192 protein-coding genes, 1 tRNA gene, 1 other RNA gene and 3 other annotated features (1 of these 197 running past the window's edge) are annotated in these 197,990 nt (G+C 35.8%); of the genes, 23 read left to right on the plus strand and 171 right to left on the minus strand.

The window, feature by feature from the left end; genetic code table 11:
• Positions 1-300 carry the 3' end of a 4-hydroxy-3-methylbut-2-enyl diphosphate reductase gene (locus MT489_RS05170; protein WP_244680410.1) on the plus strand. 657 nt of this gene lie to the left of the window's left edge, so only the last 300 of its 957 coding nucleotides appear in the window; its start codon lies off the left edge, out of view; its stop codon occupies positions 298-300.
• 55 nt (positions 301-355) lie between these two features.
• Here MT489_RS05170 and MT489_RS05175 read toward each other — a convergent pair whose 3' ends face one another.
• The 27 genes from MT489_RS05175 to rpsU all read right to left on the minus strand — a co-directional run bounded on the left by MT489_RS05175 (position 356) and on the right by rpsU (position 25,831).
• Positions 356-1,474, minus strand: coding sequence for a Nif3-like dinuclear metal center hexameric protein (locus MT489_RS05175; RefSeq protein ID WP_244680411.1), 1,119 nt, complete (start codon positions 1,472-1,474; stop codon positions 356-358).
• Positions 1,471-2,175: a tRNA (adenine(22)-N(1))-methyltransferase gene (locus MT489_RS05180; RefSeq protein WP_244680412.1), complete on the minus strand. Its 705-nt coding sequence runs from the start codon at positions 2,173-2,175 to the stop codon at positions 1,471-1,473. Before MT489_RS05180 ends, MT489_RS05175 begins: the two co-directional genes overlap by 4 nt.
• A 139-nt stretch (positions 2,176-2,314) precedes the next feature.
• A complete protein-coding gene (gene cccA, locus MT489_RS05185; RefSeq protein WP_244680413.1) occupies positions 2,315-2,668 on the minus strand; it encodes a cytochrome c550 in 354 nt (117 codons plus the stop codon).
• Positions 2,669-2,806: 138 nt separating this feature from the next.
• Positions 2,807-3,949 carry an acyl-CoA dehydrogenase gene (locus MT489_RS05190; RefSeq protein ID WP_244680414.1) on the minus strand — a complete coding sequence of 381 codons (1,143 nt, stop codon included), beginning with the start codon at positions 3,947-3,949 and terminating at the stop codon, positions 2,807-2,809.
• A 285-nt stretch (positions 3,950-4,234) separates the two neighbouring features.
• Positions 4,235-4,774 (minus strand): hypothetical protein, encoded by a 540-nt coding sequence (locus MT489_RS05195; protein ID WP_244680415.1) that lies wholly within the window; start codon positions 4,772-4,774, stop codon positions 4,235-4,237.
• A gap of 115 nt (positions 4,775-4,889) precedes the next feature.
• Positions 4,890-6,020, minus strand: coding sequence for an RNA polymerase sigma factor RpoD (gene rpoD / locus MT489_RS05200; protein WP_244680416.1), 1,131 nt, complete (start codon positions 6,018-6,020; stop codon positions 4,890-4,892).
• Between the two features lie 61 nt (positions 6,021-6,081).
• Positions 6,082-7,902, minus strand: a complete 1,821-nt coding sequence (gene dnaG, locus MT489_RS05205; protein WP_244680417.1) for a DNA primase — start codon at positions 7,900-7,902, stop codon at positions 6,082-6,084.
• A gap of 52 nt (positions 7,903-7,954) precedes the next feature.
• Complete coding sequence (locus MT489_RS05210) at positions 7,955-8,392, minus strand: YaiI/YqxD family protein (protein ID WP_244680418.1); 438 nt, start codon at positions 8,390-8,392, stop codon at positions 7,955-7,957.
• A gap of 295 nt (positions 8,393-8,687) precedes the next feature.
• On the minus strand, positions 8,688-9,497 hold the full coding sequence (locus MT489_RS05215) for a pyruvate, water dikinase regulatory protein (protein ID WP_244680419.1): 810 nt from the start codon (positions 9,495-9,497) through the stop codon (positions 8,688-8,690).
• A gap of 21 nt (positions 9,498-9,518) precedes the next feature.
• Positions 9,519-10,163: a transcriptional regulator CcpN gene (ccpN, locus tag MT489_RS05220; RefSeq protein ID WP_307415247.1), complete on the minus strand. Its 645-nt coding sequence runs from the start codon at positions 10,161-10,163 to the stop codon at positions 9,519-9,521.
• A 186-nt stretch (positions 10,164-10,349) separates the two neighbouring features.
• Positions 10,350-12,407, minus strand: a complete 2,058-nt coding sequence (gene glyS / locus MT489_RS05225; protein ID WP_244680421.1) for a glycine--tRNA ligase subunit beta — start codon at positions 12,405-12,407, stop codon at positions 10,350-10,352.
• Positions 12,400-13,299 (minus strand): glycine--tRNA ligase subunit alpha, encoded by a 900-nt coding sequence (gene glyQ / locus MT489_RS05230; protein WP_244680422.1) that lies wholly within the window; start codon positions 13,297-13,299, stop codon positions 12,400-12,402. The genes glyS and glyQ overlap by 8 nt, the downstream gene beginning before the upstream one ends.
• Before the next feature lie 293 nt (positions 13,300-13,592).
• A complete protein-coding gene (gene recO / locus MT489_RS05235) occupies positions 13,593-14,345 on the minus strand; it encodes a DNA repair protein RecO (RefSeq protein ID WP_244680423.1) in 753 nt (250 codons plus the stop codon).
• A 43-nt stretch (positions 14,346-14,388) separates the two neighbouring features.
• Positions 14,389-14,532, minus strand: coding sequence for a YqzL family protein (locus MT489_RS05240; protein WP_244680424.1), 144 nt, complete (start codon positions 14,530-14,532; stop codon positions 14,389-14,391).
• A 115-nt stretch (positions 14,533-14,647) separates the two neighbouring features.
• Positions 14,648-15,571 carry a GTPase Era gene (gene era / locus MT489_RS05245; protein ID WP_244680425.1) on the minus strand — a complete coding sequence of 308 codons (924 nt, stop codon included), beginning with the start codon at positions 15,569-15,571 and terminating at the stop codon, positions 14,648-14,650.
• Positions 15,564-15,962 (minus strand): cytidine deaminase, encoded by a 399-nt coding sequence (locus MT489_RS05250; RefSeq protein ID WP_244680426.1) that lies wholly within the window; start codon positions 15,960-15,962, stop codon positions 15,564-15,566. The genes era and MT489_RS05250 overlap by 8 nt, the downstream gene beginning before the upstream one ends.
• A 496-nt stretch (positions 15,963-16,458) precedes the next feature.
• Complete coding sequence (locus MT489_RS05255) at positions 16,459-16,845, minus strand: diacylglycerol kinase (RefSeq protein ID WP_244680427.1); 387 nt, start codon at positions 16,843-16,845, stop codon at positions 16,459-16,461.
• Positions 16,835-17,305 carry an rRNA maturation RNase YbeY gene (gene ybeY / locus MT489_RS05260; protein ID WP_244680428.1) on the minus strand — a complete coding sequence of 157 codons (471 nt, stop codon included), beginning with the start codon at positions 17,303-17,305 and terminating at the stop codon, positions 16,835-16,837. The genes MT489_RS05255 and ybeY overlap by 11 nt, the downstream gene beginning before the upstream one ends.
• Positions 17,289-19,475, minus strand: coding sequence for an HD family phosphohydrolase (locus tag MT489_RS05265; protein ID WP_244680429.1), 2,187 nt, complete (start codon positions 19,473-19,475; stop codon positions 17,289-17,291). Before MT489_RS05265 ends, ybeY begins: the two co-directional genes overlap by 17 nt.
• A 200-nt stretch (positions 19,476-19,675) precedes the next feature.
• Positions 19,676-20,647 (minus strand): PhoH family protein, encoded by a 972-nt coding sequence (locus MT489_RS05270; RefSeq protein ID WP_244680430.1) that lies wholly within the window; start codon positions 20,645-20,647, stop codon positions 19,676-19,678.
• Between the two features lie 3 nt (positions 20,648-20,650).
• Positions 20,651-21,847 (minus strand): sporulation protein YqfD, encoded by a 1,197-nt coding sequence (gene yqfD / locus MT489_RS05275; protein WP_244680431.1) that lies wholly within the window; start codon positions 21,845-21,847, stop codon positions 20,651-20,653.
• 2 nt (positions 21,848-21,849) lie between these two features.
• On the minus strand, positions 21,850-22,134 hold the full coding sequence (gene yqfC / locus MT489_RS05280; RefSeq protein WP_244680432.1) for a sporulation protein YqfC: 285 nt from the start codon (positions 22,132-22,134) through the stop codon (positions 21,850-21,852).
• Positions 22,135-22,194: 60 nt separating this feature from the next.
• Positions 22,195-22,671 carry a hypothetical protein gene (locus MT489_RS05285; RefSeq protein ID WP_244680433.1) on the minus strand — a complete coding sequence of 159 codons (477 nt, stop codon included), beginning with the start codon at positions 22,669-22,671 and terminating at the stop codon, positions 22,195-22,197.
• A 32-nt stretch (positions 22,672-22,703) separates the two neighbouring features.
• Complete coding sequence (gene floA / locus MT489_RS05290; RefSeq protein ID WP_244680647.1) at positions 22,704-23,702, minus strand: flotillin-like protein FloA; 999 nt, start codon at positions 23,700-23,702, stop codon at positions 22,704-22,706.
• Between the two features lie 43 nt (positions 23,703-23,745).
• Positions 23,746-25,047, minus strand: a complete 1,302-nt coding sequence (locus MT489_RS05295; RefSeq protein WP_244680434.1) for an NfeD family protein — start codon at positions 25,045-25,047, stop codon at positions 23,746-23,748.
• 150 nt (positions 25,048-25,197) lie between these two features.
• Complete coding sequence (locus tag MT489_RS05300; RefSeq protein WP_244680435.1) at positions 25,198-25,644, minus strand: GatB/YqeY domain-containing protein; 447 nt, start codon at positions 25,642-25,644, stop codon at positions 25,198-25,200.
• 13 nt (positions 25,645-25,657) lie between these two features.
• Positions 25,658-25,831: a 30S ribosomal protein S21 gene (rpsU, locus tag MT489_RS05305; RefSeq protein WP_057983047.1), complete on the minus strand. Its 174-nt coding sequence runs from the start codon at positions 25,829-25,831 to the stop codon at positions 25,658-25,660.
• 290 nt (positions 25,832-26,121) lie between these two features.
• Here rpsU and MT489_RS05310 point away from each other — a divergent pair, with 290 nt between their 5' ends.
• Entirely contained in the window at positions 26,122-27,048 is a 927-nt protein-coding gene (locus MT489_RS05310) for a Na/Pi symporter (RefSeq protein ID WP_244680436.1), read from the plus strand.
• A 2-nt stretch (positions 27,049-27,050) separates the two neighbouring features.
• Here the strand turns inward: MT489_RS05310 and deoC are convergent, their stop codons facing one another.
• The 12 genes from deoC to gpr all read right to left on the minus strand — a co-directional run bounded on the left by deoC (position 27,051) and on the right by gpr (position 40,834).
• Complete coding sequence (gene deoC, locus MT489_RS05315) at positions 27,051-27,722, minus strand: deoxyribose-phosphate aldolase (protein WP_244680437.1); 672 nt, start codon at positions 27,720-27,722, stop codon at positions 27,051-27,053.
• Positions 27,723-27,998: 276 nt separating this feature from the next.
• Positions 27,999-29,351 carry a tRNA (N(6)-L-threonylcarbamoyladenosine(37)-C(2))-methylthiotransferase MtaB gene (mtaB, locus tag MT489_RS05320; RefSeq protein WP_244680438.1) on the minus strand — a complete coding sequence of 451 codons (1,353 nt, stop codon included), beginning with the start codon at positions 29,349-29,351 and terminating at the stop codon, positions 27,999-28,001.
• 4 nt (positions 29,352-29,355) lie between these two features.
• The gene (locus MT489_RS05325) at positions 29,356-30,108 is read right to left on the minus strand and encodes a 16S rRNA (uracil(1498)-N(3))-methyltransferase (RefSeq protein ID WP_244680439.1); all 753 of its coding nucleotides are present in this window, start codon (positions 30,106-30,108) and stop codon (positions 29,356-29,358) included.
• Positions 30,109-30,120: 12 nt separating this feature from the next.
• Positions 30,121-31,059, minus strand: coding sequence for a 50S ribosomal protein L11 methyltransferase (prmA, locus tag MT489_RS05330; protein WP_244680440.1), 939 nt, complete (start codon positions 31,057-31,059; stop codon positions 30,121-30,123).
• Positions 31,060-31,089: 30 nt separating this feature from the next.
• Entirely contained in the window at positions 31,090-32,208 is a 1,119-nt protein-coding gene (dnaJ, locus tag MT489_RS05335; protein ID WP_244680441.1) for a molecular chaperone DnaJ, read from the minus strand.
• 146 nt (positions 32,209-32,354) lie between these two features.
• A complete protein-coding gene (dnaK, locus tag MT489_RS05340) occupies positions 32,355-34,193 on the minus strand; it encodes a molecular chaperone DnaK (RefSeq protein WP_244680442.1) in 1,839 nt (612 codons plus the stop codon).
• A 28-nt stretch (positions 34,194-34,221) separates the two neighbouring features.
• A complete protein-coding gene (gene grpE / locus MT489_RS05345) occupies positions 34,222-34,860 on the minus strand; it encodes a nucleotide exchange factor GrpE (RefSeq protein WP_280518487.1) in 639 nt (212 codons plus the stop codon).
• A 29-nt stretch (positions 34,861-34,889) separates the two neighbouring features.
• Positions 34,890-35,918, minus strand: coding sequence for a heat-inducible transcriptional repressor HrcA (gene hrcA / locus MT489_RS05350; RefSeq protein WP_244680443.1), 1,029 nt, complete (start codon positions 35,916-35,918; stop codon positions 34,890-34,892).
• 113 nt (positions 35,919-36,031) lie between these two features.
• Entirely contained in the window at positions 36,032-37,159 is a 1,128-nt protein-coding gene (gene hemW / locus MT489_RS05355) for a radical SAM family heme chaperone HemW (protein WP_244680444.1), read from the minus strand.
• Positions 37,160-37,245: 86 nt separating this feature from the next.
• A complete protein-coding gene (gene lepA / locus MT489_RS05360; protein ID WP_244680445.1) occupies positions 37,246-39,081 on the minus strand; it encodes a translation elongation factor 4 in 1,836 nt (611 codons plus the stop codon).
• 224 nt (positions 39,082-39,305) lie between these two features.
• Positions 39,306-39,641 (minus strand): DUF3679 domain-containing protein, encoded by a 336-nt coding sequence (locus MT489_RS05365; RefSeq protein WP_244680446.1) that lies wholly within the window; start codon positions 39,639-39,641, stop codon positions 39,306-39,308.
• 65 nt (positions 39,642-39,706) lie between these two features.
• Positions 39,707-40,834, minus strand: coding sequence for a GPR endopeptidase (gene gpr / locus MT489_RS05370; RefSeq protein WP_244680447.1), 1,128 nt, complete (start codon positions 40,832-40,834; stop codon positions 39,707-39,709).
• A 187-nt stretch (positions 40,835-41,021) separates the two neighbouring features.
• Here gpr and rpsT point away from each other — a divergent pair, with 187 nt between their 5' ends.
• Positions 41,022-41,282, plus strand: a complete 261-nt coding sequence (rpsT, locus tag MT489_RS05375; protein ID WP_244680448.1) for a 30S ribosomal protein S20 — start codon at positions 41,022-41,024, stop codon at positions 41,280-41,282.
• 56 nt (positions 41,283-41,338) lie between these two features.
• Here rpsT and holA read toward each other — a convergent pair whose 3' ends face one another.
• Positions 41,339-42,361, minus strand: a complete 1,023-nt coding sequence (gene holA, locus MT489_RS05380) for a DNA polymerase III subunit delta (RefSeq protein WP_244680449.1) — start codon at positions 42,359-42,361, stop codon at positions 41,339-41,341.
• A 358-nt stretch (positions 42,362-42,719) separates the two neighbouring features.
• On the opposite strand from holA, the gene MT489_RS05385 reads away from it, so the two are divergent.
• Positions 42,720-42,854 (plus strand): YqzM family protein, encoded by a 135-nt coding sequence (locus MT489_RS05385; RefSeq protein ID WP_244680450.1) that lies wholly within the window; start codon positions 42,720-42,722, stop codon positions 42,852-42,854.
• Between the two features lie 82 nt (positions 42,855-42,936).
• On the opposite strand, the gene MT489_RS05390 is transcribed toward MT489_RS05385, so the two are convergent.
• From MT489_RS05390 to MT489_RS05400, 3 genes are read right to left on the minus strand one after another with little or no spacing between them, the layout of a single operon-like run.
• Positions 42,937-45,237, minus strand: coding sequence for a DNA internalization-related competence protein ComEC/Rec2 (locus MT489_RS05390; protein WP_244680451.1), 2,301 nt, complete (start codon positions 45,235-45,237; stop codon positions 42,937-42,939).
• 58 nt (positions 45,238-45,295) lie between these two features.
• Positions 45,296-45,757 (minus strand): ComE operon protein 2, encoded by a 462-nt coding sequence (locus MT489_RS05395; protein WP_244680452.1) that lies wholly within the window; start codon positions 45,755-45,757, stop codon positions 45,296-45,298.
• Positions 45,758-45,813: 56 nt separating this feature from the next.
• Positions 45,814-46,422 (minus strand): helix-hairpin-helix domain-containing protein, encoded by a 609-nt coding sequence (locus MT489_RS05400; RefSeq protein WP_244680453.1) that lies wholly within the window; start codon positions 46,420-46,422, stop codon positions 45,814-45,816.
• A gap of 84 nt (positions 46,423-46,506) precedes the next feature.
• On the opposite strand from MT489_RS05400, the gene comER reads away from it, so the two are divergent.
• On the plus strand, positions 46,507-47,328 hold the full coding sequence (gene comER, locus MT489_RS05405) for a late competence protein ComER (RefSeq protein ID WP_244680454.1): 822 nt from the start codon (positions 46,507-46,509) through the stop codon (positions 47,326-47,328).
• 113 nt (positions 47,329-47,441) lie between these two features.
• On the opposite strand, the gene MT489_RS05410 is transcribed toward comER, so the two are convergent.
• The 8 genes from MT489_RS05410 to MT489_RS05445 form a co-directional block, all read right to left on the minus strand.
• Positions 47,442-48,185 carry a class I SAM-dependent DNA methyltransferase gene (locus MT489_RS05410; RefSeq protein WP_244680455.1) on the minus strand — a complete coding sequence of 248 codons (744 nt, stop codon included), beginning with the start codon at positions 48,183-48,185 and terminating at the stop codon, positions 47,442-47,444.
• Positions 48,175-48,537, minus strand: coding sequence for a ribosome silencing factor (gene rsfS, locus MT489_RS05415; protein ID WP_280518489.1), 363 nt, complete (start codon positions 48,535-48,537; stop codon positions 48,175-48,177). The genes MT489_RS05410 and rsfS overlap by 11 nt, the downstream gene beginning before the upstream one ends.
• Before the next feature lie 320 nt (positions 48,538-48,857).
• Positions 48,858-49,439, minus strand: a complete 582-nt coding sequence (yqeK, locus tag MT489_RS05420; protein ID WP_244680456.1) for a bis(5'-nucleosyl)-tetraphosphatase (symmetrical) YqeK — start codon at positions 49,437-49,439, stop codon at positions 48,858-48,860.
• Positions 49,429-50,001, minus strand: coding sequence for a nicotinate-nucleotide adenylyltransferase (locus MT489_RS05425; protein ID WP_244680457.1), 573 nt, complete (start codon positions 49,999-50,001; stop codon positions 49,429-49,431). The genes yqeK and MT489_RS05425 overlap by 11 nt, the downstream gene beginning before the upstream one ends.
• Positions 50,002-50,012: 11 nt before the next feature.
• Positions 50,013-50,306 carry a ribosome assembly RNA-binding protein YhbY gene (gene yhbY / locus MT489_RS05430; RefSeq protein WP_244680458.1) on the minus strand — a complete coding sequence of 98 codons (294 nt, stop codon included), beginning with the start codon at positions 50,304-50,306 and terminating at the stop codon, positions 50,013-50,015.
• Positions 50,300-51,142 (minus strand): shikimate dehydrogenase, encoded by an 843-nt coding sequence (gene aroE, locus MT489_RS05435; RefSeq protein WP_244680459.1) that lies wholly within the window; start codon positions 51,140-51,142, stop codon positions 50,300-50,302. The genes yhbY and aroE overlap by 7 nt, the downstream gene beginning before the upstream one ends.
• Before the next feature lie 25 nt (positions 51,143-51,167).
• Positions 51,168-52,274 (minus strand): ribosome biogenesis GTPase YqeH, encoded by a 1,107-nt coding sequence (gene yqeH, locus MT489_RS05440; protein WP_244680460.1) that lies wholly within the window; start codon positions 52,272-52,274, stop codon positions 51,168-51,170.
• Positions 52,271-52,792, minus strand: a complete 522-nt coding sequence (locus MT489_RS05445; protein ID WP_244680461.1) for a YqeG family HAD IIIA-type phosphatase — start codon at positions 52,790-52,792, stop codon at positions 52,271-52,273. Before MT489_RS05445 ends, yqeH begins: the two co-directional genes overlap by 4 nt.
• 375 nt (positions 52,793-53,167) lie before the next feature.
• Between MT489_RS05445 and sda the strand changes: the two genes are divergently transcribed.
• Positions 53,168-53,299 carry a sporulation histidine kinase inhibitor Sda gene (gene sda / locus MT489_RS05450; RefSeq protein ID WP_244680462.1) on the plus strand — a complete coding sequence of 44 codons (132 nt, stop codon included), beginning with the start codon at positions 53,168-53,170 and terminating at the stop codon, positions 53,297-53,299.
• A gap of 315 nt (positions 53,300-53,614) precedes the next feature.
• On the opposite strand, the gene MT489_RS05455 is transcribed toward sda, so the two are convergent.
• Entirely contained in the window at positions 53,615-54,394 is a 780-nt protein-coding gene (locus tag MT489_RS05455) for a phosphatidylserine decarboxylase (RefSeq protein ID WP_244680463.1), read from the minus strand.
• Positions 54,395-54,490: 96 nt separating this feature from the next.
• Between MT489_RS05455 and pssA the strand changes: the two genes are divergently transcribed.
• Positions 54,491-55,030 (plus strand): CDP-diacylglycerol--serine O-phosphatidyltransferase, encoded by a 540-nt coding sequence (gene pssA, locus MT489_RS05460; RefSeq protein ID WP_244680464.1) that lies wholly within the window; start codon positions 54,491-54,493, stop codon positions 55,028-55,030.
• 185 nt (positions 55,031-55,215) lie between these two features.
• On the opposite strand, the gene sigK is transcribed toward pssA, so the two are convergent.
• Positions 55,216-55,941 (minus strand): RNA polymerase sporulation sigma factor SigK, encoded by a 726-nt coding sequence (gene sigK, locus MT489_RS05465; protein WP_244680465.1) that lies wholly within the window; start codon positions 55,939-55,941, stop codon positions 55,216-55,218.
• 193 nt (positions 55,942-56,134) lie between these two features.
• Here sigK and MT489_RS05470 point away from each other — a divergent pair, with 193 nt between their 5' ends.
• Positions 56,135-57,931, plus strand: a complete 1,797-nt coding sequence (locus MT489_RS05470; RefSeq protein ID WP_244680466.1) for a M3 family oligoendopeptidase — start codon at positions 56,135-56,137, stop codon at positions 57,929-57,931.
• 76 nt (positions 57,932-58,007) lie between these two features.
• Here the strand turns inward: MT489_RS05470 and mtnN are convergent, their stop codons facing one another.
• The 20 genes from mtnN to MT489_RS05570 form a co-directional block, all read right to left on the minus strand.
• Positions 58,008-58,700: a 5'-methylthioadenosine/S-adenosylhomocysteine nucleosidase gene (gene mtnN, locus MT489_RS05475; protein WP_244680467.1), complete on the minus strand. Its 693-nt coding sequence runs from the start codon at positions 58,698-58,700 to the stop codon at positions 58,008-58,010.
• Between the two features lie 29 nt (positions 58,701-58,729).
• Positions 58,730-59,470 carry a YrrS family protein gene (locus tag MT489_RS05480; protein ID WP_244680468.1) on the minus strand — a complete coding sequence of 247 codons (741 nt, stop codon included), beginning with the start codon at positions 59,468-59,470 and terminating at the stop codon, positions 58,730-58,732.
• Between the two features lie 175 nt (positions 59,471-59,645).
• On the minus strand, positions 59,646-61,412 hold the full coding sequence (locus MT489_RS05485; RefSeq protein WP_244680469.1) for a peptidoglycan D,D-transpeptidase FtsI family protein: 1,767 nt from the start codon (positions 61,410-61,412) through the stop codon (positions 59,646-59,648).
• A 255-nt stretch (positions 61,413-61,667) separates the two neighbouring features.
• Positions 61,668-62,144, minus strand: coding sequence for a transcription elongation factor GreA (greA, locus tag MT489_RS05490; protein WP_244680470.1), 477 nt, complete (start codon positions 62,142-62,144; stop codon positions 61,668-61,670).
• A 114-nt stretch (positions 62,145-62,258) separates the two neighbouring features.
• Positions 62,259-62,894, minus strand: a complete 636-nt coding sequence (gene udk / locus MT489_RS05495) for a uridine kinase (protein WP_244680471.1) — start codon at positions 62,892-62,894, stop codon at positions 62,259-62,261.
• A 1-nt stretch (position 62,895) separates the two neighbouring features.
• The gene (locus MT489_RS05500; protein WP_244680472.1) at positions 62,896-63,549 is read right to left on the minus strand and encodes an O-methyltransferase; all 654 of its coding nucleotides are present in this window, start codon (positions 63,547-63,549) and stop codon (positions 62,896-62,898) included.
• Between the two features lie 19 nt (positions 63,550-63,568).
• Positions 63,569-64,726 (minus strand): endolytic transglycosylase MltG, encoded by a 1,158-nt coding sequence (gene mltG / locus MT489_RS05505; protein WP_244680473.1) that lies wholly within the window; start codon positions 64,724-64,726, stop codon positions 63,569-63,571.
• A 161-nt stretch (positions 64,727-64,887) separates the two neighbouring features.
• The gene (locus MT489_RS05510; RefSeq protein ID WP_244680474.1) at positions 64,888-65,175 is read right to left on the minus strand and encodes a DUF1292 domain-containing protein; all 288 of its coding nucleotides are present in this window, start codon (positions 65,173-65,175) and stop codon (positions 64,888-64,890) included.
• Positions 65,176-65,180: 5 nt separating this feature from the next.
• Positions 65,181-65,603, minus strand: a complete 423-nt coding sequence (gene ruvX / locus MT489_RS05515) for a Holliday junction resolvase RuvX (RefSeq protein WP_244680475.1) — start codon at positions 65,601-65,603, stop codon at positions 65,181-65,183.
• 3 nt (positions 65,604-65,606) lie between these two features.
• Complete coding sequence (locus MT489_RS05520) at positions 65,607-65,873, minus strand: IreB family regulatory phosphoprotein (protein WP_213110406.1); 267 nt, start codon at positions 65,871-65,873, stop codon at positions 65,607-65,609.
• An 87-nt stretch (positions 65,874-65,960) separates the two neighbouring features.
• Positions 65,961-68,594, minus strand: a complete 2,634-nt coding sequence (gene alaS, locus MT489_RS05525; RefSeq protein WP_244680476.1) for an alanine--tRNA ligase — start codon at positions 68,592-68,594, stop codon at positions 65,961-65,963.
• A 346-nt stretch (positions 68,595-68,940) separates the two neighbouring features.
• Positions 68,941-70,017, minus strand: coding sequence for an AI-2E family transporter (locus MT489_RS05530; protein ID WP_244680477.1), 1,077 nt, complete (start codon positions 70,015-70,017; stop codon positions 68,941-68,943).
• Positions 70,018-70,286: 269 nt separating this feature from the next.
• A complete protein-coding gene (locus tag MT489_RS05535; RefSeq protein ID WP_244680478.1) occupies positions 70,287-70,475 on the minus strand; it encodes a hypothetical protein in 189 nt (62 codons plus the stop codon).
• Positions 70,447-70,989, minus strand: coding sequence for a PRC-barrel domain-containing protein (locus MT489_RS05540; protein WP_244680479.1), 543 nt, complete (start codon positions 70,987-70,989; stop codon positions 70,447-70,449). Before MT489_RS05540 ends, MT489_RS05535 begins: the two co-directional genes overlap by 29 nt.
• 14 nt (positions 70,990-71,003) lie before the next feature.
• Positions 71,004-73,388, minus strand: coding sequence for an SF1B family DNA helicase RecD2 (recD2, locus tag MT489_RS05545; protein WP_244680480.1), 2,385 nt, complete (start codon positions 73,386-73,388; stop codon positions 71,004-71,006).
• 24 nt (positions 73,389-73,412) lie between these two features.
• Complete coding sequence (locus MT489_RS05550; protein WP_244680481.1) at positions 73,413-74,084, minus strand: tetratricopeptide repeat protein; 672 nt, start codon at positions 74,082-74,084, stop codon at positions 73,413-73,415.
• Positions 74,085-74,364: 280 nt separating this feature from the next.
• Positions 74,365-75,480: a tRNA 2-thiouridine(34) synthase MnmA gene (gene mnmA, locus MT489_RS05555; protein WP_244680482.1), complete on the minus strand. Its 1,116-nt coding sequence runs from the start codon at positions 75,478-75,480 to the stop codon at positions 74,365-74,367.
• 14 nt (positions 75,481-75,494) lie between these two features.
• A complete protein-coding gene (locus MT489_RS05560) occupies positions 75,495-76,637 on the minus strand; it encodes a cysteine desulfurase family protein (protein WP_244680483.1) in 1,143 nt (380 codons plus the stop codon).
• A gap of 21 nt (positions 76,638-76,658) precedes the next feature.
• On the minus strand, positions 76,659-77,078 hold the full coding sequence (cymR, locus tag MT489_RS05565; RefSeq protein ID WP_244680484.1) for a cysteine metabolism transcriptional regulator CymR: 420 nt from the start codon (positions 77,076-77,078) through the stop codon (positions 76,659-76,661).
• Between the two features lies 1 nt (position 77,079).
• Complete coding sequence (locus MT489_RS05570) at positions 77,080-77,745, minus strand: YczE/YyaS/YitT family protein (protein WP_244680485.1); 666 nt, start codon at positions 77,743-77,745, stop codon at positions 77,080-77,082.
• Between the two features lie 117 nt (positions 77,746-77,862).
• On the opposite strand from MT489_RS05570, the gene MT489_RS05575 reads away from it, so the two are divergent.
• A complete protein-coding gene (locus MT489_RS05575) occupies positions 77,863-79,131 on the plus strand; it encodes a replication-associated recombination protein A (RefSeq protein ID WP_244680486.1) in 1,269 nt (422 codons plus the stop codon).
• Positions 79,132-79,172: 41 nt separating this feature from the next.
• Here the strand turns inward: MT489_RS05575 and MT489_RS05580 are convergent, their stop codons facing one another.
• From MT489_RS05580 to MT489_RS05600, 5 genes are all read right to left on the minus strand, one after another.
• The gene (locus tag MT489_RS05580; RefSeq protein ID WP_244680487.1) at positions 79,173-79,937 is read right to left on the minus strand and encodes a tRNA threonylcarbamoyladenosine dehydratase; all 765 of its coding nucleotides are present in this window, start codon (positions 79,935-79,937) and stop codon (positions 79,173-79,175) included.
• A 149-nt stretch (positions 79,938-80,086) separates the two neighbouring features.
• Positions 80,087-80,275: non-coding RNA, 6S RNA (gene ssrS, locus MT489_RS05585), on the minus strand.
• Between the two features lie 89 nt (positions 80,276-80,364).
• Positions 80,365-82,146, minus strand: a complete 1,782-nt coding sequence (aspS, locus tag MT489_RS05590) for an aspartate--tRNA ligase (protein WP_244680488.1) — start codon at positions 82,144-82,146, stop codon at positions 80,365-80,367.
• Positions 82,147-82,158: 12 nt separating this feature from the next.
• A complete protein-coding gene (gene hisS / locus MT489_RS05595) occupies positions 82,159-83,430 on the minus strand; it encodes a histidine--tRNA ligase (RefSeq protein WP_244680489.1) in 1,272 nt (423 codons plus the stop codon).
• Between the two features lie 201 nt (positions 83,431-83,631).
• Positions 83,632-83,861, minus strand: a binding site (T-box leader).
• A gap of 101 nt (positions 83,862-83,962) precedes the next feature.
• Entirely contained in the window at positions 83,963-84,139 is a 177-nt protein-coding gene (locus tag MT489_RS05600) for a hypothetical protein (RefSeq protein ID WP_244680490.1), read from the minus strand.
• A gap of 235 nt (positions 84,140-84,374) precedes the next feature.
• On the opposite strand from MT489_RS05600, the gene MT489_RS05605 reads away from it, so the two are divergent.
• Entirely contained in the window at positions 84,375-85,628 is a 1,254-nt protein-coding gene (locus MT489_RS05605; protein WP_244680491.1) for an N-acetylmuramoyl-L-alanine amidase family protein, read from the plus strand.
• Between the two features lie 175 nt (positions 85,629-85,803).
• On the opposite strand, the gene dtd is transcribed toward MT489_RS05605, so the two are convergent.
• The 7 genes from dtd to MT489_RS05640 all read right to left on the minus strand — a co-directional run bounded on the left by dtd (position 85,804) and on the right by MT489_RS05640 (position 95,389).
• Positions 85,804-86,241: a D-aminoacyl-tRNA deacylase gene (dtd, locus tag MT489_RS05610; RefSeq protein WP_244680492.1), complete on the minus strand. Its 438-nt coding sequence runs from the start codon at positions 86,239-86,241 to the stop codon at positions 85,804-85,806.
• Between the two features lie 12 nt (positions 86,242-86,253).
• The gene (locus MT489_RS05615) at positions 86,254-88,443 is read right to left on the minus strand and encodes a RelA/SpoT family protein (protein ID WP_244680493.1); all 2,190 of its coding nucleotides are present in this window, start codon (positions 88,441-88,443) and stop codon (positions 86,254-86,256) included.
• A 298-nt stretch (positions 88,444-88,741) separates the two neighbouring features.
• On the minus strand, positions 88,742-89,254 hold the full coding sequence (locus tag MT489_RS05620) for an adenine phosphoribosyltransferase (protein ID WP_244680494.1): 513 nt from the start codon (positions 89,252-89,254) through the stop codon (positions 88,742-88,744).
• Positions 89,245-91,590 (minus strand): single-stranded-DNA-specific exonuclease RecJ, encoded by a 2,346-nt coding sequence (gene recJ / locus MT489_RS05625; protein WP_244680495.1) that lies wholly within the window; start codon positions 91,588-91,590, stop codon positions 89,245-89,247. Before recJ ends, MT489_RS05620 begins: the two co-directional genes overlap by 10 nt.
• Positions 91,591-91,635: 45 nt before the next feature.
• Entirely contained in the window at positions 91,636-92,538 is a 903-nt protein-coding gene (locus tag MT489_RS05630) for a cation diffusion facilitator family transporter (protein ID WP_244680496.1), read from the minus strand.
• Positions 92,539-92,682: 144 nt separating this feature from the next.
• Positions 92,683-94,950 carry a protein translocase subunit SecDF gene (secDF, locus tag MT489_RS05635; protein WP_244680497.1) on the minus strand — a complete coding sequence of 756 codons (2,268 nt, stop codon included), beginning with the start codon at positions 94,948-94,950 and terminating at the stop codon, positions 92,683-92,685.
• A 124-nt stretch (positions 94,951-95,074) separates the two neighbouring features.
• A complete protein-coding gene (locus MT489_RS05640) occupies positions 95,075-95,389 on the minus strand; it encodes a post-transcriptional regulator (RefSeq protein ID WP_244680498.1) in 315 nt (104 codons plus the stop codon).
• Positions 95,390-95,510: 121 nt separating this feature from the next.
• Here MT489_RS05640 and spoVB point away from each other — a divergent pair, with 121 nt between their 5' ends.
• Positions 95,511-97,058 (plus strand): stage V sporulation protein B, encoded by a 1,548-nt coding sequence (gene spoVB / locus MT489_RS05645; RefSeq protein WP_244680499.1) that lies wholly within the window; start codon positions 95,511-95,513, stop codon positions 97,056-97,058.
• Between the two features lie 8 nt (positions 97,059-97,066).
• Here the strand turns inward: spoVB and MT489_RS05650 are convergent, their stop codons facing one another.
• Positions 97,067-97,717: a DUF421 domain-containing protein gene (locus MT489_RS05650; RefSeq protein ID WP_244680500.1), complete on the minus strand. Its 651-nt coding sequence runs from the start codon at positions 97,715-97,717 to the stop codon at positions 97,067-97,069.
• Between the two features lie 173 nt (positions 97,718-97,890).
• Between MT489_RS05650 and MT489_RS05655 the strand changes: the two genes are divergently transcribed.
• The gene (locus MT489_RS05655; protein ID WP_307415248.1) at positions 97,891-98,250 is read left to right on the plus strand and encodes a TIGR04086 family membrane protein; all 360 of its coding nucleotides are present in this window, start codon (positions 97,891-97,893) and stop codon (positions 98,248-98,250) included.
• A gap of 419 nt (positions 98,251-98,669) precedes the next feature.
• On the opposite strand, the gene yajC is transcribed toward MT489_RS05655, so the two are convergent.
• The 6 genes from yajC to ruvA are packed head-to-tail and all read right to left on the minus strand — an operon-like array spanning position 98,670 to position 103,005.
• Positions 98,670-98,942: a preprotein translocase subunit YajC gene (gene yajC / locus MT489_RS05660; protein ID WP_244680501.1), complete on the minus strand. Its 273-nt coding sequence runs from the start codon at positions 98,940-98,942 to the stop codon at positions 98,670-98,672.
• Positions 98,943-98,975: 33 nt separating this feature from the next.
• The gene (gene tgt / locus MT489_RS05665) at positions 98,976-100,115 is read right to left on the minus strand and encodes a tRNA guanosine(34) transglycosylase Tgt (protein ID WP_244680502.1); all 1,140 of its coding nucleotides are present in this window, start codon (positions 100,113-100,115) and stop codon (positions 98,976-98,978) included.
• A gap of 25 nt (positions 100,116-100,140) precedes the next feature.
• A complete protein-coding gene (gene queA / locus MT489_RS05670; RefSeq protein ID WP_244680503.1) occupies positions 100,141-101,166 on the minus strand; it encodes a tRNA preQ1(34) S-adenosylmethionine ribosyltransferase-isomerase QueA in 1,026 nt (341 codons plus the stop codon).
• Positions 101,163-101,372: a DUF2905 domain-containing protein gene (locus MT489_RS05675; protein WP_244680504.1), complete on the minus strand. Its 210-nt coding sequence runs from the start codon at positions 101,370-101,372 to the stop codon at positions 101,163-101,165. The genes queA and MT489_RS05675 overlap by 4 nt, the downstream gene beginning before the upstream one ends.
• Entirely contained in the window at positions 101,369-102,370 is a 1,002-nt protein-coding gene (gene ruvB, locus MT489_RS05680) for a Holliday junction branch migration DNA helicase RuvB (RefSeq protein WP_244680505.1), read from the minus strand. Before ruvB ends, MT489_RS05675 begins: the two co-directional genes overlap by 4 nt.
• A 20-nt stretch (positions 102,371-102,390) precedes the next feature.
• Complete coding sequence (ruvA, locus tag MT489_RS05685; protein WP_244680506.1) at positions 102,391-103,005, minus strand: Holliday junction branch migration protein RuvA; 615 nt, start codon at positions 103,003-103,005, stop codon at positions 102,391-102,393.
• 196 nt (positions 103,006-103,201) lie between these two features.
• Here ruvA and MT489_RS05690 point away from each other — a divergent pair, with 196 nt between their 5' ends.
• Positions 103,202-103,789 (plus strand): YflT domain-containing protein, encoded by a 588-nt coding sequence (locus tag MT489_RS05690; RefSeq protein WP_244680507.1) that lies wholly within the window; start codon positions 103,202-103,204, stop codon positions 103,787-103,789.
• A 322-nt stretch (positions 103,790-104,111) separates the two neighbouring features.
• On the opposite strand, the gene MT489_RS05695 is transcribed toward MT489_RS05690, so the two are convergent.
• The 3 genes from MT489_RS05695 to safA all read right to left on the minus strand — a co-directional run bounded on the left by MT489_RS05695 (position 104,112) and on the right by safA (position 106,865).
• Positions 104,112-104,684: an intercompartmental signaling factor BofC gene (locus MT489_RS05695; RefSeq protein WP_244680508.1), complete on the minus strand. Its 573-nt coding sequence runs from the start codon at positions 104,682-104,684 to the stop codon at positions 104,112-104,114.
• A 155-nt stretch (positions 104,685-104,839) separates the two neighbouring features.
• Complete coding sequence (locus MT489_RS05700) at positions 104,840-105,832, minus strand: phosphotransferase (RefSeq protein ID WP_244680509.1); 993 nt, start codon at positions 105,830-105,832, stop codon at positions 104,840-104,842.
• Positions 105,825-106,865 (minus strand): SafA/ExsA family spore coat assembly protein, encoded by a 1,041-nt coding sequence (gene safA / locus MT489_RS05705; RefSeq protein WP_244680510.1) that lies wholly within the window; start codon positions 106,863-106,865, stop codon positions 105,825-105,827. The genes MT489_RS05700 and safA overlap by 8 nt, the downstream gene beginning before the upstream one ends.
• A gap of 196 nt (positions 106,866-107,061) precedes the next feature.
• On the opposite strand from safA, the gene MT489_RS05710 reads away from it, so the two are divergent.
• Entirely contained in the window at positions 107,062-107,598 is a 537-nt protein-coding gene (locus tag MT489_RS05710) for a transcription repressor NadR (RefSeq protein WP_244680511.1), read from the plus strand.
• A gap of 222 nt (positions 107,599-107,820) precedes the next feature.
• Here the strand turns inward: MT489_RS05710 and MT489_RS05715 are convergent, their stop codons facing one another.
• The 10 genes from MT489_RS05715 to MT489_RS05760 all read right to left on the minus strand — a co-directional run bounded on the left by MT489_RS05715 (position 107,821) and on the right by MT489_RS05760 (position 116,098).
• Positions 107,821-108,276, minus strand: a complete 456-nt coding sequence (locus tag MT489_RS05715; RefSeq protein ID WP_307415206.1) for an ACT domain-containing protein — start codon at positions 108,274-108,276, stop codon at positions 107,821-107,823.
• A gap of 198 nt (positions 108,277-108,474) precedes the next feature.
• Positions 108,475-109,767 (minus strand): GTPase ObgE, encoded by a 1,293-nt coding sequence (obgE, locus tag MT489_RS05720; protein ID WP_244680512.1) that lies wholly within the window; start codon positions 109,765-109,767, stop codon positions 108,475-108,477.
• A 29-nt stretch (positions 109,768-109,796) separates the two neighbouring features.
• Positions 109,797-110,318 carry a Spo0B C-terminal domain-containing protein gene (locus MT489_RS05725; protein WP_244680513.1) on the minus strand — a complete coding sequence of 174 codons (522 nt, stop codon included), beginning with the start codon at positions 110,316-110,318 and terminating at the stop codon, positions 109,797-109,799.
• 296 nt (positions 110,319-110,614) lie between these two features.
• Positions 110,615-110,899, minus strand: coding sequence for a 50S ribosomal protein L27 (gene rpmA, locus MT489_RS05730; RefSeq protein WP_213123969.1), 285 nt, complete (start codon positions 110,897-110,899; stop codon positions 110,615-110,617).
• A 16-nt stretch (positions 110,900-110,915) separates the two neighbouring features.
• Positions 110,916-111,245 carry a ribosomal-processing cysteine protease Prp gene (locus MT489_RS05735; protein ID WP_244680514.1) on the minus strand — a complete coding sequence of 110 codons (330 nt, stop codon included), beginning with the start codon at positions 111,243-111,245 and terminating at the stop codon, positions 110,916-110,918.
• 12 nt (positions 111,246-111,257) lie between these two features.
• Positions 111,258-111,566: a 50S ribosomal protein L21 gene (rplU, locus tag MT489_RS05740; protein WP_213110446.1), complete on the minus strand. Its 309-nt coding sequence runs from the start codon at positions 111,564-111,566 to the stop codon at positions 111,258-111,260.
• 14 nt (positions 111,567-111,580) lie between these two features.
• Positions 111,581-111,691, minus strand: a sequence feature (ribosomal protein L21 leader region).
• 226 nt (positions 111,692-111,917) lie between these two features.
• The gene (locus MT489_RS05745) at positions 111,918-112,901 is read right to left on the minus strand and encodes a hydroxyacid dehydrogenase (RefSeq protein ID WP_244680515.1); all 984 of its coding nucleotides are present in this window, start codon (positions 112,899-112,901) and stop codon (positions 111,918-111,920) included.
• A gap of 65 nt (positions 112,902-112,966) precedes the next feature.
• Complete coding sequence (locus MT489_RS05750) at positions 112,967-113,788, minus strand: sugar phosphate isomerase/epimerase family protein (protein WP_244680516.1); 822 nt, start codon at positions 113,786-113,788, stop codon at positions 112,967-112,969.
• Between the two features lie 12 nt (positions 113,789-113,800).
• Entirely contained in the window at positions 113,801-114,961 is a 1,161-nt protein-coding gene (locus tag MT489_RS05755) for a dihydrodipicolinate synthase family protein (RefSeq protein WP_244680517.1), read from the minus strand.
• Positions 114,962-114,973: 12 nt separating this feature from the next.
• Positions 114,974-116,098 (minus strand): Gfo/Idh/MocA family protein, encoded by a 1,125-nt coding sequence (locus MT489_RS05760; RefSeq protein WP_244680652.1) that lies wholly within the window; start codon positions 116,096-116,098, stop codon positions 114,974-114,976.
• A 179-nt stretch (positions 116,099-116,277) separates the two neighbouring features.
• Between MT489_RS05760 and MT489_RS05765 the strand changes: the two genes are divergently transcribed.
• Positions 116,278-117,114, plus strand: a complete 837-nt coding sequence (locus tag MT489_RS05765; protein ID WP_244680518.1) for an AraC family transcriptional regulator — start codon at positions 116,278-116,280, stop codon at positions 117,112-117,114.
• Between the two features lie 28 nt (positions 117,115-117,142).
• Here the strand turns inward: MT489_RS05765 and MT489_RS05770 are convergent, their stop codons facing one another.
• From MT489_RS05770 to MT489_RS05900, 27 genes are all read right to left on the minus strand, one after another.
• Complete coding sequence (locus MT489_RS05770) at positions 117,143-118,822, minus strand: alpha-L-fucosidase (RefSeq protein WP_244680519.1); 1,680 nt, start codon at positions 118,820-118,822, stop codon at positions 117,143-117,145.
• Positions 118,823-118,878: 56 nt separating this feature from the next.
• Complete coding sequence (locus MT489_RS05775) at positions 118,879-119,760, minus strand: carbohydrate ABC transporter permease (protein ID WP_244680520.1); 882 nt, start codon at positions 119,758-119,760, stop codon at positions 118,879-118,881.
• Positions 119,761-119,771: 11 nt separating this feature from the next.
• Entirely contained in the window at positions 119,772-120,716 is a 945-nt protein-coding gene (locus MT489_RS05780) for an ABC transporter permease (RefSeq protein WP_244680653.1), read from the minus strand.
• A gap of 137 nt (positions 120,717-120,853) precedes the next feature.
• Positions 120,854-122,455: an extracellular solute-binding protein gene (locus MT489_RS05785; protein WP_244680521.1), complete on the minus strand. Its 1,602-nt coding sequence runs from the start codon at positions 122,453-122,455 to the stop codon at positions 120,854-120,856.
• A gap of 235 nt (positions 122,456-122,690) precedes the next feature.
• Positions 122,691-125,018 (minus strand): helix-turn-helix domain-containing protein, encoded by a 2,328-nt coding sequence (locus MT489_RS05790; RefSeq protein ID WP_244680522.1) that lies wholly within the window; start codon positions 125,016-125,018, stop codon positions 122,691-122,693.
• Positions 125,019-125,309: 291 nt separating this feature from the next.
• On the minus strand, positions 125,310-126,785 hold the full coding sequence (locus tag MT489_RS05795; RefSeq protein ID WP_244680523.1) for an Rne/Rng family ribonuclease: 1,476 nt from the start codon (positions 126,783-126,785) through the stop codon (positions 125,310-125,312).
• Between the two features lie 89 nt (positions 126,786-126,874).
• Entirely contained in the window at positions 126,875-127,741 is an 867-nt protein-coding gene (locus MT489_RS05800) for a site-2 protease family protein (RefSeq protein WP_244680524.1), read from the minus strand.
• Entirely contained in the window at positions 127,734-128,492 is a 759-nt protein-coding gene (locus MT489_RS05805; protein ID WP_244680525.1) for a M23 family metallopeptidase, read from the minus strand. Before MT489_RS05805 ends, MT489_RS05800 begins: the two co-directional genes overlap by 8 nt.
• A gap of 270 nt (positions 128,493-128,762) precedes the next feature.
• Positions 128,763-129,572 carry a septum site-determining protein MinD gene (minD, locus tag MT489_RS05810; RefSeq protein WP_244680526.1) on the minus strand — a complete coding sequence of 270 codons (810 nt, stop codon included), beginning with the start codon at positions 129,570-129,572 and terminating at the stop codon, positions 128,763-128,765.
• On the minus strand, positions 129,565-130,254 hold the full coding sequence (minC, locus tag MT489_RS05815; RefSeq protein WP_244680527.1) for a septum site-determining protein MinC: 690 nt from the start codon (positions 130,252-130,254) through the stop codon (positions 129,565-129,567). The genes minD and minC overlap by 8 nt, the downstream gene beginning before the upstream one ends.
• Before the next feature lie 156 nt (positions 130,255-130,410).
• Positions 130,411-130,929: a rod shape-determining protein MreD gene (gene mreD, locus MT489_RS05820; RefSeq protein ID WP_244680528.1), complete on the minus strand. Its 519-nt coding sequence runs from the start codon at positions 130,927-130,929 to the stop codon at positions 130,411-130,413.
• Positions 130,929-131,816 carry a rod shape-determining protein MreC gene (mreC, locus tag MT489_RS05825; protein ID WP_244680529.1) on the minus strand — a complete coding sequence of 296 codons (888 nt, stop codon included), beginning with the start codon at positions 131,814-131,816 and terminating at the stop codon, positions 130,929-130,931. Before mreC ends, mreD begins: the two co-directional genes overlap by 1 nt.
• A gap of 133 nt (positions 131,817-131,949) precedes the next feature.
• Positions 131,950-132,972: a rod shape-determining protein gene (locus MT489_RS05830; protein ID WP_244680530.1), complete on the minus strand. Its 1,023-nt coding sequence runs from the start codon at positions 132,970-132,972 to the stop codon at positions 131,950-131,952.
• A 232-nt stretch (positions 132,973-133,204) separates the two neighbouring features.
• A complete protein-coding gene (gene radC / locus MT489_RS05835; RefSeq protein WP_280518492.1) occupies positions 133,205-133,894 on the minus strand; it encodes a RadC family protein in 690 nt (229 codons plus the stop codon).
• A gap of 21 nt (positions 133,895-133,915) precedes the next feature.
• The gene (locus tag MT489_RS05840) at positions 133,916-134,491 is read right to left on the minus strand and encodes a Maf family protein (RefSeq protein WP_244680531.1); all 576 of its coding nucleotides are present in this window, start codon (positions 134,489-134,491) and stop codon (positions 133,916-133,918) included.
• Between the two features lie 138 nt (positions 134,492-134,629).
• Entirely contained in the window at positions 134,630-135,637 is a 1,008-nt protein-coding gene (locus MT489_RS05845; protein ID WP_244680532.1) for a hypothetical protein, read from the minus strand.
• Between the two features lie 101 nt (positions 135,638-135,738).
• Complete coding sequence (locus MT489_RS05850) at positions 135,739-136,470, minus strand: hypothetical protein (protein WP_244680533.1); 732 nt, start codon at positions 136,468-136,470, stop codon at positions 135,739-135,741.
• Complete coding sequence (locus MT489_RS05855; protein WP_244680534.1) at positions 136,470-137,069, minus strand: PilN domain-containing protein; 600 nt, start codon at positions 137,067-137,069, stop codon at positions 136,470-136,472. Before MT489_RS05855 ends, MT489_RS05850 begins: the two co-directional genes overlap by 1 nt.
• Positions 137,066-138,028 carry a type IV pilus biogenesis protein PilM gene (gene pilM, locus MT489_RS05860; protein ID WP_244680535.1) on the minus strand — a complete coding sequence of 321 codons (963 nt, stop codon included), beginning with the start codon at positions 138,026-138,028 and terminating at the stop codon, positions 137,066-137,068. Before pilM ends, MT489_RS05855 begins: the two co-directional genes overlap by 4 nt.
• Before the next feature lie 21 nt (positions 138,029-138,049).
• On the minus strand, positions 138,050-138,790 hold the full coding sequence (locus MT489_RS05865) for a prepilin peptidase (RefSeq protein WP_244680536.1): 741 nt from the start codon (positions 138,788-138,790) through the stop codon (positions 138,050-138,052).
• Between the two features lie 9 nt (positions 138,791-138,799).
• Positions 138,800-139,282, minus strand: a complete 483-nt coding sequence (locus MT489_RS05870; protein ID WP_244680537.1) for a type II secretion system protein — start codon at positions 139,280-139,282, stop codon at positions 138,800-138,802.
• Between the two features lie 90 nt (positions 139,283-139,372).
• Positions 139,373-140,584 (minus strand): type II secretion system F family protein, encoded by a 1,212-nt coding sequence (locus tag MT489_RS05875; protein WP_244680538.1) that lies wholly within the window; start codon positions 140,582-140,584, stop codon positions 139,373-139,375.
• Positions 140,584-141,624, minus strand: coding sequence for a type IV pilus twitching motility protein PilT (locus MT489_RS05880; protein WP_244680539.1), 1,041 nt, complete (start codon positions 141,622-141,624; stop codon positions 140,584-140,586). Before MT489_RS05880 ends, MT489_RS05875 begins: the two co-directional genes overlap by 1 nt.
• Positions 141,625-141,632: 8 nt before the next feature.
• Positions 141,633-143,297, minus strand: coding sequence for a GspE/PulE family protein (locus MT489_RS05885; RefSeq protein WP_244680540.1), 1,665 nt, complete (start codon positions 143,295-143,297; stop codon positions 141,633-141,635).
• 66 nt (positions 143,298-143,363) lie between these two features.
• Complete coding sequence (locus MT489_RS05890; protein ID WP_244680541.1) at positions 143,364-144,458, minus strand: VanW family protein; 1,095 nt, start codon at positions 144,456-144,458, stop codon at positions 143,364-143,366.
• A 120-nt stretch (positions 144,459-144,578) separates the two neighbouring features.
• Entirely contained in the window at positions 144,579-145,055 is a 477-nt protein-coding gene (locus MT489_RS05895) for a hypothetical protein (protein ID WP_244680542.1), read from the minus strand.
• Entirely contained in the window at positions 145,048-145,479 is a 432-nt protein-coding gene (locus MT489_RS05900) for a type IV pilus modification PilV family protein (protein ID WP_244680543.1), read from the minus strand. The genes MT489_RS05895 and MT489_RS05900 overlap by 8 nt, the downstream gene beginning before the upstream one ends.
• A 52-nt stretch (positions 145,480-145,531) precedes the next feature.
• Here MT489_RS05900 and MT489_RS05905 point away from each other — a divergent pair, with 52 nt between their 5' ends.
• Positions 145,532-146,872, plus strand: a complete 1,341-nt coding sequence (locus MT489_RS05905; RefSeq protein ID WP_244680544.1) for a prepilin-type N-terminal cleavage/methylation domain-containing protein — start codon at positions 145,532-145,534, stop codon at positions 146,870-146,872.
• A 151-nt stretch (positions 146,873-147,023) separates the two neighbouring features.
• On the opposite strand, the gene MT489_RS05910 is transcribed toward MT489_RS05905, so the two are convergent.
• Positions 147,024-148,334 carry a bifunctional folylpolyglutamate synthase/dihydrofolate synthase gene (locus MT489_RS05910; RefSeq protein WP_244680545.1) on the minus strand — a complete coding sequence of 437 codons (1,311 nt, stop codon included), beginning with the start codon at positions 148,332-148,334 and terminating at the stop codon, positions 147,024-147,026.
• A gap of 67 nt (positions 148,335-148,401) precedes the next feature.
• The gene (locus MT489_RS05915) at positions 148,402-151,047 is read right to left on the minus strand and encodes a valine--tRNA ligase (protein WP_244680546.1); all 2,646 of its coding nucleotides are present in this window, start codon (positions 151,045-151,047) and stop codon (positions 148,402-148,404) included.
• A 182-nt stretch (positions 151,048-151,229) separates the two neighbouring features.
• Positions 151,230-151,460: a binding site (T-box leader), on the minus strand.
• Between the two features lie 158 nt (positions 151,461-151,618).
• Between MT489_RS05915 and MT489_RS05920 the strand changes: the two genes are divergently transcribed.
• Entirely contained in the window at positions 151,619-151,810 is a 192-nt protein-coding gene (locus MT489_RS05920) for a hypothetical protein (protein WP_244680547.1), read from the plus strand.
• Positions 151,811-151,827: 17 nt separating this feature from the next.
• On the opposite strand, the gene ysxE is transcribed toward MT489_RS05920, so the two are convergent.
• From ysxE to hemA, 8 genes are all read right to left on the minus strand, one after another.
• Entirely contained in the window at positions 151,828-152,856 is a 1,029-nt protein-coding gene (gene ysxE / locus MT489_RS05925; RefSeq protein ID WP_244680548.1) for a spore coat protein YsxE, read from the minus strand.
• A 66-nt stretch (positions 152,857-152,922) separates the two neighbouring features.
• Positions 152,923-154,065 carry a stage VI sporulation protein D gene (gene spoVID / locus MT489_RS05930; RefSeq protein WP_244680549.1) on the minus strand — a complete coding sequence of 381 codons (1,143 nt, stop codon included), beginning with the start codon at positions 154,063-154,065 and terminating at the stop codon, positions 152,923-152,925.
• A gap of 499 nt (positions 154,066-154,564) precedes the next feature.
• Positions 154,565-155,854: a glutamate-1-semialdehyde 2,1-aminomutase gene (gene hemL / locus MT489_RS05935; RefSeq protein ID WP_244680550.1), complete on the minus strand. Its 1,290-nt coding sequence runs from the start codon at positions 155,852-155,854 to the stop codon at positions 154,565-154,567.
• A 211-nt stretch (positions 155,855-156,065) separates the two neighbouring features.
• Complete coding sequence (gene hemB / locus MT489_RS05940; protein ID WP_244680551.1) at positions 156,066-157,052, minus strand: porphobilinogen synthase; 987 nt, start codon at positions 157,050-157,052, stop codon at positions 156,066-156,068.
• 1 nt (position 157,053) lies between these two features.
• The gene (locus tag MT489_RS05945) at positions 157,054-157,863 is read right to left on the minus strand and encodes a uroporphyrinogen-III synthase (protein ID WP_244680552.1); all 810 of its coding nucleotides are present in this window, start codon (positions 157,861-157,863) and stop codon (positions 157,054-157,056) included.
• Positions 157,860-158,792 carry a hydroxymethylbilane synthase gene (gene hemC, locus MT489_RS05950; protein WP_244680553.1) on the minus strand — a complete coding sequence of 311 codons (933 nt, stop codon included), beginning with the start codon at positions 158,790-158,792 and terminating at the stop codon, positions 157,860-157,862. The genes MT489_RS05945 and hemC overlap by 4 nt, the downstream gene beginning before the upstream one ends.
• Positions 158,793-158,817: 25 nt before the next feature.
• Complete coding sequence (locus MT489_RS05955) at positions 158,818-159,645, minus strand: cytochrome c biogenesis protein (protein WP_244680554.1); 828 nt, start codon at positions 159,643-159,645, stop codon at positions 158,818-158,820.
• Between the two features lie 13 nt (positions 159,646-159,658).
• The gene (gene hemA / locus MT489_RS05960; protein WP_244680555.1) at positions 159,659-161,008 is read right to left on the minus strand and encodes a glutamyl-tRNA reductase; all 1,350 of its coding nucleotides are present in this window, start codon (positions 161,006-161,008) and stop codon (positions 159,659-159,661) included.
• 352 nt (positions 161,009-161,360) lie between these two features.
• Here hemA and MT489_RS05965 point away from each other — a divergent pair, with 352 nt between their 5' ends.
• Entirely contained in the window at positions 161,361-161,849 is a 489-nt protein-coding gene (locus MT489_RS05965) for a hypothetical protein (RefSeq protein ID WP_244680556.1), read from the plus strand.
• 215 nt (positions 161,850-162,064) lie between these two features.
• Here the strand turns inward: MT489_RS05965 and yihA are convergent, their stop codons facing one another.
• The 9 genes from yihA to MT489_RS06010 all read right to left on the minus strand — a co-directional run bounded on the left by yihA (position 162,065) and on the right by MT489_RS06010 (position 173,637).
• The gene (yihA, locus tag MT489_RS05970; RefSeq protein WP_244680557.1) at positions 162,065-162,652 is read right to left on the minus strand and encodes a ribosome biogenesis GTP-binding protein YihA/YsxC; all 588 of its coding nucleotides are present in this window, start codon (positions 162,650-162,652) and stop codon (positions 162,065-162,067) included.
• The gene (gene lon, locus MT489_RS05975) at positions 162,649-164,925 is read right to left on the minus strand and encodes an endopeptidase La (protein WP_370876371.1); all 2,277 of its coding nucleotides are present in this window, start codon (positions 164,923-164,925) and stop codon (positions 162,649-162,651) included. Before lon ends, yihA begins: the two co-directional genes overlap by 4 nt.
• Before the next feature lie 263 nt (positions 164,926-165,188).
• Positions 165,189-166,853 (minus strand): ATP-dependent protease LonB, encoded by a 1,665-nt coding sequence (gene lonB / locus MT489_RS05980; RefSeq protein ID WP_244680559.1) that lies wholly within the window; start codon positions 166,851-166,853, stop codon positions 165,189-165,191.
• Between the two features lie 425 nt (positions 166,854-167,278).
• Positions 167,279-168,544: an ATP-dependent protease ATP-binding subunit ClpX gene (gene clpX / locus MT489_RS05985; protein WP_244680560.1), complete on the minus strand. Its 1,266-nt coding sequence runs from the start codon at positions 168,542-168,544 to the stop codon at positions 167,279-167,281.
• Between the two features lie 222 nt (positions 168,545-168,766).
• Positions 168,767-170,056, minus strand: a complete 1,290-nt coding sequence (gene tig / locus MT489_RS05990) for a trigger factor (RefSeq protein ID WP_244680561.1) — start codon at positions 170,054-170,056, stop codon at positions 168,767-168,769.
• A gap of 140 nt (positions 170,057-170,196) precedes the next feature.
• Positions 170,197-171,207 carry a tetratricopeptide repeat protein gene (locus tag MT489_RS05995; protein WP_244680562.1) on the minus strand — a complete coding sequence of 337 codons (1,011 nt, stop codon included), beginning with the start codon at positions 171,205-171,207 and terminating at the stop codon, positions 170,197-170,199.
• 189 nt (positions 171,208-171,396) lie between these two features.
• Positions 171,397-171,470, minus strand: a tRNA-Arg gene (locus MT489_RS06000).
• 157 nt (positions 171,471-171,627) lie between these two features.
• On the minus strand, positions 171,628-171,987 hold the full coding sequence (locus tag MT489_RS06005) for a hypothetical protein (RefSeq protein ID WP_244680563.1): 360 nt from the start codon (positions 171,985-171,987) through the stop codon (positions 171,628-171,630).
• Positions 171,988-172,194: 207 nt separating this feature from the next.
• Positions 172,195-173,637 carry an arylsulfatase gene (locus MT489_RS06010; protein WP_244680564.1) on the minus strand — a complete coding sequence of 481 codons (1,443 nt, stop codon included), beginning with the start codon at positions 173,635-173,637 and terminating at the stop codon, positions 172,195-172,197.
• A 105-nt stretch (positions 173,638-173,742) separates the two neighbouring features.
• Between MT489_RS06010 and MT489_RS06015 the strand changes: the two genes are divergently transcribed.
• From MT489_RS06015 to MT489_RS06030, 4 genes are read left to right on the plus strand one after another with little or no spacing between them, the layout of a single operon-like run.
• Positions 173,743-174,372, plus strand: coding sequence for a chromate transporter (locus tag MT489_RS06015; RefSeq protein WP_244680565.1), 630 nt, complete (start codon positions 173,743-173,745; stop codon positions 174,370-174,372).
• Positions 174,369-174,920, plus strand: coding sequence for a chromate transporter (locus MT489_RS06020; RefSeq protein WP_307415221.1), 552 nt, complete (start codon positions 174,369-174,371; stop codon positions 174,918-174,920). The genes MT489_RS06015 and MT489_RS06020 overlap by 4 nt, the downstream gene beginning before the upstream one ends.
• Before the next feature lie 22 nt (positions 174,921-174,942).
• Entirely contained in the window at positions 174,943-176,142 is a 1,200-nt protein-coding gene (locus MT489_RS06025; RefSeq protein ID WP_244680567.1) for an ROK family transcriptional regulator, read from the plus strand.
• 21 nt (positions 176,143-176,163) lie between these two features.
• Positions 176,164-177,105, plus strand: coding sequence for a formylglycine-generating enzyme family protein (locus MT489_RS06030; protein ID WP_244680568.1), 942 nt, complete (start codon positions 176,164-176,166; stop codon positions 177,103-177,105).
• A gap of 171 nt (positions 177,106-177,276) precedes the next feature.
• Here the strand turns inward: MT489_RS06030 and MT489_RS06035 are convergent, their stop codons facing one another.
• From MT489_RS06035 to MT489_RS06125, 19 genes are all read right to left on the minus strand, one after another.
• Positions 177,277-177,783, minus strand: a complete 507-nt coding sequence (locus tag MT489_RS06035) for a metallophosphoesterase (RefSeq protein ID WP_244680569.1) — start codon at positions 177,781-177,783, stop codon at positions 177,277-177,279.
• A 16-nt stretch (positions 177,784-177,799) separates the two neighbouring features.
• On the minus strand, positions 177,800-178,393 hold the full coding sequence (locus tag MT489_RS06040) for an XTP/dITP diphosphatase (RefSeq protein WP_244680570.1): 594 nt from the start codon (positions 178,391-178,393) through the stop codon (positions 177,800-177,802).
• Positions 178,390-179,151: a ribonuclease PH gene (gene rph / locus MT489_RS06045; protein WP_244680571.1), complete on the minus strand. Its 762-nt coding sequence runs from the start codon at positions 179,149-179,151 to the stop codon at positions 178,390-178,392. Before rph ends, MT489_RS06040 begins: the two co-directional genes overlap by 4 nt.
• Before the next feature lie 112 nt (positions 179,152-179,263).
• Positions 179,264-180,328, minus strand: a complete 1,065-nt coding sequence (locus MT489_RS06050; RefSeq protein ID WP_244680572.1) for a GerMN domain-containing protein — start codon at positions 180,326-180,328, stop codon at positions 179,264-179,266.
• Between the two features lie 404 nt (positions 180,329-180,732).
• The gene (locus MT489_RS22305) at positions 180,733-182,046 is read right to left on the minus strand and encodes a C40 family peptidase (RefSeq protein WP_307415225.1); all 1,314 of its coding nucleotides are present in this window, start codon (positions 182,044-182,046) and stop codon (positions 180,733-180,735) included.
• Between the two features lie 516 nt (positions 182,047-182,562).
• Positions 182,563-183,375 (minus strand): S1C family serine protease, encoded by an 813-nt coding sequence (locus tag MT489_RS06060; RefSeq protein WP_244680573.1) that lies wholly within the window; start codon positions 183,373-183,375, stop codon positions 182,563-182,565.
• A gap of 269 nt (positions 183,376-183,644) precedes the next feature.
• Positions 183,645-184,463: a glutamate racemase gene (racE, locus tag MT489_RS06065; protein ID WP_244680574.1), complete on the minus strand. Its 819-nt coding sequence runs from the start codon at positions 184,461-184,463 to the stop codon at positions 183,645-183,647.
• A gap of 142 nt (positions 184,464-184,605) precedes the next feature.
• The gene (locus MT489_RS06070) at positions 184,606-185,064 is read right to left on the minus strand and encodes a MarR family winged helix-turn-helix transcriptional regulator (protein WP_244680575.1); all 459 of its coding nucleotides are present in this window, start codon (positions 185,062-185,064) and stop codon (positions 184,606-184,608) included.
• Between the two features lie 233 nt (positions 185,065-185,297).
• Entirely contained in the window at positions 185,298-186,146 is an 849-nt protein-coding gene (locus MT489_RS06075; RefSeq protein WP_244680576.1) for a sugar phosphate isomerase/epimerase family protein, read from the minus strand.
• Between the two features lie 119 nt (positions 186,147-186,265).
• Positions 186,266-187,252: a Gfo/Idh/MocA family protein gene (locus tag MT489_RS06080; RefSeq protein WP_244680577.1), complete on the minus strand. Its 987-nt coding sequence runs from the start codon at positions 187,250-187,252 to the stop codon at positions 186,266-186,268.
• A gap of 57 nt (positions 187,253-187,309) precedes the next feature.
• Positions 187,310-188,374 (minus strand): lactonase family protein, encoded by a 1,065-nt coding sequence (locus tag MT489_RS06085; protein WP_244680578.1) that lies wholly within the window; start codon positions 188,372-188,374, stop codon positions 187,310-187,312.
• Positions 188,374-189,180 carry an SDR family NAD(P)-dependent oxidoreductase gene (locus tag MT489_RS06090; RefSeq protein ID WP_244680579.1) on the minus strand — a complete coding sequence of 269 codons (807 nt, stop codon included), beginning with the start codon at positions 189,178-189,180 and terminating at the stop codon, positions 188,374-188,376. The genes MT489_RS06085 and MT489_RS06090 overlap by 1 nt, the downstream gene beginning before the upstream one ends.
• A gap of 53 nt (positions 189,181-189,233) precedes the next feature.
• Complete coding sequence (locus MT489_RS06095) at positions 189,234-190,016, minus strand: aldo/keto reductase (RefSeq protein ID WP_370876372.1); 783 nt, start codon at positions 190,014-190,016, stop codon at positions 189,234-189,236.
• 128 nt (positions 190,017-190,144) lie between these two features.
• Positions 190,145-191,101: a sugar kinase gene (locus MT489_RS06100; protein ID WP_244680581.1), complete on the minus strand. Its 957-nt coding sequence runs from the start codon at positions 191,099-191,101 to the stop codon at positions 190,145-190,147.
• A gap of 4 nt (positions 191,102-191,105) precedes the next feature.
• Positions 191,106-191,912 (minus strand): sugar phosphate isomerase/epimerase family protein, encoded by an 807-nt coding sequence (locus tag MT489_RS06105; protein WP_244680582.1) that lies wholly within the window; start codon positions 191,910-191,912, stop codon positions 191,106-191,108.
• A 1-nt stretch (position 191,913) separates the two neighbouring features.
• Positions 191,914-192,756: a sugar phosphate isomerase/epimerase family protein gene (locus MT489_RS06110; RefSeq protein WP_244680583.1), complete on the minus strand. Its 843-nt coding sequence runs from the start codon at positions 192,754-192,756 to the stop codon at positions 191,914-191,916.
• A gap of 135 nt (positions 192,757-192,891) precedes the next feature.
• Entirely contained in the window at positions 192,892-193,650 is a 759-nt protein-coding gene (locus MT489_RS06115; protein ID WP_244680584.1) for a phytanoyl-CoA dioxygenase family protein, read from the minus strand.
• Positions 193,651-193,767: 117 nt separating this feature from the next.
• Positions 193,768-194,964 (minus strand): Gfo/Idh/MocA family protein, encoded by a 1,197-nt coding sequence (locus MT489_RS06120; protein WP_244680585.1) that lies wholly within the window; start codon positions 194,962-194,964, stop codon positions 193,768-193,770.
• A gap of 7 nt (positions 194,965-194,971) precedes the next feature.
• A complete protein-coding gene (locus MT489_RS06125) occupies positions 194,972-196,051 on the minus strand; it encodes an undecaprenyldiphospho-muramoylpentapeptide beta-N-acetylglucosaminyltransferase (protein ID WP_244680586.1) in 1,080 nt (359 codons plus the stop codon).
• Between the two features lie 146 nt (positions 196,052-196,197).
• Here MT489_RS06125 and MT489_RS06130 point away from each other — a divergent pair, with 146 nt between their 5' ends.
• On the plus strand, positions 196,198-197,025 hold the full coding sequence (locus MT489_RS06130; protein WP_244680587.1) for a sugar phosphate isomerase/epimerase family protein: 828 nt from the start codon (positions 196,198-196,200) through the stop codon (positions 197,023-197,025).
• A gap of 74 nt (positions 197,026-197,099) precedes the next feature.
• On the opposite strand, the gene MT489_RS06135 is transcribed toward MT489_RS06130, so the two are convergent.
• On the minus strand, positions 197,100-197,990 hold an 891-nt coding region (locus tag MT489_RS06135; RefSeq protein WP_244680588.1), incomplete at its 5' end, for an extracellular solute-binding protein.

Raw genomic sequence — 197,990 nt, forward strand, 5'->3', positions numbered from 1 at the left:
GTTGTTGGCGATCCTATGAGTAATAATTCAAATCGCCTAGCTCAAGTTTCTCAAGAAATAGCTGGTACGAAAGCGTACAGAATTGGGGATGTCACAGAAATTGAAATTGATTGGATAAAAGATGCAGAAACAGTAGCAGTTACTGCAGGCGCCTCAACTCCAACGCCAATAGTTAGGGAAGTTATTAATTTCATAGAACAATTTAATCCGTTTGACAAATCAACTTGGGTAAAAGAAAATAACGTTCCGTTAAACAAAATTCTGCCTAAAGTAAGGAATCCAAAATTAACAGCAAAATAATGGAATATAACGAAAGGAGCCGAATGAAGAACAATTCAGCTCCTTGTTGTTTTTATCACAAAAATGTAAATGGATTCGTATCGATTTCAGAAGGAAAAATCGATACTTCAAAATTTCTATTCTCACTCATCTTCTTAAGCACTTCCACTGTTCCTTTTTTCATGATTTTTTCAACGTTATGCCCTGGATCGATTATATTAAGATCTATATTCATTGCATCGTGAGCAGTATGATAATAAAAGTCACCCGTCACATAGACATCTGCCCCACTAAATTTCGCAGCGGAATAGTATTTATTTCCGTCTCCTCCAAGGACTGCAACCTTTTTTATCTTATCATACAAATTTCCAACTACTCGTACCCCTGGTGAGTCTAGCGCTTCTTTTACAATAGCTGCAAACTCCTGCAAATCCAGTGGATTTTCTAATTCACCTATTCTTCCTAATCCCAACACTTTCCCTTTTTGTGATAATTCGTATATATCATATGCAGGTTCTTCATATGGATGTGCTTTTAACATTGCTGAAACAATCTTTTTCTCCTTGTTTACCGGAAAAACTGTTTCTATTTTAACTTCGTGTACAGTTTCCAACTTTCCCTTTTCACCAATGTATGGATTCGTATTTTCTCCTGGCAAAAACCTTCCCATCCCTTCTGACGAGAAAGAACAATGACTATATGCACCGATCGCTCCGGCGCCAGCGTTTCCTAATGCAGAAAGAAGATTCTCTTCATTTTCCTTTGGTACATATACTGCAAGCTTTTTTAACGTTTCATAATATGTAGGTACTAATACAGATGTATTTTTTAACCCCAATGCATTGGCCAGCATATCGTTAACACCACCTGGGGCAACATCCAGATTTGTATGGGCAGCATATACAGTAATATCATGCTTGATGAGTAACTCTATGATTTTTCCACTAGAATTACTTGTATTTATGTTCTTCAAAGGACGATAGATAAGCGGATGATGGGCTATGATCAAATCTACCTTTTTTTCAATAGCTTCTAGAACAACATCTTCCAAAACATCTAACGCAATCATGACATTTTGTATAGGTTTGTTCAACGTACCGATTTGTAGGCCAACCGGATCACCTTCAAGCGCATATTCCTTTGGTGCGAATTCTTCAAATAATTGGATGAATTCAAAACCATTTATTTTTTTCATTTCAACTCCTCCATGACAATATCTATTTTATTCATAATTTCTTCTTTTTTAGAAGTAATTTTATTGCTGTCTTCAGCCTTATCTAGTTCTTTTAATATGTTTTTCCATTGTTTTAGCTCTAACTGCCACTTTTTAATAAATGCTTCATTTTTATTTTTTAATAAAAAGGGGCCAAGTAGTAATTCTTTTTTGAAATCTTTGTATGGAATGGAAGGACTACCTATATCGGCTACAAGGATTTCATAAAACTTTCCGTCCTCTTCCACTATTTTTTCATCAACAAGCTGCCAACCATGGTCATATAGCCATTTACGAATACTTTCAGCTCCAATATTAGGTTGGAGTATCAATCTTTTTACACCATCCAACTTTTCCTTGCCTCTTTCTAAAATATCGGTTATTAAGGCACCACCCATTCCCGCAATAATTATACAGTCTACTTCAGACGGACTAATAACCGCAAGGCCATCTCCTTTTCTAACATCAATTTTCTTTGTTAATTCAGACTTTCTCACTTGTTGTAAAGCAGACTGATAAGGGCCCTCTACAACTTCACCTGCAATAGCAGATTTAGCTATACCATTTTTCACAGCATAACAAGGCAAATATGCATGATCTGATCCAATGTCGGCTATTCTCATTCCAGATTGTATAAAAGACGTTACGGTTTCTAGCCTTTTTGATAGTTTTTCTATGTTCATAAGAAATCCACCTCTTATATTACGATAAAAGAGTTCTTCGCAAAATGCAAAGAACTCTTTTAAAGAAATTTTCATTGTCTAGCTGCAGGCGCCAGCCTCTCGAGGTCGGACTGATTGGGCGCCTTCCGCTTTTCTAATATTATTTTAAATTCGATACCCATTCTGCCATTTCATCAACATTTTCAGCTGGAATTAAGCCTTTTGGCATCATTCCTTTACCATTTGTCAAAATGTCGGCAATTTCTTCTTTAGAAAGACCTGTACCGTGAAGTGAAGGTGCGCCTCCAGCGCCTTCTAAGTTTTCACCATGACATCCGATACATGTTTTACTTGCGGCTTCAGGATTAAATTCTGCAGCCACTTCTTCTCCGCCACCTTCAGCTTCTTTCGCAATTTCTTTTGCGTCACCGATTCCTTTTATTCCAAGGAAAAATACGAGAACAAGTCCCATAACCATAATTAAAATATATGGAACAATTGGATTACGTTTCATGACTTACCCTCCTTATGTATGAACTACGTATAATATCAATTATGCAACAAACATCTATATTTTACTCGAAATAAGTCAGAAGGGAAAGCCTTAGCACTCAAATTTCATTCTTTTTTCGAATTTTGGACAAACATTTCCTTACGAACATCCTATTTCTCTTGCAATAACCATTCTTTGAATTTCAGATGTACCTTCACCTATTTCTAAAAGTTTTGCATCTCTCATCATTCGTTCAACTTCATATTCTCTCATATATCCATATCCGCCAAGGATTTGAACAGCTTGGCTAGTGATTTCCATACAAATTTCCGATGCATATAATTTGCACATGGATGCTTCTTTAGAAAAAGTTCTCCCTTGATCTTTAAGCCATGCAGCTTTATAAACCATATTTCTTGCTAATTCAATCTTCATAGCCATATCAGCAAGTTTAAATTGTGTAATTTGAAATTTATTTAATGTTTTACCAAATTGCTTTCTTTCTTTCGAATACGCTATTGCCTTATCAAAGGCTGCCTGAGCAATTCCAACGGCCATAGCACCAATACCGATTCTTCCGCCATCCAAAGTTTGCAAGAACTGTTTAAAGCCCTCACCTTCTCTTCCAAGAAGATTGTCTTCTGGTACTATTACATCTTCCAACACCAATTCGGTTGTATTAGAAGCATTCAGACCCATTTTTTCATATTGATCAATAATTGTAAAACCTTTTGTATCCGAAGGAACAATGATGGCACTAATGTCCTTTTTTCCATTGTTCTTTCCAGTTATAGCAGTCAATGCGAGAAATTTTGCAAAACTGGCATTTGTGATAAAACATTTATTACCATTAATAATATATGAATTACCCTTCTTTATAGCCGTAGTATTAGTACCCCCAGCATCTGATCCTGCATTTGGCTCTGTTAAACCAAATGCACCTATTGATTTTCCGGTACAGAGTGGTATTAAATATTTTTTTTTCTGATCTTCTGTTCCAAATAAATAAATTGGTGCTGCGCCAAGAGAAATATGTGCAGAATATGTAATACCTGTAGAACCACATGCTCTGCTTAATTCTTCCGTAACAATCGCAAAGCTTATTGTATCTGCACCAGATCCCCCATATTTTTCAGGAAACGGCAAGCCCATAATTCCTAAATTAGAAAGCTTAGTAATAATGTCGCTAGGAAACTTTTTATTTCGATCCCTTTCGACTGAGCCTGGGGCAACTTCCTCTTCAGCAAATTCACGAATCGTTTTTTTGATCATCATTTGTTCAAGTGATAAATCAAAATTCATTTGCCAAGCCTCCTCTAAAAGCGCAAATGCCTTGCCTCTCCGTATGGGCATACATATTGCAACACTGTCTACCAAGATATAAGGAATGGCAATTATTGGCCGACGATCTTCTTTTACCTTCGACTAAGATAAAGGTAAAATAATTAGCTTTTACCGCCTCGCTCATAAGCAAAGGACAAAAGAAGTTAGCTCGTCTATGGCTACTTGCGCTATACGAATTTATCAATTGAAGTAAGGTGAGATCTTATCTTCAACATATTCTTGACAAAAAGAAATAAGAACTTTTCACCAGATGAACATAAAAATAATCAAAGTGCCAACCGCTATTGTACCAGCTATAATAAAAAAAAGTTGCCTCCGCCATAAACCACCTAACAGCCAAGTGACGCAATTTACCAGTATTAAAATATATAGACTTTTTTTATTTGAGGAAAAGTATGTATCATTTATTTGAACGGAATACAAAAGGAATAAAAATGCTCCTGTAATAAAAATAAGTAAAAGGTTTTTTTTATTTTTTCTAAAAATAAAAAATGAAATGATTAGTAAAAAAAAGAAAAACGACAAAAAAAGCGTTTGCATTCCGAAAGAAACATCTGTAATATATGTAATTACAATCGATATTCCAATCATCGATAAAAATAAGAAACTAAAAAAGATTTCCATGTTTAAATGTTTTTTTCTCTTGATCATTTTTTCTTGTAATTGCTCTTCACCTTCAGTATATAAAGCAATTAAGTAATTACAATAATGTTCGGGAAGCATTTTGTTCTGTTTCCAGAAAGTAATTTCTTTTAAAATTATCTTTTTTCTTTTGTCATCCATAGGCAACACATCCTAAGCAGGAACTGTTTTTTTAAAAATGTCCTATTACAAAGCTTTACCAAGTTAAATAAGAAAAAAGTTTACTTCTGAAGCCAGAAGTAAACTGAAATCAATTTTATTCTAAAAAGTCTTTAAGTCTTTTACTTCTACTTGGATGGCGAAGTTTTCTTAGTGCTTTTGCTTCTATCTGTCTAATTCTTTCTCTTGTAACGCCAAACACTTTTCCTACTTCTTCTAGAGTGCGTGTTCGCCCATCGTCAAGTCCAAAACGGAGGCGAAGTACATTTTCCTCTCTGTCAGTCAAAGTATCCAGAACGTCCTCTAGTTGTTCTTTAAGTAGCTCATATGCAGCGTGTTCAGATGGTGAAGTAGCTTCCTGGTCTTCGATGAAATCGCCTAAATGGGAATCATCCTCTTCCCCAATTGGCGTTTCCAATGAAACAGGCTCTTGAGCGATTTTTAAAATTTCACGAACTTTTTCAGGAGTTAGATCCATTTCTTCAGCAATTTCTTCAGGAGATGGTTCACGACCTAAGTCTTGGAGTAATTGACGTTGAACACGAATCAATTTATTGATTGTTTCGACCATATGAACAGGAATACGAATTGTACGAGCCTGATCCGCAATAGCGCGAGTTATAGCCTGACGAATCCACCATGTGGCATACGTACTGAATTTAAACCCTTTATCATAGTCAAATTTCTCAACTGCTTTAATGAGCCCCATATTTCCTTCTTGAATTAAGTCTAGGAACAACATTCCACGCCCCACATAGCGTTTCGCGATGCTGACTACAAGCCTTAAATTTGCTTCTGCAAGCCTTTTTTTAGCTTCTTCGTCACCTTTTTCAATCCTCTTAGCCAATTCAATTTCTTCTTGGGCCGATAATAGATCTACTCGTCCGATTTCTTTTAAATACATTCGAACTGGGTCATTAATTTTCACCCCTGGAGGCACGCTTAAATCATTTAAATCAAATTCTTCTTCATCTTTCTGAGATGGAGCTGGAATTGATTCATCACCATCTTCATCTGCTTCTTCAAGCAACTCTATACCCTGATCAGTTAAGTGCTCATAAAATTCATCCATTTGGTGAGAATCCAAATCAAAATGGGATAACTTTTCTGCAATTCTTTCATATGTTAAGGTACCGCGTTTTTTTCCTTGTTCCGCTAATTGTTCTTTTGCCTGATCGAGGGTTAACTCAAGATCTGTATCATTGGAACGTGCTGATTTTTCAGCCATGCGTCCTCCTCCTTCCAACATTTGCACAATTACAAAGTATTACATAATAAAAATATTTTTATTACAATGATCTGCGAAGTTCAATAATTTCTTTAGCTATTTCTACTGCTTTTGCGAAATCATTTTTTCGTTCTGCAGCCTTTTGTTCAGCTTGCTTTTCCTTTATCATTAACAACTTAGGGTGTTTCAACACATGACTAACGTAATCATTTAATTCTTTTTCACTATATTCATGATTTATTGCCAACATTTCGATTTCAGATACAATAGCCCGAAGTTTTTTATCTGGTAAATAATTTAAGAAAAGACTTGGATCAGGACTATTACCTTCTTCATAATATCCAAATAAGTATGTTAATATTGCCTGATGTTCATCTATATGAAAGGTGGCTTCACCTAACATCTCGATTATTCGGTATGCCAGATCCTCGTCACGGAGCATTCTGGCAATTAATTGACGCTCTGCTACCAAATGAGCCTTCAAAGGCGTATGTGCCTTCTTTGGTTGAGGAATATTTTTCTGATTTATATGGCTCTGAATATGGTTTCTCTGTTGAGTGTTTTCGCTCGAAATATTCATCTGTGATAGCTGTTCAACGAGAGCTTCGAGTGATAAAGAAAATTCTTCCGATAACTGCCGTAAATATAAATCACGTTCTACCGCGTTTTCAAGCTTACTGATTTCTATTAATGCTCTTTCGATATAACTAAGCTTTTCTCCTTCATTTTGGAGATTTTTCCCTTTGCGAAAATAATGAAGCTTATATGCCATCCATGTTTGAGCATTCCCTATTACATGTTCACGAAATTTATCTGGCCCATATTTGCGAATGTAGTCATCAGGATCTAGTTTGTCTGGCAATATAACAACATTAGTATCAATACCATACTTTATAAGCATTTGTCCGGAACGAAATGCAGCTTCCGCACCTGCGGAATCTGAATCAAAACAAAGTGTAACTGCGTTAGTCAACCTATTTAATAGGTGTATGTGTTTGTCTGTTAAAGCAGTTCCCATCACGGCAACACCATTTTTAACATCAGCAGAATCTGCAGATATTACATCTGCAAAGCCTTCAAATAATACCACATTTCCTTGCCGCCGAATATGGCTTCTCGCTTCGTGGTAGTTATACAATAATGAGCTTTTATTAAAAAGGATAGTTTCAGGAGTATTTAAGTATTTAGGTTGGTTTTCTTCTGTTAGTGCACGAGCAGAAAAAGCTACAATCCTACCTTTTGAGTCGTGAAGGGGAAACATTATCCTATCTCGGAAACGATCAAAATAAGAACCATCTTTTTCACGTACACTTAGCAGCCCAGCTTTTTCCATTAAGTCATGAGAATAGCCACGATTTTCTAAGAATTTTACTGCAAAATCCCAGTCAGGCAAAGAATATCCAACTTTAAATTTTTGGATGCTTTCCTTAGTAAAACCCCTTTTTAATAAATAGTCTAGAGCTCCGGACCCTTCATTCGTGTTCATAAGTAAATGATGATAAAATTTAGCAAGTAATTCATGTGCTTCTATCATTAAGGAATGTTCTTTTGGAAGTTGTTGGTGTATATGGTCTTTAGTTATTTCGATATCAAGTTCAATATTACCTCTTTTTGCGATTCTTTCAGCTGCTTCCTGAAAAGAAATTCCTTCAACTTCCGATAGAAAAGTGAAGACATTCCCTCCCGCACCACAGCCAAAACAGTGAAAAATCTGTTTTTCCGTGGATACAGAAAACGATGGCGTGTTCTCTCCGTGAAAAGGACATAAACCAAAGTAATTTCGTCCTTGTTTCTTTAACTGGACGTAGTCACTCACTACATCAACAATATCAACTGACTGCTTGATTTCATTGATTTTCTCTTCAGGAATTCTAATTGCCAAAAAAAACATCCCCATTTTTAAAAATCTAACTTATCTTATTCGACACTTTTATTTAAACTCCTTCAAATTTCGACAAAAAACTTCGCAAAGATTGTTCAAAATTACGGCGGTCCTGTAATGTAAATGGTTTAGGCCCCTTGCCGTAATGTCCGCGCTCTCTTTCCTTAGCAGCCAAATAGCGAAAATTTAGTGCTGTCTGTATCGATTCTTCCTTATATTCCGTTCCCCTAGGCGAAAGTGCATAAACTCCTTTTGCTAAGGCGAGACTAGCAAGACCAATATCTTGTGAAATGAGTAGATCATTGCGTTTAATATGATTCATTATATAAATATCCACAGAATCTTTTCCGGGATCTACATAAATCCACTCACCACTTGCTCCCTTCCGATTCGATAAATGATCATAAGAAGCGATGAAACGAACATGCACCATATACTCTTTGGCAATTAAAGCAATTTCGAATTTAACAGGACATGCATCCGCATCCACGTAAATTGTGCTTGTTATGCGGTTATTAATTATAATTCTACATCACTCCTGTGATTCCTTCTTTCTTTGAAAAGTCTTTAAGGAATTATGTCGTTTTTTCTTTTATAACATTTATATGTTTAAACAATAATTAGTTTATTCCCGAAATACCAAGTCTAAACCTTTTTTTGTATTTTCAAACACAATTTTTTATTATATCTTATCTTTTCTTTTTTTTCCATTAAAAAATAGTAAAAACACAACAAAAGTTGTGTCTTTACCTTTCTCTCATTATCCACCGCTATTAGACATTCGCTTATGCTCTAGTCCTTTGCATGAAATTTATTATGAGATTGGCGGTTTCCTCAACTGCTTTATTTGTTACATCAATTACTTTGCAATTCAATTTATTGGCAATCGTATCAAAATATTCAATTTCTCTTTTTATTCTTTCAATATTTGCATAGCTTGCTGTATCGTCAAGTCCAAGAGAAATGAGCCTTTCTCTTCGTATATGATTTAATTTTTCTGGACTGATTTTAAGACCAATGCACCTTTTTGGATCTACTGTAAATAACTCTTTTGGTGGATCGATTTCAGGAACTACCGGAACATTGGCAACCTTGTAACTTTTTAATGCGAGATATTGTGATAACGGCGTTTTCGATGTACGTGAAACACCAATTAATATAATATCAGCTCTTAATAATCCTCTAGGATCACGACCGTCATCGTATTTTACCGCAAATTCTATTGCCTCAACTCGTTTAAAATAATCTTCATCTAACTTTCTTACTAATCCTGGTTTATTCAACGGTGCGTTTTCAAACGTTTTTTCAAACGTATCCATAAGTGGACCCATGATATCAATGGCATTGACATCATGCAATTCAGTCATTGTTTTCATGTATCCTCTTATTTCGGGTTTCACTAGAGTATATACAATCATTCCATGATCTTTCTTAGCTGACGAAATTATTTCATCAATATGACTCAGTTCTTCCACATATGGAATACGTTTTATAAGTGCGTTAGATCCATTAAATTGACTCATGGCTGCTTTAGTAACGAGCTCAGCGGTCTCCCCAACAGAGTCCGAAACGACATAAATAATAGGTTCTGCCATTTTTTTATCCTTTCTAAAAAGTTATCCATCCGTCTCAGCTAATTTAACCAGAACTCTTGTAATATTTGTTTTTGTTATTCTTCCAACCACTTCAAATCCATTTGTAGTTTTATTTACTACAGGTATAGCATCAATTTGTGCATTAATTAATTTCTTTGCAACTTCAATTAATAAATCATCCTTTTGGCACATCGTTATATTTGGCATTCTTGTCATAATTATATTTACAGGGAGTGCAGTTAGCTTTTGTTGACCTATACTGGCCCTTAATAAGTCTTTTCTTGACAAAACTCCTACTAGATGAGAATTTGCATCAATAACGAAAAGCGTCCCAACATCTTCTGAAAATACTTTTATAATCGCATCATAAACTGACACATTTTCATTTATGACAACGGGTGTAGATTCATGACCGTCAACAAGCATTATTTTAAGCTTTTCTGCTAAGAATTGATTGCTCGTTTTCCCTGTATAAAAGTATCCGACTCTTGGTCTGGCATCAAGAAATCCAGTCATTGTTAAAATTGCTAAATCTGGCCTTAACGTAGCACGGGTCAAGTCAAGCTTTTCCGCTATACATTCCCCTGTGATTGGTCCAAAATCTTTGACAATTTCTAATATTTTTTCCTGTCTAATGGTTAATTCGATTGTACTCACCACCAATATAGAACCGGACCTGTGCTCTCGTGCACAAGTCCTTTTCACAATAGCTAGCTAAAGCAGCCGACTAGCAAAAACTCTATCCTTTGCACCTCTCTATAATTTATCGCCTTTTGGGCTTGCAGTGATTCCTGTATCTCAGTCAAAGGATAAGAAGTTTTTACATTAACGAGTTAGGCGCTTTTGCTGTTTTTACTTAACTACAATAACATTCATGGATGCATATGCCCCAATAAGCTTTGCCAATTCTCTCATTTGAGTAAGGCGATTTCTTTTTATCTCTTCTTGTTCTGCCATTACCATTGTGTGATCGAAATAAGTTGAAATTGCTGTTTCTAATGATGATATTGCGTCAAATCGTTCTCTACTTGATGCTGTTGTTTCGAAATAATTAAGTAACTGTTTCCACTGTTCATATAGATTTGCTTCATAATCATTTTCAAACAAATCTGGATTGATTTCGCCATATAATTCTGCTTTTCCAGCAATATTTAATACTCGTGAAAGAGACTCAATCGTACCTTTAAATGACGCTTGATCTTTTCTTGACTGCAATGTTTCCGCACGATCAACGATATTCTTCACACTATTAAATTCTCCACCTAATACCGCTTCGATAAGATCATAGCGAATTTCTTTTTCTTCTAGTACATGTTGAATTCTTAATTTAAAGAAGGTTTCCAGTTGCTGATACAGCTCATCATCAAGATCACCTTTTTCAATGACTATAACTTTTTTCAATAACTCATTGAGGGAAATATTCCATTCCTTTTCAAGTAAAATTTGAATGATGCCTGATGCTTGTCTTCTTAATGCATATGGGTCTTGTGAACCTGTTGGAATTAAACCAATTGCAAAAGATGAGACTATGGAATCTAACTTATCTGCCATGCTTACAATTGATCCAATAGTAGTTTGAGGAACACTGTCTTCTGCGTGTCTTGGTTTGTAATGCTCCTGAATTGCTTTCGCAACTCCTGGAAGTTCACCTTGTTGTAGTGCATATTTTTCACCCATGACACCTTGCAATTCAGGAAATTCATTGACCATGTTTGTTACAAGATCAAATTTGCAAATTTCCGCTGCACGATCTGCTATTTTTAATTCTTGATCTGTTAAAGAAACCAAATGCCCAATTTCTTCTGTTATCTTTCTAATTCTTTTTACCTTTTCAGCCAATGTTCCAATTTTTTCATGGTAAACAATTGATTCTAACTTTTGCAAATTATGATCGATAGGTATCTTTTGATCTTCTTGGTAGAAGAAATCAGCATCAGACAGCCTAGCTCTTAAAACTTTTTCATTTCCTTTTGCTACTGTGTCAATATGACGATGATCTCCATTTCTTACTGCAACAAAGTATGGAAGTAATTTTCCACTCTTGTTTTTCACAGGAAAGTATCGCTGATGTGATTTCATGGAAGTAATAAGTACTTCTTCAGGAAGATTTAAAAAATCTTTATTGAACGTTCCAAAAAAAACTGTAGGGTATTCAACTAAATTTGTTACTTCCTCCAAAAGCTCCTCATCTACTGGTATGATCCAATTTTGTTCATCTTCAAGTCTGTTGATCTGTTCTTGGATCGCTTCTTTTCTTTCTTCATATTTCGCAAGCACAAATTGGCCAAGCAAAACTTTTTCATAATCGTTTGGTGCAATCAATGGTATTGTTTCACCTAAAAATCGATGACCATGTGTGATATTACTTGCTTTAACTCCGGCAATTTCAATTGAAACTGTTTCATTTCCAAATAAGGCTACTAACCATCTTATCGGTCGTAAGAAACGTAAATTTTCACTTCCCCAACGCATACTATTGGGAAAATGAAGTGACGATATTACGTTAGCAAGCTGTGGTAATAACTGGATCGTTTCTTCACCTTTTACAAATTTAGTAGCGTGTGCATATTCCACACCTTTAATTTCTTTAAAATAAATATCTTCTACTGTTATTCCATTGGACTTCGTGAATCCTAAAGCTGCTTTTGACCAGTTACCCTCTGAGTCAATGAGGATCTTTTTAGCCGGACCTTTAACCTCTTCTTCAGTATCGCTTTGGGCAGTTGCAACATCTTTTACAACGACTGCCAATCTTCTTGGAGTTGAAAATAACTTCATTTCTGTAAACTTAAGCTTATTTTCTTCAAACCAACTTTCAAGTTTTTCACTCAGTTCACGAATTGCATTATTAATAAATCGCGCTGGCATCTCTTCTATGCCGATCTCTAATAATAAATCTCTATTACTCATTTTCGGAGGTCTCCTCCTTTTGGGAATTATTTAATATTGGGAATCCAAGCTTTTCCCTTTCCTCGTAAAACGTTTTGGCCACTTGTCGAGCCATACTTCTCATTCGTCCAATATAAGCTGTTCGCTCTGTAACAGAAATCGCACCTTTAGCATCTAAAAGATTAAACACATGCGAGCACTTCAAAATATAATCGTATGCCGGATGAACAAGACCTAATTCCATTTGTTTTTTTGCCTCAGCCTCATAAGTATGAAAAAGATTAAAAAGCATTTCTTGATTGGAGGTCTCAAATGCATATTTTGAATGTTCATATTCTGGTTGATAAAAAATATCCCTTACTGTAAATCCGTTTGTCCATTCCAGATCAAATACATTTTCTTTTTCTTGTATATACGATGCCAGTCTCTCAATTCCATAAGTAAGTTCAACAGATACAGGTTTACATTCAAGACCACCAACTTGTTGAAAATAAGTAAATTGAGTTACTTCCATACCGTCCAACCAAACTTCCCAGCCAAGTCCAGCACAACCTAGAGACGGATTTTCCCAGTTATCTTCTACAAAACGGATATCGTGCTCTAAAGGATCAATTCCAAGTGCTTTTAATGAATCTAAATACATCTCTTGAATATTGTCTGGCGAAGGTTTCATAATAACTTGAAATTGGTGATGTTGATACAAACGATTAGGATTTTCGCCGTAACGTCCATCTGCTGGTCTTCTAGATGGCTCTACATAGGCTACATTCCAAGGCTCCGGCCCAATTGCTCGTAAAAAAGTATATGGGCTCATTGTACCTGCACCTTTTTCAACATCATATGCCTGCATTAATATACAACCATAATCAGACCAGTGCTTTTGTAAAGCTAAAATCATTTCTTGTATATTCATATAAATCTTCCTTTCTTATCAATATAAAAAACTCTCGTCCCTATGCTATACAAAAGCATAGGGACGAGAGTTAACCCGCGGTTCCACCCTATTTGCCGCAATTTAACGGCCATCTTTCAATAAAGTTGCTCCAGAATGCCTTCACTAATGTCCATAAACCGGCTCGCACCATCCCGGATTCGCTTAAATAAGGAGTGTCATTAATTACTTCTTTCTTTCTCAGCAACACATTATAAATTTAGTCTTATACAAAAAAATAGCTGATATTAGTCGAAATGTCAAATACCTTTTCACTATATTTGATCTTTTAATTTATCAAGTTGGTCCAGAAAACGTTTTGATTTCAAATTCAATCCAGAATACTCATCATAATATAGCGAAATGACATTCTTTAATTCTTTTTTTGTTTCGGGCTTAACAGAAATGGAGCCGAGTCGATGGATATCAAAAAAATAAAATAAACGCAGCAACTTTACGGAAGTTTGTGATAATGGAAAGAAATGTGGATCCTTTTCGAAACACTCATGACAAATTAATCCATTTTCTTTTATGGAGAAACCAAACTGAGCCTCAGTATTTCCACATACAGCACATCTATTCATTTCCGGATATAAACCTAAAACGTTGAGCATTTTCATCTCAAAAATATTGGTGACAATATCGGGATCATATTCCTCATTAATGTATTGCATAGTTTGATGCAATAATTCAAATAAAAAAGGATTTCGCTCTTTCTCACCAGTTGCTTTATCAATTAATTCAACGATATAAGTGGCATAAGCTGTCTTAAAAATATCCTCCCTAATTGCTCGTAGTGAAGATATTAATTCTGCTTGCTGCAATGCTCCCATCCCACGATTGCCATAAATCATGAAATATCCATATGAAAAAAGCTGGGTGGGACCAGCAAGGCGGCTATTGGTTTTCTTTGCGCCCCTTGCCATTCCCGCAATTTTCCCAGCTTCTCGTGTAAAAATTGTAACTATTTTATTGGATTCACCATAATCAATAGTCTTTATGACTATTCCTTCGTATTTTTCTACCATCTATTCATGTCCCCTTTCGAATTCGGGGCTGAAAAATATGACCTTACGTAATTGGGTAATCTATTTCATCCGAATTTTCCATATGCGGCAGAATATTCATATGCTCTTCTTTTTCAAGTTCCTTTAGAATCAAGTACGTATCAACATTACCTGTCTCTTTAAAAACTTTCCACGTGAATTCATACATGTTAATCCCGCCTTTCAAAGTAGTTAAATATTTTCTAATAATATTTTCTCACTTAAAACAAAGGTAATACTAAATAAAATTTGTTAAAATACCCAATATATTTTTGGAAAGAGTATTAATATTCATCCTCTTTAAATCCATAATCTCTTAGGTGAAAAGCTTTATTTCTCCAATCTTTTTGAACTTTCACCCATAATTCCAGAAATACTTTTGTTCCAAGTAAATTTTCAATATCCACTCGTGCCCGTTGCCCTATTTCCTTAAGCATTTTACCTTGCTTACCGATAACAATCCCTTTTTGGGAATCACGTTCAACAATGATGGTTGCCATTACATGAATAACATCTTGGTTTTGTTTATGCTCCATTTTATCAATCAGTACTGCGATTGAATGGGGTACTTCCTCTCTCGTTAAATGAAGCGCTTTCTCTCTAATTAACTCGGAAACGATAAATCGTTCGGGATGATCGGTAATTTGATCTTCCGGGTAATATTGAGGACCTTCTGGTAAATATTGTTTAATTTGAAGTAAAAGTCTATCAATATTATTTCCTTCAAGAGCAGAAATTGGAATAATTTCTTTGAAATTATACATTTCCTTATATTGATCGATAATCGAAAGAAGAGTATCAGGTTGAATAAGATCGATTTTATTAATAACCAAAAATACCGGAGTACGGACATCCTTTAATTTTTCAATTATAAATTCATCCCCACGGCCAAAGCCTTCATCCGCATTAATCATACATAAAATCAGATCGACTTCCTTTAATGTATTGATGGCTATTTTCATCATAAAATCGCCTAACTTATGCTTTGGCTTATGGATTCCTGGTGTATCAATAAAAATCATTTGAGAATCATTAGTCGTTAAAACGCCTTGAACTTTATTTCTTGTAGTTTGCGGTTTATCACTCATAATGGCAATTTTTTGTCCAATCACTTGATTTAGAAATGTGGACTTCCCAACATTTGGCCTACCTATTATGGAAATAAAACCTGATTTGTACTGATTATTCTTTTGCAATTGATTATTCATGTAAATCCTCCGGTGAAAATGCAAAGGGCAATAATTCTTCTACGGTTAATTCTTTAATATCCCCTTTTCTGTTAGCCAAAACCACTTTCATGTTTTTTGGGCATAATTCTGCAATTACTTGACGACATGCACCGCATGGAGGGACTGGTCTTTCAGTATCTGCTATTACAGCTAACATTGTAAAATCCTTATCACCTTCTGAGACTGCTTTAAATATCGCCGTCCTTTCGGCACAGTTTACAACACTGTAAGCAGCATTCTCAATATTGCAACCATGATAAACCTTACCATCCTTTGTAAGTAATGCCGCTCCAACAGGAAAGTGAGAATATGGGACATACGCTTTATCTTTCGCTTTAATTGCTTCATGCACAAGTTGTTCTTGATTCATTTTGTTCTCCCCGACTTTCATACATATATTTTACTACAAATTCCTAAAAAAAAGTGAAATCTTAGCATGAATTTTTTCAAAATTTAATATTTAATCGTTTTGTAACATTAACCGTGCAATCATTTTAACTTACTACTCGGTCAAGTTCAAATTGCTGAAACTCAAAAAGCTACCTCATAAAAAGGCAGCTTTATGTTAGGCTTATTAAATATGAATGTTAATTTCCTATTTAGGCACTCACTTTTCTTGGTCCTGTATTGCGGAAGTCGCTTGAACAGTGGCGAAAAAAAATGTTCTCCACCCGGTAGTTTTTTAATATTACAGGGGTAATCTTTTTTGCCACGAGTCTTTATTGCAAGTAGTTAACAAGTGCGTTAACCTGCTTAGCGTTTGATGTTGCCGAGCGCCACGTATTTCGTTTTTTACGCAGGAGTCTTGCTCCTATCTCTCCAATCAACGTTGAAAAAAATTTAATTAAACTTATAACAAGATAGAACTAGTCAAAAAATAAACTTAGCATTTTCGGTCCCAATATAACAATGCCTATTATTACGGACATAATGGCATAAACAAGAACTGCAGCTGCAGCTAGATCTTTTGCTTGCTTTGCCAATGGTTTAATATCTTGAGTTGCTATATCAACGGCCCTCTCAAGTGCTGAGTTAATAAGTTCTAGTGATAATACTCCAAATATGGAAATGATAATAAATAACCATTCTATTTTATCGATTTTTAAAATAATTGATAGTACACTTACAACGAAAGCAAAGATGATATGAATCTGAAAGTTTTTTTCAACTTTAGATGCATAGATAATCCCTTGTATTGCATATTTGAAGGCACAGAAAATCCTTACAATTGAAAATCTCCCTTTATCTTTCAAGGCCGTAACCTTCTAGTAGTTCATTTTGTCTCTTAAACATCTTCTTTTCATCTTCTTCTTCAATATGATCATATCCAAGTAAATGAAGAAACCCGTGAATTGTTAAAAACCCTAGTTCTCTCGAGAAGGAATGACCGTATTCTTTTGCTTGTTCTTCTGCTTTTTCAAGTGAAATAATAATATCACCAAGCATTCGCGGCATATCGGCTCCAATAATTTCCGGTTCATCTTCACCTAGTTCTTCCATCGCAAACGATATCACATCTGTGGCATAATCTTTCCCACGATATTCCTTATTAATTTTTTGAATCTCTTTATTAGACACAATCATTATAGATAACTCTGTTCCATCCTCGACATTCTCTTCTTTTGCTGCATAGTTTAATAAGTTCTCAAGTAATTCCTTATCCGAATCCAACAATTTGTTATTTTCATCAATTAAATCAATTTGCAGTGTCACTGCCGATCACCTTCTGTTGTTTTAAATCTGGGTATTCAATGCGAGAGTGAAATATTCCATTTAATGTTTCACAAAATCGTTTCTTCACAAGCTCAATTTCTTTTAAGGTAAGATTACATTCATTAAATTGGCCATCCAAGATTTTATCTTGTGCAATATTATGAACTAGTAATCGAATCTCGCTTGGTGTTGGGTTAGCCATAGACCTAACAGCGGCCTCTACACTATCCGCAAGACTTATAACTGCCGCTTCTTTAGTCTGTGGCTTTGGCCCAGGGTAGCGATATTCACTTTCCGGAGTATTTTCATCCAATTTTTTCGCTTTGTAATAAAAAAACTTTAACAAACTTGTTCCATGATGCTGTTCTGCAATATCAACAATTTCTCTAGGCAATTTATGCTTTCTTAATTCCTTTGCTCCATCTGTAGCATGAGAGATAATGATATCCTTACTTGTTTCAGGTGGAAGACGGTCATGCGGATTTTCTATATTCATTTGATTTTCAATAAAAAATGGAGGTCTTTTTGTTTTACCAACATCGTGATAATAACATCCCACTCTAGCTAATAAGCCATTTGCTCCTATTGCTTCACAAGCTGCTTCCGCTAAATTCGCTACCATTACACTATGATGATAAGTTCCAGGCGTTTCGGTCAAAAGCTTTTTCAATAAAGGATGGTTTGGATTTGATAACTCGATTAATCTCATTGTCGACAGAATCCCAAAACCTGCTTCAAAGAAAGGAAGAAGACCGATTGTAAAAACAGATGAAAGAATTCCAGATACAACTGAAAATAATCCAAAATAAAGATATTCCGTAATTGTAAACTGTCCGCCTCCAATTAATAATAAGAAAAAGATAAGCAAAAGATTAATACATGAAACTAATAAACCTGCTCGTAGTATATGACTTCTTTCATTTCGGGAAGAAACAAATAATACCCCAGCTAAACCACTAAATAAAATATAAACTGCAACTTCGATATCGATCGTATTCGATATCCCATCATGGAAAACAATGCTGCCACATGATGCTATTAGTATGGTCATAATAAGAGCCAATCTCTCATTGATCATTGTTTTAATTAACATTGGTGCCATAGCAGCCGGAAAAATATAGGCTATTTTATTTAAATTAGCGTTTTCCATTAACCCGATAATTTTCATAATGATAATGGAACAGATAAAAATTAAGCTTGCTAACAATAAGTAATTTTGCTTTTTATCCTCTGTTGTAGCCAATCTAGAAAAATACATATATATTGAACCAATTGCTAATATAACAAAAATCCCTAAACCTATGAGAGGTTTTATTGTCGGATTGCTTTTTAACAAACCTAGCATTTCAAGCTGACGATATGTCTCTCTATCAATTAAATGCCCTTCTTGAACGATGATTTGTCCTTGTAAAATTTTTACTGGTTCGACATCTTCCTTAGCTTGTTTTTTTCTATCATCGGTAAGAACAGGATCGTATAAATCATTTGGAATGATTGCATACTTACCTAAATCGATCGCGACATTTTTCAATTCATCTGACAGTCCTGACATTTTAATGTAATCTGCAACTAACTTCCTAGCTGCTTCGACACCATCTTCACGTATCTTATCATTCATGACAGATTCCACATTCTGAACAACAATATCTTTTGTGTTTTGTAACTCTGCTCCTTCTGTTTGCAATAATGTCATAAAAATTTGGTCTGATATTGAATTTGTAATGTCTTCTGAGACATTTTCAGTAAGCCTCGTTTTAAGTTGTTTTAACCTAGTTTGTAGAGTTATGGCCGCTTCTTCATTCTTAATTTCTGATGAATTTTCATCCACCACTTTATGAGATTCATAATTCGTATCCTTTACAAAATCAAATATAGAAGTAATTAATGATACTCTATTTTGAGCCATTTCTTTTTTAAATACATATACTTTATCAATTTGATCAGCAGCATTTTCCCTAGCTTCTGACGTCTTGATTTCATCCTCTACTGTCTTGGGGGATCGGATTGTTTTATCAGCAACTGAAAATAGTTCAATATCATATGTTTCAGGCTTAACATTATGAAATAAAATAACGAAGAGCAATAACCCAAGTATACAATAAATAAGAGTTGTAAATACCTTATAGCTTAGGAACGTTCGGATTTTGCTAATATATGCTTGAAAGTCCATAAAATCCTCCATACCCTGTTATCGCCGATTAAATTCAGCATTATACTAAAATAATAACAGTTTTATTAAGCGAAAACACTCGAATTTTGTAATTGCTACTAAAATGAGTATTCCAGTATATATAATAAGACGAAAGTAATAATAAAAAGTTCCTTAAAAGTTAAAAACCCCGTTTTTTTCTGACGGGGTTAGCAAATATATCAATCATGTAAGGTATCATGTCCTTCGAAAGCCTCAATAATGCGGCCGACAAGTGGATGTCTAACAACATCGGTTTGATTAAGATGAATAAACGAGATTCCCGGGACTCCATGTAATATAAGTTCCGCAGCCATTAATCCCGATTTCACACCTTTTGGTAGATCTACTTGTGTGGAATCTCCAGTTATGACCATTTTTGATCCAATGCCCAGCCGTGTTAAAAACATTTTCATTTGAGCTTGAGTTGTGTTTTGGGCTTCATCCAAAATAACGAAGGCGTCATCCAAGGTTCTCCCCCTCATATAAGCAAGGGGTGCGATTTCAATTGTTTCACGATCAATCAGTCTCTGGGTATGTTCTGCACCTAAAACATCATGTAATGAATCATAAAGCGGTCGTAAATATGGATCTACTTTTTCTTTTAAGTCACCAGGTAAAAAGCCGAGGCTTTCTCCAGCTTCAATAGCTGGACGTGTGAGTATGATTTTATTTACTTTATTGTTTTTTAAAGCATTCACAGCCATTACAACTGCAAGATACGTTTTCCCTGTTCCAGCTGGACCAATCCCAAATACAAGATCTTGCTTTCGAATAGCATCGATATAGTGACGTTGTCCTAACGTTTTAACTCGTATTGCCTTCCCTTTCGTATTTCGGGCAATTTCTTCCTCAAATAGTTCTGAAAAATATTCAATTCGATTTTGTTTAGCCATTTTTGCAGCATAGGCAACATCTCTCTCACTAATATGAATTCCTCTGCGGATTACAATTAAGAGTTGCTTAATCGTTTCTGTTGCCCGTTCAATAGCTGATGCTTCCCCAGATAAATTTACAGTTTCTCCTCTTGTCACAATTGTTACTTTAAATTGTTCTTCAAGTAATTTTAAATTGACGTCTGCATTTCCAAACAAGACAAATGCCTCGTCCTGATTTTCGATTTCAATTTTTGCTGTAGTTAATTCTGCTGACATTCGCTAGTCTCCTTGAATGATTGGTCTTTCCTCCGCAATATTTTCAACCACTTGAAAATTTATGGATAGTTTAACTTTACCATTGTCAACTTCTTGTTGCAAAATATATTCACCATCTACTCGAGCCTCAGGAGGAATATTATTCTCCAAATCACTTCTTGCTAATTCTTTCGCCTCTTCAATCGCTTCTTCCTTTGTCAAAGAACGGGGCATTTGTTCATTTTCTCTAATTGTTCTTTCAGAATAAACGATTGGAAGTTTCCATCCTAAAAAAAACAAATCATGGTCGATTGTTTCAGTTTCATATTGTTTAAAGTCTACGCTTTTAAATCCCCATAAACGTAAAGATAATTTGCCAAAAACGAGATAATGTCTTCTAATTTCCTGTCCAGTATATACTTTAAAATTTGAATTTAAAGGGAATTCCACTTTTGTATTGTACCAAGTAATCCCCCAAACTTCCCCGGTAGCTGAAACTAATTTTGGTTTTTCCTCACTGCCAATCATGCCAGATACTAGAAGTTGTCCTTTTTCGACATATTGATTGACCTTCACCATTGATTTCCCTTTCTCAACGAACATACTTGATATAACAGCTTTTTTCTTCGCAACTAAATGACTAGGATTTTTCAACTCCGGTTTTTTAGGATCATTTTTTTGAACAACACTAAAATGAAAGGTTGTCCCCTTTAATTCAACGCCAATCCATGTAATATTATCAATTTTTTCGGTTAACTTTTGCTGTATCATATCTGGTTTATCACTAAAAAGATGGAAAGAACCTACTTTAATACCAAGCTGTGTCAATTCTTTTCTCATTTTATGTTCAGTTTCAGGATCAGCTCCTTTAATCTCGATTCCCCACGTAACATTAGAGAGAATAAAGGCAATGAGGAAAAATAAGACAATCCCTACAAGGAAACCACTATGTTTAAAAGCTCTCTTCCAAATAAATGGTAAGCCCACACCTCGAATTAATGTTATTGTGCAGTCAGCTTTCCGAGCAGCATTTCGAAATTTATGTAAATCTGGAAGAGCAATAAAAAATAGAACGTCTCCACTTTTCCTTTTTTTTACCTTCCACATGATAAGCCCTGATTGAGCGAGTCGATTTATCAACCGCTCAATCCCTTTACCTTCTGCTTTAACTAATACTCTTCCAGTAATGAACGTCAGCCATTGATTCTTCAACAATGCCACTCCTATTCATCTAGATAATGAACTTCTTCTATTTTCCCTTCAAGTAATAGTTCATCTGGCAAAATCGTTTTTATGACAAAAGAATTTCCCTTTATTAGTAGTTGTCCTTGTTTTAATAACAGTCTTAATTCCTTATCTGTGAAAACGAGAAGGCCTTTATGATTTTCGATATAAATATGCAACTGACCTACTATCGTTACTCTTGGCAGATCCATAACAACGTCTGCGGGAAGTTCCGTTTTGAATGCCATCCATCTTCGTAATTTGTTGGTCCATTTTTTGGCCATAAAAAAGAACCCCCTTTCCTCTCATATGTATGAGTGGAAAGAAGGTTTCATCACTTTTAATTATGAACGTTTTATCTTTTCGTAAGGTCTTAGCGCACGTGGAGGGCCAAGTACCTCCGACATAACAATTCCTTTAAGGATATCATTAGCTTGAAAATGAAACTCCGGGACTTGTTCGTTTTTTATATGTTGATTAACCTGTTTTATTTTTATTGCTTGTAAACGACGCTTTTCTTCTTCGGCCTTCAGTTCTTCCAATTTTCTCTGTAGCTCTTCCTGTTTTTCATTTACGGTTGGTGGAGCTCTTGTAACTAGAATTTCTGCTGCTTCTTTTAAGTTCCGCGCTTTAGCAAGTTCAGGAAATACTTGCTGGATAGGTTTTACTGTTTCTTCAACTTCGTCGTGATAGGTTTGAATTGGTTTTGCAACAGGAGGTGGCATTCGATGCTCCCTTTGTTCCTGTTGATTAGCACCTCTTTTGCGATTAAAAATAAAACTGATGGCAGCAATTAAAAGGAAAAATAATATTGATTCCAAAGGAGTTACCCCCTTTCATTTAGCGATACGTATTATTCTGGTTTATTTCTATCAACTGGTTTTGACATTTTCCCTATGGAGTCGCGCATATCTGTATCAGCACCGATATTTTTCAATGAGAAGTAATCCATAACACCTAAGTTTCCTGATTTCAACGCTTCTGCCATTGCTTGAGGAACTTCTGCTTCAGCCTCAACAACCTTCGCTCTCATCTCTTCAACGCGAGCCTTCATCTCTTGCTCATTAGCAACAGCCATAGCTCTTCTTTCTTCTGCTTTTGCTTGAGCTATTTTTTTATCAGCTTCTGCTTGATCAGTCTGTAGTTGCGCTCCAATATTTTTACCGATATCAACATCAGCAATATCAATCGATAGAATTTCAAAAGCTGTACCAGAATCCAAGCCTTTAGATAAAACTGTACGAGAAATCATATCAGGGTTTTCAAGGACCTTCTTATGGTTATCACTTGAACCAATAGTGGAAACAACACCTTCACCAACACGGGCGATAACTGTATCTTCCCCCGCACCCCCTACAAGACGTTCAATGTTAGCTCTTACTGTAATACGTGCTTTTGCCTTCACTTCAATACCATCCATTGCAACACCCGCGATAAATGGCGTTTCGATAACTTTAGGGTTAACACTCATTTGTACCGCTTCTAATACGTTACGACCAGCAAGATCAATCGCTGCCGCACGCTCGAAAGTTAATTCAATATTTGCACGTTGAGCCGCGATTAATGCATTAACGACTCTATCCACATTACCCCCTGCAAGATAATGACTTTCAAGCTGGTTTGTACTAACATTAATTCCCGCTTTATGAGCTTTTATTAATGGATTAACAACTCGACCAGGAATAACCCTTCTTAATCTCATCCCAATCAATGTAAAAATTCCAATTTTTACTCCTGCCGCAAGGGCTGAAATCCACAGCCCGATTGGTACAAAAGTAAATAATACTGATAGGACAATAATCCCGATAACGATAGCTACAATTGCAAAAATAAGTTCTGGACCTAATACCATACCTAATGACATTCTTTTACCTCCTGTATTAAATAAAAGTCGTTCAAATCTCCCTTACTACTATTCGTGAGCCTTCCACTTTCACGACTTTAACCTTTGTATTATTTTCAATAAAACTACCTTCAGCGACTACATCTAAACGTTCATCATCCACTTTAACTGTGCCTGAAGGTCTTAATGGTGTAATTGTAACTCCTTCACGCCCAATCAATTCTAGACGATTTACGTTTGATACGTAGCCACTTTCCGTGTTTGTCGAATCTGTTAAAATCAGCTTCTTAAATATATTCATCCGTTTACCAAACACCTTTAACATTATGATAATAGCCAAAATAGATAAAAATAAAGCGATTACGATGGAAATAGCCATGTGTAATAGATTACCACCAGCCATAATGATACTGCCGATTACAGCCACTGTTCCAAGCAGCCCGGCAATCCCACCTGCCAGGAAAAACTCCGCTGCTATCAAGATAATACCAAGGACAAATAGAATGATGGATTCATAACCAGCAAGTCCTGCAACATAATGTCCAAAGAAAAATAGCAGCAATGCACTTAAGCCCATCCCTCCGGGCAATCCAAAGCCTGGAGAATATAATTCAAGAACGAGTCCCAAACTAGCTATTGATAGAAGAATGGGAACAACTACAGGGTGCGTAATAAATCTAGCAATTTTTTCAGCAAAAGTAGGTTCAACCTTATGAACATTGGCACCTTTATAGCCAAGCTTTGCAATAAGCTCATCTAAATCCTTTACAGTTCCTTCTGAATAACCAACTTTTTCAGCTTGAGCAGCAGTAAGCGTTAATAGTTTCCCGTTTTCTTTTAAGTCCGGAAAATCAATACTTGATGTAACCATTGCTTTAGCAATTTCAGGGTCACGGTCATGTTCTTGGGCTACACCTGACATTGCGGCAATCCACATGCTCTCTGCTTTTTCTCCAGCCGTATTTCCGGTTTGGTCAATAATTGCTGAAGCCCCCATTGTTGCATTAGGTGTCATATAAATTTCCTCAGTATGAAGAGCTATATAAGAGCCTGCAGAAATCGCCCACGAATTGACAAAAGTAACAGTTTTTATTTTCGTACTTGAAATAAGGTTTCCTATATCTCGTGCGGCAACAACTTCGCCTCCAGGTGTATTCATATCGAAAATAATTAATTCAGCATTATCTTTCTCTGCGGTATTAATTGCCCTTTTTAAATACGCATATAGGCCTTTCTCCACTTCGTCATTAATAGGTATTACATAAACGTTCGCTCCTTTGCCATCTGCTTGTGCAGGCAACACAGATAAAACAAGCGCTGCAAGCATACAGATAGCAATCAACACTCTTCTCATCCAATCCCCCCTTCCGAAGCGTTCATAACAGTAATACGAATAAAATCAGATAAAGATTCAAAAATTTTTTTGAGTTCTCTAACTATTATACCTGAAATATGTAAAAAAGCCGACAAGCATTATTGCTCATCGACTTTTCTTTAATGTTTATTACGATAAATGCCGCCCAACAAGCTTGCTAACGAGAGATCCGTCTGCTTTTCCTTTTACTTTCGGCATAAGAATACCCATTACTTTACCCATGTCAGATTTTGAAGTTGCGCCTGACTCTGAGATTGCCTCTTGCACAAGAGCTTCCACTTCTTCTTCTGAAAGTTGAGGTGGCATATATTTTTCCACAAAAGCTAGTTCCTGTTGAACTTTTTCCGCGAGATCATGACGATCCGCTTTATTAAATTCATGGAGGGAGTCTTTGCGTTGCTTTACTTCGCGAGAAAGGACTGTCAATTCTTCTTCTTCCGATAATTGTTGTTTGCCAAGCTTAATGGATTCATTTTGCAAGGCTGCTTTCAGCATTCGGATGACGGAGAGTTTTTCTTTTTCTTTATTCTTCATCGCTTGTTTCATATCGTCGTTTAAACGCTCAAGAAGACTCATTATTTCACCCTCTTTAGAACTTGCGCTTTCTGGCAGCTTCTGATTTTTTCTTACGTCTTACGCTTGGCTTTTCATAAAATTCGCGCTTTCTGTATTCTTGTAAAGTCCCTGTTTTAGAAACTGTACGTTTGAAGCGGCGAAGAGCATCTTCAAGCGATTCGTTTTTACGAACTACTGTTTTTGACATCTCTCTTTCCCTCCCTCCGAACATAGCAATAACATGTTCATACATGGAAATCCATGTACTTTGCAATTATAATATAAGGCTTTTGACAGGTCAACAATCTAATTATAAGAAAAGCACAAGTATCGCATTATTAAATGGACATGTATATGTTTTTAGACGCCTTAAAGTTAGCTTTTTAACGAATATATCTACTTAAATACTGAAAATAAAAAATCATTTCTATCATGAGATATACGACGATAAGCATGTCTAACAAATCACATCATATATTTTAATTAGAGGTGAAAGACATGCTCTATATTCTTTTATTTATTATACTTGCTGGATGCTTTTTACTTGGAATGACGATGATGAGGATCGGCTTATTTAATTTATCCGGCAGTACGATGGAAATTTGGCTTCAGAAAATGACTAGAACTCCTTTTTTAGGGTTTCTCGCAGGAATCGCAATGACAGTCGTTCTCCAAAGCAGCTCAGCTGTCACAGTCATTGCCGTCGGACTCGTTTCAGCTCGCATACTATCTTTCCCGCAGACGATTGGAATTATTTTGGGAACGAATATTGGTACAACTGTCACATTGGAGTTTTTTACATTTGATTTATCAACAATTATTTTACCGCTCCTTTTGATCGGAACGGTTCTCCAATTTTCTAAAAATTTAAAAGTAAAAAGCAGTAGCTTTATTGTACTTGGCATTGGTATTATTTTCGCATCAATGAATGGCTTTGAATGGCTATCTGGACCTCTAGCTAACATCAAACATATAGATAACTTAATATATGTAATGAAGGATCATTCTGTTATCTCTTTTCTCATTGGAACTTTTCTGACTGCAATAATTCAATCAAGCACCGTCATGACAGGTATAGCAATGAGTTTTTTAACCGTAGGTACATTTCCACTGGAAACAGGAATTGCAATAATGATCGGTGCAAATATCGGGACTTGTGCAACGGCTTTATTTGCATCGATTGGTGCTGGAAAGGAAGCAAGGCAGACGGCATTTGCTCATATTTGGCTGAATGTCGGGGGAGCAATATTATTTTTCCCATTGATTTCAATTATAGCGAATTTCAGTCGTCTGCTTGCTGTAGATCCGAATACCCAGCTTGCTCATGCTAGTGTCATATATAATGTTGTTTGCTCGCTTATTGTATTACCTTTTGCAAAGGAATTTGGGCAATTTATTATGAAACTACATGGTAGAAAAAAATAGACCTAATAGTTCCCTTCACCTGAAAGTCCTTTCATAATGGCAACTCCTGAGCTTGCACCAATACGTGTTGCACCTGCTTCAATCATTTTTTGAACATCATCTATTGTACGGACACCACCGGAAGCTTTTACTCCAAGTTCTGGGCCAACTGTTTTTCTCATGAGTTCAACATCTTTTACCGTGGCGCCACCTGTAGAAAAGCCTGTTGATGTTTTTACGAAATCTGCTCCTGCCTGTTTAGCAATTTTACATACGTTTTCCTTTTCTTGATCTGTTAAAAGTGAGGTTTCAATAATAACTTTTACTAATGCTTTTCCTTTTGCAGCTGCACAAACTGCCGCAATATCACGCTCAACCAGCCCGAAATTCTCGTCTTTAAGAGCACCTACATTAATAACCATATCGATTTCGTCGGCACCATTTTCAATTGCATCTTTCGTTTCAAATGCCTTTGTCTCAGGAGTTGTTGCTCCTAAAGGAAAGCCTATTACGGTACATACTTTCACATCTGATCCCTTAAGTAAGCTAGAAACGTACTGAACCCAAGTAGGATTTACACATACAGATGCAAAATGGTATTGTTTTGCTTCTTCACATAAAACAGTAATATTTTCTTTTGTTGCGTCAGCTTTTAATAACGTATGATCAATATATCTTGCAATATTGTCTACCATAATAAAAATGCTCCTTTACTTAGAAGTTAGATATTTTTATTTATATTATCATGAAAAATGGCTATCCCCAAATGATAAAGGGATAGCCAAGTTTTAACATGTTGATTTCCGTCCTAAGCGCTCATTTTTTTCCAAACCGGTAAGCATGTTACGACTTTAAAATGTACTAGTTTAGCCATAAGACATGATGTTGTATCTGGTAGGGAGGGTTGCCCCCTCCACTTCAAACAACCTAGCGTATATTCCAGAATAAGATTAAAAAAATAATATTATTTGTTAAATCGCCATTGAATTTTCTTCTGATACCTCGTCCATTACTCGTACGAATTGACCTTCGTTATATGGATAGCCCGCTTTTGTAATTTTAACTTTTACTAGCTTGCCAACCATATCTTCAGAAGCAGGGAAAACCACTTTTAAATAGTTGTCTGTATATCCTTCATATAGGCCACTTTCAGGATTTTCTTTAAATGGTTCTTCTGGAATCACTTCCAGCACTTCATTTTCAAATTGTGAGGAGTATTCTTTTGCCAGTTGGTCAGATAATGTAATTAATCTATGAACACGATCATTTTTAATATTTTCATCTATTTGATCAGGCATTCTAGCAGCAGGAGTACCTGTACGCTTTGAATATGGAAAAACATGTAATTCTGAGAATTTATGTTCCTTAATAAAATTATATGTTTCCATAAATTCCTCTTCTGTTTCTCCAGGGAAGCCAACGATAACATCGGAAGTGATAGCTAGTCCTGGAAGTGCCTTTTTAAGCAATTCTAATCGTTCAGCGAAAAATTCCATTGTGTATTTTCTGCGCATTCTTTTTAAAACAGTATTTGAACCAGACTGAATAGGTATATGCAGATGTCTTACAACTAAATTTGATTTATTAATTACATCAATGACTTCATCAGTAAGTTGACTCGCTTCGATGGAAGAGATTCGAATTCGTTTTAATCCTTTAACTTGGGATTCCAAATCACGCAATAATGCAGCAAGATTATAATCTTTCAGATCTTCTCCGTAACCACCTGTATGGATTCCTGTCAGAACGATTTCTTTATATCCTGCATCGACAAGCTGTTGAGCTTGGCGAATAACTTCCTTCGGATCACGAGAGCGCATTAAGCCTCGAGCCCAAGGAATAATACAGAAAGTACAAAAATTATTACAGCCTTCTTGTATTTTTAAAGAAGCACGAGTACGATCTGTAAAGGCAGGAACGTCTAGTTCTTCATATACACGATTTTTCATAATATTGCCGACACCATTAATTGGCTGACGCTCTTCTTTGTACTGATCAATATAATCTAGCATTTTTGTACGGTCCTGAGTACCGACTACGACGTCAACTCCTGGTATCGCCATGATTTCTGCAGGAGAAGTTTGAGCATAACATCCAGTCACACATATAACGGCATCAGGATTTTGTCTAATAGCACGTCGTATAACTTGGCGACTCTTTTTATCTCCAGTATTTGTAACTGTACATGTATTGATTACATATACATCGGCATTACTTTCAAAATCAACACGTTCGTAGCCTTGGTTTTTAAACAATTGCCAAATTGCTTCGGTTTCATAATGGTTTACTTTACAGCCCAGTGTATGAAATGCTACAAGAGACATATTATCACCTCATTAATTCAAATTGATAGGAAATAGCGGCTAATGCATAAAGTGGCGCTGTTTCTGTTCGTAATATTCTAGGTCCAAGTCCGCATATTTCAAAACCATGTGATGTAAGTTCATTTTTCTCTGGAACTGTGATACCACCTTCTGGACCAAAGACAATCAAAATTTTATCCTTAGGTTTGGCAGACTGGATGATTCTTACAAAATTGCTTTGCTCGTCTTCCTTAGCTGCTTCTTCATATGCTAGAATCTTCCAATCAAATTTATCACTATATTGAATAAGCTCGTTTATTGTATAAGGACTATGAACGAATGGTAAAAACTGGCGATGGGACTGTTCTGCAGCTTCTTTTGCAATCTTATTCCATCTCTCAAGCTTTTTCGATTCTTTTCTACTCTCCCATTTTACTACTGAGCGGGTTGCAATAAAAGGGATAAATTCTGATGCTCCTAGCTCAGTCCCTTTTTGGATAATCCATTCAAATTTATCCCCTTTGGGCAGACCGCTCGCAATAGCTATATATATAGGGAGCTCTTTATCCGCTTTTTCAAATTCAATCATATCCGCTTCGATATATGAATCCGATATTTGGCTGATTTTTACAGACGCAGCTTTTCCATCTTTAAAAACAACCCAAAACATATCATCTTCTTTCATTCGCATCACTCTAGTTATGTGATGAAAATCTTCCCCCGATATTCGGACAGATTTCTGATTGTTAAAGGCCTCATCTATAAAATAGCGTTGCACCTTGCCACCTCTTTATGAACGCTTAGCAATGAAAGCAACCCAGTCTTCCATCACTAATGTTTCTTCAATATCAAAACCAGCGGCAATAATTGCCTCTTTGACTTCTAATTTTTTTGGTTGAATAATTCCGGATGTTATGAAATAACCACCTTGCTTGACAATAGTTGCTGCGTCGTCTGTAAATCGAATAATTATGTCAGCTAAAATATTCGCTACAACAATATCAGCCTTATCCTCTATCCCTTCGAGCAAATTACCTTTTCGAACTTCAATTTGCTCAGATACGTTATTTATTTCAATATTTTGCTTTGCAGATTTCACTGCTACTTCGTCTAAATCTAAAGCTAATACATTCTTTGCACCTAATAACGCAGCGGCAATACTAAGAACGCCTGAACCTGTTCCCACATCAATGATATGTTGACCTTTTTGGACAGTTTTTTCTAATGCTTGAATACACATGACTGTAGTAGGATGGGTCCCTGTACCAAACGCCATTCCGGGATCAAGCTCAATTATAAGTTCGTCACTATTTACACGTTCATAGTCTTCCCATGTCGGAACTATTGTAAAAGTTTCGGATATTTTCACAGGATGGTAATATTTTTTCCATGCCGAAGCCCAATCCTCTTCTTTTACTTCTGTAGTTGTAACTCGATTCGTCCCAATATCAATATCGTACTTAATAAGATCGGTGATTTCCTGTTTGATTGAATCTACGGTTTCGCTAATAAAACTATTTACTGGTAAATAGGCTTTAATGATGACACCTTCCTCAGGATAATCCCCAGGATTCAAATCGTATATTTCACCAAACCAATCTTCTCTTTCCTTCGTTAGCTCTGAAGGGTCTTCAATCACAACACCACTTGCTCCCGCTTCATGAAGAATGTTCGAAATAGGTTCGATAGCCTCGTTAGTAGTATGAATACTAATTTCAGTCCACTTCATATAAAAACCGCTCCAATCTCATACAAATCATCAACTTTTAAAAGCACGTTTTACTTTATCAAAGAAACTCTCATGTTGCTCATCTGGTGTGTCTCCACTTATATCAGCAAAATCTCGAAGTAGTTGTTTTTGTTCTTCTGTTAGTTTCGTAGGGGTGATAACCTTCACCAGAATATGTTGGTCACCTGTGCCATATCCTCTGACATTTTGAACACCTTTTCCACGAAGTCGGAAACGCGTACCTGTTTGTGTACCTGCAGGAATTTTCAATTTCACTTTGCCGTGTAAAGTAGGTACCTCTATTTCATCACCAAGAGCCGCTTGCGCGAAAGTAATTGGCATTTCACAATAAATATCATCGCCATCACGTTCAAAAAATTCATGCGGCCTAACATGGAATACGACGTATAGATCCCCTGGAGGCCCTCCATTAATACCTGGTTCCCCTTCACCTGATACACGCATTTGCTGCCCATCATCAACACCATGTGGGATTTTAACATTAATTTTTCTGCGTTTTTTTACTTTACCGTCGCCGCCGCATGTTCGGCATTTTTCCTTTATTAATTTGCCTGTTCCATTACAATAGTTACAAACTCTTCTATTAACAATCCGACCAAATGGCGTATTTTGTTCTACATTAAGTTGGCCGCTTCCGTGACAGTGCGAACATGTTTCTGGTGTCGTTCCTGGTTTTGCCCCACTACCATTACAAGTATCGCATGTTTCTTCTCTAGGAATTTCTATTATTGTCTCTTTTCCAAATACAGCCTCTTCAAAGGATAAGTCAAGCGTATACTGAAGGTCCGAGCCTTGCCTTGGCGCATTAGGATCTCTTCTTCCGCCGCCACCAAAGAACGTATTAAAGATATCTTCAAACCCACCAAAACCGCCGAAGTCTGCTCCTCCAAATCCTCCACCAAACCCTTGAGGTCCTTCATGGCCAAATTGGTCATATTGAGCACGTTTTTGGTCATCGTTTAATACTTCATACGCTTCTGTTATTTCTTTGAATTTCTCATCCGCTCCAGCTTCTTTATTAATGTCTGGATGATATTGTTTCGACAAACGTCGATATGCTTTTTTTATCTCATCTTTTGTGGCGCTTTTTGATACTCCAAGCACCTCATAATAATCCCTTTTACTCATAAAAACACACTCCCGCGTCCTTTTCACATAAAGTATATTTTATCACAAATCATATAGTGATTAAAAGTGAAGATTCATAATGACAGCTAAAACAGATGAGAAAAGCCAAAGCCGTTGAAATGGGCTTTGGCTTTTCATCACTTTTATTATTTGTTATCGTCATCTTTAACTTCTTCGAACTCAGCGTCTACAATATTATCGTCGGAGCCTGCATTCTTGCCATCTCCAGCTCCTTGTTGTGCCTGTGCTTGTTTTGCAGCTTCTTCATATAGCTTCATTGAAAGGTTTTGAACGATTTCTTGTAGAGCGTCTTTCTTTTGACGCATTTCGTCTAAGTCATTTTTCTCAACAGCAGCTTTTAATTCATCCTTCGCTTCTTCTGCTTTTTTCACTTCTGCAGCATCTACTTTACCTTCTAGGTCTTTCAATGTCTTTTCAGTTGTGAAAATCAGTTGATCTGCTTCATTCCGAAGCTCAACCTCTTCTTTGCGTTTTTTATCAGCTTCAGCATTATCTTCTGCCTCGCGAACCATACGATCGACTTCTTCCTCAGATAGGCCAGAAGAAGATTTGATTGTAATGTTTTGCTCTTTTCCTGTACCTAAATCTTTGGCACTAACATTTACAATTCCGTTTTTATCAATATCAAACTTCACTTCAATTTGCGGAATTCCACGTGGTGCAGGTGGGATATCTGACAATTGGAAACGTCCCAGCGTTTTGTTATCTGCAGCCATCGGACGTTCACCTTGCAGTACGTGAATATCTACTGCAGTTTGATTGTCAGCAGCAGTTGAGAACACTTGCGCCTTTGAAGTAGGAATTGTAGTATTTCGATCAATTAGTTTCGTAAATACGCCACCCATTGTTTCAATACCAAGAGAAAGTGGTGTTACATCAAGAAGAACTACATCTTTTACATCTCCAGTTAACACACCACCTTGAATTGCTGCGCCCATAGCAACAACCTCATCTGGGTTAACTCCTCTATGAGGATCTTTGCCTGTTTCTTTACGAATTGCTTCTTGTACCGCAGGAATTCTTGTCGATCCACCAACAAGAATAACTTTATCAATTTCAGATGGAGACTTACCAGCGTCTTTTAATGCTTGGCGAGTAGGTCCCATCGTTCTTTCGACTAAATGAGAAGTTATTTCGTCAAATTTAGCACGAGTTAAAGTAAGCTCCATATGAAGTGGACCAGCTTCACCCGCAGTGATAAATGGTAATGAGATTTGAGTTGAAGTTACACCAGAAAGATCTTTTTTCGCTTTTTCAGCAGCATCTTTCAATCGTTGCAGCGCCATTTTATCTTTTGAAAGGTCGATTCCGTTTTCTTTGCGGAATTCTTGTACAAGATAATCAATGATAACTTCGTCAAAATCATCACCGCCAAGACGGTTATCCCCTGCAGTAGCTAATACTTCAAATACTCCGTCACCTAGTTCCATGATGGAAACGTCAAATGTTCCACCACCAAGGTCATATACTAGGATTGTTTGGTCTTCGTCTGTTTTATCAAGACCATATGCAAGTGCAGCAGCAGTTGGTTCGTTAATGATCCTTTCTACTTCTAAACCAGCAATTGTTCCAGCATCTTTTGTAGCTTGACGCTCAGCATCGTTAAAATAAGCAGGAACTGTTATTACAGCCTTTTCTACTTTTTCTCCAAGATAATCTTCAGCATAAGATTTTAAATATTGAAGAATAGCAGCTGAAAGCTCTTGAGGTGTATATTCTTTGCCTTCAATTTCTTGTTTGTACTGTGTACCCATATGACGTTTAATAGACATAACCGTATTTGGGTTCGTAATTGCTTGGCGTTTTGCTACTTCCCCAACTTGTCTTTCGCCATTTTTAAATGCGATAACAGATGGTGTTGTTCTATTTCCCTCAGGATTTGGGATTACCTTTGGTTCTCCACCTTCAAGTACCGCCACACATGAGTTCGTGGTTCCTAAGTCAATACCTATGATTTTACTCATATCTTTTACCTCCCAAAATATGTAGAAACTATTGATTCACTTTTACCATTGATGGTCTAATTACGCGGTCTTTAAGTTTGTAGCCTTTTTGAAACTCTTCTACTACTATATTTGAGCCATATTCTGCGTCATTCGTCTGCATAACAGCTTGATGAAAATTCGGATCAAATTCTTGACCTACCGCTTCAATCTGTTCTGCACCTTCTTGCTTTAACGCGTCGATAATATTTCGATATACCATTCGAACACCTTCAAGTAATGCTATGGCTTGTTCATCATTCGGCTCGAATTGCAATGCTCTTTCAAAATTATCGATTGCTGGCAGCAGGTTCGTGATTAAGCTCTGAGATTTATATTTTTCGCTCGCTTCCCTTTCAAGCTGGGCGCGTCTGCGGAAATTTTCAAAATCAGCATACAAACGCAAGTATCTATTTTCGGATTCATCAACCTTTTTCTCGAGTTCAGAAATCTTTAAAGCAGTTTCATCCACAACCTCTTCTTTACTAGAATCCTCTTCATTTACTTGTGATTCAGCTTGTCCAACCTCTTCAGTTTCGTTTACTACTCCATCAGTTTCTTCTAAAGTCTCCACTGTACTTGTTTCATCTACTCCACCATTTGTTTGCTCTTTCAGTTGATCTGTTGTTTCCTTAGTTCGATTGTTCATAACAACTTCACCTCCTTATATTTCATTTCTTATTGATGATACAATTTTGTTAATACTAAGCTCAAATCTTTTCTCAAAAAATCTAATAAACTAATGACACGTGAATATTCCATTCTAGTTGGCCCTAAAATAGCAATTGTACCTACGTCTTCTGTACCAATAGAATAGGTCGCAGTGATAAAGCTGCAATCTTCCATTTGTGAGTTCTCATTTTCCTTACCAATTTTCACATTAATCCCACGTGGCGTATGTTTGAACAATTCATATATTCCCTGTTCCTGTTCAATCATGTCCATAATTGAACGGATTTTTTCAATATTTTTAAATTCTGGTTGATTGAGTATGTTCATTTTTCCGCCAACATACAATCTTTCTGTTGTAGGTACATCTATTGTTTGTAGGATAGTATTAAGCAATAAGTCGTATTGTTGAATATTTCTTTGCAGCAAAGCAGCTACTTCTTTATAAATTGTTTCCCTTAGCTCTGCTATAGAAACACCAATTAACTTATCGTTTAAGATATTCACAAGCTTTTCAATCTCTTCTGGAGCCATATTTTCTGGAAGAGTAAAAACTCTATTTTCAACATGGCCAGTATCCGTAATAATAATGGCGACTGCCGTCTCCATATTCAACGGAACGATTTGCAATTTTTTTAATTTGTTTTCCTTTACAGCAGGTCCCAGTAATATTGCGGTATAATTGGTTAATTCGGATAAGATTTTAGCTGATTTTTGTGCAATATTTTCCAATTCATATATACGTTCTGCAAAAATGGAATGGAGTTTTTGAATATCTTTTGCATGTAAAACCTGTGGAGCAAGCAAATGATCAACATAATACCTGTACCCTTTCTCAGAAGGCACTCTTCCTGAGGAAGTATGTGTTTTTTCAATAAATCCCCATTCTTCCAAATCCGCCATCTCGTTTCTTATCGTTGCAGAACTAAGAGGAATATTAATTTTTTTGGAAAGACTGCGTGAGCCGACAGGTTGTGCAGATCGGATAAAATCATCAATAATCACTTGAAGTATGAGCAACTGACGATCTGTTAACACATTTATCACCTCTGTTAGCACTCTATTCTAATGAGTGCTAAATCTATAATAAAAGTATCAAAATGATTAGTTGATGTCAACGATTTTACACTTTCGAACTTAGCCAAAAATAATTAAAGAAGAAAGGCTTGAAATACTTCGTTTCCTAACAATTTCCCTCTATTTGTCAACAATAAATACCCATCATTTACTGTTAAAAGTCCACGATTCATCATTTCATGAATAGGTTTCTTAAAAATTTCCATTACATCTTCATTATATTTTTTATAAAAGTGACTTATTTGTACTCCTTTAATCTTTCGCAATCCAAGAAACATTTCCTCTTCCATTTTTTCTTTTTTGGTTATTTTGTTTTGATCAAAAATAGGTCTTTTTCCCTCACTGATCGGTACCATGTATTTTTTTAATGGACCAGCATTTGAATATCGAATGTCATTTATATAACCGTGAGCCCCTGCCCCAAAGCCAAAATACTCTTCATTGTTCCAGTAGACTAAATTGTGTTTACTTTCAAATCCTGGCTTCGAAAAGTTGCTAATCTCATATTGGTCCAAGCCATTTTTCTCCATCTCAGCCATTAACAATTTATACATTTCAGCCTCTACATCTTCATTTGGTAAACTTAATTTACCCTTTCTCATCAAGTTATAGAATACAGTTTTAGGCTCAACAATTAGTGAGTAACTTGAATAATGAGGTAATTTTAATGCTATCGCTTCTTTTAAGGTTGCATTAAAATCATCAAGTGTTTGTCCAGGCAATGCATAGATTAAATCGATGCTAATATTTGTGAATCCACATTGAGCAGCTTTTTCAAGTGAGGAATACACATCTTTAACTCTGTGAGAACGGCCAATCTTAGCTAACAATTCATCATTGAATGATTGTACACCAAAGCTAATTCTATTAACTCCGTATTCAGCTAAAATTTTTAGTTTTTCAGTTGATAAATCCCCTGGATTGGCCTCAAAAGTAAATTCCCCATCAGAAAAAGGCAAATATGATCTTATCCCTTTGCAGAGTGTTTCCAATTGTTGCTCATTAAGTGCCGTAGGAGTTCCGCCTCCAACAAAAATAGTTTCTATTTGTTGAATAGGTGTTTCATTATTTACAATCTCAAATTCTTTAATAAGTGATTGAACATACTCATCGACTGGCTGGCCTTTTAAAAATACTTTATTAAAATCACAATAATGACAAATATGTTCACAAAATGGAATATGGATATACGCGGCCTTCATTTCTATCACACCTTATATAAAATCAAAAACGAAAGGGAAGTGCGGCATGAACAATATCATACTTAACCTTCCCTTCCATAAAGTTATTATTTTGACTTTCCTTGATCGTCTCTTTTCAACACTGCCATAAATGCTTCTTGAGGAACTTCAACGGAACCAACTTGCTTCATCCGTTTCTTCCCCTCTTTCTGTTTCTCTAATAGTTTTCTTTTCCTAGAAATATCTCCGCCGTAACATTTAGCTAATACGTTTTTACCCATTGATTTAATGGTCGAGCGTGCGACGATTTTTTGCCCAATAGCTGCTTGAACAGGGACTTCAAATTGTTGTCTAGGAATTAATTCCTTTAGTTTTTCAACAATGACTTTTCCTCTGTCATAGGCAAAATCACGATGAACAATAAAGCTAAGTGCATCAACTTGTTCGCCATTCAATAAGATATCCATCTTCACTAGTTTGGATGGCTGATAGCCTATCATTTCATAATCAAATGAAGCATAGCCTTTTGTGTTTGATTTCAATTGATCAAAGAAATCATAAACAATTTCCGAAAGAGGAATTTCATATACAACGTTTACTCTTATGTCGTCTAAGTATTGCATGTCGACAAAGTGTCCGCGCTTTTGTTGAGATAATTCCATAACAGCCCCTACGTAATCATTTGGAACCATCATGGACGCTTTCACATAGGGTTCTTCTACATGATCGATTTTCTGTGGATCAGGCATATTGGATGGATTATCAACATTTAATTCTGTTCCATCGGTCATAAACACCTTATAGATTACACTAGGTGCTGTCGTGATCAAATCTATATTAAATTCTCTTTCAATTCGTTCTTGAATAATCTCCATATGCAAAAGCCCTAAAAATCCACAGCGGAATCCAAATCCAAGTGCTTGTGAAGATTCGGCTTCGTATTGAAGCGAAGAATCGTTCAACTCTAGTTTTTCAAGCGCTTCTCTAAGATCATTGAACTTTGCTGAGTCAATAGGATAAAGACCACAAAATACCATAGGATTTAACTTACGATATCCTGGAAGTGGCTCTGACGATGGGTTCTTCGCACTAGTAATCGTATCCCCAACACGAGTGTCCGCTACATTTTTAATAGATGCTGTTAAGAATCCTACATCTCCAACTGTAAGCTCCTCTACTAACATCGGTTTTGGAGCATGAACGCCGACTTCCAATACTTCAAATTCTTTACCAGTAGCCATCATTTTTATTTTATCGCCTGCTTTAACGGTCCCTTCCATTACTCGTATATAAGTAATTACTCCGCGATAAGAATCATATAACGAATCAAAAATAAGTGCTTTGAGTGGACCTTCGGGATCTCCAGAAGGGGCAGGGACTTTTTCCACGACTTGCTCAAGAATGTCTTCTATTCCTATTCCCGCTTTTGCAGAAGCCAATACCGCTTCAGAAGCATCCAAACCTATTACATCTTCAATTTCTTTTCTAACTCTTTCTGGATCTGCTGCAGGTAAATCAATTTTATTAATAACAGGCAAAATTTCAAGATTGTTATCTAGAGCTAAATAAACATTTGCAAGAGTTTGCGCTTCGATACCTTGAGCAGCATCAACGACTAAAATCGCACCTTCACAAGCGGCAAGACTTCTGGAAACCTCGTATGTGAAATCTACGTGTCCAGGTGTATCAATGAGATGAAATGTATAGTCTTCGCCATTTTTTGCTTTATATTTTAATTGTACGGCATTTAATTTTATCGTAATGCCCCGCTCTCTCTCTAAATCCATAGAGTCTAATAATTGATTTTTCATTTCTCGGGATGTGAGAGCTTTCGTTTGTTCAAGGATTCGGTCAGCTAACGTAGATTTTCCATGATCGATATGGGCAATAATGGAAAAGTTACGGATTTTTTCTTGTCTTTTTTTTCTTTCTTCTATATTCATCGTGTTCACTCCTGTTAATCGACACAAGTATGCTAGCGTAAATTATAACAGCAGTACATTCAATGAGCAAATGGGAAAATTAAAAAAGCTACCTATATTATAAGTAGCTTGCATCTTTCTTTACTAATCACGTATGTTCACTTCCGCTCTTATTGCACGCTTTCCTTGAGGTGGAGCGTGGGCTATAAGCGGATGTTCTCCAATAAATACTAGTTTAATTATCCTTATAATAAACTGGAAACAAATTCAAAGATTTTTTGTGTAATAGTGGTCACTATATTAGCTAAGAATTTACCAACTTCTGAAAAAAAATTATAAGCTTTTACTTCTTCTAATTTTTCTTTTTTCTCATCAAGGTTAAATGTTGGAAGATCTTTTCCCATAAAGCTGGTTTCCACTTCACCAACTTCGTTTTGCTGAATATTTACGGGAGTTTGGAATGAATCATCTGTAAAACCTTTCATATTAAGCATTCCGTCATTAGCTTTGTTCATACCGATTATAACTCCGATAAACAGAGCGCTAACAAGTAAAATGCATTTAACTAGAAAGTTTCTCATCATTCCACCTCCTCTATCATTCCGTCTACTAAATAGTATGCTTACAAAAAAATGATAGAACTTTTTTATCTAGTTTTAAATCCTGCATCTGTTTGATCTACAGCAGTATGAAGTGCAGCATTCAATCCGGATGCTATTAAATTTGCCATATCTTCAATGAAAACATCTACTTCCTTTGGCGTAACCATTAAATTATGTCCAAGAGGAGCTAGTACTTCGTGTATTAACCTTCTCTTTTCTTCTTCTTCAAGAGTTCCTACCATTCCTAAAAACGTTTGTCTTTGTCTTTCTTCAGGCATATCTTCTTCACTTAGCTTTCTTTTTTCTCCAAATGTCAAGCCGGCCGGGGATAGAGATCTGGATGGTCTCGCAGATTCCTTTATCTCTTTTCCAAAATGCTTAAGCAAAAAATCAATTGTGTCACTTGTAATCGTAACAGCATCTACAACCGTTGGAACTCCAATAGAAATGACTGGAACTCCTAAGGTTTCTTTACTTAATTCTTTTCTTTTATTACCAACACCAGACCCAGGATGGATTCCAGTATCTGAAATTTGGATTGTAGCATTGACCCTTTCAATTGATCTAGATGCTAGCGCATCAATAGCTATTATAAAATCGGGTTTAGATTTCTCTGCAACCCCAAATATTATGTCACTTGTCTCAATTCCTGTAAGACCCATAACACCCGGAGCAATCGCACTTACAGGTCTGTATCCCTCTTCAACTTGATGAGCTTCAAGCTGAAATAAGTGTCTAGTTATGATAAGATGTTCACAAACTTGTGGGCCGAGTGCATCAGGCGTTACATTCCAATTACCTAATCCTACAACCAAGCAACTAGCTGTCTTTGGGATGTTTAACATTTCTAAAAATCCACTGAATTCTCTCGCAAAAGTTTCTTCTACCTGTTGCTGTAAAACAGAATCCTGGGATCTAATTCCTTGAACTTCAATTGTCAAATAATGGCCAGCTTTTTTTCCTAACTTTTCTTCACCTTCGGAGGTGATGGTGGCTAAAGATATTTTTATATCGCCTTCCATCCTCTCTTTAATGATGACTCCATTAATTTCTTTCTGCTCTACTTTGTCTTTCTTTTTTCCCATCAATTGGGCTAAAGCCATTTCAAACGCTTCTTTTGCCAAGTCAGTTCTAATAGAATATCGACTTAAATCAAGTTCATTATTTTTCATTATTCTACCCTCCAAAAAGGAAACTACTTACTGTCCATCATTTCCTTTCATACCATTTTTCATTCAGAAGTATTGCATTCCTATTATTCGTCTGATAAAATATCTCTTGTTCTGATTGTTATTAAATAATGGTATTAGTGAAAGTCGAGTGATATAAAACCTCGATCATTGTCAGGAGGTGAATGGTATGCCAAACATTAAATCTGCTATTAAAAGAGTAAACATCAACGAAGCAAAAAACGCTCAAAACTCCGCTGCTAAATCTGCAATGCGTACTGCTGTAAAGAAATTCGAATCAGCTGTTGAGCAAAATGAAGAAAATGCTAAAGACCTTTTTAAAAATGCCGTAAAGCATCTTGATAAAGCTGCAACAAAAGGCTTGATCCATAAAAATACAGCTAATCGCCAAAAAGCACGTCTAGCAACAAAATTAAGCAAAATGGCTTAATAAAAAACGACGCTCCAATCATAAGATTGGAGCGTTTAGTTTTTAGTCAAACATACTTATGAAATTTTTAAATGACCTAATTTCAGCAAGAATAGCTCAAGCGAAACTTCTCTACCTGTTCCACCTGTTTTGAGCTGTTCATCTGTTAATGCTAATAGGTTAATAATTTCTCCAAGTTCCTGATCCGTAAAGGAACGGGCTTGTCCAGAAGCAAGCTTAACGCGAAAAGGATGAGTTTTAAGCGTACTTGCAATTTGTTGTTGCCCATATCCTCTTTTCATAAGTTCCTTCACTTGGTAGATTAGTCGGAATTGACTTGCTAATAGTGCTAATATTTTTATTGGTTCTTCATTTTGCTTCCTTAAATCATAATAAATTCTAAAGACTTCTTCCATTTTCCTATGTACAACTTTATCGACTAAATCAAATATATTTTGTTCCAATGATCTGGAAGTGAGTCTTTCAACAATTTCAGCTGTTATTTTTTTTGTTTCTTCAACATACAAAGAAAGTTTTTCTAATTCAGAATGAAGATTCATTAAATCAGGGCCAACTAAAGACAATATTAAATCAATTGCACTTTCATCTATTTGTTGACTTTTATCCTCTACACGGCCCTTTATCCAAATCCGCAACTCTCCTTCAGATAGCTTTTTTGCTTCAAGGACTTCTGCATTTTTTTTCAGAAGTTTTGTTATTTTCTTTCGCTCATCTAACTTTTCATAATATCCTGCAAAAACTAATATGGAGTAAGGAGAAGGCGCTTCAAGATAAGATTCCAATTTTTTAATATTATGTTCAACTTTTTCCTTAGATTTTTCAGAAGTTAAAAATATTGGATTATTAATAAACACTAATTTCCTATCCCCAAAAAAAGGAAAGGTTTCTGCATCTTCGAGTGCTTCTTCAATAGCGGTTTCTTCCATATCATATACGGATAAATTAAAATCCATTTCTTCTTCTGTTAACACATTTGTCACTAATTTTTGCTTCGTCTCGTTGATTATGAAGCTTTCAGTTCCATATAATAAATACAGTGGTGAAAACTGTTTTCTATCTATTTTTTCCCAAAGTTTCATGTTTTTTGCCCGCCTTATTCTAGTGTATACTAATATCGTATGAAAGCTAGGCACATTTGACAAGAGGCAAAGGGGACATTCCACCCGTAGTAAGTCCATAACTTACACAAGTGAAGTGCCCCCAAATCTATGATGAACGCTTCAAAATAAGGCCTAGGATACTTAATTTGAAGCGGATGTACTTTCATAAGCCTCCGGAGTTCTGATGACAAAAGTTTCGATAAGAAAGAAACTTGTATTCGTATTGTTGCCTACATATTAAAAAGTATGGGTGTCAACTCTTGTCAGCAGTGGTAATGGAATTGTGGATTTTTTTTTGAACTTCGTCTATACTATAGTGGAAATAGGAGGGGTAGTCGTGAATAAATTTGAACAAAATGTCCAATCAAAACGAAATGATGCGGTAGATTCCGGTGTTGGTTTTGCAGTCTCATTTGTTTTCTTTACAGCTATTTTCGTAATTGGAACAGTTATAGAGCTTCTTGGAAAATAATAAGGCTTGCACCCCGCAAAAGGAAGTTTGTTTAACAAACTTCTTTTTTTATTGCTTTAAACTGACCTTTATATTGTTCATCTTATTGCAGGATGGTTTGAAAGGTTCCACTTCTTTTTACAAAAACATAATGGATTGCACCTTGAATATCTGTTCGAAATATGTGTACTTTATTATCCTCTAATACATCGAGCACATCTTGATGAGGATGACCGTATCGATTATTATGTCCAGCTGAAATGACAGCATAGTTAGGATTAATGAATTTAACAAAATCAATTGTAGTAGAAGTTTTACTTCCATGGTGACCTACTTTTAAGACATGAGCATCCAATTTTGCATATGTATCCATGATTACTTTCTCCCCTTCTTTTTCTATATCCCCCATAAAGAGCCACTTCAATCCACCAAAAGCTGCAAATAGTACGAGTGAACTATTGTTCCCTTCGTAATCATCATCTAATGGAAAAATAAATTGAAAAATGCCTGATTTGTTTTCCCATCCTGATCCAGCTTTCACTTCTGAAATTGGTATTCCATAGATATCACTGAGATAAAGAATTTCTTCCATTAGTGCATTATCCCAAGAATTTGGTGAAATATAAATCTTTTTTATTGTTATTTCTCCAAATAAGTCCTTTGCTGCTCCAATATGGTCTGCGTCGCTATGAGTTAAAATCAGTTTATCTATTTTATGGATTCCCTTACTTTTTAATACTGGCAATAAAATTTGTGTACCAATTTGAAAAGGCTTTTTACGTTTTTGCCATTCCGGAACAGAAAAATGAATTTGCCCTCCCGTATCGATCAAATATGTTCCACGATTATAAGGCAATTTTATTAAAGTGCTATCACCTTGACCGATATCGATAAAGATTACTTCTCCTTTTGGAGAAAATTGGTTAAATGCGTTATTAATTAACAAAATCATTGTTAATGGCAAAACAGCTAGTATTTTTGCTTTATTATTTTCGATTAAAAAAACGTATAGATATGCACCAATAATCATAAAAATGATACTTATTGAGTTAGGTTTTCCTGTAATGATTGTTGAATATTTAAAGGCGCTGATTAGAAGAGCGAACTTTTCTGAATAAAAGACAATAGTAGCTATTAATTCCGAAAAAAATTGAAATAACCAATCATTAAAAAATTTCACTACGAAGAGGCTAAGCATTGCCGGCAATATTATTGCTGTGTAAAAGGGAACAAATATAACATTTGCCAATATACCTATTACAGAAAACTCAAAGAAATGGAAAGCGAGAATCGGAAAAGAGGCAAGTGTAGAAACGACAGAGATTTCCAACATCGTTTTTATATAAGTAGGATTTTTCGCAAAAATGGCTTTTGAAGATATAATCAAACAAAATGTAACACAAAAAGAAAGTTGAAATCCAGGATGATAAATCAAAAAAGGATCAAAAAGCAAGAAAATAATAAAGCTGATGGATAATGCATCAAGAGTAGTAATGGGAAGGCGCCATTTTTTTGCAGATAATAAAAGGAGTGACATTAAAACAGCCCTTATTACAGGAGGATTTAAACCACAAATTACCATATAAATTGGCAAGATGATATGAAGGAGCCAATAAATCGTGTCTTTTGATATGCCTAAACGAAGAAGAATTACATAAATTAATCCCACAAGAAAAGCGATGTGTAAACCAGAGATTGCTAATAAATGGACTACTCCTATTTGCTGATAAGAACGAAATGTATCTTCTGGAAATGAAGAACGGTCTCCAAATATTAACGCATTCGCATAAGGAATTAATTGATCTGGAAAATGTTTTTCTACAAACCATACTCCTTTTTCACGAATGTTTTGCAAATCATTTATAATTGTTTGATTGGAATAATAGCAATCATTCCAATCTATAGAACTTGTTTCCAATAACCAATGGATATGTTGTGTATACAAATATTGTTTATAACTAAAAGCATATTCGTTACGATTTTGCTCTGGTTGAATCAATTCACCAGAAATATAGCATGTTGCGCCTGCTCTGATATTTTCTTCCAACATAGATTTTTCAACTTCACTTTGGATTTTATAGGATAAAAGGAGATTTTCCTGATCGGATACAACAACTGCTCTTAATCGATCCCCGTCAATTTCAGGAACTTCTTTAAAGGTAATATGCATATTCGCAAATCCATAATCAAAAATCGTAACATTATGGTTTTTATTATATATTGTGAGACACACAAAAAAAATAAAGAACAAACAATAAAAAAAGAGCAACTTTTTTTGCCTTTCCAAAATAATTCGTATTGTCCCTATCGAAATAAGAATAATGGTTAATAAGTGAAATTCAAAAATAATCATTACACCTGATATTGCAGCAATTGCAGCATAAAACCAACGACCTGTAGCCATCGAAACTCCTTTCTGAATAGATTGGAGGGCTGTTTCCAGCCACTCCAGTGATAATGTATTACTGATTAACTGCAAATGTTTGAAAAATTTCTTTGTCAAATGGAACTTGTTCCACAACGACACCTGATTGTTCAAACAATTCGATTGCATGAGGGTGATTTTTATAATCTTCGGCATAGTAAACAGTCTTTATGCCTGCCTGGATGATTGCCTTACAACATTGCAAACACGGAAAATGAGTCACATATATCTCAGCATTTTCAGTTGGCACACCGAATTTCGCACATTGCAAAATAGCGTTCATTTCTGCATGAATCGTCCTTATACAATGATTATCAATTACATAACAGCCTTCATCAATACAATGAACACCACCTGCAATTGACCCATTATAGCCTCCTGCAATAATTCGCTTGTCCCTCACAATAGTTGCCCCAACTGTTAGTCTCGTACAAGTACTTCGATATGATAGTAGATGGCTCTGTGCCATAAAATATTGATTCCAAGATATTCTCTCCATAGAAGTCTCCCTTTACTGTTTTCTTCAGTTTATCTACAATTGTAGAAATTAGTCAATCACTTAACTGTAATTAAATCCTGTAATCTTTCAAATGTTTTTGGTCCGATCCCAGATATTTTTTGAAGATCTTCAATTTGCTTAAATGGCCCATTCTGTTCTCTAAATTCGATTATGGCAGCGGCTTTTGAAGGACCAATTCCAGGTAATGTTTCCAATTCACTCGAATTAGCCTTGTTTAAATTAACTTTATCATTTTGATTAGATGGTGAGGAACTATTTAAAAAAGGATTTTCAATTTCCTCACCAACCATCGGAATGTAGATTACCATTTCATCATAAATTTTTTGAGCAAAATTTATTTGTCCTTCATCTGCATTATCGAGCAACCCTCCGGCTTTTTGGATAATGTCAAAGACTCGATCATCTTCATTAGCTTCATAAAGTCCAGGAAGTTTTATTGCACCTTTTACATCTACAAAAAACTTTACTACTACCGGGTTATCAATTGCTTCTTCCTTTACTATAGGTATATCTGTTTCCGCTAATGGAAGATTGGCATTTACTACTACTTGTTTATCTTTTGGATGGCTTATAAACAGAAATAGAGCGATTCCTATTACAATTGCTCCTACCAATAGAGATTTATATTTTTCAAGCCAAATCAATTTAAAAACCACCTCACCGGAAATGAATATTTTATTTTTGTTAGCATACATTTGTTAGGAGAGATAGGCGAAGGAGGGACATAAATGAAAGTCGGGGTAATTGGGACAGGTAATATGGGTACAATACTTTCTGAGGCATTAATAGATGGAAATGCAATAACTCCTTCAGAAGTAATCATTGTAAATCGGACGAAATCTAAAGCAGAAATGCTTAAACATAAATATAAAGAAATTGTAGTCGCTAATAACGCTCGTGAAGTGATTAATAATTCCGACCTCATTTTTCTTTGTGTAAAACCAAATGAGTATTTCACACTAATTAAGGATACTGAGCAATATTTTCGGGAAGACCAATGTCTCGTAACCATCACGAGTCCAATTCAAATATCCTGGCTAGAGAAGTTATTACCATGCTCTTGTGTAAGAATAATACCAAGCATTACTAATAGGGCACTTGCAGGTGTAACACTCTTTACATTTGGAAATTCAAGCGACAAAAAATGGCAGAAACAATTGCTAGACATGTTTACACATATTTCCGTTCCAATCCAGATAAAGGAGGATATCACACGCATTTCTTCTGATATTGTTAGCTGCGGTCCAGCTTTTTTTAGTTATATTACGAGAAGATTTATAGACGCAGCAGTTTCGGAAACGTTGATTGACAAAGAAACAGCTACAAAGCTTGCTGAGGGGATGTTAATCGGTCTTGGAGAATTATTAAATAAAGGGTATTATTCTCTTCCTACTTTAGAGGAAAAAGTTTGTGTTAAGGGTGGTATTACGGGTGAAGGAATAAAAGTGTTGGAAAAAGAACTTGATGGGGTCTTTGAGAAGGTACTTCATGCTACCCACGCAAAATTTAATGAAGAAGTGGCAATTTTGAAAAAAGACTTTACGGTATAACCTATTATACTTGTTTCAATTAAAAGTTCAAGTTCTTATGATTTAGTCAGGACTGCTATAATGAATGCCGTCCTGACTAAATTCAAATACAAATGCTTTTTAAGACAATCGTCTTATTTTTTTTTGCAAGAAAAGAATAATCTTTCTGATGTTTCAGTAGGTGAATCACTTAAAAAATCAGCGGTTATAGATTTTATGATAAAACCTGCATCTGAAAGCCATTTTATATATTGATCTGTTGAATATGTACGCTGCTTATGAGTTTCATCAAATCGATTATACTTTCCTGATTGTTCATCTAATACAAAAAAGGTTAATTCGTGCTCTATTGATAGAGGATGCTCACCAGGAAAGGTTGTCCAAATATAAGAGACTTCCTCCTCTGCAAGCGAATACGATTCACTCATAAATTGTTCAATTTTATAAGGTGAGTGAACATCAAATAAAAATAACCCGCCATCGCTTAGATGGGCACTCACATTTTTAAAGGTTTTTTGGACATCATCTGGAGTATTTAAATAATTTAAAGAGTCACAAAATATAGAAATGATATCAAAGGTTCCAAGCTCCTCCAGCTGTGTCATATCTTGTTCAAATAAATGAATGTTAAGCCCTTTGCTCTCAGCCTTTTCCCTTGCGACCATTAACATATCTTCTGATAGATCAACACCAGTGACTTCATATCCTGCTTCCGCCAATAAAACAGATAATTCACCTGTTCCACAAGCCAAATCCAGAATGCGATTTCCTTTTACCGAGCACCTTTTCTTTTCGGTGTTTAAATACTCAAGCCAGTTCGAATAAGGTACCTCCATCATTAAAAAATCATAAACATACGCCAAACGTTCATACGTCACGATTTAATTCTCCTAAAATATCTTCAATTGGAGCATCTCCCCAAAGTCTCTCCAAATTATAGTAACTACGCTCATCTCTATGGAATACGTGCGCAATGATATTACCCATATCAATCAACACCCATTTCGCTTCTTCAAAGCCTTCCATCTTATTTACAAGAGAACCTATTTTGTTTGCTTCATCCTTAATTTCTCTAGCTATTGCCTGAACTTGTTTTTCCGAATTACCATGACAGATCAAAAAATAATCAGCTATTAAGGAAATCCCTTCCATATTTAAGACGATTATTTCTTCTGCCATTTTACTGTCAGCTGCTTTTACTACTGTTTTTAATATATCGTTTGTATTCAAACTTCAATTCCTCCTTTATTTCCTAAAAATGTAATTTCCCGCTTCTTGCGCTCACTTTCCCTAGGTACCTAGTGAGCTTTAATATCCTTCGTGATCTACCGTCTATTCCTAAAACTACATAGATCAATCGTTGTCCAGCTGAAGACTCCAGTAAACTTTCTGTCTTTTTATTTTGCTCTAAGTCAACATCAATTCGTCAAGCCGTTAGTTATAGACCAAGATAGGAAAATCGACATGCCATAATATATTGCAGGACAATATGTTGATGAGTGAGGCGCGTCTTTTAGTGTCTCCTCACTTCGACTCCAATCAACTTATTACTAAGTCAAAGTAGTTTTACTATCCTTATTTAAAACAAAACTGTTATAGGCATCAAAAGTATCAGGAAAAATCGCTGCTTTTTTAGCAAGTAAAAATGAAATGGTATTACTAATTGCTTTTAACACAGCTTGGTTTAGATCATTTTTTGCTAATTCTCTTGTTTCCTCAACACCTGGAAAATTCCGTCCAGGTTCAATATAATCAGCTAAGTATATGATTTTTTCTAAAAGACTCATATTTGCTCTACCGGTTGTATGAAAACGAATCGCATTTAATATATCTTCATTTTCTAATGACAATTTATTTTTCAAAATATATGCAGCGGCTGGACCATGCCAAAGTTCAGGATGGTACAGCAGTAAACGCTCATCTTCTTTTGCCTCAATGATAGTATCCCGCAGCTCACTAATTGGCATAAGTTTCGCATAATCGTGAAAAATTGCAGCGATCTCAGCTTGTTCTTTATCAGCACCGTATTTTTCTGAGAGCATAATGGCAGTTTCGACTACTCCCAATGTATGTTGAAATCTAGGCCCTTTTATTTTTTTTTCTACTATTTCCAGTGCTTGTTCACGATCCATACAATTGATTCTCCTCAATATAATTAATGACCCCATAAGGCAAAAGATAATTGATCGTTTCACTATTTTGAGTTCTTTTTCTTATCATAGATGATGATATTTCTATAAACGGCACTTCAATCGGGATAATAGGATAAGTACTTACAAGCTGATAATTTGGTCGATTGACTCCAACAAACTTGATCATTTTCATTAATTCATCAACTTGGTACCAGTTTGGCAAGTATTCCACCATATCAGCTCCAATAATGAAATAATATTCATTATTGGGGTTTCGTTCCATTAACATTTTCATCGTATCATACGTATAAGATCTCCCTTTTCTCTCTAACTCGATTTTTTCAATCGAAAAAAAAGGATTCCCTTGAATGGCTAATTCCAACATTCTTATTCGATCCCTATTCGTTGTATGACTCTCTCTTTCTTTATGCGGAGGTTCTTGGTTTGGCATAAATTGTATTTCATCTAGCTCTAATCGGTGAAATACTTCATTTGCGATTATTAGATGACCTAAATGAGGAGGATCGAATGTCCCACCTAAAATGCCAATTTTTCTCTTCATATCTTTCACCATTAGACTGGCAATTTAATTTCTTTATGCTCTTTTGATTCTTTATATAGAACAATAATATTACCGATAATTTGTACAAGCTCAGCATTAGTTCCTTTAATAATTACGTCCGCAACTGTATCTTTGTCTTCGTCACAATTTTGAAGAATACTTACTTTTAGTAATTCTCTTTTTTCCAAAGCTTCATCTATTTGCTTTATCATATTTTCATTTACTCCACCTTTCCCAACTTGGAAAATCGGATTAATATGATGAGCTAGTGATCTTAAATAACGTTTTTGCTTTCCTGTCAGCATAACTTTCCTCCTAAGTGTTTCATAACTATTTCCGACATACGGTTTGCATCGGGTGTTTGTCCAGTCCATTTTTCAAATGCAAGTGCACCTTGGTATACAAACATCCCTAGGCCATTTTGTGTTTTTGCGCCTCTTTCTTTAGCCTCTTTCAACAAAGCTGTTTCAAAAGGATTATAGATTATATCAGAAACAAATGCATCCTGCTGAATATTTTCTAAAGACAACGGACTTTCAGAAAGATTTGGGTACATCCCAATAGATGTAGTTTGTATAATAAGCTGATATTGTTCTAAATTTTCCTCTGCCTCTTTTAGGGAGATTGCATTGGAATTACCTTCGTACGGGCAATCATCGATTAATTGTTTAGCTTTATCCACGGAACGATTTCCAATATCAATATTTTTCATTCCCTTTGACAATAATGTGTAGAAAATTGCCTTCGCTGCACCACCTGCACCAATTATTAAGGCTTTTTCATTCTTAAAGTCCTCTTTCCAATCGGCCTGTAGCGCTTTAATATATCCGATTCCATCCGTGTTATATCCATGGAACTCATCGTTTATTCTAACAACTGTATTAACCGCTCCAATTACTTTGGCCAATGGGTCGATATAATCTAAAAATGGCATAATCGTTGTTTTGTGAGGGCTTGTCACATTAAAACCTTCAACCCCTATTGCTTTCATACCCTTTACTGCATCATGCAAATCTTTTCCCAAAATATGAAAAGGATGATAATGTGCTTCAATATCCAATTTTTCAAATTCCTGGCTTTGCATGACTGGCGACATTGATTGAACAATTGGATCACCTATAACTCCATACAATTTAATCAAACCAATTCCCCCATTGATCTCCTTTTTATATTAAAGATTTTCTGATAATAACATTTACACCTCTCGGAACATAGGCAGCTACTTTTGCCCCTGGCTCGTTAACAGTTACCCAACCTAAACCGGAGAACACAATATCCATTTTTCCTTCTTTAATCATGAATTCGTGCCTGACTAGTTCCGGAAAATGATCAAGTTCATCTTTTCTTGGCGGTTGTAACATTTCTCCTACATGGTTTTGATATAAGTCGTCAGCATTCTCTAATTTGGTTCGATGGATTAACAAATCATTTGATAAATAACAAGTAAATGAACGACGTCCTCCTTTTAAATAGTCGAACCTTGCTAATCCGCCAAAAAATAACGTTTGCTCTTCATTCAATTGAAAAACTTTAGGTTTAATTTCTTTCTTCGGTGTAATAATTTTCAAATCATTTTTATGAACATAATGAGCCATTTGGTGATGATTAATAATTCCTGGAGTATCAATTAATGCTTTGCCATCATCAAGTGGAATCTCAATAATGTCCAATGTTGTTCCTGGGAAATGTGATGTAGTTATTACATCTTGTCCTCCCGCTACTTCCTTAATGATTCGATTGATAAAGGTTGATTTTCCAACATTGGTACATCCAACAATATAAACATCTTTTCCTTTCCGGTAATATTCAATTTGTTCAAGAGCTTCCCTTATTTGGCTGCCCTTAGCTGCACTGACAAGAAGTACATCAACTGGCTTTAAACCAAGCTCTTTTGCTTGATTTTTCATCCATTGAATCAATTTATTTCGTTTTGCAGATTTCGGAAGCAAATCCACTTTATTTCCTACTAGTAAAATTGGATTATTACCAACAAAGCGGTGTAATCCTGGAAGCCAGCTACCATTGAAATCAAAAATGTCTATAATTTTAACGATTAAACTATCAGTTGAACCAATCTTGTTTAATATATTTAAAAAATCCTGATCAGTCAGTGAGACGTCTTGCACTTCATTATAATGTTTCAAGCGAAAGCATCTTTGACAGATAATCTCTTCTTTTTGTAAAGATGAAGGAGGTGCATAGCCAATTTCTCCAAGGTGTTCGGTCTGTATTGCTACACCGCAGCCAATACAGCTTATATCATGTTTACTCACTTTTCATCCTCCCAATCAATTAGCCCTTTTCGTTTAAAATTTGCCATAATTCGTCTTTCAATCGTTCGATTAAAACGAGTGAAAAAACCGTCCGAATTTGCTACGGGTATAACAAGAATTGTATAAAACCCCGCTCGATTTCCCCCAAGTACATCCGTTAATAACTGATCTCCAATAATGACTGTTTCGTCTTTTGTTGTTTCCATCATTTGAATAGCTTTTCTAAATGCAAATCCAAGAGGCTTTCTAGCCTTATGAATAAATGGAATTCTTAAAGGATCTGAAAATATTCTTACTCTTTGCTCATTATTATTGGACACAATTGTAACTTTAATGTTATTACGTTTCAATTCCTCTAACCAATTGATTAACATTGGAGTAGCATTTGGACGATCCCATTCCACTAAAGTATTATCCAAATCCGTAATAATCCCTTTAATTCCTTTTGCTTTTAAATCTTGAGCCTTAATGTGATAAATGCTTTTAACATATTCACTTGGCAAAAACTTTTTCAACAATCTTCTACACCTCATTACTTGTTCTGTAAGATAAATTTATCTTATCTAATTTTTGTCAGAATCGCATCTTTTTTCATATCTGAGTGATATTTTCACTTTTTATTATTGAATATTTCTAAAAGAATTTTTCGACATTTATCTACTTTGCAAAATCTGTGGATAAGTTTATACACAAAATAAGAGCCATTACGACAACACTCAAGTTATTTACCAACATTTTACCCACAAGTTATCCACTAATTCATGTGGATAAAGGAACGCTTGTTCCACAAAGTTTATTCTGGTAAAGTGAGGATAATAAAAGGGATAACTTAACAATCTATTCTAGAACTATCCTTTTTAGAACAAAATCTTTGATTGTTGGGGGTGAAGCTGATGAAAAAGTTATCTGATGAACTTTTACTCGAATCATATTATAAGGCTAAGAATCTAAAGCTAGGCTCTGATTTTATTCAGCTTATTGAATCTGAACTTCACCGGCGATCGTTAGTAAAAAAGACATCTTAATAATATCTAGGAATTAAAATAGCGCCTAACTTCTTGGCGCTTTTTGTATTCAGCAAAAAAGATAAGTTTTTAAAGTTTATATTTTTAACTTCCACTGTTGCTGCAAAACCTGATGTGTAACTGCTCGTGGTAACAACTAGCAACGCTAATAGTAAACTGAACAGATTATTTTTGCTACATACCTTTTCTTGCAGAGGAGCTAGCGATGTGTTTTCCCAATAAGTAAGAAAGAACAATATTTTTTATGTTTAATTAATGAACTATAGCTTCTGGTACCCTGGTAGTAACACGAACCATTATAGATTTTATTATTTATTATTTTACTTGCCCCAGTGCTTGTCCCACTCTTACCTCACTTGGTATTGGTATTTCTTGATATAGACGGAAAGAGTTTTTTTCAAATAGAAGAACCACAGTAGAACCAAATGAAAAATAAGCTACTTCTTCACCTTTATTCCATTCACGATCTTGATTAATAATTTCAACGGAGTTAATAAACATCGCACCAACCTTTACCATCGCAATTGATTTCCCATCATGCTCCAATTCAGTAACAGTTCGAAAATTTTTACTTAACGTTGAATCTCCATATTTTAGTCCTAAACGATTGACAGGATATGACTTTGACCCTAGTGAATAACGATTCATTATTTTAGCATTAATTGGACTATGAATGCGATGATAATGTGCTGGGCTTAAATAAAGAATCATATATGTGCCTTCAGCATATTTTCCAGCACGTTCACTACTACCAAGCATTTCAGATATTGAATATGTTTTATTTTTAACATATATTACACTATTTGAATCGATTTCCCCTATATCCTCTAAAACACCGTCTACCGGGCTTATAACAGAGTCCTCGTTTTCATCGATTGCTCTTATATTTTCCTTTAGCTTTCTTGTGAAAAACGTATGTAAATTTGCATAACTATTTATATCCTCCAACATTTCATCTAGATTAATGCGATAAAATTTTGCGTAAGACTTGATTAGGTGTCTGCTGAGCTTAGATTGTGTAAATTTTTTTATTAAATGTGCTGTAAATGGTCCATTTGTTAACTCTATTAATGTTCTGTATATCTTTTGCTTCAATCACTTAACCTCCCGGCAAATATTTCTTAACTTTTATGTCTAAAAGGAATATAATTTAGTATGATTAGATACAAGATGAAGGAAGGAGGAAAAAAAATGTTCCTAGTCGATGCCTTTGATCAAACAATTAGAAAATTAAAAGCACAGACGGCTAACGTCCTCACTTTGGCCAATCTAGGTTTAGGCGGATGCGCTATACTTGTAGGACTCAACGGCCAATTGCATCTTAGTCTCTTACTTATTTTTATTGCAGCGCTTGCTGATCGATTTGATGGAATTGTTGCACGCAAGCTGCAAATAGAATCAGAATTGGGAAAACAGCTTGACTCGATGAGTGATATTATCTCATTTGGTGTTGCTCCCGCCTTGTTATTATACCAAGGAATTCTTAATTTGTTTGGTTTTCCAGGTATATTTCTTACTGTTTTTTTTATCGGCTGCGGTGCTTTCCGTCTTGCACGATTTAACATCACAGAAAGCAATGGATATTTTATGGGGCTCCCAATTACTTCTGCCGGTTGTTTGTTAACACTTAGTTATTTAGCTATCCCATACTTCCCACCGAACTCATTTTTATTTATTACTTTAATCTTATCCATTTTAATGATTAGTACGTTTACATTTAAAAAAATATAATGAAGAAGCCATCTTCTCATTTAGAAGATGGCTTTTTTATAGGTATTTTCTTAAATTTATTTTTGTAAAAGCCCAACAATCGGTTTTTAGCCTTTTATGTTGGCAAATCTTTTTTTGCAGAATAAGAAGGCAGATACATTTCTAATTTTGATTTTAATAGACATTATCTTCGAGAATAGAGCTTTTTATTGTTCCTTTGTCTTTTTCAATTTTTCCTTTTCAGCACGATAAAATTCATGGAACATTTTCATTAAAGCTCTTTTTTCAATACGAGAAACATAACTTCTTGAAATGCCAAGTTCTTTTGCAATTTCACGCTGTGTTCTTTCCTTTTCCAAATTTAGACCAAACCGACCTATGATGACTTCTTTTTCTCGATCGTCCAACACATCAATATATTCCTTTACTCTTTCCAATTCCATATTTAACTGAATCGTATCAAAAATGTCTTCAGCCTCGGATTTTAATACATCAATTAATGATATTTCGTTCCCTTCTTTATCATGACCAATCGGATCGTGTAGCGAAACATCTTTTTTCGTTTTCTTTAATGCACGTAAATGCATCAAAATTTCATTTTCGATACATCTTGCCGCATATGTGGCAAGCTTAGTACCTTTTCCAAATGAATAGCTTTCAATTGCTTTGATCAGTCCAATTGTTCCTATAGAGATTAAGTCCTCCGAATCTTCTCCCGTATTCTCAAACTTCTTTACGATATGGGCCACAAGACGTAAATTATGTTCAATGAGGAGATTACGGGCTTGTTCGTCTCCATCAGCCATTTTCTTTAAATTAAGCTGCTCCTCTTCAGGGGAAAGAGGATGCGGAAAAGCATTATTCTTTACATAAGATACGAGAAAAACCAATTCCTTTATTACATAACCAATCGCCGTAAGGATACCGGACAACTCCTCACCTCCAACATCAATTATTCTTATGTTTTCATGTATATGTACAGATTGGGCTACAATTGCTTGTCTATCATAAATAACAACTTTTCCCCTTAAACATTAAAAAGATTTTATTATTCAGTAAAAAAAAACAACAAAGTTAACGAAAACATCTATAATAAAAGAAATGGGTTAAAGGAGGAAATCAATTTTGTCAGCAAATACATATGATTTAACTTGGGATTTAGATGTCTTTTTTAAAGGAGGAAGCGATTCCACTCAGTTCATACAACATTTAGAAAAACTAAAAACGGATTTACAAGCTTTTGAGGAAACAGTTGAGTCATGGGAAATACCAACAGATGCAAAAGATGATACATTGGTAGGGTTGCTCGAAAAACTTCAGAAAGTATCTCAAAATATTAGGCAGGCCGGTGCATTCGTAAGTTGTCTTCAAGCACAAAATACGAATGATTTAAGAGCGAATGAACTTAGAGGAATGGTTACAACTTTAAGTTCAAAATTTAGTACAATTTTAACTAATTTTGATGAGAAGTTATCAAAAATTGATGAGCAAATATGGAATGGTCTTTTAAATCAAGATTCACTTCAGGTAGTGTCTTTTGTCCTTAATGAAAGACGAAAAAAAGCTACTGAAAAGTTACCGAAAGAACAGGAAGCAATCATTAATGCGCTTAGCATTGACGGATATCATGGATGGGGAGAAATGTATGACACCATTGTTAATCATGTCAAAATCCCATTTGAAGAGAATGGACAAAAAGTTGAGTTATCCGTCGGACAGGCAGCTAATAAATTTTCAAACCCAGATCCAGAAGTAAGAAAGCAAGTATTTAAAGAATGGGAAAAAGCTTGGGAAGGTCAATCTGACCTTTTGGCTAATACATTAAATCACCTATCCGGATTCCGTTTATCAGTCTATAAACAAAGAGGCTGGGATCATATTTTAAAAGAAGCTTTAACTTATAACCGTATGAAAAAAGAAACGTTAGATGTGATGTGGGAAGTTATTTCCGATCATAAACAGCCATTTGCTGACTTCTTACAAAGGAAAGCCGAACTCCTAGGTGTTGATAAACTGAGCTGGTGCGATCTTGATGCTCCTGTAGGTGAAGTAAACACTACATATAGCTATCAGGAAGGTGCAGAATTTATTTTAAAACACTTCCAAAACTTCGGAGATAAATTAACAACATTTACGAAAAAAGCTTTTGAAGAACGCTGGATCGAAGCGGAAGACCGTCCCGGAAAACAACCAGGCGGATTTTGCACATCCTTCCCGGTAGACGATCAATCAAGGATTTTTATGACTTATTCTGGAACTCCTTCAAACGTTTCGACGTTAGCACATGAATTAGGTCATGCATTCCATTCATACGCACTAAAAGATACCCATCCATTAAATAGAGGATACGCTATGAACGTTGCAGAAACAGCATCCACTTTTGCAGAAATGATTGTTTCTGATGCTGCGGTTAATAATGCAGAAAATGATGACGTAAAACTCGCTTTATTAGAAGATAAAATTCAGAGATCTGTTGCGTTACTCATGAACATCCATGCGAGATTCCTATTTGAAACACGTTTTTACGAAGAACGTAAAAACGGTCTCGTTAATAAAAAGCGATTAAATGAGTTAATGGAACAAGCACAAAAAGAGGCTTATCTAGATTCATTAAAAGAATATCATCCACTATTCTGGGGCTCAAAGCTACATTTCTTTATTACTGGAGTTCCTTTTTACAACTTCCCATACACATTCGGCTTTTTATTCTCACTCGGTATTTATGCTCAAGCTGTAAAAGAAGGGAAAGGCTACGAGCGTAAATACATGGCCATGTTGGAGGATACAGGTTCTATGATGGTTGAAGAATTAGCTGAAAAACACTTAGGTGTTGACTTGACAAAGCGGGAATTCTGGGAAGAAGGACTAAAGCTTTGTATTAAAGATGTAGAAGAATTTATGGAGATGACGAGAAAAAAATAATAAGAATATGTAGACTAAAATTTTTGATATTATCCAAGCTAAAAGGACTCTCCCATTTATTTGGAGAGTCCTTCTTTTATAATAATTTGACCATTTCTAATACTAAATTTGCAGAGTTTACTGCTGCTTTATCTAAAAATTCATCGAAAGAAATGTGAGATTCTTGTCCTGCAATATCTGATAATGAACGTATGATAACAAAAGGGACATTGAATTGATAGGCAACCTGGGCAATTGCAGCAGCTTCCATTTCAACTGCTTGGAGCTTAGGAAACTTATTCCGAACAAATTCAACTCGAACTGGATCATTCATAAATGAATCTCCTGTTGCAATTAATCCCTTTACCGCTTGAATACCTTCAATATTTCCAACAGCTTTTTGAGCTGTTTCGATTAATGAAGAATCTGCAAGGAAAGCAGGAGGCATTTGAGGTACTTGACCATATTCATAATCAAAAATCGTTACATCTACATCGTGATGACGGACCTCTGTAGAAATAACTAAATCCCCAATCGTTAAATCAGGATTATAACCACCGGCTGAACCTGTATTTATGATAATATCCGGTCTGAATTTTTCTAATAGTATTGTAGTAGACATTGCCGCATTGACTTTCCCAATACCTGATTTAAGTAATACTACCTCCTTATCTCCGATAGAACCTGAGGTAAACTCACAGCCTGCTACTTCAACCACTTGTTTATCTGATATATACTCACGCAAAAGTGAAACTTCTTCTTCCATTGCGCCAATAATGGCTATTCTCAAAATCATAACCTCTTTTCAATTCTGTTAAATTATCTTCGATCATTTTCAATTAATTTTTTTACCTCAGTGGGTTTCCAGCCCTGACCGTCTACCCATTCAATATAAACCTCATATGTATCTGGGCTTCCTTTTGCTGAGACAGTTAAAACTGACTGTGTGTCTGGATTTTCTCCACGTCTTAACCACCACGTTGTCATCGATTCAACTTGAGTATTAATCGCATAAGCAGCGGCTTTTTCTTTTTCATTCCAATCCACAGAGCCCATTTCATACGACGATTGGTGTCCATTTGTTTGTTCTGTTCCAACTGGCTTCCAATCATGGTTAATTATTACTTTCTCTACATTAGGTTCATTGCTCTCATTCTCAATAACTCCAGAATTGTCGGTTTCTTCTTCTGTATTTTGTGGCTCTTTCTCATCCGTTTGGTCCTTTGAATTCTCATTCGCTACTTGATCTGGCTGTTTTTGTTCATGATTTACTTCATTTTTCGGAGTTTCTTGAACATCTGCCTGTTGAGTCTTAGACTCACCAAAAAAAACATTCTTAACAACAATAATAATTAGTATGACGACGATAGCTATCAATGTATTTAAGATAATGTTGGTCTTTCTCCGTTTAGCTCGTTTTTCTGAACGCGATTCTATCTTGTTAAAATCAATGGACACAAAATCCCCTCCATTTTCAATTGACATTATCATAACACGGATGAAGAAAAACGTGAATAAAAAAGCTAAATATGGGTCCCAAACTGATAATTCTCCACCCATGTCTTATGCTCATAGGTAACAAAAATACGACACTCAAGTGATATGCTATTTGGAACCAATCATTAAGATTTACACTCCCTAGATCTAACATCAGTCTTGTGTTTTAAGTGATATTCACTAATGTTTTTTTGACTTATGAGATCTCACTCTAAAGTAATACAATAACATATATTAATTACTCTTGAGTAGAGATTTTAGCATTAACATTTTCTTCTCGATTTTTATCATAAATCATGTTAACGATATCAGCAAAAAGAGGGTTAATGCCCCCCTGATCTCCGGGTACTCCTAAATTCACAACGACAAGAGCGTATTTGGGATTTTGAAATGGAAAGTAACCAGCGAACCATTTATTGTGAAGCTGAATATCATCTTTTTTTATACCCGTTTCTGCTGTACCACTTTTGCCTGCAACTTCATAGGATAATTGTTGAAAAAAGCTCCCTGTTCCTTCATTATCTGTTACAACACTCCGTAACAATGATTGTAGTCTCATTGCAGCAGAAGTCGAAATATGGTCACCCTTTACAGTTTGTTCTGGGAAATGAAAGAGGATTCCTCCGTCTGCATACTGAATATCTGTAACTGCTCGTACAGCTTTTCTTTCCCCACCCCTTGCTATGGTAGCCATCATATTAGCTACACCAAGAGGCGAAACACGAACCTCATGCTGACCGATTCCAGTTTGGCCTATATAATTTTGATCTTTTCTACTTTCATCAGATGTAAAAATCCTTCCAGGTGCATGTGTAATCTGTTTAAAATCTTTTACATAATAAACATTGCCTTCCCATCCAGAAAACCCTATTAAACCAAGATTTTCAGCATATTTTTCCAGAACGTTAGGGTGATCTTGCTGTACTCTAACTGCCAGTTCTGCAAAAGTTTTATTGCAGCTTCTTGAAAAACTTTCTTCTAAAGGCAACATTCCTAAATCTCTTTCTGCCGGCTCCCCTCTTATGTTAAGAGAACAGTTAAATTCCTCCTTGTTATCTACTAAGCCTTCTTCAATAGCTGCAGCCGCTACAACCGTTTTAAATATCGATCCTGGAATATGCTGCTCAAACATCATGTTTACTGAACCTTCGTCCGAAAATGGATGTTCTCGATTTAATGATGGTCTTGAAGCAGATGCTAAAATATTTCCTGAATTAATATCGAGAAGCAAAGCACCACCCTTTTCAATTTGGTGTTTGTCTAATAATGTTTCTATTTCATTTTGAAATTGCCTGTTAATTGTTGTTTTAATCATCAACGGATAATAAGGATTGCTTTGTCCGGAGTATTTTACATCAATTCCAAATAAAGGTGCTCCTTTTCCATCAACATGAAAAATAAGCTTGGAAGGATGTTCAGCAATTAAAAATTCATCAAAATCTTTTTGCATACCGGAAATGCCTATTTTTAAAGAATGGTAACCCTTTTTGTCTGGATACCTTTTCCAGAACTCATCTCTATTCTCACCAATTAAACCAATAAGTTGACTAGCAGGATTATTTTCAGGTAAGTATTTTTTTCTGATTGCAAATAATCCAGGTATATTCATTTTTGTTACATAATTCGCTTGAATTGGTGTTATTTCACGATAGATTATCGGTTTTTTGGCGTTATTTATTACCCGATCTATCTCTTCTTTCGAGACATTTATTATTTTTGAAAGCTGTTCTCGGTCCCAATTTATATTTTTTAGAAAGGGAAACAAAACAAGTACTGTTTTTTCATCATATGATAGTGGATTACCTTCGTTATCTAAAAACTGCCCTCTGCCATCATCAATTAATACTTCCTGGGTTCGTTGCTTCACACTTTCTTTTAAAAGATTGACATGATGTTTCGAAAAACTTTCTGTATGAAAAAGTTGAACTTGCATGAGTCTTGAAAACAAAAGTAATAGCACTAATAAGATACTTGAAGATAGTAGTCTAACTCGTCGTCTTCGCATAAAAACCACCTCAAAACCATTCTTGCCTAGTTTTCTAATTCAGATAACAGAATTAAGGTAGTTTTTACTCGTATTTCGGTATCCGCTCTTCGTATTACTTTCAGCATGTAACATAAGACTATTAGGTGCTTTATAGCTTAGAAAGATTTCTCATGAAAAGCCTCTCGCTTATGGAATCCTACTTACTCACTACAAAACAACATAGTAAAAATTAAAAACACGATTCCATCAAAATATGGAATCGTGTTCATAATGTTAATTAATTGAAACGAGACGAACCTTCATTTCTCCACCTGGTGTTTGCACAGTTACTTCTTGCCCTACTTTATGACCTAATAAACTTTTTGCAATTGGTGAATCATTTGAGATTTTTCCTTCAAATGGATCAGCTTCTGCACTGCCTACAATTGTATATGTTTCCTCGTCACCATCTGGTAACTCAACGAAAGTTACTGTCTTACCAAGAGTAACGATGTCTGCATTCATTTCATCATCTTTTATGATCTTTGCGTTTCTAATCATATTTTCAATTGTAGTAATTCTTCCTTCTACAAATGCTTGCTCTTCTTTAGCAGAATCATATTCGGAGTTCTCCGATAAATCTCCAAAACTGCGAGCTATTTTTATACGTTCTACCACTTCTTTTCTTTTAACAGTTTTTAAAAATTCTAATTCCTGTTCAAGTTTTTCTTTACCAGCTTCAGTCATAGGAAATACTTTTTCCGTAGCCAAATCCCTTCACTCCTTTTATCAGATACGTTACTAATTAGTTTGTGTATGTAATACATGATGACGCGCCTCTATCAGGCGCGTCATAGTACATATAATAGTATCTATGCTATCGTATTACAAAAATGACTTTTGTTCAAGAATAGTTTTAATCTTTGTTGCTAATAGATCGATGGCGACGTGGTTTTGTCCCCCTTCAGGAATAATAATATCAGCATATCGTTTGGTTGGTTCTATAAACTGATTGTGCATTGGACGTACAACATTTAAATATTGAGAGATAACCGAGTCAAATGATCGCCCCCGCTCTTCCATATCTCTAATTAAACGGCGGATAATACGCAAATCAGCATCTGTATCTACAAATATTTTTATATCCATTAAATTGCGCAATCTTTCATCTTCTAATACTAATATTCCTTCAATTATGATAACATCTTTCGGTTCAACATGTATTGTCTTATTTGACCTAGTATGCTGAGTGTAATCATAAACCGGCTTTTCCACTGCTTCATAACGCAAAAGTTTTTCAAGATGGTTATAAAGTAGCTCATTGTCAAAAGCAAGTGGATGATCATAATTTGTTTGAAGACGTTCTTCCATAGGAAGATGTCCTTGATCTTTATAATAGTAATCTTGCTCAATGACCAGTATGGAGTGACCTTTAAACGTTTCATAAATTGAATTAGTAACACTCGTTTTACCAGAGCCTGAGCCTCCAGACACCCCAATGATTACTGGTTTCTGGTCCATCTTACAGACCCCCAACATTATTTTTTTTACTGATGGCTAATCCATCGCCAACGGGAATTATAACAGTAGTAAAATCCTTTTGCTCAAAAACCCATTTGTTAAATTGCTTAATTTTTGAAGCAACACTTGATAAACGTTTATTTTCAGATGTATTTTCATTAGCTACTAGGCCTTTAAACAGCACATTATCCGTGTAGATACAGCCATTCTCTGTTAAAAGATCTTTATACATAGTAAAAAACTTTGCATATTGTCCTTTAGCGGCATCAATGAAAATAGCATCATACGGTCCGTGTTCAGCTACTTGTTCATAAAGATCCAAAGCATTTCCTTGTATCACTGTTACACGTTCTTCCATATTGTACCTTTTAATATTTTCCTTAGCTTGAGAAAATCTTTCATCGTCCATTTCTAAAGTGACAATATGTGTATTTTGAATTGTATCAGCCATTCTGAGGGCTGAGTATCCAATTGCCGTACCAATTTCCAATATCCTTTTAGGATCTTGAATTCTCATAATTTGTAACATCGTCTCAATCCCGGTTGATTCCATAATAGGTACACGATGCTCCAATGCAAATTGCTCCAACTCTTTAAAAAATAAGTTTCTCTCTGGAAGATATGATTCGAGATAACTTGTGATGGAATCGTCCAAAAAATGAACCCCCTATAGTCTAATCTCTTTTATTGGTTATATACTTTTCCTTTAATGCATTATGTTCTTGAAGCGTTTTAGAATAATGAACCGTTCCTGTTCCATACTCAGCAAGGAAATATAAATATTCCGTATCGGCTGGATTTAAGGCGGCCTCTATTGATGATTCACCAGAATTTGCGATTGGTCCAGGCGGTAGCCCTTTGTGAATATACGTATTATAAGGAGATTCGACTTTTAAATCCTCTAATAACGTTCTGTCTTTATGTTTCCCAAGTGCATACAATACCGTCGGATCGGTTTGAAGCGGCATTCCAGTCTCCATACGATTATAGAAAACACTTGATATATTATTTCTGTCCGCCTTTTCAGTTGCTTCCTTTTCAATTAATGAAGCCATTGTCAGAAGCTCGTGTACACTCATTGCCTTTTCTTCCATCATTCCTGAATATTTTATAATTACTTTATTCGTCTGTGAAAGCATTTCACCAATGATTGATTCCAAAGATGGTTTTTCCTCGTAAAAGGAATAGGTTGCAGGATATAAATATCCTTCTAATGGATGTTTAATATTTTCATTTAAAATGTCATCTGTCAATATTTCTGGATATTTTTTCATAAGTTGTTTAACCATTTCTGGATCATCTAGCTTTTTTAGGATATCATCTGATGACATTTCCGTATGCTTGGCAATAATTTTTGCAATTTGATCTAGTGAGAGCCCTTCAGGAACCGTCATTTTAAAAATCGCTTCCCTAACAAGCTTACCCGTTTTTAAAGTTTCCGTTATTTCATTAAGAGTCATTGATGGAGAGAACTTATAATTACCTGCTTGAAACCCGGAAATATTATTGAATTTAACATAATATTTAAAGATAGTCCCATTCTTTATGATGCCCTTTTTCTCAAGAAGCTTTCCTATCGAAGTCGTAGAGGATCCGATAGGAACGTCCACTTCAGTCAGCTTATTGTTATTTGCATCAACTGGCTCTAATGCAGATTTGACATAATTGTAGCCAAAAAAAGCAACTCCACCAACAGCAAGTAAAGCAATTAAAGTAATAATTGCTACAATTCTTCGTATGATTCTCGCCTCGTTTCGTCTTTCTAATAGGTTATTTCTTATTTTAGTTTTGAAATCAAGTTTATTTGTGCCACGGCTTTCTTTATCTGCCACTTTGGCAATCCCCCTTTAAATCACGCACTAGATAGATTTCTCCATTTTACCTTGTTCATTATACTACATATTGCACTATTTTTAATCGAAAAATGAAGAATTGTAGAATTACATACTAAATAAAAATGCCAATCCTTGACTCAGGATTGGCATTTAAACATTTATTCTTCCTCTTCTTCATCTAAAAATGTGTTTAACATTTCTTCGATCATATCCCATTCTTCATCCGTTTCAATTGGCTGTAAATTACCTTCTTCCCCGCCTTCTTCATTAGGGGAATAGGCTGAAGCATGGATTTCAATTTCATCTTCTTCGTCTTCTTCTGCACCAACTGGGAAGTACAGTACATATGATTTATTAAATTCTTCGGAATCAAATGTAAAAAGTACTTCGTAAAGCTGTTCATTTCCATTTTCATCAATAACTGTAATGTGTTTTTCGTTTTCCATTAAATTCACCTCGTAGGTTGGCTGTCGAGATATCCTTGCAATATCATCGCAGCTGCCATTTTATCAATTACTTTTTTCCTTTTTTTTCTACTAACATCGGCTTCCAATAAAATACGTTCGGCAGCCATAGTGCTTAGGCGCTCGTCCCAAAGTTTGACAGGGATGCTGAAAAGGGATTCTAGACTTTTAGCATATTCTTGTGAAGCCTCACCTCTTGGTCCAATACTGTTATTCATATTTTTCGGCAGACCAACAATAATTTCCTTCACATCATATTCTTTAATTATTTCACCTATTCGCTCGAATCCAAACCTTTTTATCTTTTCATCAATGGCAATTGTTTCAATGGCCTGTGCTGTCCAACCCATTTCATCACTAATAGCCACTCCTACCGTCTTTGATCCAACATCCAGGCCCATAACTCTCATATATTATCCCTCACGATGTTGTTTTAAATACGATTTCACCAGTTCTTCGATGATTTCGTCACGTTCCAGCTTTCTCATGATATTTCGTGCGTCATGATGCCTTGGAATGTATGCGGGATCTCCAGAAAGCAAATACCCAACAATTTGATTTATTGGATGATAGCCTTTTTCTTGAAGAGCTCCATATACATGAAGCAACACTTCTTTAACATCATGTTCCAAAGGATCTTCTTGATAATCAAAACGCATCGTTTTATCAAAAGAGCTCATTTACAACACCTCTCTTAAGACGTACCATTTACAGATAGGCCTGATTGTACAAATATTATCTTCATTGTACATGATTTAGAGTTTAAATCAAACGGATTTGACCCATTCAGTGACAAAGCCTAATGCAGAATCCAATTGTTCAGGATTTTTCCCACCAGCTTGTGCCATATCAGGGCGACCACCACCGCCGCCGCCACAACGTCCTGCAACTTCCTTAACTAGTTTTCCGGCGTGATAGCCTTGGCCAATTAAATCCTTCGTCACTGCAGCTATAATATTAACCTTATCATTCTGATTTGAACCAAGAACAATAATTCCAGAACCTATTTTCTGTTTTAAATCATCAGCCATATTTCGAAGTGTATTCATGTCAGACGCTTGAACTTTTCTCGCTAAAACCTTAATTCCATCAACTTCTTCAACATATTGGAGCATATTTCCTGCTTCAATATTTGCAAGTTTTGAGGACAATGATTCATTTTCTCGTTGAAGTTCTTTCATATCAGAAAGAAGTGTTTCTGCACGATGAACTAAATCTTTTGGCTTCGTTTTTAAAATATCTGCTGCTTGATGAAGCCTCATTATTTCTTCATTCATTACATTGTAAGCACCTTTGCCTGTTACAGCCTCAATTCTACGTGTACCTGCGCCAATCCCACTTTCGGAAACAATTTTGAATAGACCAATAGAAGAACTATTAGAAACATGGCAGCCACCACAAAGCTCTAAACTATAATCTCCAACTGATACAACGCGGACGATATCTCCATATTTTTCGCCAAACAAAGCCATAGCGCCCATTGCTTTTGCTTCTTCGATATTTTTACTTGCGATAGACACTTGAATATTTGCCCAGATCTTTTCATTCACAATTTGTTCAATTTTTTCGATTTCATCTTGCTTCACTTGACCAAAATGTGAAAAATCAAATCGCAACCTTTCAGGACCAACGTATGAACCAGCTTGGTTAACATGGTAGCCAAGGACATCCTTTAATGCTTGATGGAGCAGGTGCGTAGCTGTATGATTTTTTTCTATTTTTCTACGATTTTCCTCATTAACCTTTGCATGTACTTGAATTCCTTCATGTAAAGTTCCTTCTTCGATAATTACGGAATGAAGATTTTGCCCATTTGGTGCTTTTTGAACATCTGTTACGAGTACTTTTAATCCATCTGCGGTAACGTAACCTTGATCAGCAATCTGCCCACCACTTTCAGCATAAAATGGAGTATTTTCTAAAATGAATTCCACTTTCTCTCCCGCTTCAGCAGTTTGCACACGCTCTCCATTTTTTATGATTGCTTGAACTTTCGTATCGGTTTGCATGTTTTCGTAGCCAATAAAAGTACTGCTTACATGTAAATCCCCAAGAATTCCACCTTGAACATGCATTGATTCTGTATCCTGCCGAGCCAATCTAGCACGTTCGCGTTGTTCATCCATAGCTTTGTCAAAGCCCTCATGATCTACTTTCATTTTTTCTTCTTCAGCATATTCTTCTGTCAATTCAATAGGGAATCCATATGTGTCATATAGTTTAAACACATCTGAGCCATTGATGACATCTTTACCTTCATTTTTTGCTTTTTGAATAATAGATGAAAGGATCTCCAGTCCATCATGCAATGTTTCATGGAAACGTTCTTCTTCATTTTTAATTACTTTTTGTACAAAATCAGATTTCTCCACAACATTTGGGTAGAAATCCTTCATAATTTCGCCTACGACTGGCACTAGTTTGAACATAAAAGGTTTATCAATATTAATTTGTTTTGCATATCTTACTGCTCTTCTTAAAAGTCTGCGCAATACATAGCCGCGTCCTTCATTAGAAGGTAATGCACCATCAGCTATCGCAAATGCAACTGTACGAATATGATCAGCAATTACCTTAAAAGCAACGTCAGATTCTGTATTAACCCCATAGGAAGAACCAGATATTTTTTCTGTTTCACGAATAATTGGCATGAATAAATCTGTGTCGAAGTTCGTTGGTACATTTTGAATAACAGATGCCATTCTTTCTAGGCCCATACCGGTATCAATATTTTTCTTTGGTAGAGGTGTATATGAACCATCGGGATTATGGTTAAACTGTGAAAATACTAGGTTCCAAATTTCTAGATACCTTTCATTTTCTCCACCAGGATAAAGTTCCGGATCTTCAGGATCATTTCCAAACTCTGGACCACGATCATAAAATATTTCTGTGTTTGGACCACTAGGACCTTCCCCTATATCCCAAAAATTACCTTCAAGACGGATAATTCTATCTTTAGGAATACCGATCATATTGTGCCAGAAGTCAAACGCTTCATCATCTTCTGGATGTATTGTGACTGACAATTTCTCCGGCTCAAAACCAATCCATTTTAGACTAGTCAGAAACTCCCAAGCCCATTCAATCGCTTCTTTTTTAAAATAATCGCCAATAGAAAAATTTCCCAGCATTTCAAAAAAAGTATGATGTCTAGCCGTTTTTCCAACATTTTCAATATCATTCGTACGTATTGATTTTTGTGCATTTACAATTCGAGGATTTTCAGGAATGACCCTTCCATCGAAATACTTTTTTAGTGTTGCCACACCACTATTAATCCACAATAACGTAGGATCATCATGGGGAACAAGAGAAGCACTAGGTTCTATTTTATGACCTTTTTCCTTAAAAAAATCTAAATACATTTGTCTTATTTGAGCACCTGTAAGATTCTTCATAATAAATCCTCCTAATTTAGATAAGCGTAATTTGAAGAAGGTAGTGTCCTAGATAGAATATAACTAAAAAAATAAAAAGCCTCACCCCTAAACAGGGGCGAAGCTTATCGTACGCGGTACCACCCTGATTCAAAAGTAAAGGAAATCTTACTTTTATCTCAGTACCTTAACGCGGTTAACGGCAGGGATTAGCTACTCTCTGGATTGGCATATGTTATTCTTCATCTAGAATTCCTTTCAGCCTGGGAAATTCCTCTCTTAAGATGGACTATAACAATTAGATCCTTCTTCAATTTACGAATAATTCATTTGTATATTGAGATTATAGATAACTCGTGATTCTTTGTCAACGGTAAGTCTGTCTTGTTCTAATTAAATGGTCCCTAGAATGAATGATAGCGATTTTAATAATCGCTAAAATAGGAACGGAAACAATCATACCAATAATTCCGAATGCTTCTCCACCAATAATCAGAGCAGCAATAATAAATAAAGGATGCATATGTAGTGATTTCCCCACGATATAAGGTGATAATATATTTCCTTCAATAAACTGAAGAACAAAAACAATCACACCTGCAATGATCGCCAATTTAACAGAAGACATTAATGCTATTGCTACTACTGGAAATGCACCAATAAGTGGACCAAAATAGGGTATAACATTTGTTATAGCGATGACAATACCAAGTAATATTGGGTACTGCAATCCAATAATGCTAAAAGCGATAGCAGCTGCAGCACCAATAATCACGCAAATAAGAAGCTGACCTCGCAAATAACCGCCTAAAGATTCATTAACAGAATCTAGAAACTGAACTCCGTTTTTTCTCCATTTCTTCGGTGTCAAATACCAACATGCTTTTTTAATCACGTCTAAATCCTTAAGTATATAGAAAGAAATGAAGGGCACTACCAATAAGATGAGAATGAAGTCAAAAAGTTTCATAATAGCTTTCGTTGTTTTTTCAATTAGCTTATTGAACCATTGCTCTATTTCGTTTATCCGTTCATCAATTTGTAATTGAATCCCTTTAGGGAAATTTGAAGTTGATGCTTCTAAATGGTGCATCCATTCGCGATACTGATTTAAGAACACAGGAAGTTGCTCCGAAAATTCCTTCATTTGTTTTATAAACATAGGGATTCCTAAATAAATTGCATAACCTACACCGCCGAAAAAAAGCAGATATATAAGTAATATAGCGAGATATCTCTTCAAACCCAAACTTTCTATTTTCTCTACTAAAGGGTGTAGTAGATATGCGATTAGACCACTTAATAAAAATGGAAGAAGACCAATCATTAATGTTGTAAGAATAGGTTTCCATATCGGTCTTAATAATAAAAAACAATAAATAATAATAAAAATAAGCAACACAATAATTAAACGGTAAACAATCTGGAGATGGCGCTGGCTCACAAAAATTCCCCCTCCAAAATAGTTTTCCGATATGTAAAATTTTTATCCATTAAGTACAGCGCAAGATACTACATAACCTTCAATTTTCAAGTAGACAAAAAGTCTATTCATCGACTTCTATAGCATGAATCAATCGATTACGGACAAATACTTTTGTAGTTATACAACATCGAAATTAAATTTAAAATATAGAAATTATTTAGAACATATGGTTTCATTCTTTATACTAAAGAAAACTGCCCCTAATAGGGACAGTTTCTCTAGTTAAATCAGCTCAGTTTTCGTTCCTGTTCGTTAAATAAGTCATCTAATGAACTCAATGAGCCATCTTCTTCTACTTGATGTGTGTGTATCAAACGATTCCCAACTGACAGTTCTATGAAACAGTTCCAACAATAATATTGATTGATGCCTATTTTACCAAGATCCTTACTTTGGCAATTCGGACACTTCATCATGGGATTTGCCACCTCGCAACTTAGTTACCGACACGATGATGGCATCTTTTCCAATCTTTGGTGGGTGGGGAGTTCTGATTACTCGTTTTCCTTGAGTTATATCAGAAAAGAAACCATCCGTCAGCTCATACCCTACGATTGTGCCCATTTCTTCCATAAAATATACATCATCTAAGAGCCCAAGATGAACTCCGTTTTGAGATAATGCATTTTTCTTAATAAGTGGCTTATCGTGATTCATCGTATATTCTGACGGCATCCCTATATATTTCGTTAGAATGTCCTTGTTTTCAAGCAGTATCCCATCTTCTCCAAATGAACTTATGTTCTCAATTGGAATCTTTTGTTTTTTACTTAACAAACCTTTACATTGAAGTAAAAGATCTGATACTTTTCCGTTATCTTGAATGACAATATCACAAACTTCGCCTAGTAAGTCTCCGTTTGTATCATAAACAGGCATCCCTTTTAAAAGAGAAAATGTCCGCAAAGAATCCCCTGCCTTTCCGAACATTTATATTTTCCTCATCAATCCAAAAAATCATAAGGCGAAACATTTTCCATGCCGATCATTGGATCAATAAGTAATATTGTTTCCTCTTTCAAGAATTCCTGTTGTTCCATTTGTAAAGTGTTCGAATCAGAAACTAATTTTTCATATAAAGATGTTTTTCTTATTAAGTCATCCTTCCGTTCTACACCTGTACGAAATGCGCTTTCCTCACCGCATAAAATTAGAAATTGTTTACTTCGAGTTATGGCAGTGTAAAGTAAGTTTCTTCGCAGCATTCTATAGTAACTGCGAACGACAGGAAGAATAACGATAGGAAATTCACTACCCTGTGACTTATGAATCGAACAACAGTATGCATGTGTAATTTGATTTAAGTCTCCCCTTGTGTAGGTTACTTCTGTTCCTTCAAATGAGACGATAACCATGTCCTGATTTTCTGTGTTTTCTTTTGCATAGAGAATCGAAATAATTTCTCCCATATCGCCGTTAAATACATGTTGTTCAGGTTGATTTACAAGCTGTAATACTTTATCCCCTATTCTAAATTTCACATCACCGAAAATAAGCTCTTTTCTTTTTCCATCTTCATTTGGGTTATAAATTTCTTGAATTATTTTATTTAAATTATCAATTCCAGCGGGTCCCCTATACATAGGAGCAAGAACTTGAACATCTTTTGCTGGATATCCTTTTTGTTTTGCATTTAAGACAACTTTTTTTATACAATCGCTGATTTGAGCTGTTTGACATTGTATAAAAGAACGATCTTTTTGCTGTTTTACGATATCAGAAGGAGTTCTGCCATTTTTTATTTCGTGTGCAAGTTCTATAATTGAGGATCCTTCCTCTTGACGATATATATCTGTCAGTTGAACAGTTGGAACAATATTCGATTTAATTAAATCCTTTAATACTTGTCCAGGACCTACTGATGGAAGTTGATCTTCATCCCCAACGAATATTACTTGAATCGATTGTGGTAATGCCTTTAATAACTGGTGAGCAAGCCATGTATCAACCATGGACATTTCATCAATAATGACTAACTTGCCGTCAATTTCTCGAACTTCGTCAGAATCAAGTTGTTCTTGTCCTGTCATTCCGAGTAAACGATGGATGGTCATGGCAGGCAGACCTGTTGATTCGGCCATTCTTTTTGCTGCTCTTCCAGTTGGAGCTGTTAATAAAATCGGAAATGGTTCCTCTTTTTTGTATGTGTGAGGATCTAGAGATAGTCCATGTAATTCCGCATACAGTTCTACAATACCTTTAATGACTGTAGTTTTACCAGTGCCAGGTCCACCAGTTAAAATCATCATAGGGCTCGTTAAGGCCGTCTTAATAGCCTCTCTTTGCGAAGGGGCGTATTCAACATGTAATCGATCCTCTAATGAACCTAGAGCAAGCAAAAATTCTGATTCAGGAAATTGTTCAGCATATTCCTTTTGTTCCATAATTCTTTCAATATTAGTTACAATTCCTTTTTCAGAAAAATATAGGGAAGGCAAGTACACCCGCTTATCTTCGCCAATAATTTTTCCTTCCTCTTCAAGCTTAATTAATTCTGTTGCTATATTTTGAAAAGGGATGTCAATTTTCTGACTTTCTTCTAATAACAATTTAACTTTTTCAAGAATTTCAGCACTATCTAAATAAACATGTCCATTTTTCAAGCATTCTTGTTCCAAAACATATATACAACCTGCTTTTATTCGATCAGGGTGACTTCCTGTTATCCCTAGTTGACTCCCTAATTCATCTGCCCTTACGAAGCCAATTCCTTCTACATCTTCAATTAATCGATATGGATTTTTTTGAATAACCATAAGTGTTTCGTCTTTAAAAACTTGATAGATTTTCATCGATATTTGGGGACCAAAACCATATTGATTTAAACCTATCATCACCTGTTCAAGACCTTGATGCTGAAGTAACGCATCATAGAGCTGTTTAGCTGTTTCAGGAGCAAGCTTGGGAACTTCATCAAGTACAGAAGGCTGTTCAAGGATACGGGAAACAGCATTTTCACCAAGCGATTCAACAATACGTTCTGCTGTTTTTTTTCCGATTCCTTTAAATAAATCGCTCGATAAATAGGTAATTACTCCTTGCTTCGTTTTAGGCATATCTTTTTTGAAATGGTCAGCATTAAACTGGAGTCCAAATTTTGGGTGCTCCTTAAATTGACCGTAAAAAATATACGTTTCCTGTTCGTGAAGTTTGGGAAAATACCCTGTAACGACCGCCTCTTTATCCTTATGATCAATATTTGTCCCATCTATTCTTATTCGAATAACGGAATAAAAATTTTGCTCATTGTGGAAAATTGTCACAAGGTGTCTACCTTTAATATATGTTTCGTTTTCTTGAAATAAATCAAGAGAATCCTGAGCTTCCATACTTGATTCCCCCATTTGTAGCGACTATTGCCCTTTTTCTTCCGACAATTGCTCCACTAGTTTCATTCCATTTCCCGCAAGGAGATGATTTGGTTGGATTTCCAATGCTTTTTTGAAATATTTTTGAGCTTTTTTCACATCATTATGATGAGCTATATAAGCTACACCAAGATTATATAAAGCATCAGCGTGATCAGATTCAGCTTCAATTACGGTCTCTAATTGTTTTATTGTTTCTTCATAAACACTGCATCTTGCCAATGATAAAGCATATTGAAATCTCGCTTCCATATCATCACCATTAAGCTCAACACTTCTTTGTAAATAAGGTAGTGATAATTCATTTCTCCCTAGATTTACAAAGCACATTCCAAGCATATACTGGAGATCATTTGATTCTGGTCCAATTGCGAGTGCCTTTTCGAACATTCCTGCAGCTTTATCGTAAAGTTCTTTATTAAAAAATAAATTGCCATAACTATAATAAGCTGCCGAAGCTTGATCATCTATTTCAATCGCTCTTTTCAAAAATTGCTCAGCACGTTGAAGTTCACCAACTGATATTAGTACATTCGCAAAATTCACATACCCTACAGCATCTTGCGGATTTTCTTCTATCGCTTCCGTAAACATTTGAACCGCTTTTTCGACATTTCCTTCTTGTAAAAACTCAATACCTTGTAAATTTTTATCCATTTGATTCACTCCGAAACTTCAATTAATTGGATTATAACATATATACAATAAATGCTTTGAGTAATAAATTTATTATGTCTGGTTGATAAATCCCTTGTGTGAAAGCAAAGCAGCAGCCACATTATACAAGCAAATCACTGAGGAGCAAAAAATCTCTAACTTTTGACGCCCCGAGCTTCCGAACAGCGCCGTTTCAATATTTGGTCTCGATAGGTAAGTTCATAAGTAGACCTTATATATTCACACTTTAAAAAACTGCTTACCATAAAATGATAAGCAGTTAACCGACGTAAGAAAGTTTTTCGTTATTTTTATATATCGTATCGATTGTACCGCCACCTAGGCACTCTTCACCAATATAAAACACTACTGCTTGTCCAGGGGTCACGGCACGAACAGGTTTTTTAAACAGTACATTAACGTCACCATTTTCTTGAAGCGTTACCGTAACTTCTTCATCAGGTTGGCGATATCGAAATTTTGCCGTACATGTAAATTCATTAGGTTTTTTTCGATCCGATACCCAATTTATGTTGACAGCTTTAATAGAATCAGAATAGAGTGATGAATGGTCGAAGCCTTGTTCCACATAAAGTACATTTCGCTCCAAATCTTTTCCTACGACGAACCACGGTTCACCTGCTCCTCCAATTCCAAGGCCGTGACGTTGACCAATTGTATAATACATAAGGCCGTCGTGATTACCTACTTTTTTCCCATCAAGAGTTTCCATAGACCCTTTTTGGGCAGGTAAATATCCACTTAGAAATTCCTTAAAATTTCTCTCACCTATAAAACATATTCCTGTACTGTCCTTTTTGGATGCAGTAGCAAGTCCTGCTTCTTTAGCAATTTCTCTAACTCGTTTTTTATCGATGGAACCAATTGGAAACATTACTTTTTCAAGTTGATGCTGGCTCAATTGGTTCAAAAAATAGGTTTGATCTTTATTAGCATCTACACCTCGAAGCATTTTTACTTCATCATCACGATGTACTACTTGTGCATAATGTCCGGTTGCCAAATAATCGGCTCCTAGTTTCATAGCATGCTCGAGAAATGCTTTAAATTTTATTTCCTTATTACACATAACATCCGGATTTGGAGTACGACCTGCTTTATATTCATCAAGAAAATACGTAAATACCTTATCCCAATATTGCTTTTCAAAATTAACTGCGTAATACGGAATACCAATTTGGTTGCACACTTGGATTACGTCATTATAATCCTCCGTTGCTGTACATACACCATTTTCATCCGTATCGTCCCAATTTTTCATAAAAATGCCAATTACATCGTATCCTTGCTCTTTTAACAATAAAGCAGCTACTGATGAATCAACACCGCCAGACATACCGACAACGACACGAGTATCTTTCGGCGCTTTAATCATCTTTCATCTTCCTTTCAGTTTTGAAACCTGCGAACAATATTTGCAGTCTCTTTTGCTGCTTCCCTTACTCCCTCTAATTTGTTCCCGAATCCGAAACTAAATCTAATAGAATTTCTGATTCGTTCAGAATCTGGTCCATACATAGCTACCAGCACATGAGAAGGCTCAATGGAACCAGCTGTACAAGCTGAACCACTTGAAGCAGAAATTCCCGCCATGTCCAAATTCACAAGCATTGCCTCTACATCAGTCATAGGGAAACTGATATTTAATATGTGTGGGAGAGAGCGAGCGTTAGAGCCGTTGATATGAAAATCAACTTGTTCAGATTTCAATGTTTCTATAAATGCTTCTTTTAACTGTCTATATTCATTATTTTTTTCTTCAATAGTTTCCAACGCAATAGATGAAGCTTCGGCGAATCCAGCAATTAACGGAAGGCTTTCTGTTCCTGCACGTCTTTTTAACTCTTGTTCACCGCCAAATGAACTTGGATTAATCTTTGTACCAGATTTTATATATAAGAATCCTGTTCCTTTTGGTCCATTTATTTTATGTGCTGATACTGACAGCAAATCTATATTTAATTCTTTGACATCGATCTTTATCGTTCCATATGCCTGAACTGCGTCAGAATGGAAGACAGCATGATGTGAACTCAATAGATCGGCAATTTCTCTAATGGGTTGAATGACCCCAACTTCATTATTGCCAAACATTATCGAAACAAGTATCGTTTCAGGGCGTAAAGCTTTTTGCACAGATTCAACACTAATGAAACCTTCTTCATTAGGCGAAAGATATGTCACTTCAAAGCCTTCTTTTTCAAGAAACTGACAAGTATGGAGAACAGCATGATGTTCCAATTTTGTCGTAATAATATGATTGCCATTTATTTTATTTGCACGAGCCGCTCCGATAATAGCTAAATTATCAGCTTCAGTCCCACCACTTGTAAAAACAATTTCAGAAAAAGAAGCGTTTATACTTTTTGCCAATATGGTTCTTGACTCATCCAATATCTTTCTTGCTTCCCTACCATATGAATGGATACTAGATGGGTTTCCAAAATTGGTTGACATAGTAGCAGCAATTTTTTCAACAACGAGTGGATGTATCGGAGTTGTTGCCGCATGATCTAGATAAATTCTATTCATGTTTTTCCACCTGTTTCTAAATTAAATATAGAACATATAAGCATCTGGAGTACCATCATCCGAATGATTAGCCAGATCCTCAACAGTTGTATTATCCAATACGTCCTTTACAGCATCTCGAATCCTCATCCATAGTTCACGTTTCGCCGGTTCTTCATTTTCAATACCTTCAACAGGACTGATAGGACCTTCTAATACACGAATTATATCACCAGCTGTAATTTTTGCTGGTTCATCTGCTAATACATAGCCGCCATAAGCACCTCTAATACTTCTAACAAGGCCTGCATTACGAAGCGGACCTGCCAATTGCTCTAAATAATGTTCGGACAGATCATGATTTTGCGCAATTGATTTTAAGGAAATCGGTCCTTCTCCATGTCTTTTTGCGAGTTCAATCATAATCGTTAATCCATATCTTCCTTTAGTTGAAATTTTCATATTAACTTGCACCTCGTTCTAATTCTTTTGCTACGTTATTGTTTATCCTTTTTCTTAATATCTTATCAGTTAATCCTTGACATTGCGGTAAAGCAAATCCAATAAACGTTCCTAGCGTTACACTAAAAATAAGCGTACCGACAAAAACAGGTCCACCTAATAGCCAACCTATGACTAGAACGACAATTTCCATTATCCTACGAACGGTCGACACTTTCCATCCTGTTTTTTCTTGCATAGCGAGCATAAAACTGTCTCTTGGACCTGCTCCTAACTTCGCCGATAAATAAATACCCATTCCATATGAATAAAGAATCATCCCAATCAAAAACATACCAATTTTTCCTAAGAGACTGTTTGGCTCAGTTAAAAATGGCAGAAGCATGAACATATCTATAAAAATACCAATGAGCAGCATATTTAAATAAGCACCAAATTGCGGCAACCTTTTCATCATTAATGCAGAACTTCCTAAGATTGTTACACCAACGAGAATCGACCAAGTCCCAATCGAAAGACCTAGTTGATAATATAAACCAACATGTAACACATCCCAAGGAGAAGCTCCGAAATTTGATACAATAATCAATACAATACCGAAAGACATAATGAGTAAACCTATCGTAAATATAATAAGTCTTAATAATAATTGAACGTTTTTTTGCATTCACTTATACTCCTTTGCATTGCTCCATTATAACACACACATATTCTTAAATGCATATATACGGCAGTTTTGATATGATAGAATGAAGTATAAGAACATAAGTTTGGAGAGATCAATTTGAAAAATCAACCTTTAGCCTTTAGAATGCGTCCCCAATCAATAGAAGAAGTTGCCGGGCAACAGCATTTGGTTGGAGAAGGGAAAATTATTGCAAGAATGGTAAAAGCAAAACAACTATCTTCCATGATCCTATATGGTCCTCCCGGAATTGGTAAAACATCCATTGCTAGTGCAATTGCTGGAAGTACAAAATATGCCTTTAGAACATTGAATGCTGTAACCAATAATAAAAAAGATATGGAGATTGTTGCTGCAGAAGGTAAGATGAGTGGAAAGGTCATATTATTACTAGATGAGGTCCATAGACTTGACAAAGGTAAGCAAGATTTTTTGCTGCCTTATTTAGAAAATGGAACGATTATATTAATTGGTGCAACGACAAGTAACCCGTATCATGCTATAAACCCTGCCATTAGAAGCCGATGTCAGATTTTCGAACTTTTTCCATTAACTGATACAGAAGTAAAAGAAACATTGCTGAGGGCATTGGAAGATCGTGAAAGAGGACTCGGATCCTATTCTATCAAAATTGAAGAAAGGGCTCTAAATCACCTTGCAACCGCAAGCAATGGAGATGCCCGGAGTTCATTGAACGCACTGGAACTTGCTGTATTGTCAACCGAGCCTGCTGACGATGGTGTTATTTACATTACAGAATCTATTGCAGAAGAGTGCCTCCAAAAAAAGAGCTTAGCGCATGATAAAGATGGAGATGCACATTATGATGTATTAAGCGGGTTCCAGAAATCAATTAGGGGAAGTGATGCAAATGCAGCTCTGCATTATTTAGGAAGATTAATTGAAGCGGGTGATTTACCGAGTATATCAAGACGATTACTTGTCATCGCTTATGAAGATATCGGTCTTGCTAATCCACAAGCCGGACCACGGACATTGGCGGCAATACAAACCGCTGAAAAAATAGGTTTTCCCGAAGCGCGAATCCCTCTTGCGAATGCAGTAATTGAACTCTGTTTATCTCCAAAATCCAACTCTGCCATCTGTGCAATCGATGAAGCATTAACTGATATTCGAGTAGGATTAAGTGGAGAAGTACCACTTCATTTAAAAGATGCTCATTACAAGGGAGCTAAGGAACTTGGTAGAGGGATTGATTATAAGTATCCACATGATTATGAGAATGGATGGGTAAAGCAGCAGTATCTCCCTGATAAATTAAAACATAGACAATATTACAAACCAAAGCTTACCGGGAAATTTGAGCAAGCATTGGCTACGGTATATGAAAAAATTAATAAAAGTTAAACTAAAAGGCAGCTAATTAAACTTTGCTGCCTTTGATTTCTTTATCCCTCATTTACTCTATGGATATGAATATCTTTCAAAATTTCTCTGACGACATAACTCGCCATGATAAGTCCGACTGCTGAAGGGACAAAAGCATTTGAAGAGGGTGGCATTTGAGCTTTTCTAATCTCCGAATCATCCTTTCCTACCGTCTTACGTACCTCTTCACGAATGACAATTGGACTTTCATCTGAGAAAACAACGGGAATTCCCTTTTTGATTCCTTCTTTTCTTAATCGCGTTCTAATTACTTTAGCAATTGGGTCTGTATGCGTTTTGAAAATATCTTTAATCATTAAGCGTGTTGGATCCATTTTATTGGCGGCACCCATTGAAGAAATAATAGGAATGTCTCGTTTTATACATTCTTTGATTAGATGGATTTTATATGAAATAGTATCTGAAGCATCAACTACAAAATCAGGTTTATGCTCGAAAAACGTTTCGTACGTTTCTTCCGTATAAAACATTTTTAAGGCAACTACTTCACATTCAGGATTAATATCTTCAATTCTTTTTTTCATTAAATCAGCTTTAGGCTGTCCTACTGTTGACAGTAACGCAATTAGCTGTCTGTTTACATTTGTAATATCAACATCATCTTTGTCAACAAGAATAATTTTTCCAATATTTGTTCTCGCCAAAGCTTCTGCTGCAAATGTTCCGACTCCACCTACTCCAAGTATAGCAACTGTAGTATTTTTTAATAATTCTAGCCCTTCTTTTCCAATTGCCAATTCATTTCTCGAAAATTGATGCAACATGTATATCAGCTCCAAGTATGTTCAATCTTTTTTATTCTGATATAGGATAAATGAAAAAAATTGGTTTTTCAATAGAAAAAGGTCATCGCCATTTAAATTGTCAAAATAAAAACAGCCATCTAAATAGAGGCTGCGTGCGTTTTAATAGGAAAAGTCCCAATCGTGCCGTCGGTTAAAGATCCTTTGTTTTGAACCCGCTCTTGGCAGGTGGGTGTCCTGCTCCAGGCCTCACGTGTCCTCTCTTGGAGGCTTGCGCTCAGTCTGAAAACTCCAAACTCCCGTAGGTATGAGATGTCGGTCAAAACGAAAAGGTATATAGACGAACACATCAGGACTTTTCTTGTTGATTAAATACTAACATATGAAAATTCATTTTTCAAACGTAAATACATGGGAATTTATCACTAATTTCACTGTTACAAAACGATTACAAAACCTTTTCAGCCTTTGCGTTTACAGTGAGATGCAGTTCTTTTAGTTGATCATCACTTACTACATCAGGTGCTTTCATTAACAAGTCACTTGCACTTGCGGTTTTCGGGAAAGCAATAGTATCACGAAGGCTATTTCTGCCCGCTAAAAGCATAACAATTCTATCTAGTCCTAAAGCGATTCCACCGTGAGGAGGTGTACCGTATTCAAATGCTTCCAGTAAAAATCCAAATTGCTCATATGCTTCTTCCTTTGAAAAACCAAGAACGTTAAACATCTTTTCTTGTATTTCACGTTCAAAAATACGAAGGGAGCCTCCACCTAATTCATAGCCATTTAATACGAGATCATATGCTTGCGCTTTGACCTCTCCCGGATTTGAGTCAAGCTTATCTATATCTTCGCGCGCAGGCATCGTGAATGGATGGTGAGCCGCATAGTAACGATTTTCATCTTCGTCAAATTCTAATAAAGGCCACTCGGTAACCCATAAGAAATTGTATTGTTTTTCATTAATCAATCCTAATTCTTTTCCAAGTTTTAACCTTAGAGCACCTAATGAATCTGCCACTACATTTTTCGAATCAGCTGCAAATAATAGCAAGTCTCCTTTTTCAGCTGAGAGAAGTTCACATAGTTCACTTTGCTCTGTTTCACTAAAGAATTTTGCTATTGGGCCTTTCAATCCTTCAGTTTCGACCTTGAGCCAAGCAAGACCTTTTGCGCCATATCGAGCTGCAAATTCACCCAAAGAATCAATATCTTTTCTTGAATATTTGTCAGCTCCACTTTTTACAACAAGTGCTTTTACTTGGCCTCCAGCAGCTACAGCATTTGAAAATACTTTGAAACTTGAGTTTTCGACTAGTTTTGAAATATTTTGCAATTCCATTCCAAAACGAGTGTCAGGCTTATCAGAGCCGTATCTTCCCATTGCTTCTTCATAAGGCATAATCGGGAATGGAGTTTGGATTTCAAGACCTTTCGTTACTAGCATTACCTGTTTCATCATACGTTCAATCATTTCTCTGATATCTTCTTGATTCATAAAGCTAGCTTCAATATCAATTTGTGTAAATTCTGGTTGTCGGTCTGCTCGCAAGTCTTCATCACGAAAACATCTTGCAATTTGATAGTACTTATCAAATCCGCTTACCATAAGCAATTGCTTAAATAATTGAGGAGATTGAGGCAATGCAAAAAATTCTCCAGGATGTACCCTGCTAGGAACTAGGTAATCTCTTGCTCCTTCTGGCGTACTTTTTGTTAATATTGGAGTTTCTATGTCTAAAAAACCCTCTTCATCTAAAAAGTTACGAATCGTTCTTGTAACAATCGAACGCATCTTGAAAACATCGAACATTTCTGGCCTACGCAGATCCAAATACCGATATTTCAAACGGATTTCTTCTGCAGCCTCTGCATTGTTTTCAATCATAAATGGCGGAGTTTTTGCTTCATTAATAATTGTAACTTCAGAGACGACTATTTCTATTCTGCCTGTTTTTATATTTTCATTAATTGTACCTTCTGCCCTTGCCACAACCGTTCCACGTACATCTACAACGTACTCATTTCGAACTTTTTCAGCTACTTCTAATGCAGTCCTTGAAATCTCAGGATTAAAAACAATTTGAACAATACCTGATCTATCTCTTAGATCTATAAAAATCAATCCACCTAAATCACGGCGTCTTTGTACCCATCCTTTTAAAACAACTGACTCCCCAATAGACTTTTCGGTAATTTCACCGCAATAATGTGTTCTTCCAAACATTCTAAATCCTCCTCATCGGCATAGCTTGCTAAATTCTTCAATAAAGTTTTCTAACGAAATTTCTGTTTGTTCACCAGTCTCTAAATTTTTCACAGCTATAATACCTGTCTGCAGCTCGTCATCACCTAAAATAATGGCGTATTTAGCACCTAATCTCTCTGCAGCCTTAAATTGTGCCTTCATTTTTCGTTCTAAATAATCACGATCTGAGGAGAATCCAGCTAGACGTAATTTCTGCAATAGAGTAACGGAATAGTCTCTTCCCTTTTCTCCAAGGGCAATAATATAGCAATCTGCAGTTTGTTCTGCTTCAATATTTATTCCTTCCGCTTCTAATGCACTTAATAATCTTTCCATACTTAAGGCAAATCCGATTCCTGGAGTATCCGGTCCGCCCATTTCTTGCACTAAGCCATTATATCTTCCGCCACCACATAAAGTTGTAATCGCACCGAATCCTTCAGCCTCACTCATAATTTCAAAAGCTGTATGATTGTAGTAATCTAAACCTCTGACTAGTGTTGGATCGACAATGTAATCAATGTCCATTGCTGTTAAGTATTGCTTTACTTTTTCGAAATATTGCTTAGAATCCTCATTTAAATATTCAAGTATTGAAGGAGCAGTTGCCATTAATTCATGATCACGGTCTTTTTTACAATCAAGAATTCTTAGTGGATTTTTCTCAAGTCTATTTTGACAGTCACTACAAAACTCCCCAATTCTCGGTTGAAAGTGATTGATTAGCGCTGTTCTATGTGCAATCCTACTTTCATTGTCCCCAAGGCTATTCAGGACAAGGCGTAATTTTTTTAACCCAAGAGATTTATACATTTCCATTGCAAGAGAAATGACTTCTGCATCGATAGCAGGATCCATGCTTCCTAATGCCTCTACCCCGAATTGAACGAATTGTCGGAATCTTCCTGCTTGAGGACGCTCGTATCGGAACATTGGTCCTAAGTAATAAAGTTTTACAGGTTGAGTAGGGTTTCCAAACATTTTATTTTCGGCAAAAGATCGAACAACTGAGGCTGTTCCTTCTGGTCTTAGAGTTATATTTCTTCCGCCCCGGTCATCAAATGAATACATTTCCTTTTGGACAATGTCAGTTGTGTCTCCTACTCCACGCATAAAAAGTTCTGTATTTTCAAAAATAGGAGTACGGATTTCATGGTATTGGTATTTATTACATATTTCTCTTGCTTTTCCTTCGATGAATTGCCATTTTTCAACGACGCCAGGAAGGATATCTTGTGTCCCTCTAGGTATTTGTATGGCCATATTACTTCCTCCTCTTTCTTATACTCAACTATCACATTAACCAAAAGGCTTCCCCTTCCTCTTTAGTTAGAAAGGTATAATGCTACTGCTATTATTAAAGAGCATGTTCTTCAACTTTTTTACGGCACGAGTTTCTATCACTAGCCGATGAGAATAAAGCTAAGTAGAAAAATAAAAAACTCCCGTCTCTTGTTTCGAAAAACAAGGGACGAGAGTTTAATTCACGCGGTGCCACCCTTTTTGAAGCCGAATAAACAGCTTCCACTTTAACAGTTATCGCCTGAATACGTCTATTCCTACTGAGATTATCTGTTCGAAATAGAAGCCTACGGAATGTCCTTCATTGAGTCGAATAGTAGAAATGCTCTCAGCCTAGGCATTTCCTCTCTTTCCGTTCGCGTCTCAATTACTTTTTCCATCATTGGCTTAATATGATTAGCTATGGTTAATTGAACATTGTAATTATTAACCTATAATACGAATATCATAAAACTTTGTCAATACATACCATACTTGTTTTTATTTTTAAATGTTAATATTTCTCCATTTTTTTCTTAAACGCTCTAATCCCATTCATAGAAAGTCCATATTCCATAAAAGGTTCTTCGATCATTTTATAACTTTCTTTTTCAATCGTATTTTTAAAATTCAAAGAAAAAAATTGCGATGTACTAAAGGAAGCTATTTGATTTTGATCATTTGCTCTCAATTTTATGCCTCCTTATCATTTTTAGTTAGTTTTGCCCATTTTTTTAAAATTTAAAAGGATTTTCCCTACTTTTTCTCGAATAAAAATTTGATTACAATAGAGTGAGATTGGTAAAATAGGTATTTAAGTTAATTGCTTCGTTAAACATGTATATGATTTGCTTTAATCAGCTTTATGGAAATTAACAATTTACTTATATTTTTATACTTTCTTTTGAGAAAGGCGGTTTCATTTCTTGGGGAAAAAAATATTTATATTTTTTGTAATTCCATTATTACTTATTATTATTTTCATTCGTTATTCGCCTACTTTGGCTGATTCAGATACGATACTGATTACGGGTGAAATTGTTAATGTTCGCGAAAAACCTGGTACAACTTATTCAATCATTACCCAAATAAAAAAGGGAGAAACGTATGAAATTAAAAATCAAAAAGACGGATGGTATGAAATAAAGCTTCCGTCAGGAAAAAGAGGTTGGATTGCAAATTGGTTAGCTCAAGAAAAACTTTCACCGGCAAAAACAAATAAGGGATTAGTAACAGCTGATCATTTAAATATAAGATCTGAGCCAAATCAGTCCAGTTCAGTTGTTGGAACTCTCAAAGCGGGTGACGAAGTAGTAATTTTGAATAACGATGATGATTGGTTGAAAATAGAATATTTATCAGGGAGTGCCTGGGTTAGCAGCAGTTACATTGAAATAATCAAGACGCATCAACCTACTGCCGATATTCAAGATGAAAATTACATTACCCCGTTATACAACAGTACAAATATTAGAAAAAAACCTACCTTAAAATCTAAAATTTTAGGACATGCCTCTTCAAAGGAAGTTTATAAAGTATTAGGAAAAGAAGGGGATTGGTATAAAATTGAATACGCGTCTGGTAAAGCAGGGTATATAGCAGGATGGGTTATAACAGGAACGAATGAGGTATCTAATAATGGGCCCAATGCAAAAACGATTGTAATCGATCCAGGTCATGGCGGTCGTGATGAAGGAGCTGCCGGCGCAAATGGAACATTAGAAAAAGATTTAACAATGAAGGCAGCGCTACTTCTTAGCGAAAAATTGAAAGAAGCCGGATTTAATGTTGTATTAACTAGATCTTCCGATGCTTATGTAAGTTTGCAAGACCGAGCTGAACTTGCTTATATTAGAAACGCAGATGTTTTTATTAGCCTCCATTTCGATAGTATCGAAGACAGTACGGTCCATGGACACACTACGTATTATTATTACGACAAAGAAGTAGAAATTGCCGAAATGATTCACAATCAAATTTCAAATGTGATTCAATTATCAGATCGTGGAGTTAGATTCGGTGACTATTATGTACTTAGAGAAAACCGACAGCCATCGATATTGCTAGAACTGGGATATTTAAGTAACCCCTCCGAAGAAGAAGTCATTAAGACTCATTCTTATATGGAAAAAATAACAGATGCGATTGAAAAAGGAATCGTTCAATATTATTCAAATTAATTAGTATAAGAAATTTGAAGAGTGCCCTTCAGCCTCTTCCATCCAAATGTTCTCGACTATTAGCGGATGACATCTGTAGCTAGAAAACATCACTTTGTGAAAAAATAACAACAATAACATTTTATTCTTTCTTTAATTACATGAAAAAGGGCTAACCATTTAGGTTATCCCTTTTCTATCTTTCTAAGACTAGTGTAACTGGCCCATCATTTATTAATTTTACATCCATCATTGCCCCGAAAATACCCGTTTCAACTTGAATGCCTTTTTCTTTTAATAGGTTATTGAAATGCATATATAACCCTTCTGCGTGTTCCGGTTTTGCGGCATTCATAAAGTTCGGCCTACGTCCTTTACTACAGTCGCCATAAAGGGTAAATTGGGAAATGGATAAAATGGCTCCTCCTACGTCAAGGAGAGAGCGGTTCATTTTACATTCCTCGTCTTCAAAAATTCGCAAATTAACTATTTTATCCGCGAGCCATTCACATTCTTTTTCAGTATCTTCATGGGTAATTCCAACTAATAGTACGTAGCCATTATTAATGGCTCCTGTAATATTACCACCTACTGTTACACTTGCCTCTTTGCTTCTTTGTAACACGACTCTCATTATTAAACTCCCTTAATTCATGATCCGTCTTACTGCATATATATCAGGAATCTGTTTGATTTTATCTACAACTTTATGAAGATGGCCGATATTCTGTATGGAAATTGACATCATTATCGTTGCCATTTTATTACGATCTGCTTTCCCTGTTACTGCTGTAATATTAGTCTTTGTTCCACTTACTGTTTGTAAAACCTCATTTAATAAACCTCTACGATCAAAGCCTGAGATTTCAATATCCACATTATACTCTTTGCGATTTGTAGAATCGGTCTCCCACTCCACAGGAATTAATCTGGTTTCCATTTCATTAGAATCTATATTTGGACAATCCGCTCGATGAACGGAAACACCTCGACCTTTAGTAACAAAACCGATAATCTCATCTCCAGGAACCGGATTACAGCATCTTGATAAGCGGATTAGCAAATTGTCGGCACCTGTTACTTTTACACCTGCGTCGTGACGTTTTGGAGCAGGATCCGTTTTAATTTCAGCTGAGATTTCTTTCTCAGCTTCTTCTTGGTCTCTTAATTTTCTTAATTTTTCTGTAAGACGGTTAGCGACTTGTAATGCTGAAATTCCATTATATCCCACACTTGCAAACATATCATCTTCATTACCAAAATTGAACTTATCTGCAACTTTTTTAAGATTTTCAGCAGTCATGACCTTTTTAAGATCAAAATCCATTTCCTTAATTTCTTTTTCAACAAGTTCTCTACCTTTTAGGATATTTTCCTCTTTACGTTGTCTTTTGAAAAATTGTCGAATTTTATTTTTTGCTTGCGAAGTTTGTACAAGCTTTAACCAATCTTGGCTTGGTCCATATGAATGCTTAGAAGTAAGAATTTCAATAATATCTCCAGTTTTTAATTTATAGTCTAAAGTAACGATTTTACCATTTACTTTAGCGCCTATCGTCTTATTCCCTATTTCTGAGTGAATCCGATAAGCAAAATCAATTGGAACTGATCCGGCAGCAAGCTCAATAACATCACCTTTTGGAGTAAACACAAAAACCATATCAGAAAAGAGATCTATTTTTAATGATTCCATAAATTCTTCTGCATTCTCGGACTCATTTTGGAATTCAAGGATTTCTCTGAACCAAGAAAGTTTTTTCTCAAAAGAAGCTTGAGGGGTCATTGTTTTGCCTTCTTTATATGCCCAATGAGCAGCTACCCCAAATTCAGATATGCGATGCATCTCCATCGTTCTGATTTGCACTTCTAAAGGATCACCTTTTGGACCTATAACAGTCGTATGGAGAGATTGATACATATTCACTTTCGGCATAGCAATATAGTCTTTAAATCGACCAGGCATGGGTTTCCAACACGTGTGGATGATTCCTAGAACGGCATAACAATCTTTTATACTATTAACAATAATCCTTACAGCAAGTAAATCGTATATTTCGTTAAACTGCTTATGTTGAAGGACCATTTTACGATATATTGAGTATATGTGCTTTGGCCTTCCATAGACTTCAGCTTTAATTTCCATCTCTTCAAGGCGGTCCTTAACCTCGGTCATGACATCTTCAAGATATTGCTCCCGTTCTTCCCTTTTTCTCTTCATAAGGTTTACGATACGATAATATTGCTGCGGGTTTAAATAACGGAGAGCAGTATCTTCAAGCTCCCATTTGATTTTCGATATCCCGAGTCGGTGTGCCAATGGAGCAAAAATTTCTAATGTTTCATTTGCAATTCTTCTTTGTTTTTCAGGAGGTAAATGTTTAAGCGTACGCATATTATGAAGTCTGTCTGCCAATTTTATCAAAATGACTCTAATATCTTGTGCCATGGCAATAAACATTTTCCGGTGATTTTCGGCTTGTTGTTCCTCATGCGATTTGTACTTTATTTTTCCTAACTTAGTAACGCCATCGACAAGCATTGCTACTTCACTGCCAAATTCAGACGTAATTTCAGCAATAGTGACAGAAGTGTCTTCCACTACATCATGGAGGAAACCACCTATTAATGTTGCGGGATCCATCTCTAAATCAGCAAGGATTCCTGCCACTTGAATTGGATGAATAATATATGGCTCCCCAGATTTACGAAATTGATCCTTATGCGCAGTACTAGCAAACTCGTATGCTTTTTGCACTAACGCAACATTTTCAGCATTTAGGTATTTTTTCGTACGAGTTATCACTTCTTCCGCTAATATTTTTTCATCTTTTGCCATCAGGATCACCTTTTTATGAAAAGTAAGTTTTTTCTACATTTATTGAGTATGTTATATATTATCGAGAAAAGAGATACACTTGTAAAGGTTTTGACAAGATTTTATTTTATTGAAAAGCGTAAAACTCCTGTTTATCGACAATAAGTGACTGCTCTAAATAAAAAAAGTCGTATTTTGTATGCATTGCTTTTAAGGATCGAGCACTATAGTGAAATAATTAAATAGTAAAGCTGCCCCCTCCATAAATTAATGGGGACAGCCATCACATATTAAAACATTAATGCTGAAGATCAAAAAGTTAGAAAGTAATTAATGAAAGAATATCATAGCCGTCTAATTTATCTCTTCCATCTAGGTAGGATAGCTCTATAAGAAATGCAATTCCAGCAACGACCCCACCGAGCTTTTCAACTAGCTCTATTGTAGCTTGAATCGTTCCTCCTGTAGCTAATAAATCATCTGTTATGAGCACTCTCTGACCAGGTTTAATTGCATCCTTATGTATAGTGAGCGCATCTTTCCCATATTCTTTTCCATAGTCTGCCTTTATTGTTTCCCTTGGAAGCTTTCCTTCTTTTCGTACTGGGGCAAATCCAAGGCCTAAAGCATACGCCACTGGACATCCAATAATAAATCCTCTTGCTTCTGGACCTACAACGATATCGATTTTCTTTTCTTTTGCATATTCGACGATTTGATCAGTTGCATAATGATATGCTTCACCATGGTCCATCAAAGTAGTAATATCCTTAAAAATGATCCCTTCCTTTGGCCAGTCAGGAACGATCGTAATAAATTGTTTTAAATCCATGCGTTAGCTTCCTCCTCATTTGACACTTTATGTGCCAGCCTTTCATCGAACCATGCCTTTAGCTCGTTAAACGATGAAAATAACAATAACTTTTCCATTTTTATTTGTTCTAGTTTGTTTCGATAAGTCGATGAATCCGCTAAATCTTTTTTCTGCTTATCAGGATTAATATGAATCAATCCATCCTTTATTGTAACAAAATTTAATTCAAAAAACACTTGTGACATAAACTTGACAGATTCTATTGACCAACCACGATGATTTGCTAGATCATGACCAAATTTATTTACATCAAATGTTTGGCGTTTTAATAGAAATGCGTAATACCATTTGAAATGATCCCTAGTTGGTAAAATAGAAAAAAATTGTGATTCTTCATTATAAAAATGTGTATATATACGATCAGGAGATTTGTCTCTAATTAGTGAATCGAGTATATCTAGTTCCTTCGGCAAATCAAATAATAAAATTTGTTTCCTATTTATTTCTACTTTACTTGCCGCCTCTTTGTTCCTAACTAATACATAGTTTTGGTTGCCGTTTAATTTATTTATATTCTCTTCAGAAAAAATAATAATTATCTTCATAGGATCAGCTAAATCTATTTGCTTATGTCCACGAATATCAAATAACTGCCATTCATTAATAGCTAAATCCTTCATCATTATTTGTGGCTTTCTCATATTATTCCATTCATTAATGGAAAGTTCACCTATAACAGACACCCTAGCATCTGTAGAAACCTCATCCGCTAAATAGCCAATATTAAACCCGACTCCGTCAAGTTTTGTCCCGTCTTTTTCCAATGTCATTTTCAAATGATTCTTATTTGCACCTATTTTTCTTACATCATAGGCAAATGTATCTTTAATCATAACTATAGGTTTAGGATTTCCCATACCATAAGGAGCAAGCATGCCTAATTGGCCAATTGTATCAACATTTATTTCGTCTATTTTCAATGAAGCGTCCAATTCAGTCACTGGAATAAAATCTTCAACTGTGAGTTGATTTCCACATGCTTCATTTAGTTTTTGACGTAACAAATCAACATCTTCAATATTTAATGTCATACCCGCAGCCATTGGATGCCCGCCAAAATGAGGAAGTAAATGGGAAAGAGATGACAAATTTTTATATAAGTCAAAGCCAAGAATACTACGAGCAGAACCTTTTGCCAATCCTGTAGTATGATCGTAGCTTAGAACGATAGCTGGCCTATAAAAACGATCTACTAATCTAGAAGCAACAATACCAATTACACCAGCACTCCATCCCTCTTTTCCAACAACAATAACGTTGTTTTCATCAGGAGGGAAATCACTTTCGACCATTTCAACTGCTTCATTCGTTATTTCTGTAACGTATTGCTGTCGCTCTTTGTTCATAATATCTATTTCTTCAGCTAGTTGCTTGGCCATTTCAACACTAGTGGTTCTTAATAGTTCCACTGCGGGACCAGCATGATTCATTCTTCCAGCAGCATTTAATCTTGGCCCTATCGCAAATCCAACCGTTTCTTCATTGATTTCCAATAATTTTGTTCCTGATATTTCACACAATGCTTGAAGACCAAGTCGGGAAGTATGAGTTAATCTTTTTAATCCAGCCTTCACTAGCAGTCTATTTTCTCCATGAAGCGGTACTAAATCGGCGATTGTTCCGATCGCAACAAGATCAAGTAATTCTTCAGGAAGCGCACCATTAATGGCGTGAGCAAGTTTAAACGCCACTCCAACACCTGCAAGTTCTGAAAATGGGTATTGAGAGTGTGGAAGTTTTGGATGAATAATAGTATACGCATCGGGAAGTATGTTTCCAGGCTCATGGTGGTCGGTAATAATTACATCCATACCAAGTTCGTTTGCAATTTTTATTTCATTTATTGCTGAAATTCCTGTATCCACGGTAATAATTAATTTTATCCCCCGATCGCTTGCCTCCCTGAAGGCATTCTCATTCGGACCGTACCCTTCTGTAAAACGATTTGGAATATAATAAGTAACATTGGCATTTAATTTCGTAAGGACATCCATCATAACAGAAGTACTAGTAACGCCATCAGCATCATAATCACCGAAAATCAAAATCGGTTCATTTGTTTCTATAGCATATTTAATTCGTTTAACACTTTTCTCCATATCTGCAAATAAAAAAGGATCATGAAATTCTGTCGTATCTGTATATAAAAAACTTTTTGCCTCGTTTACATCATTAATTCCACGATTTATAAGTAGTGAAGCTAAAAGTTGAGCGATATGTAATTGCTCTGCAAGTTCTTTAGCATTTTGACCATTCGTATTTTGAACAATCCATCTAGTTTTGGGATATAACATTGGCACACCTCTCTATCTAACATAACTTAAAGTATAAGAGTCTAATCATTTGTTTTCATCTGAATGATCAGGATTAATATGAACGAAAACATCATGAACGTCTGGATGGTCCAGCAATTTTGATTTTACTTTTTTTCCAATTTCATGACCTTCTTTTACGGTTATGTCAGGATCCACCGATATCTTTAAATCAATAATAACATAATATCCGTGTTCTCTCGCATGAAGTTCTCCAATTTCTTTCACCTCTGGTACAGAGGCAACCATCTCTCTAAATGTAGTTGTATCTTCTTCATGAAGAACATGATCTAACGTATTATGGATAGAATCTGCTCCTAGCTTCCATGCCATCTTTAATACAAGAAGCGATACAGTAACACCGGCAATGGGGTCACCGTACTCGAGCCAATGAACATTAATTTTATTACCTAAAATAGATGCCCCGATCCCTATTAATGCTGCTATTGAAGAATATACATCTGACCTATGTTCGTAAGCATTCACAATCAATGCATCGCTGTTTAATTTTTTCCCTAAACGATATTTGTATTGAAAGAGTGCCTCTTTAACAATAATTGAAAATATTACGGCATATATAGCCATAGCCCCCGGCACTTCAATTTTTGTAAACAAAGAAGTAATAGAAGTCTTTCCAATTTGCAGGCCAGCCAAGAAAAGGATGACTGCTACAATTATAGCAGCTATGGATTCAGCTTTTCCATGCCCATACGGATGGTCTTCATCAGGCGGTCTTTTTGCAGCACGAAGGCCAATATAAACAGCTAACGAACCGGCAATGTCTGATGCTGAATGGACCGCATCAGCAATTAAAGCCTTACTATTTGACTTCATACCGATTATTCCTTTTACGATCGTTAAAATAATATTAACAATGATTCCTAACCACGCTGCGAATTCTGCTTGTTTAAAACGATCATCCTGCTTCATAGTTTTACTCCTTTTTTCCATTCATCAATGCTTAATGTAGTATTAGACTCTGGCGGCAAAAAAAACCGCAGAATGTTCTGCGGTTCAGTAATTTTTCTATCCTGTTTCTGCATCTATAGACTATCAAGAAGCTTGAGCTTTTCTTTATACTTGTGGTTCATCGGACCATTTCTTTTTTTCTTTTACAGTATTAATTGGACCATTTTTCTTAAGTTCTCTCACTTTCATATCATACCACAACTGAGCGGAAATAAAGATGGAAGAATATGTTCCAGCAAGAAGCCCAACGAATAAAGCTATTGCAAAATTCCTGATCGATTCACTTCCCAATATTAATAATGCTACAACAGTAATAATAACTGTCAATACTGTATTAATTGAACGAGTTAATGTTTGTCGTAGGCCATGATTTACAACGTCTGCAATATCTTGCTCTGTTTTTAAACGTTTCTTTGCAGTCATGTTTTCTCGAATCCGGTCAAATGTAACGATTGTATCATTTATTGAATAACCAACTATGGTCAAAACTGCTGCGATAAAGGTTATGTCTACCTCGAGCCGTGTCAAACTAAAGAAAGCTACAATAAAAAATGCATCGTGCAAGAGACCAAGAACTGAAGTTAGCCCCATAGCATATTCAAAACGGAAAGAAACGTAAATGATGATACCAATTGCTGCAAACAACAAAGCGTAAATTGCATTCTTTGCCAATTCTTTCCCTACAGTTGAAGATACTGTACTAACATTAGGCTCTGAACCATATTTATCAGAAAAATGTGTTTTCAATTTAGCAATTTCAGCTTTGTTAAACACACCTTTATACCTGGCAACACCTATTTCATTATGTGCTCCCGCTAACACTATATCATCTGTAGGGAAACCTATTTCAGTAAGTTCAGATTTTACTTCTTCAGTTGTTAATGTCTTTCCTACATTAATGTCTACCCTTGTACCACTTGAAAAATCAATACCTAAATTTAATCTGAAGATACCTAAAATTATTGCTCCGCTCAATATTAAAATTGTAGATAACACATAGAATTTTTTTCGGTGTTTTACAAAATCAAACTTGTCAAAACGTGTTGGGAGATCGTGGGTTGTCTTATTATCCGATAATGAATAAATCTGTGAGCGTTTTATACCAAACCAACCTGGTCGATCCTTTAAGAATCTGCTATTCACCCATAATCCTAGTAATAGTCTAGATCCATAAACAGCTGTTAAAAAGCTCATTAATATACTGATGATGAGCATTGTTGCAAACCCTTTAACAGAGCTTGTCCCGAAGTAAAATAAAACAACTCCAGCTAAAAGCGTTGTAATATTCGCGTCTAAAATTGCAACGAAAGATGATTTATTCCCAGCTTCAAAGGCAGATTTTATTGATCTTCCAACCTTAATTTCTTCCTTTATCCGCTCGTAGGTTAAAATATTCGCATCTACTGCCATACCAACACCAAGAATCAGAGCAGCAATACCTGGCAAGGTCAATACTCCATTCATTAAATCAAAAATCAGCAGAATTAGATAAACGTATATGGATAGGGTAATCGTAGCAATAATCCCTGGAAAACGATAATAAGCTATCATGAAAATGAAAATGATCGCAATCCCTAAAAGTCCTGCCTGTATTGTTTTATTTAGTGCTTGTTCACCGAATTGTGCGCCGACTGAAGTGGAGTATACTTCAGTTAATTTTACAGGGAGAGCACCAGCATTTAAAAGATTAGCAAGGTTTTCCGCTTCTTTCTGCGTAAAATTCCCTTCTATCGTAACTTCTGTTGTATTAAAGACTTCATTAACATTTGGTGCCGAAAGCATTTTCGGATTCCCTTTAGCTACTGCATCTTTGTAAGAATCCACACCTTCTTCAAAGTCTAGCCAAATGACTAACTGATTATTTGGAGCCATGTCAAGAATCTTCTTCGTAACATCTCTAAATTTCTTTCTATCTTTTAATTCAACTAGCACGACAGGTTGATTATTTCTTGATGAAATGGTTGCCTTTGCCCGGCCTTCCTTTAAATCCGTTCCGGAAAGCATAAGATTGTCGTTGACATCCCGAAAAGAAAGAGTAGCGGTCGTTCCAAGTGTTTCACGTGCCTGATTCTGGTCTTCAACTCCTGGTAACTGCACCCTTATACGATCTGTTCCTTCTATTTGGATACTTGGCTCACTTACACCAATTACATTAATTCGATTATTAAGAGCTTCTGTCGTATGTACAAGAGTATCTCTATCGATTTTTTGATTTTTATTGACTGCCGTTACATCATACAGAACTTCAAAACCACCTTGAAGATCTAGTCCTAGCTTAATTTTTTTAAGTATAGGATTTGTAGTAGTCCCAATTAAACTTGCCATTAATAAAACGATAAGAAAAAATGCGACAATTCTGCTTCTTTTAACCATTAACTTTAGTTCCCCCTTGTCAATGATAAACATTGAACGTATGCATTAAGTATTACGTATTTCTCCAAGTATAAGATAACCTTTTATCATTATGAAGCAGTTAAAAAGCAGTGTCAATGTATCATTATCTATCTTTTGGCACCAATAACTCTTGTAATTCCTCGGTATCCAATTCCGAAAACCAATCTGGAGATTTAAACGCTTCAACTGTGGCGTAATTCATAAACTCGCCAACCTTCATCGATAACACGTCTGAAACTAATTCGTAACTCCTTATCCCTTCTTTAGGTTTTCTCCATTTTTTTTTCGTTAAAAAACTCCAAATGTCTTCAATTTTCACTTCACCATAACCAAGTATGGTAAATTCTTCGGATTTACTAGTAAGCGCGGGTGTTAACATATGAAAATAAGAATCATATGGATGATGAGAAGTATCCATAATTTAACCGCCTCCAAATAATTTCTCAATCGATATCCGACAACTTGTCATGCTTTGTCCACTTCCTTGCATATACTTCATTGTAATCGATTGATAGTGATTTGAGAAGGCAGGGACAAAAATGACTAAGTTTCTTAGAGGAACCATTATTCTAATGGTTGCTGGATTAATAACAAGACTTCTTGGATTTATCAATAGAATTGTCATCGCAAGAATGATTGGTGCTGAAGGCGTAGGGTTATTTATGATGTCATTTCCGACCCTTATTCTTGTTATCACTTTAACTCAGATGGGATTGCCTGTCGCAATTTCAAAGGCAGTCGCGGAAGCAGAAGCTAGAGGAGACAGAAAAAAAATCAAAAAAATACTTGCTGTCTCTCTGGCTGTAACAGGAGCATTATCCATTATTTTTACACCAGCATTAATTTTATTAGCCCCGTATTTGTCAAATGCACTTTTTACTGACCAAAGGACCTTATATCCTTTAATAGCCATTTCTCCTATTATTCCAATAGTGGCTGTTTCTTCCGTTATAAGGGGTTATTTCCAAGGAAAGCAAAATATGAAGCCTGCTGCAATTTCACAAGTGATAGAGCAGGTATTAAGAATTGCTTTAATTGCATTTTTCGCGAAAAAGTTTGTACCACTTGGAATAGAGTATGCCGCTGCCGCTGCTATGGGTGCCTCTGTCCTTGGAGAGTTAGCATCCCTAGCCTATTTATTTATGATATTTAAAGTAAAGAAAAGGTTCCCTGTCAGGAAAAATTTTTTCAAATCTTTAAAGTCTGGTAGACAGACTTTAAACGAATTAATGGAGGTTGCTTTACCCGCAACAGGCAGCAGAATGATCGGATCACTTGCTTGGTTTTTTGAGCCAATTGTTGTTTCCCATAGCTTACTCCTTGCTGGAGTTGCAGCAGGGGTTGCAACGAAGCAATACGGATTATTGACTGGATATGCACTTCCGTTACTTATGCTACCTTCTTTCGTAACATACTCGTTGTCCACTTCGCTCGTACCTGCCATTAGTGAAGCAAATGCTTATCGTAATTATAAACTTGTAGAGCACAGACTACAGCAAGCATTAAGGTTTGCTTTACTAACAGGTGGACTAGCCGTTGTGGTTTTATATGTATTCGCTAAGCCACTCATGACCTTAATGTATGGATCACCAAGTGGTTATGGATTTATTAAATTAATGGCCCCATTCTTTATATTCCATTACTACCAAGGACCCCTGCAGGCTATTCTACAGGCATTAGATTTAGCGAGGGCTGCTATGATTAATAGTCTTATTGGTGCTATTTTTAAAATAATCGTCATTTTCGCCTTTGCTTCTCAATCACAATTTGGAATTAATGGGGCGGCATTAGGTATTGCAGCAGGCACTGTTCTTGTTACAATGCTGCATTTTGCTACAGTTCTGAAAAAAATACAATTTACTATTTATTTGTTGGAATACGGGAAATTCATAATCGCTACAGTTCTAGCTGGTATTGCCGGTACAATTTGTTACAAGACAATTTTAATAGATCAACCTGAAGTAATTCGTCTATTGACTGGAATCAGCATTATCACTGTAACATATCTTCTACTATCTATTTTGTTTAAGTTATTAACTAAGAATGATTTATTAAGGATTCCTTTCATCAATCGCTTTATTCGATAGCTCTGATCCTACTTAGGATCAATATAATCAATGAAAAATTTTCCATCCTGAAAACTACAGAAAGATATTTGATCTATTTGATTGTGACCACGAGCATCTAGTTCTTTTCTAAGCCAAACTTCATCTTTTTGCATTTTTTCTAAATGGTCTTGCTGAATTTTACCATTTAATATAATGGGAAGGGTATACGTGGCTGGTTTCTTTTTATTAGATTTTTTTATAATTGAAAGTTCACCTGAAGTTTCAAGTATCGCGAATTCGACATCGGCAATATTCGTTATATCTTTCGTTCTAAGCTGCATCAGTAAATCATCAAAGTTATAACGTAGTTTTTTCATCATATTTTCATCGATTTTGCCATTACTTATGATTAAAGACGGCTTTCCATCAATGATTTTCCTAAATTTTCGACTCTTTAAAGATAAAAAAGCCATAAACATTTGGATTATCATAAGCAAAGCCATCGGAACAAGCGTATGAAAAATAGAATCTTTATGTTGTTCAATTGCGATAACCGCCATTTCACCTAACATAATAAATACAACAAGATCCAGTACACTTAACTCTCCTATTTCTCGTTTACCCATAATCCTAAAGATCAAGAGAATCACTACATACAAAAGTAAAGTACGAAATATTATGATTAAGTAATTTTCCATTTCATTTTCCTCCTCATTCATTACGCAATTTTTAGTATGTCCTATTAAATAAGAAAAATTGAGGAAAAAACATTCTAAAAACAAAGTAAATGAATAAGCATGTACAGAGATGAGTCAGTAGAGAAAAACGGAAGGAGTGAAGAATTATAGAAGCAAAAAAACTTGGAGTATCCATTTTATATGGAGTCATTGCTATCTTACTTTTAGGTGTAATAACAAGCGTGATTTTTTCCCTCATCCTCCAATTTACAGAAACTCAAGAAAAATCTATCAGCTTGCTGATCACTATCATTTCCTTCTTCTCGGTGTTTGCAGGTGGATTCGTTTGTGGGGGAAAAGGTAAACAAAAAGGATGGTTAATAGGAGGAACGACAGGTCTTGTCTATAGTCTGTTAATTTTTTTGTATCAATATTTAGGTCACAGCTCTATTTTTACATTAGAACAGTTAATCTACCATATTTGCTATATTTTAACTGCTATGATGGGAGGAGTACTAGGCGTAAATATTATATCTGGACCTGTTCACAATTAAATAGTGGCAAAGCATTATATCTTTTTAGTTATAGCAATATTTATTAATTTTTCTAAAGGACTAGCTTTCTTGCTAGAAAACTAATGGACTTATTCTTATATTTAACAATATATTAACTGGAACCCTTTATCATAGCAATAATTACAGTAATTTCCTTCGAGACTTTTAGATACGAAATCTATCTGGTTTAGGAAACCAACGATATCTTTGGTGACCTTATGAATGTGAAATTAACAAAGGCTTTGGCTTCAATCCAATCTTTGGTGACCTTTCATCTCGGCTTAGATCACAATTCCGACCTTGGCAGATCTTTCAAACAATTGATGATTAATGATTGTGTTATTAATACTTACAACCAAATCAACGAACGAAAAAAGAAGCAGTCAATTCTATTGACTTGCTTCTTTTTAAATTCATTGTTATTTTCCAGCAGCAGACTCGACTACATCGCGAATAGCAGCACGATCATATGTAAGCCTACTTCCATCGCCACATTTAATGACGACTTTTCCTTCATCGATAGCATCTACAATACCATGAAGTCCACCAATGGTGACAATCTTGTCCCCTTTTTGCAAATTACTTTGCATGTTTTGAACAGCTTTCTGACGTTTTTGATTTGGTCTTATTAGCAAGAAATAAAACAATACAAACATCAGTATAAAAGGCGATAATCCTATTAATGTTTCCATTTTTCAATTTCCCCTCCTTCATTACTATACTTATTAGAAATTTTTCGCGTCCGGAAGATTGAATCCATATCGCTCAAAAAATTCTTCTCTGAAGTCACCAAGACGATCTTCTTTAATCGCATTCCTGACTTGCTTCATCAATTTTAACAGAAAATATAAATTATGGTAAGTCGTAAGTCTAATTCCGAACGTTTCGTCACATTTTATTAAATGCCTTATATAAGCACGAGAGTAATTTCTACAAGTATAACAATCACAATTTTCGTCAAGGGGTCCAAAATCCTTTGCAAATGCAGCATTTTTAATAACTAATCTGCCATTGCTTGTCATACATGTTCCGTTTCTAGCTATTCTCGTTGGCAAAACACAATCGAACATATCAACACCACGAATAGCACCGTCAATTAATGAATCCGGAGAACCAACACCCATTAAGTATCTTGGTTTATCGTTTGGTAATAGTGGAGTAGTAAATTCCAATACTCTATTCATTACATCTTTTGGTTCACCGACCGACAATCCACCAATAGCATAGCCAGGAAAATCTAAGGAGACTAAATCCTTTGCACTTTGCGTTCTTAAGTCTTCGAATTCTCCGCCTTGGACAATCCCAAATAAACCCTGGTCCTCTGGTCTTTTGTGTGCCTTTAGACATCTTTCAGCCCATCGTGAAGTACGCTCCACTGATTTTTTCATATACTCGTGTGTAGCAGGGAAAGGAGGACATTCATCAAAAGCCATCATAATATCCGAACCAAGTGCATTTTGAATTTCCATTGCTTTTTCAGGTGATAAAAATAATTTATCTCCGTTTAAATGATTACGAAAATGAACGCCTTCTTCTTCTATTTTTCTAAACTCACTTAAAGAAAAAACTTGAAAGCCACCTGAATCTGTAAGAATAGCTTGATCCCAATTCATAAATGAGTGAAGACCGCCTGCTTCCTTGACAATATCATGTCCTGGACGCAGCCAAAGATGATATGTATTACTAAGAATTACTCCTGCTCCCATTTCCTTCAATTCTTCTGGAGACATCGTTTTAACCGTTGCAAGCGTCCCAACAGGCATAAACATCGGAGTTTCATAAGACCCATGAGGTGTATGAATGATTCCTAGGCGAGCTCCGGTTTGTTTACATGTTTTAATTAATTCGTATTTTATCGCAGTCAAGCAATTCATTTCCTTTCTACATATCCTAAATGATTAACATTGCATCTCCAAAACTAAAGAAACGATATCGCTCTTTAACAGCTTCGTTATATGCATTTAATACGTTTTCTCTACCAGCTAAGGCACTCACTAGCATAATCAAAGTGGACATAGGCAAGTGAAAATTTGTAATCATTCCATCAATCGCTTTAAATGTATAACCTGGATAGATGAAAATATCTGTCCAACCACTGCCTGCTTTAAATTGTGAATTACTACTAGCGTTCGTTTCTAACGTCCTTGTTGAAGTTGTACCAACCGAAATGATGCGACCACCTTGTTTCTTTACTTCATTTAATAAAGAAGCGGTCTCTTCTGAGATACTATAATATTCGGAATGCATATCATGCTCTTCGATATTTTCTACACTAACCGGGCGAAATGTTCCAAGTCCAACATGGAGAGTAATAAATGCTATGTTTACGCCCAATTTTTGAATTTCTTTAAGAAGCTCTTCTGTAAAATGGAGTCCAGCTGTAGGTGCAGCGGCTGATCCACGTTCCTTTGCATAAACAGTCTGGTAACGATCCTGATCTTCGAGCTGCTCTTTAATATATGGCGGCAAAGGCATTTTCCCAAGGGAATCAAGTATTTCGTAAAAAATGCCTTTATAACGAAATTCAAGAATTCTTCCTCCATGCTCCAGTTCTTCGATACATATTGCCTCTAAAATTCCATCTCCAAATGCAATAGTTGTCCCTTTTTTAACTCGCTTTGCAGGTTTGACAAGTGTTTCCCACCTATCCCCTTCTATTTGTTTTAATAGGAGGACTTCAATTTTTGCCCCGGTATCGTGCTTCGAGCCAAGTAATCTGGCAGGTAACACTTTCGTATCATTTAATACAAGGCAGTCACCTTTCTGTAAATACTTCAAGATATGATTAAAAGTATCATGCTTCGTTTCGCCTGTCTGCTTATCAAGAACCATCAAACGGCTAGAGGCTCGATTTTCAAGTGGCACTTGAGCAATTAATTCTTCAGGCAATTCAAAATCAAATATTTCAACTTTCATTTTCCAAGCCTCCCTACGATGTATAAAACAAATGTTAATAGAACGCTGATTATGATGGAGGTCATTATAGGAAAGAAAAATGTTGTATTTCCTTTTTTAATAACAATATCACCTGGAAGTTTTCCAATTTTTACAAACTGAATCAAAAAACCAATTAAAAAAATTGCTCCACCAATAAACATTAGCATTTTGGACATACCATTCATTTATGTGGTACCTCCAGCTTAAAATGATTGTACACTAGAGGAGTAACAATTCTCCCCCTAGGAGTCCGTTGTAAAAAACCTATTTGTAATAAATATGGTTCGTATACATCTTCAATGGTTGCTGCTTCTTCTCCTATACTAGCAGCTATAGTGTCGATTCCAACCGGACCACCCCTGAATTTTTCAATCATTCCCTTTAGTAGCTTATGATCGATATTATCCAATCCCAGTCGGTCTACTTGCAAAAGTTCAAGAGCCTCATCTGCAAGGATAAGTGAAATAATACCGTTCGCCCTTACTTGCGCAAAATCCCTTACTCTTCTAAGAAGTCTATTGGCAATCCTAGGTGTCCCCCGCGACCTTCTTGCGATTTCAACTGCAGCATTCCAGTCAATATCCGTATCTAAGATTTGTGCGGTTCTTACAATGATGTCCGTTAATTGCTCCTCATTATAATACTCCAGCCTGCTCAACACACCAAAACGGTCCCGAAGCGGCGCAGAAACAGCTCCTGCACGCGTCGTCGCACCTACTAGAGTAAAAGGAGGTAAATCCAATCTTACGGATCTAGATTCCGGTCCTTTCCCAATTACAATATCTAAGCAATAATCCTCCATTGCTGGATATAGCACTTCTTCAATTGCACGCGGCAACCGATGAATTTCATCTATGAACAATACTTCACCTGGTTCAAGAGATGTCAAAATTGCTGCAAGATCACCAGGTCGTTCGATCGCTGGGCCTGAAGTGGTTCTTACATTTACTCCCATTTCGTTCGCTATCACCACAGCTAATGTCGTTTTTCCGAGCCCTGGTGGACCATACAATAAGACATGATCCAATGTTTCCTTTCTCATTTTTGCAGCTTCAATAAATACAGCCAAGTTACTTTTAACTTTATCTTGGCCAATATATTGAGACAACTTTTGGGGGCGGAGACTTTGCTCGAAAGAAAGATCATTACTCATAGCTTCGCTAGACAGCACTCTTTCTTCCATTTTTTTCTACATCCCTTCTATTAAGTCATTAGCATTTGTAATGCTTGTTTAATATATTGGTCCGTTGTCATATCTTTATCTTGTAATTTCGGAGCAACTTTCTTTAACTCCCGATCTGAATATCCTAAGGCAGCAAGCGCGAGCATTGCTTCCTCTAACGCTTCGTTATTTTCATCATCGGTAGAGATTGATTTCATATTTTCAGTAGGAAGATATGATGTTTCGTCAGCTAAAACATCATGCAATTTACCTTTTAAATCAAGAATCATTTGTCTGGCCGTTTTTTTTCCGACCCCTGGAAACTTAACTAAAAATTTCTCATCTTCATTTTCAATTGCTCGAATGACTTGTGATGGCTCCCCATATGCTAGTATTGCCAATGCCCCTTTTGGTCCAATACCAGAAACGCCAATTAATTTACGAAACATTAACTTTTCTTCCATAGAAGGAAAACCATATAAGGCAATAATATCTTCTCGAACGTGCTGGTAAGTATATATAATAGTCTGAGTCCCTTTTTTACTAGAAAAAACATAAGGATTAGGAGTCAAAACTTGATAACCAATGCCATTATTCTCTATTACAATATATTCTGGACCTGTATATTCTACAGTGCCTTTTATGTATTCGTACAATGCTTTCTCTCCTCATTCATGCTATCCATCATTGTACCATATAATTCATATTTTCTTATACTAAAAAAACATATGTTCCATCTATGTTTAAAATAATTTAGATTTGGGTATTGTTAATTCAACATTGTCTACCGCATGATGTTCCTTAACCCTACCACTAATCAGGTCAATACTTCTTTTTAGGAGGAAATCGATCATGAAAAAAAATGTTGTTGGTGTATTTGCATCTAGTTTTGAGGCTTTGCGCACAATTGATTCAATGAAACAAGATGGGATTGATAGGAGTCATATTTACGTCATTGCCCATGATGATTACGAAACAAGGATAATTGAAGAAAAGTCAGGTGTGGCAGTCGATCATAACATTACTGAAGAAGAAAATCGTGGGTTTTGGAATGAATTAAAATCATTCTTTACAGGAAATTCAAGTGAATACTCCGCCTATTCAGATTACCTGCTTAGTCTTGGAATGACCCAGTACGATGTCGAACAATATGCGAAAGAAGTGGAAGGCGGAAAAATTCTTGTTTTGGTAGATAGTGAATATGATGAAGGCAGGACAGGGGTTTTAACATCGGAGAATGTTTCTGAAAGAACACATGCAGTCGAAAGGCATTTACCTTCGGACGATGAAATGTTGGATGATTCAGCAGTTGGCTTGTTTGAGGAAGAACAAACAACTTTGGATCAGGGTGAAGTCAGAGATCCGCTTTATGGTGCCGATAATAAGCAAATCCGCCAGAAAGAATATGAGGAAGAAGAAAATCCTTTTTATGATCGCTAAAAGTTGAGTCTTGTTTAGCATTATACACGCCTGCAGTATGCTGAGCCGTCGATTCACTATAGAACGAAGAACTTATCTACGCTCCTTATTTGGAATCTGAAGACATAATCGAAATACATTCCCTTGGCAAGCCGAAGTTGATACCGAAAAATTTGTAGGCACTATGCGGTGGAGCAAACAAAACGAACCTATTACTTACGCAGATGAGAACAATAGGTAGTTTGCTAGTGGACGACTGCTTGGGCTAGATGGAAACTAGCTTATAAAATATATTTACATTGTAATAAATGTTTCCTAATTCATTTTTTAAGAGAAGAAACCATCAATTTGGCTTCTTCTCTTTTTGCTTTTCCAATGAATATTGCTTCATTGTTTCCAATACTTCCGTATATATTTCTTTAGTCTTAACTGGTATACCTTGTTTAAGCTGTAAATGCTTCTTTCCCTCAAGCTTCTTAATATCTATTTGAAAAAAAGATTGAATGATATCCGCCTGTTCTGGACTGCCATTAAAGATGGTTAATGTACCATCCTCTGTAATACCAAAAAATCCATTTAGTTTTAAAAGTGGTGAAATATCATCAACAATTGTTTCAAATACTAATTTATCTTCATCCATATCTACAAGTTGCCAAGCTTCATATTTTGCCCAAAAATCTTCAAGAGCCCAGATGGTTTCTTGAACTGTTTCTTCACTTATTTCGCCATCCAGATATTTTCTTTTTAATACAACATTTAATAAAAGAGGGTCTTCATTCCCGAACTTATTGTTTATGCGATTTTCCGCGTTTGACCCGTCTTCTGTTTCAACTGTATATCCCCATGTATTCTGATTTGGACTATTACCGCCAATAAACATCAAACAAATCATTAGCAGCATGGCGATAAACTTCATACGGATCACCTCTATAGCATTAGAATATTACTTTCTAAGCTTAGAGTACCCATATTTTAACATAAATATCCGATATTTTTAGGATCCATATCAAGGAGATAATTGTCCATATTGGTGCTCTTTCTAGTTTAATCAATTTGCCATATATCAAAAAATTATTTACTAGTAGGGAAACTATTATTTTCTACAATATTTATTATTCTTTCATAAAACGCTAGTCTTTCTTTATATCGTTCGAAAGTCAGTTGTTTTACATAATTCCACTTTTTGGACTTTACTTCTAGTTGTGAATTAGAATAAAAAATCCATTCCCTAAAAATATCGGTTGGATACACAAGTGCAGCTAAAAAAGGGCGAACATTTTGCAAATGCCTTAATTTCTCAAAACTAAATAATCGATCTTCATTCCATTCCAGTGATGGTAGAATTCGATTACTAAATTGCAAAAAATCAATTTGGGGAGGAGCTATACTGATTAAGTCAAAATCAATCATGTAAACTTCTCCATTTTTTCCTTTAATAAAATTATGACTTGCCACATCACCGTGAATGATACAGAACGGCTCTTCATGAAAATATGACTTATGTTCCTGCATTTGTTGTAGTGCCCAAGAACCATATTGAGCTAACCTGTTCAAATGTGAGTATACTGGGTTAAATCTATGTAGATTGATAAAAGTAAAATAGTCAACTAGTCTCTTTTCCCATTTAGCAAGTTGTTTAAAGATTGGTAAGTGCTCAATGAAAGACGGAACAATCTTACTTGTTGCCGTATGAAACTGAACAATTGCTTCCAGGGCAACTTCAATATTTTTTTCGCTATTATAATGAAAAGAGCCACTTTCATTTGACTCAATATACTGCATAAGTCCATAAATGCGATCATCAATTTGAAATATATCAGGAAAAAAAGAGTACGTTTGAGCATACCCTTTTTGTTTTAACTCTTTCGAGAAGGTAATTTGGACGGATAATTTATATTTGGAGGGAAACTCCTTTAGTACCCAGGATTGATTGGATGATGATAAAAGCCAAACTCCATGTTTTATTTGTTTTATTTGTGTAAACGGTATACTCGTGTTTTTTTTCATAAAAAGAAGGAGACGGTCATTCAATCCGTCTCGATCCTTTATAAAATCTTTATTCATCTCCATTGCCTTCATCATGACGGACTGGCATAGAATATGCATTAGCATGGTCTGATGGCAATACCGAACCATATGGATGTATTGGTTGTGCATATACCTGCCTCATGTATGGGTGTGGCGCATAATATTGGCCGCCTCCACATCCGCAATTTCCTGGCATTCCTACATTTGTGTATGCAGGTGCTACACTAGGCATTACTGGATATCCTTCAGCTACTGGAGCCTGAGCGTAAGTCATTTGATAACCATGATAAGGCATAGTTGGTTGGGCAGCTGGCATTACGGCTTCTGGAGATTGCCCATAATACATTCCAGGATGACTTGATGACTCATCATGCCAATGTGGGACTCCAGCTTCATATCCAGTAGTTGGAACTCCTGGCATTGCAGCTGGTTGAACAGCCATTGGTTGCATCATCGCTCCTTGAACTTGAGGCATCATTTGTGGTTGATACCCATATCCATAAGGATTATAGCAAGGATCACAGATAGGCATTACTGGATAGCAGTAGTTATATGCTGGTTGTTGAACGTGCATAACTGGCATAACTGGCATCTCAACCGGCATTTCTTTTGGAACTTCCTCTTTTTGCTGTTGTACTTGAGTCTGAGATTGTTGCATATTCATCATATAATAATTACTAATGTCGATTTCAGGCAGTGGCTGGGGCATCACAGGTTGGTAAATTGGATATGGCTTTTCTTTTATAATCTCCTTTGTTGGTTGCACGATTGGAACCGGAACCTCCTTTTTTTGAATAGCTTCTACTTTAGGCATTTCCTTCGGTACGTGGTGCGGGATATGCTGTTCTTTTGGTACATGTTGTGGGACGTGCTGTTCTTTTGGTACATGATGTGGAACATGGTGTTCTTTCCCCGCACTTCCACTAGGCACTTTTATCTTCATGCCGGGCATGATCATATCTGGATTTGATAATTGGGCATTCATCTTTTTTAACTCTTCAAAATCCACTCCATATTTTTTTGCGATTTTCCAAAGAGTTTCTCCTTTTTGCGCAATATGGATTTTCACACATTTCCCCTCCTCAGACATAAGTCCATATAGTGTATGAATATATAGGCAAATTGCTAATAATCTTCACAAAAACTTATGATAATTAAACCAATTTTATGCTCGAGTACCTTGAAAAGAACGAGATATCTTATCTAAAAAGCTATGGAAAATATGGTATTATGTACTTTATAGAAGTTGGAACGGAGGAAAAATAATGGAGGAATCAAAAAAATTAAATGGTGATGAAAGGAGAGAAATGCTCCTCTCACTTTTAAAGGAAAGCGTCACACCTATTACAGGTAGCAGGTTAGCACAAATTGCGAATGTTAGTAGACAAGTCATTGTAGGAGATATTACATTATTAAAAGCTAAAGAAGAACCAATCATAGCAACAAGTCAAGGATATTTGTATATGAACTTGAATCCCGTTACTAAAACTTTTGAAAAAACAATTGCATGTCTCCATACACGTGAACAAACTGAAGAAGAGTTAAATATTATCGTTGATCATGGGGTAACAGTAAAAGATGTAAAAGTGGAACATCCTGTATATGGAGATCTCACCGCTTCTATCATGGTTTCAAATAGACAGGAAGTGCAAACATTTCTTAGTAAGATTAGAGAAACAAATGCCAACTTATTAGCAGACTTAACATTAGGGATTCACCTACATACGTTATCATCCTCAAGTGAAGAAGCAATCAAAAAAGCAGAAAAAGCTTTGAAAGATGCAGGGATATTAATGAATTAACAAATAGAAGCTGAAGAACTAGTCATAAACAAAAAATGATGGCTGTTCAAACTTCTTTTGACCTTAAAACTAGAAATAAAATAAACACGCTAAGAAAAGAGTAAATCTTGAAATAGTAAAAAGGTTGGATAGTCAATAACTGCTAGAACAATACATTCGTCTAAATAATAATACTCCGCTAAAACAATAAAAAACTGAGACCTATTTTAACGGTCTCAGTTTTTAGCCACCAGAGCTTAAAACATCTACTTTATCGACAAATTCCAGTCTTCTTAAACTTACTAATAACTCTTCAATATCTCCGGACATATTAGTGATATCAAGAGATAAAGTGACGTTTGCTCTTCCTTGTAAGGGAATGGTTTGGTGAATTGTTAAAACGTTGCAGGAATTTGCCGCTACAGTACCAAGCAGCTTTGAAAGAGCACCTGGTTTATCCTCAAGGAAAAAAAATAGAGAGATTATTTTTTCTTTTACAACTAAATGAAATGGGAATACAGTATCTCTATATTTATAAAAAGCACTTCGGCTTAAGTCTACTTGCTGAACCGCGTCCCAAACCGAATCTGATTTCCCACGTTCAATTAATTCCTTTGCTTCCAACGTTTTTTTCATAGCTTCTGGGAGTACGTCTTCCCGCACTAAAAAAAACTTTTGATCGTATTCTTTTTTCCCCACTTCCCTACCCCCCTATTCATAAGAAAAGCGCACGTCGCGCAGCCTTTTAGGCGACAAGCAAATGTTCTGATCCATCGAAACTCGCTTTTGACTTTTAGTAAGTCAATTTTTGACCTTGAGCAGATAGCGCCTGTCGCTAGATAACAAAAGCCAAATATAAGCGTTATGAAATATTATATTTTTTATCTGTCAAGAAAACTAATCTACAAATTCAAATTCGAATTCCAGCAGACGAATAGTATCTCCATCTTTTGCTCCTCGCAAGCGAAGTGCATCATCTACACCCAGACCTCTTAATTGACGAGCAAATCTTCTTACTGATTCGTCCCTTGAAAAATCCGTCATTTTAAATAAACGCTCGATTTGGGCTCCACTAATAACAAATGTACCATCTGGATCTCTTGAAATTGAAAATTCGTCATGAGGTTTTTCATGTTTATACATAACCCTGTTGACTGTATCATCTTCATCTATTATTTCATGAAGAGGAAATTCTGGCGTATTCTCGATTTGATCTGCAATTTCAAATAACAACTCTCTTAGACCTTGTCTAGTAATGGCTGATATTGGAAAAATTGGGTAATCTTCTTTAAGCTTTTGCTTAAATACTTCTAAATTTTCTTCTGCTTCGGGCATATCCATTTTATTGGCAACAATTATCTGTGGTCTTTCCAATAATCGAAGGTTATATTCTTTAAGCTCTTGATTGATAGTACAATAATCCTCATAAGGGTCTCTACCTTCCATTCCAGACATATCTAGTACATGTACAATGACCCTTGTCCTCTCAATATGACGTAAAAATTGGTGACCAAGTCCAATTCCTTCATGAGCACCTTCTATTAAACCAGGAAGGTCAGCCATGACGAAACTTCTCCCATCTTCAGTTTCAACAACCCCTAGATTTGGAACTATGGTAGTAAAGTGATATTCGGCTATTTTCGGCTTGGCTGCGGAAACAACCGAAAGGAGAGTAGACTTACCGACGCTCGGAAAACCTACAAGTCCAACATCAGCCAAAACTTTCAGTTCTAGAATAATATTTCTTTCTTGTCCCGGTTCTCCATTTTCAGCAACTTCAGGAGCTGGATTTGCCGGAGTCGCGAAACGAATATTTCCACGTCCCCCTCTCCCACCTTTTGCTATAACTGCTTGCTGTCCATGATTAACTAAATCAGCAATGATTTCTTCCGTATCTTCATCCGTGACTACTGTTCCCGGCGGAACCTTCACAATCATATCTGCTGCCCCGCGCCCATGCTGGCTTTTAGACATTCCATGTTCACCACGAGGTGCTTTAAAATGGCGCTGGTATCTAAAATCCATCAACGTTCGTAATCCTTCGTCCACTTCAAAAATAACACTGGCTCCTTTACCGCCATCTCCACCGGCTGGTCCGCCCATCGGGACATATTTTTCACGACGAAAAGCAACCATTCCATTTCCGCCGTCTCCGCCTTTAACGTATATCTTCACCTGATCTACAAACATAAATCTAACACTCCAATCTAAACGTCCAATTAGAAAAACACATCTATTACCATTTCCGAATCCGTTATTTCTTGAATATTAACGTCATTTGGGAAACTCTTTTCTTCTTTTAACCATCCAATTATATCGGACGAATTTTCAAAAGACCCATTGAAATGAAACTGAAAATAAATTTGAGCATCACGTTGTTCTATTGTAATATACAAATGATTTTCAAAGAGAGGGTTAGCGCAACGATTAAGCTCATCAAAAAAACTCCGAGTCCAATTTGTCAAGGCTATATCATCTATATAATCTGTCCGAATATTATCCAATATTTCATATTCAATTTTAAAAGCATATTTCCCCCAATTATGTGTTAATAACATAGCAGCAAATTGAGGCAGTTTCATATTTGTTAATCTTGCTTCGTTCTGTGTATCCAAAATAATTTCATTTATAACACGTTCGGCTTGATCGAGCTTCCCAAGTGAAATGTAAGCTTTAATTAACTGAATCCTATTTAACCAATCATGTCGAGTATTCTGAATCACATTTAATATATCACTCATCATTATTTCCTCTCTGTCCAACTTCAATCGTTATTATAGTATAACAGATATTGCCATGTGAGGAAGTATTTTTAGAAGCACCTTGTAAGAAAAGTGCAATAGTCTGATACATTTTGCAAATAAATGTTCTTATTAATAAAATCTATTTTCACTTTTAATTCTTTAAATTTTAAGTGAAAGCCAATAGCTCATGAAGTCTAAAAGTAAAATCAAGAATATTGTTCTTATATCATTACTTGTAAAAAAGAGAAAAAGCCCTAACCCGTTTAAGGTTAGAGCTTTGTTTTCTAGCTACATTATTGAGCCTTAGGATAAACACTTACTTTTTTCTTGTCACGACCAAAGCGTTCGAAACGAACGACGCCGTCGATTTTAGCAAAAAGAGTGTCGTCGCTTCCGCGGCCTACGTTTTCACCTGGGTGAATTTTTGTTCCACGTTGACGGTATAAAATAGATCCGCCAGAAACAAATTGACCGTCTGCACGCTTAGCACCAAGACGCTTAGCTTCTGAATCACGTCCGTTTTTAGTAGAACCTACCCCTTTTTTGGATGCAAAAAACTGAAGATCCAATCTTAGCATTTGTTCCACCTCCTGTTTATGAAAAGGATATTTTTATATAATCTTGATAATCTCTTTCAATCGTTTGAAGAGAAATAATCATACCTTCAAGTAAAAGTTGGACTTGATTAAAGGATTCGTCAGTCGATTCGGTATGAAATGAACATTTCAAAAAACCACTCTCTGACTGCTCAATCTCTGGTTCAATACCAGTTAAAGCAATTATGGCATTCACACTGCCAAAAGCAACAGCAGATGCTCCTGCACAAACGATATCCTTCCCTTTATCGGCGAAATCAGCGTGTCCGTCCATCGTGAAGGATCTGATCTTACCATCGTACGTTTTTTCGACGTTTACGAAAATCATAAGACAGCCGCCTTATGCGTTGATTTTTTCAACGACAACTTTTGTGTATGGCTGACGATGACCTTGTTTTTTGTGGTAGTTTTTCTTTGACTTGTATTTGAATACAACGATTTTTTTCGCACGGCCTTGTTTTTCAACTTTAGCTGTAACTGTTGCACCTTCTACAAATGGGCTACCTACTTTTACGTTTTCGCCGCCTACAAAAAGAACTTTGTCAAAAGTGAATGTTTCACCTTCAGTGACATCCAACTTTTCAATGTAGATTGCTTGGCCTTCTTCAACTTTTAATTGTTTTCCACCAGTTTCAATGATTGCGTACACGAACTGCACCTCCTTAATAGACTAAGACTCGCCAGATTCAGGTGTTTTATTAGTCAAATCCTATAAATTGGTGATTTGACATAATAAAAATCTTATGTACCTGTGCTGAGCGGTTGTAGCACGGGTGCTACAAACTAACATGAAAATACTATCATATGCGGATATGCATGTCAACAGCTTTCGATTTTAGATTTGCCGATTTACCCTAGTTTGACACGAATCTTTATCATCTAGGAGACCATCTTTTTTGTCAATTTTGAAGAATAGGTCTTGAGATTTTACAAATAGTTTGCGTTAGTAAGCGAGGTTGTAGAAGGCACCTATCCAAAAATCCTTTTATAAAATGATTCACTATGCCATTATCAGAGCCTTTTCCTTTGTTATCTCCCATTTCAACTCTTTCCCAGCTACAAATCTCTTTAACTCCTCCAGCATGTACGCTCCCATGCGATGGCATTCTCCCGACATGGATCCTGCGATATGCGGTGTTAATATAACATTATCTAAAGTATAAAGTAGAGAACCTTCTATTGGCGGCTCGGGATACGTAACATCAAGAATAGCGAAAAGATCAGGTCGTGTTTTTAGAACATCGATCATTTCCGGTTCATTAACAATTGCACCTCTTGAGGTGTTGATGAAGGTCGCATTTTGCTTCATGGAGGATAAAAGCTCGCCATTAATTAAGCCTTCCGTTTCTTTTAACCAAGGTGTATGTACAGAGACGACATCTGAGTGTCTGAAAACTTCTTCGAGGCTGCATAGTTCTAAATTTAATTTTTCTGCTTCTTTTTGTGATATATAAGGATCATACGCAATAACACGGACATCAAATGGCTTCAACAGTTCACATACTTTTTTCCCAATCATTCCAAGGGATACGATTCCAACCGTTGTACCATATGCGCCTGGAACATCTACCCTATTAACATGATTCTGTTGTTTCTTCGATTGAATGACAAAATACCATCCACGTTTTAACGAGAATAAAATTTGGGAAAGTGTAAATTCCACCACAGGCTCGGCATTAGCAGCATAAGCACTTGTCATTTTAATGTTACGCTCCCAAAATTCATCCGTTACTATGGATTTAACAGAGCCCGCCCCATAGAAAACAGCTTTTAAGTTGGGAGCTGCAGATAATAATTCATTGTCAAAAATTGGTGATCCCCAACCAGTGAAAATAACATCAGCATTTTTTAATAAAGTTATGTTTTGCCTAATTGTTAGCCTCGTTTGAGGTGGGGCGTAAATATTAACTAGCTTTCCAATCTCTTCATATGTACTTCCATAAATTAAGTCAAAGTCATCTAAAATATATAATCCTTGAAGCACTCCAATTCCTTCTTTCGTTAAGTAAATGGAACTAAGGGAGAAGGAATGTTCCCTCTCCCATTTTTTTAAACATGCTGTATATAACGTTCTTTCATTAATGCCAATACTTCGTCCCCTGGTGTATCCCATATTTGTTGGTTGAAAATTTCGACCTCAATTGGTCCATTGTAACCAGCTTCCTCAACAGCCAAGCGAATCGGACGTAGATTAATGACTCCATCTCCCATCATCCCCCGACCCATTAAAAGGTCTGGTGTCGGCACAATCCAGTCTGAAACATGATATCCGAGTATCCGTCCTTTTGCTCGTGTAATTTGTCGGAATAAATCTGGATCCCACCAAACATGAAACACATCAACGATGACTCCCACTTCATCGGGTGCATACTGATCAGCAATATCATTAGCGTGAGCCAAAGAAACGATTACAGATCTCTCAGCTGCATACATCGGATGCAAGGGTTCAATTCCTAGCTTTACTCCACGCTCTTTGGCATAAGGAACTAGTTGTTCAATCCCATCAGCTACCATTTTTCTCGCGGCGACTAAATCTTTGTCGGGTGCCGGTCCACACACTAAAACTAAAACATCTGTACCTAGTTCTGCCGCCTCATCAATTGCTCTCCGATTATCATCTATTCGCTTCTGACGTTCTAATTCTGTTGCTGCAGGGAACATACCTCCACGGCAAATACTAGATACTTTGATGCCAGCATCTTGAATGATTCTCTTACTATCTTTTAGACCAATCTCTTCAATTTTATGACGCCAAAGCGCAATCCAAGGTACTTCTGCTCTTAGACATCCATCAACGGCTTCTTTCAAACTCCATTTATCGGTTGTAATTTGATTTAAACTTAATCGATCAATTGATTGCAATTGGGTCATGATTACTTCCTCCTAGACAATTCCGGAAAGTTCCATTACAAGCTTCATTCTTCTTGCTGCAAGTTCTGGATCCACTAATAAACCTGCTTTGTCAGCCAAAACGAAAATTTCAGAAAGATGGATTAAAGACCGCGAACCTTCCGCTCCCCCAATCATCCGAAAATGCGATTGATGACCATTTAAATAGGCCATAAATACTATTCCGGTTTTATAGGCATATGTAGGTGCTTGAAAGATATGCCTAGAGAGAGGAATGGTTTTTTCCAAAATAGAATGGTATTTTTCAAGATTTCCTTTATCAAGTTCATGAAGAGCATTAGACGCAGCAGGTGCAATCGCATCAAAAATCCCTAATAAAGCGTCACTATAGCCGTGTTCATCACCTTGTATCAATTCCGCGTAATTAAAATCATCACCCGTGTACATTCTTACACCTTTTGGCAGTTTCCTTCGCATCGTAATTTCTTTCTCAGCGTCCAAGAGAGATATTTTAATTCCATCAATTTTATCAGCGTTTTTTTCGATAATACGAAGACAAACATCCATCGCCTGATCCAAATCTTTATTACCCCAATATCCAGCTAAAGCAGGATCGAACATATCTCCAAGCCAATGCAAGATTACAGGTTTTGATACACTTTGTAATAGATGTCCATATACTCGTTCATAATCTTCCGGCCCTTGCGCTACCGCCGCAAGTGCTCTACTCGCCATTAAAATAATTTGACCGCCAGCCGATTCAACAAATTCACATTGTTCTTCATAAGCGGCAATACAATCTTCAATCGTAACATCTTTCCCTGGTACTAAATGGTCAGTTCCCGCTCCACAGGCAATTCGCCCACCAACAGCATTTGCCTCTCGAACTGATCTTAAAATTAGCTCTTTTGCCATTTCCCAATTTAATCCCATTCCTCTTTGGGCAGTATCCATTGCCTCCGCTATGGACATTCCTAGAGACCAAAGATGGCGCCTATAAGCCAATGTACTTTCCCAGTCAATTTGGGCAGAGTTAAGTGGATCTGTGTTAGCAAGCGGATCTGATACGACATGAGCCGCGGAAAACGCCACTCTACTAAGAAAGGGTGTCTTTGGAACTTCTAATGGAGATGCTAGGCTTGTTTCGTAAGTGTATATAGAACCATCTGCTCTTGGTAATTTTAAAGAAACCATTCCATCTCCCCCTTAAATCGTTAAGTTTGGTACTCCAATCCAACGGCGTTCAGCTGATGATTGAAGTCCTAGGTCGGATAATTGTGTTCCTTTCGCTCCCTCTAGTAAATCCCAAGGAAATGGCTCGTCCGCAACCAAATGTTTCAAAAAGTACTCCCATTGAATTTTAAAAGCGTTTTCGAATACTTGATTGTTTGGTACTTCACTCCATTGTTCCGAAAAATTAAATGGATTTTCAATATCTGGATTCCAAACAGGCTTCGGTGTATTGACACGATGCTGCACTTTACACTCTCGTAAGCCTGCAACTGCGCTGCCTTCTGTACCGTCAACCTGAATCGTTAGTAAATCGTCACGATTCACTCTTACTGCCCATGAGGAGTTTACTTGAGCAATTATTCCTCCTTCTAATTCAAATGTCGCATAAGCAGCATCATCTGCTGTACATTCATATTCATTTCCATTTTCATCAACACGCTTCGGTATATGTGTCGTAGCAAAGCTAGATACCGCTTTCACACTTCCAAAAAGATTGTCCAGAACATAACGCCAATGAGCGAACATATCACTTACCATTCCGCCGCCATCTTCTTTCCGATAATTCCAAGAAGGTCGTTGAGCTTCTTGCCAATCACCTTCAAACACCCAATATCCAAATTCCATACGAATGGATAAAATTCTTCCGAAAAAGCCCGAATCTATTAATCTCTTTAATTTTAGAAGGCCGGGCAAAAATAATTTATCTTGAACAACACCATTTTTGACTCCAGCTTCTTTTGCTAATTTTGCTAATTCAAGTGCATCCTCAAGACTAGTAGCTGTTGGTTTTTCACAATAAATATGTTTGCCTGCCGCGATTGCCTTCTTAATACTCTCTGCACGACGGACCGTCGTTTGTGCGTCAAAGTAAACTTCATCATCAGAATTGGCAAGACATTGATCAAGGTCAGTACTCCAACGCTCAATGTTATACGCTTTCGCCAGAGCATGTAATTTTTCTTCATTTCTACCAACTAAAATAGGGTCAGGAAAAATGGTATCACCATTAGCCAGTTTAACTCCCCCCTGTTCCCTGATAGCAACAATTGAACGTATGAGATGTTGATTCGTTCCCATTCTTCCTGTTACACCATTCATAATAATACCGACTTTATGTTCCACTTATTAATCCCTTCTTCCTTATCTGTCATACTAGTATTTTATAAGTTAAAAACACTATAGTCTTACGAATATTAGAATTCCTTTCTCAATATTGGAACCGTTTTTAATATCTGATACACTTTAATATGTAGAGAAAAAGAATGGGAGAGAATACGATGACGTTGAAGGAAATACAACTACCTCAATACGGTACTTATCTGTACGAAAGCAGACATAAAGAAGGAGATATCATTCATGTCCACCACCACACCATCCATCAAATTCTTTACGCGATTGAAGGAGAAGGGAAAATTTCCATTGATGGGCATGAATATAAAATAACACAGGATCAATCCGCCTTCATTGCCCCACATTCTCAACATTCGATTTACTCTCAGTCTAGCTTAACATTACTAGTATTAGCATTTAATATTGGAACTCTAGAGTTTTTTGATGGGAATGAACTGAAAAACCCTATCTTTCAACAATCCCGATTTGTCCAACCCGATCTAATAGCCAGCAGCGAATTGCGACAGCATTTAAGAAAAATGCTTTACGAACAATCCAGTGAAAATCCATTTTCAAAATGGGCTTTGAAAATTCATTTGCTCAATATACTACTTACAATGACCCGACTGGGAGAAAAAACTCAATATCAAGATGCCAATAGTTTGCGAATAGAAAAAATAAAAAAATACATCGACACTCATTATTACGATCCTCTAACATCAAAAGATATTGCTGCAAAACTAGGGATAAGTTCTCGTTATATCAATTCCATTTTTAAAGACTATTATCATAAAACTCCTATACAATACTTAACAGAAGTTCGAATCGAAAGAGCTAAGGAATTATTATCTGAAACGGATAAAGAAATTATCACAATTTGTTTCGAAGTAGGATATGAGACGCTTTCAACTTTTTATCGAGCGTTTAAAAATACGATGAGTATGTCCCCGAATCAGTATCGAAATATGGTAATGAAGCAAAGTGAGTTGCAGCCCGTTGAATAGAGAGTGCTGAAAATGGCAGTCTCTTTTGTTAAATAACCGGAATAAGTTTTATGGCTCGTAGTTTTACTGCTTCAGCCTGCCATATTTCAGTAAATTGAGGTTTTTCCCTGACGGTATCTGATATCAACGATAATGTAAAAGTATCTCTGTGCAATTTAATCCTCCCAAGGTTGGAATTAACTTCTCGGTAAGGATATTGACAAGATTGGGATTCTTCCAAAATGATGTCTTCCTTTGGAATTACCTCTAATCTTTGTCCATTAACATTGACAACGTGTTTCTTTCCGCCATCCTCTGCCCAATCTACACCCTCTTTTTTAAAATTGACCAATACAACTTCGAAAGTACCAGGATTTACTACTTTGAAATCCCAAGTAGCCTGTTGTTTTTTCAGGTCTATATCCGCATGAACTAGGTCCAACTTTATCGTTCCAGATGCTTGTTGAATAAAACTCTCATCTACTTCCAACTGCTCGTCCAGCTCGAGGGCCATTACCGATACATATTGGTCAGGTAATTCTGATGGTAATAAAATCCTAAGTTCGTGATGATCACCCTCCGCTTGGTAACTTTGATTAGTCTCCAAAGGTATACCGTTTGCTAGGAAATATGCTTTTGCCACTTTACACTTTAATCCACATAAAACCAATTCATTTTGTGGACAGTACTTGTGATAAAGATGCAGATACACCTTTCCACTTTTCACCGTTATGGCTCCCCAATCAAATTCATAAGGAAAAGGGCTAGGGTCTGTTTCGTAGATTGCCTCACTGTTTCGATTTATCCAATCACCTATTTCCAATAATCTCTTGGTAGATTGTTCAGGAATAAGGCCTTCAGCCGTTGGCCCAACATTTAATAATAAATTGCCGCCTTTGCTTACAATATTAACTAATTTATAGATAATAGATTCAGGTTTTTTCCAATCCTGGTCCTGGATATGATAACCCCACGATTTATTTAATGTCATGGGCGTTTCCCACGGCTTTGTATCTTCCGCATACATAGGAATTTCATTATCACCTTTTGATTGATAATCTCCCATCCCTGGCCAGTGACTTACCCGACTGTTAACTAAACAATCAGGCTGGAGATTATGGACAAGATCGACCATTTCCCGACTATCTTTTTTCGACAAACCTCCTGCTGTATCAAACCACATCAGTCCAATTGGGCCATATCTTGTTAATAATTCCTTCACCTGTGGTTTAGCGATCTGATTCCAATAACGATAAAATGCTTTATCTTCAAGTTGATAATCCCATGTATTGTTATAATATTCGTGAATAGAATGTGGATGATGCCAATCGATCACATGTGAGTAGTAAAAACACAATTTAATCCCTTGCTTTTGACACTCTTCTGCTAATTCCTTAATCGGGTCCCTTTGAAAAGGAGTTGCATCAACAATATTGAATTTTTCTACTTTCGAATGAAACATGGCAAAGCCATCGTGATGTTTGGCTGTAATAACCAAATACTTCATCCCAGCGGTCTTCGCTAGGTTCACCCATTCCTTTGCACTAAATTTTACAGGATTAAACTGTTTCGCTAGTTGTTCATATTCAGCTACCGGGGTTCTGGCTGCGTACATCGCCCACTCGCCTTTTGCCGGCAATGCATAGAGCCCCCAATGTATAAACAAACCAAATTTTGCGTCTTTCCACCATTGCAGCCGACTTTTCTCATCTGTTTCCGTAATTAACATAAAATCACCTCCAAAGGTTTATTCGTATGAATTGAATGCAAAATATTCTGAACTGTTCATTCTTTTATTGAACCAATCATAACACCCTTTACAAAATACTTTTGCAGGAAAGGATATAAAAATAAAATTGGCAACGTCGCCACAATAATTGTCGCATATTTAACCGTTTCCCCAATAGGATATCGGTCTCCTCCTCCGACACCGGTAATGAAACCTTCCGTGCTATTTGTAATTAGGATTTCACGAAGGAAAAGTTGAAGGGGCCATAAACTATTATCCCGTAAATAAATCATTGCACTGAAATAGGAATTCCAGTGTCCCACACCATAGAACAAAATCATAACCGCAATAACGGGTAAGGAAAGCGGTAAGATGATTCTAAATAAAATCGTAAAATCGTTCGCCCCATCCATTTTTGCCGATTCTTCCAAACTTTCAGGAATTCCTTTAAAGGACGTTCTCATAATAATCAGATTCCAAACACTGATCGAATTCGGAATAATTAGCGACCATCTCGTATTCATCATTCCCAATTCATTAATTAATAGATAAGTAGGGATCAAGCCTCCACTGAAAAACATTGTGAAAATAATCATCATCATAATTGGTTTTGATAACATCACATTTTTGCGTGAGAGCGCATAGGCCCCAATACTTGTAAGAAAGATATTAATAGCTGTTCCTACAACCACATAAAATATGGTATTCACGTATCCTATCATAATCATAGGATTTTCAAAGACCAGTTGGTAAGCCTTGAATGTTAAACCTAAAGGTTTATAGAGGACTCCAGTGTTTTTAGCCAAAAGACCAGGGTCACTAACGGAAGAAAACAAAACATATAGAAAAGGATAGAGTGTTACAAGAATTAATATGCTCATAAACAGGACATTAGAGAAATCAAATAATCTTTCACCGATACTTTGCCTCATTTTCATAGTAACACCCCTTACCAAAGACTCGTTTCACTGACTTTGGCGCTAATTCGATTCGCCAAAACTAGTAATGTCAAATTTATTACAGAATTAAACAAACCGACAGCTGCACTGAAACTAAAACTCGCTTCTAATATCCCTTTGCGGTAAACGTAAGTAGAAATAACATCCGCAGTTTCATACGTTAATGGATTATACATTAAAATAATTTTTTCGAATCCGACACTCATCATGGAACCTATTTGAAGAATAAGCAGGATAATGATGATTGGGGCGATACCAGGAATCGTTACATGCAGTGCTTGTTTAAAACGACTTGCTCCATCAATTTTTGCGGCCTCATAAAGTTCGGGATTAATATTGGACATGGCTGCAAGGTAAATAATTGATCCCCAGCCGATTCCTTGCCATATACCTGACCCAATATAAAGGGTACGGAACCATTCTGATTTTTGGAGAAAGCCAATTGGTTTGACTCCAAACATGCCTAAGAATTGATTTATTAATCCATTTAAAGATGTGAAATCCACGAGCATTCCCACAACGACAACGACGGAGATAAAATGCGGCAAATAACTGACCGTTTGGACAACACGCTTAAACCACATTCTTCTAAATTCATTTAATAATAGTGCTAAAATAATCGGTGCAGGAAAGGCAAACAACAATTCATAAAAATTGATTAAAAAAGTGTTCCGGATTAGACGCCAAAAATGAAAGCCCTTAAAAAACTCCATAAAATAGTCAAAACCGATCCAACGGCTACTCCATATACCTTCTGTAATATTGTAATCTTTAAAAGCAATTTGAACCCCGTACATAGGTCCATAATGAAAAATCAAGTAATAGAGAACTACTGGGAAAAGCATAATATAAATATATTTATTTCGCTTTAGGTCTTTTCCTAGCCTCTTCCAAAAGCTTTCTTTTTTCCCTATTAGGAGAGGAGGACTATTCATCGTTTTTGTTTGCTGTTTCACTGTTTCCATACTCTGATACCTCATTTCAAGCTTTTTATGTAACTTTCCGGAAACTATACAATTATTGAAACGATAAGCGCCTAGTCTTTAATGACATAAGCGCTTATCGACAATAATTAGCGATTATTATAACGCTCTAATGCTGACTGTTGAATTTCAATCGCTCTATCTATTCCCATCGCTTTAATGGTATCCGCAAATTCGCCAAATTTATCTAGAGATTCTTCTCCCATAATAAATTTGTTAATCATTTCGGACCGATATGTGTTGATATCATTCATGATGGACGCGTATTCTGAACTCTCATCCTGTGTAGGAGTTACCATTGGCATAATCCGCTCGTTAGACCCTTTTTTCCATTGTTCAATCGCTTCTTGCTGAGCAGGCATTGACGTATACTGTTCAGCATATTCTTTCGCTTGGATAATAGGACCACTCCAACCAGCTACAACATACATAGCTAATGCTTCTGACATCGATTTTCCATCAGGATTATTTGTAATGACTTCCTTATAAGTTGGGTATCCATCAACTATCTCGTAGCTTTCGCCTTCAATCCCAAAGTTAAAGAGCTTAAACCCTTCTTCACCATACTTATAATCAAGCCATTTTACCGTTTCTACAATGTTTTTGTTAGATGTTGTGATAGCAGCTCCAACGCCATTATAGTTATTTTCACCAAGATTAAAATAAGGAACGTCGCCTTTATTAACAACCGGATATGGAGCACCTGTTAAAAAGAAGTCTGGATCGTCTCCCTTAAGCTGCATATAACGCAATATACTGCTACCTGTATAACCCATAAATGAACCTAGTTGATTGTTGGTCACTTTTGCATCTTTTAATGCATCATCCGTTGCAACGTATTCCTGATCTATTAAACCTTCTTTATACCAGTTATGAAAGAGTTGTAAAAATTCTTTATATTCTGGTTGTATCGGTCCGTAATTTACCTTTCCATCTACTTGATAGAATCCATTGGTAATACCAAAAGCTCCAACAAATGCATTCCCTGTTAAACCATCCGTACCGAGCAACAAAGGAATTTCATCAGCTTCACCATTGCCATTCGGATCCTTATCTTTAAACGCTTTCAAAACTGTATGCCATTCATCTAGAGTTTCTGGAACTTTCAAATTAAGCTTTTCAAGCCAGTCTTTCCTTAATACAGGACCATAGAAAGTCAAGTTTACATCAGCTTCCCGTAAGAAAGGAAAAGAATAAATACTTCCATCATCCGTGGAAATCATTTTTTTCCATTCGGGATGTTCGTCCAACACCATCTTAAAATTAGGAGCATGCTCTTCAATATAGTCATTCAATTTAACAATCTTATTATCTTTAATATATTTTTCTGGTCCACCAGGAACACTTGTCCAAATCCGCTCGATCACATCAGGTAATTCACCGGATGCCATCATTAAATTAAATTGTTGGTCTGCCTCACCCGATGCCGGATGATCAAATTTAACATGAACTCCGGTAATTTCTTCTAGTTTTTTATAGGCTGCAATATCATTATAATCCTTCAATGTATCAGGCCGATTATTGGAGACCCAATATGTTACTTCTTTTAGAGGAGCCCCTTCCTCATTTCCCTGATTCTGGCTATCTTTGTTCGTTTCCTTCGAATCACTACATCCAGATAAAGCGGTTACAATTACTAGTAAAAGTAGTAGCACGATTGCTGATGATTTCTTTAAGGAATTCCATCTCATTTCATTTGACCTCCCTATTTAATTATGTCGCCTTTTAAGCTAGCGGACTAAAATGGAATAATTTCCTCCTTCCCTATTTGACCATAAGCCCTTGGAAATTATCTTGGCATATTCCATTAATCCTGTGTATTACTCATTCTTAAAATGCGCTATACAGTTTTAAGGTAAGGGATTATCAAATTTTAAACTCGACTATCCATTTTTAATTATCGTTATAGGAAGGATACTCATAGTGCTAATTTGAAGCTACATCATCTTTAAAACTTGTACGATAACTACCCGGGGTAATTCCCTCATATTTTTTAAATAACCTTATGAATCCTACATCATTTGAATAACCAATCCGTTTTGCTATTTCCGTTATAGTCAATTCTTCATCTATGAGCATGGCTTTTGCATATTCCAATCTTATTTTAGCGATATGATCTGTTATATTTTCGCCTTTCTGCTTTTTAAAAAAGGATGACAAATATTGGGGTGTAATATTCATTTCTTCCGCAATTGATGACAAACTTAACATATTATCAGCATAATGTTTTTGAATATACTGAGTAATATTATGGATTAAACGCTCACTCTGGCTTGGCCGATTATCTTTTATATGATTGCACAGTCTCTTATAAATACTTTTTATTTTATAATGCATTTCTTCACCCGTTTGACATTTTAGCAGTTGAGTTACTGGATTTTCTTCCCCCGAAAAAATAACGTCATCATACTTTAAGTTAATATCGTTTAAAATTTTTAAATGCGTACTCATAATGTTAAAAAAGAGACATTTTCCAATTTGAAATGATATATTGCGTGATTCAAAGTTTTCTTCAAAAATATTGTCAAGAATTTTCTCAGCATTTTCGAAATCAGCAATTTTAATAAAATTCATTAATTGCGCTTCGATGCCTTCTGGATAATAATAATGATGTTCTGCTTCTTTTGTTTCATTAAAAGAAATGATACGGCTATTTCCTTTAATCATCCTATAGTTAAGAGCTTGGAGAGCTTCTCTATATGAAGTAACAATATTTCCGAAACCTTTATGCTGGTTGCCAATACCAATTGAGATAATGATTCCAAAACGTTCTTCTACGATTTCCTTTATTTCAAAAACCATTTTTCCAATATAATCCATAGGAAATTCATTTAAAGTAAAATTAAGTATGACCCCTACTCGTTTTTGGTCTAGTTCAATAATAAAGCCATTATGATTTTTATTTGCCAGTTCTTCACTAATATTGCTAATAATAAATCTAATAATGGCCCATTGTTTTTCATTATCTTCATATACAAACCGGCCACACTCCTCCACATCTATTACGAAAACAATGAAATTTTCACTAGCTATGGAGATATTCATGAATGCCAATGATTCCGATGTAATCGTTGTTTGATCAACAAACCCATTTATTAATCTTGTCAAAAAGTTCGCTTTAATTTGTGGAGTATGTTCTATAAGTTTGTTTCTTAATTTCATCTCCGAATCCCAGCTCTTATTAAGCGTCTCTCTTATTATATGGTATTCATTAAATGGCAATCGACCGTTCCTGTTCATTTTATTAACAATTGAGCTGACAAGCTCTTTTACAGGCACATAATGGCGATATGCCAAATAATATGAAGTAATCAAACCACCAACAAGACAAAAAATCAATAACGAAATTGCCAACGCTTTGACAGTATTTACCTTGGCCATCACAACCGATTTTGGGACGACTGAAATATACTTCCATTTTGTTTTATTTGACACTACGTAGGACACAATCAATTCTTCATGATCAATTTTGTCTTCAAGAACACCATGCGTACCAGTAAAGTTTTCATCAAGTGTATTGAAAAATGCATCTTCTTTTGCGGTTGTCATAATTTTATTATTTTCCTTATCAAGAATATAAATATCTCCCTGATTGGCCCATTCAAGATTGTGGAGAGTTTCCTTGATCATTTGTTCATTAATTAAGATAGCTAGATACCCTCTTGGATTTTTGGTTTCTCCGTATGGTAGCGTTTGCAAATATGTAATGATTTTTTCGGGACTAAACGATATTCCTTCAAAAATGGTAGTTGAAGGGATGTAAGTCTGTACTTTATTTGTGGACTGTATGGCTTTTTTCCAAGCATCGTAGTTTATGTTTTCATAACCATAGATGTAATCGTAAAATATCCTGGAGTTCGTTTTTACCTTGGGACTTACAATGGTGTCTTTATCAGGAAGGTAAACATAATAATCATGAATAAAAGGATTGGATATATTATAGTTTTTTATATCTTTCATAAAGTTATAATATTTTATAATATCGTCATCTTCCGAATGAATTTGACTTAGGATAAATTGTAATTTGGGATTAAAAGATATTTGTGCTGCTAATTGATTGACTCTATAAATTTCACTATCTATTGCATTGCCTGCTTGCTTTAGCATGGCAATATTAGAACGGTTAGCATTATCCTTAATGATTGACTCCATCTTGTCATATAGCCAAAACCCTACGGTGATCGGAAGCATTAAAATTATGATAAAAGATATAAATAAAGTTACAAATACACTTTTACGATTATAGTTCTGCATCGTGAATATTGCCCCCTTCATTAACAAACTTAAATCCGCCAAATGGATTAATTCTGTTTTTTGTATTTACTTATTATACTAGCCACTTTTTTTGTAAAAAAAGGGCTTTAGTACCAATTCGATCGATTTATTAATGAATTATACAAGAAAGGTACAAGAATTCAGAAATCCTTGTACCTTCATTTTAACTTACCTATGCTCTCTAAATAACCTGCAAATACAATTACCCATAAATAAAAAGCTTCCCGCTTCAAAGAGATATCCGTTAAGGCTATTTTTTTTCGAAAAATATTATTTCGCAGCACTAGCTTTAATCTCGTCCACTGTTCCAAATTGGCGGATATGATATGTGAATATATCGGATTGGATCACCTTAAAAATGATATTGATATGTAAATGCTCCTCTATTCTTACAAGATGGCGATTTCCTTCACCTTTAAATGTATCCATTGTTTCTTTGTCTATTTCAATTAAAACGGCTTCATGATTCATAGGAATTTCAAACAGCTCTCGTTCTAAGCGAAAGCAAACTGTTTCAGCACTATCAACAAGTCCTTTACCATTACAGGATGGACATTTAGTCTGAAGTGTTTTAGATAGTGATTGCCTTGTCCGTTTACGAGTCACTTCAAAAACCCCAAGTGGTGTGAATCCAATTATTCGTGTTTGTTTCGGATCCTTCTTAAATAATTCTTCTAATAATTTCTGTACTTTTCTTTTATCTTCAATTGTCTTCATATCGATGAAGTCAATTAAAATCATTCCGCTATAATCCCGAAGACGCACTTGTCTTGCAATTTCCTTTGCAGCAGCCATATTCGTTTGTACAACGGTCTCTGTAACGGCTTGTTTTCCAGTGAATTTCCCTGTATTTACATCAATAACAATAGCTGCTTCTGTTTCATTGATGACAATATACGCACCATTATTTAGCCACACTATTGGCTTAAGAGCTTTTTCCAACTCACTTTCAAGGCCGTATTTTGAAAAGATCCCTTCCTTATTTTGATGAAAATGAAAATTCCAATTTATTTTATCGAAATGTAGAAACCATTTTCTTATCTGTTCCAGAACTTGTCTATCATTAAAATAGAGTTCACCTTGTTGAAGACGCTTCATCTCACGGATAATTTCATCTTCAAATAATGATTTTTTTATAAGTAATGCCGGAGCCTTAACGTTGTTTTTATGTTTTTGTAAAGAGGCATATGTATCTTTAAGCTGCCCAACTTCATGCTCCCAATCCTCTTTACTACTTGTAAAGGCCTCTGTACGGATGATAAAGCCTTCCTTATCGTCCTTATGTTTGCTAGCAATTTCTCTCCACTTATTTCTTAATGATTCATCTGCTTTTTTTGATACTGCAATATATTTTCCTTCAGGCATATAAATCAACTTTTCACCAGGAATTTCAATAATGGCAGTCAATAAAGGACCTTTTACCCCAGTTTCATCTTTTTTTACTTGAACAAGAAGTTTTTCACCTTCTGTAATAAATTTCGAAATAGGCATTTCCTTTTTTCGAGGATCAGTTGAATGTATATACGATGGAAGCTGCTCCTTCTGTAAGAAACCTTTCTTTTCCTTGCCAATATCTACAAAAGCAGCATTCATCCCCTTTTTTACACTTTCTACTTTACCTAAATAAATATTCCCTACTTCTGAATGATCATTTGGAGATTCGACATAAAAATTTGTAACCTTCCCGTTTTCTTTTACAGCAAAACGTTTTTGAGCAGTCTTAGTATCTATAATAATTTCATTCAATATCAATCACCTGCTAATAAAAAAATAAAACTGGCTTTATGCCAGTCGGTTTTTCCTTATCTATACTTTATCCATGAATCTTTTCATAGTCAATCGTCATATACGAGGTCCTTTAACTGGGCACTAACCCGTTTCTCAGTGAAATAAGCATGAAGGATTTCGTTTTCATCCAGTTTTCCTTGACTACTGTTTTTTCCTTCAACATAGATTAAGTGTTTACATCCGCGCTTGAACCTTTCCAAAACTTCATGCAAATATTCTTCGCCCCTTGCATCAATAGGTTGCAATTGGGAAAAGTTTATGGTTTTTCCGTAATGTCTTTCTAATAAAAATCTCATAAAAACATATCTTTGCTGTTTCCAATCAGACCATAAGGTGAGGTCCAAATACAGTAATATGAGCCATATATTGATGTTTAATGGGTAAAAAAGAAGGAGCACAGTATGAAGCGCAATTAAAACAGCAAAAGAACTTACTAATGATATTCTACATGCTTTTATATATGGATGACGTGTAGAAAGGAAGAGCTGAATCAGTTTCCCTCCATCTAATGGCCATACAGGAATAAGATTGAACATAAGAATCATGAAATTATATAAGGATAATTGCTTAGCAACATCAGCCGACAAAAAAGAAAACATAACTAGCATAGGAATTATTGCAGCAATGATTAAATGTTGAAGAGGTCCCGCTACAATGACGATTAGATCCTCGTTAATTTCACGATTTCCATGTTCATCAACCTCACACAAACCTCCGAAAGGCAGAATAACAATGCGTTTTATTTTCCATCCAAAATGAGCTGCGGCAGCCGCATGCCCAATCTCATGAATAAAAACAATCATAAACAAGAATAGCAATTGCCAAAAATAACCCGTGATAATTGCAATTCCTGCAACTCCCCAAAAAAGTGGATGAATTTGTATTTTTTTTAAGAGAACTCCGTATTTATTCAAATTTTATCACCTGAATAGGATCAATGAACTTATCGTTTTGTTTTATCGCAAAATAAAATTCTCCTGACATCCCTTCTTTACCGGTCGAAACAATACCTAAACTTTTCCCTGCAGCGACGGTTTCCCTTGGTTTTACTGTAATTTTTTCTAGCATTCCATACCATGTCTCAGAATGGTCAGGGTGCTGTATGATTACCGTGTTACCAATATCGTCCTTTCGACCTGCAAATATTACTACTCCACCAGTCATTGCTTCAACCTCGGCATTTGTACCGGTTTCCATAATAATCCCTCTACCATCCACAGAAAAATCTTCTACTATTTTTCCAGACACTGTCATAGCAAAGTCCATTTCTTTTTCCGATTGACCTGACTTTTCAACATTTTCTAAAGGAGGAAGAAGTGCTAAAGGCTTTCCGAATTGATTTTCATACCAATTTGCGACAGTCGCAAACTGAAACTCCTTCTCCATCGTCTTCTTAACACCTATTTTTATTGAGTCAAGTTCAGGTGAGGTTGATTGAAACATAATCGCAATAACTAAAACGAGTGCTCCTGAGGCAAGAACCTTAAACAAAAAGACGTCACGATTCCAGAGTGGATGAAGAGAGTCTTTCGGGCTAGATTCAAATACTGGAGACTCGAATTCATCATCAATAAAAGGAGTGGGTCTAGGTCTCTCCCTGTTCGTACTATTTTGCTTACGCCTTCTGTTGATTCGTTTACGGACTTCGTCAGCTCTTCTACTCATTCTCCCCCATCTCCTTTTATTATTTTGTATTACACTATGACTTGTCCTTCAAGAATATGCCTTACGAGATAAAAGAAACAAGATGAGCATATAGAGGAGAGCCGATGTTGACTTACGCAAACAGATACCGAAAGCTTGCTAGACGCTAGGCACTTAAGCTAGACCGGAACTATCTTTTTAAAAGTTATTCATAAGGTTCTAATCTATAATTTCTTAGAAAATAAAAAAACCATACATTCAAAATGTATTGAACGTATGGTTCATTTATTCTTATTTAGCTCCAACACCAAATAGCTTTTTCAGTTTAGCAAATACACCTGGTTTTTCGTCATCTAAAGATTGTAACGGTACAGACTCACCTAATATCCTTCTCGCAATATTTCTATATGCAATAGAAGCTTTGCTACTTGGATCAAGTGCGATCGGCTCGCCTTGGTTTGAAGATCTGATTACGTCTACATCATCTTGAACGATTCCAATCAAATCTATCGATAAATGCTGAGCAATTTCATCAACATCCAGTACATCCCCATCTCTCATCATCTGACTACGGATCCGATTAATGATTAATTTTGGAGGCTCAACATTTTCTTCTTTTTCCAATAAGCCAATGATACGGTCTGCGTCCCGAACTGCAGAAATTTCTGGAGTCGTTACGACAATCGCCTTATCAGCACCCGCAACAGCATTTTTATATCCTTGCTCAATCCCAGCTGGGCAATCTATCAATATGTAGTCATACTCGGGTTTCATTTCATTTACGAGTTTTTTCATTTGTTCAGGTGATACAGCAGTTTTATCACTAGTTTGAGCTGCTGGTAGTAAAAATAATTTATCTTCAAATCTTTTATCTTTTACAATCGCCTGATGCAACTTACATCTACCTTGAACAACATCTACCAGATCATAAATAATACGATTTTCGAGGCCAAGGACAACATCAAGATTTCTTAGACCAATATCTGTATCTATGAGACATACTTTTTTCCCTTGTAGGGCAAGAGATGTCCCCAGGTTGGCCGAAGTTGTAGTTTTTCCGACTCCTCCTTTACCCGAAGTTATTACAATCGCCTCACCCATTGTATAGTCCCCCTTTTAATCTAGTAATATTTGGTCGTAAATGTTTTAACACTTGCAAGCGATCTATGACGATTTGATGTCTTCCATCTATATAAGCACATTCCATTTGATGATGTTCTTCTTTTTCATATTGATCAGGTGCTCGGCTAATACAATCTGATATTCTAAGTTGTGATGGAGTCATAAAAGATGCAACAATAACCGCTTCATTTCTTCCGGTATAACCCGCATGTGCAATTCCTTTTAGAGAACCCATAATAAAAATATTACCTGCCGCTCTAACAGTACCTCCCGGATTCACATCACCTATAAGTAATAAATCACCAGGAACTTCTAGTACTTGGCCAGATCGAACAACTGTCGCAACTGAAGTCACTTCTTGTTCATCAATAATTCGCTTTGCCTCAGTTTTTGTAATAATATTACTTTCAATCTCTTCAACTAATAAATTTTGTTTCTTTCGAATCATTTCTTTTAATTGTTCCTGCTGATCATCATTTAAAAAACGATTTCCAGAAAAAATACGTACAGAAATAAGAGGGCTGTCCGTATCTACCCCCTGTAAATCGGCAAGCTTTTCATCCAGCTCTACCAATAAATCCTCGTATGAGCAGCGATCATTTAATTGTAAAGAAAGACCGTTCTTTGTTCCTTTAATCATAACATTTTGTCTGTTTTTCATGAGTTCCGGGCAAGGAGACTAAACCTGCAATTAGTGCCCTCATATCTCCTTTCGCTACTACATCTGAATTACCTATAGTTTACCTTATTACTTGCTTCTCGTCATATATTGCTGAATTCGACAAACTCCTTTGATATTCCTCTATTCAAAAAAAATTTATTCATTTAGCTCTTCTTTTTTTCTGTTTAGTAATAATTTGTTGAATGGATAATAGACTATGAGAAAAAAGACTGCGTTTAATATAAGTGTTGGCACTAATCGATTCATTGCAAACTCATTTAAATCCATACTTTTTTGTAATACGAAGATATTCATACCATATACAATCGTTTCTACTAATGATATACATATTATTGTAATGATAAAAGCAGTAAAAATATTAGAAAAAATTAACTTTACGATTTTGGACGCTACATATACAGCAACCGGAAATAAAACTAAATATATGCCGATGACCTCTGTATAGTAAATGTCAAATAATAATCCAAATATTGCTGCATATATAAGTGTACGATTTCTAAAATAAAAAATCCCCATCAAAATGAATAATACTATTAAAAAATGAGGTACAAGAATCCAATCCACTCCAAAAGATCCAGGAGGTAGAAAGTCCACAAAAATACTTTCAATGTAAAAACACAAAGTTAAAAGGAAGGGAAGTATTAAACGTTTCATTATTCCCCCTCCTCCATATCCGTATTAGTTTCTGTTTCAGTAACATTAACAGTATCCATCGTACGAACAATGACCAATACATGTTCAAATCCGTAGAAATGTGCGGAAGGTTCTACATATGCTGTTTGAGTCAATCCGAAACGATCTACTTCAACTTCTTTAACTTTACCGATATCAAGTGCTTTGGGAAAGACACCGCCAAGGCCCGAAGTAACGACATTCTGCCCTTTTTTAATCTTTTGATCAATTACGATATCTTTCATAATGAGCATTTTCTTTTCTTTATCATAGCCATCTATGAGACCAAAAACATTCTCATCCCCTTGTATTTCTGCAGCGACTCTATTTTTCTTATTATCAGAGCTAAGAAGTTCCACAGTAGCGGTCATCGGGGAAGTACTAATAACTTTACCTATTAGTCCCTTTGCTGTCATGACAGCCATATCAGTTTTTACACCGCTTTTACTTCCTTTATTAATTGTAATTTTTTCAAACCAACGATCCGGTGCTCGACTAATAACTGTTGCTTGAATTGGAGTATAATCACGAAGATTCTCCGTTTTATTTAAAACATTTCGTAGTTCTTCATTATCTTTCTTTAGATCAGATATTTCTTTTTCAAGTTTTGCTAATCCTTCCAACCGGGCTTTCAACTTTTTATTTTCTGTATATGTATTTTTTAGATCGTCTACATTACCAAAAAAGTTTGCAACTCCTTGTGCTGGTATGGAAATAAGTGATTGACCAAAACCAACTACATCCTTAACAAATTGCTCTGGGCGAGTAATATTCTCTCTATCTCTTAAAGAAAACCCAATCAAGGATACAAGAATAATAATACTAATTAGAAGGATAATTAAACGTTTATTAAGAAAAAAGTGTGACATGATTAACACCTCATAAAAAAGAGCAAGCGCCTTACAAGTGGCACTATTACTAAACATATTTTAACAAATTACCTAAAAATGTCCTACACAAACTAGAAAAGAGCAAGCGCCGTAAAAACGGCGCAAGTCAGTCTTAACGCATATCTCTTACCTTATTTTTAAAGAGATGAATATGTTCCAAAGCTATTCCGGTACCTTTAGCAACACAATCTAACGGTTCATCAGCAATTAAAACCGGCATATCCGTTTCTTGGCTCATCACCTTGTCCAAATTATGTAGCAAGGCACCTCCTCCAGTAAGAACGATTCCTCTATCCATAATGTCTGCAGAAAGTTCAGGTGGAGTTTTTTCAAGCGTATTTCTTACGGCATCGATGATTGAATTTACCGTATCACGTAATGCCCAGGAAATTTCTTCAGCAGTGATTTCAATGGTTTTAGGAAGGCCTGTTAGTAAATCTCGACCACGTATTTCCATTGGAGGTATTCCATCTGGCTCTCCAGCAGATCCTATTTCAAGTTTTATTGCTTCTGCTGTACGATCACCAATTAATAAATTGTACGTTTTTCGGATATAAGCAATAATCGCATCATCCATATTGTCACCAGCAATCCGAATTGACATGCTTGTGACAATTCCACCAAGTGAAATAACCGCGACTTCGGTTGTTCCACCCCCAATATCAACAACCATGCTTCCAGTCGGTTCCCATACAGGTAAGTTTGCTCCAATCGCTGCAGCAAATGGCTCCTCAATAGGATATGCTTCCTTAGCTCCCGCTTCTCTTGTAGCATCTAGTACGGCTCTTTGTTCAACAGCTGTAATACCTGATGGAACACAGACCATTATATGTGGTTTACCACTAAAGAATCCTCTTCTTTTCGTAGACTGACGTATATAATATTTCATCATTGCCGCAGTTGTCTCATAGTCGGCGATGACTCCATCTTTCATCGGTCTAAGTGCAACAATATTTCCAGGTGTTCGACCAATCATATTTTTTGCGTCGTTTCCGACTGCAACAATTTTTCTGCTATCTGTTTGCAAAGCAACGACTGAAGGTTCACGCAACACAATTCCTTTTCCTTTTACAAAAACAAGTGTATTGGCCGTTCCTAAATCTATTCCAAGATCCTTCGTTCCAAATCCAAACATGTATGTATCTCCCTTTCTCATGCCAAATGCTTTTTATATCCGCATCTGCTCCCTATACTTTCAAATACAATAAAGATTTATTCTATAGCCTGTCCAATACATTATTTTCACATTTCATTTTGTATTGCTCCAGTGTTGAGGGATCTTTTTGGTTAGTTTTTTAGCAAACAAAAGTATGCGCAACTAAAATCATAAATATAATTATATCTTATCATTTTTTAAAATCCTAGTGTCACATATACCCTTTTTCTTTCATGCTCACATATTTTTTATCTCCGATGATTAAATGGTCAAGAAGCTCTATTCCTATCATCTTTCCACATTCTACTAATCGCTTTGTTACATCGATATCTTCCCTTGATGGTGCTGGATCTCCTGATGGATGATTATGGAGGCAAATGATTGAAGCTGCAGAACGACGAATGGCTTCTTTAAAAACCTCACGGGGGTGTACAATACTTGCATTTAGGCTTCCTATGAAGATTGTTTGACGGTGTATGACTTGATTCTTCGTATTTAAATAAAGTGCAACAAAATGTTCCTGTGTTAAAAATCGCATATCATTCATAACATAATTTGCACCATCTTCAGGACTGCGAATCACATATCTTTCATCATATTTTAGATTGCTAATTCTCCTACCAAGTTCAACTGCCGCTACAATTTGAACAGCTTTCGCTTGCCCGATGCCTTTTAGATTTGTCATTTCTTCCAAAGCTGCATCTCGAAGCCACATGAGTCCACCGAATTGTGTTAAAAGACGATTTGCCAATTGAATGACAGATTCTGCTTTTGTACCCGTCCTTAGTAGAATTGCTAGTAGTTCATGGTTTGATAAGCTTTCAGGTCCATTGTTTATAAGGCGTTCGCGTGGACGTTGATCTACAGGAAAATCCCGTATCATAAGGGTTTCAGTTTTCAAAAATGTTTTCCTCCTTTAATTTCATTTTGGGAGGAATGATAGGCCCATTTCTATCAGGGTGCGGTACAAACGAGAGATTGGCAGACCGACAACAGTATAATAATCTCCAATAATCTTCTTTACAAGAAGGGCTCCCTGGCCCTGTATGCCATATGCACCTGCTTTATCAAATGGCTCCCCACTCTTAATATACTGATTAATTTCAATTTCAGTTAACTCCCAAAATTCTACATCTGTTTTTTCATAAAATGTTTCCATTCTATCTTCATATATAATCGCAACACCAGTGTAAACAGAATGAACTTGTCCTGAAAGTTGTTTCAGCATATATTTTGCTTCTTCACAATTTTTGGGCTTCCCAAGAATGATATCATTACAAACTACAATTGTATCAGATCCAATAATAACAGCTTGTGGAAAATGATCGAAAGCAAGCCTTGCTTTTCGTAATGCAAGTGTTTTGACAAATTCCGAAGGTAAAAGTCCTGACGGTAAAGTTTCATCAGCATTTGGTGAAAAAGTAGTAAAAGGGATGTTTAATTTCTGAAGGATTTCTTTTCTTCGGGGTGAAGCAGAAGCTAATACGAGGTGATCCATAGGCAGTGCCATCCTTTCTTCATTAAGGAAAATGGTCTTCGTAAACAATTTGCATGATTAGGGACATACATAATTCTATCCTATCAGAGAGTGTTGCAAGAAACAACAAGAAAAGAGGCATTATGCCTCTTTCAACAATTATGAATCGATATCCTCATTATACAACTTTATAAAATCTAATAATGCTTGCTGAGCCATAAGGAGTTCGTTATTCGATTGGGTTGTTTGATATTCTTTTAGGTGTGCATGACTTGAATTGAGGCTTCCGTGAAGTTCCTTTGCTATGCCATCATTAAAGTTAGCACTTAATGAAATTTCTTTTATCCTATCATCATTCATAGAGCCATTTATATATCCTCCAGCCGAAAGTTCCGCAAGATTACGAAATGTCTCAACCTCACTGGCTAATTGATCTGCTTCTTCTTTTGAGGCTAATTCAATTGTTTTACCGCCAATTGAAAGTTCCTTTGCCCAAACATCCTCTAGTCCTTGATCCTTTAATTTACTTGCCCATGATTTAGCGGTTGACAAGTCACCAGCAACACCAATAAATACAAAATGTTGGCCATCCATTTCAATGACTGTTGTCCCTACCTTATAGGACGCTAATTGTTCTGCTGCTATAGTTGCTTTCTCATTGGTTGAATACACACCGCCCTGAACCACAGATATCGTTATGTTGGGAAGAGTTACAGAGTATTGTTCATTATTAGTTGCTTTACCTTCTTTCTCAACAGCGGGAGGTGAATCAACTTCTTGTAACACTACATGACTATCTTCTGACTGAATTGCCATTTTATATATTATAAATCCAAGAATAAGTCCAACAGCGATAGCTAGAAAAACAGAAAGAAACAATCCCGAATAATTCGATTTTAAATTTCTTTTCCACGTTCGAACAGGAAGTTTTTTTGTATTGTCATCTGTTGCGTTAATAATTTTATATTCCGGTACCTCGCTTTTTTCAGCATTAGGCAATATCCATTCAAATTCGTCTTCTACTATTTCTTCTGAGGATGCGGCAGACGCCTCTTTTGTTGCAGATTGCCAATCATGAATGGCCGCTTCCTCCGAAAATTTTTGCTCCTTTCCATTCAATTTTATTTTTATTGTAGAATGACTCTCTTCTTTTTCCTGTCCATTCATTTTCGATCCTCCCGCACATAAATTTTGTTTTATCCTATCATACAAGCATAAAAAAAAGACGAAACTTTTGTCGTCTCCTACAAAAAGGTTTTCGTCATTTTTTATTTCTTTTCTCGTTTAGTTACGGGAAAATTGTTGAATGGATCTTTCTTATTTGCAGGTGGAGGCGAATCTATCTTCGGCGCCTGATCGATGATATCTTTTAAGCTAGGAATATAAAAAGCTGAAATTGTAACATTAAAACGGAGTGGTTCTTGCAAATCAACAATCTTGGTCATTTCCATAGGTGCTGTTACAGAAATTTGTTCAACCTGAACAATCCGGTTTTGCCCTTCTAGAAAATTAAGAAAAGCTTCAAAATCAAAATAGTTTTGCGCTTCTAATGAAAGGGATAATGTTACTTTTTCAACATCCGAGAGTTGATTCCACTCTTTCGCTTCATCTCCATCCTTTATTTCCATAGATGGTTCAGATTGCCCTAATCCTACTTGATTGTCTTGTACAACTTCCGAAATGCTCATGTCCTTAATAAATACGTTAGAAACAGTTTCTGCTTTTTCAATATCTAAAATAAGTTGATCGGTTAATGGTTTAACAGGAATTCGCTTTTGCAAGGAAAAAGAGCTTTCTGCTGTATTTTTTTGTTTATTTGCAGTTTTCCCTTCCAAAACTGCCAGCATTTTCTCATCAGTTCTAAGTTCATTTTCAAGAGTCTTCACTTGAGTTGTGACAGGTCGATATTGTACGAAATAAATCGAAAGTAAAAAAAATAAAATAATGCTAATTGCTATAAAGATAATAAACCATTTGTTTTTTATCCATTGAAGTGGCATTATTCACTGCCCCCTTCAGATTGAATATCTTTTATATACTCTCTATTAATAGATAGCTGGTAAAATGCAACATATCGTGGAAGAAAGGTTTTCTTTCCCGTTTGCTTCTCTTCTTCCAAATCCTCTTTAGTAGAGATAGAAATAATTTTTGCATCTGTCAACCAGGAGGACTGAAGTAATTCGTGTAAATAATAAGCAGCATCTCGACTAGTATCAAATTGTACAGCCAATTGAATATCACCATTCAATACATAGCTGAAAGATTCAAAGAATCCTCTTTCAGGTAAGAGAGAAATAAGATGGCTTAAGAGAGGTACAGAATTAATTCTTTCGTTATCCATCAATGTAATCACATCAGATAATCTATCTGTAGATGTAGATATTTGAGATTCATTTAATTTGCTATTTTCAATTTCAATTAATTCTTGTATTTGATGGCGCTGTTTTTCCAATGAAAGGATGTGTTCTTTTTTTGAATGAATGTGTAAAAATACTAACGAACTAGATAAAATTGCTACGATAAAAATAATCGTTAAACTATATAAAAGAAAATAAGATTTTTTTTTCCTTTGTGGAATCAAATTTATATCTATAATCATTTTGAATCCACCTCTTTTAAAGATAAACCTAAGATAGAAAAGTATGAGGGAGTAATAATCTTCCCATCTATTGTTGCATATTCACTTAACTCTAGTTGATCAACTGGCAATTGCAGTCGATTTCTGAGTCTTTCTCTCACTATGTGTAGATTATGATGGTCTCCGCTCAATATAACTCTTTTAATCCATACTTTACCTTGATTCAACGTATATTGATAAAAGTCCATAACTTTTTCTATTTCCGCTATAGCATCATCTATATAAAAGGCATCTTCCTCACCAATCATCTCGATGGTATTTTGTAAAAGAAACTCGGCAGTAATCGGTCTAACAAAAATAGGAATGTCATCATGAAAAATAGAAATTGTCAATAAATCTTTATCATAATTTAAAAGTAAAACATGATCATCTTTTTTAGTCATGCTTGCACTTTTATATAATCGATATAAGGATAGTGGAGATATTTCAGCAACCTCTGCCTTTAATTTGACATCTTCAAATAGTTGAACATATGATTCAACAATCTCACGTGGAGCTGCGACAAGTAAGATTTCCTGATGATTCTTTTCTTTTTTAAGGATGACAGAATCGATAACTGGATCTTCAAAAGGAAGGTGAATGCTTGTTCCTGTTTCGAGAAATAAATAACCATTTAATTCATCTTCTTGAATGTCAACTGGCACATTTACTTGACGAACAATAATAAAAGGATCGGGAATTAAAAAACGAACATCCCTTCTTTTGATGTTCCAGTTAGTGACACATTGCTCCATAACAATTCGGAACATTTCAGGATTGGTGATTTTTCCTTCTTTGATCATGCCGGGAGTTAAAGGATGCTCTTTCATTTGTAAAATTTCCTGTTTAGGCTTCTGTATTGTCTCCATGAAACGAATGCTACTATCTGTAAAAACGATATTAGCTGTTTTTAAAGGTCGATTGAATAGGTTGAAATTCATCACGAAAACTCCCTTTACTGTCTACAAAAATGAAAAATACCAATCTAAAATACGCTGATGATAAAAATATACAACTAGAGTTCCAATACCGATAAAGGGACCAAATGGAATTGACTCACCTTTTTTGTACTTACCGAATGCCATTCCGATTAGTCCAAACACCCCTCCGAATACTGAAGCGGCAAAAAAGGATAGCAAGACTAATTTTGAGCCAAGAGCGAAACCTATAACACCAAAAAGCTTAATATCCCCTCCTCCCATTCCACCTTTACTTATAACAGCAATCGTAAGTAAGAGAGTGAAACCAATTGCTGCACCAAGGAGAGAATCCCACCAAGGATTGAGAGGTATCATAATTCGTTCAATTAGAAAAAGAGGTAAAAAGAATAAGAGAATGCGATCGGGGATAAGCATATATGTAATATCTGTTATAAAAATAATGATAAATAAAGATAATAACGTCCAGACAAAAATGAGTTCTAAGGACCAACCTATCTGCCAATATGCAAACAAGAATAATAAAGCTGTAGACAGTTCCATAATCGGATAAAGGGGTGAAATCCGCCTTTTACAATGACGGCATTTTCCCCCTTGAATAATATAGGAGAAAACAGGTATTAACTCAATAGCTCTCAAAGTATGAGCACAACCTGGACAAGAAGACCGTGGCGTAATGATTGACTTTTTTAATGGAACCCTAAGCCCCACGACGTTGAAGAAGGAGCCGAGGAGTAGGGAATAGAGAAAAATAAGAATAGTCATAGTTGTCTATTATAATTTGACTTGGCTTCTTTTTAAATTGAATGGATCTTCCCCAATAACAGTATTACTTTCGGATTTACCAATATAGATTACTTCTGGGTTTCCACCTTTAAGAATAATATTGTAAGAATAACTAATACTGTTATCTTTACCAATAGTTTTGGTTACAGTTATTACACTCTTGCCAGAATAATCACCCCCTGAAGGGTTTTTAACTTTATCTATATAATTTTCCTTCTCTAATTGACCTAATTCTACTGTTGCTACATCGCTAGTAAAATCCAATTCACTCGTTGTAACCATCAATTTCACAGCATTCACCATAGTTTGAGCATTAGCTATATGCGCATCCTTCTTAGAATTATTAATCAATCCACCAATACTCGGTACAGCAATCGCCGAAATAATTCCCAATATAACTACAACAGCTAGTAATTCTACTAATGTAAGTCCTCGTTGGTTTTTCAATAGTTTACAAAACTTTTTTACCATGGTTTTATCCTCCTCTTTACAGAAACTAGTAATCAACTAGTCCCTTATACCCATAATATCTCACACCATGCATTTATTGACAATATATATTTAAAAGTTTTGGATATTGTCGAAAATCTGAAACATCGGGATGACAATTGCGGTTACTATAACGCCCACTAAACCTGCTAGAATCACAATCATTATCGGTTCTATCAAGGCTTTCATTCTCTCTGCCGCAGCGTCCACTTCATGTTCATAAAAGTCGGCAACTTTTGCCAACATCGTGTCTAACGAACCTGATCGTTCGCCAATTACAATCATCTGTGATACAAGTGGAGGAAAAGCCCAGTGTTCTTCAATTGGCCCAGCCAGAGAGTTTCCCTCTTCCAGTGAGACTCTTGATCTCTTAACAACTTCAGCCATCACATTATTCCCGATTACTTTTTCCACCATATCCAGTGCTTGTAAAATTGGGACAGAGCTTGCAAGCATTGAACTTAGTGTTCTTGTCATTCTTGCAATAATTGATTTCTGTACAATTTGTCCAACAAATGGAAGTTTTAGGATAATTAAATCCAAATAATACTTTGTTTTTATATTTTTATTAAGAGCAAATAGACCTAAAATGAATAGCCCTATAAAAACAATAAGTAAAACCCAGTAATGTTTTGCAATATCACTTACTCCCAGTACAAATTTTGTAATTCTCGGCAGCTCACCGCCAAATCCATCAAACATCGAAACGAATGTGGGAACTACAAAGACTAAAAGGAAAATCACGACTGCAATAGCAATAATTCCAACGACGATAGGATATGAAATAGAGGATAACACTTTTTGCTTCGTTCGGTATTGTTTCTCATAATGCTCACTCAAACGCTCAAATGTCACATCCATCGTTCCTGATAGTTCTCCTGCTTTTACAAGGTTTATAAAAAGAGAATCGAAAATTTTAGGATGCTTCTTGAAAGCTTCTGATAATGATTGTCCTTCTGTTAAATCTTCTTTTACCTGACTTAACACATTACTGAGACTTTTGCTTTCTGTTTGTGCGGATAGAATGCTAGTTGCTTCGACCACTGTAATTCCAGCTTTGAGAAGCGTGGAAAATTGCCTTAAAAACACTACAATATGTTGAAGCTTAACAGATCGGTCAAATGATATATCCTTCGTTAAAATCGATTCAGGTATTTCCTCTATTTCTATAATCCGAACACCAACAGTACTCAACCTTTCCATCGCTTCACGTCTTGAGCTGGCATTTATTTTCCCGGTTACGATTTTTTGTCTATTTCTTCCTTTATATTGAAAACGCGCCATTATACGTCATTTCCTTTAAGGTAAGGATAAGCAACTTCCTTTGTAATTTGTTCCGAAGAAACCAAATCTCTAATACTCGTTTCTAATAGATGCATTCCTTCATTTCTTGATGTTTGCATCACATTTATGATTTGATGTATTTTTTCATTACGAATCAAATTTGCTATAGCAGCATTATGGACAAGCATTTCCGTTGCAGCTACACGTCCTTTTTTATCAATAGTTGGGAATAGCCTTTGTGATATGATTCCTGTTAAAACAGAAGCTAGTTGAATTCTGATTTGTGTTTGTTGAGTAGGTGGAAATACATCAATTATTCGATCTATCGTTGATGGTGCACTTGATGTATGCAATGTTCCTAATACGAGATGTCCAGTTTCAGCTGCTGTAATTGCTGTCTTTATGGTTTCAAGATCACGCATCTCTCCAACAAGAATTACATCAGGATCCTGCCTTAGTGCACTCCTTAATCCCTGATCAAAACTTCGTGTATCAAATCCTACTTCACGTTGGTCTATGATCGACAATCCATGTTTATGTAAATATTCAATTGGATCCTCCAACGTAATAATATGCTTACTCATTGTTTTATTCATATAATCTATCATTGCTGCAAGGGTAGTTGATTTACCACTTCCAGTAGGACCCGTTACAAGAAATAATCCTTGAGGTTTTGCACAAAGTGTTTTTAAAATCTGAGGCAGATTCAGGTCATCCAATGTTGGAATATGAGTCGAAATCACACGGATCGCTAATGCTACACAAGATCGCTGATGAAAAGCATTTACACGAAAACGTGATAACCCTGGAATTCCGTACGAAAAATCAATCTCGCCTTTTTCTTTAAAAACATTCCAAAGGTTTGAAGGCACAAGTGATTTAGCAATCGTTTCCGTATCGCTTGGCAAAAGTTCTTCTCGCCCATATCTTTTTAACGTTCCATTTATTCGCATGATTGGAGGTACACCAACTGTTAAATGAAGATCTGATGCACCTAATTCATAGGCAGATGTCAATAATGTATTACAATGGTTTTCCATTTATTCACCTACTCCAGTATCGCAATTCGTAACACTTCTTCTGTCGTTGTTATACCTTGTTGTACTTTTAATAGTCCATCATCAATTAAAAAAATAGTTTCATTTTCAATAGCTATTTCTCTTAATCTCGTAAATGGTTCGTTATTCATCATTGCTTTTCGCAAATCATCACTAATTTCTAAGACCTCTTGAATCGCAATTCGCCCACGATATCCTGTCATATTACAAGATGCACACCCTCGACCACGTATGACTCGTTCGATCTCCATCCCCCTTTTAGCGAAAATTTCTTTTTCTCGCTCCGTAGGTACATGTTCCTCTGCGCAATCACGACATACTTTTCTAACAAGGCGCTGTGCCACAATCCCAGTAACGGAATTTGCAATTAAAAATGGTTCAACACCCATATCAAAAAGCCGCGTTACTGTACTTAGAGAATCATTTGTATGAATTGTTGAGAGTACAAGATGTCCAGTAAGTGATGCTCGAATAGCAATCTCCACAGTTTCCTTATCACGAATTTCTCCAACCATTATAATATTAGGATCTTGACGTAAAATGGACCGTAACCCTGCCGCAAATGTTAAACCGACATTCGAATTGATTTGAATTTGGTTGATGCCTTCCAACTCGTATTCAACGGGATCCTCAATCGTAATAACATTCACCTGTTCATTATTTAAATGGTTAAGAGCAGCATAGAGAGTCGATGATTTTCCTGAACCAGTCGGTCCTGTTATTAAAATTATTCCGTGAGGTTTCTCGATTATTTTTAAGAGCCTTTGAAAGTTTTTCTTATTAAAACCCAATTGATTAAGGTCATTCAATTTGCTACTTAAATCCATAATCCTTAAAACAATTTTTTCTCCAAATATAGTAGGCAATGTGGATACACGTACATCGACATGACGAAAGTCGATATTAGTTTTAATCCGACCATCTTGAGGAATTCGGTGTTCAGTAATGTCAAGATTTGACATTATTTTAATTCTTGCTGTTAAAACGTTTTGCATATGTTTAGGAAGAGTACGATCAGTTCGCAGCAAACCATCGATTCGATAACGAATGACTATTTTTGTCTCCTGTGGATCGATATGTATGTCACTTGCTCTTAGTACGAAAGCATTTGTAAAAATTTGATTGACAAGTTTAACAATAGGGGAGTCTTGCTCTGTAATTTCTGCTTGCTCTGCTTGTTGAATGCCCCTAGGAATTTGGTCTACTATCTCATCGAAACCATCTTCCAAATCATAATATTTATTAATCGCTTTTAAAATATCATCTTTTGTTGCAATTGCAGTCTCGACGTGAAAACCAGTGGCAAGCCTTAAATCTTCAATCGTATAAAAATCCATAGGATCGGCCATTGCAACAAATAATTTATCTCCTTCTTTTTTTAAAGGGATAATTAGATTTCTTTTTGCAACCTCTTTGGAAATGATTGAAAACAATTTTGAATCAAAAGGATAGCGATACAAACTGATATGAGGAATGCCTAGCTGAAATTCCAGAACTTCAATTAGCTGTTGCTCCGTAATAAACCCTTTTTGAACGAGCGTGTCTCCAAGTCTTTGATTTTCATTTTGTTGTAATAACGCTTCTTTAAGTTGATCGTCGGTAATAATCCCAGACTCAACTAATAAATCTCCGAGTCGTTTCCTCGTCTTCACCATTTCTATCACCGCTTTAGTATTATTTCACAATATTTCCTGGTCCGTCTAAATAAAATTATCTGTTGCCTAGTTGTCTTGGGTATGCTCATCTTTTTCATCTTTGGAATGAAGTTTTTCCTTTATTTCAGCTTTATCACTTTTTTCCTTCGTTCCTTTATTTGAATCCACTTTTATGAAACTATGAATTTCAATTCGATGGACTGGCAAATAAAAGTCTTTTGTGATTATCTCTTTATTAAGCAAATTTCCTTCTATATCTATTGTTTCTTTCATAACAGTAACAGATTTTCCATCGTTACCTTTTTCCTTTGTTTGAACTTCACCATTTTTCAATATTGGACTAAATTGCTTTATGACCTTGGGTGGATATGATTGTTCGTCCTCAAAACTGATTTTATAATGTTCTTTTAGTTTTGGTCCAAGCAATCTTGCTTTTAATCCGTTGTCTGTAGGTTCCCATGCAAATTTTATAGATTGATCATTAGGGTTGTAAAAACTGAAATCCTGCTTCTTATCGAAATTTACCTTTGCTTCAAGCCCTAAGAAAATGTTGTCATTAAAAGTTGTGCTAATGTTTCTTTCCATTACGATAACATTTGAATTTAACACAAGCTCATATAGTATCGAGGCAACTTTACTAGCCGTTTCAGTATCGATGTTAGTAAGCTTTAAGCTTTTAATATGTTGTAATAATGAAAATTGAGATTTACTTTGAATCTCATTTGTTTGTATCGAATCTAAAAGTAATTTCATTTCAGGCGTGACATTAACAGTTTCTTTATTTATCTCACTAATAATAGAATTAAAATATGTATGATTAAGGTGATTTTCTTTTTCTGGTGAATCTTCTCGTTCGTCTATATCTTTAGCAGAAGCTGCAGAGGTGTTTGGTAAGTTTTCACTTATCTGTGAACAACCATACATCAAACACGAAAACAGCAGTAGGAATAACAAAAACTTTAATTTTCCTGCAGTCAATGTATATTCGACCTCCAAACAGGACTTTAGACCTGCGTCTATCATATCAATCTGTAAATATTGTATAATAGCGATAAGGAATTTGAAAGATGGTGAGGAAGTGTAGCGAAAATATTTTGTAAAAGATGAAAAAGGTGTGACATTGTAGTAAATTGTCATCTGGTCCGACGTCGTTACATTCATTTCCTACTAGCCTTCAATCAATAACAGAAAAACAAAAAGGAAGATAAAAAATGATATCCCCATTTTTTCCTCTTCCATTAATTTATTAGATATGCATACAGTCACTAATATATGTAAAACCTATTTTAAACGAATGACTATTTCCTCTTGTGAGGTATATTTTTCATCAACATTATTTTTTATAGAAGGAGTAATTTGATAAGTAATTACTATTCTATTAGATGTATCTAAATTTATGGAATTTATTATTAGTCGAAATTGATTTTCACTTTTGTTAAATTTCTTAGTAATTTGAAATTCCGGTAAAACTTGCAAAATGTAGGATTCCACTTTGTTCTTATATGCAGTTGGGTTATCTAAGGCATCTGCTTCTGTATTTATTTCATTTACAGACTCGTTCACTACACTTTTTATGTAAGTGATGCCCATTTCTCTTAATTTTTCAAGCTGTATATTTTGCTCAGCTTTTTTATACTGAAGTGCACCATTCATTATTTTTGAGATAAGTGGCGGAGTGATAATTGCTATTATTGTAATGATTAAAAGAACTACAATTAGAGCATAGCCTCTTTGTTTCTTTATAAGATAATTAATCATGATGCCCCTCCGATTTAATATAGCTAAATAACTCGGACATTGCTGATTTATCGTTTTTATTAACGAATATTAGGACATGGACAATCGAAAGATTTAAACTTTCTGGTGTTTCTTGCGTTTGATTTACATAAGGGTAATAGGTTTTTTTATTTATATAAACAGGCTCTATTTCTTTATATAATTCTCCTGAAATTACTCGTGTATCTCCTGTGTAAACAACTAAATCATTCTTTACATTATATAAGATTTTATCAGCGATATTTATTGAAGTAACACGATCCTCTGCTTTGCTCGAAAAAAGCATAGTTTGTGAGAAAAAAGTTAAGAAAGATATGATGACAATTGCTAATATGGTAATGGAAGCAAGTATTTCTATTAATGTTAATCCTTTATGATTTAAGTATCTTCTAATCATCTTTTCCATAATATAATCCTTCCACAAAATATCAAAATATTAAAAAGAGCGGTGAAGAAAGTTGATAAAAAAGTATTTATCGCAACAACAAGGAATTACTCTTCTTGAATTATTAACCGCATTAGCAATTTTTTCACTTATTATCGGCTTAACCTTTAGTGTACTTTTCTCATCTAAAAAGTTCAATGATAAAACACAAGCCCATATCAATTTAAGACAAGAAGCGAACATCATTATTACAAATATACGAAAACATCAACAAAATACGGAAAAAGTTTGTTACGAACAATTACTTACGAATGAAAAACTAATAATGGAAATGCAAATAGATGGGGTTAATTTTAAAAATGGGGATTGTTGGATTCCAACCGATTCAAAAGATATACATGTTGAATTTACACTAACTGATAAAATAGATCATTATAACTTTGCAATTGATACAATAATCGAAGGAAAAAAAAGAAAAGAATTTAGTATTACAATGCCTGATAGTCCAGTAAAGGATGAAACGTTCTTTGAGTACTTGAAGAATAATAATATTTTTGTCCATGGGACTGATTTAGGTTTTACTGGTTCAACAAAGGTAACAACAGAAAATAACTCTGGTACCATTGTCATTAATAATCTAAATAATTCTAATTTAGTATTCGACAGCAATACAGAAATATCGGTTAAAAGGATATACATTAATAAACAAGGAAACGATGTTTTTATTCAAAATAGTACTGTTCTTGGCGATCTAAATAAAACAGAATTAGTTAGGATTGTAGGAAATGTGCACTTAAGTAGTGGATCACCAAAAATTTACGGTGGGACAATTTTTATTGACGGAAGTGTTACTTTTGATAGCAATGCAGAAATAAAAGGGAAAAAAATAATAATTACTGGAGATGTTTCATTACAAAAAGGAACTGACATTTCCGGCGATGAAATATATATAGGTGGGACCGTTACATCCAAACATAATGATAATATTGAAGGTAAATTTAAGGACTTCAATCTACTCAGTGAAGACGATATACCGAAAGATATATATACCATCTCTCCAACTTTTCGACAAGATTCATGGTATCCTGATAATAATTATGAAATACGCTCCTTCGGAAGTATATTAAATAACAGCAAAATTTTCTCGCAAGGGAATTGTACACTAGATGGCACAAATAGTAATAAACAAAACGTAATAATTATTAGCAAAGGTGACATCACCGTTAAAAATTTTGAAGGCAGTGAGCTAACAGGGATATTATTTGCACCTAACGGAAAAGTAACTTTTAACGGTAAAGCTTTTAAAGGAGTTGTCATAGCAAGAGACGGTTTTTTTATTGGCAATAGTTCAACTGTTACATTTACTAATGTAAATGAATTTATTAAAAATCCCGAGCTTGTTCCCTTTCAATAATTAATAAATATTCATGTAAGGAAAAAAGATTAATATATTAAATATTAAAGTGAATTTGAATAGAGAAAAAGCAGATGAATAAAGACTCGTCTGCTTTTTCTGTTTCCTTATTTTGTCTTATTGATAAATCCGTTTAATATTGATTTAAATATTACTTTGGTTTTAATATCCCCTTCAAAAACGGCTTAATCGTAGAAATAAAATATAGGGAGCCAGTAATAGCCAGTACCTCGTCATCTTTTAAAGAAGATATCAATTTTTTTAATAGTTCCTCCCAATTCGAATCAGCCTTTGCCATTGGATTATTGCACTGTTCCATTAGTTCCTGAGCACTAGCCGCTCTTGGAAAATCAAATTCAGTTAAATACATTTCAACATCCAACTTATTAAAGGTAGAGAACATTTCGGTCAAATCTTTATCTTTCAATGCTGAAAAAACAATCTTAACTTTTTTATCACTGTAACGTTGTTGGATAGCATTTGCAAATGCTTGTACACCTTCAGGATTATGTGCCCCATCTATTAGAACAGTTGGGTGTTCTTGCATTATCTCCATTCTTCCCGGCCAGTAAGCTTTCTTTAATCCAGATCTAATTTTATTTTTATCTATATGAATAAAGCCATTACTATTTAAAAATTCCAACGCCGCTATTGCTCCAGCAGCATTTTCCGTTTGATGCTTACCTAGAAGTGAAAGTTCTAGATCTTTTAACTCATCAATTTTAGATGTATAAGTAAATTGTTCAAACTCTTTTAAAGAACGATATCCAGAAACAATGAAATCTTTCTCAATTCTAATCATTTCCGCATGCTTCTCACTAGCTATTTCTTTCAAAACAGCCAAAGCTTCTTCATTTTTCACACAAGTGATAATAGGGGTATTCTTCTTTATAATTCCAGCTTTTTCAAAGGCTATTTTACTAATTGTGTCGCCAAGAATTTGAGTATGATCCATCCCGACATTTGTGATGATAGAAGCAATCGGTTCAATTACATTTGTTGAATCGAACCTCCCGCCAAGACCTACTTCAATAACAGTAATATCCATTGGATTTACTTTTGCAAAATAATAAAGAGCCATCGCGGTAATGACTTCGAACTCTGTTGGGGAGCCAAGTTCCGTTTTTTCTAGTTCGTCAGCAAGTGGTTTTATAATATTGGTTAATTCTGTAATTTCATCATCATGAATCGGTTTGCCGTCTACACTTATTCTCTCGTTAAATTGTTCAATATATGGTGATGTAAAAGTACCAACTTTATATCCTGCTTCATTTAAGATTGAACGAAGATATGTAACGGTTGAACCTTTCCCATTTGTGCCGCCTACATGAATTGATTTTAGTTCCTTTTCAGGATTTCCTAACCTCTCAAGCATCCAGTCCATTCGCGTAAGTCCTGGTTTAATCCCTAGTCTGAGTCGAGAATGTATCCATTCTAGTGCCTCTTTATATGATTGTAACATTCCTCTGCACCTCAATTATCATTATCGAAGCGAATCCTAAAGTAGGATTCGCTTCTCTGTTTTCCAATTACTTCGATTTTAATTCTTGCAGTCTTTCTTCAACAGTTGCTCGTTTCTCTAAATAATCCTTTTCCTTCTCACGTTCTTCATCAACAATTGCTTGTGGGGCTTTGCTAATGAATTTTTCATTCGACAATTTCTTCTGCACACGTTCTACTTCTTTATTCCACTTATCCCATTCTTTTTCGAGACGAGTGATTTCCTCGTCAATATTAATGAGTCCTTCAAGTGGTAAGAAGAGTTCAGCGCCTGTTACAACGGCAGTCATTGATTTTTCTGGTGGAGTAATAGTTACTGCGATTTCTAACTCCTCTGGGTTACAGAATCTTTCGATGAAATGCTTATTCTTTTCTAATGCTTTAAGAACACTTTCATCTCTTGCCTTAAGCAACATTTTTATTTTTTTGCTCATTGGCGTATTAACCTCTGCTCTAATCGTACGAACAGAATGGATGATATCCATCAATAGCTTCATTTCGCTTGCTGCTGTTTGATCTGATAGACTCGAATCAACTTTTGGCCAATCAGCTATCGTGATAGATTCCCCTTTATGAGGAAGGTTTTGCCAAATTTCTTCTGTAATGAATGGCATAAATGGATGGAGTAAACGCATTGTGTTATCCAAAACATAAGCTAGTACTGAACGCGTAGTCAGCTTTGCTTTTTCATCGTCACCATATAATGGTAATTTCGCCATCTCAATATACCAATCACAAAGATCGTCCCATATAAAATTGTAAAGCGCGCGTCCTACTTCCCCAAACTCGTATTTTTCAGCGAGCTTCGTTACAGTATCAATCGTGTCATTTAAACGCGTTAAAATCCATTTATCTGCAACGGATTTTTCACCTGACAAATCGATCTCTTCATATGTGAGTCCATCCATATTCATTAATGCAAATCTTGATGCATTCCAAATCTTATTGGCGAAGTTCCAAACTGCTTCAATCTTTTCCATACTAAATCGTAAATCTTGACCAGGCGAGCTTCCTGTTGATAAAAAGTAGCGAAGTGAATCTGCGCCGTACTTGTCAATAACTTCCATTGGGTCTACACCATTGCCAAGAGATTTACTCATTTTCCTGCCTTCCGCATCACGAACAAGTCCATGAATTAATACGTCGCGGAAAGGACGCTCATTAGTAAATTTAAGACCTTGGAAAATCATTCTGGAAACCCAAAAAGTTATAATATCGTAACCTGTTACGAGACAATTGTTAGGATAGTAACGTTTAAAGTCATTTGCTTCTTCATTTGGCCAACCCATTGTTGAAAATGGCCAAAGTGCAGAGCTGAACCAAGTATCTAACACATCTTTTTCTTGTTCCCAATTTTCTTCATCTGCAGGAGCTTCATGACCAACATATATTTCCCCAGTTTCTTTATGGTACCAAGCTGGGATTCGATGCCCCCACCAAAGTTGACGAGAAATGCACCAATCACGGATATTTTCAATCCAATGCATGTAAATTTTTTCAAAACGATCAGGAACGAAATTAACTTTTTCCTCACCCTTTTGTATTTCGATTGCTTTATCAGCAAGGGGCTGCATTTTAACAAACCATTGAGTTGATAAATATGGTTCTACAACAGCTCCACTTCGCTCGGAGTGACCAACTGAATGTAGATGCTCTTCAATTTTGAATAGAACACCAGCATCTTGTAGATCCTTTACGATTTGTTTTCGACATTCAAAACGATCAAGGCCATTATATTTTCCTGCCTTTTCATTCATTGTGCCGTCTTCATTCATAACAAGAACTCTTTCGAGATTATGACGATTTCCAATTTCGAAGTCATTTGGATCATGAGCCGGAGTTATTTTTACGGCACCAGAACCAAATTCCATATCAACATAATCATCAGCAACAATTGGAATTTCACGACCAATGATTGGAAGGATTACCGTTTTTCCAATCAAATGTTTATAGCGCGCGTCTTCTGGATGTACGGCTACACCAGTATCACCAAGCATCGTTTCAGGACGTGTAGTTGCAATTTCAATACTGCCACTTCCATCTGCAAGTGGATAATTCATGTGATAGAAAGCGCCTTGGACATCTTTATAGATAACTTCAATATCGGAAAGTGCTGTTTTCGTAGCCGGGTCCCAGTTAATGATGTACTCACCACGATAAATTAGTCCTTCATTGTAAAGAGAAACAAACACTTCACGAACTGCATTAGAAAGACCTTCATCAAGGGTGAAACGCTCTCTTGAATAATCAAGCCCTAACCCCAGCTTAGCCCATTGCTGACGAATAAAGTCAGCATATTCTTCTTTCCATTTCCAAGTTTCTCCAAGAAATTTTTCACGGCCTAAATCGTAACGAGTCTTACCTTCTTCTCTTAATTTTTCTTCCACCTTAGCTTGAGTAGCGATTCCAGCATGGTCCATACCTGGCAGCCATAAAACATCGTACCCTTGCATTCTTTTCATCCGAGTCAAAATATCTTGAAGTGTTGTATCCCAAGCATGACCAAGGTGAAGCTTCCCGGTTACATTCGGCGGTGGAATAACAATTGTGTAAGGTTCTTTTTCTAAATCACTTTTCGCTTCAAAAAATTTCCCTTCTAGCCACCATTCATATCTGCCTTTTTCAATGCTTTGTGGCTCGTATTTGGTAGGCATTGTTAATTCTTTTTGTTCCATCTTTTTTCCTCCTTGTCTAGCTTTAGCGCCTATTGAATTCCTAACTTCTTTTCCGGCTATGTTACATAAGGCAAGATAGATTTGATTTTCAAGCTCATCAAATTTAGCCGAGAGGTTAAAACGTCAAAAAGCAAAACGCTTTTACTTTTCCACTTTACGAAAATACAAAAAGCCCCCTTCGTTAAAAGGACGAAGGGAGCTGGTTCGCGGTACCACCTTTTTTCACAAATCACTTAAATACACGTGATCTGGCACTTAAAATCATAACGGCTATTAACCGGCTTCTACTACTGAATGTTCATAGAAGCTGCTCAAGGGCGACCTTCCACGGAAATTGTTTAGGAACCTTTCACCAATGATTCCCTCTCTATAAAACAATCCTCTCATGTACTCTTCCCTGTCAATGCATTTATTCGTTCTCACTATTATTCATTATAGTAGCGAAATTTTATTCATAAAGCAATATTTTCACTATATTTTTTTAAAAAATGGGCTTTTTTCGTTTATTAATCACAGAATAACCCAAAAACACATATTTTATAATAGGGGCTTTAAGAAGGAGGTAAAAAAGTTGAAAAGAAAACTTAATCAGTACACCTTTCAAAATTGGTTTAGGAATATTAAAGCAGTTTGTAAACAACTCATCATCCCTTTTACCATTTTTCAAGCAATACGGACTTTTATATTTCCTACTACTATTGATGTATTATTGCTGGCAATTTTTATTGCCCTTTCATTGGCATACCATTATGAGTGGATATGAATAACCCCTTCCAGAAGTTAGTTGGAGGGGGGAGTTTGCTGTTCATTTTTTAATCTTTCTTTTTCCTCTAATTTAACGACCACATATTCCGTGTTTTTCATTCGCCAATAAAGATGTTGTAACTGATTTACAAATTTCATTTCATTTTTTTCTTTTCCTGTTGAAAAATATCTTTCCACCACTCTGAAAATCGCTCCAGGATGAGCTAAGTAGCTTAAAAACAATAACATTTCTTCTTTCTTAAAAGGAAAATGCCGAAAGTAAGTATCGAGCCACTCTAAACTTTCATCAAACTTTTTTGGCTGTGTACTCAAGGTACGATCCAAAAACGGCAATAAATCGTGAATGGGGGATGCTATTTGTGATTGTTCGAAATTTGTAAAGAAACCTAGGCCGTTTTCGTCGTATAGAAAATGTTCATTTGACAATTTACCATGAATTATTACACTTCTAGCTTTTGTTTCTTCACTTGTTGCCTCCTGCCATTCCTTCAGCTTATTTAAGGCAAAACGTTCTGCACCGTTAATTTCAGTGTAAAATGTACAAAAAAGAAGTTGAAATGGAGACATATATACTGTTCTCTCACTTCGTTCCACAAAGGCTAACAATGCTTCCTGTTCATTTTCCCATCTGGCTGTTGTTTGTTCGTAATGTTCTTCTCTCATTTCTTTCGTAACAGGAATTTCACGTACTGACAAGGTATGGAGACGAGCTAACTCTCTAAATAAATCTTTATGTTTTTGAATTCTCCCTTCCCTTTCTTTGTTTTCTAACCAAGGCATTAGGTAAAAAAGAGAATTTCCTTCTAATATGGCATATCGTCCATCTAAAGCAGGATAAATCGGTACAATCCTATTATATCCCTTCTGATACAAATGTTGAACGTAATGAAGAAAATCAATTCCTTTATTTGCTTCCATTTCCTTTAAAGCAAATTCCCCTTTATTCGTATAGACTTTATATACGCGCCCATGCTTTTCAACAAAATTCATAGACAAACCATAATGGTAGATCAACCTGCTAATGTCCTCATTTGTAAAGGTCATACAATCACCTGCTTAAAAAAGAGGACAAACTGCCGTGCAGGAGTCCTCCTTAAATAAAATTACCTATTATTTTTTAAAATACGAATGTGATTTCGCTGGAATATACAATACTTGCCCTTCATACACTTCGTGACTAGCTTCCAACTTATTTGCTCGTAATATTTGCTGAACACTTACATCATATTTATCAGCAAGTTGTTGAATTGAATCTCCTTGTTGAACGAGACGTACTCTCATCTTTGTATGAGATTCATCTTCTTTTCGAGCAAAGAAATCTGCAAAAGACATTGATTTATACTTATCTTTCTTTTTCTTTACTACTGCCTTCTCCTCTTCAGGACTAGATTCCATGCTGCTTGATGATTCAGATGAAGATTCATAATACTCTGCTGGAGACTCCTCGTGATATTGTTCAGTTGATTCTTCCCTATTGTCATATTGGAAAAAATCTAGTGTCGGTTGAGCCATTGTTTCTAAGGTAAGTTCAGGTATTTTTGGAATAGAAGGATGAAAATGGACCTTCTCTCCGCTTTCAAATGCTTCTTGAGGAAGAACTCTAGACTCCACTGAAAACGGTTCGAATAACTCCTCATCTTCTTCATCATCATCTTTATATTCTTGTTCTTCATTTTCCTTTGAGGAACGCGCTAATAATTCTACTTCTACCAGATCGTCCTCCTCAACTTCTTGAAACAATTCACTAGCTTCTTCAAACTCTGTATTCTCTCTAATCGGAACCTCTTCTACATCCTCTTCAATAGATTCAAATAATTCCGTTTTCTCTTGATAAATTCCATGCACATAAATATCTGCGTAAAGTTTTAATTTGCAACTATCTTCTAAATCATAATCAAAAGTATGGATTTCTACTTCCATTTCATCCATATTGACAATTCTTTTCTTTGGTATTGTTATATCGACTGGAAATTGATGTGAAAAATTACTCGCTTCATCATTTCGAATGTCAACAGCTTGAATAAACGTCATCCCGGTTTTAGGAAAATGATCCTCCACACCGCTATCAAAACTGTGATTAAACTCCCCAGTAAGCTGAAGGGTTCCTTTTAGTACTACGTAATCATCTTCATCAATAATCGATATATTAGGATCTAAAGATATAGATATAAGTTCATCTACTTCCTGTCCTTTTTGAAACCAAACTGTTTCTTCAAGCGGGAATTTGAGCGATGTTTGTTGGCGATCAGGCAAGATTGATTCCTCCTTTCGTTTCCAATGCAAATAATATCGGTCACTTACAGCCTATGAGGGAAGAGTAACTTTTATGATTACTCACATAAACTTCTGGGTTGATTTCCACTCGGCGTGCTCACTTTCATTTATGAAGAAAAACGGGAGGCTCTTTAACAGGGGTGACAAGAAAATGTTTATGCACTCTTTATGTTGTTTCTCAGCTTACTGAGTACTGGGTTTTTGATCTCGGAAAGTTGTCGCCTTGAAATAAACCCAAAACATTAGTTCAAAAGATATATCTAAAAAACATACAAAACTTAGCACGTCGTCTTTAAAATATATAAACACAGGATATGGCTTTTCGCCATCGCCAAAGAACTGGCGTTATAGTCTACGTTCCTTTATTGGCGTTCTACTGAGATAAAAGAACACGAATAGGAACGAGACGGAGCGATTTATCGCTGTTAAAGAACAAAAAAAAGAAGTAATAGCTTTGTAGCCATTACTCCTTTTATATTTAGTTTCGAATCTTATTGAATGTATTTTTTACAGCAGCTATTGTTTTTTCGATATCTTCATCTGAATGAGCACTAGATAGGAATAATCCTTCAAACTGAGACGGTGGTAAAAATACTCCATTATTGGCCATTTCCTTATAATATCTTGCAAATAATGATAAGTCAGACGTTTTTGCAGTCTCGTAATTTGTTACTTTTTCATTCGTGAAGAAAATTCCAATCATGGAACCAGCTCGATTAATGGTATGTGGGATTCCATTCATCTCTGCTGCTTCTTTCAATCCCGCTTCCAACATATCAGCTTTTTGGATGAACTCCTCATAAGTTTTCGGACTTAATTGACTGAGTGTCTCATATCCCGCTGTCATGGCAAGTGGATTTCCTGAAAGCGTACCTGCTTGATAAATAGGTCCACTTGGAGCTATTTTTTCCATAATTTCTGCCTTTCCACCATAAGCGCCAACTGGGAGACCTCCACCAATTACTTTTCCTAAACAAGTCAAGTCAGGTGTAATCCCAAAGTATCCTTGGGCACAATTATAGCCCACTCGGAAGCCTGTCATCACTTCATCAAAAATTAACAATGCGCCATACTCATTTGTAACTTCACGCAGACCTTCTAGAAATCCAGGAACAGGAGGAACTACTCCCATATTACCTGCTACAGGTTCTACAATAATACAAGCAATGTCTTCTCCATACTCTTTAAACGCATATTTAACACTTTCCAAGTCGTTGTAAGGAACGGTGATTGTATTTTTCGCAACACTATCAGGTACCCCAGGACTATCGGGCAAACCAAGCGTAGCAACACCTGAGCCAGCCTTGATTAAAAGGGAATCTCCATGACCGTGATAGCAACCTTCAAATTTAAGTATTTTATTTCGGCCTGTATAGCCCCTTGCAAGGCGCAAGGCACTCATCGTTGCCTCAGTTCCAGAAGAAACCATCCGAATAATTTCAATGGATGGAACACGTTCAGTAACAAGCTTGGCAAGTTTATTTTCTATAAGTGTAGGCGCGCCAAAGCTCGTACCACTTTCAGCTACTTTTTTTATCGCTTCTACTACTTGATCATTTGCATGACCAAGAATTAGTGGTCCCCAGGATAATACATAATCTATATATTCATTGCCATCAATATCATAGATTTTGGAACCTTTTCCTCTTTCCATAAAAATAGGATCCATATCAACCGATTTAAAAGCTCGAACTGGACTATTTACCCCACCAGGCATTAGATTAATTGCTTCTTTAAAAGCCTGCTTTGATTTTTCGTATGAACGCACAAGAAAACCTCCACCCTATTTATTTCTTTCTCAGGAATATACATTTTAGAACTTTGTAGAAAAAGAAAGAAGTACCAGTCCAGCCTCAGTGCCTATCGACTAGTAATCTTCTTGTCCTTTTCTTTTGCGTAAGTCAACATAGGCTCGTACCTCGCCTGTTTCCTTTATCTCAGTCAAAGGACCGTAAGTTTTTACGTCGATGGACAGGCACTTACACTTTTGTATTTTGTAGCCATCTTGCAGCATCTTTTGCAAAGTAAGTAATGATGATATCCGATCCTGCTCGTTTTAATCCGGTAAGCATTTCCATTACAATAGCTTCTTCATTTATCCATCCATTGGCTGCTGCTGCTTTTATCATTGAATATTCACCGCTTACGTTATAAGAAACGATTGGAGCGTTGCAATGATTTTTTACATCTCTAATAATATCCATATAGGCTAGTGCGGGCTTCACAATAAGAAAATCTGCGCCTTCCTCTATATCTGACTGAGCTTCTCTTAATGCTTCCATTCGATTAGCAGGATCCATCTGATATGTTTTGCGATCACCAAATTGTGGGGCACTATTAGCTGCATCTCTAAATGGACCATAAAAAGCAGAAGAATATTTAACTGCATATGACATAATTGGGATATGATCAAAACCAGCTTCATCCAACCCTTGTCTAATCGCAGCAACAAATCCATCCATCATATTAGAAGGTGCAATGATATCAGCTCCCGCCTTGGCTTGGCTAATAGCTGTTCTAACAAGCAACTCAAGACTTTCATCATTTAAAACATAATCATTTTCTACTATTCCACAATGCCCATGGTCGGTATATTCACAAAGACAAGTGTCCGCCACGACAAGTAGATCGGGGTAATATTTCTTTACTTCTCTAGTTGCTTCTTGTACGATACCATGATCATGATAGGCACCGGAACCACAATCGTCCTTTTCTTTCGGAACTCCAAATAGAATTATGGATTTAATCCCAAGACTTACGATTTCGTCCAGTTCTTCTTTTAATAAATCCAAGGATATTTGAAAAACTCCAGGCATAGATGATACTTCATTTCTTTCATTTTCCCCCTCTATGATAAAAAGAGGGTATATGAAATCTTCTACGTGTAAATGAGTTTCACGAACCATAGACCTCATATTAGCGGAATGACGCAATCTTCTGTGGCGTTTAAATTGAACTTTTTCCATTCTAATCTTTCCCTCCATCTACTTGCTTTTTGACATACAAGCATATCTCATTGAACATATCATCAATTGTAAATGTTTTAGGACAAATATGTGTAGTATAACCTGCTTGTTCAATCGTTCGTTTAGTTACAGTTCCAATTGCAGCATATAAAAGCTTTTTCGCATGACTGCTAAGATGATGCTGAACGACTATTTTCATAAAATGATTAAAGGTAGAAGGACTTGTAAACGATGCAATATCCAGCAAATCCTCTTCCAACATACTGACTAATTTATCTGTTTCTTTTGAAGGATAATATGTTTCATATACGATCCATTCATCAGCAGTATATCCACGAGACCGAAAACTCTCAGCTATAATATTACTTGCAAGATTTCCTTTTGGAATCAACACTTTTTTCCCAATCAAGCCTTGGTTAAAAAATTCACGAGCAAAATCCTCTGCAGTATATACATTAGGCATAAAGCGAGAAGGAAGTCTGTATCGATGTAATGCTTCCCTTGTTTTTTCACCGACAACAGCATATTGAATATTACCTTTATGAAGGATTTGTTCATCAACTAAGCCCTTTATATGTTCAAAAAAATAATGAACCCCATTTTTACTGGTGAAAATAATCCATTCATATTGATTCAAATTTTTAATAAAATAGGATGCATTTTGATCATGATGTGCTCGAAAATCGATGAGAGGAACCATATGTGGCACCCCACCAGATGAAGCAACATCCATACAAAATTTTTCTCCCTGTTCTCCACCACGAGTAATGAGCACATGCTTGCCTTTTAACGGAAGCTCTCTGCTCTTCATTTCTCCAATTCATCCCTTACTTGATCAATCAATTTTTTTGCTCCTTGATCAATTAAAAGTCTAGACGCTTCTTCACCTACTAATCTTGGTTCCCATCCTGTCACTGTTTCTTTATAGACAATCTTTCCGTCAGGAGATGCAACTAGTGCCGTGAGCTCAATTTGATTATCATCTAATATCTTTCCGAAGCCTGCAATTGGGACTTGGCAGCTTCCTTCCATTTCATGTAGGAAAATACGCTCTGCTTCAACAGCACGGGCTGTAACATCAGATGTAAGTTTTGATAAATGCTCTAGCAACTCCATATCATCTGCCCTACACTCTATCCCAAGTGCTCCTTGACCAATCGCAGGTAGGCAGTTTGTTGGATCTAAAAATTCAGTTGCAATATCCGCCTTCCATCCCATACGTGAAAGTCCAGCAGCGGCCAGGATGATAGCATCGTAATCTTCAGTTTCTAATTTATTTATACGAGTTTCAATATTTCCACGTATCCATTTAATTTCTAAATCAGGTCGCATTGCCAAAATTTGAGCACTTCTTCTTAAGCTGCTTGTACCAACTTTTGCACCTGCAGGAAGATCCTTCAGCTTTACATGATTTTTTGAAATCAATACATCACGAGGGTCTTCTCTCTCAGGAATACACCCAATGACAAGGCCATCTGGTAGAACGGCGGGCATATCTTTCATGCTATGAACAGCCATATCAATTTCTCCATCCAACATCGCCTGTTCTATTTCTTTAACAAATAGACCTTTTCCGCCTACCTTTGATAGGGTAACATCAAGAATTCGATCACCTTTTGTAACAATTTCTTTTATCTCAAATTCAAAAGGAGCTCCAAGCTTTTCCAGTTGTTCACGAACCCAATTTGTCTGTGTTAATGCAAGTTTACTTCTTCTTGAACCAATGATGATTTTTCGCATGAAATAATCTCCTGCCTTAATTTATTTACTCATACCATATATGAAAGTTTGATAATCGACTTATAAAAATAAAATTTATCAATACAATTAAAAATGATGCAGAATTCCATAAAGCAAGTGTTTTTCCGAACACTTCTTTTTTTCTGTACAAATATAGCACGAAGCTATAAATCAAAAATACAAAAAATGAGCCAAGAATTTTTGGATCATACCATTGGAAGAATGAAAGTTTCATAAAAGCCCATTGCAACCCAAGAATGAGACTTAAAAGCAATAAAGGTACTCCAATTAAATTTAGTACATAGCATATTTTTTCAAGCTTAGCTAAATCACTTAGGCGCCATAGACGTTGAATCCATTTCTTTCCTTTTAGCAGTTTGTACTGCAATAAATAAAGTATCGAGAAAACAAAAGATAAAGTAAATGCACCATATGACAATATAGCCATTGTAATATGAATAAATAGCAACTCGGAAATTAGCTGCTCAGCCATTGCTGGCCTTTGGATTGGAGCAAATGCATGTATTGCCATTACGGTAAACCCTAGAAGGTTTGTAAAAAATACTGTAAAATCCACTTTTAAAATTCGATGAATCATCAGTGATAATGTGATAAGTATCCAAGAATAAAAATAGAGACCTTCAAATAACGTAAGTACTGGAAATCTCCCAGTTTCCATCATATATAGACATAAAAAAATTGTTTGAAGGATCCAAACAATCGAAAGAAGCAGGAAGGCAAGTCGATTTGCCTTCCGATTGTGTTCAAGAAAATCAAAAAAATATAATAATATCGATAAAGCGTATATAACGATAACAATTTCTGGCAATCTAACCATCATTAGCTCAATCATCACACACGTCCTCTTAAGATTGGTAAGTAGGAAGCGGGACAGACATTAGATGTTTATCTTGTTTGGTTTCTTTCAGTTCTTTTGCTTGTCCACTAATTGGCTCTTCTAAATCAAATATTTGTTTAAAAAGAGCAATTTTTTCGGTTGCCTGTGGCTGTCCGGAAAATTCCTTTACTTGTAAAATTGGATCTTTTAATAATTGATTAATAATGCTTTTTGTGTGCTTACTAATTATTTTGCGTTCACGATCTGTTAAATCAGGTAATTTTCGTTCAATACTTTCCATTGTATTCATTTGGATGGCATTTGCTTTTTCCCTTAATGCGGAGATGACAGGTACAACTCCTAATGTATTGACCCATTCATTAAAGGATTCTATTTCTAATTTAATCATAGAAGAAATCTTTTCAGCTGCTTTTTTTCTTTCAACCATATTGGCTTCGACGATTCCTTCTAAATCATCTATATCATATAGGAATGCACTTTCCAATTCGGAGACCGCTGGGTCAATATCCCTTGGCACAGCAATATCCATAAGGAATAGAGGGCGTCCTCTACGAATTTTCTCCATATTAGCGACCATCTTCTTATCAATAACATAACCCGTAGCGCCAGTAGAGCTTATTACAATATCCGCTTCTATCAGAGCGCATTGAAGCTCGTTAAGCATTTTGGCTTTACCAGAAAATTGTTCCGCAAGCGACTGTGCCTTTTCGAATGTTCTATTCACAACGGTTACCTTCGTAGCACCGTTCGAATAAAGGTTTTTAATTGCAAGTTCACCCATTTTTCCAGCACCAATAACAAGTACGTGTTTTTCCTTTAAATCACCAAATACTTTTTTGGCTAGCTCCACAGCCGCGTAACTAACGGAAACCGCATTTGCTCCTATATCCGTTTCAGAATGACCACGTTTTGCAACTGTGATCGCCTGCTTTACTAAATGATTGAAAATCGTTCCGGTAGTACCATTATCTTGTGCCATCAAGAAGCTATTCCTTATTTGGCCAAGTATTTGCGTTTCACCAAGAACCATTGAATTTAACCCGCACGTCACATTAAAAAGATGATCAACCGCAGATTCATTTTCTTGAATATTTAAATGGCTCACAAATTCCTCTTGGTTTAGATTGAACCATTCTGCTAAGAATTGCTTTATATAATAGCGTCCAGTATGCAATTGATCCACAACAGCATATACTTCTGTACGGTTACATGTGGAAACAATCATGTTTTCCAATATACTTTTTTTATTTTTTAAAGTTGTCATGGCTAAAGGCAAATCTGTTTCAGAAAAAGCTAGCCTTTCCCTTATCTCAACTGGAGCCGTTCTATAATTTAGTCCTACAACAATGATGTGCATAAAAATTCCGCACCTCCAGATTTATTGCTACTATCGTTTATTATACCACGACAGATTAGAAGAATTCTAAAAAGATGTGAACAGATCTTGAAACGTGTGTTATATTAAATATATATAATTCTCTTGATACATACTAAAAAGTAAGAGGCGTCTTTAATCCAACGCTCAAATGTTCTGATACGTTTAAAAATCTTTTATTTACTTTTGCAGCATCAGTTAATTTGACACAAGTCGTTTGAGCCAAAGCTAAACAGTAAAAGCCTAAATTTTAAAATACTCACTTATAAAAACTCATACTTAATTAAGGTATCAAATAGGTGAAGGAAATACAAGTTTACAGGAATGGTGTCTTATGAAAAAAAAGTCTTATCTCTCAGGAGTCATCCTAATAGGATTTGGTATATATTTTCTATTTCAACAATATCATTTTTCCCTTTTTGAAGGGTTTTACTCTTGGTCCACACTGCTTTTTATAGTAGGACTAGGTTTTCTAGCTAATGGTTATTTAGGAAAGGCATACGAATCCATACTTCCTGGAGTTGTATTAACTGGTTTAGGGCTCCATTTCCATATTGCAAACAAACTTGATACTTGGCCAGATCATTCGGGTATATTTCTTTTATTGGTTGCCTTAGGAATTTTACTTACATATGTTAAAACAGGAACGAATCTTTTCCAAGGTATTATATTCCTTGCAATGGCAACATTATTATTGTTTTTCGATAGATTACTAGTTTGGGCAAACCAACAAGGCCATAATCTTTCAAGTATAAGTCAATTTTGGCCATTCCTATTTATTATTTTGGGAGCATATTTTTTATTTTTTAAAAAGTCTAGATAAAAGTTAAAAGTGCATTCCATTTTTGGGAATGCACTTTTTAACTTTTATTTTAATTTTGGTTACTGACACACTCTTACCGCAGATAGTTTGGAAGCTTGCTGGCGCTTGAAGTGCTGCATGGTCTCCCATAAACTGTTCTTCTCACAACTGGGGAAGTGTCGGACGTTCTCGCTAATTCCCCTTTGTGGCAAAGAAATACTATATTCTTTAATTGCCTATTTTTTACTTCTACTCATTAATATATTCCAAACATTATCTTTCCCAAGTCCAGTTTCTGAACTGAATACAACTATTTCATCTCTAGGATCGAGATCGAGGGTTTCTTTGGCAACTTTTTTGTGTTTATCCCATTTTCCACGTGGAATTTTATCTGCTTTTGTAGCAACGACAATGCACGGAAGTTCATAGTGTTTTAGAAATTCATACATCGTTACATCATCTGCTGTAGGTGGGTGGCGAAGATCTACAATCAAGAGGACAGCCAATAACTCTTTTCTCTTTGTAAAATATGTTTCGATCATCTTTCCCCATGCCTCACGCTCTTTTTTTGAAACTTTTGCATATCCGTATCCTGGAACATCTACAAAATATAATGATTCTTCTATTTTGTAGAAATTGAGTGTTTGCGTTTTTCCAGGCTTTGATGATGTTCGTGCTAAACTTTTTCTATTAATCATCTTATTTATAAAAGAGGACTTACCTACATTTGATCTACCAGCGAGGGCAAACTCTGGGAGGCCCTCACTAGGATATTGTTCTGGCTTTACGGCACTAATAACAAGTTCTACTTGATTTACTTTCATTTATGTTCTCCTGTCAACGCGGTTTCTAATACTTCATCCATATGCGATACAGGAACAAATTTCAAATCACCACGAACACTTTCTGGAATATCATCAATATCCTTTTCGTTGTCTTTTGGTAATATGATTGTCGTTAATCCTGCTCTATGGGCACTTAATGTTTTTTCTTTTAATCCACCGATTGGCAATACTCTTCCGCGTAGCGTAATTTCTCCAGTCATTCCGACTTCTTTTCTTATCGGAATTCCAGTTAGAGCAGAAACTAAAGCTGTGGCAATTGTAATACCTGCAGATGGACCATCCTTCGGAACAGCACCTTCTGGAACATGAATATGAATATCACATGATTCATGAAAATCTTTATCTAAGTTTAATTCCTCCGCTTTTGATCGCACATAACTAAATGCAGCTTGAGCAGATTCCTTCATAACATCTCCTAATTTTCCCGTCAAAACCAGCTTGCCTTTTCCAGGAGCTATAGATACTTCAATTTGCAATGTATCTCCACCAACCGCTGTATATGCAAGTCCTGTCGCTACTCCAACCTGGTCTTCTAGTTCTGCCTGTCCGTAAGAGTACTTTTTCTTTCCAAGAATTTCTTGCAAATACGTATCCGTAACAATTACTCGTTTTCTCTCACCTGATACGATAATCTTGGCAGCTTTTCGGCATATGGATGCAAGTTGTCTTTCTAGTTCGCGGACACCAGCTTCACGTGTATAGTAACGGACCAAATGTTTTATAGCTTCATCTCTCATTTGCAGTTGGTTTTTCGTTAACCCGTGTTCACGAATCTGTCTAGGAAGTAAATGCTCCTTTGCAATATGAATTTTTTCCATCTCTGTGTAACCAGCAATTGTAATGATTTCCATCCTATCCCTTAGAGGTCCCGGAATAGTCGCTAAATCATTAGCCGTCGCTAGAAACATTACTTTTGATAGATCATATGTCTCTTCAATATAATGATCGCTAAAAGTGCTATTTTGAGCAGGGTCTAGTACTTCAAGCATTGCAGACGAAGGGTCTCCACGGAAGTCATTCGACATTTTATCAATTTCATCCAATAAAAATACAGGATTTATTGTTCCCGCTTTTTTCATCCCTTGGATGATTCTCCCGGGCATAGCGCCTACATATGTCCGCCTATGTCCTCGGATTTCCGATTCATCTCTTACACCACCAAGTGAAATACGGACAAAATTACGGCCCATTGACTCTGCAATAGATCTGGCAAGACTTGTTTTACCAACTCCAGGGGGACCTACTAAACAAAGAATGGGACTTCTTAAAGATTTCGTCAGCTGTTGAACAGCTAGATATTCTAATACCCGTTCTTTTACTTTTTCGAGACCAAAATGATCCCGTTCAAGTATTTTTTCTGCCTTTTGAATACTTAAGTCATCTTTAGTAGCTTTTTTCCAAGGAAGGGATACAAGCCAATCAATATACGTCCTGATAACAGAACTTTCTGCTGAAGTCGAAGGGATTTTTTCATAACGGTCAAGTTCTTTATATGCTGTTTTCTTTGCATGTTCCGGCATATCTGCTGCTTCAATTTTTTCTGTTAAGTCAGCAACTTCACCTGTTTTCCCTTCTTTATCTCCAAGTTCCTTTTGTATGGCTTTCATTTGCTCACGCAAATAATACTCCTTTTGCGTTCTTTCCATAGATTGCTTAACCCGTTGACCAATTTTCTTTTCTAAGTTAAGAACTTCTCTTTCATTATGAATAATTTTAATAATGTTTCCGAGTCGTACCTTAACGTCAACAGTTTCAAGGATTTGTTGTTTATCATGAAGTTTTAACGGTAGATGGGATGCAATAATATCCGCCATTCTACCCGGTTCTTCAATATCAGCAACAGTTGCGAATGTCTCCGTTGTTATTTTTTTGGAAAGCTTTATATATTGTTCAAAATACTCCAGCATTGTTCTCATTAAAGCTTGAACTTCGATATCCTTTTCAACATCATCTTCAAAAAGTTCCAGTTCTGCAGCTAAATATGTTCCTTGATTAATTATTGTCGCAAATCTTGCACGAGTTAAACCTTCAACTAGTACTCTAATGGTGCCGTTTGGTAACTTTAACATTTGTTTAACTTTTGTTAAAGTCCCCATTTTATAAATATCCTCTTCAGTAGGCTCATCTATTGCAACGTCTTTTTGTGTTGCTAAAAAAATTAAATGATCGTTCATCATAGCCTGCTCTAAAGCTTGAACCGACTGTGCTCGGCCAACATCTAGATGCAGCACCATTGTCGGGTACACAAGCATTCCCCTTAATGGCAATAGAGGAACGAGTGGCTCTTTTTGCTTCTTCAAATCTACACCTCCATAATAGAAAAGCTCAAGCGATGCAGCATACTTCAATCTTCCTTGGGATACATCGGCTAAGATTACCTATGATGTACAAGATTTAAGAAGTAACACTAGAAGCGCTCAAGCGAAATAAAATAAACAAATACCATTCCCCAGAGTCTTTTTTCAATTTTAGCCTATTGTAGGGGGCAATGTCGAGAAAGAGGCATTGAGGAAAATTAAACGCTTTTTTTATTATGCGCACCAAGTAAATTTGGTGATATTATTTCGTGATTAGGATGTTTTAATAATGCTTCTTCTAATACAGTTTCCAGTTTTTTAACGGGTATAACTGTTATATCTTCAATCTCTTTTAAACTTGATTGGTAATTGTCTGCAGGGATAAATACAGTAGTTGCTCCAGCATTTTTTGCTGCTTTCACCTTGGAGAAAACGCCTCCAACAGGTTTTACATCACCGAGTAAACCAAGCTCACCTGTCATAGCTACCGTATTCTTTACTGGGATTTTATATATGGCCGAATATATACCAACCGCCATTGCGATACCTGCAGAAGGACCATCAATTGGAACTCCACCTGGAAAATTAATATGTATGTCATATTGATTTGCGGGAACTCCCATTGTTTTTAGCACTGTAATTACGTTTTCAACTGAGCCTCTTGCCATACTTTTTCTCTTAACAGATTTACCTTGTCCATTAATACTTTCTTCTTCGATAATCCCAGTTATATTAATAGATCCGCGATCAGCTGGAATTACTGTCACTTCAATATCCAGAAGCATTCCACTATTTGGTCCATTCACAGCAAGACCGTTAACAATTCCAATATGTGGATTTTCGGAAATGCTTTTTTCATATCGTGGGGTTAGCTGACTGGAACGGATTACCCACTCAATATCTTCATCACGTATAAATTCCCGATCTTCAGTTATGGCTAATCCTGCAGCTATCTGCATCATATTTACTGCTTCACGTCCATTTCTTGCATAAGAAGACAATATAGAGAGACCAGAATCCTTGATTTCTAACTTAATTTTATTTGTAGCATTTTTAGCAATTTCAATAATTTCATGCTGTTCCAATTCCTTGAAGAAAACTTCCATACAACGGGATCGAATAGCTGGCGGGATTTCATTTGGTGTTCTAGTAGTAGCCCCAATTAGTCGGAAGTCTGCGGGCAATCCCCTTTTAAAAATGTCATGTATATGAGCGGGTATTTGAGAATTTTCTTCACTATAATAAGCACTTTCCAAAAAAACTTTCCTGTCTTCCAAGACTTTTAATAATTTATTCATTTGGATGGGATGTAATTCACCAATTTCATCGATAAATAGCACTCCTCCATGAGCATTTGTTACAGCACCTTGTTTCGGCTGAGGAATTCCTGCCTGTCCCATCGCGCCTGCACCTTGATATATTGGGTCATGTACAGAACCAATTAAAGGATCGGCTATTCCACGTTCATCAAACCTTGCTGTTGTTGCGTCCAACTCAATAAAGACTGAGTCAGGGCGAAAAGGAGAACGTTGATTTTTCTTAGCTTCTTCAAGAACTAACCTAGCAGCAGCTGTTTTTCCAACTCCTGGTGGTCCATAAATAATGACATGTTGGGGGTTGGGACCGCAAAGTGCAGCCTTTAATGCTTTGATGCCGTCTTGCTGACCTACAATATCTTTAAAACTTGCTGGGCGAACTCTTTCAGCCAAGGGTTCAGACAATCTAATACCACGCATTTTCCTTAGTTGTTCCATTTCTTTTTTTGATTCCTTATCAATTGTCACTTTTTGGGAGCGCTGATTTTTAAGTAAATTAAAAAAATACATCCCGATTACGATTCCAAAAAATAGCTGTATCAACAAAACAAGCACTGTCCAATTCATCGCATTCCCTCCTAGAAACACTGATTCACATAGTGGTTAGTATTTCCTCCACGTTATGGGAATAAACCGATTTTTTAGTGCTTCTAAAAAAATCCAAATCTAGACGATGTTGATTTACCTACCAAGCGTTGCTTACCCTAAGGTACGAAAGCATTCTTACCTTTCGCGGAACATCGTGTTGTTCAGTATTTTTCTCACAAAATCTCATGTTTTGAACTCCAATTAACATGGTTATTAATTAAAATCAGAAAAGCTCAATACACAGGTAAATGTTGAGAAGAATTAACTTTGACCTGTAATTCCGCGATATAACTTCGGAAATCTAGACAAATTCTAAGCGCGCTAAAAAATTGATTTCAAAAAAATTTTTCAAAATAAAAACCCCTAGATCATCTCAATGAAAGAGATGTCTAGGGGGTTATTTGTTAAGCGGATGTTTTTTCAGTGCCTTTTATTATCGTACCGTCATTAAGAACTAATTTTGGCGGCTTATTATGGACGACTGAATCTTTTGTAATGATACATTTTGAAATGTCATCACGTGAAGGTAATTCAAACATGACGTCAAGCATAATGGACTCAATAATTGAACGAAGTCCACGGGCTCCTGTCTTTCTTTCAATTGCCTTTTTAGCAATTTCATGAAGTGCTTCGTCTTCAAATTCTAGATCAACATTATCGAGTTCAAGCATTTTTTGATATTGTTTTACAAGCGCATTCTTCGGCTTTGTTAAAATTTCAATCAAAGCTTCCTCATCTAATTGCTCCAAACTTGCAATAACAGGTAAACGTCCAATAAATTCTGGAATTAAACCAAAGCGTAGCAAGTCTTCCGGTAGCACTTTCGTAAGAAGGCCTTTTGCATCGATTTCTTCTTGCTTTACATCTGATCCGAATCCAATTACCTTTTGCCCTAATCGACGTTTAATAATTTGTTCTACGCCATCAAAGGCACCACCACAAATGAACAAAATATTAGTCGTATCAATCTGGATAAATTCTTGATGAGGGTGCTTACGCCCGCCTTGTGGTGGAACGCTTGCAACAGTGCCTTCTAATATTTTTAATAAAGCTTGCTGAACTCCTTCCCCTGACACATCACGTGTAATAGAAGGGTTTTCAGATTTACGGGCAATTTTATCGATTTCATCGATATAAATAATACCTCTTTCAGCTTTTTCCACATCATAGTCGGCAGCCTGGATTAATTTAAGTAAAATATTTTCTACGTCCTCACCAACATACCCTGCTTCAGTTAACGAAGTTGCATCTGCAATTGCAAACGGCACATTAAGAATACGTGCAAGAGTTTGTGCAAGAAGTGTTTTCCCACTACCAGTAGGTCCAATTAAACAAATATTACTCTTTGCAAGCTCTACATCATCGATTTTGCTATTAGAATTAATCCTTTTGTAATGATTATAAACAGCAACTGCAAGAGATTTCTTTGCTTGATCTTGACCAATTACATATTCTTTTAATATTTCACGTATCTCACGAGGCTTCGGAACATCTTTGAATTCTACTTCTTCTTCAGTTCCAAGTTCTTCCTCAACTATTTCGGTACAAAGTTCAATACATTCATCACATATATATACACCAGGGCCGGCAACAAGTTTGCGGACCTGTTCTTGTGTTTTCCCACAAAATGAACATTTAAGTTGCCCTTTTTCTTCATTAAACTTGAACATAGAATTCTCACCCCTTTTAAAAGCTAAAACTATTTCATTCATCGAAATGCCAATAGTTATGTATTGCATTGTAACATATTATTCCGAATAATAACCATTAAAAACATTCATTAAACATCCATTTATTACAATTATGTATTTATGTTGGATAAAACAAGGCACGAACTATACCGTGCCTTGTTTTATCTTAAGTCTTATATCTTATGTCAGTGTTATTTACTATTATGCACCAGTTTTGCTGTTTTCAACAAGAAATTCAACTGCTTTTTGAATTTTCAAGTCTTCTTTTAAATTTTCTAAGTTTCCGCCAAGAAGTCTTTTAATTTCTTCAAGTTCCATTTTGTATGCTTCAGCCATTTTGTTCATTTCTTCATTAACTGCTTCATCGTCTACTTCAATATTTTCTGCTTTTGCAATAGCTTCTAACGTTAAGTTTGTTTTTACACGTTTTTGAGCATCTTCTTTCATTTGTTCACGAAGCGCATCTTCATCTTGCCCTGAGAATTGGAAGTATAGATCCAATGTCATTCCTTGCATTTGTAAGCGTTGTTCAAATTCCTTCAGCATTCTGTCAACTTCAGTTGTTATCATAACTTCCGGAATTTCAACTTCAGCATTTTCTGAAGCTTTATCTACAAGCTCATTACGAAGAGTTTGCTCTGCTTCGTTTTTCTTACTTTCAACTAAGCGATTTTTAATGGATGCTTTTAAGTCTTCAAGAGTTTCTGATTCTTCGCTTACATCTTTAGCAAATTCATCATCAAGTTCTGGTAGTTCTTTAGATTTAATTTCATGAAGCTTTACTTTAAATACTGCTGGTTTACCTGCCAATTCTTCCGCATGGTATTCTTCAGGGAATGTAACTTCAACATCTTTTTCTTCTCCAGCTTTCACACCAACTAATTGTTCTTCAAAGCCAGGGATGAATGAACCTGATCCAATTTCAAGAGAGTAATTTTCGGATTTACCACCTTCGAATGGTTCTCCATCTACAAAACCTTCAAAGTCAATAACAACAGTATCTCCTTCAGCTACTTCTCCTTCTTCTTTCACAACAAGTTCCGCTTGACGTTCTTGTAGCTGTTTTAATTCAGCGTCAACATCTTCATCAGTTACTTCAGTGTCCATTTTTTCTACTTCAAGGCCTTTATATTCTCCAAGCTTAACTTCAGGCTTTACTTGAACAGTGGCCTTGAAAATAAGTTCTTTTCCTTGTTCCATTTGCTCAATCTCGATGTCAGGACGATCAATTGGCTCAATGCCAGTTTCTTCAATTGCAGATATGTATGCATCTGGTAAAATTGCATCCAAAGCATCTTGGTAGAGACTTTCTACTCCAAAACGCTTTTCAAACATTGATCTTGGAATTCTTCCTTTACGAAATCCTGGAATATTTACTTGTTTGGAAACTTTTTTAAAGGCAGTATCAAGGCCGTTATTTACAGTTTCTACATCAACCTCAACCGTTAATACACCTGTATTCCCCTCTAGTTTTTCCCATTTTGCAGTCATAATCATTACCTCCAACAAATATATAATCGCTGCTTATTCTCCTATTTATAAGAACTGCTGTATATGAAACCCATTAGGATCTGCAGTTCGGCATAACCATTATATTATACCACAGCTTCAGTTCCTTTCAACAATTGTTGCTATTGAATAGGTGAAGAAATTTCCTCCAGACTTAATAAATATGAAAAAGCATCTACCATCTCATCACAATTTACACCATAAGTAGTCGCTATTTTTTCCTTGTTCCATTTTTCACCATACATTTCGTAACCCATACATCGATAGGCTGCAGCCCATAATTTCGGATCTACTGGGTTTACTTCAAATGGATATAGGATAAAAGCATGCCGTCCAGTCATTTCTTTTAATTGTTCCAATAATACTGGGTTATGGTCACCCAATAGGATTTCAAGATGTTTATTAATTTTCATCAGCAATGGCATTTCTTGAACTTCTAATAGATTAGCTGGAATCACATAACCATCATAATTTAACTTTTTTACTTTTACTTTTTTTTCAATCTTATTTTCTCTTAATACATTCAAAACGATCGTTTTTAGAAATGGATGTGTATTGTTATCCTCAAGCATGTTAAGAAGAGAATCTAAATAAGGATGTATATTTTTGTCGACAAGACTCCCTAATTGGATTGTTTGCTCATGCAAATCTTGACTATTAAAAACCGCTTGATCTGTTGAAAATTCATCGGCATAATTATTCGCATTATTTTCCACTACCTTTTTACTTAATTGTAAAATGGTTAAAAAATGCTCTGCCTTATGTGCAGGTACTTCTTTTTCATCAAAAAGAGCTTCTATCGTATCAATGACATACTGATGCTCATTTAATTGAATAAGAATCATCAAATAAACGTCGATGATTTCAAAATAATGACCAATGCCCTCACGTAAAATTTCCTCTGCAAGAATTTTTGCTTCAACATAATCTCCATTCTCATATAATGCAGCGAGAAAAGCTGAGTTTATATTTGGGTTTGTTTCATCCATTTCCTTCGCATGACGGAGTAATTGTACAGCGTCATGAAAATTATGAGCCTCTAAACAGGCAACACCTTTTTCATAATATCTTTGCTTCAACCCTGGAAAAGGAATAATTTTTCCTGTTTCATGAACACCTTGATCTCGTTTCATGATAGAACCGCCCATCATTAAAGAATTGAAGATAGTTTAACAAATGCGAGAAAAGAAAACAAATTCTGTAACGATTTTACTTATTTCCATTCTTTTTAAACTGAAAGTAAATCTAAAAAGGTGAGATTTACAAAAAGACAAATAAAAAACGCCAAACCATTGTATTTCAATGTTTGGCGTTTGAAAATACGTCCCAGGAGAGATTCGAACTCCCGACCCACAGCTTAGAAGGCTGTTGCTCTATCCTGCTGAGCTACTGGGACAATTATTTAAGACATTTTTCATTATAGGGAGATTAATAACTAATGTCAATAGAAAAAATGAAAAATTTATTATTTGATTATATCTTTATTTATCTTTCAAAATCTCTATGAACTCTAAACAATAATTATTAAAGGCTAAAAGTTCCCGGTAAGGCTTCTATTGTTTCATAATTACCCCCATACCCTCTAATACGATTTTTGCATCAGAATTTAAATAATGAAATATGTCATTTTTGAACAATAACTCAGTATGATTTTTTAATGTTAACTTTAATCCCCTTAAGTCAAAACTAGATGCATATGCGTTAATTGTTTGTACGACAAGCATTTCTTTCCTATTTAACGATGAAAGATTTGCCTCCATTAATACATCTACTAATTCTCGAGCATTTCTACTTAAGAAATGTTTTTTATCTTTTACAATTTCAATGTTTTCTTCAATTAACCTTCTGGCATAAACCAAGTCAAGTTCATCAATAGATTGATTTATTTTTTCAAATAACTCTCGAAGTTCCATAATAATCCCCTTAGTTTTTCATTTACATTCATAATATCGGATAAAATATTATCTTATAAAGGGGCATTTCGACAAAACACGACATTCTTTCCACTATTTTCATCTTTATTCTTTAGAACCTTATTCTATGAAAAAAACTTAAATAAATATTATTTAAAGAAGAAAGTAGGAGCCGATAAATTCAATATTTATCGGCCCTGTTCATCCCTATTTTAAGGCAGTTTCTAAAATTGCTTTCGGTTTACAACCTGTAAATAAATTTGATCCGTCTGAATACCCTTCTTCTCTGCTTGCGAGTTCTTCTATTAATATTTTACGGAGAATTGGAGCTTTTTCATTTTCGTAAAAAATATTATTTAATTCTTGTGGATCTTCTTCTAGATTAAAATACTGTTCTTCCCCAGTTTGGGAATACCATATATATTTTTCTTTCCCATTTGCAATAAAGTGATGTGATAGTTCACCATAAGTATGCTCACCATGGATGTAGTCTCTCCAATTGCATTCCAACCCTTTTGCTAAAGGAATAACACTTTTCCCTTCCACTGTTTCAGGAATTTCGGTACCCGCAGCTTCAAGTAGAGTTGGCATAATATCCCTAAGTTCAACAACCTTATCACAAGTTGTTCCTTTTTTTATACCTAGTTGATTTCCCGGATCAGCGAGAACAAAAGGAACTTTTGCACTACCTTCATATGCAAGTGATTTTGCTAAAAAGTGATGATCACCAAGAAGCTCACCATGATCTGAAACAAACAAAATCACAGTATTATGGTATAGTTGGTATTCAATTAAAGTTTGTATAAATCTACCAATTTGATCATCTATATGTGCTATTAATGCATAATAAGCGGCTCTTGCTCTTTTAAGACGTTGCTTAGGAACTATTCCACTTCTAGAAGTTGGGAGCAACCCATCCCCATTATCCTCTTGATTAACCCAATTTCCTATGACCCGCTCGTCCATCTCCAACCCCATATAATAATCAAAATAGTCTTTCGGAGGATCAAACGGTGGATGTGGCCGAACAAACGACATTTTTAAGAAAAATGGTTTCCTTGGATCACGCCTTCTTAAAAAATCAATTGACTGTGTTACAACCCAGTTCGTTGGATGAAATTCTTCAGGTAAATGCCACGGGCGACTCATAGCTGACGCATTGCAATCCAAACCTATATCAGTTAAATCTCTATGCCCTCCAAGACGTTCCCTGAGCCACGGCAAATAATCATCAGTTTGTTCAAATGAATCTTGATAAGGCGTGTTCTTAAAACGATTATGATGTAAATAACCATCATGCAAAACAATATTATGAAACCCACATAAATTTCTAGAAGGATAGACATGCATTTTCCCTACACACTGTGTATGGTAACCTGCTTTACTCATTTCGTCGGGAAGCATATGAGGGTAATTCCAAGGAATTCTATCCTGATAACCTACCCTACCGTGTGATTTTTGAGACATCCCCGTCAAGACAGCTGCTCGAGCAGGTATGCATGTTGGTGTGGCAGAATAGGCATTGGTAAAACGTACACCATCACGAACCAATTGGTCAATATTTGGCGTTTCAACGATAGGATGGCCTGCTGAACTCATACAATCAAACCGCATTTGGTCTACCATAATCATTAAAATATTTGGTTTCATTTTAATCTCCTTATCTTGTTTTCTATTATTATAATACTTTTTACCAAAATGGACAAAAGTATGTTAATATAAAATTAACGACACAAAACTTAAGGTGATAGACATATGAATCCAAACTGGAAGTTAATCTTACAAATCTTTATGACTTTTTTAAAAATAGGTCCTATTACTTTCGGTGGTGGATATGCAATGATCCCGATGATTGAACGAGAAGTGGTCACTAAAAAAAAGTGGCTTGAAAATAGAGAGGTGGCCGATATATTTGCAATTGCAGGATCAGCTCCTGGGGCAATTGCAATTAATTCAGCTGTATTTATCGGATATCGCATCGCTAAGATTAGGGGAGCTTTTGCAGCACTTTTTGGCGTGCTGTTACCGACATTTTTGATAGTTATTCTTTTAAGTATTACGTTTATATATGTAAAAGCGAATCCTATCATTGAGGCTGCCTTTGAAGGTATTCGTCCTGCTGTTGTTGCATTAATCGCTTTTGCAGGATACAAGATTGGGTTGACTGCCCTTTACGATAAGGCAACTATAGTTACTGCAATCCTAACAATAGTTGCCTTATTTTATTTAAATATCCATCCCGCCTTAATTATTATAATTGGCATTATAACAGGCATTATCCTCGTAAAAGTCAAAAATGCATTAGGTTTTACAACAAAACTAGAAAAAGATAGTAACACTAAACATAAGAAAAAAATTTTCAGCTTAACTAACAGCAGGCGGTGACATCTTTGATACTCATTGATTTATTTTTGACATTCTTTAAGATTGGTCTTGTCTCCTTTGGGGGAGGATATGCGATGATTCCAGTGATAGAAGCTGAAGTCGTTAGTAAACATGACTGGATGACGACACAAGAATTTACTGATGTCATTGCAGTTGCTAGTATGTCTCCAGGACCAATCGCTACAAATAGTGCAATTTTCATTGGATATAACACAGCAGGTTTGCCAGGCGCTATTTTTTCAACTATAGGTTCTGTATTGCCTTCATTAATTATTATTCTAATCATTGCTATGTTTTTTTATAAAATGCACGAACATAAACTTGTTAAATCTGCATTTTACGGACTGCGTCCAATTATTACGGGGCTTATCATCTATGCTGCAATTAGTTTTGCGATATCCAATCATGTTATTGGAGCCATCTCAACTCATACTTTCATACTATTTACCATTTTTAGCCTTTCATTATTTGCGTTGATTCGACTAAAAATGAACCCTATTCTCGTCATTTTTATTTCGGGAATAGCTGGAATCATTTTCTTTTCATAATAGAAAAAATCAGGTGATATTTTTGTATATAAAGGATTTTCTTATTGAAGATACAGCGAAACATGCCACCTTAAAAAAGGTATATCGTTTGATATATGATCACGGCCCTATGACTAAAGCTGATTTACAGTCAATAACAAATTTGAAACATACTACATTAGTTAGGATTATCGATGAGCTATTAATGAATCAATTCATTCATGAAAGTGGTTTTGCTAATTCCAGTGGTGGAAGACCACCTGTATTATATGAAATCGTTCAGAACCGAGGATTTATAATTGGAATTGACATTTCAAGAACTCATACTTCAATCGCTTTACTTGATTTAAAAATAACGATAATTGAGAAATATACCTTTTCCATGACTCGAGTTCATACTCCGGAAATTGTTATACAGAAAATCATAGATACTATTAAACATTTCTTGCAATTACATAGCATAGTATCTAACGATTTAATCGGAATTGGTGTAGGTTCAGTTGGACCACTAGATCGGAAACAAGGTCTTATTTTAAATCCTGATTCTTTTCCGAGTACCGGATGGAATCGAGTTCCTATTGTAAGTTCATTAGAAAACGAATTTTTAGTGAAGGTTTTACTTGAAAACGGTGCAAATACAGCTGCTTTCGGTGAATATCTTCATTCTTCTAATAAAGGTCATGATATTCTATATTGTATAAGCGGTGTTGGATTACGTTGTGGGATGCTTGTTAATGGACAAGTCGTACAAAATAAAACGGGTGTTGCTAGCGCATTTGGTCATATGATTGTGGATATTGATGGAAGACAATGTATTTGTGGTAGAAAAGGATGTTTACTTTCTTATACATCCCTTGATTCTATGAAAACGCAAATACTTGAACAAATTCCTACTGGAGTGAAATCATTAATAACTAAAGAACAATCCATTTCTTTTGAACACCTTATTCTAGCAGCCTATGCAGGAGATGAAGTAGTCAAAGGTGTTATACTTAATTCTGCACACTATTACGGTATTGGGATAGCAAACATGATTAATTCCCTACATCCAGATCAAGTGATTTTAAATGGTCCGCTTATTTATGAATATCCCCTTTATTATGAAAAAATTGTGAACACAGCAAAACAATATATATTTGATTCGTATGAAAATGCAGTCTTATTTAGCAAAGGTTCTTTAAAGGAAGATGCTGTTCCTATTGGTGCTGCCGCTCTCCTCTTTAACGCATTTTTCAATATATAACTAAAAAATGGAGGATATCATATGAAATCATGTTGTTCTGTATCTAGGGGAAGCATTGAGAATGAGGTGCAAGTAGATACAATAGAAAATAAACTTTCATCCTTCTCAAAAAAAGATATGGTCCTGATTCAAGGTGGAGAATTCATGATGGGAACGAATGATACAGAAGGCTTTCCAGCTGATGGTGAAGGTCCTATTAGAAAAGTAAAAATAAATTCTTTCTATATCGATAAATATGCAGTTACAAATGAACAGTTTATGCAGTTTGTGAAGGAAACCAATTATATCACTGAAGCAGAACAATTTGGTTGGTCCTTTGTATTCCATCTCTTCTGCTCAAAAGAAACATTAAAAAATAATCCTCAGCGTGTAGCTGCAGTCCCTTGGTGGGTAGCCGTTAAAGGAGCTTTTTGGAAACATCCCGAAGGACCTGGCTCAAGTATTGAGGACCTTTTAAATCATCCAGTCATTCATATTAGTTGGAATGATGCAAAAGCATTTTGTAAATGGAGTGGCAAACGTCTGCCGTCCGAGGCTGAATGGGAGTATGCAGCTCGTGGTGGATTGGAACAAAAGAAATATCCGTGGGGGGATGAACTAATCGTCAATGGAAAACATCAATGCAATATTTGGCAAGGTGAATTTCCTATAAAGAATACAAAGCGTGACGGTTATATCGGGACTTGTCCAGTAGATGCATTTCACCCAAATGGTTACGGTTTATACAATGTTGCAGGAAATGTATGGGAATGGTGTGAGGATTGGTTTAGCCCTGACTACCACAAAAGTGAATCGATTGAAAACCCAACTGGTCCAACGAAAGGAACAAATAAATCCTTAAGAGGTGGCTCTTATCTTTGCCATAAATCTTATTGCAATAGATATAGAGTTGCTGCCAGAAGTTCAAATACTCCTGATAGTTCAACGGGAAATATGGGTTTTCGCTGTGTAGCAGACATTTAGGAAAGAAAGCGAATGTGTGCAGCCATAGCCTTTCATTGGTTCAGGTTATTTAATCTCGAGCCGATGTCGTCTTCAACTAGATAACAAAAAATTCAGCTCAAAAATATCCTACTTGTAAAGAAGTAAAAAAAGAGATAAACAACAATTTTCATGTTTATCTCCTTTTATTATTTATTGAAAAACAGTTCTAAGTTGTGTCAATTCCTCATGTTGCTCGTTAAAGTATTGAACGGTAATATTAGAAAAATTTTTTGTAATGATTGCATACGTTTTTTCATTGCCTCCACGAGGAAGCAAAATACTTCCTGGATTCAGATATAATGTTCCATCAATCATTTCGGAACCATGCAAATGAGAGTGACCAAAAAACACAAAGTCCGCTCCAACCTCTTTCGCACGGTAAGAAATTGTAAGTAAGGATGTCTTAATTCGATGTAAATGTCCGTGTGTAACAAAAATAGTTGAACCATTTAGTTTTAATACAAGTTCATTAGGAAATGCAGGATCCATATCACAATTACCGCGGACAATGGAAAATCCTTCTAGAACAGAATCGTTCGCAGAAAGCTCTGAATCTCCGCAATGAACCATCGCATGTACTCGATTTTTATATGTAACCTTCAAGTTTTCCAATACTGTCCCATTACCATGACTATCACTCACGACAAGTATCTTCAACACGGTTCCCACCTCTTCAAAAAAGTGTTTCTATCACAGGCTTTAAATTATTCAAAGCTGCTGCCCGATGACTAATTTCGTTTTTTTCGTTTGAAGACATTTCAGCCATTGATTTACCTGCAGCCGTTGCATAAAAAATCGGATCGTAGCCAAATCCGTTTGTTCCTTTCCGCTCGAATAGAATTTTACCTTCGCACGTTCCACTTACAACAATTGTCTTCATGTTAGGACCTGATACAGCTAGTGCACAATAAAATCGCGCAGTTCTTTTCTCTTCAGGCACCTCTCTCATCTCATATAATACCTTATCAATATTTGCTTCATCATTTTTTTCTTCACCAGCATATCTAGCGGAAAATATTCCCGGTCTCCCATCAAGTTCATCAATAACTAGGCCAGAATCGTCAGCAATAACTATTTGTCCTGTTATTTTGGAAATTTCTTCTGCTTTAAGTGTCGCGTTCTCTTCAAAGCTATTTCCAGTCTCCTCTACATCTGGGGCATCATCTAAATCGACTAACGTTAATATTTCTACGTCTAAAGCTGAAAATAGTGTTTCAAATTCCCTTGCTTTCCCTCTATTTTTCGTCGCTATTATCACTTGCTTCATTTGATTTTACTCACTGTTTCACTTTTAATGAGCAAAGCAATTTCCCCTAAAGCTGTTCTTTGAACATTCATGAGTTCCTCCAAACCCTCCTCCGCAACTGCTAACATTTCTTGCAGCTGAGAGGAAGTGAATGTTGCTTCTTCTCCTGTTCCTTGGAGTTCTACAAACTCACCTACGCCTGTCATAACAATATTCATATCCACCATTGCTGTACTATCCTCAGCGTAATTTAAATCTAAAATAACCCCTTCATTCTCAAGAATACCTACACTTGTTGCTGCAAGAAAGTCCAATATAGGAAGCTCCGGAAGTTTTTTTTCCACTTTTAATTTATTTAATGCGATAGCTACGGCCACAAAAGCTCCTGTAATCGATGCTGTCCTTGTACCACCATCAGCTTGTATAACATCACAATCGACCCAAACAGTTCTTTCCCCTATTCCTTCTAGATTAACAACAGATCGAAGGGCCCTGCCAATTAGACGTTGTATCTCCATTGTACGACCAGATACTTTTCCCTTTGAAGATTCCCTAATATTCCTTGTACCAGTAGCACGTGGAAGCATCGAATATTCCGCTGTAATCCATCCTTTTCCTTCACCACGCATAAAAGGAGGTACTCTTTCTTCGATACTCGCTGTACAAATAACCTTTGTATCTCCAACTGAAATTAATACAGATCCTTCAGGGTGTTTAAGATAATCAGTTTCAATTGTTACATTTCTTAATTGATTTGAACTACGTCCGTCTACTCGCAAAAAAAATGTCCTCCTTTAATATCGTTATCTTTAACGATATTTTATAAATAACAAAAGAGGCGGCTATTTGCCAACCTCTACTTTTATTATATAGTATATCAAATTTTTCCTTTTAAAACCTACCAGTATTAACTTTTTCTGGACGTGTCACTGGTTCAGTTAAGGCTTCACCTTTTTCATTCATTACTTCACTACTTCCGTTCACCATCACTTTTACACTTTCTATGCCAGTTTGTTCAGTTAGTGAGAGAACAATCGAACGTAATGTTTCTTCTGAAATCACTTTATTTTCACTATTTCCAAGTATCGCTTCATTAAAGTTAAGGGTCACAACATGATCCTGTAGTTTAGGATCATCTACAAGCTTAACATCATCCATTAAACCAGTTTCAAGAGCAGTGAATATACCAGGTCCCTCTACGAGCTCATTTATTACTGCTACCACATCATCTTTAACCTTATTTGAAACCCTGCGTGTTACCGGTATATAAACGAAATCTTCACCGATTTGAGATAAGTAGTAAACAGTAACTGGACGAGTATTAGTAATATCAGCAATGTTTGTAAATTCCGTATTAATTCCATCTGCTCGACTCAAACCTTCACTGCTAACTGGAGTGCCATTTGCCGGCATTTCTGTTAGAGGATAGCCATTTACTCTAAGTTCCACTTTATCAACTGAATCAAATTGTGTTAATGTCCAAGTGATAGCTTGCAGAATTCTTTTTTCATCCTTTGGATCATAAGTCGTAAATTCTTCGGAAAAATCAACGGTCGCTTTTCCTTCATGGACATCTACATCTACTTCAGTTCCTGCAGGAAGGACTGTTCGGAAACCATTAGGTAAAATATCCGCTACAGGCCCATCAGTAACGAGATACGAGAGCACTTGTTTTGCAACACTTTCTGTTTTTGGAAGTGGCAAAGATTGTGCAACTACAAAACCATTTTTGTCAATCAAGTAAATATCCCTCATGACAACATCTTCTTTTTCTTCCGTGGCAGTCTCTGCATCAGGAGAAGCATCATCAAGAGCCTCACCATCTTTTAAATACGTCACATCTTTTGGCGGATCTAGACTTTCTTTCTCTTTCCCAAAGAGACCGCAGCCCGATAAAAATATACTCGCCGCCATTACTGCAGCTGTTGTTAAGGCTAATTTCGCCCTTATTGACATTTAGTACCCCTCCTAAGACAGTTTGTACTATGTATACGAGCTATATCTTAGGAATAGACCGCTTGGCCAAAGTTTTATTCAGAAAAAGTAAAAGTGAATGTGTAGCACGTACTAACTTCAGCACCTTCGACAGAGATAAAGGAAACAAGATGAGCCTATTTGTTGACGTTCTTAAATATGTAAAACAAGGAGTGTTCTATTCTATAACAGAAGGGTCGTTTTTTCTATAATTCTCTTCTCTTAAACATTGTTGCTATTTTATATTAATTTACATAATAACAATGAATCCGGAAAATAAAACTTAGTCATTCCGAGAAATGACTGCATCAATTATAAGAACAGTAGAAAACAGCTTTCAATAAAAATAGAAGGCGGGAGTCCCACCTTCTATTGATAGCAATCTATTAATTTACAACACGACGAACATGACCTTTAAATGCATTTTTCCAATACGTATTACTTAAAGAGTCAATCGATACCCCGTGAGAACTATTACTATTTAAAAATGTTCCATTTCCTAAATAGATACCCACGTGTCCATTGGTTTTATACGTATTGAAGAAGATTAAATCTCCCCTCTTCATCTCAGAAGTACTGACTTTTTTCCCTTGGGTTGAAAGTGCACTTGTTGACCGACCAATATTCACACCAGCAGAAGCATATGCCCAATGAACAAAGCCAGAACAGTCAAATCTTCTATTTTTCACATCTATTGCACCCCAGCTATAAGATGATCTACCAACCATAGTAGAGCCAACTTGTATTGCCTTTTCGATTGCGGAAGAATTATTACTTACAACAGGTGTTGAAGATTTTGCAGGTTCTTCTTTTGTTTCAGTTTTAGTTTCTTGCTTTGTTTCTTGCTTTGTTTCTGTTTTCTCTTTAACAGGAGTTACTTCATTTTCTTTTTGCACTTTTTCTTCATTGTTTTTAGTAGGTTCGGCTGAATTTGCTTCTTTTTCCATAGCAATTCTTTCGGCCTTTTGAGCCTCTTCAATCGCTCTTCTTCTTTCCTCAGCCTTTGCTTTTTCTATTAATATAGCTTTTTGATTTTCCAAATCTTTTAGTTGCAAAGTTGCTGCATTTCGTTGTTCTTCCATAGCTGCTAGTAAACTATTTTTGTCATTGATTTGGTACGTAAGTTGTTCTTTTAGTTCTTCCACTTCTTTTAACTCGTTTTGAACTTTATCTAACTTCACTTTCAAATCAGCCTCTGACTTTTCTAGCGCCGTTTTGTCGTCTTCTTGCTCTTGCAAAATATTTTTATCAGCTGAAAAAATGGTATTTATAACAAAAGCTCGATCCACTAAATCACTGAAACTTTCGGCACCTAGGATAACATCTAAATAATTCGTTGCTCCTCCACTTGTTTGGATGCTACGAGCACGTTTTTTTATTAACTCTAGACGTGCTTTCATTCTATTTTCCAATTCTTTAATATCTGATTCTAGTTGCTTTGCTTCTTTTTTTGTTTTTGAAATATCTTTTTTAGTTGCCTCTATTTTCTCATTAGTTTGATTTACCTGAGTGTCTAATTGTTCTAGCGTCTCTTTCATTTCTCTCTCTTGCTGTTGGATAGAATTAATTTCTTGTTGTTTCACCGTTATCTCTTGGTCTATATTTTCATCAGCAAAAACCGTTACACTTGGCAAAGAGGTAAATAAAACACTAGCACCAAGTAGAATCGAAAAACTTGAAGCTATAATTCTTTTTTTCACTTTTTGTTTCCCCCTGTTTTCATAAAAAATTTTTCTTTTTGATTAAACAATATGGTAATGAGTGAATTGTGGAATTGTTTTTATATTAAGGCTTGTGAGTATACGTTAATTGGGAAAGTGGATAGTATAGAGGAATAATGATTTATGAAAATTGACTCACCTTTATCCATATCCAAAATAAACTAATCCCCTTTTAGTCATAAACTCCCATGATAAAAATCTATTTATGTATATAATGTTTTTACAAAAACACAATGGTTGCTTATATCTATATAGATTATAACAACATTTTTCGCCAATTAGACATTACAATCATCTACCAATATTGTTTCAATTTGATTACAATGGGAAAATAAATTGCTATTCTTCGACAAACAGTTTGGTTATTTTTCGCGATAATCCTACTAATTTCGCATACCTACAACAGGTAAAAAGACTTAGTTTAGATAGATAAATAATTTACTATACCGTAATGCCTAGTTGAGGGATATCATGAACAATTAACAAATACCTCTATTAGTTAGTCATTTCTATCTTGTTGAAAAACTCTTGAATTGGAATAAAGAGACCAACCTTTCCATAATCCTCATGTTTCATTGTCGCAAAAACGACACCAATGACCTGACCATCTTCATTAAGTACTGGACTTCCACTATTCCCCCTGTAGACGGGTGCTTTTATCATGACGACCATATCTTGCCAATCTATTAACTGTGTGTAGTCTAAAATTCTTCCTTCATTGACAATTCCATGGAAATGAAGAGGATTGCCAATAAAAACAATTGGTTCATCTTTAAGAATCTTTGATTGGTTTGAAAGCTGTAAATATGGTAAGTTTTCTGAGTCTATCGTTAGTAATGCAAGATCAATCTCTGGAAATATTTCAACAACTTCAGCAATAAACATACCTTCCTCCGGAAACGCAACGATAACGCGTTCGTTTCCTTCTATAACATGATAATTGGTTAGTATCTTTCCATCACTAGATATAGAAAAACCAGTACCTTTACTGTCATCAGTTGAAATCGTTACAACTGATTTTTTATATAATTGAATATTTTCATCAGCTGATAATCTAGCGGATGTTTTTAAAAATTCAATTGCGGGAATTGAATAGATTTCAAAGAAAAACGAAAAAGAACTAAATAGAAAGATAGTTGTTATAAGCCAAAACAGCCATTTAGGAATAACGTGTTTTTTAGTGGGATTGCCTTTCTCTCTAGCTGCTCTTTCTAATGCCTCACGTTGGGCTTCTTTAACAAGTTCGTACATTTCCTCATCATTTATGTCTTCTTTTAGATCGCTATCAACATCATATTTACTTTTCATATCTCTTCGCCTCCCGCAAAAAGAATAGCTACAGTAATCGCATTTTTAATTATATATAGAAAAAACAGCCCATTTTAGAGCTGTCAGTTTGTATACATTTTAATATTGAATTACATTTAAGGCTGGTTGAAAACGTTTGTCTTGTGAAGCTCAAAGCCTTCATTGAGCAAAGTTCCCGTAACGGGCGAGAAACAAACGCAAAAGTTATAGTACCAAAAAAAGCAAACAGTAGTAAACGTTCTGAGAGTCAATGTGTGAGCATATAACCACTAATTTAATTCTTTTTCTTGATTTGCAAGATTAGCAAACTCAATATGTAAATCATTTTCATTTAACCAATCACATGCAATTCTCTTAAAGATTTTTCTAGAACCTGTAGTGAAAAAAATATGCTTTGGCTTTTCGGGTGATGTATTTAACAGATTTTTATAATCTAATATTGTACTTACTTCTTGTGCAGTTTCCTCGCCAGAACTAATTACTTTGACATTCGGTCCCATTACATTTTCTATGATAGGTCCGAGAAGTGGATAATGTGTACAACCAAGTACGAGGGTATCAATTTCACTGCCAATTAGAGGCGTCAACGTTTCAGCTACTACTTTCTTTGCTACATTACTTTGATATTCAAAGCTTTCTACAATTGGAACAAATTTTGGACAAGCTAGCTGTAGTACTTCAACTTGATGGTTAATTAGCTTCAATTCACGTGCGTAAGCCTCACTTTTAATTGTTCCAATTGTACCAAGTATGCCAATTTTTTTGTTTTCTGTTACTTTTAATGCCGCCCTTGATCCGGGTGATATGACACCTACTACAGGAATATTTAGTATCGTTTTTAATTCCTCTAAAACAACTGCTGTAGCTGTGTTGCAGGCAATAACGAGCATTTTGATATCACGTTTAACTAAAAAACCTGCCATTTGTAAGGTGAATTTTCTAACCTCTGCCTCTGGACGTGGTCCATATGGACATCTTGCCGTATCACCTACATAATATATAATCTCATTCGGCATTTGCCTCATGATTTCTTTCGCAACGGTTAGGCCGCCTACTCCTGAATCTATAACTCCTATTGCCTGTTCCAATTTTTCCGCCTCTTCTAGTAGGTGGCACCGAATATAATCTACAGTTTTTTTCTAAACTTCCTTATAATAATTCGGCGCCTTCCAAATTTAGTATCGTGTTTCATGTGCGCCTAGATTTTTTTTCATAAAAATTACTGATACATTATCCTTGGCGCATCACTGTGTGTAGTCGAGATAAATTGTCCTTTAACATCAATACATCTTCTGCAGTAAAACCATTCAATACATCTTGCAAATAAACTTGACGCTTTTTAATCACCACATCAATTATTTTTTCACCTTTATCTAATAAATGTATTCTTACAACTCTGCGATCTTTTGGATCTCTTACTCGCATAACCAATTCTTTTTTTTCCATTCTATCAATTAAATCGGTTGTCGTGCTACAAGCAAGATACATTTTATTCGATAAATCTCCAATTGTCATGTCACCTTCTTCAAATAACCACTGAAGTGCAACAAACTGAGGAGGTGTAATGGAATAATCAGTTAGTAATTCTCGACCCTTTTGTTTAATAATGGCCGAAATGTAACGGAGATCTTTTTCTAACTCCGCAACAACTTTCTCATTATGCTGCAGGAGCTGTTTTTCATCTATCATTATCAGCAACTCCCTATATCCTTTTATTGCATTGTCTCTTTTTTTCGGCAAAATTTCAACATAATTTCAATGAATGTATCATTTTGTAAAAAAGAAGTGCTCTTTTTTACATGTATGTAATTTCCAGCCAATCAAAATCATAAGTCATTTCATATATAACATTACAATCTACCGTAAATAAAGAGAAAGGCTTCTCACGTTTTTTGGTGAGAAGCCTTCTTCTATTAAAAATTTTATTGTAAATCTGCTTTAGCATATACTTTTGCATATGCCTTTCCTGATTTTTCTGCTAATATTTTCGCTGATTCCGTCAATGGTTCTTTCGTTAATATTTCTTGAGTTACTGAACCTTTATATCCGATTTGATTTAAAGCTTTTAAAAATCCAGCCAGGTTAATGACACCTTCTCCTGGAAATAGACGATCATTATCCAAAACTTCTTCAACTGGCACATCTTTTGCATCATTTAAATGAACATGTGTAATTTGTTCTGGACGCAAAGCAGTTAAATCTTCAAGTGTACCGCCAATTGTGTACCAATGGTAGCTATCCAATAATAGACCAACATTTGTTTCACCGATAGCATCAATCCAGTCCAGAGTATCTTTCATTTCCCATATAAAAGGATTTTTCCAAGCGGTTCTTAAATGATGTGGACCCACAAATTCCAATCCTAAGTTAATTCCATATTCTTTTAATATTTGTGCACATAATCTTAATCGCTTTGTAGCTAACACCATGAAATGTGCAGCATTATAATCTGTTGCCGGAAGGACATATGTACAACAGCTTGTACAGCCGAATTCTGCAGCAATTTTTGCATCTTCAAGCAAATTGCTTAATCCTTCCTTAAATTGTTCTTCAGATTGTCTCCATTCAATAGGCAAACCGATTGAACCAATTGATACATGATGTTCCTTTAAAAACGCTTTCGCATTTTCCAAACCTTTTTCCTCTACTAAATCTCTTAATTCTTGTCCAGATGTATCAACTGAACCAAATCCATTTTCGGATGCAAGGATAATAAGTTCCTCTAAATTTTTCACTTTTCCCAAGCCAGCAGTACTTAATCCCTTAATCATTACCATTTCCCCCTCTATTAATCTTTACTAGATTATACCAATATTTTGTCAAAGTTTGATGCTTGTTTTGGCAAAAAATTTAAGACCTGACAAAAGAACAATGCCAGGTCGCAAATCATTTAAGAAATTACCTTTTCATTTTCTCCTAGAGGATTGTACCCTGCTGCCTTATAAATCATTTCTGTAAGCTTTACAACTTCTTTTGCAAACTGACCAGGAACGAGAACTTCGTGTTTTCCTAGAATGGCATCAATAAAGCTTTTATCTTGATTTGTTGTTTGTTCCGGAAGTTGAGGAGTAATTGGCTTCTCACCTAAACGTCTTATTGTAATCTTTCCGTTATCATAGAAAATCCCACCATTATCTCCACAGAAGACATACGTTTCATGCCAACAAGGAGCAAAACCTACAATATTTAATCCGGCAATTACACCATTTTCAAAACGAATAGACGTAAATGAATCTAATTCAACAGGTGATTGATGCTTTTGCATTTGAGGTGAGACTTCTACAGGAGATAATCCTGTCGTCCAAAGAAGAACATCGACAATATGACTACCGGAATCCATCAACATCCCGCCTCCTGAAAGTGATGGATTTTGTCTCCAGCTTCCCACAGTTCCCTGACCCCACTCTTGATAAAGTGAAGCGGTAACAGAAGTCAGATTACCGATTTCTCCATTTGCGATTGCATCCCGAATAAATAAAAATTCAGGTTGGAAATGGCGTTGATACGATACTTGAAGTATTTTTCCAAGCTTTTCTGCAGTCTCTATCATTACATCAGCTTCTTTTTGTGAACATGCCATTGGTTTTTCAATTAACACGTGACAGCCACTGTTCATAGCATCCATTGCTTGTTGGAAATGAAGAGTGTGTGGTGAACAGATTACAACTGCATCTAGCTCTGAATTCTCAAGCATCTCTTTGTAATCGGTAAATTCGATAACTCCATCTAATTGATGTTCCGAAATAATTCTTTCCCTATTTTGAGCACTTGGATCAGTAATGGCAATAATAGCGACTTCATCTAATTCTTTAAGCTGTCTTGCATGCCAATGCGCAATACCACCTGTCCCAATCATTCCTACTCGAATTTTTCCCATTTTTATCGCATCCTTTTTTTAGAATCTCTTATCACAAACAGTAAATGATTATGTTTATTACATAAATTTAATGCATACAGGTTCTGATACTTTTATCGAATTGATTGGATCTGTTAATTGGCCAGTTTCTTCTTCTATTTCAAATATAATGATAGAATCGGAGTTTTGATTTGCAGCAAGTAAATACCTCCCATTCGGAGATATTGCAAAGTTCCTAGGCGTTTTTCCATATGTTGAACAATTCCCAACTTGTGTTAAAGAACCGTCCTTTTGATTAATTTGAAAAATTGTTATACTATCGTGTCCCCTATTGGAGGCATACAAAAATTTTCCGTTAGGAGTAATGTGTATATCGGCACCACTATCTTCGGTTAAATTTGTTTCAAATAAAGTTGGAATTGTCTGTTGAATTGTTAATGTTCCATCTAATTCAACTTTAAAAACACAAATCGTACAATCTAGTTCATTAATAACATATGCAAAAGGTAGTTTCGGATGAAAAACAAGATGTCTTGGTCCTGCACCTGGGTGTACATTTATTTCTTTAAATGCTACGAATGAATGGGGTTCTTGATCCAATTTATAAATAAAAATTTTATCTAAACCAAGGTCTGGAACGTAAGCAAATTCATTTGAAGCATTTAAGATAATTGAATGGGGGTGTGGTGCTTCCTGGCGGTCAGGTCTAATGCTTTTTCCTGAATGTTGAACCAGGTCATCAAATGGTCTAATTTGACCAGTTTCATCAACAGAAAACCGACAAACACTTCCACCACTATAATTCACTACGTATACATTTCGCCCACTATTGTCTACACTTAAATGGCAAGGTGCACCTCCATTTGTAAGCTGTGCACTTAAATGTGTTAGCTTTCCTGTTTCTTTACAAATTTCATACGACAAGATTTGACCGCCTTCTTTTTCCTTGGTCTTTGCCGTTTCACTAACAGCGAATACATAGTTGTTTTTTTCGTCAACACTGATAAAGGAAGGGTTTTCAAAACCTTCTACACCAGAAATGTAATTTACAGATCCATCGATTTCATTAAACGAAAAGATATTAATCCCTGTTGGATTTTTATTTGTATACGAGCCGACAATTAAAAGAATATTTTCTTCCATTACTTCATCTCACCCCAACCATATCCTGCTTCTGGTCTAATATCTTCGGGCATTCCTGGTAATATTAGCCCTCCATCAATTTTGATTGTTTCTCCTGTTATATAAGAAGCATGCTCAGATACAAGCCAGGTTACAGCTTTACCTATATCTTCAGGATTCCCTATCCGTTTTAAAGGAATTTTCATCCCAAGTTTTTTTAGATGTTCTTCATTTCCATCACGAACTTTCGTTGCTCCTGGAGCGATACAATTCACTCGAATTCCGAAAGGAGCACACTCTAAAGCAACAGATTCAGTTGCTCGAATCAAGGCTGCTTTTGTAGCTCCATAAACAGCATCATCAGGATATGCACGCTTCCCCCTTGTCGAAGAAATATTGATAATATTTCCTTTAATATGCTCTTCGATCATATATTTAGTAGCCGCTTTCATCATTAGCAATGGAGCTTTAAGATTAAGATTGAGCAAATGATTTATGTCGTTTATAGACATTTGAGCCAAAGGGCTTTTTATCGTTACTCCTGCATTATTAACAAGAAGATCAAGCTTTCCCAAAACATCAATAGAGTTTTGAACAAGGGTACTAGCAGTATTCTCATCCACTAATTCCGCAAAAATCGGATAGCATTTTTTCCCGTAATTATTCTCAATACTTTTTGCAACTTCCTCCGCTTCATCTTTGCCTGTTCGATAAGTAATCACGAGATCATATCCATTGGCGGCTAACTCTAGAGCAATCCCTTTTCCTATTCCTCGGCTTGCACCTGTGACTAAAGCGGTTTTTTTAAATAAATTTGAATCATTCACGAAAAATCCTCCTAATAATCCAAATCTTTGCTGGAAAGCTACTTCAAAAATCTTTAAAAATTAAAATTATCAGGATCTGCTCCTACTCGTTTATCTTCGTTTAACGCATCGATTTTTTCCATTTCTTCATACGTTAATTCGAAATTGAAAATATCCGAATTTTCAATAATTCTATGTTCTTTTATTGACTTTGGAATGGTCACTACTCCACTCTGAATATCCCAACGAAGAATAACTTGAGCAGCTGTTTTATTATATTTTTCCCCAATTTCACTAATGACTCCATTGTCTAAAAGCCCGCCCTGCATTAGAGGTGACCAAGCTTCAAATTGAATACCATGTTCTTTACAGTATGTTCGTAATTCTAATTGAGTCAGCCTTGGATGAAATTCTACTTGGTTAACCATTGGCTTTATTTCAGCGTCCTGCAATAAATCCTCAAGATGATGGACATGAAAATTACTTACACCAATTGCACGTACCCTTCCATCCTTATAAAGCTTTTCTAGCGCACGCCAAGTATCCTTATATTTCCCCTTTACTGGCCAGTGAATTAAATAAAGATCTAGATAATCTAGTCCTAATCGCTTTAAGCTTGCATCAAATGCTTCCAAAGTTGATTCATAGCCTTGATCGCTATTCCAAACCTTTGATGTTACAAAGATGTTTTCGCGAGGAACTCCCGACTCTCTAATTCCTTGTCCCACTCCTTCTTCATTTTGGTATACAGCTGCTGTATCAATGCTTCTGTAACCATTTTTCAAAGCTGCTTTTACGGCATTAACAGCTTCTTTTCCATTTTCAACTCTCCAAACTCCTAGTCCAAACCAAGGCATTTCAACACCATTATGTAAAACAGTTGTACTTTGTAAGTTCTTTAACAAGTCACTGCCACTCCTCAAATAGTTTTTAACGAATACTCATTCGATAATTATGTCTTTGAATCCTCTTTTTTTAAAAACTTTTATCGTTCAATATGAACTTCTTGATTCATAAGAGCTTGAACCTCATCCCAAGTAGGCAGTCCCTCCCAATCACCTTCACTTTGTACGACGAGAGCTCCTACCATATTAGCAAGCTGCACTGATTCTTGATGACTTAATCCTTTTAGCAATCCTGCTACAAAACCGGCGCAAAATCCATCGCCTGCACCAATAGGATCAACCACTTTTTCAACAGAAACATAAGGCAAAGAAGTCACTGCCCCATTTTCAACTAATAATGTTTCATCACTGCCACCTTTTACTATTGAAACCGCCTTTAATTCCTTTAACTTTGAAAACACCATTACTTCATCATTAGTATCAAATAGTAACTTTAATTCATCTAAGCCAGGCAAAAAGTAGTCTGCTTTCTCAGCTAAAGGAAGTAAAACCTCTCTAGCTTCCTCTAATGTCCAAAGCTTCAGTCTTAGATTTGGGTCAAAAGATATCTTGACTCCATGTTTTTTCGCTATCCTTATTGATTCATAAACAGTATTTCTAGCTGATTCACTGATCGCGCATGTGATACCTGTAATGTGCAAAATTTTTGCATTCCTTATATAATCTTCATCTAAATCCTCTGGACTCAATCTACTTGCAGCAGATCCGCTTCTATAATAATAGACGGAAGTTTTTTCAGCGACTGTTTCGCGCAGCATAAAACCAGTTGGGCCATTTTCTGTCAGTGCTGTCCTAGATACATCAACGCCTTCTCCCCTTATTGCTTTTAAAATGTATCTGCCGAATGGATCCTTTCCTAATAGACTAAACCAACCAATCTGATGTCCCAATCGGGCCAGAGCAATAGCAAAGTTACTTTCTGCCCCCCCAAATGATTTACTAAATTCATGATTGTACTCAATTCCTTTCGTATACAATGGAGTCATTAAAACCATTGTCTCTCCAAAAGTAACTACTTGCGGATATACTTTATCCATATTTTCACCCCTGTAATTCTTCCCACCACGCCTTTACTCTTTTTAAGCTAATCTTTACGTCTTCCGTAGGGTCGTGGTGGTGTGGTTCATGTTCTATCGTTATTGTGCCTTCATATTGAATCTCTTTTAATACTGATAAAACACCTTTAATATCGACAATTCCATCGCCCAGGGTACATGATTCATGAGCTCCAGCCTCTTTTATGTCTTTCAGATGCACATGAACAAGGTAATCTTTCAATTCACGAAGAGCTTTTACATTATCATACCCGTGGGTGCCAAACCATCCTGTATCAACAGCAGCGCCAATCCACGGAGCAAATGGTCCAACTTTATCAATCACCTCTTGTGGTGTTTTTTCAGGATGATTTTCCAATCCGACCCGAATTCCATATTTTTCAGCTAATGGCATCACAATTGGACCATTTGCTGGATGGAATCCTTGCGCTAATACTGGAGTGCCGATTGCTTTTGATGTGTCGAATATTTTTGTAGCTTCTTCCGTAGTAATACCCGGTGTACCGAAGCCTGCTGTATAGGATGCCACAGTCATCTCGTATTCTTTTAAAATATGTAAAGCTTGCTCAATCATTTCTGGTGTAGCACGAAACGGATCTAAATGAGCAATCCATAATTCGATTGCATCAAAGCCCATATCTTTCGTCCTTGATATTAATTCTTCAAACTTTGAAGAAAATTGTAGGCCATGAAATGCATCAAATGTTGCTTGATGGCATTTCCCCCAATCTTCACTATTTTGATAATTTAATTCCTTTGCTACAAAGTTGGCAGTCATAAATGCCCATTTCATTTCATATTCCTCCAAATGTATATAAATTTTTTACAATATCCTTAATGTGATTGATTGACTGTTTCGCATAATCATCGTATTTATTAGATTTACTACTATGCTCTGAAACTAAATAAGGATTAGAAACTGAAGGTAGAAATTCCATACTAATGTAACCAGAGTAATTATTATTGCTTAGAAAAGACATGATTGGGCTAAAATCAGTTTGACCTAATCCAGCTGCCTCCCTAGTATTATCTGCAATATGTACGTGAACGAGATATTCCGAGATATTTGTCAAAGATTTCAGCATATCTTGCTCTTCTATATTCATATGAAAAAAATCAGCCATTATCTTTACATTTTCCAAGTCCACCTCTTCTACAAATCTTTTTGCGGTATGGAGATTCGTAACTAAGTAGGTTTCATAACGATTAATAGCCTCAATTGCAAGAATAATATTATGCTGTTTAGCGTATTTTCCAACTTCTCGAACACTTGCTATCGCATGGTTCCATTCTTCTTCTGATTCCGCTTTCACTTTTCCCACATAAGTTGGGACAACAATAACAATACGAGCTCCTAATGCTTTTGCCATGTCAATGCATTGTTTTGCATAATCGATTGCATTCTTTCTTGTTTGTATATTTTCAGAGGAAAGATCTCTATCTTCATAATAAATACCACAAATAGAACTGCACTCCATCTGATATTTTTCTAAAAGCTCTTTAGTTTTTTGAATATCTATGAATTCTGGTTCCCCAGCAAGTTCAACACCCTGATACTCATATTTTTGTAATCTTTTAAGACTTTCTTCCAAATTCTCATTGCCGAAAATCCACTGGGTTAGGCTGTATTTGAACATTAATAACTCCCGCCTTATAATTTATATAAAAAGACAATCACCAATCTATATATTCTATAAGGATTCTAATTCTCCTTTTTATTTCAGATTTCAATAAAAAAAGACGGTATTATCCGCCCTATTATATAAAATATTTCAATCCAACGAAATTTTCTTTTTCAAATCTGCTCTTTCTATTATTGAATCATGTCTAATATAGTGACAAACATAGGATCTTCTCCATCTGTTGCTTGTTCGATTTTTTCCAGAAGAATGGATAAGGAGATTGTGAAAAAATACGATATCGCCTTTTTTCATAACGACTGGGATTTGTTTGGACAAATCAGCCCCTTCAGTTTCATCAGTCCAAGATTCATGTTCACTCGTATCTTTTACCTTTCCGTGTGGAAGAAGTCCATCTTTATGACTTCCAGGAATTACCCATAAACATCCGTTTTCTTCGTCAACATCCTCCATTGCAATCCAGGCAGCCGTTAACGTGTTTGGTTCGTTATGAATATAATAATAATCTTGATGTGCTGCTTGTCCAGGCGAACCGGGAGACTTATAGAAATACATACTCTGTACCCCAACTGCTTCATCCCCTAGTAATTGAGCCAATGCCCCTCTTACTATTGGAAGTTTCATCAATTGCAATGAAAATCCATCATGAAGATGCGGATTAAATAGACGAAGAGAAAAACGGTCTTTCTCAGATAAAATTTTTCCAATATGAGGGTTCGCCCAGTCCTCTATTTTATCGGCTGAGCGAATTGTGTATATATAGGAGTTATATGCATCTATCAAATCATGACTACAGCCATCTTTTACTACTAGATAACCATCTCTCTCATATTGAGAAATTTGAGCCTCTGTAAGTGGCGACATTCTATTTTCCTTTACGGGTGTTTGCATAGTTCAAAAAACCTCCCTTTTACTAAAAAATATATGTTACAAATTTATGGAGCCAAACTAATTATTCACTAATTCTTAGATAATATATTTATGAATGACTACTATTATTTCATTTTATTAATCAATATTTCTTACTTCTATCGTTTTTCCTCTTTTTGCCCAAGGTATATTTCTTTCACTTGGCAATGTCCATTGTTCATAGCATTGAATAAGTGTTTCACCTAATCCTTCTACCCATCTTACATCTGCTTCTTTATCAAAATTAATTAAGTTCTCAGGAAATAATGTTATTTCAGGAACAGATTCGTGCATTGATATAATGGATTGTACGTGTGGTGTTGCTGTCTCAGGCACGCAAGGAATATCACAATTCTCGTTTGCTATAGCATTAATACAAGTGATTAATTTGTGTATATGATCCTTTTCAGGGTCTGGGTACATTTTCTCCTTGCCATCCTTAAATCGCACCATCACCTGAGAATCATTCTGACTCTCTGATCTATAAATAGTAGCTTGTTCAAATTCATATAAAAAGCGTGGGCCGTATGAGTCTTTCACGGCATGTGTTGCATAATAATAAATCTCCACGTCTTCTTCGGTTGTTATTTTTGCAGCACACGTATCAAAACTTTCAATTGGATTGGCTCGATAAAGTTCAGCGGTTACATTCTTTAGTTGAGCACTTTCGTCCATTTTTGCACCTAATAAATAAAACATATGATGTAGATAGTGTGAGGTTGCATTATTAGCCACACTATCTAAAATAGGTTCACCTGTATCACTATACATACGACCAGCCCAATTATTTCGGTTATAATATGCGCCATCACGCGGCCAATTTACAATGGTTTTTAAACGTTTAGGTTTTCCAAATACACCATTTAATATGTCTCGTTTTAAATCATGTACAGAAGGACTGAAAGACCAGTTAAAACCAATAGCCACGAACTTACCTGTAAGATTTCGTGTCTCAATTAATTCTTTTGCCTCTTGAAGGGATGCGCACATCGGTTTTTCACAAAGCACATTTGAACCATGTTTAAGAGCATAACAAGCTTGAGATGCATGAAGATGAATAGGTGTCGAAAAAACGGCAAGGTCTGCTTCATTGTTTTTATAAAATTCTTCTAGTGAGGAATATACCTTAATTCCATGGTTTTTTATTCTGTCATAATTGGAAATTCTCTCTACACTCGGTTCCACGATACCAACAATACTCGCATTCAATTCGATGCCATCATTTAGAAGTTTTTCAACATAAATATTTCCATAACCTCCTACACCTATTAATACAATTTTTACACTATTTTTCATTACTGCTTCACCTCTCTATAGATGTTGTCTCGTTTATTTCATTCATTAAAAATGATAAGGCATCCGTTTTTGTATATGTATTCATCGCTATTTTGATTTCTTTTCTTTTTTCAAAAACATTATCTAAATAAGAGATTATTGTTTCTGTAGTAAGTTCTTCTTCTACCAACGTTAGAGAATATCCTTTTTTTTCAAAAACTTTCGCATTTAAAATTTGATCCCCTCTACTTTGTTGTAATGTTAAAGGAATAATGATCATTGGTATTTTAAGTGCAAGAAATTCAAATATAGAGTTTGAACCTCCACGCGTGATTACTATGTCAGTCGCTGCTAAAATATCAGCTAGTTCCTCATGTATGTATTCAAATTGTTTATATCCCTTTATGTCAGTCATTTTTTGATCAATATTATTCTTCCCACATATATGAACAATCTGATATTTCTTTGTGAGCTGTACAATAGTACCTCGAATGGTTTCATTAATCTTTTTTGCACCTAAACTCCCACCCATAATGGTCAGGATTGGAAGCTTTCTATGAAAATCTAGATATGCCCTTCCTTTATCAGCTGAGCCTTGTAGAATTTCTCTCCTTATAGGTGATCCAATAAATGTAGTTTTATTTTTAGGGAAATACTTTATTGTCTCTTCAAATGATGTAAAAATCCTTGTTGCAAATCTTTGTGAAATTTTATTTGCAAGTCCTGGCGTTAAATCACTTTCATGTATAAAAATAGGGATTTTTAATAATTTAGCAGCTACAATAACTGGGACTGAAACAAATCCTCCTTTAGAGAAAACAATATGTGGTTTTAATTTCCGCAAAATTTTTCTTGCTTCCATGCATCCTTTAAGTACTCTAAACATATCAATAATATTTTCAAAGTCTATATATCTTCTTAATTTTCCACTGCTGATAGGATAATAGGGGGTATTTATTTTTTCAATTAATTCCTTTTCAATTCCTTTTTTCGAGCCAATATAAAAAATATCCCATTCTTTTTGGTTTAGTTCTCTAATCAATGCTAGATTAGGTGTTACATGTCCTGCTGAACCCCCACCTGTAAATACAATTCTCTTTTTTTCCATAAATCCTCCTTGCAATCACAACGATTTTATCATAATTATATGGCATTACAATCTATATTTTAACTGTAAAAGGAATTTATAATTATTTATCGAATTAGTATAAAGGCCAATAAATTTAGTTTTCTTATTTCAAAGGAGTTGTTTTAATGTCTTATTTATCATTAAGTACGTGGAGCTTGCACCGAAATCTGGGCCCACTTAATTGGACAACCTGGAATGATGAGCAAAAAAGTCATGTAGTACAAGTGGAACCTCAACCTGAACTTACTAATTTACTTGAGTTGCCGTCTATTTTGGCGTCTAAAGGCTTTAAAGCGATCGAAATATGCCATTTCAATTTCCCGAGTACTGACCCGGACTATTTACAAAAGTTAAAAAATGCTTGTACTGAGGCCAATATCTCATTCAACACTCTTTTATTGGATTATGGAGATATTACTTCTGATGATGAAGTTCGTAGAAATGCCGATATAAATCTTATTAAAAAATGGATTGAGATTGCGAGTAAAACTGGGGCAAAACACATACGAATTATCGCTGGTGACGCATCTCCAAACAACGAAGCAGCTCTAGAACGTTCATCAGACATATTAAATAATCTAATAGAATTCGCCAAAGGACTTGAAGTGCGAATTATCACTGAAAATTTTCATTCACTTACTTCCACGGCGGAAAATTGTATTCGATTAGTTAAAAATTGTAATGAAGAATTAGGGCTTATTGCAGATTTCGGTAATTTCAAAGGCGAAACGAAATATGAGGAGATTGAAAATATATTACCATTTAGCCAATCTGTTCATGCTAAGCCTGAAATGGATTCAGAAGGGGTTCCAGATGAAGATGAATTCCGTAAATGCTTAGATCGTTTAGCTGCTACGAACTATAACGGGCCGATTAATATAATCTACGATGGCCCGGGAGATATGTGGGAAGGAATAGAAAGGGTAAAGAAAATAGTAGAGTCCTATTTATAATTAGAATTTCCATACGCAAAATAAAGGTCTTTTCCACTATTAAAATAGTGGAAAAGACCTTTTTATATGGCAAATTAGTTACCAGCCATTTTTGCTTTGTTGTCTTGCCATTTTTTCGTTTTGAATTCTAGCATTTTACTATATCCAACCGCTTGAGCATCTTTTTCTGCTTGGTCCAGAATTTTTAGCACTTCTTCTTCATTCTTCGCATGAAGGGCTTTCGCTCTTGCTTCGTCATAGATATCGTTGACACGTTGCTCTGCTAAACCTTCTTCTGATTCAGGAAGCGGAGAAAGGTTAGAGAACTCTGTACCATTTGCTTGTGTCTTCCAAGTGATATTCATTTGATATTTTGTTTCCCAGTTTTGTTGATCTTCTGGTAACTCCATTTCATATGCCGTTTTTGACTTGTCGATGTATACGGTGTTTCCTACCCATTGGAAGCTGTTTGTCGTATTCATTAATTTCGATAAATTTTCAACATCTGTTAAATATTTGTCTGTGAATACTGGTGCTTCTGCAATGCCGTTAACGGATTGTGTTCCATCCCAGTATAGACCTTCAGGTCCCCAGAAAATTGTACGTTGTCCTTCAGGACCTACCATCCAGTCAAGGAATGCAAAGATGGCTTCAGGATTTTTTGCTGCTTTTGTAATGACACTTACGTTCCAGCCAAGCTGGTTCCACGTTCCAGGAGTGATGTTTTCTTTGTTCAATCCTTCTTTATGGATTGGCCAGATCATCTTAAGACCAGCATCTGGATCTTGTGCTTTCAATTGTGTATGGGCAAAGCTTGCATTTTCAGTTGGACTGCTGGATGCATATACTGCAAAACGTCCTGTTGTAACTTTTTCTTTTACTTGGTCAAGCGTTTGAGTCAATGTATCTTGGTCAAGAAGTCTTTCACGGTATAGCTTATTCATATATACCATTGCGTCTCTGAATACAGGATCTGTAAAGATGGA

The sequence above is a fragment of the Lederbergia wuyishanensis genome (assembly GCF_022900255.1).
GTDB lineage: Bacteria > Bacillota > Bacilli > Bacillales > Bacillaceae_C > Lederbergia > Lederbergia wuyishanensis.

Bases quoted from the DNA above. Each gene is read 5' to 3' on its own strand.
- MT489_RS05510 (WP_244680474.1), bottom strand. From the start codon at position 65,175: ATGGAAAACGAAAAACACATTACAGTTATTGATGAAAATGGAAATGAA.
- pilM (WP_244680535.1), bottom strand. From the start codon at position 138,028: ATGAATTTCAACCTATTCAATCGACCTTTAAAAACAGCTAATATCGTT.
- MT489_RS06105 (WP_244680582.1), bottom strand. From the start codon at position 191,912: ATGAAATGGGCATTTATGACTGCCAACTTTGTAGCAAAGGAATTAAAT.
- era (WP_244680425.1), bottom strand. From the start codon at position 15,571: ATGAATAATCAATTGCAAAAGAATAATCAGTACAAATCAGGTTTTATT.
- MT489_RS05180 (WP_244680412.1), bottom strand. From the start codon at position 2,175: ATGAACATAGAAAAACTATCAAAAAGGCTAGAAACCGTAACGTCTTTT.
- MT489_RS05760 (WP_244680652.1), bottom strand. From the start codon at position 116,098: ATGAATGGTGTAACAGGAAGAATGGGAACGAATCAACATCTCATACGT.
- MT489_RS05240 (WP_244680424.1), bottom strand. From the start codon at position 14,532: ATGTATGAATTCACGTGGAAAGTTTTTAAAGAGACAGGTAATGTTGAT.
- recD2 (WP_244680480.1), bottom strand. From the start codon at position 73,388: ATGGAAGCTCAGGATTCTCTTGATTTATTTCAAGAAAACGAAACATAT.
- MT489_RS05700 (WP_244680509.1), bottom strand. From the start codon at position 105,832: ATGAATAAAGATTTTATAAAGGATCGAGACGGATTGAATGACCGTCTC.
- MT489_RS06070 (WP_244680575.1), bottom strand. From the start codon at position 185,064: ATGATAGATGAAAAACAGCTCCTGCAGCATAATGAGAAAGTTGTTGCG.
- MT489_RS05955 (WP_244680554.1), bottom strand. From the start codon at position 159,645: ATGATTGAGCTAATGATGGTTAGATTGCCAGAAATTGTTATCGTTATA.
- MT489_RS05535 (WP_244680478.1), bottom strand. From the start codon at position 70,475: ATGATGAAGTGTCCGAATTGCCAAAGTAAGGATCTTGGTAAAATAGGC.
- MT489_RS05175 (WP_244680411.1), bottom strand. From the start codon at position 1,474: ATGAAAAAAATAAATGGTTTTGAATTCATCCAATTATTTGAAGAATTC.
- MT489_RS05845 (WP_244680532.1), bottom strand. From the start codon at position 135,637: ATGAATGGACAGGAAAAAGAAGAGAGTCATTCTACAATAAAAATAAAA.
- dtd (WP_244680492.1), bottom strand. From the start codon at position 86,241: ATGAGAGTCGTGTTACAAAGAAGCAAAGAGGCAAGTGTAACAGTAGGT.
- yqfC (WP_244680432.1), bottom strand. From the start codon at position 22,134: ATGGCCAAAAAATGGACCAACAAATTACGAAGATGGATGGCATTCAAA.
- MT489_RS06085 (WP_244680578.1), bottom strand. From the start codon at position 188,374: ATGGAAGAAAATATTCTTTTAATTGTCGGCTCGTATACAAATAAAAAT.
- MT489_RS05725 (WP_244680513.1), bottom strand. From the start codon at position 110,318: ATGAGTGATATATTAAATGTGATTCAGAATACTCGACATGATTGGTTA.
- MT489_RS05540 (WP_244680479.1), bottom strand. From the start codon at position 70,989: ATGTTCGGAAAGGCAGGGGATTCTTTGCGGACATTTTCTCTTTTAAAA.
- MT489_RS06060 (WP_244680573.1), bottom strand. From the start codon at position 183,375: ATGAAAAGTAAATATGATGTTGATAGCGATCTAAAAGAAGACATAAAT.
- MT489_RS05965 (WP_244680556.1), top strand. From the start codon at position 161,361: ATGAAAAAAAAGTCTTATCTCTCAGGAGTCATCCTAATAGGATTTGGT.
- MT489_RS05690 (WP_244680507.1), top strand. From the start codon at position 103,202: ATGAAAAAAAATGTTGTTGGTGTATTTGCATCTAGTTTTGAGGCTTTG.
- minC (WP_244680527.1), bottom strand. From the start codon at position 130,254: ATGAAAAACAGACAAAATGTTATGATTAAAGGAACAAAGAACGGTCTT.
- lon (WP_370876371.1), bottom strand. From the start codon at position 164,925: ATGCTTGTGTACCCGACAATGGTGCTGCATCTAGATGTTGGCCGAGCA.
- MT489_RS06115 (WP_244680584.1), bottom strand. From the start codon at position 193,650: ATGCAAACACCCGTAAAGGAAAATAGAATGTCGCCACTTACAGAGGCT.
- MT489_RS05840 (WP_244680531.1), bottom strand. From the start codon at position 134,491: ATGGATCACCTCGTATTAGCTTCTGCTTCACCCCGAAGAAAAGAAATC.
- holA (WP_244680449.1), bottom strand. From the start codon at position 42,361: ATGAAACTTTGGGAAAAAATAGATAGAAAACAGTTTTCACCACTGTAT.
- MT489_RS05885 (WP_244680540.1), bottom strand. From the start codon at position 143,297: ATGGTGAAGACGAGGAAACGACTCGGAGATTTATTAGTTGAGTCTGGG.
- pssA (WP_244680464.1), top strand. From the start codon at position 54,491: ATGTTCCTAGTCGATGCCTTTGATCAAACAATTAGAAAATTAAAAGCA.
- MT489_RS05775 (WP_244680520.1), bottom strand. From the start codon at position 119,760: ATGAAAATGAGGCAAAGTATCGGTGAAAGATTATTTGATTTCTCTAAT.
- secDF (WP_244680497.1), bottom strand. From the start codon at position 94,950: ATGGTTAAAAGAAGCAGAATTGTCGCATTTTTTCTTATCGTTTTATTA.
- cccA (WP_244680413.1), bottom strand. From the start codon at position 2,668: ATGAAACGTAATCCAATTGTTCCATATATTTTAATTATGGTTATGGGA.
- yihA (WP_244680557.1), bottom strand. From the start codon at position 162,652: ATGAAAGTAAATCAAGTAGAACTTGTTATTAGTGCCGTAAAGCCAGAA.
- MT489_RS05615 (WP_244680493.1), bottom strand. From the start codon at position 88,443: ATGGCAAAAGATGAAAAAATATTAGCGGAAGAAGTGATAACTCGTACG.
- ruvX (WP_244680475.1), bottom strand. From the start codon at position 65,603: ATGAGAGTTATGGGCCTGGATGTTGGATCAAAGACGGTAGGAGTGGCT.
- lepA (WP_244680445.1), bottom strand. From the start codon at position 39,081: ATGAATATAGAAGAAAGAAAAAAAAGACAAGAAAAAATCCGTAACTTT.
- MT489_RS06075 (WP_244680576.1), bottom strand. From the start codon at position 186,146: ATGATTAAGGGATTAAGTACTGCTGGCTTGGGAAAAGTGAAAAATTTA.
- yajC (WP_244680501.1), bottom strand. From the start codon at position 98,942: ATGGAAACATTAATAGGATTATCGCCTTTTATACTGATGTTTGTATTG.
- MT489_RS06015 (WP_244680565.1), top strand. From the start codon at position 173,743: ATGAATCCAAACTGGAAGTTAATCTTACAAATCTTTATGACTTTTTTA.
- recO (WP_244680423.1), bottom strand. From the start codon at position 14,345: ATGGTAGAAAAATACGAAGGAATAGTCATAAAGACTATTGATTATGGT.
- MT489_RS05570 (WP_244680485.1), bottom strand. From the start codon at position 77,745: ATGCAAAAAAACGTTCAATTATTATTAAGACTTATTATATTTACGATA.
- MT489_RS05190 (WP_244680414.1), bottom strand. From the start codon at position 3,949: ATGAATTTTGATTTATCACTTGAACAAATGATGATCAAAAAAACGATT.
- alaS (WP_244680476.1), bottom strand. From the start codon at position 68,594: ATGAAGAATCTTACAGGTGCTCAAATAAGACAAATGTATTTAGATTTT.
- MT489_RS06080 (WP_244680577.1), bottom strand. From the start codon at position 187,252: ATGGGAAAAATTCGAGTAGGAATGATTGGGACAGGTGGTATTGCGCAT.
- MT489_RS05215 (WP_244680419.1), bottom strand. From the start codon at position 9,497: ATGGCAGAACCTATTATTTATGTCGTTTCGGACTCTGTTGGGGAGACC.
- MT489_RS05580 (WP_244680487.1), bottom strand. From the start codon at position 79,937: ATGTTGCATCAATTTTCGAGAAATGAATTGGCAATTGGAAAAGAAGGG.
- MT489_RS06030 (WP_244680568.1), top strand. From the start codon at position 176,164: ATGAAATCATGTTGTTCTGTATCTAGGGGAAGCATTGAGAATGAGGTG.
- glyS (WP_244680421.1), bottom strand. From the start codon at position 12,407: ATGAGTAATAGAGATTTATTATTAGAGATCGGCATAGAAGAGATGCCA.
- dnaK (WP_244680442.1), bottom strand. From the start codon at position 34,193: ATGAGTAAAATCATAGGTATTGACTTAGGAACCACGAACTCATGTGTG.
- ruvB (WP_244680505.1), bottom strand. From the start codon at position 102,370: ATGGAAGAAAGAGTGCTGTCTAGCGAAGCTATGAGTAATGATCTTTCT.
- rpsU (WP_057983047.1), bottom strand. From the start codon at position 25,831: ATGTCAAAAACAGTAGTTCGTAAAAACGAATCGCTTGAAGATGCTCTT.
- MT489_RS05480 (WP_244680468.1), bottom strand. From the start codon at position 59,470: ATGGGTGGAGAATTATCAGTTTGGGACCCATATTTAGCTTTTTTATTC.
- MT489_RS05425 (WP_244680457.1), bottom strand. From the start codon at position 50,001: ATGAAGAGAAAAATTGGCATTTTAGGTGGGACATTCGATCCTCCTCAT.
- MT489_RS05735 (WP_244680514.1), bottom strand. From the start codon at position 111,245: ATGATTTTCGTAAACGTCGAAAAAACGTACGATGGTAAGATCAGATCC.
- MT489_RS05770 (WP_244680519.1), bottom strand. From the start codon at position 118,822: ATGTTAATTACGGAAACAGATGAGAAAAGTCGGCTGCAATGGTGGAAA.
- tig (WP_244680561.1), bottom strand. From the start codon at position 170,056: ATGACTGCAAAATGGGAAAAACTAGAGGGGAATACAGGTGTATTAACG.
- deoC (WP_244680437.1), bottom strand. From the start codon at position 27,722: ATGGTAGACAATATTGCAAGATATATTGATCATACGTTATTAAAAGCT.
- MT489_RS05550 (WP_244680481.1), bottom strand. From the start codon at position 74,084: ATGGATAAAAATTTACAAGGTATTGAGTTTTTACAAGAAGGAAATGTC.
- MT489_RS06125 (WP_244680586.1), bottom strand. From the start codon at position 196,051: ATGGAAAAAAAGAGAATTGTATTTACAGGTGGGGGTTCAGCAGGACAT.
- MT489_RS05755 (WP_244680517.1), bottom strand. From the start codon at position 114,961: ATGGTTTCTTTAAAATTACCAAGAGCAGATGGTTCTATATACACTTAC.
- hemA (WP_244680555.1), bottom strand. From the start codon at position 161,008: ATGCACATCATTGTTGTAGGACTAAATTATAGAACGGCTCCAGTTGAG.
- grpE (WP_280518487.1), bottom strand. From the start codon at position 34,860: ATGAACAATCGAACTAAGGAAACAACAGATCAACTGAAAGAGCAAACA.
- queA (WP_244680503.1), bottom strand. From the start codon at position 101,166: ATGAAAGTTGAAATATTTGATTTTGAATTGCCTGAAGAATTAATTGCT.
- MT489_RS05395 (WP_244680452.1), bottom strand. From the start codon at position 45,757: ATGGAGAGAATATCTTGGAATCAATATTTTATGGCACAGAGCCATCTA.
- MT489_RS05650 (WP_244680500.1), bottom strand. From the start codon at position 97,717: ATGGAAAATTACTTAATCATAATATTTCGTACTTTACTTTTGTATGTA.
- mreC (WP_244680529.1), bottom strand. From the start codon at position 131,816: ATGTCACACTTTTTTCTTAATAAACGTTTAATTATCCTTCTAATTAGT.
- mtaB (WP_244680438.1), bottom strand. From the start codon at position 29,351: ATGTCTCTTGTAGCATTTCATACACTGGGCTGTAAAGTAAACCATTAT.
- minD (WP_244680526.1), bottom strand. From the start codon at position 129,572: ATGGGTGAGGCGATTGTAATAACTTCGGGTAAAGGAGGAGTCGGAAAA.
- MT489_RS05995 (WP_244680562.1), bottom strand. From the start codon at position 171,207: ATGAAACGAGATCAAGGTGTTCATGAAACAGGAAAAATTATTCCTTTT.
- MT489_RS05870 (WP_244680537.1), bottom strand. From the start codon at position 139,282: ATGGTAAAAAAGTTTTGTAAACTATTGAAAAACCAACGAGGACTTACA.
- obgE (WP_244680512.1), bottom strand. From the start codon at position 109,767: ATGTTTGTAGATCAGGTGAAGATATACGTTAAAGGCGGAGACGGCGGA.
- MT489_RS05270 (WP_244680430.1), bottom strand. From the start codon at position 20,647: ATGTCAGCAGAATTAACTACAGCAAAAATTGAAATCGAAAATCAGGAC.
- MT489_RS05765 (WP_244680518.1), top strand. From the start codon at position 116,278: ATGACGTTGAAGGAAATACAACTACCTCAATACGGTACTTATCTGTAC.
- MT489_RS05695 (WP_244680508.1), bottom strand. From the start codon at position 104,684: ATGAAGTTTATCGCCATGCTGCTAATGATTTGTTTGATGTTTATTGGC.
- rpoD (WP_244680416.1), bottom strand. From the start codon at position 6,020: ATGGCTGAAAAATCAGCACGTTCCAATGATACAGATCTTGAGTTAACC.
- MT489_RS06005 (WP_244680563.1), bottom strand. From the start codon at position 171,987: ATGGAACTTCGAGAGTTATTTGAAAAAATAAATCAATCTATTGATGAA.
- MT489_RS05895 (WP_244680542.1), bottom strand. From the start codon at position 145,055: ATGATTAATTATCTTATAAAGAAACAAAGAGGCTATGCTCTAATTGTA.
- MT489_RS05865 (WP_244680536.1), bottom strand. From the start codon at position 138,790: ATGACTATTCTTATTTTTCTCTATTCCCTACTCCTCGGCTCCTTCTTC.
- MT489_RS05780 (WP_244680653.1), bottom strand. From the start codon at position 120,716: ATGAATAGTCCTCCTCTCCTAATAGGGAAAAAAGAAAGCTTTTGGAAG.
- MT489_RS06110 (WP_244680583.1), bottom strand. From the start codon at position 192,756: ATGTTCAAATACAGCCTAACCCAGTGGATTTTCGGCAATGAGAATTTG.
- MT489_RS05750 (WP_244680516.1), bottom strand. From the start codon at position 113,788: ATGACCCAATTGCAATCAATTGATCGATTAAGTTTAAATCAAATTACA.
- yqeK (WP_244680456.1), bottom strand. From the start codon at position 49,439: ATGGATCGTGAACAAGCACTGGAAATAGTAGAAAAAAAAATAAAAGGG.
- mreD (WP_244680528.1), bottom strand. From the start codon at position 130,929: ATGAAACGTTTAATACTTCCCTTCCTTTTAACTTTGTGTTTTTACATT.
- comER (WP_244680454.1), top strand. From the start codon at position 46,507: ATGAAAGTCGGGGTAATTGGGACAGGTAATATGGGTACAATACTTTCT.
- rpsT (WP_244680448.1), top strand. From the start codon at position 41,022: ATGCCAAACATTAAATCTGCTATTAAAAGAGTAAACATCAACGAAGCA.
- floA (WP_244680647.1), bottom strand. From the start codon at position 23,702: ATGGTATTAGGTCCAGAACTTATTTTTGCAATTGTAGCTATCGTTATC.
- MT489_RS05945 (WP_244680552.1), bottom strand. From the start codon at position 157,863: ATGAAGAGCAGAGAGCTTCCGTTAAAAGGCAAGCATGTGCTCATTACT.
- rpmA (WP_213123969.1), bottom strand. From the start codon at position 110,899: ATGCTAAGATTGGATCTTCAGTTTTTTGCATCCAAAAAAGGGGTAGGT.
- hemB (WP_244680551.1), bottom strand. From the start codon at position 157,052: ATGGAAAAAGTTCAATTTAAACGCCACAGAAGATTGCGTCATTCCGCT.
- MT489_RS05880 (WP_244680539.1), bottom strand. From the start codon at position 141,624: ATGGAAAACCATTGTAATACATTATTGACATCTGCCTATGAATTAGGT.
- MT489_RS05250 (WP_244680426.1), bottom strand. From the start codon at position 15,962: ATGAATCAAGAACAACTTGTGCATGAAGCAATTAAAGCGAAAGATAAA.
- MT489_RS06130 (WP_244680587.1), top strand. From the start codon at position 196,198: ATGTCTTATTTATCATTAAGTACGTGGAGCTTGCACCGAAATCTGGGC.
- MT489_RS05910 (WP_244680545.1), bottom strand. From the start codon at position 148,334: ATGTTACAATCATATAAAGAGGCACTAGAATGGATACATTCTCGACTC.
- hisS (WP_244680489.1), bottom strand. From the start codon at position 83,430: ATGGCCATACAAATACCTAGAGGGACACAAGATATCCTTCCTGGCGTC.
- MT489_RS05195 (WP_244680415.1), bottom strand. From the start codon at position 4,774: ATGGATGACAAAAGAAAAAAGATAATTTTAAAAGAAATTACTTTCTGG.
- spoVB (WP_244680499.1), top strand. From the start codon at position 95,511: ATGACTAAGTTTCTTAGAGGAACCATTATTCTAATGGTTGCTGGATTA.
- MT489_RS06120 (WP_244680585.1), bottom strand. From the start codon at position 194,964: ATGAAAAATAGTGTAAAAATTGTATTAATAGGTGTAGGAGGTTATGGA.
- MT489_RS05265 (WP_244680429.1), bottom strand. From the start codon at position 19,475: ATGGACTTTCAAGCATATATTAGCAAAATCCGAACGTTCCTAAGCTAT.
- MT489_RS05365 (WP_244680446.1), bottom strand. From the start codon at position 39,641: ATGAGAAACTTTCTAGTTAAATGCATTTTACTTGTTAGCGCTCTGTTT.
- MT489_RS05850 (WP_244680533.1), bottom strand. From the start codon at position 136,470: ATGCCACTTCAATGGATAAAAAACAAATGGTTTATTATCTTTATAGCA.
- MT489_RS05640 (WP_244680498.1), bottom strand. From the start codon at position 95,389: ATGGATACTTCTCATCATCCATATGATTCTTATTTTCATATGTTAACA.
- MT489_RS05630 (WP_244680496.1), bottom strand. From the start codon at position 92,538: ATGAAGCAGGATGATCGTTTTAAACAAGCAGAATTCGCAGCGTGGTTA.
- MT489_RS06050 (WP_244680572.1), bottom strand. From the start codon at position 180,328: ATGTCAATAAGGGCGAAATTAGCCTTAACAACAGCTGCAGTAATGGCG.
- MT489_RS05620 (WP_244680494.1), bottom strand. From the start codon at position 89,254: ATGGATTTAAAACAATTTATTACGATCGTTCCTGACTGGCCAAAGGAA.
- MT489_RS05875 (WP_244680538.1), bottom strand. From the start codon at position 140,584: ATGGCGCGTTTTCAATATAAAGGAAGAAATAGACAAAAAATCGTAACC.
- MT489_RS06100 (WP_244680581.1), bottom strand. From the start codon at position 191,101: ATGGATAAAGTATATCCGCAAGTAGTTACTTTTGGAGAGACAATGGTT.
- hemW (WP_244680444.1), bottom strand. From the start codon at position 37,159: ATGAAGGCCGCGTATATCCATATTCCATTTTGTGAACATATTTGTCAT.
- mnmA (WP_244680482.1), bottom strand. From the start codon at position 75,480: ATGATTAAAGCGCCGAAAGATACTCGTGTCGTTGTCGGTATGTCTGGC.
- MT489_RS06040 (WP_244680570.1), bottom strand. From the start codon at position 178,393: ATGAAGCAAGTGATAATAGCGACGAAAAATAGAGGGAAAGCAAGGGAA.
- hemC (WP_244680553.1), bottom strand. From the start codon at position 158,792: ATGCGAAAAATCATCATTGGTTCAAGAAGAAGTAAACTTGCATTAACA.
- MT489_RS06095 (WP_370876372.1), bottom strand. From the start codon at position 190,016: ATGCCTTGGTTTGGACTAGGAGTTTGGAGAGTTGAAAATGGAAAAGAA.
- glyQ (WP_244680422.1), bottom strand. From the start codon at position 13,299: ATGAATATACAAGAAATGATTTTAGCTTTACAAAAGCACTGGTCTGAT.
- lonB (WP_244680559.1), bottom strand. From the start codon at position 166,853: ATGAATTGGACAGTGCTTGTTTTGTTGATACAGCTATTTTTTGGAATC.
- MT489_RS05485 (WP_244680469.1), bottom strand. From the start codon at position 61,412: ATGCGAAGACGACGAGTTAGACTACTATCTTCAAGTATCTTATTAGTG.
- MT489_RS05830 (WP_244680530.1), bottom strand. From the start codon at position 132,972: ATGTTTGGATTTGGAACGAAGGATCTTGGAATAGATTTAGGAACGGCC.
- MT489_RS05915 (WP_244680546.1), bottom strand. From the start codon at position 151,047: ATGGAACAAAAAGAATTAACAATGCCTACCAAATACGAGCCACAAAGC.
- MT489_RS06010 (WP_244680564.1), bottom strand. From the start codon at position 173,637: ATGAAACCAAATATTTTAATGATTATGGTAGACCAAATGCGGTTTGAT.
- MT489_RS05785 (WP_244680521.1), bottom strand. From the start codon at position 122,455: ATGAGATGGAATTCCTTAAAGAAATCATCAGCAATCGTGCTACTACTT.
- MT489_RS05390 (WP_244680451.1), bottom strand. From the start codon at position 45,237: ATGGCTACAGGTCGTTGGTTTTATGCTGCAATTGCTGCAATATCAGGT.
- dnaJ (WP_244680441.1), bottom strand. From the start codon at position 32,208: ATGAGTAAAAGGGATTATTATGAGGTGCTTGGAGTATCAAAAAGCGCC.
- MT489_RS05805 (WP_244680525.1), bottom strand. From the start codon at position 128,492: ATGAGTAGAAGAGCTGACGAAGTCCGTAAACGAATCAACAGAAGGCGT.
- udk (WP_244680471.1), bottom strand. From the start codon at position 62,894: ATGGACCAGAAACCAGTAATCATTGGGGTGTCTGGAGGCTCAGGCTCT.
- cymR (WP_244680484.1), bottom strand. From the start codon at position 77,078: ATGAAAATTTCAACTAAAGGAAGATATGGATTAACGATTATGATTGAA.
- yhbY (WP_244680458.1), bottom strand. From the start codon at position 50,306: ATGCTGACAGGAAAGCAAAAACGTTATTTAAGATCACTAGCTCATCAT.
- MT489_RS05790 (WP_244680522.1), bottom strand. From the start codon at position 125,018: ATGCAGAACTATAATCGTAAAAGTGTATTTGTAACTTTATTTATATCT.
- aspS (WP_244680488.1), bottom strand. From the start codon at position 82,146: ATGTTTGGAAGAACACATTATTGCGGTGAAATTACCGAAAAGTCTATT.
- MT489_RS05520 (WP_213110406.1), bottom strand. From the start codon at position 65,873: ATGAGCTCTTTTGATAAAACGATGCGTTTTGATTATCAAGAAGATCCT.
- MT489_RS05890 (WP_244680541.1), bottom strand. From the start codon at position 144,458: ATGAATGTAACGACGTCGGACCAGATGACAATTTACTACAATGTCACA.
- recJ (WP_244680495.1), bottom strand. From the start codon at position 91,590: ATGTTATATCCCAAAACTAGATGGATTGTTCAAAATACGAATGGTCAA.
- clpX (WP_244680560.1), bottom strand. From the start codon at position 168,544: ATGTTCAAGTTTAATGAAGAAAAAGGGCAACTTAAATGTTCATTTTGT.
- prmA (WP_244680440.1), bottom strand. From the start codon at position 31,059: ATGAAGTGGACTGAAATTAGTATTCATACTACTAACGAGGCTATCGAA.
- MT489_RS05855 (WP_244680534.1), bottom strand. From the start codon at position 137,069: ATGATTATAGATATAAATTTGATTCCACAAAGGAAAAAAAAATCTTAT.
- MT489_RS05675 (WP_244680504.1), bottom strand. From the start codon at position 101,372: ATGAATGGTATGTCCAAAATGCTAATGTTTATTGGTGGAGCAATTTTT.
- MT489_RS05310 (WP_244680436.1), top strand. From the start codon at position 26,122: ATGCTCTATATTCTTTTATTTATTATACTTGCTGGATGCTTTTTACTT.
- MT489_RS05300 (WP_244680435.1), bottom strand. From the start codon at position 25,644: ATGAGTCTTCTTGAGCGTTTAAACGACGATATGAAACAAGCGATGAAG.
- sda (WP_244680462.1), top strand. From the start codon at position 53,168: ATGAAAAAGTTATCTGATGAACTTTTACTCGAATCATATTATAAGGCT.
- gpr (WP_244680447.1), bottom strand. From the start codon at position 40,834: ATGAAAAATAATGAACTTGATTTAAGTCGATATTCTATTAGAACTGAC.
- MT489_RS05710 (WP_244680511.1), top strand. From the start codon at position 107,062: ATGGAGGAATCAAAAAAATTAAATGGTGATGAAAGGAGAGAAATGCTC.
- MT489_RS05900 (WP_244680543.1), bottom strand. From the start codon at position 145,479: ATGGAAAAGATGATTAGAAGATACTTAAATCATAAAGGATTAACATTA.
- ysxE (WP_244680548.1), bottom strand. From the start codon at position 152,856: ATGACCTTTACAAATGAGGACATTAGCAGGTTGATCTACCATTATGGT.
- MT489_RS05295 (WP_244680434.1), bottom strand. From the start codon at position 25,047: ATGAGAAGAGTGTTGATTGCTATCTGTATGCTTGCAGCGCTTGTTTTA.
- MT489_RS05560 (WP_244680483.1), bottom strand. From the start codon at position 76,637: ATGAATAGAATTTATCTAGATCATGCGGCAACAACTCCGATACATCCA.